Annotated in this window: 236 protein-coding genes, 2 tRNA genes and 11 pseudogenes (2 of these 249 only partly in view); 152 read left to right on the top strand and 97 right to left on the bottom strand. The window is 62.9% G+C overall.

Features of this window, described 5'->3' with window-relative positions; translation table 11 throughout:
• A protein-coding gene (locus AB7G19_RS39795) for an excinuclease ABC subunit A (protein ID WP_441268796.1) crosses the window boundary here: on the top strand, positions 1-368 show its 3' end. The gene continues 2161 nt to the left of window position 1, outside the view; only the last 368 of its 2529 coding nucleotides appear in the window; the start codon falls outside the window, past its left edge; its stop codon occupies positions 366-368.
• On the opposite strand, the gene AB7G19_RS39790 is transcribed toward AB7G19_RS39795, so the two are convergent.
• The 3 genes from AB7G19_RS39790 to AB7G19_RS39780 all read right to left on the bottom strand — a co-directional run bounded on the left by AB7G19_RS39790 (position 365) and on the right by AB7G19_RS39780 (position 2802).
• Positions 365-508 (bottom strand): hypothetical protein, encoded by a 144-nt coding sequence (locus tag AB7G19_RS39790; RefSeq protein WP_441268795.1) that lies wholly within the window; start codon positions 506-508, stop codon positions 365-367. The genes AB7G19_RS39795 and AB7G19_RS39790 overlap by 4 nt on opposite strands.
• Before the next feature lie 770 nt (positions 509-1278).
• Complete coding sequence (locus AB7G19_RS39785; RefSeq protein ID WP_439034339.1) at positions 1279-1518, bottom strand: hypothetical protein; 240 nt, start codon at positions 1516-1518, stop codon at positions 1279-1281.
• An 87-nt stretch (positions 1519-1605) separates the two neighbouring features.
• The gene (locus tag AB7G19_RS39780; protein ID WP_354134910.1) at positions 1606-2802 is read right to left on the bottom strand and encodes an MFS transporter; all 1197 of its coding nucleotides are present in this window, start codon (positions 2800-2802) and stop codon (positions 1606-1608) included.
• 197 nt (positions 2803-2999) lie between these two features.
• On the opposite strand from AB7G19_RS39780, the pseudogene AB7G19_RS39775 reads away from it, so the two are divergent.
• From AB7G19_RS39775 to AB7G19_RS39755, 5 genes and pseudogenes are all read left to right on the top strand, one after another.
• Positions 3000-3115, top strand: a pseudogene (locus tag AB7G19_RS39775) (MBL fold metallo-hydrolase); the annotation flags it as partial.
• A gap of 517 nt (positions 3116-3632) precedes the next feature.
• Complete coding sequence (locus AB7G19_RS39770; protein ID WP_439037695.1) at positions 3633-3914, top strand: hypothetical protein; 282 nt, start codon at positions 3633-3635, stop codon at positions 3912-3914.
• 37 nt (positions 3915-3951) lie between these two features.
• Positions 3952-4185, top strand: a complete 234-nt coding sequence (locus AB7G19_RS39765; protein WP_354134911.1) for a hypothetical protein — start codon at positions 3952-3954, stop codon at positions 4183-4185.
• Between the two features lie 91 nt (positions 4186-4276).
• Positions 4277-5202: pseudogene (gene ku / locus AB7G19_RS39760) on the top strand (non-homologous end joining protein Ku).
• A gap of 75 nt (positions 5203-5277) precedes the next feature.
• A complete protein-coding gene (locus AB7G19_RS39755; protein ID WP_439035728.1) occupies positions 5278-5496 on the top strand; it encodes a hypothetical protein in 219 nt (72 codons plus the stop codon).
• 920 nt (positions 5497-6416) lie between these two features.
• Here AB7G19_RS39755 and AB7G19_RS39750 read toward each other — a convergent pair.
• From AB7G19_RS39750 to AB7G19_RS39715, 8 genes and pseudogenes are all read right to left on the bottom strand, one after another.
• Entirely contained in the window at positions 6417-6794 is a 378-nt protein-coding gene (locus AB7G19_RS39750) for an ester cyclase (protein WP_439037696.1), read from the bottom strand.
• A gap of 613 nt (positions 6795-7407) precedes the next feature.
• A complete protein-coding gene (locus AB7G19_RS39745) occupies positions 7408-8841 on the bottom strand; it encodes an HWE histidine kinase domain-containing protein (RefSeq protein WP_439037697.1) in 1434 nt (477 codons plus the stop codon).
• Positions 8842-9291: 450 nt separating this feature from the next.
• Complete coding sequence (locus tag AB7G19_RS39740) at positions 9292-12405, bottom strand: GAF domain-containing protein (protein WP_439037698.1); 3114 nt, start codon at positions 12403-12405, stop codon at positions 9292-9294.
• Positions 12406-13172: 767 nt separating this feature from the next.
• The gene (locus tag AB7G19_RS39735; RefSeq protein ID WP_354134887.1) at positions 13173-13394 is read right to left on the bottom strand and encodes a hypothetical protein; all 222 of its coding nucleotides are present in this window, start codon (positions 13392-13394) and stop codon (positions 13173-13175) included.
• 15 nt (positions 13395-13409) lie between these two features.
• Complete coding sequence (locus AB7G19_RS39730; RefSeq protein ID WP_439037699.1) at positions 13410-13727, bottom strand: hypothetical protein; 318 nt, start codon at positions 13725-13727, stop codon at positions 13410-13412.
• A 70-nt stretch (positions 13728-13797) separates the two neighbouring features.
• Positions 13798-14256 (bottom strand): small heat shock protein HspD, encoded by a 459-nt coding sequence (hspD, locus tag AB7G19_RS39725; RefSeq protein ID WP_166096484.1) that lies wholly within the window; start codon positions 14254-14256, stop codon positions 13798-13800.
• Positions 14257-14433: 177 nt separating this feature from the next.
• Positions 14434-14544 (bottom strand): annotated as a pseudogene (locus AB7G19_RS39720) (DNA ligase); the annotation flags it as partial.
• Positions 14545-14855: 311 nt separating this feature from the next.
• Positions 14856-15125, bottom strand: a complete 270-nt coding sequence (locus AB7G19_RS39715) for a hypothetical protein (RefSeq protein WP_354134885.1) — start codon at positions 15123-15125, stop codon at positions 14856-14858.
• A 26-nt stretch (positions 15126-15151) separates the two neighbouring features.
• On the opposite strand from AB7G19_RS39715, the gene AB7G19_RS39710 reads away from it, so the two are divergent.
• Both AB7G19_RS39710 and AB7G19_RS39705 read left to right on the top strand, forming a co-directional pair.
• Positions 15152-15277, top strand: coding sequence for a hypothetical protein (locus AB7G19_RS39710; protein ID WP_439037700.1), 126 nt, complete (start codon positions 15152-15154; stop codon positions 15275-15277).
• Between the two features lie 511 nt (positions 15278-15788).
• Positions 15789-16049 carry a hypothetical protein gene (locus AB7G19_RS39705; protein WP_354134883.1) on the top strand — a complete coding sequence of 87 codons (261 nt, stop codon included), beginning with the start codon at positions 15789-15791 and terminating at the stop codon, positions 16047-16049.
• A gap of 192 nt (positions 16050-16241) precedes the next feature.
• On the opposite strand, the gene AB7G19_RS39700 is transcribed toward AB7G19_RS39705, so the two are convergent.
• Positions 16242-16631 carry a hypothetical protein gene (locus tag AB7G19_RS39700; protein ID WP_354134882.1) on the bottom strand — a complete coding sequence of 130 codons (390 nt, stop codon included), beginning with the start codon at positions 16629-16631 and terminating at the stop codon, positions 16242-16244.
• 322 nt (positions 16632-16953) lie between these two features.
• Positions 16954-17188: pseudogene (locus tag AB7G19_RS39695) on the bottom strand (IS5/IS1182 family transposase); the annotation flags it as partial.
• Between the two features lie 354 nt (positions 17189-17542).
• Between AB7G19_RS39695 and AB7G19_RS39690 the strand changes: the two are divergent.
• The 5 genes and pseudogenes from AB7G19_RS39690 (at position 17543) to AB7G19_RS39670 (ending at position 19685) form a co-directional block, all read left to right on the top strand.
• The gene (locus AB7G19_RS39690; protein ID WP_439037702.1) at positions 17543-17839 is read left to right on the top strand and encodes a hypothetical protein; all 297 of its coding nucleotides are present in this window, start codon (positions 17543-17545) and stop codon (positions 17837-17839) included.
• Positions 17840-17880: 41 nt separating this feature from the next.
• Complete coding sequence (locus AB7G19_RS39685; protein ID WP_354134880.1) at positions 17881-18501, top strand: hypothetical protein; 621 nt, start codon at positions 17881-17883, stop codon at positions 18499-18501.
• 67 nt (positions 18502-18568) lie between these two features.
• A pseudogene (locus AB7G19_RS39680) lies at positions 18569-19017 on the top strand (YidB family protein).
• Positions 19018-19043: 26 nt separating this feature from the next.
• Positions 19044-19307, top strand: coding sequence for a GlsB/YeaQ/YmgE family stress response membrane protein (locus AB7G19_RS39675; protein ID WP_354134879.1), 264 nt, complete (start codon positions 19044-19046; stop codon positions 19305-19307).
• Between the two features lie 186 nt (positions 19308-19493).
• Complete coding sequence (locus AB7G19_RS39670; protein WP_354134878.1) at positions 19494-19685, top strand: CsbD family protein; 192 nt, start codon at positions 19494-19496, stop codon at positions 19683-19685.
• A 202-nt stretch (positions 19686-19887) separates the two neighbouring features.
• Here AB7G19_RS39670 and AB7G19_RS39665 read toward each other — a convergent pair whose 3' ends face one another.
• The 3 genes from AB7G19_RS39665 to AB7G19_RS39655 all read right to left on the bottom strand — a co-directional run bounded on the left by AB7G19_RS39665 (position 19888) and on the right by AB7G19_RS39655 (position 21840).
• The gene (locus AB7G19_RS39665) at positions 19888-20307 is read right to left on the bottom strand and encodes a hypothetical protein (RefSeq protein ID WP_354134877.1); all 420 of its coding nucleotides are present in this window, start codon (positions 20305-20307) and stop codon (positions 19888-19890) included.
• Positions 20304-20453 carry a hypothetical protein gene (locus AB7G19_RS39660; protein WP_439037703.1) on the bottom strand — a complete coding sequence of 50 codons (150 nt, stop codon included), beginning with the start codon at positions 20451-20453 and terminating at the stop codon, positions 20304-20306. The genes AB7G19_RS39665 and AB7G19_RS39660 overlap by 4 nt, the downstream gene beginning before the upstream one ends.
• Positions 20454-20616: 163 nt before the next feature.
• Positions 20617-21840, bottom strand: a complete 1224-nt coding sequence (locus AB7G19_RS39655; protein ID WP_439037756.1) for an OpgC family protein — start codon at positions 21838-21840, stop codon at positions 20617-20619.
• Between the two features lie 848 nt (positions 21841-22688).
• On the opposite strand from AB7G19_RS39655, the gene AB7G19_RS39650 reads away from it, so the two are divergent.
• Positions 22689-23666 (top strand): AraC family transcriptional regulator, encoded by a 978-nt coding sequence (locus tag AB7G19_RS39650; protein WP_439037704.1) that lies wholly within the window; start codon positions 22689-22691, stop codon positions 23664-23666.
• 208 nt (positions 23667-23874) lie between these two features.
• The gene (locus AB7G19_RS39645; protein ID WP_441254543.1) at positions 23875-24228 is read left to right on the top strand and encodes a methyltransferase domain-containing protein; all 354 of its coding nucleotides are present in this window, start codon (positions 23875-23877) and stop codon (positions 24226-24228) included.
• 519 nt (positions 24229-24747) lie between these two features.
• Here the strand turns inward: AB7G19_RS39645 and AB7G19_RS39640 are convergent.
• Both AB7G19_RS39640 and AB7G19_RS39635 read right to left on the bottom strand, forming a co-directional pair.
• On the bottom strand, positions 24748-24975 hold the full coding sequence (locus AB7G19_RS39640; protein ID WP_354134873.1) for a hypothetical protein: 228 nt from the start codon (positions 24973-24975) through the stop codon (positions 24748-24750).
• A gap of 152 nt (positions 24976-25127) precedes the next feature.
• Positions 25128-25412 (bottom strand): hypothetical protein, encoded by a 285-nt coding sequence (locus AB7G19_RS39635; protein ID WP_441253860.1) that lies wholly within the window; start codon positions 25410-25412, stop codon positions 25128-25130.
• Positions 25413-26446: 1034 nt separating this feature from the next.
• Here AB7G19_RS39635 and AB7G19_RS39630 point away from each other — a divergent pair.
• The 3 genes from AB7G19_RS39630 to AB7G19_RS39620 all read left to right on the top strand — a co-directional run bounded on the left by AB7G19_RS39630 (position 26447) and on the right by AB7G19_RS39620 (position 27458).
• On the top strand, positions 26447-26623 hold the full coding sequence (locus AB7G19_RS39630) for a hypothetical protein (RefSeq protein ID WP_354134872.1): 177 nt from the start codon (positions 26447-26449) through the stop codon (positions 26621-26623).
• Positions 26624-26976: 353 nt separating this feature from the next.
• Positions 26977-27177 carry a hypothetical protein gene (locus tag AB7G19_RS39625; protein WP_439037705.1) on the top strand — a complete coding sequence of 67 codons (201 nt, stop codon included), beginning with the start codon at positions 26977-26979 and terminating at the stop codon, positions 27175-27177.
• A gap of 50 nt (positions 27178-27227) precedes the next feature.
• Entirely contained in the window at positions 27228-27458 is a 231-nt protein-coding gene (locus tag AB7G19_RS39620) for a DUF6894 family protein (protein ID WP_014494432.1), read from the top strand.
• Between the two features lie 9 nt (positions 27459-27467).
• Here AB7G19_RS39620 and AB7G19_RS39615 read toward each other — a convergent pair whose 3' ends face one another.
• Both AB7G19_RS39615 and AB7G19_RS39610 read right to left on the bottom strand, forming a co-directional pair.
• Positions 27468-27737 (bottom strand): hypothetical protein, encoded by a 270-nt coding sequence (locus AB7G19_RS39615; RefSeq protein ID WP_085398671.1) that lies wholly within the window; start codon positions 27735-27737, stop codon positions 27468-27470.
• A gap of 760 nt (positions 27738-28497) precedes the next feature.
• A pseudogene (locus tag AB7G19_RS39610) lies at positions 28498-28847 on the bottom strand (PRC-barrel domain-containing protein).
• A 324-nt stretch (positions 28848-29171) separates the two neighbouring features.
• Between AB7G19_RS39610 and AB7G19_RS39605 the strand changes: the two are divergent.
• Entirely contained in the window at positions 29172-29606 is a 435-nt protein-coding gene (locus AB7G19_RS39605; protein WP_439037706.1) for a hypothetical protein, read from the top strand.
• A 154-nt stretch (positions 29607-29760) separates the two neighbouring features.
• Here AB7G19_RS39605 and AB7G19_RS39600 read toward each other — a convergent pair whose 3' ends face one another.
• The 4 genes and pseudogenes from AB7G19_RS39600 to AB7G19_RS39585 all read right to left on the bottom strand — a co-directional run bounded on the left by AB7G19_RS39600 (position 29761) and on the right by AB7G19_RS39585 (position 33362).
• Positions 29761-29904 carry a hypothetical protein gene (locus tag AB7G19_RS39600; protein ID WP_439037707.1) on the bottom strand — a complete coding sequence of 48 codons (144 nt, stop codon included), beginning with the start codon at positions 29902-29904 and terminating at the stop codon, positions 29761-29763.
• Between the two features lie 620 nt (positions 29905-30524).
• Positions 30525-31388, bottom strand: coding sequence for an IS21-like element helper ATPase IstB (istB, locus tag AB7G19_RS39595; protein ID WP_039183785.1), 864 nt, complete (start codon positions 31386-31388; stop codon positions 30525-30527).
• A gap of 8 nt (positions 31389-31396) precedes the next feature.
• Positions 31397-32887 (bottom strand): annotated as a pseudogene (gene istA / locus AB7G19_RS39590) (IS21 family transposase); the annotation flags it as partial.
• A gap of 253 nt (positions 32888-33140) precedes the next feature.
• A complete protein-coding gene (locus AB7G19_RS39585) occupies positions 33141-33362 on the bottom strand; it encodes a hypothetical protein (protein ID WP_439037708.1) in 222 nt (73 codons plus the stop codon).
• A 188-nt stretch (positions 33363-33550) separates the two neighbouring features.
• Between AB7G19_RS39585 and AB7G19_RS39580 the strand changes: the two genes are divergently transcribed.
• Positions 33551-33994 (top strand): hypothetical protein, encoded by a 444-nt coding sequence (locus AB7G19_RS39580; RefSeq protein ID WP_439037709.1) that lies wholly within the window; start codon positions 33551-33553, stop codon positions 33992-33994.
• Positions 33987-34397: a hypothetical protein gene (locus AB7G19_RS39575; protein ID WP_439037710.1), complete on the top strand. Its 411-nt coding sequence runs from the start codon at positions 33987-33989 to the stop codon at positions 34395-34397. Before AB7G19_RS39580 ends, AB7G19_RS39575 begins: the two co-directional genes overlap by 8 nt.
• 954 nt (positions 34398-35351) lie before the next feature.
• Here AB7G19_RS39575 and AB7G19_RS39570 read toward each other — a convergent pair.
• Entirely contained in the window at positions 35352-35543 is a 192-nt protein-coding gene (locus AB7G19_RS39570; RefSeq protein WP_038960001.1) for a hypothetical protein, read from the bottom strand.
• A 1300-nt stretch (positions 35544-36843) separates the two neighbouring features.
• Positions 36844-37551, bottom strand: coding sequence for a Crp/Fnr family transcriptional regulator (locus AB7G19_RS39565; RefSeq protein WP_439037711.1), 708 nt, complete (start codon positions 37549-37551; stop codon positions 36844-36846).
• 326 nt (positions 37552-37877) lie between these two features.
• Here AB7G19_RS39565 and AB7G19_RS39560 point away from each other — a divergent pair, with 326 nt between their 5' ends.
• The 3 genes from AB7G19_RS39560 to AB7G19_RS39550 all read left to right on the top strand — a co-directional run bounded on the left by AB7G19_RS39560 (position 37878) and on the right by AB7G19_RS39550 (position 40332).
• Positions 37878-38261 carry a response regulator gene (locus AB7G19_RS39560; protein ID WP_354113589.1) on the top strand — a complete coding sequence of 128 codons (384 nt, stop codon included), beginning with the start codon at positions 37878-37880 and terminating at the stop codon, positions 38259-38261.
• A gap of 382 nt (positions 38262-38643) precedes the next feature.
• Positions 38644-39306 (top strand): response regulator transcription factor, encoded by a 663-nt coding sequence (locus AB7G19_RS39555; RefSeq protein WP_439037712.1) that lies wholly within the window; start codon positions 38644-38646, stop codon positions 39304-39306.
• A 363-nt stretch (positions 39307-39669) separates the two neighbouring features.
• Positions 39670-40332 carry a helix-turn-helix domain-containing protein gene (locus tag AB7G19_RS39550; RefSeq protein ID WP_439037713.1) on the top strand — a complete coding sequence of 221 codons (663 nt, stop codon included), beginning with the start codon at positions 39670-39672 and terminating at the stop codon, positions 40330-40332.
• 1592 nt (positions 40333-41924) lie between these two features.
• On the opposite strand, the gene AB7G19_RS39545 is transcribed toward AB7G19_RS39550, so the two are convergent.
• Both AB7G19_RS39545 and AB7G19_RS39540 read right to left on the bottom strand, forming a co-directional pair.
• Positions 41925-42263 carry a hypothetical protein gene (locus tag AB7G19_RS39545; RefSeq protein WP_354113594.1) on the bottom strand — a complete coding sequence of 113 codons (339 nt, stop codon included), beginning with the start codon at positions 42261-42263 and terminating at the stop codon, positions 41925-41927.
• 259 nt (positions 42264-42522) lie between these two features.
• Positions 42523-42692, bottom strand: a pseudogene (locus AB7G19_RS39540) (SOS response-associated peptidase); the annotation flags it as partial.
• A gap of 77 nt (positions 42693-42769) precedes the next feature.
• Between AB7G19_RS39540 and AB7G19_RS39535 the strand changes: the two are divergent.
• On the top strand, positions 42770-43804 hold the full coding sequence (locus tag AB7G19_RS39535) for an IS110 family transposase (RefSeq protein ID WP_439037714.1): 1035 nt from the start codon (positions 42770-42772) through the stop codon (positions 43802-43804).
• A 260-nt stretch (positions 43805-44064) separates the two neighbouring features.
• Here the strand turns inward: AB7G19_RS39535 and AB7G19_RS39530 are convergent, their stop codons facing one another.
• The gene (locus tag AB7G19_RS39530; protein ID WP_354113596.1) at positions 44065-44256 is read right to left on the bottom strand and encodes a hypothetical protein; all 192 of its coding nucleotides are present in this window, start codon (positions 44254-44256) and stop codon (positions 44065-44067) included.
• A 295-nt stretch (positions 44257-44551) separates the two neighbouring features.
• Between AB7G19_RS39530 and AB7G19_RS39525 the strand changes: the two genes are divergently transcribed.
• Complete coding sequence (locus AB7G19_RS39525; protein WP_354113597.1) at positions 44552-44710, top strand: hypothetical protein; 159 nt, start codon at positions 44552-44554, stop codon at positions 44708-44710.
• A 602-nt stretch (positions 44711-45312) separates the two neighbouring features.
• Here AB7G19_RS39525 and AB7G19_RS39520 read toward each other — a convergent pair.
• Positions 45313-45507, bottom strand: coding sequence for a hypothetical protein (locus tag AB7G19_RS39520; protein ID WP_354113598.1), 195 nt, complete (start codon positions 45505-45507; stop codon positions 45313-45315).
• A 478-nt stretch (positions 45508-45985) separates the two neighbouring features.
• Here AB7G19_RS39520 and AB7G19_RS39515 point away from each other — a divergent pair, with 478 nt between their 5' ends.
• The 6 genes from AB7G19_RS39515 to AB7G19_RS39490 all read left to right on the top strand — a co-directional run bounded on the left by AB7G19_RS39515 (position 45986) and on the right by AB7G19_RS39490 (position 47876).
• Positions 45986-46141: a hypothetical protein gene (locus AB7G19_RS39515; protein WP_167768323.1), complete on the top strand. Its 156-nt coding sequence runs from the start codon at positions 45986-45988 to the stop codon at positions 46139-46141.
• Between the two features lie 191 nt (positions 46142-46332).
• A complete protein-coding gene (locus AB7G19_RS39510) occupies positions 46333-46596 on the top strand; it encodes a hypothetical protein (RefSeq protein WP_354113599.1) in 264 nt (87 codons plus the stop codon).
• A 48-nt stretch (positions 46597-46644) separates the two neighbouring features.
• A complete protein-coding gene (locus tag AB7G19_RS39505; protein WP_354113600.1) occupies positions 46645-46947 on the top strand; it encodes a hypothetical protein in 303 nt (100 codons plus the stop codon).
• 135 nt (positions 46948-47082) lie between these two features.
• Positions 47083-47442 (top strand): hypothetical protein, encoded by a 360-nt coding sequence (locus tag AB7G19_RS39500; protein ID WP_439037715.1) that lies wholly within the window; start codon positions 47083-47085, stop codon positions 47440-47442.
• A 96-nt stretch (positions 47443-47538) separates the two neighbouring features.
• Entirely contained in the window at positions 47539-47679 is a 141-nt protein-coding gene (locus AB7G19_RS39495; protein WP_354113602.1) for a hypothetical protein, read from the top strand.
• Positions 47679-47876, top strand: a complete 198-nt coding sequence (locus AB7G19_RS39490; protein ID WP_441268794.1) for a hypothetical protein — start codon at positions 47679-47681, stop codon at positions 47874-47876. The genes AB7G19_RS39495 and AB7G19_RS39490 overlap by 1 nt, the downstream gene beginning before the upstream one ends.
• 247 nt (positions 47877-48123) lie before the next feature.
• Here the strand turns inward: AB7G19_RS39490 and AB7G19_RS39485 are convergent, their stop codons facing one another.
• Together AB7G19_RS39485 and AB7G19_RS39480 are read right to left on the bottom strand one after the other, a co-directional pair.
• A complete protein-coding gene (locus AB7G19_RS39485; RefSeq protein ID WP_439037716.1) occupies positions 48124-48627 on the bottom strand; it encodes a cupin domain-containing protein in 504 nt (167 codons plus the stop codon).
• A 224-nt stretch (positions 48628-48851) separates the two neighbouring features.
• On the bottom strand, positions 48852-49037 hold the full coding sequence (locus AB7G19_RS39480; protein WP_354113605.1) for an ATP-dependent DNA ligase: 186 nt from the start codon (positions 49035-49037) through the stop codon (positions 48852-48854).
• Positions 49038-49379: 342 nt separating this feature from the next.
• Between AB7G19_RS39480 and AB7G19_RS39475 the strand changes: the two genes are divergently transcribed.
• The 4 genes from AB7G19_RS39475 to AB7G19_RS39460 all read left to right on the top strand — a co-directional run bounded on the left by AB7G19_RS39475 (position 49380) and on the right by AB7G19_RS39460 (position 51850).
• Complete coding sequence (locus AB7G19_RS39475) at positions 49380-49601, top strand: hypothetical protein (RefSeq protein WP_439037717.1); 222 nt, start codon at positions 49380-49382, stop codon at positions 49599-49601.
• 397 nt (positions 49602-49998) lie between these two features.
• Positions 49999-50148, top strand: a complete 150-nt coding sequence (locus AB7G19_RS39470) for a hypothetical protein (RefSeq protein ID WP_439037718.1) — start codon at positions 49999-50001, stop codon at positions 50146-50148.
• A 558-nt stretch (positions 50149-50706) separates the two neighbouring features.
• Positions 50707-51705 (top strand): ABC transporter substrate-binding protein, encoded by a 999-nt coding sequence (locus AB7G19_RS39465; RefSeq protein ID WP_441268793.1) that lies wholly within the window; start codon positions 50707-50709, stop codon positions 51703-51705.
• 10 nt (positions 51706-51715) lie between these two features.
• Positions 51716-51850: a hypothetical protein gene (locus AB7G19_RS39460; protein WP_439037719.1), complete on the top strand. Its 135-nt coding sequence runs from the start codon at positions 51716-51718 to the stop codon at positions 51848-51850.
• Between the two features lie 1904 nt (positions 51851-53754).
• Here AB7G19_RS39460 and AB7G19_RS39455 read toward each other — a convergent pair.
• Positions 53755-54249 (bottom strand): hypothetical protein, encoded by a 495-nt coding sequence (locus AB7G19_RS39455; RefSeq protein WP_439037720.1) that lies wholly within the window; start codon positions 54247-54249, stop codon positions 53755-53757.
• Between the two features lie 492 nt (positions 54250-54741).
• Between AB7G19_RS39455 and AB7G19_RS39450 the strand changes: the two genes are divergently transcribed.
• The 3 genes from AB7G19_RS39450 to AB7G19_RS39440 all read left to right on the top strand — a co-directional run bounded on the left by AB7G19_RS39450 (position 54742) and on the right by AB7G19_RS39440 (position 58099).
• Positions 54742-56307 (top strand): winged helix-turn-helix domain-containing protein, encoded by a 1566-nt coding sequence (locus tag AB7G19_RS39450; RefSeq protein ID WP_439037721.1) that lies wholly within the window; start codon positions 54742-54744, stop codon positions 56305-56307.
• Positions 56308-57709: 1402 nt separating this feature from the next.
• A complete protein-coding gene (locus AB7G19_RS39445; protein WP_354134743.1) occupies positions 57710-57922 on the top strand; it encodes a hypothetical protein in 213 nt (70 codons plus the stop codon).
• A gap of 39 nt (positions 57923-57961) precedes the next feature.
• Entirely contained in the window at positions 57962-58099 is a 138-nt protein-coding gene (locus AB7G19_RS39440; protein ID WP_354134742.1) for a hypothetical protein, read from the top strand.
• Between the two features lie 542 nt (positions 58100-58641).
• Here the strand turns inward: AB7G19_RS39440 and AB7G19_RS39435 are convergent.
• Together AB7G19_RS39435 and AB7G19_RS39430 are read right to left on the bottom strand one after the other, a co-directional pair.
• Entirely contained in the window at positions 58642-59019 is a 378-nt protein-coding gene (locus tag AB7G19_RS39435; protein ID WP_439037722.1) for an ester cyclase, read from the bottom strand.
• Positions 59020-59113: 94 nt separating this feature from the next.
• Positions 59114-59386: a hypothetical protein gene (locus AB7G19_RS39430; protein ID WP_354134740.1), complete on the bottom strand. Its 273-nt coding sequence runs from the start codon at positions 59384-59386 to the stop codon at positions 59114-59116.
• 98 nt (positions 59387-59484) lie between these two features.
• Here AB7G19_RS39430 and AB7G19_RS39425 point away from each other — a divergent pair, with 98 nt between their 5' ends.
• From AB7G19_RS39425 to ligD, 3 genes are all read left to right on the top strand, one after another.
• Entirely contained in the window at positions 59485-59718 is a 234-nt protein-coding gene (locus AB7G19_RS39425) for a hypothetical protein (RefSeq protein ID WP_439037723.1), read from the top strand.
• A 26-nt stretch (positions 59719-59744) separates the two neighbouring features.
• A complete protein-coding gene (locus tag AB7G19_RS39420; RefSeq protein ID WP_049831966.1) occupies positions 59745-59945 on the top strand; it encodes a hypothetical protein in 201 nt (66 codons plus the stop codon).
• A 239-nt stretch (positions 59946-60184) separates the two neighbouring features.
• A complete protein-coding gene (gene ligD / locus AB7G19_RS39415; RefSeq protein ID WP_354134738.1) occupies positions 60185-61063 on the top strand; it encodes a non-homologous end-joining DNA ligase in 879 nt (292 codons plus the stop codon).
• A gap of 1117 nt (positions 61064-62180) precedes the next feature.
• Here ligD and AB7G19_RS39410 read toward each other — a convergent pair.
• Both AB7G19_RS39410 and AB7G19_RS39405 read right to left on the bottom strand, forming a co-directional pair.
• On the bottom strand, positions 62181-62654 hold the full coding sequence (locus AB7G19_RS39410; RefSeq protein ID WP_439037724.1) for an ATP-dependent DNA ligase: 474 nt from the start codon (positions 62652-62654) through the stop codon (positions 62181-62183).
• A 71-nt stretch (positions 62655-62725) separates the two neighbouring features.
• Positions 62726-63103, bottom strand: coding sequence for a hypothetical protein (locus tag AB7G19_RS39405; protein ID WP_354134736.1), 378 nt, complete (start codon positions 63101-63103; stop codon positions 62726-62728).
• 426 nt (positions 63104-63529) lie between these two features.
• Here AB7G19_RS39405 and AB7G19_RS39400 point away from each other — a divergent pair.
• Positions 63530-63577: pseudogene (locus tag AB7G19_RS39400) on the top strand (hypothetical protein); the annotation flags it as partial.
• Positions 63578-63622: 45 nt separating this feature from the next.
• On the opposite strand, the gene AB7G19_RS39395 reads toward AB7G19_RS39400, so the two are convergent.
• The 4 genes from AB7G19_RS39395 to AB7G19_RS39380 form a co-directional block, all read right to left on the bottom strand.
• Positions 63623-63772 carry a hypothetical protein gene (locus AB7G19_RS39395; RefSeq protein WP_354134735.1) on the bottom strand — a complete coding sequence of 50 codons (150 nt, stop codon included), beginning with the start codon at positions 63770-63772 and terminating at the stop codon, positions 63623-63625.
• 1544 nt (positions 63773-65316) lie between these two features.
• Entirely contained in the window at positions 65317-67566 is a 2250-nt protein-coding gene (locus AB7G19_RS39390) for a LuxR C-terminal-related transcriptional regulator (protein ID WP_439037725.1), read from the bottom strand.
• A 273-nt stretch (positions 67567-67839) separates the two neighbouring features.
• Positions 67840-68463, bottom strand: a complete 624-nt coding sequence (locus tag AB7G19_RS39385) for a response regulator transcription factor (RefSeq protein ID WP_028153973.1) — start codon at positions 68461-68463, stop codon at positions 67840-67842.
• A gap of 101 nt (positions 68464-68564) precedes the next feature.
• Positions 68565-68993: a hypothetical protein gene (locus AB7G19_RS39380; protein ID WP_354134733.1), complete on the bottom strand. Its 429-nt coding sequence runs from the start codon at positions 68991-68993 to the stop codon at positions 68565-68567.
• Positions 68994-69494: 501 nt separating this feature from the next.
• Between AB7G19_RS39380 and AB7G19_RS39375 the strand changes: the two genes are divergently transcribed.
• Together AB7G19_RS39375 and AB7G19_RS39370 are read left to right on the top strand one after the other, a co-directional pair.
• Positions 69495-69842, top strand: a complete 348-nt coding sequence (locus AB7G19_RS39375) for a DUF1236 domain-containing protein (protein WP_028153974.1) — start codon at positions 69495-69497, stop codon at positions 69840-69842.
• Positions 69843-69933: 91 nt separating this feature from the next.
• Positions 69934-70353: a hypothetical protein gene (locus tag AB7G19_RS39370; protein WP_354134732.1), complete on the top strand. Its 420-nt coding sequence runs from the start codon at positions 69934-69936 to the stop codon at positions 70351-70353.
• Positions 70354-70412: 59 nt separating this feature from the next.
• On the opposite strand, the gene AB7G19_RS39365 is transcribed toward AB7G19_RS39370, so the two are convergent.
• Positions 70413-70694 carry a hypothetical protein gene (locus AB7G19_RS39365; RefSeq protein ID WP_439037726.1) on the bottom strand — a complete coding sequence of 94 codons (282 nt, stop codon included), beginning with the start codon at positions 70692-70694 and terminating at the stop codon, positions 70413-70415.
• A gap of 386 nt (positions 70695-71080) precedes the next feature.
• Here AB7G19_RS39365 and AB7G19_RS39360 point away from each other — a divergent pair, with 386 nt between their 5' ends.
• From AB7G19_RS39360 to AB7G19_RS39335, 6 genes are all read left to right on the top strand, one after another.
• Positions 71081-71296, top strand: coding sequence for a hypothetical protein (locus AB7G19_RS39360; protein ID WP_354134731.1), 216 nt, complete (start codon positions 71081-71083; stop codon positions 71294-71296).
• Positions 71293-71700 (top strand): hypothetical protein, encoded by a 408-nt coding sequence (locus AB7G19_RS39355; RefSeq protein ID WP_354134730.1) that lies wholly within the window; start codon positions 71293-71295, stop codon positions 71698-71700. The genes AB7G19_RS39360 and AB7G19_RS39355 overlap by 4 nt, the downstream gene beginning before the upstream one ends.
• Positions 71701-71789: 89 nt before the next feature.
• On the top strand, positions 71790-71999 hold the full coding sequence (locus AB7G19_RS39350; protein ID WP_038944827.1) for a hypothetical protein: 210 nt from the start codon (positions 71790-71792) through the stop codon (positions 71997-71999).
• A gap of 5 nt (positions 72000-72004) precedes the next feature.
• Complete coding sequence (locus AB7G19_RS39345) at positions 72005-72127, top strand: hypothetical protein (protein ID WP_272481429.1); 123 nt, start codon at positions 72005-72007, stop codon at positions 72125-72127.
• A gap of 3 nt (positions 72128-72130) precedes the next feature.
• Positions 72131-73174 carry a glycosyltransferase family 4 protein gene (locus tag AB7G19_RS39340; RefSeq protein ID WP_354114599.1) on the top strand — a complete coding sequence of 348 codons (1044 nt, stop codon included), beginning with the start codon at positions 72131-72133 and terminating at the stop codon, positions 73172-73174.
• Between the two features lie 179 nt (positions 73175-73353).
• The gene (locus tag AB7G19_RS39335) at positions 73354-73863 is read left to right on the top strand and encodes a PRC-barrel domain-containing protein (protein ID WP_439037727.1); all 510 of its coding nucleotides are present in this window, start codon (positions 73354-73356) and stop codon (positions 73861-73863) included.
• A gap of 225 nt (positions 73864-74088) precedes the next feature.
• Here AB7G19_RS39335 and AB7G19_RS39330 read toward each other — a convergent pair whose 3' ends face one another.
• Together AB7G19_RS39330 and AB7G19_RS39325 are read right to left on the bottom strand one after the other, a co-directional pair.
• Positions 74089-74316, bottom strand: coding sequence for a hypothetical protein (locus AB7G19_RS39330; protein WP_038383553.1), 228 nt, complete (start codon positions 74314-74316; stop codon positions 74089-74091).
• A gap of 224 nt (positions 74317-74540) precedes the next feature.
• Complete coding sequence (locus AB7G19_RS39325; RefSeq protein ID WP_439034355.1) at positions 74541-75014, bottom strand: hypothetical protein; 474 nt, start codon at positions 75012-75014, stop codon at positions 74541-74543.
• On the opposite strand from AB7G19_RS39325, the gene AB7G19_RS39320 reads away from it, so the two are divergent.
• Positions 75004-75570, top strand: a complete 567-nt coding sequence (locus AB7G19_RS39320) for a DUF1236 domain-containing protein (RefSeq protein ID WP_354134728.1) — start codon at positions 75004-75006, stop codon at positions 75568-75570. The genes AB7G19_RS39325 and AB7G19_RS39320 overlap by 11 nt on opposite strands.
• A gap of 25 nt (positions 75571-75595) precedes the next feature.
• Positions 75596-75916: a hypothetical protein gene (locus AB7G19_RS39315; RefSeq protein WP_439037728.1), complete on the top strand. Its 321-nt coding sequence runs from the start codon at positions 75596-75598 to the stop codon at positions 75914-75916.
• Between the two features lie 565 nt (positions 75917-76481).
• Here AB7G19_RS39315 and AB7G19_RS39310 read toward each other — a convergent pair.
• From AB7G19_RS39310 to AB7G19_RS39300, 3 genes and pseudogenes are all read right to left on the bottom strand, one after another.
• Positions 76482-77897 (bottom strand): TAXI family TRAP transporter solute-binding subunit, encoded by a 1416-nt coding sequence (locus AB7G19_RS39310; RefSeq protein WP_441268792.1) that lies wholly within the window; start codon positions 77895-77897, stop codon positions 76482-76484.
• Positions 77898-78019: 122 nt separating this feature from the next.
• Positions 78020-78574: an MOSC domain-containing protein gene (locus tag AB7G19_RS39305; RefSeq protein ID WP_354134726.1), complete on the bottom strand. Its 555-nt coding sequence runs from the start codon at positions 78572-78574 to the stop codon at positions 78020-78022.
• A 15-nt stretch (positions 78575-78589) separates the two neighbouring features.
• A pseudogene (locus AB7G19_RS39300) lies at positions 78590-78889 on the bottom strand (DNA polymerase/3'-5' exonuclease PolX); the annotation flags it as partial.
• Positions 78890-79227: 338 nt separating this feature from the next.
• On the opposite strand from AB7G19_RS39300, the gene AB7G19_RS39295 reads away from it, so the two are divergent.
• From AB7G19_RS39295 to AB7G19_RS39275, 5 genes are all read left to right on the top strand, one after another.
• Positions 79228-79683 carry an Hsp20 family protein gene (locus tag AB7G19_RS39295; protein WP_354134748.1) on the top strand — a complete coding sequence of 152 codons (456 nt, stop codon included), beginning with the start codon at positions 79228-79230 and terminating at the stop codon, positions 79681-79683.
• Positions 79684-79766: 83 nt separating this feature from the next.
• Complete coding sequence (locus AB7G19_RS39290) at positions 79767-80087, top strand: hypothetical protein (RefSeq protein ID WP_354134725.1); 321 nt, start codon at positions 79767-79769, stop codon at positions 80085-80087.
• Between the two features lie 12 nt (positions 80088-80099).
• Positions 80100-80285 carry a hypothetical protein gene (locus tag AB7G19_RS39285; RefSeq protein WP_167768326.1) on the top strand — a complete coding sequence of 62 codons (186 nt, stop codon included), beginning with the start codon at positions 80100-80102 and terminating at the stop codon, positions 80283-80285.
• 397 nt (positions 80286-80682) lie between these two features.
• On the top strand, positions 80683-82173 hold the full coding sequence (locus tag AB7G19_RS39280) for a PAS domain-containing protein (RefSeq protein WP_439037729.1): 1491 nt from the start codon (positions 80683-80685) through the stop codon (positions 82171-82173).
• A gap of 236 nt (positions 82174-82409) precedes the next feature.
• Positions 82410-82877: a metallophosphoesterase family protein gene (locus AB7G19_RS39275; RefSeq protein ID WP_439037730.1), complete on the top strand. Its 468-nt coding sequence runs from the start codon at positions 82410-82412 to the stop codon at positions 82875-82877.
• Between the two features lie 41 nt (positions 82878-82918).
• Here AB7G19_RS39275 and AB7G19_RS39270 read toward each other — a convergent pair.
• A pseudogene (locus AB7G19_RS39270) lies at positions 82919-83014 on the bottom strand (VapC toxin family PIN domain ribonuclease); the annotation flags it as partial.
• 264 nt (positions 83015-83278) lie between these two features.
• A complete protein-coding gene (locus tag AB7G19_RS39265; protein ID WP_441268791.1) occupies positions 83279-84730 on the bottom strand; it encodes a carbohydrate porin in 1452 nt (483 codons plus the stop codon).
• A 139-nt stretch (positions 84731-84869) separates the two neighbouring features.
• On the opposite strand from AB7G19_RS39265, the gene AB7G19_RS39260 reads away from it, so the two are divergent.
• Together AB7G19_RS39260 and AB7G19_RS39255 are read left to right on the top strand one after the other, a co-directional pair.
• Positions 84870-85352 carry a low affinity iron permease family protein gene (locus AB7G19_RS39260; RefSeq protein WP_085971541.1) on the top strand — a complete coding sequence of 161 codons (483 nt, stop codon included), beginning with the start codon at positions 84870-84872 and terminating at the stop codon, positions 85350-85352.
• On the top strand, positions 85349-85879 hold the full coding sequence (locus AB7G19_RS39255; RefSeq protein WP_439037733.1) for a DUF1003 domain-containing protein: 531 nt from the start codon (positions 85349-85351) through the stop codon (positions 85877-85879). The genes AB7G19_RS39260 and AB7G19_RS39255 overlap by 4 nt, the downstream gene beginning before the upstream one ends.
• A gap of 910 nt (positions 85880-86789) precedes the next feature.
• Here the strand turns inward: AB7G19_RS39255 and AB7G19_RS39250 are convergent.
• A complete protein-coding gene (locus AB7G19_RS39250; protein WP_259258560.1) occupies positions 86790-87014 on the bottom strand; it encodes a hypothetical protein in 225 nt (74 codons plus the stop codon).
• Positions 87015-87129: 115 nt separating this feature from the next.
• Positions 87130-87384 carry a DUF2934 domain-containing protein gene (locus AB7G19_RS39245; RefSeq protein ID WP_439037734.1) on the bottom strand — a complete coding sequence of 85 codons (255 nt, stop codon included), beginning with the start codon at positions 87382-87384 and terminating at the stop codon, positions 87130-87132.
• 578 nt (positions 87385-87962) lie between these two features.
• Here AB7G19_RS39245 and AB7G19_RS39240 point away from each other — a divergent pair.
• Complete coding sequence (locus AB7G19_RS39240; protein WP_085399985.1) at positions 87963-88745, top strand: alpha/beta fold hydrolase; 783 nt, start codon at positions 87963-87965, stop codon at positions 88743-88745.
• A gap of 167 nt (positions 88746-88912) precedes the next feature.
• Positions 88913-89311, top strand: a complete 399-nt coding sequence (locus AB7G19_RS39235) for a hypothetical protein (RefSeq protein WP_085399987.1) — start codon at positions 88913-88915, stop codon at positions 89309-89311.
• Between the two features lie 137 nt (positions 89312-89448).
• Here AB7G19_RS39235 and AB7G19_RS39230 read toward each other — a convergent pair whose 3' ends face one another.
• The 5 genes from AB7G19_RS39230 to AB7G19_RS39210 form a co-directional block, all read right to left on the bottom strand.
• Positions 89449-89868 (bottom strand): CBS domain-containing protein, encoded by a 420-nt coding sequence (locus AB7G19_RS39230; RefSeq protein WP_085399989.1) that lies wholly within the window; start codon positions 89866-89868, stop codon positions 89449-89451.
• Between the two features lie 115 nt (positions 89869-89983).
• Positions 89984-90454: an aminoacyl-tRNA deacylase gene (locus tag AB7G19_RS39225; protein WP_085400052.1), complete on the bottom strand. Its 471-nt coding sequence runs from the start codon at positions 90452-90454 to the stop codon at positions 89984-89986.
• Between the two features lie 203 nt (positions 90455-90657).
• On the bottom strand, positions 90658-90978 hold the full coding sequence (locus AB7G19_RS39220) for a hypothetical protein (protein WP_063979802.1): 321 nt from the start codon (positions 90976-90978) through the stop codon (positions 90658-90660).
• A gap of 50 nt (positions 90979-91028) precedes the next feature.
• Positions 91029-95855, bottom strand: coding sequence for an NAD-glutamate dehydrogenase (locus AB7G19_RS39215; RefSeq protein WP_441268790.1), 4827 nt, complete (start codon positions 95853-95855; stop codon positions 91029-91031).
• A 307-nt stretch (positions 95856-96162) separates the two neighbouring features.
• The gene (locus AB7G19_RS39210; RefSeq protein WP_193560915.1) at positions 96163-96402 is read right to left on the bottom strand and encodes a hypothetical protein; all 240 of its coding nucleotides are present in this window, start codon (positions 96400-96402) and stop codon (positions 96163-96165) included.
• A 100-nt stretch (positions 96403-96502) separates the two neighbouring features.
• Between AB7G19_RS39210 and AB7G19_RS39205 the strand changes: the two genes are divergently transcribed.
• The 5 genes from AB7G19_RS39205 to AB7G19_RS39185 all read left to right on the top strand — a co-directional run bounded on the left by AB7G19_RS39205 (position 96503) and on the right by AB7G19_RS39185 (position 101505).
• The gene (locus tag AB7G19_RS39205; RefSeq protein WP_135215951.1) at positions 96503-98659 is read left to right on the top strand and encodes a GumC family protein; all 2157 of its coding nucleotides are present in this window, start codon (positions 96503-96505) and stop codon (positions 98657-98659) included.
• 143 nt (positions 98660-98802) lie between these two features.
• Positions 98803-98961, top strand: coding sequence for a hypothetical protein (locus AB7G19_RS39200; RefSeq protein ID WP_166104648.1), 159 nt, complete (start codon positions 98803-98805; stop codon positions 98959-98961).
• 176 nt (positions 98962-99137) lie between these two features.
• Complete coding sequence (locus tag AB7G19_RS39195) at positions 99138-99461, top strand: hypothetical protein (protein ID WP_085399994.1); 324 nt, start codon at positions 99138-99140, stop codon at positions 99459-99461.
• Positions 99462-99597: 136 nt separating this feature from the next.
• Positions 99598-100899 carry an aminotransferase class V-fold PLP-dependent enzyme gene (locus AB7G19_RS39190; RefSeq protein ID WP_244623305.1) on the top strand — a complete coding sequence of 434 codons (1302 nt, stop codon included), beginning with the start codon at positions 99598-99600 and terminating at the stop codon, positions 100897-100899.
• 165 nt (positions 100900-101064) lie between these two features.
• Positions 101065-101505: a hypothetical protein gene (locus AB7G19_RS39185; RefSeq protein ID WP_085399998.1), complete on the top strand. Its 441-nt coding sequence runs from the start codon at positions 101065-101067 to the stop codon at positions 101503-101505.
• 26 nt (positions 101506-101531) lie between these two features.
• Here the strand turns inward: AB7G19_RS39185 and AB7G19_RS39180 are convergent, their stop codons facing one another.
• Both AB7G19_RS39180 and AB7G19_RS39175 read right to left on the bottom strand, forming a co-directional pair.
• On the bottom strand, positions 101532-102554 hold the full coding sequence (locus AB7G19_RS39180; RefSeq protein ID WP_085400054.1) for an LLM class flavin-dependent oxidoreductase: 1023 nt from the start codon (positions 102552-102554) through the stop codon (positions 101532-101534).
• A 30-nt stretch (positions 102555-102584) separates the two neighbouring features.
• Entirely contained in the window at positions 102585-103514 is a 930-nt protein-coding gene (locus AB7G19_RS39175; protein WP_085400000.1) for a LysR family transcriptional regulator, read from the bottom strand.
• Positions 103515-103621: 107 nt separating this feature from the next.
• On the opposite strand from AB7G19_RS39175, the gene styA reads away from it, so the two are divergent.
• Positions 103622-104872 carry a styrene monooxygenase subunit StyA gene (gene styA, locus AB7G19_RS39170; protein ID WP_354080290.1) on the top strand — a complete coding sequence of 417 codons (1251 nt, stop codon included), beginning with the start codon at positions 103622-103624 and terminating at the stop codon, positions 104870-104872.
• A gap of 6 nt (positions 104873-104878) precedes the next feature.
• Positions 104879-105382 (top strand): styrene monooxygenase NADH-dependent flavin reductase subunit StyB, encoded by a 504-nt coding sequence (gene styB / locus AB7G19_RS39165; protein WP_085400003.1) that lies wholly within the window; start codon positions 104879-104881, stop codon positions 105380-105382.
• A gap of 78 nt (positions 105383-105460) precedes the next feature.
• On the opposite strand, the gene AB7G19_RS39160 is transcribed toward styB, so the two are convergent.
• Complete coding sequence (locus AB7G19_RS39160) at positions 105461-106552, bottom strand: AraC family transcriptional regulator (RefSeq protein WP_224580953.1); 1092 nt, start codon at positions 106550-106552, stop codon at positions 105461-105463.
• Between the two features lie 196 nt (positions 106553-106748).
• Here AB7G19_RS39160 and AB7G19_RS39155 point away from each other — a divergent pair, with 196 nt between their 5' ends.
• The 3 genes from AB7G19_RS39155 (at position 106749) to AB7G19_RS39145 (ending at position 108791) form a co-directional block, all read left to right on the top strand.
• A complete protein-coding gene (locus tag AB7G19_RS39155) occupies positions 106749-107084 on the top strand; it encodes a hypothetical protein (protein WP_354080293.1) in 336 nt (111 codons plus the stop codon).
• 3 nt (positions 107085-107087) lie between these two features.
• Positions 107088-107405, top strand: coding sequence for a DUF1488 family protein (locus AB7G19_RS39150; protein WP_205124614.1), 318 nt, complete (start codon positions 107088-107090; stop codon positions 107403-107405).
• 300 nt (positions 107406-107705) lie between these two features.
• The gene (locus AB7G19_RS39145) at positions 107706-108791 is read left to right on the top strand and encodes an alpha/beta hydrolase (RefSeq protein ID WP_441268789.1); all 1086 of its coding nucleotides are present in this window, start codon (positions 107706-107708) and stop codon (positions 108789-108791) included.
• Positions 108792-108851: 60 nt separating this feature from the next.
• On the opposite strand, the gene AB7G19_RS39140 is transcribed toward AB7G19_RS39145, so the two are convergent.
• From AB7G19_RS39140 to AB7G19_RS39125, 4 genes are all read right to left on the bottom strand, one after another.
• Positions 108852-109565 (bottom strand): class I SAM-dependent methyltransferase, encoded by a 714-nt coding sequence (locus AB7G19_RS39140; protein WP_135215953.1) that lies wholly within the window; start codon positions 109563-109565, stop codon positions 108852-108854.
• Positions 109562-110020, bottom strand: coding sequence for an Rrf2 family transcriptional regulator (locus tag AB7G19_RS39135; RefSeq protein ID WP_085400006.1), 459 nt, complete (start codon positions 110018-110020; stop codon positions 109562-109564). Before AB7G19_RS39135 ends, AB7G19_RS39140 begins: the two co-directional genes overlap by 4 nt.
• A gap of 228 nt (positions 110021-110248) precedes the next feature.
• Complete coding sequence (locus tag AB7G19_RS39130) at positions 110249-112270, bottom strand: YgiQ family radical SAM protein (protein WP_085400008.1); 2022 nt, start codon at positions 112268-112270, stop codon at positions 110249-110251.
• 96 nt (positions 112271-112366) lie between these two features.
• A complete protein-coding gene (locus AB7G19_RS39125) occupies positions 112367-112522 on the bottom strand; it encodes a 3-keto-5-aminohexanoate cleavage protein (RefSeq protein WP_161495788.1) in 156 nt (51 codons plus the stop codon).
• Positions 112523-112620: 98 nt separating this feature from the next.
• Between AB7G19_RS39125 and AB7G19_RS39120 the strand changes: the two genes are divergently transcribed.
• On the top strand, positions 112621-113559 hold the full coding sequence (locus tag AB7G19_RS39120) for a DMT family transporter (RefSeq protein ID WP_441268788.1): 939 nt from the start codon (positions 112621-112623) through the stop codon (positions 113557-113559).
• Between the two features lie 190 nt (positions 113560-113749).
• Positions 113750-113890 carry a hypothetical protein gene (locus tag AB7G19_RS39115; RefSeq protein ID WP_162131457.1) on the top strand — a complete coding sequence of 47 codons (141 nt, stop codon included), beginning with the start codon at positions 113750-113752 and terminating at the stop codon, positions 113888-113890.
• A 6-nt stretch (positions 113891-113896) separates the two neighbouring features.
• Here AB7G19_RS39115 and AB7G19_RS39110 read toward each other — a convergent pair whose 3' ends face one another.
• Positions 113897-114592 (bottom strand): GntR family transcriptional regulator, encoded by a 696-nt coding sequence (locus AB7G19_RS39110; RefSeq protein ID WP_085400014.1) that lies wholly within the window; start codon positions 114590-114592, stop codon positions 113897-113899.
• Positions 114593-114600: 8 nt separating this feature from the next.
• Complete coding sequence (locus AB7G19_RS39105) at positions 114601-116013, bottom strand: FAD-binding oxidoreductase (RefSeq protein WP_085400016.1); 1413 nt, start codon at positions 116011-116013, stop codon at positions 114601-114603.
• A 179-nt stretch (positions 116014-116192) separates the two neighbouring features.
• Here AB7G19_RS39105 and AB7G19_RS39100 point away from each other — a divergent pair, with 179 nt between their 5' ends.
• The 9 genes from AB7G19_RS39100 to AB7G19_RS39060 all read left to right on the top strand — a co-directional run bounded on the left by AB7G19_RS39100 (position 116193) and on the right by AB7G19_RS39060 (position 128836).
• Positions 116193-117077: a dihydrodipicolinate synthase family protein gene (locus AB7G19_RS39100; RefSeq protein WP_085400057.1), complete on the top strand. Its 885-nt coding sequence runs from the start codon at positions 116193-116195 to the stop codon at positions 117075-117077.
• A gap of 202 nt (positions 117078-117279) precedes the next feature.
• On the top strand, positions 117280-119616 hold the full coding sequence (locus tag AB7G19_RS39095) for a TonB-dependent siderophore receptor (protein ID WP_085400018.1): 2337 nt from the start codon (positions 117280-117282) through the stop codon (positions 119614-119616).
• Between the two features lie 2 nt (positions 119617-119618).
• A complete protein-coding gene (locus AB7G19_RS39090) occupies positions 119619-120644 on the top strand; it encodes an extracellular solute-binding protein (RefSeq protein ID WP_085400019.1) in 1026 nt (341 codons plus the stop codon).
• Positions 120637-121818, top strand: coding sequence for a PepSY-associated TM helix domain-containing protein (locus AB7G19_RS39085; RefSeq protein WP_085400021.1), 1182 nt, complete (start codon positions 120637-120639; stop codon positions 121816-121818). Before AB7G19_RS39090 ends, AB7G19_RS39085 begins: the two co-directional genes overlap by 8 nt.
• A 73-nt stretch (positions 121819-121891) precedes the next feature.
• Entirely contained in the window at positions 121892-123124 is a 1233-nt protein-coding gene (locus AB7G19_RS39080) for a rhodanese-like domain-containing protein (protein WP_441268787.1), read from the top strand.
• Positions 123125-123244: 120 nt separating this feature from the next.
• The gene (serA, locus tag AB7G19_RS39075) at positions 123245-124489 is read left to right on the top strand and encodes a phosphoglycerate dehydrogenase (RefSeq protein WP_085400059.1); all 1245 of its coding nucleotides are present in this window, start codon (positions 123245-123247) and stop codon (positions 124487-124489) included.
• 111 nt (positions 124490-124600) lie between these two features.
• Positions 124601-125620: a patatin-like phospholipase family protein gene (locus AB7G19_RS39070; RefSeq protein WP_085400024.1), complete on the top strand. Its 1020-nt coding sequence runs from the start codon at positions 124601-124603 to the stop codon at positions 125618-125620.
• A 3-nt stretch (positions 125621-125623) separates the two neighbouring features.
• Positions 125624-127078 (top strand): GntP family permease, encoded by a 1455-nt coding sequence (locus AB7G19_RS39065; protein WP_085400026.1) that lies wholly within the window; start codon positions 125624-125626, stop codon positions 127076-127078.
• Positions 127079-127174: 96 nt separating this feature from the next.
• On the top strand, positions 127175-128836 hold the full coding sequence (locus AB7G19_RS39060; protein ID WP_085400028.1) for a tannase/feruloyl esterase family alpha/beta hydrolase: 1662 nt from the start codon (positions 127175-127177) through the stop codon (positions 128834-128836).
• A 154-nt stretch (positions 128837-128990) separates the two neighbouring features.
• Here AB7G19_RS39060 and AB7G19_RS39055 read toward each other — a convergent pair whose 3' ends face one another.
• The gene (locus AB7G19_RS39055; protein WP_085400030.1) at positions 128991-130604 is read right to left on the bottom strand and encodes an MDR family MFS transporter; all 1614 of its coding nucleotides are present in this window, start codon (positions 130602-130604) and stop codon (positions 128991-128993) included.
• On the bottom strand, positions 130552-131811 hold the full coding sequence (locus tag AB7G19_RS39050) for an HlyD family secretion protein (RefSeq protein ID WP_085400031.1): 1260 nt from the start codon (positions 131809-131811) through the stop codon (positions 130552-130554). The genes AB7G19_RS39055 and AB7G19_RS39050 overlap by 53 nt, the downstream gene beginning before the upstream one ends.
• 91 nt (positions 131812-131902) lie before the next feature.
• Here AB7G19_RS39050 and AB7G19_RS39045 point away from each other — a divergent pair, with 91 nt between their 5' ends.
• The 7 genes from AB7G19_RS39045 (at position 131903) to AB7G19_RS39015 (ending at position 139478) form a co-directional block, all read left to right on the top strand.
• Entirely contained in the window at positions 131903-132571 is a 669-nt protein-coding gene (locus AB7G19_RS39045) for a TetR/AcrR family transcriptional regulator (protein ID WP_085400033.1), read from the top strand.
• Positions 132572-132602: 31 nt separating this feature from the next.
• The gene (locus AB7G19_RS39040) at positions 132603-133052 is read left to right on the top strand and encodes a MarR family winged helix-turn-helix transcriptional regulator (RefSeq protein ID WP_085400034.1); all 450 of its coding nucleotides are present in this window, start codon (positions 132603-132605) and stop codon (positions 133050-133052) included.
• Positions 133053-133063: 11 nt separating this feature from the next.
• Positions 133064-133834: an enoyl-CoA hydratase gene (locus tag AB7G19_RS39035; RefSeq protein WP_085400036.1), complete on the top strand. Its 771-nt coding sequence runs from the start codon at positions 133064-133066 to the stop codon at positions 133832-133834.
• 121 nt (positions 133835-133955) lie between these two features.
• On the top strand, positions 133956-136037 hold the full coding sequence (locus tag AB7G19_RS39030; protein WP_085400038.1) for a methyl-accepting chemotaxis protein: 2082 nt from the start codon (positions 133956-133958) through the stop codon (positions 136035-136037).
• A gap of 117 nt (positions 136038-136154) precedes the next feature.
• The gene (locus AB7G19_RS39025) at positions 136155-137093 is read left to right on the top strand and encodes a dihydrodipicolinate synthase family protein (RefSeq protein WP_085400060.1); all 939 of its coding nucleotides are present in this window, start codon (positions 136155-136157) and stop codon (positions 137091-137093) included.
• 292 nt (positions 137094-137385) lie between these two features.
• Complete coding sequence (locus tag AB7G19_RS39020; protein ID WP_071909224.1) at positions 137386-138786, top strand: selenium-binding protein SBP56-related protein; 1401 nt, start codon at positions 137386-137388, stop codon at positions 138784-138786.
• A gap of 83 nt (positions 138787-138869) precedes the next feature.
• A complete protein-coding gene (locus tag AB7G19_RS39015) occupies positions 138870-139478 on the top strand; it encodes a hypothetical protein (RefSeq protein WP_085965313.1) in 609 nt (202 codons plus the stop codon).
• Between the two features lie 3 nt (positions 139479-139481).
• Here AB7G19_RS39015 and AB7G19_RS39010 read toward each other — a convergent pair whose 3' ends face one another.
• From AB7G19_RS39010 to AB7G19_RS39000, 3 genes are read right to left on the bottom strand one after another with little or no spacing between them, the layout of a single operon-like run.
• Complete coding sequence (locus tag AB7G19_RS39010; protein WP_085400041.1) at positions 139482-140180, bottom strand: DUF1045 domain-containing protein; 699 nt, start codon at positions 140178-140180, stop codon at positions 139482-139484.
• 18 nt (positions 140181-140198) lie between these two features.
• Positions 140199-141392: an alpha-D-ribose 1-methylphosphonate 5-triphosphate diphosphatase gene (locus AB7G19_RS39005; RefSeq protein ID WP_085400043.1), complete on the bottom strand. Its 1194-nt coding sequence runs from the start codon at positions 141390-141392 to the stop codon at positions 140199-140201.
• Positions 141389-142060, bottom strand: a complete 672-nt coding sequence (locus AB7G19_RS39000; RefSeq protein WP_085400045.1) for a chloramphenicol acetyltransferase — start codon at positions 142058-142060, stop codon at positions 141389-141391. The genes AB7G19_RS39005 and AB7G19_RS39000 overlap by 4 nt, the downstream gene beginning before the upstream one ends.
• Positions 142061-142234: 174 nt before the next feature.
• On the opposite strand from AB7G19_RS39000, the gene phnC reads away from it, so the two are divergent.
• The 5 genes from phnC to AB7G19_RS38975 all read left to right on the top strand — a co-directional run bounded on the left by phnC (position 142235) and on the right by AB7G19_RS38975 (position 147006).
• Positions 142235-143044, top strand: a complete 810-nt coding sequence (gene phnC / locus AB7G19_RS38995) for a phosphonate ABC transporter ATP-binding protein (RefSeq protein WP_085400046.1) — start codon at positions 142235-142237, stop codon at positions 143042-143044.
• Between the two features lie 59 nt (positions 143045-143103).
• On the top strand, positions 143104-144039 hold the full coding sequence (gene phnD / locus AB7G19_RS38990; RefSeq protein ID WP_063979768.1) for a phosphonate ABC transporter substrate-binding protein: 936 nt from the start codon (positions 143104-143106) through the stop codon (positions 144037-144039).
• Between the two features lie 76 nt (positions 144040-144115).
• A complete protein-coding gene (phnE, locus tag AB7G19_RS38985) occupies positions 144116-145000 on the top strand; it encodes a phosphonate ABC transporter, permease protein PhnE (RefSeq protein ID WP_085400048.1) in 885 nt (294 codons plus the stop codon).
• Positions 144997-145845 carry a phosphonate ABC transporter, permease protein PhnE gene (phnE, locus tag AB7G19_RS38980; protein ID WP_085400050.1) on the top strand — a complete coding sequence of 283 codons (849 nt, stop codon included), beginning with the start codon at positions 144997-144999 and terminating at the stop codon, positions 145843-145845. Before phnE (AB7G19_RS38985) ends, phnE (AB7G19_RS38980) begins: the two co-directional genes overlap by 4 nt.
• 201 nt (positions 145846-146046) lie before the next feature.
• On the top strand, positions 146047-147006 hold the full coding sequence (locus AB7G19_RS38975) for an IS5 family transposase (protein ID WP_085398127.1): 960 nt from the start codon (positions 146047-146049) through the stop codon (positions 147004-147006).
• Between the two features lie 134 nt (positions 147007-147140).
• On the opposite strand, the gene phnF is transcribed toward AB7G19_RS38975, so the two are convergent.
• On the bottom strand, positions 147141-147872 hold the full coding sequence (gene phnF / locus AB7G19_RS38970) for a phosphonate metabolism transcriptional regulator PhnF (RefSeq protein ID WP_071909231.1): 732 nt from the start codon (positions 147870-147872) through the stop codon (positions 147141-147143).
• A gap of 120 nt (positions 147873-147992) precedes the next feature.
• Between phnF and phnG the strand changes: the two genes are divergently transcribed.
• From phnG to AB7G19_RS38925, 9 genes are read left to right on the top strand one after another with little or no spacing between them, the layout of a single operon-like run.
• Entirely contained in the window at positions 147993-148457 is a 465-nt protein-coding gene (gene phnG, locus AB7G19_RS38965) for a phosphonate C-P lyase system protein PhnG (protein ID WP_085400868.1), read from the top strand.
• Positions 148458-148461: 4 nt separating this feature from the next.
• Positions 148462-149070: a phosphonate C-P lyase system protein PhnH gene (gene phnH / locus AB7G19_RS38960; RefSeq protein WP_085400870.1), complete on the top strand. Its 609-nt coding sequence runs from the start codon at positions 148462-148464 to the stop codon at positions 149068-149070.
• A 4-nt stretch (positions 149071-149074) separates the two neighbouring features.
• Positions 149075-150178 carry a carbon-phosphorus lyase complex subunit PhnI gene (locus AB7G19_RS38955; protein ID WP_085400872.1) on the top strand — a complete coding sequence of 368 codons (1104 nt, stop codon included), beginning with the start codon at positions 149075-149077 and terminating at the stop codon, positions 150176-150178.
• On the top strand, positions 150175-151065 hold the full coding sequence (locus AB7G19_RS38950) for an alpha-D-ribose 1-methylphosphonate 5-phosphate C-P-lyase PhnJ (protein ID WP_085400873.1): 891 nt from the start codon (positions 150175-150177) through the stop codon (positions 151063-151065). The genes AB7G19_RS38955 and AB7G19_RS38950 overlap by 4 nt, the downstream gene beginning before the upstream one ends.
• A 7-nt stretch (positions 151066-151072) precedes the next feature.
• Complete coding sequence (phnK, locus tag AB7G19_RS38945; RefSeq protein ID WP_085400875.1) at positions 151073-151870, top strand: phosphonate C-P lyase system protein PhnK; 798 nt, start codon at positions 151073-151075, stop codon at positions 151868-151870.
• Positions 151871-151892: 22 nt separating this feature from the next.
• Positions 151893-152591: a phosphonate C-P lyase system protein PhnL gene (gene phnL / locus AB7G19_RS38940; protein ID WP_085400877.1), complete on the top strand. Its 699-nt coding sequence runs from the start codon at positions 151893-151895 to the stop codon at positions 152589-152591.
• 11 nt (positions 152592-152602) lie between these two features.
• The gene (locus AB7G19_RS38935) at positions 152603-153760 is read left to right on the top strand and encodes an alpha-D-ribose 1-methylphosphonate 5-triphosphate diphosphatase (protein WP_085400972.1); all 1158 of its coding nucleotides are present in this window, start codon (positions 152603-152605) and stop codon (positions 153758-153760) included.
• Positions 153757-154353: a phosphonate metabolism protein/1,5-bisphosphokinase (PRPP-forming) PhnN gene (gene phnN, locus AB7G19_RS38930; RefSeq protein WP_135216932.1), complete on the top strand. Its 597-nt coding sequence runs from the start codon at positions 153757-153759 to the stop codon at positions 154351-154353. Before AB7G19_RS38935 ends, phnN begins: the two co-directional genes overlap by 4 nt.
• Before the next feature lie 22 nt (positions 154354-154375).
• The gene (locus tag AB7G19_RS38925) at positions 154376-154987 is read left to right on the top strand and encodes a pyridoxamine 5'-phosphate oxidase family protein (RefSeq protein ID WP_071909237.1); all 612 of its coding nucleotides are present in this window, start codon (positions 154376-154378) and stop codon (positions 154985-154987) included.
• Positions 154988-155272: 285 nt separating this feature from the next.
• Here the strand turns inward: AB7G19_RS38925 and AB7G19_RS38920 are convergent, their stop codons facing one another.
• Positions 155273-156004 (bottom strand): SDR family NAD(P)-dependent oxidoreductase, encoded by a 732-nt coding sequence (locus AB7G19_RS38920; RefSeq protein WP_135216931.1) that lies wholly within the window; start codon positions 156002-156004, stop codon positions 155273-155275.
• 392 nt (positions 156005-156396) lie between these two features.
• Between AB7G19_RS38920 and AB7G19_RS38915 the strand changes: the two genes are divergently transcribed.
• A complete protein-coding gene (locus tag AB7G19_RS38915; RefSeq protein WP_085400880.1) occupies positions 156397-156618 on the top strand; it encodes a hypothetical protein in 222 nt (73 codons plus the stop codon).
• A gap of 22 nt (positions 156619-156640) precedes the next feature.
• Complete coding sequence (locus AB7G19_RS38910; protein ID WP_085400882.1) at positions 156641-157594, top strand: aliphatic sulfonate ABC transporter substrate-binding protein; 954 nt, start codon at positions 156641-156643, stop codon at positions 157592-157594.
• Positions 157595-157728: 134 nt separating this feature from the next.
• Here the strand turns inward: AB7G19_RS38910 and AB7G19_RS38905 are convergent, their stop codons facing one another.
• The 3 genes from AB7G19_RS38905 to AB7G19_RS38895 all read right to left on the bottom strand — a co-directional run bounded on the left by AB7G19_RS38905 (position 157729) and on the right by AB7G19_RS38895 (position 160693).
• Positions 157729-158511 carry an alpha/beta fold hydrolase gene (locus AB7G19_RS38905; protein ID WP_085400883.1) on the bottom strand — a complete coding sequence of 261 codons (783 nt, stop codon included), beginning with the start codon at positions 158509-158511 and terminating at the stop codon, positions 157729-157731.
• Between the two features lie 4 nt (positions 158512-158515).
• Positions 158516-159811, bottom strand: coding sequence for an O-acetylhomoserine aminocarboxypropyltransferase (locus tag AB7G19_RS38900; RefSeq protein ID WP_085400885.1), 1296 nt, complete (start codon positions 159809-159811; stop codon positions 158516-158518).
• 81 nt (positions 159812-159892) lie between these two features.
• On the bottom strand, positions 159893-160693 hold the full coding sequence (locus AB7G19_RS38895; protein ID WP_085400886.1) for an IclR family transcriptional regulator: 801 nt from the start codon (positions 160691-160693) through the stop codon (positions 159893-159895).
• Between the two features lie 129 nt (positions 160694-160822).
• Here AB7G19_RS38895 and AB7G19_RS38890 point away from each other — a divergent pair, with 129 nt between their 5' ends.
• Genes AB7G19_RS38890 through AB7G19_RS38865 form a run of 6 tightly spaced genes read left to right on the top strand, consistent with a single transcriptional unit; the run spans position 160823 to position 165438 of the window.
• Entirely contained in the window at positions 160823-161788 is a 966-nt protein-coding gene (locus tag AB7G19_RS38890) for a Bug family tripartite tricarboxylate transporter substrate binding protein (protein ID WP_085400888.1), read from the top strand.
• A gap of 3 nt (positions 161789-161791) precedes the next feature.
• Positions 161792-162409 (top strand): flavin reductase family protein, encoded by a 618-nt coding sequence (locus tag AB7G19_RS38885; protein ID WP_135216929.1) that lies wholly within the window; start codon positions 161792-161794, stop codon positions 162407-162409.
• A 55-nt stretch (positions 162410-162464) separates the two neighbouring features.
• Positions 162465-163325, top strand: a complete 861-nt coding sequence (locus AB7G19_RS38880) for a fumarylacetoacetate hydrolase family protein (RefSeq protein ID WP_354079055.1) — start codon at positions 162465-162467, stop codon at positions 163323-163325.
• A gap of 3 nt (positions 163326-163328) precedes the next feature.
• Positions 163329-164132, top strand: a complete 804-nt coding sequence (gene hpaH, locus AB7G19_RS38875) for a 2-oxo-hept-4-ene-1,7-dioate hydratase (RefSeq protein WP_085400894.1) — start codon at positions 163329-163331, stop codon at positions 164130-164132.
• A gap of 25 nt (positions 164133-164157) precedes the next feature.
• On the top strand, positions 164158-164550 hold the full coding sequence (locus AB7G19_RS38870) for a RidA family protein (protein WP_028159133.1): 393 nt from the start codon (positions 164158-164160) through the stop codon (positions 164548-164550).
• A gap of 12 nt (positions 164551-164562) precedes the next feature.
• Complete coding sequence (locus tag AB7G19_RS38865) at positions 164563-165438, top strand: amidohydrolase family protein (RefSeq protein ID WP_085400896.1); 876 nt, start codon at positions 164563-164565, stop codon at positions 165436-165438.
• Between the two features lie 12 nt (positions 165439-165450).
• Here AB7G19_RS38865 and AB7G19_RS38860 read toward each other — a convergent pair whose 3' ends face one another.
• The 3 genes from AB7G19_RS38860 to AB7G19_RS38850 all read right to left on the bottom strand — a co-directional run bounded on the left by AB7G19_RS38860 (position 165451) and on the right by AB7G19_RS38850 (position 167211).
• Positions 165451-166458 carry an LLM class flavin-dependent oxidoreductase gene (locus tag AB7G19_RS38860; RefSeq protein WP_085400898.1) on the bottom strand — a complete coding sequence of 336 codons (1008 nt, stop codon included), beginning with the start codon at positions 166456-166458 and terminating at the stop codon, positions 165451-165453.
• 308 nt (positions 166459-166766) lie between these two features.
• Entirely contained in the window at positions 166767-166985 is a 219-nt protein-coding gene (locus tag AB7G19_RS38855) for a hypothetical protein (RefSeq protein WP_028151408.1), read from the bottom strand.
• A gap of 58 nt (positions 166986-167043) precedes the next feature.
• Positions 167044-167211 carry a hypothetical protein gene (locus AB7G19_RS38850; RefSeq protein ID WP_161495807.1) on the bottom strand — a complete coding sequence of 56 codons (168 nt, stop codon included), beginning with the start codon at positions 167209-167211 and terminating at the stop codon, positions 167044-167046.
• 170 nt (positions 167212-167381) lie between these two features.
• On the opposite strand from AB7G19_RS38850, the gene AB7G19_RS38845 reads away from it, so the two are divergent.
• Both AB7G19_RS38845 and AB7G19_RS38840 read left to right on the top strand, forming a co-directional pair.
• Positions 167382-167621: a hypothetical protein gene (locus AB7G19_RS38845; RefSeq protein ID WP_085400900.1), complete on the top strand. Its 240-nt coding sequence runs from the start codon at positions 167382-167384 to the stop codon at positions 167619-167621.
• Positions 167618-168067 (top strand): DUF3085 domain-containing protein, encoded by a 450-nt coding sequence (locus AB7G19_RS38840; RefSeq protein ID WP_071909249.1) that lies wholly within the window; start codon positions 167618-167620, stop codon positions 168065-168067. Before AB7G19_RS38845 ends, AB7G19_RS38840 begins: the two co-directional genes overlap by 4 nt.
• Positions 168068-168080: 13 nt before the next feature.
• Here AB7G19_RS38840 and AB7G19_RS38835 read toward each other — a convergent pair whose 3' ends face one another.
• Positions 168081-169835 (bottom strand): SulP family inorganic anion transporter, encoded by a 1755-nt coding sequence (locus AB7G19_RS38835; protein WP_085400902.1) that lies wholly within the window; start codon positions 169833-169835, stop codon positions 168081-168083.
• 371 nt (positions 169836-170206) lie between these two features.
• On the opposite strand from AB7G19_RS38835, the gene AB7G19_RS38830 reads away from it, so the two are divergent.
• The 3 genes from AB7G19_RS38830 (at position 170207) to AB7G19_RS38820 (ending at position 172030) form a co-directional block, all read left to right on the top strand.
• A complete protein-coding gene (locus AB7G19_RS38830) occupies positions 170207-170695 on the top strand; it encodes a Twin-arginine translocation pathway signal (protein ID WP_085400903.1) in 489 nt (162 codons plus the stop codon).
• Positions 170696-170706: 11 nt separating this feature from the next.
• Positions 170707-171345, top strand: a complete 639-nt coding sequence (locus tag AB7G19_RS38825; protein WP_085400905.1) for a ferric reductase-like transmembrane domain-containing protein — start codon at positions 170707-170709, stop codon at positions 171343-171345.
• 196 nt (positions 171346-171541) lie between these two features.
• Positions 171542-172030 carry a cyclic nucleotide-binding domain-containing protein gene (locus AB7G19_RS38820; RefSeq protein ID WP_071909253.1) on the top strand — a complete coding sequence of 163 codons (489 nt, stop codon included), beginning with the start codon at positions 171542-171544 and terminating at the stop codon, positions 172028-172030.
• A gap of 96 nt (positions 172031-172126) precedes the next feature.
• Here the strand turns inward: AB7G19_RS38820 and AB7G19_RS38815 are convergent, their stop codons facing one another.
• Positions 172127-172618 (bottom strand): septal ring lytic transglycosylase RlpA family protein, encoded by a 492-nt coding sequence (locus AB7G19_RS38815; RefSeq protein WP_094184040.1) that lies wholly within the window; start codon positions 172616-172618, stop codon positions 172127-172129.
• A gap of 1102 nt (positions 172619-173720) precedes the next feature.
• Between AB7G19_RS38815 and AB7G19_RS38810 the strand changes: the two genes are divergently transcribed.
• Positions 173721-174740 carry an outer membrane protein gene (locus tag AB7G19_RS38810; protein WP_245344060.1) on the top strand — a complete coding sequence of 340 codons (1020 nt, stop codon included), beginning with the start codon at positions 173721-173723 and terminating at the stop codon, positions 174738-174740.
• 100 nt (positions 174741-174840) lie between these two features.
• On the opposite strand, the gene AB7G19_RS38805 is transcribed toward AB7G19_RS38810, so the two are convergent.
• Positions 174841-174915, bottom strand: a tRNA-Thr gene (locus tag AB7G19_RS38805).
• A 317-nt stretch (positions 174916-175232) separates the two neighbouring features.
• On the opposite strand from AB7G19_RS38805, the gene AB7G19_RS38800 reads away from it, so the two are divergent.
• The 5 genes from AB7G19_RS38800 (at position 175233) to AB7G19_RS38780 (ending at position 179303) form a co-directional block, all read left to right on the top strand.
• A complete protein-coding gene (locus AB7G19_RS38800; RefSeq protein WP_028159142.1) occupies positions 175233-175421 on the top strand; it encodes a hypothetical protein in 189 nt (62 codons plus the stop codon).
• Positions 175422-175461: 40 nt separating this feature from the next.
• The gene (locus AB7G19_RS38795) at positions 175462-177168 is read left to right on the top strand and encodes an FAD-dependent oxidoreductase (RefSeq protein WP_085400907.1); all 1707 of its coding nucleotides are present in this window, start codon (positions 175462-175464) and stop codon (positions 177166-177168) included.
• A gap of 126 nt (positions 177169-177294) precedes the next feature.
• Positions 177295-177603 carry an EthD family reductase gene (locus AB7G19_RS38790; protein ID WP_063985878.1) on the top strand — a complete coding sequence of 103 codons (309 nt, stop codon included), beginning with the start codon at positions 177295-177297 and terminating at the stop codon, positions 177601-177603.
• Between the two features lie 251 nt (positions 177604-177854).
• Complete coding sequence (locus AB7G19_RS38785; protein WP_085400910.1) at positions 177855-178364, top strand: hypothetical protein; 510 nt, start codon at positions 177855-177857, stop codon at positions 178362-178364.
• A 114-nt stretch (positions 178365-178478) separates the two neighbouring features.
• Positions 178479-179303 carry an alpha/beta fold hydrolase gene (locus tag AB7G19_RS38780; protein ID WP_085400911.1) on the top strand — a complete coding sequence of 275 codons (825 nt, stop codon included), beginning with the start codon at positions 178479-178481 and terminating at the stop codon, positions 179301-179303.
• A gap of 222 nt (positions 179304-179525) precedes the next feature.
• Here AB7G19_RS38780 and AB7G19_RS38775 read toward each other — a convergent pair whose 3' ends face one another.
• A complete protein-coding gene (locus AB7G19_RS38775; RefSeq protein WP_085400912.1) occupies positions 179526-180179 on the bottom strand; it encodes a TetR/AcrR family transcriptional regulator in 654 nt (217 codons plus the stop codon).
• Positions 180180-180263: 84 nt separating this feature from the next.
• Between AB7G19_RS38775 and AB7G19_RS38770 the strand changes: the two genes are divergently transcribed.
• The 11 genes from AB7G19_RS38770 to AB7G19_RS38720 all read left to right on the top strand — a co-directional run bounded on the left by AB7G19_RS38770 (position 180264) and on the right by AB7G19_RS38720 (position 187185).
• Positions 180264-181202 (top strand): SDR family oxidoreductase, encoded by a 939-nt coding sequence (locus AB7G19_RS38770; RefSeq protein ID WP_085400913.1) that lies wholly within the window; start codon positions 180264-180266, stop codon positions 181200-181202.
• 26 nt (positions 181203-181228) lie between these two features.
• A complete protein-coding gene (locus AB7G19_RS38765; protein WP_085400977.1) occupies positions 181229-181888 on the top strand; it encodes an NAD(P)H-binding protein in 660 nt (219 codons plus the stop codon).
• A gap of 81 nt (positions 181889-181969) precedes the next feature.
• Entirely contained in the window at positions 181970-182419 is a 450-nt protein-coding gene (locus AB7G19_RS38760; RefSeq protein ID WP_063986739.1) for a DUF2948 family protein, read from the top strand.
• 145 nt (positions 182420-182564) lie between these two features.
• The gene (gene hisD / locus AB7G19_RS38755; RefSeq protein ID WP_085400914.1) at positions 182565-183860 is read left to right on the top strand and encodes a histidinol dehydrogenase; all 1296 of its coding nucleotides are present in this window, start codon (positions 182565-182567) and stop codon (positions 183858-183860) included.
• Entirely contained in the window at positions 183857-184354 is a 498-nt protein-coding gene (locus AB7G19_RS38750; RefSeq protein ID WP_071909262.1) for a UPF0262 family protein, read from the top strand. The genes hisD and AB7G19_RS38750 overlap by 4 nt, the downstream gene beginning before the upstream one ends.
• Before the next feature lie 132 nt (positions 184355-184486).
• Complete coding sequence (locus tag AB7G19_RS38745) at positions 184487-184954, top strand: arsenate-mycothiol transferase ArsC (protein ID WP_085400915.1); 468 nt, start codon at positions 184487-184489, stop codon at positions 184952-184954.
• A gap of 146 nt (positions 184955-185100) precedes the next feature.
• The gene (locus AB7G19_RS38740; RefSeq protein ID WP_085400916.1) at positions 185101-185730 is read left to right on the top strand and encodes a Maf-like protein; all 630 of its coding nucleotides are present in this window, start codon (positions 185101-185103) and stop codon (positions 185728-185730) included.
• A 145-nt stretch (positions 185731-185875) separates the two neighbouring features.
• The gene (gene yacG / locus AB7G19_RS38735) at positions 185876-186058 is read left to right on the top strand and encodes a DNA gyrase inhibitor YacG (protein ID WP_028151429.1); all 183 of its coding nucleotides are present in this window, start codon (positions 185876-185878) and stop codon (positions 186056-186058) included.
• Between the two features lie 184 nt (positions 186059-186242).
• Positions 186243-186318, top strand: a tRNA-Phe gene (locus tag AB7G19_RS38730).
• 105 nt (positions 186319-186423) lie between these two features.
• Positions 186424-186579: a hypothetical protein gene (locus tag AB7G19_RS38725; RefSeq protein WP_155794856.1), complete on the top strand. Its 156-nt coding sequence runs from the start codon at positions 186424-186426 to the stop codon at positions 186577-186579.
• A 108-nt stretch (positions 186580-186687) separates the two neighbouring features.
• On the top strand, positions 186688-187185 hold the full coding sequence (locus tag AB7G19_RS38720; protein ID WP_244623282.1) for a hypothetical protein: 498 nt from the start codon (positions 186688-186690) through the stop codon (positions 187183-187185).
• A 561-nt stretch (positions 187186-187746) separates the two neighbouring features.
• On the opposite strand, the gene AB7G19_RS38715 is transcribed toward AB7G19_RS38720, so the two are convergent.
• From AB7G19_RS38715 to AB7G19_RS38705, 3 genes are all read right to left on the bottom strand, one after another.
• Complete coding sequence (locus tag AB7G19_RS38715) at positions 187747-188130, bottom strand: PLDc N-terminal domain-containing protein (protein ID WP_028147401.1); 384 nt, start codon at positions 188128-188130, stop codon at positions 187747-187749.
• 409 nt (positions 188131-188539) lie between these two features.
• A complete protein-coding gene (locus AB7G19_RS38710; protein ID WP_084795314.1) occupies positions 188540-188767 on the bottom strand; it encodes a DUF3551 domain-containing protein in 228 nt (75 codons plus the stop codon).
• 900 nt (positions 188768-189667) lie between these two features.
• Positions 189668-191788 carry an ATP-binding protein gene (locus AB7G19_RS38705; RefSeq protein ID WP_441268786.1) on the bottom strand — a complete coding sequence of 707 codons (2121 nt, stop codon included), beginning with the start codon at positions 191786-191788 and terminating at the stop codon, positions 189668-189670.
• Positions 191789-191931: 143 nt separating this feature from the next.
• On the opposite strand from AB7G19_RS38705, the gene AB7G19_RS38700 reads away from it, so the two are divergent.
• Genes AB7G19_RS38700 through AB7G19_RS38690 form a run of 3 tightly spaced genes read left to right on the top strand, consistent with a single transcriptional unit; the run spans position 191932 to position 194602 of the window.
• Positions 191932-192594, top strand: coding sequence for an FABP family protein (locus AB7G19_RS38700; protein WP_063985871.1), 663 nt, complete (start codon positions 191932-191934; stop codon positions 192592-192594).
• Between the two features lie 19 nt (positions 192595-192613).
• Complete coding sequence (locus AB7G19_RS38695) at positions 192614-193324, top strand: RibD family protein (RefSeq protein ID WP_085400920.1); 711 nt, start codon at positions 192614-192616, stop codon at positions 193322-193324.
• Between the two features lie 9 nt (positions 193325-193333).
• Positions 193334-194602: a flavin monoamine oxidase family protein gene (locus tag AB7G19_RS38690; protein WP_135215754.1), complete on the top strand. Its 1269-nt coding sequence runs from the start codon at positions 193334-193336 to the stop codon at positions 194600-194602.
• 31 nt (positions 194603-194633) lie between these two features.
• Here the strand turns inward: AB7G19_RS38690 and AB7G19_RS38685 are convergent, their stop codons facing one another.
• The 7 genes from AB7G19_RS38685 to AB7G19_RS38655 form a co-directional block, all read right to left on the bottom strand.
• Entirely contained in the window at positions 194634-194954 is a 321-nt protein-coding gene (locus AB7G19_RS38685; RefSeq protein WP_085400922.1) for a hypothetical protein, read from the bottom strand.
• A gap of 121 nt (positions 194955-195075) precedes the next feature.
• Positions 195076-195651 carry a cysteine hydrolase family protein gene (locus AB7G19_RS38680; protein WP_085400923.1) on the bottom strand — a complete coding sequence of 192 codons (576 nt, stop codon included), beginning with the start codon at positions 195649-195651 and terminating at the stop codon, positions 195076-195078.
• A gap of 171 nt (positions 195652-195822) precedes the next feature.
• Entirely contained in the window at positions 195823-196170 is a 348-nt protein-coding gene (locus tag AB7G19_RS38675) for a DUF3088 domain-containing protein (protein ID WP_085400925.1), read from the bottom strand.
• 55 nt (positions 196171-196225) lie between these two features.
• A complete protein-coding gene (locus AB7G19_RS38670; RefSeq protein ID WP_071917092.1) occupies positions 196226-196801 on the bottom strand; it encodes a hypothetical protein in 576 nt (191 codons plus the stop codon).
• Between the two features lie 202 nt (positions 196802-197003).
• The gene (locus tag AB7G19_RS38665) at positions 197004-198320 is read right to left on the bottom strand and encodes a tetratricopeptide repeat protein (protein WP_085400926.1); all 1317 of its coding nucleotides are present in this window, start codon (positions 198318-198320) and stop codon (positions 197004-197006) included.
• 12 nt (positions 198321-198332) lie between these two features.
• A complete protein-coding gene (locus AB7G19_RS38660; RefSeq protein ID WP_085400928.1) occupies positions 198333-199343 on the bottom strand; it encodes an aldo/keto reductase in 1011 nt (336 codons plus the stop codon).
• A 305-nt stretch (positions 199344-199648) separates the two neighbouring features.
• Entirely contained in the window at positions 199649-200074 is a 426-nt protein-coding gene (locus AB7G19_RS38655) for a PaaI family thioesterase (RefSeq protein WP_063986737.1), read from the bottom strand.
• 71 nt (positions 200075-200145) lie between these two features.
• Here AB7G19_RS38655 and AB7G19_RS38650 point away from each other — a divergent pair, with 71 nt between their 5' ends.
• On the top strand, positions 200146-200772 hold the full coding sequence (locus tag AB7G19_RS38650; protein WP_085400930.1) for an NUDIX hydrolase: 627 nt from the start codon (positions 200146-200148) through the stop codon (positions 200770-200772).
• Positions 200773-200828: 56 nt separating this feature from the next.
• Positions 200829-202043, top strand: a complete 1215-nt coding sequence (locus tag AB7G19_RS38645; protein ID WP_085400931.1) for a hypothetical protein — start codon at positions 200829-200831, stop codon at positions 202041-202043.
• Between the two features lie 172 nt (positions 202044-202215).
• On the opposite strand, the gene AB7G19_RS38640 is transcribed toward AB7G19_RS38645, so the two are convergent.
• On the bottom strand, positions 202216-202524 hold the full coding sequence (locus AB7G19_RS38640) for a hypothetical protein (protein WP_085400981.1): 309 nt from the start codon (positions 202522-202524) through the stop codon (positions 202216-202218).
• 197 nt (positions 202525-202721) lie between these two features.
• Here AB7G19_RS38640 and AB7G19_RS38635 point away from each other — a divergent pair, with 197 nt between their 5' ends.
• From AB7G19_RS38635 to AB7G19_RS38615, 5 genes are all read left to right on the top strand, one after another.
• Entirely contained in the window at positions 202722-203201 is a 480-nt protein-coding gene (locus AB7G19_RS38635) for a hypothetical protein (RefSeq protein WP_085400933.1), read from the top strand.
• A 210-nt stretch (positions 203202-203411) separates the two neighbouring features.
• Positions 203412-204359 (top strand): TAXI family TRAP transporter solute-binding subunit, encoded by a 948-nt coding sequence (locus tag AB7G19_RS38630; protein WP_441268785.1) that lies wholly within the window; start codon positions 203412-203414, stop codon positions 204357-204359.
• 187 nt (positions 204360-204546) lie between these two features.
• Positions 204547-206655: a TRAP transporter permease gene (locus AB7G19_RS38625; protein WP_085400935.1), complete on the top strand. Its 2109-nt coding sequence runs from the start codon at positions 204547-204549 to the stop codon at positions 206653-206655.
• On the top strand, positions 206652-207029 hold the full coding sequence (locus tag AB7G19_RS38620) for a DUF1850 domain-containing protein (protein ID WP_167768178.1): 378 nt from the start codon (positions 206652-206654) through the stop codon (positions 207027-207029). Before AB7G19_RS38625 ends, AB7G19_RS38620 begins: the two co-directional genes overlap by 4 nt.
• A gap of 46 nt (positions 207030-207075) precedes the next feature.
• Complete coding sequence (locus tag AB7G19_RS38615) at positions 207076-207882, top strand: SDR family NAD(P)-dependent oxidoreductase (RefSeq protein WP_085400938.1); 807 nt, start codon at positions 207076-207078, stop codon at positions 207880-207882.
• Between the two features lie 166 nt (positions 207883-208048).
• On the opposite strand, the gene AB7G19_RS38610 is transcribed toward AB7G19_RS38615, so the two are convergent.
• Both AB7G19_RS38610 and AB7G19_RS38605 read right to left on the bottom strand, forming a co-directional pair.
• Positions 208049-208819, bottom strand: coding sequence for a hypothetical protein (locus tag AB7G19_RS38610; RefSeq protein WP_085400939.1), 771 nt, complete (start codon positions 208817-208819; stop codon positions 208049-208051).
• 86 nt (positions 208820-208905) lie between these two features.
• Positions 208906-210483, bottom strand: coding sequence for a cation:proton antiporter (locus AB7G19_RS38605; RefSeq protein ID WP_085400941.1), 1578 nt, complete (start codon positions 210481-210483; stop codon positions 208906-208908).
• 118 nt (positions 210484-210601) lie between these two features.
• Between AB7G19_RS38605 and AB7G19_RS38600 the strand changes: the two genes are divergently transcribed.
• The 5 genes from AB7G19_RS38600 to AB7G19_RS38580 all read left to right on the top strand — a co-directional run bounded on the left by AB7G19_RS38600 (position 210602) and on the right by AB7G19_RS38580 (position 216583).
• Positions 210602-211366: a tetratricopeptide repeat protein gene (locus tag AB7G19_RS38600; protein ID WP_085400943.1), complete on the top strand. Its 765-nt coding sequence runs from the start codon at positions 210602-210604 to the stop codon at positions 211364-211366.
• A gap of 133 nt (positions 211367-211499) precedes the next feature.
• Positions 211500-212885, top strand: coding sequence for a tetratricopeptide repeat protein (locus tag AB7G19_RS38595; RefSeq protein WP_441268784.1), 1386 nt, complete (start codon positions 211500-211502; stop codon positions 212883-212885).
• Between the two features lie 329 nt (positions 212886-213214).
• Positions 213215-215125, top strand: coding sequence for a propionyl-CoA synthetase (locus AB7G19_RS38590; protein ID WP_085400945.1), 1911 nt, complete (start codon positions 213215-213217; stop codon positions 215123-215125).
• Positions 215126-215385: 260 nt separating this feature from the next.
• The gene (locus tag AB7G19_RS38585; RefSeq protein WP_441268783.1) at positions 215386-215655 is read left to right on the top strand and encodes a hypothetical protein; all 270 of its coding nucleotides are present in this window, start codon (positions 215386-215388) and stop codon (positions 215653-215655) included.
• A 181-nt stretch (positions 215656-215836) separates the two neighbouring features.
• A complete protein-coding gene (locus AB7G19_RS38580) occupies positions 215837-216583 on the top strand; it encodes an OmpW/AlkL family protein (protein WP_135215751.1) in 747 nt (248 codons plus the stop codon).
• Positions 216584-216888: 305 nt separating this feature from the next.
• Here the strand turns inward: AB7G19_RS38580 and AB7G19_RS38575 are convergent, their stop codons facing one another.
• Positions 216889-217584 carry a DUF1013 domain-containing protein gene (locus AB7G19_RS38575; RefSeq protein WP_085400950.1) on the bottom strand — a complete coding sequence of 232 codons (696 nt, stop codon included), beginning with the start codon at positions 217582-217584 and terminating at the stop codon, positions 216889-216891.
• A gap of 265 nt (positions 217585-217849) precedes the next feature.
• Between AB7G19_RS38575 and ispH the strand changes: the two genes are divergently transcribed.
• The 3 genes from ispH to rnhA are packed head-to-tail and all read left to right on the top strand — an operon-like array spanning position 217850 to position 220269.
• Positions 217850-218818, top strand: coding sequence for a 4-hydroxy-3-methylbut-2-enyl diphosphate reductase (gene ispH, locus AB7G19_RS38570; protein ID WP_063985850.1), 969 nt, complete (start codon positions 217850-217852; stop codon positions 218816-218818).
• A 6-nt stretch (positions 218819-218824) separates the two neighbouring features.
• Positions 218825-219808 carry a homoserine kinase gene (locus AB7G19_RS38565; protein ID WP_085400952.1) on the top strand — a complete coding sequence of 328 codons (984 nt, stop codon included), beginning with the start codon at positions 218825-218827 and terminating at the stop codon, positions 219806-219808.
• Positions 219805-220269 (top strand): ribonuclease HI, encoded by a 465-nt coding sequence (gene rnhA, locus AB7G19_RS38560; RefSeq protein WP_135215750.1) that lies wholly within the window; start codon positions 219805-219807, stop codon positions 220267-220269. Before AB7G19_RS38565 ends, rnhA begins: the two co-directional genes overlap by 4 nt.
• Positions 220270-220428: 159 nt before the next feature.
• Here the strand turns inward: rnhA and AB7G19_RS38555 are convergent, their stop codons facing one another.
• Positions 220429-220703: the 3' portion of a peroxiredoxin gene (locus AB7G19_RS38555; protein WP_007597501.1), read on the bottom strand. The gene runs 211 nt beyond the window's last position; only the last 275 of its 486 coding nucleotides appear in the window; its start codon lies off the right edge, out of view — the gene reads right to left on this strand; its stop codon occupies positions 220429-220431.

Below are 220703 nucleotides of genomic sequence, written 5' to 3'. Positions count from 1 at the left end.
GGTATGTCCGGCTCGGCCAGTCGGCGACCGAACTGTCAGGAGGTGAGGCGCAGCGGGTCAAGCTCGCCACCGAGCTGCAACGGGCGCAACGTGGTCAGACACTCTACGTTTTGGATGAACCGACGACTGGACTTCATCCGTCGGACGTCACCAAATTGATGAGGCAACTGCACGGCCTCGTTGAGGCCGGCAATACGGTCATCGTGGTCGAGCACGACATGACGGTGGCTGCCGCCAGCGACTGGATCATCGATATCGGGCCCGGTGCCGGCGACGAAGGGGGTCGGATAGTAGCCTCAGGCACGCCGTCGCAGGTCGCGAAGAAATCGCGGAGCCGGACAGCGAATTATCTCGCAGCCGTCCTCTAAGATTCTGAATCTGCCGCCTTCAACGCCGCCAGGCGCATGTGTAGAAAGGCCAGAACCATGATGGGCGTCAGTTGCGCGTACTGCTTCTTGAATTTTTGAGCTATTTTCGCTTCGATCATATCGACGAATTCGCCGGACATGTAGGCAGTCAAGACCTCTGTGTACGTAGCTCCTGCGGCAGATGGCAGGCGTGTTGCCGAGTTGCTTCGCCACTGTCTCGATCGCGGCGACAACATTGCGCTTCGGCTCTGGCTAGCTAGCGATCATGGCCCGCCGGTTCACGCTGGCGGGCCCACACCTGGTGAGCCCATCGGGGCGATGCTTCGGAGTCAAATCGTGAGCGGGGTTGGCCGATCGACTCTTACCAAATCACAGCGCAACGCATTGGAGGCGGCGGCACGTGGGGAGGTTGTGCACGACGCCGCTAGTTCACTTTCGTATCGAACGGGCGCAGCTCTAGGTCTCTGTGGTTCTTATGGCGCACGAGATTGATTGCACCCGGCCGCAAGATTGACGGCACAAGCGTCCTGATGGAGCCAACGGAATTGGGAAGAATCGAGCTTTCGCCAATGTGTGCACCGCCGAAAACCGCCTCCGGGCGGGATAACCCAATCCGGCGCGCGCCCGGTACATGAGTCGTACGTTGAACGCGGTTATTCGATCTGATCGGTGAAACGGCGCCAAAATAAAGAAGCCCTCAATTGGCAGCCTCTTCGTATGCGCCGGTTCAGCGGGCGGGCTTCTCATTGGCCTTAAAATTGAACGCCGCCAGGCTCAAAATACATTGTCCTGGCGGCGCTTATTTCGATGGTCTCAAATCCCAGTCCGCCAGTTTAGCGGGCCGAATATGAAGGGCGCCTGAACCAACTCACGTATCGCTGGGGAACAGTGGCATTTCGCGCCCTCGCGCTCATTGGCGATCCTGGAGAGCCGTCAGGATGAGATATCGCCACGAATGCGCGGCCTGATTGCTGGCTTGTACGAAGACTGGATATCTCTCGATGAACGGGTCGAGAGCCTTTCCGGCGAGATTGACCAGATCGGTGAGAAGGAAACTGACTGCCGTCGCCTCAAGAGCATTCCGGGCGTCGGCCCTCTGATCTCGACCGCCGTGGTCGCCGCCATTGGTACCGGCGAGACTTCGGCGCATGGCTGGTCTTCTGCCAAAGGTGCCGCAGCTTGGTGTGCCGGGATCGCAAAAGCAATTCGCGCCGTAATCTTCGGCCGGCCGCGTGCCTCAATACTTCTTCACTGCGGCACCGAACGCCAGCCACAGCCCGATCGATGCGAGCCCGAAGCCGCCCAGCAGCAAGAAGGTCGGGCCGTAGCCGATCCACTGCGCGATCCAGCCGCCAAGCGCGGGGCTCAGGCTTGCGCCGACGCCCTGCACGGTGATGACGGCGCCCTGGCCGAGATTGATGCGGCCGGTGCCGTCAAGCGAGCGCGCCACCATGCCAGGCACGGCGACGGTCTGCAGCCCGGTGCCGATGCCGTCCAGCACCTGCGTCGGAATCACCCCCCACCATCCCGTTACGAAGAAGGCGAGCACGCCGCGGATCGGCAGAAACATGAAGGAGATGAGGATCACCGGCCAGTAGTTGCGCTTTCCCGCGACCTGCATGGCGATCAGCGAGGTCACCACCATAACCCCCTGGGCGATCACCACGGTGGTCGCAACAAAGCTCGGTCCGTTGGCCTGGCCTTCGGCGACCGCTGCAAGTCCATAGAGCGGCACGATCGCTGCATTGCCGAGATGGAAGATGGCAAGCGCAAACGCCAGCACCAGTAGCGGCGTGTGCTTGAGGAGGACGGACATGCCATCCGGCGGGTTCTTGCTCTCGTCTTCCTTGCTGCCGCGGGCCTGGCGATCGTCGATGGAGTTGTCCGGGATCATCAGCACGCAGGCTATCGCGATGGCGCCGAATACCGCCGCAAGCACGAACACGGCGACGTAGCCGAACTTGTAGCCGAGATAGCCCGACAGCGCCGCGCCCACCATGTTGCCGGCGTGGTTGAAGGCCTGGTTGCGGCCGTTCAACGCATTGAAGCCCTTTTGCCTGGCGATGCCGAGCGTGATGCCTGTGACCGCCGGCACGATCGCAGCGCTCGCGAGCGATTGCGCTACTTGCGACAACGTGACCGCCCAGAAATGTTGCGAGATCAGGATGATCGCGGACGCAAGCACCACGCAGATGCCGGGAATGACGACCCACAGGCGCTTGTTGCGGCTCGAATCGATGAAGCCGCCGATCGGCGTTGTGACCAGCATGCCGGCGACATTGCCGATCGTCAGCGCGGTGCCGATCAGTCCGGTCGCCCAGCCGCGCTCCTGGAGGAACACGCCGACGAACGGTCCGATGCCCGACTGCATGTCGGCCATGAAGAAGTTGACTGCGTAGAGGGGCCAGAGGCGGGGAGGGGAGCGCGATGCCATCGAGACGCTGAACGACTTCCGACAGAATGTGGTCCCGTACACGCAGGGCTGACAAGACGCGATGACATGGCCAGCCAATTGGCGCGGGGGCGGACCAGAGGATAATAAGGGCCAATCGCGGTGGTTCCTCCGCCCCTGCGATGGGATGGTTACGGCGTCATCTCGTGGGTGCCCCTTGCTTCTCCTGGATCATGGCCATGCCTCTCTGGACCCGCGAAACCTGCGGCGCCCGATTTCAGACAGCGGAAATCCACCTGCCTCGTGCCTGAACTGCGAGGACGAGCGGCAATATGTGAATTGGAAGGGGCAGAGCCGGAGATCGGCCGCTGGGGTAAACGCCAGCGACGTACGCGTCAGAGCGTCGATACCGACCCGCGTCCGCAGCTCAGTTGGTAGCAGCGCCGCTGTGACATGGCGGAGGTCGGCCGTTCAAAACCCGTCGGGACGCACCACCCAATTCGCACTTTTAGCTCAGGGGTAAGCTTTGGGCTACGACGCGTTTCATTGGGGCGGAAGCTTGTCGCGCGCAAAGCGGACATTGGTGCCGATGCCGAGGTCGGTTAAGGGCCCCCATGAGCAAAGGTGGCATGTTCCCAAATCTTCTTTTCTAGGGAACATATGCAGGCTCATTCGGGCAAAGCAGCTACTTGCAAGGCGGCCAGCCCAGCTCGACGCTTTTTCGAACAGCCAATCGCATTGACCGTTCTGTGCAACGATCGACATTGCCCCGTGGAATCCATCTTGCGGCGCAACTACGGAACAACGTTACATCTGTGAGATTCGCGGAACGAAAGGCATCGTCAGTGTTTCTCTGACTTTGGGAGACGCCCATGACATCTCAGGCCGTAGATGGTGCGTGCGCGTTCGCGTGGCGGAACTACTTGCTGCTCCACAGTGGCATCAGCGAGAACGACGACAGGTGTTCCGCCCTCTATCGCTACGTCGCTCATCTTCGTAATACCGGCGAAGATGATTTCGATCGCTTGCAAATAGCGGCAGTCGCCTATTTGAGAAAACTCGACGAATTGCATGACGACCGATGTGCGAGACTCGCGGCAGATCAAGTTTTGGCCGAGTTTTCAGCATCACGCAATGCACAATCTGACACGTAGCTTTAGGCCATAACACTAGAGCTAAGGAGCGAACAGCATGGCAGACAAGACAGCTAACGCAAACCGCTTCGCGCGCGACTCACAACGGAGCATCACCGCAGTGACAACAACCGGCATGAATGCCTTGAAGCCGTTTATGCACTTTCAGGTCTCAATGCTGAGGATGTGGGCCAACAGCATCGAGAGGTTCGCGGGCAACTACGAAAAGGGGTTGGAAGAAACCACGACCACTGTCGAGGGGCAGTCAGACAAGGAGGAACGCGCCGCGTAAATGCGAATTATGGGCGGAGTTCGAGTAGGGTCAAATGTGAAGAACTCAACCTAAGCAAGTCTAGCCGTCCCGAACTGGAGTTCTGCGTACCATGGCCCCGAGAGCCAACTGGAAAGGCTTCTTGCGTCTGTCGCTCGTCACCTGTCCGGTGGCTCTCTACCCGGCGACATCGGAATCCGAAAAGATCTCGTTCAATCAACTCAATCGAGCGACCGGTCACCGGATCAAGTACGTGAAGGTCGACGCCGATACCGGTGACGAGGTCGCGAACGAGCACATCGTCAAGGGCTACGAACTCGACAAAGGACAGTACATCGAGGTCACCAAGGAGGAGCTCGAGTAGCTGGCGCTGGAGTCGACGCGGACCATCGAGATCGACGAGTTCGTCGACACGGCCGACATCGACCCGCGCTATCTGATCCGTCCGTACTACCTGCGTCCCGACGGCAAGGTCGGTCACGACGCCTTCGCGGTGATCAGGGAGACCATCAGGGAGATGGACAAGGTCGCGAGGCCGCGTGGTTCTCACCAACCGCGAGCACATTATCGCGCTCGAGCCGTTGGAGAAGGGTCTCGTCGGTACGCTGCTGCGCTACCCGTACGAAGTGCGATCGGAGCAGGAGTATTTTGACGAGATCCAAGACGTCAAAGTCACCAAGGATATGCTCGATCTCGCAAAGCACATTGTCAACCAGAAGTCCGGCACGTTCGATCCCGAGAAATTCGAGGACCACTACGAAACGGCTCTGATCAAGCTCATCAATCAGAAGCACGCCGGCAAGCCGATCACTCCGAAGGAGCGTCCGCGCGGCGAAAACGTCGTCGATCTGATGGACGCGGCGGAAAAGCGTCGGGGGCGCCGCAGCCGTAGCCAAGGTTCCAAAAAAGTCGGCCAAGAAGGCCAAAGAGACCTCGGCAGTTCAGAAGGAGATGTTGATGCCGATCGCCGGCAAGAAGTCGGCGAAGGAGGCGGCCGCCAAGAAGCCGGGGGCCGGGACGCGGCGGAAGTCCGCGTAGGAACGAGCCGTCGGGAGATCGGTTGCTCCGACGCTATCGTAGGAGGACCGCATGGATATGAAAGAAACCTCGGCAATGACGGAAGCCTCCGGGCTGACGAATGATGACGGCGGCATGGAGCAGGCTTCCTTAGCGAGGTCGAGCCGCCAGGCGGATGCGAGCCGTCGCCCGTCGCATTCGCATGATGCCGCGATGCGCTGGGCCGAACAGTTGCGCGAGATGACTTTGAAGGCGCCGCTGCAATCCCTGTTTGTGGCGTTCCTGCTTGGGATCTGGGTGGCGAGTCGGCGCTAGGCACCCGTGGGACCGGAAACCTTGCGCACCGGACTGTAAATAAGCGCCGAACTTTGACCCCCATCGGCTTGTGATGGTTCAAGGGTTTCGATGGTGTTGGGCGGGGTCAGCCTTGGGCGCCGATCGGGGGGCAAACCATGCGCCGAATAACAGGTCGTTCGCCACTTCAAGGGCGATCTCGCCGGCGGAGGCTTGATCAAGCGGTTTAAGTTGCTTCTCGAGCAGCTTCCTTCGAACAACCAGAACGCGGACGAGATCATGCACATGGCTCGGTTCGATCCGAACGTGGCAGCTCCTGCTGGAGCGGGCTGTAAAGAACCCGAACGTGCCGCAGTACAACATTGACTAGTGTCGTCTTATCGCGGCCGCCAACGCATCCCGTGAAAACTAAGGGGCTTAGGATGCCGTGGATTGAAGCTTACGACCTCAGCGAACAGCAGCGGACGCTGGTGCGCCTAATCGTCAACGACGGGAAGAAGCTTGAAGAAGCGGCCGACCTCGCCGGATATCACCCCAAGTATCGGTTTATAAGACAATGCGACTGCCAGCGGTCGCGGCTGCGATCTCGGAATCGATACAGCTTGACCTTGCAGTCGTAGGTGCCCCGCTTGCTTATCGAGTTGCGAAGTCGCTCCTCCAAGACACAAGCATTAGCGCCCGTGTCCGAGCCGATCTGTCGATCAAAGTTCTAGATCGGGCAGGGCACATTGCTCCTACTCGCAAGGACCCGTCGTCCCAGCAGAAAGCCCTCTCTGAGATGTCGCGGATGAGCTCGCGGCTTTCATCGAGCGCAATCAACCGAATTCGACAAAGTGGAGGGTGAGCTCGCGTCGCGAGCGAAGGACATTTCGTATTTAGGGTGATTGCGCGGCGTGCTCGAGACTCGGCGGTGTGAGCGCTAGCCGCTTGACGCCAACTGTCTACAGTTGCGCCTCCAAGGCCGCCTTATCGATAACCGATCGAACGCGCATTATCTTGTTGTTATCGAATTCATAGAAAACGTTCTCGTGAAAGGAAACTCGCCTGCCGTTTACCGGCAAGCCGAGAAAGACGCCTGCTGGAGAGCAATCGAACCGTAGCCGGCTTCCTAGGTGGGGATACTCACTAATCATCATTTCCACGTTGAAGCGAAGGTCGGGAATTGCCGCGTAATCCTGTTCGAGCATTTTTCGATAACCCGCCAGGCCGAGGGGATTGCTATTGTGGGCGATGTCGCCGGCGACGAACGTGCCCAAGCGCGACCAAGCTTGCTCATTCAGGCAGTCGATATAGTCGCGATAAATCTGCTTTAGGTCCATCACTGAATAACCTTTGGCATCACCACAACGATGTCGCCAGTCATCCTAAGAGGTAGACTCGCCTAACTACCCTTTGGAAGCGGCAATTTGGGTCGCTTGCGGAGCCGCCTGGCCTGACATCTCTGCCTGTTCGAGCTCGTCGGCCTGCGCAGGTATTGCTCGGCAAGGGACCGTAAGGTACGGGATGCCGACATGTCGCTGACGGTGTTGGAGAGCCGCTCCGCCCGAAAAGCTTGCTCCCTCAATCTGTCTGATTGTTTGCTCAAGAATGAGTTCCTACCCAATGAACGCAGAACGCTTCGTGAGCGATTTTCGTTCCTGTCCATAGGCTAACTTTCTGGGCACTTCTCATCCAGCGCACAAATGTTAAGGATCGGGCTCCGTCGTTCTGGGCAGAACAGCGCTTCAGCGAGGACGCAGGGAGAAAGGGAGGCATGCCAAGCTATCAGGTTTATGAGGTCGATGCGGAGGGGCACAAGTGTTGGATGGCGCAGAAGCCCGCGACCGTTGACATCGAGCTCGACGAGTTTTGTGATGGTGCCACATTATAGGTGTTTTACCGACGCGTCTGTCGGCAGAGCCAAGCTTCGCCGTGTAAGTCAGACCAGCAACATCAAACGGCCGTCTGCGGTCGTGTCTCGATCGCCTCAAGCGCGGCGGTGATCGAGCAGACAAGCCCCTCCGGCGCGAAGTCGAGCCGGATTTTCCCGTTCACGTCGCGGCTTGCATGTTCGATCAGGCGGCTGCCGAACCCGCGGCGAGTCGGCGGAGAAACCTGCGGGCCGCCGCTTTCGCGCCAGCTCAGATTGAGCATCTCCTCCTGCACACGCCAGCGAAGCTCGACCCGGCCCGAGGGCCGTGAGAGCGCTCCGTATTTTACGGCGTTGGTGGCAAGCTCGTGCAGCGCCAGCGAGAGTGCCAGAGCCTGGCCGGGGGAAACATCCAGGGAAGGCCCCTCGGTAAGGATCTGATCCGTGGCGAAGGGCGCGACCGCCCCCGCAGCGAGATCGGCGATATCGGCGCCCTTCCAACTGCGGGCAGTGAGCAGATCGTGTGCTCCGGCGAGGACAACGATGCGTGCGTCGATCGTCCTGCGGGCCGCCTGCACATTCGTCGCGTCCCGAAGCGTCTGATTGACGATCGATTGCACGGTGGCAAGGCTGTTTTTGACGCGGTGATTCAGCTCGTTGGTGAGCAGGCGCTGCAACTCCTCGGACTTCTTCAATTCAGTCAGATCGCGGCTCGCGCCGGCGATGGCGACGGGTTGGCGCTCGGCGCCGCGCCCTTCGAACTCCACGAGGCCCCAGGCACTCAGCCAGCGCCAGCTCCCGTCAGTCTGCTTCACCCGGTACTCAACCTCATAGCGTCCGTCGCTTTCGGGATCGATCGCTCTGGCGACGCGGGCCCACATCAGATCCATGTCGTCCGGATGGAACTTGGCTTCAACGCCGGCCGTGTCGTGGAGGAAGCGCGCCTCAGTCAGACCATAGAGCCGCTGGGCGTTCTCATCGTAGACACAGACGTTGTCTGCCATGCTGTAGCGCCACGTGCCCATCTTCGAAGCGACCATCGCGAGATCGAAGGTACGCTGCTGACGCTCTAGTGCCAGCCGCATGTCGTGCTCATGCGTGACGTCCAGGAAGCAATTGATCCCTCCGACGACCTGGCCGCCAGCGTCGCGCATGGGCGCAACATTGACGCGCGCCACCCATCGCCGTCCGTCGGGATTTCGCACCACGGCCTCGGCGCCTTCGAAGCTCTCCCCCGCCAGTACGGCCCGCGCCATCGGCGTTTCGTGGGGCGAAATGAAATCGCCTTGCAGGGTCTCGAGCCAGAACGAGCCACAGAACTTCTGCTCGGGATCGAGCAGCTTCGGAGCGCGTCCCCAAAGCTGGATCGCCCGCTCATTGACCCTCACGATCCTTCCCTCAATATCGCAGGCATATACGCCGATCGGCAGCGCGTCGAGGACGGTCTGGTCGAGTGATAGGAAAGACGCAAAGAGAGCGGGTGTCCGGGCAGGCAGGCTGAAGTTCAGAAGCGACATCGCTCTAGGCTATCAGAAAGTGTAGCGGCAACCAATGCAGCCGCCTGAAGCTTATTTCCGGAGCGATAGGAACCTGTCTGAGCCGGCCGCGTTTCTTCCGGTTTAATCGGACGAGTTCGAGGCGAGGTCCGTCAGTTTCGCAAAGCTTCCAGAGGCGTTGTTCAGCGAACGTCAGGCTTGCCCTCCGAGCGGCATGGAGGAGGCGGGGGCCCCGAAAGGGCTTGGAGTCTGCTCAATCACAGCTGGTCCCGGTAGTGAGCTTTACCGTGCTGCAAGAAGTCGGGTCAAAGGCAGGGGGCGGTCTCTGAGTCGGACCACTTCTGCACGAGCTCTTGCTCCAGACATGTCTCTGGAGTGTGCTATCAAGCCGATGCACCAGAGAGCTTACGCCGAACTGAACAAACAAACGTAGCAGCGCGATTCGCGAAGTCGGACAGACCAGCATTGGACCTAGATCTCATCGAGCAGTCCGCGGACCTTCGCCGCTAGGTCTTCGATATTGAATGGCTTGGAAATCAAGTGTCTGCCGGCATCGAGCATGCCATTGTGGACGATGGCGTTGCGCGTATAGCCGGTCGTGAACAGCACCTTCAACCCGGGCAATCGCTCTAAGACCCGGCTCGCCAATTCGGCGCCTGTCGTGTCGGGCATGACCACGTCCGTAAAGAGCAGATCCGGGACGAGTCCGTCGTCGATCTTTCTGATCGCCTCTTTAGCACCTGCCGCCTCGACGACCGTATAGCCCAGGTCACGCAGGCTTTCCGACGAGATATTGCGAACCCGGTCATCATCTTCCACGACGAGGATGGTCTCTTTGTGCAGGCTCGCGCCGATGTTCGCCTTCGGCTCGGGCGCACCCGATGTCTCCTCGACGCCGAAAAAGCGCGGAAGATAGACTTTGACCGTCGTTCCTACTCCCACTTCGGAATATAACTTTACGTGACCGCCCGACTGCCGCACGAAGCCGTAGACTTGGCTGAGACCTAGGCCGGTGCCCTTGCCCACCGCCTTCGTCGTGAAGAATGGGTCAAATGCTTTACCAAGCACGTTTTCAGGCATTCCAACGCCATTGTCAGTGACGGCAAGCAGGACATATTGACCGGGCGTCAGCGCGTATTCACGCGCATACTTCTGGTCTATAGACGAATTGCTTGTTTCGATCGTCAGCTTGCCGCCCCTCGGCATGGCGTCACGCGCATTCACTGCGAGATTTAGCACGACACTTTCCAGCTGAGCGGGGTCAGCTTTGACTCGCCAAACTCCGGCCGCCAGAACCATCTCGAGACGGACGAGTTCTCCCAGCGATCGGTCGAGCAGCTCGCTCATCCCGCCGACCATCTTGTTGAGGTCCATGACCTCGGGCGCAAGCGGCTGTTGGCGTGAAAACGCCAGTAGGCGCTGAGTCAGTGTGGCTGCCCGATTTGCACCATCTATGGCTCCCTCGATGAAGCGGTCCACGTCGATTTCTCCCTTGCCCAGTCGTCGTTTGGCAAGATTCAGACTGCCGATGATCACGGCCAGCATGTTGTTGAAGTCGTGAGCAATCCCGCCCGTCAATTGACCGACAGCTTCCATCTTCTGAGACTGCCGGAGCTGCTCCTCGGCCTTCATACGTTCCGATATCTCCTCGGCTACGCGTCGCTCCAAATCGGCATTGAGGGACTCCAGTCGCATCAGAAGACGCGCGTTGTCGATCGCAGTGGCGGCGTGGCCGGCGATGCCCAGAAGTGTGGTTTCGTGCTCGATTTGAAACTTCCTTGGCTCAGCGTGACCGAAGAAAAGTCCGCCAAGTACTTCGCCCGAACGTGAAATTACGGGTACCGCCAGATATGACCTGACGGGAAGGTGACCTTCCGGCATTCCTTTTCGCGGAGCATTTTTGCCATAGCGCGGATCTTTCAGGATGTCGTCTGATCGCACCACGCCCGTACCCAAGAACGTCGGCTCGAAGACCGCCGTATTGCGTGGCATAGGGAAGTTTTCGAATGCCGATCGTGGTACGCCAGACAACGAATAAAGCATATAGCTTCCACCGTCCGGTGTAAGGACGTTGTAGAAGAAGGCGCCGAATTGAGCCCCCGAGAGCTCGACGCCGGCATCGGTTACGGTCTGAACTATCTTCTCGAGATCTCGTTCGCGGGCCACGGAAGCCCCGGTGTCGTTCAGTATGCGCAGATGGCGCTCGGATTTCTTCTGCGCACTGATGTCCAGAACGGTGCCGATGAAGCGGACGGCCTTTCCTCCCGAAAAGATCGCCTCGCCGGTCGCCGCGATCCAGCGCTCGGTTCCATCCTCGACACCTATGGTTCGGTATTCGATGTTATAAGGCTTGGGAGACGTCGGCTCGAGTGCTTCAGAGACCGCTTCGTGCGCACGTTGCCTGTCGTCCGGATGCAAGCCCTTCAGGAACGCGCCTTCGTAACTTATTTCCGCCTGAGGCGACAAGCCGAACAATTCTTTGCAACGATCGTCCCATCGCAGAACGTCATTGACCGGATCATAGTCCCAAGTGCCTATGCCGGCAGCCTTGTTGGCGAGGCCGAGTCGCTCTGCCGCTTCCCGGGCTGCCTGCTCCGACCGTACACGTTCGATGTGCGCCCACGAGCGTTCGGTCACCTCTGTAAGCAATGCGAGTTCCCGCTTGCTCCACCGGTGCGCTTGCCGATGATGGATCGCCATCAAAGCTGTTAGCCGTCCTTCCTTCACGAAGGGCATGCAAATGGTAGCGCCGATTCCAATGTTCTGGAACGTAGCCGCTTCTTCGGGCGCAATCTCTTTCAAATTGTCATTGATGACCAGGGGGCGGCCCGCTCCGAGCTCGGTTACGGCCTTTTGACCGAAATCGGCCAGGCTATAGTGCCCAAGAATGTGCATTGCCCCTGGTGCCGCCCAATCTCCCCGAATGGTAAAGCCGTCCTCGTCCGGATCCATATCGGCGTAGGCACAGCTCGATACCATCAGATGTTCGCCAAGCATCCTAGTCGTCACAGCTAAAACGCCGTCTGCGTCTCTGGTTTTGGCGGTTTCCCTGTTGAGGGCATCTAGAAACGTCAGGCGAGCCTCGTTTCCCCTGACAGCGACCTCGGCCCGACGACGTTCCACAGCTGTGCGGGTTCGCTCGGCAACTTCGCGCACCAGTTCGAGTTCTTCTGCGGTCCACTCCCGTGGCTCCGCGTTGTTCAAGTACAGGAGTGCCACAACACCGTCGGACTCGGAGATTGGCATGTTGACCAGGGCGCGAGCCGATATTGCTTCAAGAGCATCGGCACGCTCGCCGATACGAGGGTCCTTCTCCGCATCCGCACAGATGACCGTCTCACCGCGCTTCAGATCCACGATGTAGCTACCGTAGTCGCGGAAGCGAAGAACGCCCGCCAGGCTCGATATGCCCGGCGCATTCCAGTCACGGCTTATGGTGATCGTTTCGGCCGATGTATCGACCGTACCGTAGCCGGCCCTGCTGACCCCCAGGCTGCTTCCGAGAAGTTCAGCCGCGGCATACGCAAGAGCATCGGGATCGTCGATCCGACGGATGAAATCGCTCAGGGTGTCAAGGACGGACATGCGGTCGACCGATGGCGTAGCCCGTAACGTCATCGATCCCCCTTTGTCTCTTTGAGCATATTGATTTCTTAATATTTCAGGGGCGTGCCCTGAGCCAGGCGATCCGCAGACGAATTGCATAACGGCGGGCAGCAAGCCCAGGTTCCCCTTCCGGATATGCCTACAAAAAGCAGCTGCTAACCGTGGTTCGGACGGCCGAGGGCGTGAGGCCGAGGGGTTTCCCGAAATCCTGCCAAAGGACCAATTCGCACTGAGCTGGATCATCCGCGGAATGCGCCCTGAGGACTCAGAACAAAGTACCGATGAGGAGTGCCGCGCGACATGAAGCCCATTGCGGCAATCGCGATAACGGAGGGATATCCCTGGATGCTGGGCCGGACTTGCCGACCACGTCTGATGCCCCGTGAATTCAACACGTCGTCATCGTTGCCGTGACGACGCTAAGGGGCCAATTACGGAAACGGAGTCCGTCAGGGAGTGGCGCCTACCCGGCCGCCCCGGGCCGGCCAGAGGATATTGTTGCAGGCCCGCCGCTTTCGGCCATTGCCGGGGAGGAGCCGTAAGCTCATCTTATGGCGCCCACGGCCCCGGATCGATTAATCGGGCTCCGCTTGCGAGCAATAGAAACATCGCCTGATAGCCGCGATATCTCGCGGCCATTCGCGTTCTTTCACGGCCCTTATCCAGGACAGTGCCAGAGTGGTCGCAAACTCGCCATTCCCAACCACGACGATTGCGATCGATCAACATAATCTCCAGCATTGAAGCTAAGCCACCCTGGATGCTGCACCGGGGGTTGGACCGTCGAGATCCAAGGAAAATGGGAAAGTCGTCGTCGATAGCGCATCAATAGCGATTTGCTCCTCCGAGAGTCGCTTCATCAAGAACTCGCGCTCAAGATCTGAGAGCCGAGTGCTCAGCAGGCGGCGGTAGCGGTGGACATTGTTGCGATGGACGCGAAGCCGCGCCAGTTTTTCGTCCGTTGTCATCTGAGGCTCCGAACTTCACGCGGCCGCACGTTCGGTCGAACGGAGACGGGAAGGTTTTCCACCGGGTGGCGTTCGGGGACCTCCGTCCAGGGCGCGCAACGCGTCCAAGATCTCGTCGATCGATACCGGCTTCTTGAGGCCGGCAGGTGCGCGCATCGACGGGCAAGAGGCGATCGCGGACGCGTCGGACGCCCATGATGCCAAGATTGCGCGCTTCTCGGCCAGCGTCAGGGCAGGGTGATCCAGAACGTCTTTGGGTGTCTCAAAGACCGTGCCGGGATGAAGCAGCGCGTCGAAGTCGAAAACGTTGTCGTCAGCGGTCGTCGGCCGCATGGTCCTCTCCTTTTCATTGACGAATGGATGGGAGCCGCACGACTTGCAGCGCGGCTCCATGGCGCCTCTACTAGGCGGCGGCTTTGGCTTCCAGCTTCCGCACGCTGCCGGTCGAGGCATCGCCGATCGCAATCCGGCGCGGCTTCATGGCTTCCGGAATCTCGCGGACGAGTTCGATGGTCAGCAAGCCGTTGTCGAATGCGGCGCTTTTCACCTGGACATATTCGGCGAGGCTGAATTGGCGCTTGAAGGCGCGGTGCGAGATACCGCGATAGAGGAAATCACGTTCGGTCTTGTCGGATTTGCTGCCTTCAACCGTCACCACGTTCTGCTCGGCGGTGATGACGATATCGTCGGGCGAGAAACCCGCCACCGCCAGCGAGATCTGATAGCGATCCTCCGCCAGCCGTTCGATGTTGTAGGGCGGGTAATTGTCCTCGCTGGCCCGCTGAGCGGTTTCTGCGAGGTCGAAGAGGCGGTCGAAACCAATGGTCGAGCGCCAGAGGGGGGCAAAATCGTAGGTGCGCATAGCCAAATCCTCCTAAGAGCAAGATGTCTACGAGCGGCACCGGACACGGTGCCCGTCTCTTGGCCCGGGCCCATGAGGCGCCCGGACACCATCGTCAGATGGCGACAAAAAAATTAGCAAAGCCGGTTTTGGTTTCAAGAGGGGGCTGAAAAAATTTTGCCCCCGATCGCCGCGCCGTTACAGGTCCTCGCGCAACCCCTTGAAGAACGGGTGCCGCACCTTCCCCTCGGCCGACTTCGCTCGGTATTCGATCTCAGCAAGTAGCTTCGGTTCACCGACATACACGCCGGGGATGGACGGTTACGAACTCGCCGAGCGAGCGACGCGTCTTCGCTCGGGGCTAAAGGTATTGCAGCTGTCGGGCTGAGAGCGACGCCGGGAGGGCTTTCCGTTGATCCGAAAACAGTTCTCTGAAGATGAACTGGCGCGCGTCATGCAGCAGACCACGGGCGTCTGCTAGAAGCTTTCGGTCGTCGAACTTACCCCGCCCGCCAGGTCCTCGCGCCGGGCACTGGGCAGCGGCGTCGGCAAGCTCGCATGAGCAAAGCGGGTTGGCCGAAAACCCGCTTCCCAGCACGACCAACGCAACCGGCAGGTGCCTATGTGTCCTTCTCGGTATTCGTGACATAATTGCAGACCGCGTCGGATTCGAGCAGGGTCATCAGCGCGCGACGTGTCAAGGAGTGCGAGGGGTCTTTTGGGATATTTCGCGTGCTCCACTTTTGAAATGCGATCAATACACCGGTATCGGGATTTACAATCTCCCTCCCGGGGCTGGAAGCCGCCGCCTGCGCTTCGTTTAAGCGGGCGGCGTTTTTCTTTTGTAAAGCCGCGCCAACTGGCGGCCCATCTTGGCCGGGTACGAGCATAGTATCCCCCACTGCAAGGGGCTCGCATGTTCGACTTCGATCTATTTTCGAAACGCGAATGGGCGACGATGGTTATCGCTTTCGTGGCTGTAACCGCTCTCGCCCTCTACGGGTTTTTCAAGGTTCTCGACTATCTGGCGCCGCACCTGTAAGGACCGCCTCAGTTGGTGGCCCGCTTATTGATCATTCTTCAGCTTGCGCCGGCCCCATGCGGCTCTTTGCCCTTGAGGTTCAACCTTGAAATCAAAATCAATCATCGTGACAGACAAACCGCCTTCCAACCTTGCTCGGCAGCGTTAACTACCCAGTGATAGGCCGCGAGGCTTATCTCAACGTACGTAAGGAAAAACGAAAGCTGAAGGTCTATCAAGCTCGAAGATGGCGTAGGACGCGTCCTGCGGTCGGATAACTTGATGATCTGGGCTGACATGTGAATTCCTACTACTGGTCTCGGTGATCCCGGCGAATTGCAACATAGCAATAATAGCTTGGTTCCCGGTACCTACGGCCTCGTCAACGATGCGACGCGTCAGTTTGCCGAGAGTATCGGCCTAATCGCGCGCGCCGGACAGTAGGCGACGTAGGAGCCGGTGTGCGAGCTATTCCCTTTGAAGTGGAAAACCGCTAAGAATAACGCTGCAGTTGACGACATCTGGAGGGCCTATGACCGTGGCGACATCAGCATCGACCGAGCCCGAACAGCAGTCTTCGACCTTGCTGGCGGAATTGGAACGCCTGAGTGGGCAAGACGTGGCATTGGCGCGACTGCTCCATCACAGGGATCGACATATCGGTAAGCTGGCCGAAGGCTTCATTGCCATCAACTGGCGGGGGCAGGTGCCTGAAGTGATCGAGCCTGAGGAGCAGCACATCATCGATCTGCTGTGCGAGTACGACGCGGCACTCGCGCATGAGGCGCAATAACTGCGAGGGTGCAATCTGCGCCGACGGCGCGTGTTGCTTGTACGACCTTGGCCGTCCGGTCCATATAGCGTCGTGGTCCCTTGGGTGTCGGTGATCGCGCGGCCAGCGTTGCGCCCCGCGGTATCGTAGAACTGGCGCTGCTGAGCCATCGCATCACCGGAGGCGATCAGAACCAGCAGCGCGATCAGCGCCTCATTTGGACCTCCCGAACGTCTTGTCGGACTTCAGCAGGAACAGACCCTCGTTGCGGTCATCATCGTAGAACCCGATCCAGTAGTATTCCCGGTGGTTAGGCGGTCTCTCGCCGCGGCAGACGAACATCGCGCGATACTCGACATCGGCCCGCGTCGTCGGCCATTGCGGCCTCAGCCCGACAAGTCTGCACCCAGCGTCGTTTCCAGCCTCGTAATGAAACCCGCGCGGGGTGATCTGGATGCCTTCCTCATCCTTCCCGCAGTGCTTCATCATGTGCCGCTCGCCGCACCATCGGCCGTGGAACATCGAAGGCATCTCGGCGGCGTCGGCGGCGTTAGCGGCGAGCAGCAGCAGGCTGCCCAACAGGATGGTCCTCGTCAGTTCCATCACCAATCCTGTTGTTGTTGAAGCAGCCATAGACCCACTTGCTATGATCTCTCGGGAAATAGGTCCATGAGCCGTCTGGATTTTCGGCGACGACACGCACGCGACCATTGAAGTCGGTGAACTGGATTGTCGCGATGTGATCGCGGTCGACCATTTCATAGGCCACGACCGGAAAATTGAAGCTGTCCTTTCGGCTACCTCCTTCTGGCCCAAGGCCAGCAAGGCCCGGCCGGTCCCCAGGGCGTCCCCGGCATTCCGGGCCCGGCGTTCAATTTGGACAAGGTGCTGGCGCTATCGGAAAGCTACAGCGCGTCGTCACTCTCGACTGCACCCGGTTCAAATAGCCGTAGATGTAAAGCTTCAGGAGAACCGAGGGATGGTATGACGGCCGCCCGGTCGCCGCCGGTTCCCCCCTCGAAGCTTAACTCGGCCAAATCGAGTGCATCGACAAACACGTCGATCACCCGAACAGGGTTGCTCTCATCAATGAAATCGTCGAGGCATTCGGGCAACAACGTCGACTGCCCACGATCCGCCTCCGCAACGAAGCGCTTCATCCCAGCCCCCCGCAAATCGTGCGGGAATCATATCGCGCGAATCACATCAAGCGCAGCGTTTTCACACAGCCAGGGTCAAAAGCTGGCGACCGAGGCAAGTACGGTTCCGCGTCCGGTCCACTGCCGATATGCGACTCCCCTCTGATTCAATCGGGGAAGCTCGGCCAAGGGGCGCGCCCGATTTGTAACCTGTCGGGCGGGCGGTACGCCGAGGTCTCGCCGTCAGTCAGCTGGCGCTACGCGATTGCGGATTTGCAGATGCGATCTGTCCCTCATGGCGTGCTTCGTTTACCCGAAACGGGAGAAATAGGAACATCGTACGGGCGTGTTGTGACCGGCCACAAGGAGGACGACATGAATAAGAAATTTCTTCTGTTTCTAACGGCGGTTTCGCTTCTGACCGGTCCGTCGTTTGCCCAGAATCCGCCGGCGACGGATCGGCCGAACAATAACGCGGTTAACTGCTCGGGCCAGAACAATTCCGAGAAGCCGGTTTCGGGCGCCAACAGTTTTACCGAGGGTCAGGCCAAATCGAAGATCGAAGAAGCTGGCTACACCAACGTGACTTCCTTGAAGAAGGACGACAATGGCGTGTGGCGCGGAAAGGCGAGCAAGGGCGGTGCGTCGGCCGATGTCAGCGCAGCGAAGTGACCCCTCGCTCAACCGCCGCGATAACCGAGAAGGATTCGATTATGACCGTTACGATTTCACGTCTCTACGACAACTATTCCGACGCGCAGCGCGCGGTGACGAGCCTGGAGGCGGCGGGCGTGCCGCATTCGGATTTGAGCATCCTCGCCAACAACTCCGACAACTGGTACAGCACCGACAAGAAGGTCGATCGCGATCGCGATGGGGTCGACGATCGTGCCGAGGGTGCTGCGACGGGAGCTGGCGTCGGCGCGGGTCTCGGCGGCGCCGCGGGCTTGCTCGCAGGCCTCGGGCTGTTGGCGATCCCGGGCTTGGGTCCGGTCGTCGCGGCCGGGTGGCTCGCGTCGACCGCGCTGGGTGCCGCTGCCGGCGGTGCCACGGGTGGCGTGGTTGGGGCTTTGACGCAGGCTGGTGTATCCGATGAGGAAGCTCCGCTCTACGCCGAAGGCGTGAGAAGGGGCGGCACGCTTGTTTCGGCACGCGTCCCCGATGCCGATCGCGCGCGATACGAAGCGATCTTGAACCAATCCGCCGTCAATCTGCGCGACCGGAGCGTGGCTTGGCAGAAAGCTGGATGGAAGAATTACGACCCGTCGGCTCAGCCTTATGGCGCGGACGAGGTGCGCAGGGAGCGCCAACTCTACGGCACCGGCGTGCGGTAGATCAATCCGCGGCCCGCCTTGGCGGTCCGCCTTTTTCTTCCCACAAACTTAAATCGATGAGCCGAACATGAACCGCGGAATGCCATCGATGACTGCCCTTTTTAGTATGCTCGCGATCGCCGGTTACCAAAATCGGGACAAGCTGGCGGACATGTTCCGCGACGCTACTTCCGGTCAGCCGGCGGGCGCCAAGAATTCGCTGAGTAGTATGCTCGGCAAATCTTGGCGGTCTCGTGGGCGGCGGTGGAGTAGGTTCGCTCCTGAACGGCGGCCTCGGCGAGTTGCTCGAGCACTTCAGGCAGAATGGGCAAGGGGGCCCAATCCTGGATCAATCAGGGGCCGAACCGGGAAGTCACCCCGCCCGAACTCCGGCAGGCTATCGGTCCCGACGTCCTTCAAAACTGGAGCAGGACAGGCCTGTCGCAGCAGGAGATACTCGACCGCTTATCGCGCGAGCTTCCTACAGCCGTGGACCAATACACGCCCGACGGACGTCTGCCGGCTCCATCGGCGTGATACCATCGTAAGGCTCGAGGAAAGTCATGAGCATTATTTGGACGATCATCATCGGCTTCGTCGCGGGCGTCATCGCGAAGTTCATCATGCCCGGCGACAACGAGCCGTCCGGTTTCATCCTGACCACGATTCTGGGAATCGTGGGAGCGTTCGTAGCGACTTACCTCGGCCAGGCGCTGGGTTGGTACCGGCCTGGAGAAGGCGCAGGACTGATCGGTGCCATCGTCGGCGCGATCGTCGTGCTGTTTGTTTACGGTATGGTATCTGGTCGAAGCCGTCGGGCCGTTTAGACGGGTTTGGCGGCGAACCTCATGAAGGGAGCGACGGTACCGGCTCAAGGCCCAGCTCTCGGCAATTTCGGCGACGTCGTCGGCATAGCCAGTCACCTTTACCTTTGTGGAAGCGTCAGCGCCGCTTGAGGAACCACTGCGCAACGCTTTTGTTGGTTTATCTTCCAACAGCAAAAGGACACGATTATGGACCGCGAACATGTGAAGGGCGCTGCCGACAAGGCAAAAGGCGCCATCAAAGAAGGTGCTGGCAAGCTCACTGGCGACAAGGACTTGGAAGCCGAAGGCAAGATTGATAAGGCCAAGGGATCCGCCCACAACGCAGTGGGAGACGTGAAAGACGCAGCGCGGGACGCCGCTGACGCCCTAAAGAAATAAGTAGAAGAAAGAAGACCAAAAACTAGCCGCCTCCGGGCGGCTTTTCTTTTTAGACTAGCCGGTCTAGCACAGTGTAGTCGGCGCCATTCACGGGCCTCTAAATTATGAACAGAAGAAGAGCCCAGTCCTGGTGGCGAGGCTCTCCTTCAGCTTTCCATGGTTGCCTCAACAGCCGCCTTTACGGCGACATCGAGTTCAGGGATCATTTGATTTCCCAGGACGTGTTGTGCGGGATGTCCATCGCAAAATAATCGCCAGAGCCAGCCAGCGCAGGCATCGCTATACACGAAAATGGTTCGCTTCCGGTGATGCCCTTATACTTACCGGTACCGCCGGTGATGATATGCGTTCCACAATCCATCTTCGGCTGGGCCTTGTCGAGGTCTCGAGTATCGAAGGTCGAGAAAATCTTGTCGCCGTCGCTGTCGGCAAGCACGCAAGCTCCGTCAATGTATTTCTTGTCTCCGGACGCGACGTTCAGCGCCACGCAGCGTGCTGACATCTTGTCCAGCATCTTCTCTCCCTTCATGTTTTGAGTCGTCCCGACCGCCTCCAGCGTAGTGGCTTTGCCGAGTTCGGCAGTGTCAATGCTCATCAAGGGCCGAAAAATAAAGTGCGTCACATAAGGAGTAGTCCCTTCTTTTCAATCGAATCTCCCGCGACAGCCGCGGGGGCAAAGGACATGAGCGCCGCAGCAAATGCTGTTGCTTTGGTGAGTCTGATCGCTGCGGTGAATGTGGGGGCCATGCGCATGTTGATGACGTTCATGAGTGCCTCCTTAGATCAGGCGGCGGTTCAGGTCTCCGCCGTGAACTGCCGCGAGTTGAAATCGACCTGCGTCTGACGCCGGCGCCGAGCGCCAGCGTGCCCGAGCACCGCGGTTAGGGTGGCGACAGCTCGCCGACCTGGAGCAAGGCGGGCGCGATACCAATTATGGGTCAAGAGCTTCCTTCCGCGTTCCATCCGCAACCTGCCAGCTAGAGAATGCCGGTGCGACCTTCTCGGTCGACTGCCTCCACCCGGGATAATGACCGTGCTTGACGCTGATCCGGTTCAGCAGCATCGCGACGATGATCATCGCCAGGATTCCAGCAAGACTAAGCACGAACTGCATCGCAAGGCGATCCGAGATGTCGAGCAGCGTCAGGTGGCTGGCCAGGGCCAGGGGGACGCCGAGACAATAGATTGGCAGCGAATTCTCGCCACAGCACCTCGCGCAGCGCATGACTGGCGTCGACAGCCCGCGCCAATCCTGAGGAACGGACCGTAGCACCACAATTGCAAGAGCCAGGAAATGCAGCAGCCGGAACGGACTGAGATTCGATTTATCTAGCGGGAAGAGCAGGTTCGTCAAATTTTGCGGGACCAGCGGTTTGCCGCTGCAACTCAGCGTCAGGACCAGGCCAAAAACCAGATAGACAACAGCAAGAGTAAGCGTCGTGCGCGACGTCACCCAGGGCCAGACCCTCTCCCCTCCGATGACGCACCAGGCGCCCAGCACGATCAAAAGCTGCCAAGCCAACGGGTTGAAGAACCAGGCGCCGCTGGGCCAGGCTGGAACGCTCCAGCCGAAGATGTGCACGAGCGCATAAAGCAACAGCGAAACACCAAGCGTAACGTTTGGTGCACGCAGCAGCAGCCACAGCAGCGGCGCGAACAACACGTGAAAGATGACGAAAGTCGGCAAGACGTCGGTGTTGACAGGGCGATATTGCAGGATTGCGGCATGCGCAAGCGTCGCGCCCGGATGATCGAGCAGAATCCGCGTATTGCTCTCGTCGGCAAGCCGATCGTTGCCCGCGAGGTAGACGAGGACGGTGCAAGCGAGCGTGAGCAGCAGAAACGCGGCATAGATGTCCCATCCCCGCCGCAGCGAACGACCAATCATGCCGCTCCAGCCCTCGCGCTGACGTGCCCTGCCGTAGGCCAGCGCGCAGGTCACGCCCGAAATGAACATGAATATTTCGGCGGCATCGCAGAAGCCGTAGTTGCGCGGTGTCAGCCAGCTTCCGATGTTGTTGGGAACATGATCAAGAAAGATCCACCATAGCGCGATCCCTCGACAGACATCGATGCGCAGGTCGCGGCCAGCCCCCCGGAACTCCGGCGGAGTTTCGCCGATCAATCGCTTCGAGGTGTGAGTTCGATCGTGCATCTGTTTGACCTGCCGGCGTGCTCGCACATCGGTCGATGAGAGGCTCCGCTGCTCCGGGCTGGGGGTGTTGCCGAGCGGGGTATCCGACCAAACGATGCGGTTACGAGCCTGAGCTACCTGATGGTTGGAGGCTCTTTCGTTCGCCAACCGGCGCTTTGATTGCCTGGGCCGGAAGCTTCGCCGTCCTCCCAAAACGTTTGCAATATGTCGTCGCTGGCAACCGGTATCAGAAGCTGCTTCCGCATTTCGGCGAGGCGGGCACGGCAATACTCACGGTAAAACATCTCGACTAGGGTGGACATGATCGAACCCTCGCTTGATCATCACCATTGACGATAGATTTCGACCATTTCAACCGGCGGTAAATATCAACGGCGCCGGAGTAGTTTGTGTCCGACGAACTCGGATGACGACGATGTGGCCGACGAGGCGCGACACAAAATCGGTATCAGAGAACGTCTAGTGCTGCAGGACAGTCTGTCCGCGGATCGTTGAGTTCGATCAATCGCGAGAATCATAGAAGCGGAGCTTACGGGTTCACCCCGCCAAGGATATCTAAACTAGATCCGATAACGGCAATCAGAAATAGAGCCATCACGACCGCCTCCTCTTAAAGGAGATTTTTTGACGCCACGGCCTTCGCAATCACTGTAAACCTAATTTCTGGCCGCTAAGTGAACGAGTTCACATCAGCATTGAACTTAGCTGAGCGAGACTAGCAGGCCAATGGCGTAGCTTCTTGGACTCTTGCGCACAGATCAAACAAGTTCGGTGCGCGAACTGCAAAATGCAGATACCGGTGAGTTTGTCGCATTTGATCCCGATGTCCAACAAGGCTGGAGGTCCCCATGTCTATGGACGCAGCCGAATTCGTATCACATCGATTCTCGACGCGGGAGTTTCCGGAGCGGATGCGAATCCCGCTATGGCGCGAGGACTTTGGGCGAGGCATAGTCCACGCTGATATTGAGCCTCTATCGAACGCACCGTTTCAGGCCTACGCAACGCTGCAAGCGATCCGAGGTTTGCGCAGGCTCGCGCTGAAAGGGTCCCCTATGCGTTTCAAGCGTTTGCAAGCAAGCATCGCTGATGGTGATGACTCGATCGGAGTCATCCTCAGTTCTCCCGGCAGAAGTCAACTATCGCAGCGTTGTCAGGAAATCGAGCTTCACGCCGGCGACGCCATCGCAATTCTGCATTCCGAGCCGGCCACCGTCACCTATGTCGACGGATTGCTATTTGGTCTTGCCGTACCGCGCGACGCCCTCGCACAGCGCGTGACGAACGTCGAAAGCCGCGCCATGCGGCCGATTTCTCACCGAAGTGAAGCGCTCCGACTTCTCATGGCTTATCTCAAGTCGGCATTTAATGAGAGTGTTCTGGCCACCCCGAAGCTGCGAGATGCGGTCGTGGCTCACATCCACGATCTCCTGGCGCTCGCAATCGGCGAGTGCGCTCCCTTGGGCGAGAGCAATGCGAGCGCTGTCGTGACTGCGCGCCACGGCGCCGCCCTCGATTACATCGAGACACACTTTCAAGAACCAGGACTCAGCGTCGAGATGGTAGCTCGTTGCCAAGGCATCTCACCTCGCTATCTGCAGCGCCTGATGGCATCATCAGGATCGTCGTTCACCGGGCACGTCAATGAGTTACGCCTCCAACGAGCGCTCAAACTGCTGACCGAGTCCAGCGCCAGCGCGCGGCTAATTTCCGATATCGCTCTAGAGGTCGGCTTCTCGGATGTTTCGCATTTCAATCGCTTGTTCCGAGCTCGCTTCGGCGATTCGCCGCGCGGCGTTCGTTACGCACGAAGGGATCCCAGCTGAGCCACGTACTCCAGATCGGCGCGGGAGCGAGATGCAGTCAGCTAATGACCGCTTTGGGGCATGAGCGTCGTTCGGATGGGCGGCCGGTTGCTTCCGGTCCACCTCGATGAGCGGACCACCGGCAATTCGGCATCGACTTCCGCTTTGGGGCGCCCTTTTGCTACTATCGCACGGACACTATTGGGGGAGTCATGACAGCTCATGAACACTGGCAAATGGATGCGAGCGCGCCGAGCTTTACGAGCGCTACCTCGTTCCAGCTATCACTTCGATATGGGCCAATGATCTGCTCGACCGTGTCGGGCCAAGGAGTGGAGAAAGCATACTCGACATCGCCTGCGGGACAGGCGTCGTCGCGCGGCTCGCTGAGCAGCGAGGGCACGTCGGCCGGTTAGTCGGCATAGATCCCAACACGGCAATGCTCGCGGTGGCGAGGGTAAAGTCTGCGACTGTTGATTGGGCCGAGGGTAGCGCGCTCGACCTGCCGTTCCATGCAAACACCTTTAACGTTGTGCTCGCCAGCTCGGCCTACAATTCTTCACTGATCGGCCGGGGGCGCTGAAGGAGATGGTGCGAGTACTCAAGCCAGGAGGCCGCGCTGGGTTGAGCTTCTACAGCGCTATCGAGAACGCCAAGGAGCCCATGCTTTTGTGCAGGCGCTCGACAAGTATGTTGGAGCAGAGTCATCGCGAACCAAGCGCTCGGAACACCTCTCTTGCGATGCGTAGGAGGTCGAGGTTTGGGCGAAGCATGCTGGCTTCGATGTCGTTGAGCTTCTCGTGCAGGACCCACCACATCGGAGCGTCCTCTGTTACGAAAATGGCGGCTTGCCGTTGTCGGCTTTTACGGCTCTTTGCTTGCACTCATCCTGGTGTTTGCGGTTGCAACCACCAGCTCATGTGCAGTTCGCACGAACGGTCCCGCTGATCGCTTCTCAAAAGTGAGTTGACCGGTACGTCGATCTTGCGCCGACGTAAGCTTGCTAACGGCTCTATTTCGGAGCTCCGGTCTGGCTACTTGAACCCGTGGTCTGCTCACCTACCGGCCGGCCCGGAGGATGCGCAGAAGCGCCCGGCTTGTCTTAATCTGCCACATATCCGGAATCTCCAGAGTTGCGTGTCTTTACTCCTCTGTCTGCATCACGCTGCATCTGCTCATTCGGCTCGCTAGTCTTGAGCCCTTTGTCTACATCTCGGTGAATCTCCTCGTTGGTTTGCTCGCTAGGTGCGGCCTTTTGCTGTTGCGCCGTTGCTTGGAAGGCAATCGCGCTTCCGGCAACTACAATCATCACGAGAGTTGCAGTTCGCATGCTTCTGCTCCAGTGCGTCGCCCCAATCCTCTTTAACGCACGAGCTGTCCAACGTTTTCCTGGCTCCGCGATGCCGTTCTCGGAAGGTACCTTAGTGGTTCTGCGCTTTGCGAATTGGTGCGCGGACAAATTATCCGCTAGTCAGCAAAGCCTTAGGCCGGCGCGCCGCCGCGCTTCGGGGATTTCTCGGGGGGGGCGCGCGCCAGCTTCGCTTCCTCGCGTTGGGCCATTTTGAGTAATCGCTTTGCCTCCACGCGGAGCGCCTCCGCACGGCGAATAAGCCGATCAGCGGCCGCGCGCAGCTCCTTGATGCGAAACTTGCGGATCTCGCTAGACGTCGCTGCGAGCTTGCCCGACAGATCGCCAGAAACCGGCCGCCGACGCCTTATTTCGCCAGGGAGGTCGTCTGACCGCGGGGTGGGGGTGTTTGAACGCATGGGCAAGGCTCCCAGCGGGTTTCGGTCGCGGTGCTGATCGCAGTTGGCGTGCTCGGGTGTTGGCTGTCGTCATGGAGGCCCAACAGCACGAGCCGGGAGTCGAATAGGGGCGGCCAGGTTAGACCGGACTTCAGCTGGCGCGGGCCTGACCCGGCCGCCCCACTAGCCTGCTCAGAGCGCCCTCAAAGCGCCAATAGGTCACCGAGTTGGAAGCCCCACATTCGTTACAATGAAGGCTCTGCTCGCCTCGCATGTATCGTCCCCGGCGCGAGTTGGGTAAAGGCTCCCCTTAGGACAATAAGCATTCTGAAGCTGCGTACTTATGACCACAGCTTAGAGCGTAAGGATCAGCCAGACCATTAGACCGGCGTTGAGGGCGCCTACCGTGACAATGCCCGTCTGGATTAGCCGCTCGATCATGGCGCGCTCACCCGCTTCGGCGGGGCCTTGTCGTAGAGATCAAGTATTTCGAGCTGGCTCGCGAGCGCGCTCAGGCTTCGGGCGATGTTCCTCAGTGCAGTGGCCTTATTCGGGGCAAGGCCAGGGGCGCCGGCTTTCGCGCGGTACGCTTCCGCTAGCTCTCGATACTCGCCAGCACTGAGCACGAAGGCCCCCAACCATTGCCTGGTCAGGATGCTATGGCTCGAAGTAAGGGTCTATGCACCTTGTGCCAAGTCTGTATTGATTGGGATTTCTAGGGGTACTCCTTCGGTGGGCCAGGCGATCGCAGCGCTCATTCTGCTCGCCGCCTGGGCGGTCGAGGCCTGAAATTAAGCTCAGTATGTGCCTCGACATCGCCGGGCAGGGGTCTCCGGCATCTGACAGTAAAAGGCCCGCCGGTTCACGTTGGCGGGCCTAGCACTCCCGGCGCTCTAATCCGCAATTGGATCGGCAGCCGCGAGCATTGGGGGCTGGAAAGCGAGCCGTGCCATGTACTCCCATGGATGACATGATCTATTAGCGGACGGCGGGCCTTCATGGAAAGGCGCGAGGACTACCTGCTTCGCCTAGCGAGTGGTTTGGAAGGTCTCGCGATGGACGAGCGGCTGATAGTTCGCGACCCATACATTGAGCGCGCGTTCGGCGGCACGCGTGCCATCGCGATTGCAGAGGCGGAGGTCTTTGCCCGGGCGCACGGCTGCACTTTTCGCTACCGCATCAAGCGCCAAGGAGAGTTCACCCGTGCTTATCCGGCAGGCGGCAGGGCGTGAGGTGGCTCGTCGAGAGCGCGGGCTACTGCTGGTCGTTGGGTGCGGAAAAGCAAGTCCGGCGGCCGGTTCACGCTGGCGGGCCAGAACTTCAAGTAAGCATCCAGACGGAGAAAACGACACAGAGGCAGCTTGCACCTATGAATGCGAGACCCAAAAAGAAGCGCTCGGCAAGGTCCATTTCCATGGCGTTCCCCTCCGGCTGCCCGCGATAAGTAACATTCAATTCTGCTCCGAGGTTCCCGCGTTATCGCGTGGAACTTGTGTTCACTAGGGCACAGACCACGGAACTGCCCGCGCGTTAGGCTGCAACAACTCAAACCCAACGGTTAGGACCCGTAAGATCGAGGTGTGTCATGCAGCGACGCCGTCGTTTTAAACAAGCTGTGTCCCTCGAAGAACGTCTTGCCCAAGAAGCCGCACGCTTAAGAGAGCAAGCCAAGAAGCTCCCCGCCGGCTTCGAGCGAGAAGCTCTCCTCCGCAAGGCCAGACAGGCCGAGACCGGCTCGCACTTGAGCGAGTGGTTGAGATCGCCCGGGTTGCAGCCGCCGGAATAGGAACAGGTGGATATTTAATTCCATTGCTCTCCCTCGAATGAGGGCGGCGCATGACCCGGTACTACTTCGACATCCGGGACGACACCGGTTTGTACCCGGACGAGGAAGGTCTGGAATTCGACACTCAGCAAGAGGCCGAGGTCGAAGCCGCCAGGTCGCTTGCGAACTTGGCGAAGGACTTTGCCACCATACGGCAGGACGTTTCCGTTGAAGTGAGGACAGAAGTTGAGCGGGTGTTTCAAGCCGCATTCATTTTCGACAGAAGTAGGACGAAGCAGTAAGGACGGTTCCTATTTGCGAGTCAGCAGATCTTCCCCGGGCGGCATCAGCTTCACGTAGGTGCCGCTTTCATGCTTCGATAACCAGCCGCGCTCGATGGCGTATCTGAGCCCGGCGCCGAACTCGCTCCCGCTGCCCTTCAGCTCGATCATGAACTGCCCGTTGATCCGCTCGATGTAGATGCGGCCGTCCTGCACGGCCGCGACGCTGGCCGCGAGCTCGACGAGCTTGCGCGCGGCCGCATCCGGGTCTGCATAGGGTCGTTCTGCGGTGTGCTTCATCGGCGTGTCCCATTGGCCGCTCGCGCGGCGATGTGTGTTCGGTGCGGGTAGCTCTCAGCCGGTTTCCAGCTGCGAATGTGGTGCCGCAGACACAGCGCATAAGCGCCTCGCGCGCAGCTTCGAAGGTGGCGGCTATGCCACTCCGCCATGTGCCTGGCTCCATGCCACGATAGAAGCCGATGGACCAACCCCATTGATCGGCGTGGATCGGTACGCCGGCGCGCGCGCCGATGGTCCCGGTGCGGACGTCGGTGAAGTAGATCTGCCAAGATTCCTCGTGCGGATTGTTACCGCGGCGACGGGTGAGGGCGGTCATTCCACAAGAATAGGGGCAAGTCACGCGCGGGACCAGTCGCTGGATTTTGAGGCCTGCTCTGGTCTCAGGGCTCTATCTGTTGGTCAACGCTTAAGCGCTTCGTGCGGCCAGAGCTGCACCTTGTTATCGTGCGCCGCGTAGCGCTCCGGTGATCACGCCAGTGCGCGCCGCTCGCGCTCCTCAGCCCAAGCAGTAAACGTCGCATGCGCCCAGGCCGGCGAGGACGGCGGGATCGCACCTCGGGTCTGCACCCCTCCAGCCGATCGGAGAGCAACAGCACGTCAACATAGGCGACGCCATGTTCGCGCGCGATAGGGAGATGCGGGAATGTCGTCCGCCCAACAACGTGCTTTTCTATTTCCCATAAACGCGCCGCTGACAGCCGTGCCGACCCAAGGGCTGGTCGTTCAGTTCTTCAGTCTGGCAACACACGACTGGGAAGTTTCAGATGCACTGCCGGGCGTCATAAAAGCCACCCCGACCCTCCCAGTACGTCGGCGTCCCATAGTACCGGTGGGTGCGCGCTTCCCAGTCTCGATCCTGCCATGAGTCATCACTGAACTCAGGCGCGTCCCTCAGCTGTTGCTCGGTGATGTTGGTTCGAAAACCACCAAGCGCGACGTATCGCATTTTAGAGCGCCCCACGGAATGGGGTAATGGCTATGGCCCAATCCAACAAATCCACCCAAGCTCAAGACGGCATAAGCCACGCGACCTGTGACCTTGTCGATGATGAGGTGATCAATCTCACCGATGTTCTTTCGATCTGCTCCATAAACCTCGGTCCCTTGAATGTAGGTTTTGTCGGTCTAACTCGGCCACTCCAGGGGGTGTTCCTAGCTTCGGAGAATAGTGTCGCACGCCAATCATCAATCTATCGTCGTCGACATCGATTCAAACAACCTCCAGCTCCGATCCCATGGCGAAAACCTGTATCGGAAGGCGAAGTGGGCAAAGACGAGGATAATGAGGCCGCCAACTGAGCGGCCCTATTTTAGGTGGCGATTTTGGCCCCGGTGAACTCAGCCACTCGTCAATGTTGGCGCTGCTCTTGCGCGTCCGGAACGGAAGGCGCCATCCTTTGTTCAATCGTCCAGAGAGTTCAAAGGAGAAGGGCTATGATCGCTAACAGATTTATGATCTTGGGTGGGTTGCTCGCCTTCAGCGCCAACTCCGTTTATGCCGGTCCTTGCACCACGGTGAGCCGCGATGCAGGATCAGGAAATGTCCCGGGCTATACGGGACAAACCACTGGTTCCACAGCAACTGATTCTAAGCAGCAACCGCCGACATCTTCGATGAGCAAAGCCTCGGAGAATACCGCAACGTCGTCGGAAGATGCTCAGCGCCAGATGCAGAGCCAGCCGACCGCTGCCGAACAATCAAAGGCGACCCGCCCCGCACCCTCTGCCCAGTCACCGGATCGAACGGCAGGCACCGTCGAGCAGACCCGCCCCGCGCCCACGGAACAATCAAAGAAGGCGACGGCCGGTGCGGCCGAGCCCGCGCCGTCCCAGAAAAAGGTAACGGCGGCCGACCAGGACTGCGAGTAAGCGCGGGGGTCAATGGCTTCAAGAGGGAACACTGGCTAAACGCCTGATATGAAGTGGTCCTCTGCACCACTGGACCGGGCCGGTGCCGATTGCTTCCGCTTCCGGTCCGAGGTTGAAGTCAATCGGCGCACGTTGGCTGCAACCCATGACAGCCTTATGCGGTCACCGACCGCACAAGGGCGTGCCGACTGGTCGACGCTCGCGCGATCTTGCCGTCCGTGCCAAAGCCGACGACGTGGAAGACTTCCTTCCCGATGTCGATGCCGATCGAGGCCAGCGGCTGTGTGGTGGTGTCCATGGGATGTTTCTCCGGATGCTGCGGGGTAGTCTTTCCAGACTATCCCGCGGAGGAAGCAGCCGGTCCATCCCATTAGCGGACCTTGCGACGCGCTGGTTGATCGTCTCAGGAGTCGCGATACCCGGTCAGTTGTGCTGACTTTCGGATGAGCCGGAGATCATATAGTTTCTTTAATGCTGCTCATTGAGACGGGACATGCCGGCATCTCCGTTTTAGCGAATGGCAGCGCGATTGCCGTCCGCACGCATCGCCCTCTCAACGAAACCGACAGTCTCTTTGTGCGGTCACGAGGACTAACCGCGCGCACGGCACGCGAAGAGGGAAGGCCGCCGGGGCTGGCTGAGTTGGCGGGCCCTACTTTCAGCTAAGCAGCCACAGAGCGAAAGAAGCGCTCCCGTCCAATGTCGTGATCGAGCTTTAGGCACGGCTGAGACTGCCGTCGGGAAAGCCGGCGGCCGATTTAAGTTGTCTCGGATTGATCTGTGGCAAATGCTGACACCGGACCAAAGACTATACTGGAGACTGGTTTATGGAGCTCTGCCATGATCATAGAGCGCTTATCCCAAGAGCATCTCAACATTGAGAAGCTGCTGGCCATCCTCGAGCGGGAACTCGAGGTGTCAATCGGCCTGTAAATTTGACCCCTCATCGGCGTCCAATTTTGACCCCTTCGTGCGCCGCGGTTTGACGGTAGCGCTCGGCTCGTTGGAGCTGGCCGGGATAGCGGAGACGAGACGAGCGCGGGTGGCGTGATCGTCGTCGCGGCTTTTGAAGCGCCAGCTGTCATTGCCGGTCTCGACGATGTCACAGTGATGGGTCAACCGATCGAGCAGCGCGGTGGTCATTTTGGCGTCGCCGAACACGCTCGGCCATTCGCCGAAGGCGAGATTGGTGGTCACGATGACGGAGGCGCGCTCATAGAGCCGGCTGACGAGGTGGAAGAGAAGCTGGCCACCGGACTGGGCGAAGGGCAAATAGCCGAGTTCATCCAGCACAATGAAGTCCATCCGGGTCAGATGCTCGGCGAGCCGTCCTTGCCGTCCGTTGCGGGTCTCGGTCTCGAGGCGATTGACGAGGTCGACTACGTTGAAGAAGCGGCCGCGGGCACCGGATCGGATGCAGCTTCTGGCGATGGCAATGGCCAGGTGGGTTTTGCCTGTGCCGGTGCCGCCAACCAGCACGACGTTGCGTTGTTGGGCGATGAAGCCGCCGCCAGCAAGATCATTGACGAGAGTCTGATTGATCGGCGTGCCGTCGAACTGGAAGTCGGCGATGTCCTTGGCAAGCGGAAGCTTGGCAATGGTGAGCTGGTATTTGATCGACCTGGCTTGCTTCTCGTTGATCTCGGCGTTGAGCAGGTCGCCGACAATGCGCTGAGGTTCGTGCTGGCGCTTGACGGCAGTTGCCATGATCTCGTCGAAGGCAGCCTTCATGCCGTAGAGCTTGAGTTCGCCCATGAGGTCGAAGATTTGGGTTCGTTCCATCAGATGGTCCTCCGGAGGTTGTCGTAGCGGGCACAATCGGCGATCGGTGCATGACGGAGCGTCAGTGCGGCCGGCGTCATGATGTTGGCCGGTGGGGCGGGTTCACGTTGACGGGCCAGGATATTGAGAACGACATCGGCCGAATGGACGCTGTGACTGAGCGCTTCGGCACAGGCCGCTTCCACCGCGGGCAGACCGTCAGTCAGCACCGCGTTGAGGATGTCGACCATCTGCCGATTGCCGTCGTCGGTGCTGGCAAGCTTGCGCCGGATCCGCTCGATCGCGGCTGGCAGCACCCAGTCTTTGAAGGGAGCACCGTTGCGCAAGGCGCCGGGTTTGCGGGCGAGCACCGGCACATAATGCCAGGGGTCGTAGACGGTATCGCCGCGGCCAAAGGATCGCGGGTGCTCGGCAACGATGCGTCCATCCTGACGGATCACGATGCGATCGGCATAGGCTTGAACCTCGACCGGTCGTCCGACTGCGCTGGCTGCGACCGAGTACTTGTTGTTGTCGAAGCGCACCAGGCAGGTCTTCGAGACCGATGCCGTCACCGCATGGAAGCCGTCGAAGCGGCCGGCATAGGGAACGAGTTTGGGGCGTTCGGCTTCGAACACTTCCCAGATCGTCTGATCGACCAGCTCCGGATGGCGATGAACCTTGGCGTAGGCGATGCATTTGTCGAGCAGCCAGGCGTTTAACTCGTCGAGGTTTTTGAACCGCAGCCGCGGCGTGAAGAAGCGTTCCCTGACCAGCCCGACCTGGTTCTCGACCTGCCCCTTCTCCCAGCCCGACGCTGGCGTGCAGGCGACCGGATCGACCAGATAGTGGCTGCACATCTGCAGGAAGCGGCGATTGTAGAGACGCCCTTTACCGACGAAGATCGTCTCTACGGCGGTCTTCATGTTGTCGTAGATGCCGCGGGTGCAGGTGCCTTTGAACAGGGCGAACGCCCGGTCGTGGGCGTCGAACACCATCTCCTGCGTCTCCCGCGGATAGGCCCGCACGAACAGCATGCGGCTGTGACAGAGCCGGACATGGGCGGCCTTCACCATCACCGTGGTGCCGCTCAGCAAGACCACCTCGTGGCTCCAGTCGAACTGGTAGGCTTCGCCTGGGGCAAAGCTTAGCGGGACATAAGCAGCCGCGGTCGATTGCCCGCGTTCCTTGCTCCACCGCCTGGCGTAACGCCGCACCGCATCGTAGCCGCCGTCATAGCCACGGCTGCGCAGCTCTTCGAAGATCCGGATTAACGTCAGCTGTTCACGAGCCGGTTTGGCCGCGTTCGCCGCCAGCAGTCCGTCGAGCTCTACTGCCCATCGTCCCAGCTTTGGCCGCGGCTGCACTTGCCGCTCGTACTCGAAGGAGGTCTCTCCTGACCTCAGCACCTTCCGGACCGTGTTCCGCGACACCTTCAGGTCACGGGCAATCTCCTTGATCGTCTTGCCCTTGATGAAGTGCTCGCGCCGAATCCGCGCAATCGTCTCCACGATCAGCATCCTCGACCACCTGCTTCATTCCAAAGCAGGCAGCGCAACAGACCAACCTATAGGGGGTCAATTTTGGACGCCGATCCCCCGGCTTAGGGGGTCAATATTGCAGGCCGAATGACAAAGGAAAGCAAGGCAGGCTGAAACCGGCTCGCACATCAGCGAGTGGCTGCGGACCCCCAGTCTAAGAGCCCCCACCTGAAAGTAAGGCCGCCTCAGTTGGCGTTGCGAGTTAGCAGATATTCACCCTACGACGTCAGCTTCACGTGCTCTCGTGCAGCTGGAGCCAGCCGCGCTCGATCGCGTGTTTGAGCCCGGCGCCGAACTCGCTGCCGCTTCCCTTCAGATCGAACATGAACGGCGCGTTGATCCGCTCGATATAAATGCGGCCATCCTGGACGGCCTCGACGCTGGCCGCTAGCTCGACGAGCTTGCGCGCGGCCGCCTCCGGGTCAGCATAGGGTCGTTCTTCGGCGTGCTTCATCGGCGTGTCCCATTGGCCGCCTGCGCCGCTGCTTGTGCGCGAGCGCCCTGTGACTCCGTCGCGCGAGAGCTTAGGACGTTCTCACTTGCGGGTCATCGAACCGCGCATCAAGGGTGGGGCCCGATGGGGAACAGTTTGACTGCTGATGCTCCGCCGGCCTTCGCGACCTGGATCAAAGGAGATCAATAATGACGCGCACCGCTCCCGCGACTGTGCGCCCGGAAGACAAGCCCGCCCGTCCCAAACCGATTTCGGCCAAAGTGCGCGAAGCGACCGCCAGCATGGTCGCTGGTGACTGCAAGACCGTAACGGCTGCTGCTGAGAAGGTCGGGATTACACGGGAGCATCTCAGCCGTGAGCTTAGCAAGCCACACGTGGCCGCATTCATGCACCAGAAGGTGCAGCGCAATCTCGCCATTGCGGCTACGCGAGCGGGTGCGGTCAAGGTCGACTTACTGGACTGCGACCACGCTCTTGTCCGTGATCGGGCAAGTTCGTTCGTTTTGGGGCCTGCAGGCATCCAGCCGAGCAGCCAGCCGAGCGTCAACGTCAACATCGAGGTCCGGGCCGGCTATGTCATCGACTTGTCGGACGATCCAGCGCCGGCGCCCAAGGTGATCAACCATGTCTGAAAAGGCCAAGCCGATTTCCAAGAAGATCCGGGCGGCTATCGACGCTCTTGTCGACGGTGAGAACATCACCGCAGCGGCGCGTATCGCGGGCCTCACTCGCGAGCACCTGTCCAGAGAATTAGGACGCCAACATATAGCGGCGCTGCTCCGTCAGAAGATCGAGCGGAACCTCGCCATCAATGCCGCCAAGGCTGGCGTCACCAAGGTCAGGTTGCTCTCCAGTGAAAACGGCATGGTTGCCGACCGCGCTAGTTCTTACATTCTCTCGCTGGCCGGCATCTCGCCGCAGACGGTGCCGCCGGCTCCATCCGGCCCCACGTCGCCAGGCGTGGTCATCCAGATCATTACTCACGATCCCAGGCCGCCCATGATCGACGTCACGCCGCAGGTCATCACGCCGTAACCATTCCGCTATCTCCGAGAAGTAGAACGCCGAATCGTATGGGCATGGGCTGGGGGTGTGTCATGGGGTCTGCGCCGATGGTGGGGGCAGCTCTATGGCGGAGTCAACGGCGCAGAGTAGGCTAGTCCCGCTCGGCTCTGGCAGCGCGTTTTGCTTGCGACGCGCCGAGGCGCCCAGAAGGGATGCATATTGGCACTCAGCGGGATTCGAGTTGCCGCGCGCTGAAGCCGCGCGCGACCCACAACCCCATCCAACCAAGGATGAACAAGAGCATTGGCGGAGCTAATACCAAGCCTGGATAAAATGCAGTCGGCATGGGGTGTTCTCGTGATCTTGCTGGCGCAAAGTCACACCACGGCCCCCGTTTCGAGCCATCGCTGCACTGAGCGTCATGCTCGCTCCAGATGCGGGCTGATTCCCGAGCGGAAGTGTCCGCGTTCCAGATCGCAAAAGCCACGCCGCCTCCGACGATCAGCCAGGTGATCGTGAGCACGAGCCAGAGTCGGAAGAGTCCCCGCCGCCAATTCATGTTGCCAGCGTCGCCCAACCGTAAGACGAGCGCAAGCGCCCCGAAAGGGAGATTTTTAACCAAATCAGTGATGGGATGTCCGTGGGCGTGAGAATCCGGACCAGAGCTATAGCCGCATCATGCCTGGTCCGCATACCGTCCCGATGGCGTTGGGAGGATCGCGGCTGAATGCAAGCGCGTTAGGACCCGCCCCGACTCAGGCCGCGCTGGTTCGCGGCAGGCTTTTCGCTATTGTGGCTCGCTCGGCTTATCTCGTTCATGGCTTTCGGCTTCGGCGGCCGCGCACGCGTCCATGCCATGGCACTTGCTTAGATAATACCGGGCACTCGCGGCGATCGAGCAAACAATCATCACGGAAACCAGCAGGAAGATCACCCACCGTCGGTTCGACATGATTAGCCTTCTGGCGAAAGAGGTGGGTTAACTCAATCCTTCGGCTTCGCCTTCAGTCGAGCCTCGCGCTCGAGCCGTTCGGCTTTTAGGCGCTTGAGATTTTCCTGAAACTCTGGAGCGGCCTGACTGTCCGCTATGGTCTGTCTCGACCCCACCGGGTTGAGGGCCCTTCGATCGGCATCGTCCGCAACCTGTTGCTTGGCGGACCGCGTGGGCTTGATCATTTGCTTTTTGCCTTCTGGCCGATATCCACCAACAATCGTAGCCTCCATTAGTTCATTTTCGATTTGGCCGGTCGCGTCGGATGTTTTGGAATTCCTCGGGCCCTTTGACGAGCCGTCGCTTGCGGCTCACCTGGTCATCCGGACTGGCCTAGGCGTCTTTGAGCTTGTCGATCGTGTTACCTGCCATCTCCCGAGCTCTGTCTGATGAGGCTTTGGCCGTGGGTGTAACCGCGCTAGCGCGAGCGGATTTGCCCAAGCCAAGCTCGACGAGGCGGCGGATTGCTTCGGAGCGAGGAGGTTCGTCCCCCTGTTCCTTCGCCCAGGCGTCGATGGCTGCAACCGTACCCTCAGGCCAACGCGTGCCAATTCCGCCTCGACCCTAACCTCGATCACAGAAGGGTATTCAAGATGACCGAAGCTGACAGCGTGCATAGCACGCCACCCTTAAACTCGTCCTCAATTCCGGACGGCAGTCCCACGCGGGAGCCGCGAGCGGAGTCCGTGGATTCGTTTTCGCCCGTCGCCGCTGTAGGGACAGCCTGAAATCGGCAAACGCACCAGCGACTCCCGCAAGCTCGCTGAAGACCTCTCCTGTGAGGAGGTGCGGCAATGAGCAACATCATCGATCTGTGTGCCGCGCGGGCGTTGGCCCACTGACGACGGCGTGTTCAGACACGGCCGGCGCTTATCCGTAGTTGCCCAAGGGTTCTAATTTGGAGGTGTCTTGTTGATTTGTGTCCGGTCCCGGACAGACAGGGAACGAGGACAAGAGTTTAATTTTTCCGGGGCAGTAGCGGTAAGAGTGGAGTGCCGTGCGATGGCACAGCTCAAGCACAATGCCACTTTTGAGGAGCTGCTAGCGGATGAGGCCCGGCGATTTAAGCAAGCGGCCGAAGAGCAACCTCCTGGTAGCACCGCTCGCGAGTTGCTTTTGCGCCGCGCGCGACAAGCCGAAACAGGCTCGCACTTGAAAGAGTGGCTACGGTCCCCGGGATTGCAGCCGCCGAAATGATTAGTTTATATAATCGTAGTCTGTTTGTTTTTCGCCGAGGGGGGCGATGCGAGACTACCGCGCATATGTCATGGGACCGGATGGTCACATAGAGGACCGCATCGAGTTTTGGTCCAAAGACGATGAAACAGCCAAAAAGCACGCCGAGCAGTACGCAGACGGCCACGACATAGAGTTATGGCACCAAGATAGAAAGATCGCAGAAATTAAAATCAGGCAGTAAATCCGCCGCCGATGAGGCGGGCAAGTTTGCCGTCGAGCAGAGATCAAAGTCGCAGCAAGGCTGGCCTAGATTAGAATAGCCGACTGGTCCACCAGTGTTTGATAGCACTCGCACGACATTCTCTCCAAAGTGGATCGATCCAGAATCGTAATTTGCCCGCGCGAGTAGGTAATGGCCCCCGCAGCCTGTATCTTGCTCGCAACTTCCGTGACCGAGGTACGGCGAACTCCAAGCATCTCGGCAAGAAATTCGTGGGTCAGCATCACGGTATCGCTTTCGGCGCGATCTGCGGATTGCAATAACCAGCGGCAGAACCTCGCCTCGACGGCATGCAACGCATTGCAGGCCGCGGTGATCCTGGCCTGAGAGAGAAGCACTTCATTATATTGGATACACATGTTTCGGGCTGCTTCGCTTTGAGCCACGGCTTTTCTGAATTGTGAAGCAGGAATTTTGCTCACCATCATCGGGAGCTGAACCACAACTCGAACGAGGGACTTGTAGAGCCCCAATCCTGCCATCGCGCCGACCACCCCCTCGCGCCCGACCGTCGCCGTCTCGATCGCTTTGCCGTCTCGCAGCACGGCAAGTAGCGAGAGCATTCCATTTTGGGGAAAGTAGACCTGATCGAATTCATCACCCGGCTCCGCCAAAACTTCGGCTTGCTGCAATGAAACGGTGGTCAGATGGTGCGCCAGCAAATCGAAGTGGTGGCGCGGCAGAGCCGCAAGCAGCTTGTTGTCCAACGGACGGCCTAAATTTTTGAGGTGCACTGCGATATTCCTGCCCGGTCGGTCGGGCCGATTCTCGCAGGGGGAAGGTGGAAGCCGCTCCGAAGGCGGTCCTCGCGGGAAGAACTTAATATAGTGACGAACGAAACGGATTGTCCGTCCGGTACCGTGCTTTGCGCCAACTCGTACGTTTGCAGTCGATCTGCGACGATCTGATTGTCTTGCAATACCTATCGCTTAGGTGGGGGCAAAGGGGCCGGATCTTAGGTCGAAAAATAATCGTCCGGTCCCGGACATATATTTCGATCAGCCAGGAACGTTGGCTGCTGGGACCCTTTGTCTAGATAGACCTTAAAAGGACGGGCGCCATGAGTTCTGCAAACGCAGCGAGGCGGCCCGTTGTCCTAATCGTCGAGGACGAGTTTCTGATCCGGTCCCACGCGGCTCAAATCATTGAAGATGCCGAGTTCGATGTGCTTGAGGCATCGAATGCAGATGAAGCCATTTCAATTCTTGAAGCCAGATCGGATATCGCCGTTCTATTTACGGACATTCAGATGCCGGGCAGCATGGATGGCCTAAAACTGGCCGCTGCGGTCAAAGGACGCTGGCCCCCGATTAAGATCGTTGCGACTTCCGGGTTCGTTAATGTGCGGCCAAACGACCTGCCTGAAGGCGGGCGGTTTCTTGCTAAGCCCTATCATCCGGCTCAACTGATGGCGACACTTCGGGAGTTGACGGTCGGTCCGTAGGTTTCGTGGAGTGTTCCTGCTACGCAGCTCCGGCGATGAGAGAAAGCAGGCCGAATCCGGTATGGTCTGGAGTTGGCCCTAAGCCGAAGGTCGCTTGAACCCGCGTCATGACGGCTTTCCGAGGCAAAGCCGACGGCACATCACCTCGCCATCGCGGGACATCAATCGCGCTAGGCTCCACAAGAGCTTGATCGAACCACAGTAAAGGGGCAGCTTGGCTGACCTCAGCAGCGAGACTGTCCCTCCGGCTACCTGTTCGCCACTCGGACGCCATTGTGTCGGGCACCGGACAGAGCTAGTTTAATCTCATCATCGGCCCGCCATAGGCATCCATCGGTGACTGAGAGTGCTTCATGCTCCCGCCTGAACTATTCGGCGCGACATGAACCAACACGATCCTCATTCTGATCCAGAGTTTCGGTTCACTCAGCGACTGCACTGGGGGACTGTGCATGTCGTTGACGACGATGCGACTTTCCTGAAAGCGACAGAGCGCTGTTTAAGGCACGCCGGTTATGCGATTGCGACTTACAATTCCTCTCAGCACCTGCTGGATTACCTGCCGCGCGAAAGTGCCCCAGGTTGTCTTCTCCTCAACGTGCAAATGCCCGGATTGGATGGCCTGGTACTTCAGTCTCGATTGAGCGAACTCGGCGCGACCCTGCCAATCGTCTTCGTTGCTGATTATCCCGACATCCCGACAACGGTGGCGGCGATAAAGGCGGGTGCGGTTGACTTTTTGATCAAGCCTATAACATCGAAGCAACTTCTTGAGGTCATTGAGCGGGCGATTGTGCAGCACGCCGCGGCGCGCGGCTTAAAGATCAAGTCGGATGTAGCTCATGCCCGTCTTGCGGCATTGACGCCGCGCGAACGACAGGTCTTCGACCTTATCGTTATCGGCAACACGAACAAGCATGCCTCCCGTGCGCTTGGCTGCACCGAACGTACAATCAAGGCCCATCGCCACATGGTCATGAAGAAAATGCAGGTCCAATCCGTTGCGCACCTCGTATCTTTTGCCGAGCGATCATCGAGCCGCTGAGGAAATCAGCGGAGGGAGATTTATAGCGTCGCTTACTGGTTGCGTTGGCCAAGGTCCGCATGTCCGCCTCTGGCCCTCTTGCGAAGTGGCTGCCGACACCGAGTATGTCCGATTAGCGGTGCAGACCCGAAGTGCGCAGGCCGTAGCCAAACCGGCGCTTTTGACCCGTCGCAGACACTTTCTGATGCGATCCAAGTCCCTTGTGGTTCCGCAGACTTAGCCCTTGACACCAGTCAGAATGCGGCGCGCAGTTGAGGGACGACCGAGAGGGCGGAGGGTCGATCTGCGCGGGTACGGTGAAGTTTGCGCTGGCCAAATTTCTTCTGTTGATCGCACAGCATTCGTTAACTCACGGGCGCAGCGATGCTTGTTAAGGTGAACGCAGCTAACCGTAATTCTGACGATCACTCACTTACCCTTGCGGGCGAGTGCGCGTTCTGTAGCGAGTTTAAGCATCGCAAAGGAACGGAAATCTTCGGCGAGGGAGGTGAGACTGAGTACGTCTATCAAATCATCTCTGGTGCGGTTCGGACCCACAGGCGGCTCGCAGATGGACGCCGTCAGATCAACTCGTTTCACCTTCCAGGTGATATGTTTGGGTTAGAAAATGGCGCAAAATATCGCTTTTCTGCCGAAGCTCTTGTCGAGACCAAAGTTCGTATCGTGAACCAGCGTAACCTTCTTGCTGCGTTCGAAAGTCGAGCAAACGGCAGAACCCAACTGCTCCGCCTCGTTACTCAAAGCCTTCGGCACGCTGAGAACCATATGCTTCTCTTGGGCCGAAAGACGGCGCTTGAGAAAGTGGCGGCGTTCATCCTTGAAATGGACGAACGGCAGGCGCATCCGGACGCAATGGTCTTGCCGATGGGCCGTCGCGATATCGCCGATTATCTCGGACTGTCGCTGGAAACAGTATCACGCGCTCTTTCGACCCTACAAGAAGAGGGGCTGTTGTGGTGCGACGGGGCGACCCGAAAACGGTTCATAATCCTAAGCCGGGCCGGACTTGCGAAATATGATGCGTAAAGCGACCCGCCAGCCGCGCTGACGATGTCGGCTTGTACATCGGACATCGCAACCGCGGTCGAGACCGGTGCGGTTCTGTAGTACGGTTGGTATTCTACGCAGGAAGGCGTTCTCGACGGACGCGACGTTTTGAACGCCCGCTCGGTTCGGGCCTGCTGGGGGATCTCCGAAGGCTCGGACATAGGCCGCATCAGTTGGAAATCGTGTCCCAGAATACACTTTTACGTCGGCTCCCCGCCATCTTTGGCGGTGTAGGATACCTGATCACCGCCCGCCCTCGGCTGTTATCGGTGACTGAGAGTGTTGCGCTCCCGCCGGATCGTAGGGGAGTGCATCGCATGCCGGAATCTCATTCCGCTCGCATGATCGAGCGGTCTCGCTGCCCCAAGTGCGAGATTTGCATGATGCTGGTCGGTGTCGAGCCCAGCTTTGCTGGTCCCGATTTGCGCACGCTTGAATGTCCTAAGTGCAAACTGGCCTACAAGGCGCTGGGAGGACCTATGAAACCGAGAACAAAGCGGGTTGGCTCAAAGGCGAACTAGGCCGGGGCGAGCAAGGCCGCCTGTTGGCTCCTCTTTCATATCGGGCTAAGCCTGCGATGTCGCCTTTTGGCCCCTTCAGAGACTTGCCGACCTCCACGGTGAACGTCCGCGTTCGAGGGCAAAGCGGAAAAAAATATCTCGCCCTGAATTCTTCTCAGTTTGACCCTGAGCGCGCGCTCGGCGATGTTTCACTTCCCTTTGCCCCGGGGCGGGGGCAGCTTGTCTCCCCCTAGAATTCCCAGTGGTCCGTTTTGGCGCGAACTGCGCAGGCTTTCGGCCTTAACCCGAGTTAGTTTAGGTCATGGGCAGTGAGCTAATGGTGCGTGTGGTCGGCGTTGTGGCGGGTGTCTTCGCCGAGGCCTCCGTCTCGGCGTTGATCCTCCACCATTGATCTATCTCAATTCACTTCCCACTCTCAGGTGCTGCTTGGTATGGGCGACCAAACCCGTATCGCGCATGCGACCATGACTCAATCGATGGTCTGGGCTCGCCAGTATCAGCATGCTCACTATGCTTTCTTTGATGCCTGAGGCGGCCTCCAGCTGAGAGGGGAACGGCAGATGAAAGTTCGTGAACTTGTGCAGGCGCTTCAAGCGCTGCCCGATCAGGATGCTACGGGGTTATTGGCGAGGGGAATAAGCCTGACGAGTGGCTTGTCGTATCGGGTTTAGCGCCGCGCAGGATCTTTCGATTGGACGATGACCACGCAAAACGCGGAAGCGATATGGCGGTTGAGATAGTTTAGATCGCCAACTGCCGCCACCTGCGGCGGCCTTACTTCTGTTCGTCTTTGACTACCATGTCAGGCTTTCAAGTTGGTGCGCCAGCGCTGTCCAACTACGTGAGATGCCAAGTAGCACAGTGGATCGGCGAGCAGAAATATGCGGTTCGCGCCCCAGAATTTTGTACTCGGCTGCATATGTTTTGCACTCATTGACGGAAATCATCGAAGGCCTCCCGATTGGTCCGGGAGCGACCGCGCCCTCAGTAATCGTAGGTTATTCGGTCGCGAGCGAACGACCTAACGATATCAGCTATGTCCGGACATAGCTAATTAGGGCTGTCTTGGTTCTGCGAGCGCGGGAGCATCTTGCGCAGCTTCCTGATGATCCGGCGCAGATCATCGGCATATTCCTCAGCGACTTCCCGGGCCTGATCGGCACGGGACAGTTTGGACCCTTTGCCGGTCGGTTTCTCGTCTAACGGATTTTTCATATCGGCGCATTCAACGAATGTTCCGCTCGGCAGTATAAAACTCTTCCCGGGTTTTGTCCGTCCGATAGCGGACAAATCAAGGAAACTGGCACGGTTGCGACGCGGCGTTGGCGATGAGGTCCATTTCGGGTCGACAGGCAAAATGCCGGACTTAGTTGCGTAGGTCTGCTTCACCCGGGCTTTTAGTGCTTGTGACGCGATTGCGTTCCTCCGAATCAAACGCAGCCAGAGTGCAATCTGGCGTTTCCATCGCCGATAAGATGCCAAAGGCCGGGCGGCGACGGTGACAACTTACCAGGCGCGGACCTTGAGTTCTTTAACCCATGTTATTGGGGCGCAGCGTGACGGATAGGTGCCCTAGTGGCAGCAGCTGCGTGGCAACTTGCTCTATCTCAGTATCTCAGATCCCCAGCTGCGCGTGCACAGCTATCAACGGCATCCACCACGGCATCGTACTCACCTCGGGTCCGGTCTCGGCGTTGGCACCACCGGAACTGAATAATCCGGAAACACGGCCGGCATCGGCGGTAGGTTGCCGACGTAGCGATTAACCACGCGGAACGGCGCGATGATCGCAGCTTTGTTCGTGGTGATGCTGTAGATGGGGTGATTGCGGTTGCTGCTCGAAAGGCTCAGCCTGGAAGGGAAGCCGGCGAGCCGGTGGCAGCAGGAGCGGGAACATGAAGCACTATGTCGGTCTGGATGTTTCGCTAAAGGAGACGGCTATCTGTGTTGTGGACGAGAATGGCGTCGTCATTCGCGAGGGCAAGGCACTTTCGGAACCGGAGGCTATTGTTGCCGGGCTCAACGAACGCGGATTGCCCATTGTCAAGATCGGGATTGAGATTGGTGGTCTCGCTCGTTGGCTGTACAGCGAACTGCGTGCTGCCGGCTTACACGCAGTCTGCATCGATCCCCGAAGACTGCGTGGCGTGACTAAGACGATGCCTATTAAGACCGATCGAAACGACGCTCGCGCCATTGCACAGGTAATGCGGGTCGGCTGGTACACCGTTGTTCATATCAAGGGTGACGTGAGCCAGGAGCTACGAATGCTTCTCAACAATCGCAAGACGCTTTTGATCAAGCAGATCGATATTGAGAACGAAATTCGCGGCGTCTTACGCGTCTTCGGCTTAAAGCTGTCTGGTCGTATATCTCAAGCGACGTTTGAGCAGCAGACCAATGAACTCACAGATGGCCATCCACGACTCGCGGCGATGCTGCGCCCAACGCTTCTGGCTCGAGCCGCGCTGCGTGAACAGTATGGCGTCCTGCACAAGATGGTACTTGAAATAGTACGCCGCGAATCGACATGTCAGCGGCTCATGACGATACCGGGCGTAGGTGCACTGACGGCAATCACGTTTCTAACAACCATTGATGACCCGGATCGCTTTCAACGATCCCGCGATGTTGGCGCGCATCTTGGCCTTACGCCACGCAAATACGCATCTGGGGAAACCGATCGGAATGGCGCTATTTCGAGGTGTGGCGATGTGATGCTCAGGACCATACTTTATCAGGCCGCGCTTGCACTTCTAACCCGCACCAAGCGTTGGTCCGCATTGAAAGCTTGGGGTGTAAGGGTGGCCAAGCGACGCGGTCTTCGCCGAGCGGTCGTAGCAGTCGCACGAAAATTAGCGATCGTGATGCATCGGATCTGGGGAGATGGAAGCGAGTTCCGATGGACCCGTGAGGAGGCGACCGCATGATCAATTAGCAATTCAGCGGATCCGCCGAAAAGGCGGGACGACGTCCTGCGAGGACGAGGTCGGGGTGACTGCACTGCAACCTCTGTGCCTGCAGCACGCGCCTAATAGATAGCAGCTCCCGATCTTCGGACTACCATCGTGAGGCGGCTATGAACGTCGACCTCGTAGACAAGAGCGAGCCTCGCAGGCTGTCGGTAACGAGCTGAACCCTTGTGCCAGCAACCGCAATCAGACAAGAGGTTGCACATGCGCTTTGCGGACTACCGCTTCTTAAAGTCCGTTAGCTTGCGCATGTAGTAACCCTGTCTCTGAATGGCGAGCTTAATGTCCTCGCTGACGCTCGCCGCTTTTTTCTTCTTACGCCACCCGCCTGGCGCGTCAGAAAGAGGAATTGGCAAACCACTACGCACAACCAACAGATCACGCTTAGTGTTCAGATACACATCGAACATCCTAAGGCCCCCCAGCCAATTGTCAGAATATCGCGGGGAGCAGAAATAGCAAACAACTCCGTCCGGCCACAATGGACAGGCAAGCCGCTACAGATTGCGGTGGCGTGCCGGGCACAACGGACGCGGCGCGGCACCCCGGCATCGGCATCAGCCTGCGCCATCGGCGGCGACGATCAGGCCCGCAACAGTGGCGGGGATAATGATTCTCGAGCCGAAAACATGATTTTACTGCAACGGCCACTGGTGGCTGAACCGGGACGGGACGGCACCGCCGCCCACAACCCGGAGCAAGCCAATGCGCGACCCGCGCCCCTTCGTCGTCATCCAGAGCGGCACGTTCTTATTCGTAATTCACGCCTACAGCGCGCGGCAGGCCCGCACGCTGGTCGCGGCCCGCCTCGCGAACACGACCGGCGTTCTCATCGTCGCGTCGCGCAAGGGTTCGCCGCGATGATCCCCGACAGCAAGAACGGCCTTCCCGCGATGGCCTGTGTCTCAGCGATGCAGAAGGCGATCAGGCGCGGCATGGAGCCGAAACGATGGAGTTCGCCGTCGAATTGATCCACACACGCGAAGGCGTTTCACTCGATGGTCCGCAATCGCCTCGAAGTCATTTGCCATGAAGACCTCGACACGTTGGCCGCGCCGCACTGTTTCCGTTCGTCGCCGCATCGCTCGCGGCATCGCGGGAGCGCTACAGTGAGAGTATCGGCGAAGCCCGCCTGATGGTGGGGCATCGCGATCCGCATGATGGCGTGCGCGCCGAAGTCCCGCGCGGGCTACCACTTCGCTGCCGCCATCGGCTTCGATCCTTGCTTGAGGACTACGCGCCGACGATCCCGACCGGGCCAACGATCAACACACACACGCCGGGAGAAGCTGGGCCGCGGTCTCGAACACTTCCGCAAGGAAGGCGCGAGGTTGATCCCGCCACCGACCGCCGACGATCCTTACGAGGACGAAGCCTACCGGCTGTGGGGTCGCGGACGGCAATATCGCGCGACTTATTCCAAGACGGTGCGATGCACCCGAACAACGATACGCTTGGCGAGCGCCTTAGGCTGTATGTCGAAAAGAACTTCCATAATGCTTGAAGAAGTTATCAAGCTTCACTGGTTTGCCGGTATCTCGCCAGAACAGTCTTTTACCGAGGCTGGCCGCCACTGCGAGGCGGTGGTGGCCGCCGATTAGAGTATGGTCATCGGATGCTTGGGCGATGATCTCGCCGTCTTCGTCCACAATGATTTTCATGGGCCGCCTCCAGTCCAACGCGCCGGTCAGCGCCGCCGCGATGGTGCGTAATCCATCTAACCTCGTGCCGGTCCCGACGTTCCTACCCATGAAGAGCACCGTTTCCGTATTCGACATGCCACATGGCGCACCGCCTTTGTGTGCCGACTGGCATAAAATTAAGCCTGGAATTCGCAACTGCAAATATCCTCAGAGGTCGCGGTCGCGCGGTCCCCGCAGTTTGGGGCGCTCTCCACAGTACCTGCGGCCCGATTGCGGAGGGCCGCCATCGTCGGAGGGCGGCCTTCTCGCGACCGTCCCCGCCAACATCATCTCGACGCGGCGGCGCATGGGTGGCGAGAACACGGCGTTGGCCCGCGCGTGACGTCGCGTAGGCCACGCCACAGCATCCCAAGGGTTGATCTAACGCAAGCACCTCCAAACTGGGTTCCGATACCCATGGACGCTATTGCTCGCCTACATCGAGAGGAGAACACAGATGAAGTGGATCATCCTGTTGTGGACGTCCTTCGTATCTGTCTTGATCGCGATTTATGCCTATGCGTGGCGCGATATGCTCAAGACCAAGCGGGTTGTGCGACCGTACATCGACGACATTCCGTTTCGGCCTAATCGCTATCGTCAGAGCGACTGACTTAAAGCGAACCAACCGGGTGCGGCCGGCGGACGGCACCACGTCATCGCGTCATCAGCACGCCGACGGCACAGGCCCTCCATCGATCTAGGTCAACGTCAGCGATCCTCTGGGGCCCACGCTAGGTTCAGCCGCACCGAGGCGGCTCCCGTCACCTTTCAGTGACGCAAGCGCGACGAGGGAGGTCCGCCATGCATCCGAGGAAGCGTCTTTCGATCAAGTCAGCGACTGTTGCCGGGATTGCTGTTAGCGCCTTGTTGGGGCTTGCAGGTCTCACTCTCGATCCAGCCCCAGCCAAGGCGGTCGTGTACTGCCAGTACGTTGAATATCCGACCGGCTGCGTTGGCGGGGCAGGGGTCGTGCTCAGGCCTCGTCCGGTGGCGCGCGCTGCGGTCCGTCATAACGCCGGTGGCAATGCAAATGGCGGCATCGATCGCGTTGGGGCGGGGCGGTAAGCCGCGCTGACCGGCGATGACGCCGAGCTTGATCGCGCGGAAGCGGCGTTGCGCGCGGCACAGGACCGCAGCACCACCTTGAAAGCGGCACTCACGGAAGTCGAACAGCAGTTGGAGGCCCTTGAGCGCACCAAGGCCGAGATGGCGGATCGCAAGGTGCGCGCTGAGACCGCCGCCGAGATTGGGTTGCTGGTTCGCGAGCTGACCCAGGTCGGCGCGGAATTCAACAGCACCGCGGCGCGCCTGTCCGAACATACGGCTCGCGCGGTGCCGGTGGTGTTCGACGCGCTCGGGCTCGGCAAGTTCTTGGCGATCTCGCGCGGAGGTGCCTGCGGCGTTGGAACTGGTTAGCGATCCGAAAAACGAGAACCACATCCCGGCCGCCGTGGCCGACATGATCGCTCGCGCGATGCCGCGACCGGGCGACAGCGTTTGTCGCGGCTACCCGCGCCCGCATGCTGGCGCGGCACAAGAAGGTGTTGGGCGATGTTTGAAGAGAACCCGGCCGAGGATGGCAAGGAGCAGCCCGCGACCTCTGTCGGCGGTCCGGGGGCCGCTGCCCAGGTCGAGGTTGGCGACGATGGCAGCGGCCCCGATGCGGAGGTTGACGAGTACGACGGCCTCCTCACCTCGCTCGGCCGCACTTACGACAAGGACTGCCGGATCGCCATTCACGAGGCGGGCGCCACATTGTCGCTGCGCGCCTGCGCGGCCATGCGTTGGGCGGTGCCACCGTCCATCCGGGTTCCGGCTACGAAGGCCGCTTATGGGGCGAGCGCCACGTGGAGGCGTTTGCGGAAGGCCGCGGCGACGCCTCCGATGTTCGCGAGGTTCTTTCTCCGCTGATGCCCAGCGCTGGCGAAGATCACAGCTCGGTCTCTGACGTCTTCGGCAATACCTATACGCAAGTGATCGAATTGATGGCGCCGAGCCGCTGAGCGCATGCTGCTGGATGGCGAGCCTGTGTCACCGGCAGATGATCTCCGGCAGGCGCGTGAACTGGCGCTGCTGTTCTGTAAGAGCGAGCAGGCGATTGAGACCTTCATCGAGCACACTGCGATGTTGCCGCCCGTGATCTGCTGATGCCGTATGGCGATGTCGTGATGGTGCTGTCCATCGTGTTGCGGATCAAACGCACGCTGGACGGTGCCGAGATCGACAAGGTCATTTGGGACGTGGAGACGCGCAAGGCGTTGGCGATAGAGCAGCGGCGTCGCGCTGAGTGGCGCAAGAGCGAGCTGGTCGCGAGCCGCTTTCGCGCGGAATGTGATTACCCTTGAAGCCGCGCGGTTGCCACATCTTGCCCCAAAGAAGGTGCCGTAATCAGTGACACGTTGATCGGAAGGCGCGGCGGAGGTACCCGTGCCTGACGATCTTGAAGGGCCCCGACGTGCAACATCGTCGGGGCCTTTTACTTGGCGCGTACTCGTTGACTGTCGGATATCGCCTCTTGGACGCGAAGCTGAGATAGAATTTGGCGACCCCGGCCGCATCCGAGTTTCATATTGTTTGCTTCTCACTCACCCACTATTTCGTGGCCTGTTTGCTCGGGTCATCGGCCGGGCTGACGTAGTTGATAGCGAACGGCCCGGATCCGGCGATCTGTACCACGGTCTCTTCCGTGGTCCAGGCATAGTGATTCATGCCTGCTGGCATTTCGCCAAAACCTCCGGCCTTGAGGGACTGCCCCTTGTCCATATCGAGCTTGTCGCCGAGACCGACACGGAAGTCACCGGAGATCACCGTCACGAACTCGTCGGTGGGATGGTTGTGGGCGGGGACTTTGTAGTTCGCAGGCATTTTTAACCGCATCGTGAACAGCCCCTCCTTGCTGGGGTCACCAGCTACGACGGCGAGCTGCGCGCCGGGCGGGATGGTCGGTGGAGCGGGACCCCACCTAATGTCTTCAACATTGACCGGAGGCTTCATTTGCATCTCGGCAGCCTGCGATGCCTCCTTCGGCAGGATTTGTGCTGCTGCTAGGACAGCAAGGCTAGAAGCAACAGCAAATGGTACGATTAGTCGCTTCATTTCCTTTCCCTCCTTGGTCTACTTCTCTTCACTCGTCACAAGCTAGGGGGGCGAGCATACCGCATACCCCTCGCAAGCCCTCAGATACGGTGGCTTATTTCTGTTCGACGGTGTCGTGATGATGCGGAGACCGGCATTACTTTGCCTTTCGGTCTTGCACCCATCTTAGCATGCCCGTCCTTCACGCCAAGCACGACCGCTTCGCCATCGAGCACAAACTGCTTCTACCTAATCTTGCTCGCGGCCTCGACGATCCAGGGATAGCGACTGGCCCAGTTGTAGCCGCCGCGCGTGATCAGGCGCACCCGGTCGCCATCGCGCTCCAAGCGGAGGCGATAGCCGTCGTACTTCACTTCATGGAGCCAATCGGAGCCGTCGGGGACCGCAATGCCCTTGGTCGGCAGGCACAAACGAACGCATGCGGGAAAATAGGCATGCTCGACCTTTTTGCGAGGTGGAGCCTCACCGGCTCGGCAGACCCTGGGTGGCGTCTCTGTTATCCGGAGTGCACTCGGCATAAACATACCTTTAAGTAGAGCGCCGGGGCTGGCATTTTCATTCCGAACAAAATTGTAACCGGCAAGGGGTCGCTGTGAGGCGGCCCCTTTCGATTTCCGGTATCCTCGCGCAGATTTAGGTCCATGCCGCAATTTCATTGAGCTTCAGCAAGCCGTACCGCTCGAATTGTTGCAGTGCGCACTGGGTTCCGATGGTAATGTTTTTGCAATTGAGGCACGGGTTCCGAGCGCGAGATGGCGATCTACTTGCATTTGCAAATCCACGGCATGGCGCCGGAAGAGGTTGCCTTCATTATTAAAGCATACGAACAAACGTTGCCTGCGCTCTGTGTCAAGGACCGCGACGACCCCCTCACGGAAATGATTGCGAAAACAATCATCAAGATCGCGCAGGCCGGCATCAAAGACGCTTCCCAGATTTCGGCTCTGGCGATCAAGGAACTCGAAATGCGCTAAGGCGCCTCGGGTCCAAGTTTGGAACTGAAACATTCTCCCACCTCTGGGAGTTTGGCTCTTGGCTTCGGGGCTTCGCAATTGCACGAGGCGCTATGACCCCTTTACCGGCGGGCGACGCAGTTCTCACTGTCGCTATCATGGGCATCACCTTCCTACTCGAGGTTGCTTTTTTCGCCTGGATCGGAGTGTTCTGAACGGGCCCCGCATGATCGAGCAACGGGAGCATGGGATCGAAACGGCGCTTCGGATGGCATTGCGGGTGGCAAGGCTGAACTCAGCCGCTCCGTTAAGTACTCCGATTAAATTGGAGGAAACGCCTTAGTTCTGGCCAAGATTTTTCAAAGTTCCCGGCAACCATTGCCTCGTTCGGCGTCATTGCTCAGTTGGGGAGCGCGTGATGGACGACGATGAGGAACAGCAAGACCTTCAAGATCAGATCATGGGCTACCGCATGATGGAGCGCGATGCCACCGATCCTCTCGCACGCGGCCTCATACAAGACATCGTTGCAGAATTGGAAGCGGCGCTGCAAGCACCCAACGAGTAGTCCGATGCAGGGCTTGCCTGAGCTTCCGTCAGCTCGCCAGCCATGAACGACCTTCTATTTCCCTTGAGCCACATTAAAGCGGCCTGATCGCAGGTTCGTGCTTGATGGGCCCGGGCCCTAGGCACCGCCCCGTTCGGACCGAAACCTTCAAGCCGAGACCGGCTCGCATATGAGCGAGTGGCTGAGATCGCCCGGATTGCAACCGCCAGAGTAAGGGAGCCTTGACTTAGCTCAAAAGTTTCCTTTGGCGCTATGCCGTCATCGCAGCATGAAATCACCGGAACCGCCACCGGCCAAAGATCAACCGTCGTCTCAATCGGCGCGGGTCGAAGAAGCGCGCCGGATCATCGATGAGTATTCAGCTTGGTGGCGTTGTGCCGTGAAGTAAGGCCACCTCAGTTGTCCTAGTTCGTGAATTTTTAGCGAATGAGCAAAACGATACTGCGGTTGAACTGCTAACTGTCCGGTTGAACGTGCGGAGGCGACACCAATGATGCCGGATCAACTAGCACGCCAAGAGCAAATAGGTTGTCTCTAGGCTTTGCAGAGGCATCAGACATGAAGCGGCGCGAGTTCATAACGGCACTCGGCGGCGCTGCGGTGTGGCCGCTGGCGGCTCAGGCGCAGCAATCTAAAAAGATTTACCGAATTGGATATCTGACGGCTAATTTGAGCAGCTATCCTTGGGTAAACGGCTTCGTTCGCGAATTAGGTGATCGCGGCTATTCGGAGGGCAAAAATCTCACCATCGAATGGCGGGAGGCAAAAGGACATTCGGAACTTCTGCCCGAGATGGCTGCCGATCTCGTCCGGCAGAATGTGGACGTGATCGTGGCTGTGGGAAATTACCCCGGACTTTTGGTGAAGAAGATTACTGCGACAATTCCCATTGTCGTGCTCTCGAGCCGCGGCGGCGTTGAAACCAAATTATACCCGTCTCTTTCACGTCCTGGCGGGAACCTTACGGGTATCGACAATCTCTCGCCTGATCGCGATGTCAAACGTGTCGAGTTCTTGAAAGAAATTGTTCCACAACTCTCGCGGTTGGCAGTTCTTTACAATCCGCTTCCCTCTTACGCCAGCAATCATCTCAACAGTATTTCTTCGGCATTTGAAAAATTGGGAATTGAAGCGCAGCCGTTTGAAGTTCGTTCACCGCCGGAATTTGAGGTCGCGTTTGCTTCAATCCTGCGCAAAAGGCAGGATACGATGATTGATGCGATGACTACTGTCACCGATCCGATGTTCGTCTTTGATCGCAAGAGGATTGTCGACTTCGGAATAGAAAACAAAATTCCGAACGCGCATGAATATCGAGAATGGGTGCAGATCGGCGGCCTGCTTGCCTATGGTCCGACAATTGATGGAATATGGCGCCGAGGCGCATATTTCGTCGAGAAGATCCTCAACGGGGCAAAGCCAAGTGATTTGCCCGTCGAAGGGCCGAGCGAATTCCATCTTGCCATCAACCTCAAAGCTGCCAAAGATATGGGCCTATCTGTTCCTCAGCATTTGACCGCGAGGGCTGACGAGTTGATTAAAGCGGACGTACGCTAAGCGCTCAGCGATGTCCGTTAATGACCACCCATTGCAGACCTCCCGGTTGAAGACCGGTAGCATTCCGATGTTCTCGAAGGTGAAGGCGCTCGGCATCGATATCCCTGCGACGCTGCGCGGCCGCGCCAACGAGGTGATTGAATAACGATCCTTCTGCGCTGCACGAGTCCGTTGTTGGGCCCTTTTCGGACCTGACAGACTTGGCTGATAATCCGGCTGAAGCGGGCATCAGGCGTGCAGTTTGAGGTCTGCTTCTGGCCGGTCGGCGCACACGGAATTTGTGTACCAATTCACATAAAATAAAGCCGGAATTGCGCGATTGCAAATACGCTTGCGCGGGGTCCGTCGCACGGTCCCCGCGCTTTTGGGCGCTCTCCAAAGGAGCCTGCCGACCGATTGCGGAGGGACCGCTCACAACTTCACGCGCCCGGACAGCGTCACGCGCCGCACGTCATTACTATCACGACAACTGCCAAGTTTACCTGTTCCGTTAACTTTTCATTAACTGGGTCCGCGCACCATCGATCCCGTTCTGAGGGGACACTGCGTCGCTTCTTGTCTTGTCGCCACGCAACGTCACCACGACGCGACCGTGCGTCAGCATCAAGCGCACGACCCTCACCAATCCCTCCCGCTGGTTTCCGGCGGCACGGCATCACGGCATGGTCAGCGTCACGGTTTTAGCAAGGTTTTACGGTTCAGACGCTATCGTTTCAGGAGCTTGCGCGTTTTCGGTCGCAATCGGTGTCTCGCAAGCGCACTGGGCATGTCTCGTCCAACATGCATCGCAACAAATCATCATTGATGAAGGGGGAACGCGATGTCCGCGCTCGATCCCGCCGCGATGCATGCTCTATCCGAGTTGTTCATCGCCTTAGCCGTGCTCGTTGGCTCCATTTGGCCAAACGGCGTTTTCGAGTAAGCGATTGGGGCGGGCAACAACGAGCGTTGCCCGCTTCAAACTAACCGGGCCGAAGCCGCCGCGCTTAACGGCCCGAAGGCGGGGGATAACCGCATCCGTCTATTGCTGATCGCTGCAAAGCTCTGCTCGATGCTCTCGCCGCCTAGACGGGCAGGCAAAGTGAGGAAGTCCCATGTTCACGCTGATCGGCATTGGCATGATAGTCGTAGTGGCCTTCCTCGCGAACAGAGAGCAGCACAAGGACACTAGCAGCACCGACGACTACATCCGACATACGCGGCAGGATATCACAGGCCTAAGATCAATCGCCCTAGATGTTCTACTTCCGGTTGTGGCCCCAAGCGGTCGACCCAGCATGTCCGCTAGACGTCTGTTCTCTGGGGTGAAGCGGACTCGACATACTCAACCTGAGTTCTTCCGCGTGTGACCCGAAGGCGACCTTAAACTCGTAACCAGCGAGAGGCTGATCGCAGCTTAGCAGAGTCCTTGGTGGGACTTAGCACAAGCGGCACGCTCCCCAGGATCCGCAGCAACCCGCGCAACCACCGAACCCCCAGCCACCATACCCCCAGTCATCGAACCCGATGTCGTCATAGAACCCGATGCTGAACCCGTAGCCGCCGCAACCGCAACCACGGAAGCCGCGGCAACCACGGAAGCCACCGCAACCACGAACGCCAACAAACCCACCACCACCGCAACCACGGACGCCAACAAACCCGCCACCACCGCAACCTCGGCCTCCAACAAACCCGCCGCCACCGCAACCTCGGCCGCCAACAAACCCACCACCACCGCAACCTCGGCCGCCGCCGCACCCGCCGCCACCATGGCCGCACCCGCAACCACCGCACCCGCGCGCTAGCTGCACGCCGCTGCCAAAGTTTTCTCTATCGAAAAGATGGAACGTGGCCAGACTGACGTCGGCCATTTCCTCTTCGCCAAGAAAGAAGCGCTGATTTGGCGAGGTATTGGATTGCGGGATATCGGCAGCGGGCATCGTGGATGCGGATGCACTACCCGCCAGCGAAAGACCCAGTAGACCATGCTACAAGTCGGCTCGGTCTTGGCGTTGGCGCCAAGGCTATGCAGGCGGCAGGTGATAGCATTGAGCACAGGATAGTCTGTCAGCCGAGCTTTCGGATGAACTCACCAAGCGCACCGAATGCGAAGCAAAAAGCCGAACATGACAAGATGTCAAAATGTTCGCGACACACATGATCGCAGACCACCAAAAGGATATCGCCGAATACAAGAAGGCATCCAAAAGTAAGGATGCTGCCGGAGAATATGCTTCCGGCCAGATAGATACGTTGCAAAAGCATTTGGAGACCGCAAAATCGTTGAAAGCCGGGAATACGCCGGGATTGCGTCGGCGGGACCGCGGCAACAAATGTTTGCCAGAACGCCGGGCGGAAGATCCCGGCGGACCATGTACGCAAAAATAAGAGACACGCGGCTGCCGGCGCTTGGGCGAGTTCGACTTCTTCGGCGAAGTGGTTGACGCGGGCGTTGAGACCGACGCGTACGGTCGCCGAGGCAGAGAGGAGGCGCGTAAGGCGTGCCAGCGGCTTCGGCGCCGGGTTCATGTGGACGTTCAAAATCGCATCAGCCTCGGGCACTCGAACAGTTCGGCCAGCCTTGATGCCCGCGCGCCTAAGACGAGACAAGCGGCGCTACACAACGAACATAACCGCAGAGGCCGTCGCGCGATTTCGGCGGGGCCTTGCCACCAGCGATCCTTACCAATTTCGCGAACTGAAGATCGCATTAGCCGCGGCGCTCGGGCGCTGCAACTTCCGCGCAAGCCCGCTGGATCGTGAGCCGCGGTCATTGCTCGGTTGCGACCGCGAGCCGGTCGAGGTGGTGATCGATCTTCGGTCGCAGCTGCTGAAGGGGATCGGGGGGAGCGCTTGTAGGCACCCATGGGCAGCGATTTAGGAGTCCGCTTCGACATGCTAAGTCCGCTGTTGCCAGATAGCCGACATGTTGTTGCAGAGCGGCGAAGCGACGCAAAGAAGCCAATTACGGACTTCCCTCGGAACCACCGGCGTCTTATTCTTACGCTGCAACCGCCATTAGTAACATCGGCGCGTAGGCAAGGAAACGATAGTTTGCGCTATTTGTTTGAGGATTTCGCTCTCGACACCGACCGACGTGAGTTGCGTCGGGCGGCTAACGTCGTCCAGACAGCGCCGCAGGTGTTTGATCTACTCGACTATTTGATCAGGCACAGAGACCGCGTCGTGAGCAAAGACGATCTCATCAACGCGGTTTGGAATGGACGCATTGTATCAGATGCTGCGCTGACGACCCGCCTGAATGCCGCTCGGACCGCAATCGGTGACGGCGGCGACAGGCAGCGCCTAATCAAGACATTTCCGCGTAAGGGCTTCCGCTTTGTTGGCACAGTGCACGAACTCGAAGGACGCACAATTGCGACGCATAGCGGCGCCGTGACGCCGACCCACGCTTCAGCCCCGCGTCTGTCCATGGTGGTGCTGCCGTTTGCGAATATTGGTGGCGATCCCGAGCAAGACTATTTCGTTGACGGCGTGACCGAGAGCCTGACCACAGACTTGTCGCGCATCAATGGCGCATTCGTGATTGGCCGACACACCGCATTTACGTTCAAAGGCAAAGCGGTTGATCTCAAGCAGATCGGACGCGAGTTAAACGTCCGCTACGTGCTGGAGGGCTCGGTGCAGCGTGGTGGCAACCGGCTTCGCGTGAATGTTCAGCTGATCGACGCCGAGACTGGCAAACACCTGTGGGCCGAACGGTTCGACAAGCCAGTCGCTGATCTATTCGATATGCAGGACGAAATCGTATCGAGGCTCGCTAACACGCTAAATACTCAACTTGTTGAAGCTGAGGCGCGGCGGGCGGAGCGTTCGCTGCATCCCGATGCGATGGATTTGATTTTCCAGGGCATGGCTTGCTTAAACAAGGGAAGGACTTCCGAGTATCTTGCGCAATCGCGCAGCTTTTTTGAACCAGCCTTGGCGCTCGATCCCAAAAATGTCGAAGCGCTGGTCGGATTGGCAGTTGTTGATGCGGCAGCTGTTGGCATGGCTTTGACCGTTGAGCGGGCCGCGCGTCTCGCAGCGGCTGAGACGGCCTTGATCATGGCTCTGTCCTTGGCCCCCCAGCACGCACGCGCCCACTGGCTTCTAGGAAACATCAAAATGTTCACAAACCGCGCGGCCCAAGGCATAGCTGAATGCGAGCAGGCATTGGCGCTGGATCGAAACCTAGCTAATGCGCACGCCTACATCGGTCGCGCCAAGTATCTTCTCGGTCGCGGCGAGGAGACTGAGGCCCATGTCCAAGAGGCACTCCGCCTCAGTCCTCGTGATACGGAGGCTTTTGTTTGGATGATCTTCGCGGGCTTCGCCAAGCTGCAGCTCGGCGCCGAACAGGAGGCGGTCGCACGGTTCCGTCGCTCGGTCGAGATCAACCAAAATCATCCACGCGCGCATATCTATCTTGCCACCGCGCTAGCGCGCCTCGGTCAGCTTGATGAGGCGCGATCCGCGGCCCAAGCAGGGCTTGCGCTCGACCCGACTTTCACCATCTCCCGCTTCCGCGCCAACGTGCCGAGCGACAATCCGACTTACCTCGCTGGACGCGAGCGCTTCTATGAGGGCATGCGCGTGGCCGGGGTGCCAGAGGGGTGATGTCGGATATGGGTCATTCGCGTCGATTTTGGCATGTCCGCAGCAGGTCCGGTTAGAGGGTAATCTCGGAAATTCCGATCGTCCGGTCTGAGAGCTCTTCTCCAACCGGCTGGGCTGTCTCGGTTCGCTCGTGGTTTCAGCCATCGTCACCGTCGCGCTACTTTTCCTGTTCGGAGCGCTAAGATTTTAAGGCCAGGCCGCTAAACCAAATGGGCGAGGGCGTGCTGTTGAAGAGAAGCCGCGTTGGCGCGCTCGGTTAGGCTTCTCCCGGCCCGGTGAAGATCGAGGTCGGTGGGATGCGCGGCACCGGCAGGGGGCGCTCGGCGCGCTGCGAGGCCTGGCCCGCGCGGCCCCCTTTCGCATCGTAACTCTCGGCGAGCTTCAGCAGGCGTCGCCTGGTAAAGGGGTCCGCTCTGTCTGCGAGGTCGCGCACGCGCTGTGCAAACCTTTAAAGAATTCCTGCTCCATATCACGCGCTTGGCGCTGCCGCTTTTCGGGCAATTCGGCACCGGCGCGAGGCCGCCGTCAAGGCTCGATTATAGTTTCGCATCTTATGCTGATTCTCCTTGAGACAGGCAGCCCCGCGGGCCTAACCTTTGATCGAGCGACCGTGCCGCCGAGCCGGACAAAAGCGTCAGAAAGGGCACGGTCCAGGCCGCCGAGACATGGCCGAGCAACACCATTCCAAGAACGGCCTGCGTGAACATCACGTAGACCTCCACCATGCGCCGGCCGAAGGCCGCCGCCGCATGGTGGCGCCGCCCGGGCGGAGCGGATCGTCGTTCTCGCCGTCGAGGCGCCGCAGCGCCGAGAGGATGTCGGCGAGCCTGATGGCGTGTCCCCTGTCGGGGATCTCGCGCAGCGCGGGACGGATTCGACGGCGTACATGTCGGACGCCCAGGACGACAGGATGACGCGTTTTTCCGAAGCCGAGAGGGTCTCGTTGTTCAGCACGTCGTCCGGAGACGCATAGTGCGCGGCGGGATGGAAGAGGGGATTGAGATCGCCGGAATTCGTTCTGACATTGGTCATCGTCGGCCTCCCTTCACTCCTTTCAATGGGCAGGTGTGATGGACGGCGGGCGCGAACCCTCCGTCGCCCTACAAGAAGCGCAGGACGGCTGTCCGAACCCGCCGGCCGGCGCACGAGCCGGACCCTTGAAGGCGTCTTGCACCGCTCTCGCGGCGAAAAATGAATTAGAAAAACGACAAGAGGTTTCAAGAGGACCGTCGGAAATTTTTTCGGGCCAACGTGATTTGGTCAACCCGGTGGCACAAGAATTCGCACGCTGCACCACTGCCATCTTGACAGCGGTTTCGCGCCGAATATTTTTGCGACGGGGAATTCGTTTTCCCGTTTCTCGCAGCTGAAAAGGACAAGAAGACCGTCAGGAGTGGCGACGATGCTCGATGAAGATTTTGCCCGTAGCCGTGCGCACCGCAACAACATCCACCGCTATCGCAGCCTGCTGAAGACCCGTCTCTCGGACCTCGAACGCCAGTTCATCGAACGGCGCCTCTCCGAGGAGACCGCATCGCTCGAGGCGCTGACTTCCGAAACCTTCCCCATCGCATTTGTCCTGCCTGAAAGGCCGAGCGCGGGGGTGGCGTCATGACCGATGTCAGGGACCTGCTGATCCGCGGCAGCGAGGAAGGTGATCGACCACTATCGACTGCTGCTGGCGAGCGCGAAGACAGAGCGGGAGCGCCAGCTCTACCTGAGCCGGATCGAGCGCGAGGAACGGCTTCTCGACCAGCTCCAGGGTGGGTTGCCGAACAGGGTGGCGGCGTGACTTCTCCGGACGGCGAGGATGGATTTGCGGGGTTCGACGTCGTGCTGAAGCGTCGCGGGCGGAGCCGATGGAAGTGGGCCGTCTGCACCGCCGCGGGCGAAGTCGTCATGTCCGGCTCGGAGTCCAGTCGCGCGGGCGCTAGGTACAAGGCCGAGCGCGCTCTCTTTCTCCTACTTTGCGCAAGCGCGTTCGTCAACGACGGGAAGAAGCCTGAAGAAGCGGCCGAGCTCGCCGGATATCACCCAAGTCGGTTTATAAGACAATGCGACTGCCAGCGGTCGCGGCTGCGATCTCGGAATCGATACAGCTTGACCTTGCGGTCGTAGGTGCCCCGCTTGCTTATCGAGTTGCGAAGTCGCTCCTCCAAGACACAAGCATTCGCGCCCGCGTCCGAGCCGATCTGTCGATCAAAGTTCTAGATCGGGCAGGGCACATCGCTCCAACTCGCAAGGATACGTCGTCACAACAGAAGGCGCTTTCTGAGATGTCGCGGGATGAGCTCGCCGCCTTCATTTGAGCTCCAACCATTTGACCCCAACCGTCTATAGTTGCGCCTCCAAGGCTGCCTTATCGATGACCGATCGAACGCGTATTATCTTGCAGCTATCGAATTCGTAGAAAACGTTCTCGTGAAAGGAAACTCGCCTGCTGTTTACTGGCAAGCCGAGAAAGACGCCTGTTGGAGAGCAATCGAACCGTAGCCGGCTTCCCAGGTGGGGATACTCACTAATCATTATTTCCACGTTGAAGCGAAGGTCGGGAATTGCCGCGTAATCCTGCTCCAGCATTTCTCGATACCCGGACAGGCCAAGGGGATTGTTGTTATGGACGACCTCGTCGGCGACGAACTTGCCCAAGCGTGACCAAGCTTGCTCATTCAGGCAGTCGATATAGTCGCGATAAATCTGCTTTAGATCCATTACTGAATAACCTTGGCGACCAGACCGTAGACGACGGCCGCGCCGTCTTGTAGGGAGCGACGCGGCCGAGAAGTAAACCTTACGAGAACCGAGCTTACTTCATGCTGCCTGGCGCCACCTTCGTGCCGCCCTGGTCGCTACCGGGGCCGGAGCCGCCTTGGCCGGACGCGTCGGGTTTCACCATTCTGCCTTTGGCCATGCCGTCCTTGCTCATGCCGGTGGTGCCCTTGGTCATCGAACCCTTCTCCGTGTTGTGCATGCCAGGCTTCTGCATGTTGCCGGACTGCGGAGCGGGGCCGGAAGTCTGAGCGAAGGCGGAGCCGCAGATGAGACCGAGGACGGCGGCAGCGATAATGATCTTCTCCATCGAATGCTCCTGTGTACGGGCCAACGAGAGCGCTGAAATCATGTTCCTATTGACTCGATGTTCCCGCTCTATTCTTGTGGACATTTCACAGGATGCCCATGCCTGACCTCAACTACATCCGCTTTGAGATCGAGCGCATGCGCGTGCAAGTAGGTCGCCAGCGCAAAGAGATCCTCCAGTTACGGCGTGCCGGGGTAGGGACCACCTCGGCGGAAGCTCTGCTAAGCCGAATGCAGGCCAAGGTCGATGGCCTTTGTTTGCAGCGGGATGAGATGAAGAAAACGCAGCCGCAGGAAACCCGTACGCGCGTTCTAGGAGGGCGGAAGTGGTAGTTGAACGACCGAAGTATTTCTCCGACATGCAGGATGTTCCGGAATTCCTGAAGTCACTCGACCAGACGCGGAGGCTGTCGACCCGTGAAGGTTGGTGTAGGGCGCACATCGAGGCCATCCAGGTTGCGATTGACCAGTATGCGGAAGCCGCTTTCGGCAACCGGGAGTTCTTCCTCAACAAGCCGCACAGCATCGGCCCGAGCCGAAGCAGGAGCGACATTCCTTAGCGCCGTTCTCTTTTATCACATCCCGTTCGCGCGCTGTTCGAGAACCGTTCTCAAAAATACAACCTGCAAAGGCGCTCGCGGTTGTGGGGGGCGTTGGGCTGTATTCACGGATGGAACCCATCTCCGGCCTCGAAGTTGGAGACTCGTTGAGTAAGGTAGGTAGACTGCCCGCCGCCGGCCCCAATACCGGCGGCGGTTTTTTGTGAGTAGCGTGAGTGACAAGGCGTACGAGACGCGCGATGCCGGGCTTCATCAAGCCCCAGCTTGCCACCCTCAAGATGAAAGCCCCTGCGGGCGAGGACTGGATTCACGAGATCAAGTACGACGGCTACCGCATCCAGCTTCACCTCGACGGTGACACCCACAAGGCCTTCACCCGCAACGGCCACGATTGGATTAAGCGCTTCTCCGTCATTGTCGGTGCCTTCGACCTTCCATACCAGGCCATCATCGACGGAGAGGTTGTGGTCATCCATGAAGGCCGTACCAACTTCTCCGAGCTACAGGCTGAACTCGCAGGCGGGCGGCAGGATCGTTTGCTGTACTACGCCTTCGACTTGCTATGGCTCGACGGCAAAGATTTAAGGAAAACGTCTCAGCTTGCCCGCAAGGAGTTGTTGAAGGAGCTGTTTGATACCCACGGCGTCGAAGCGCCCGCGCACTACAGCGACCACCTGATTGGCGACGGCCAAGAGATGTTCGAGCACGCGGCTCTGCTCAAATACGAGGGCATCATCTCGAAGCGCGTCGAAGCGCCGTACCGCTCCGACCGCAACGAAGGCTGGCTGAAAGTCAAAGCCGTCCAGCACGGCAAATTTCCTGTCGTCGGCTTCGTCAAAGACCCCTCAGGTGTCGCTGCCTTGTACCTCGGAAAGAAGGAGGGCAAAGAGCTGGTCTACATGGGCAAGGTCGGGACGGGGTGGTCTCGTACCGTCTCCAGCGAGATCCGCAAGAAGCTCGACACCGTCGTGAGCCCCAAGGCTAAGCTGACCAAACCGATCAGGAAGCCCAAGGCTACATGGGTCGAGCCGACGTTTTACGCCGATATCGAATTTCGAGACATCACCTCAGAAGGTCTATTGAGGGCGAGCTCGTTTAAGGGGTTGTCTCGGAAATAGGAGTGGCGAAAGCGCTACCCGCCAATTTGTTCGGTTGCTCGATCTTCAGCGGGTCACCGATCGGACGTGGGGCGGTCAATGGTGATCCCCCAGTCAGCTCGACGTCGCCAAGCAGACCGCGCGGCACTGTCGGCATGGTTCGAGCAGCGGAAGCGGTACCTCCGTTTCTGGGGGAAGACGAGATGGGGATCAGGGCCAGGACATCTGTTGGGATGCCAACTCAAAGGCCCGCTGGTTCACTGGCGGGCCTACCACCAATAAGCAACCCCTGCCGGTTTACGACAGGGGCTGCCGCGGATGGATGGCCTGAGGCTAGCGCCGGGGCGTCTAGGTGTCACGCCAAGGACCCGCTGAAAGTCAACGCCGCTCGGCGCCGCGCACAAATAAGCGACTTCTTAGGTCGCGTCGGGTTCGATCACGTGTACCAGGGCGGAATACACGTTTTGGTTTTAACAATTGTTCTGCAGTACGCATTGCGACCACCAGTCACGCTAGCGGTTCGCCAGCTTGACCGATCGAAAAGCGATCGCGCAAGCCGTGGTCCCCCGACACACGGGCTTTCTAACTCAACGATGCTGCGATATTTTAAAAGCCACGCCTCGGAGCGCAAACCGTAACCTGCCGAAATCTGCAGACCTATTGGCCGCCAAGGACGAGCTTCTTGCTGGTCGACGGATTGTCATTGGTGCTTCGGCTGGACCGCGCCTTAGCGGTAAGAAAGGCATCGTTCTTGGTCAGGGAGCGACGGCTACTCAGGTCAAGGTGCTCTTAGACGGTGCCAAGGGCTACGTGATTCTCCATGCGCGATACGTTGATCTATTCGAGGATCGATCCGCTACCGAGGGGGTCTAGAATGACCGAAATGAAGGCGCGGTACGTTGTTTGGTATGAGCGACCGGTAACCGGCCGGTTCACCGTACTGGATCTTTCACTAGATGTGCCTGCGATCGGAAAAGGCGGGAAGCCTCTGTCTGGCTTGTCGCACTCCACTGCTGAAGCAGAGTCCGATAGACTGAACGCTGCCCGCAGCCGACCGAGGGGCCCAGAAAGGGGATGGACGGAAAGGGGCAATTGAACCGCCGGGCCCCGATTGGGCAGGAGGCGCGCGACCGAACGCTCAGAATTCTCGCGTCATTGCCGGATGGGTCCGGTTCTTCACCTTGATCCAGTCTTTCGAGCGGCCGGCGCCATAACGCCGGTCGCGGCGTTTCGAGACCAGGCCCTCGAGGCCCATGCGGTAGGCGGCGGCGAATAGATCCGGACCGATCTCGGCAGCCTCGAACGGCGCGACGAATATGCCATCAGGCCGGCCGCGCAGCAGCCGCGCCAAATTGGTCTTGCGCATCGTCAATGGCAGCTGGCGCAGGTCCTCGCCGCCAAGCGCGAGGATGTCGAACGCATAGAGCTGAACCTCGTGATCATGCTTGCGCAAGTGCAGGGCATTGAAGTCCGAGGCGCCATCGACGCCGAGCACCACAGCCTCGCCGTCGATGGCGAACTGCTGCTCGCGGTTCTTCAGCGCGGCCTCGACGATCCAGGGGTATCGCTTGGTCCACGTGCGACCCGCCGTCTCGTCAGACTCACATTGCACCTCTAGTACAATGACCCAGGGGCACCCCTTATTATCGGCGCGAGGTGCGGTCCTTGCGGCAGTTGTTTGAGTCAATGCTGCCGGAAATGTATTCGACGTTGCTGGAGCAATGCCGCAAACGATCCGGGGCGCGGGGTGGCTGTGAGGTCAGTCGAAACCGATCGACACAGCCTGTGAGCCCGACTGCGCCAAGCGTCCCGTTCCTTCCTCACGTCTGACAATTCGTTGCGGAGCAGCTTGATAATTTGGCGCCGGGTGTCGATCTGCGCCTGTAGCAGAGCCATTTCTGCCCGTTCCCAGCCCGCAGCGTCTTGCCCCACTGACTCGCCGGAGGCATGTCCCTCGGCCGCTCCAAAGGCGTACACGCGGTGCAGCAGCAACTCGGCGGTGTCGATCTGGCCGATGTTCAAATTGCGGGATACCGGGGCAGCTTTCTTCAGCCTCAACATGGTGGACCTCGTTTTAGGTCACCCCCTTTGCAACCTCCCAGATCCGGCTTAACCATTCGTTAACCCTGGACCAGTGGCAGCGGCGCATCTTTGATCCTTAGGTCAATGTATCGTCTGGTGTGCGCCGACCGTTCCGACAAGAGACGTGCGCGTGGTTTCGCCGGCGAGATTTCTACGTGATGCCTCGATAGCGCGGCCAGGCCGCCCATCGCTCATGCATCGGCGATCTCGTCGGGCGAATTGATCTGCAATCGCGCGAGCAGCCTGGGCTTCCTGCTGTGAGACTTGCTTGGCGGTGCCGCCGAGCCTCCTCGCAATCTCCTTGTCACCAGATGTCAGCCTGAAGTCTCGCACGTTCGGTAGCCGCGCGACGGCCCCAATCCTCAGTCTCCCTTCCTCGTCGGCTATTTTGCGACCGCGCTTGTCATCGGCGCCTACGTCCCTCAGATCTGGCGCCTCTTGAGTGAGCAATGCTCCGCCGGAATCAGTGTGCGCGCGTACGCTCTATGGAAGTTGTCGTCAGCGCTCTTTCTCGGTCATTCGATCACCATAGGCGATGTGGTGCTCATGATGACACAGCTCGTGAACATAGTCGCGCTCGGGGTTATCCTGGTGCTTGCGCGGGGTTTCCGCAACCACATCTGCGCCGCACATGCGCGCCAGCTTCACGTCATACGAGAGTAGTTCTGGGCAACGCACAACGTCGCGACACTGGCTTCCAGCGCACCAAGCGGCCGAGCCGCAAGCTGGATAGGGTGACTAGCGCTTAGTCGAGAAAATCACCGATTGGTCATCGAATTCACTAGTCGGGAGCTGGCCTGCAGCCGCTGTTAGCTCTCCGATCAACATCGAGTTCGTCGCCACTACAGCTCGGTGGGAAGAGGGCCTGACTATCGCTGCGGTCGTGGCGGCAGCAAGGAGAACAACAGCTACCAATCCAGTGATCGTACGATGCTCGGTCATAGGAAATCTCCGTTCCCCACCCGACGGACGTAGGTCACGAGAGTCCTGCAAAGGTTCAACAACGCCGGACGGATCACGAGTTTTATAAGCGTCAGCGTGTTTGACTAGGGCAAGGCGCGGTACATGAATGGTGATCGAGCGGTTCGCACGACGGCGCGTTTGCCATTACCGGCCGACCGCGAACGGCTCGTCGAGGAGTGTTGGGCTTATTGCCCCATTGATCAGCGAAAGGGAGGATACCATGGTCCGTGACCTTTTGCTCCTCGTCGCCGTTTCGATTGTTATCTGGAGCGTCTTTGGAAATTCGCCACAGGACCCCGGCACCCGCGAGGTGAAACATCACTCTCCTTGAATGCCGCTCCGGATTTGCAGCGGACGTCTGAGTTCAGTCCGTATGTGAGGACAGAGCGCTGATAGTTCTGTCGCCCTGTGCCCAAGTCAGCACTCGCAGGCCAGTCTTGTATCTCCTACGCGCACTCTCGTGAGCCCGGCACGTTCTGCACAGGGTCAGCGGAGGATGGCTGTTGGGGTAGCTCCGGACCTCTCCCGCGGAGTAGCGGCACTTGTCGCTGTCGCAATTGGGGTTGTTGTTTGGATTATTCACATGGGCCCCGGTCAGGTCGCGATCTGCCTAAAGTGAACGAAGATTGTGACGAGTGCATGCATGGGAAAGACCTCACCGCGCCGAAAAGGCGGCTCCAGCGGTAGGGTCGCGAGCATGCTGGAGCCGCGCAGTTCACGATGTGCAAAGCGCTCCGGGACGAATTGGATCGGCGCGAAGCGTGATTCAAATGCTGTCGAGCGCCAGCGTTCCTATTGAAGACGTGTTGGGCGGGCTACCCCAAAATTTAATGTGGCAAGGTATCATTTGAGAGCGCGCGGACGCACCGAAAGCAGAGGGTGGTGCCAGTGCGCGTGACAAGCCGCGCGCTCGCGGCCCCGGCGTCCCGGCTCCTGTCCCAGGCCTCCCGGACGATTGGGGCCGTCGCGGCCGCGTCAGCGATCGAGCAGTGCGAGGACCATCAATGCCGGTGCAATCATCCCCAGCAGGATAATTAGCACGATGAACATTCGCTCGTTCACGGCGGCCTCCACCGGGCTAGAGACCTGAGGCGGGACGTCTAGGGTACTCCGACACAACACACAGGCGAAGAAAACGGCCCCGGCTGCAGGGGTTCAAGGGGGTAGACCAGGGCAGCCGGTTACGCAATACACAAAAAGCGCGGCCCGGCCATTCGATCAGTAAATTGCTACACAATCAAATCGTGAGTCGCATGGAGATCGGCGTGCCATGAGTGATCGTGGTGCGCATCTGAAATATCAATCCCGTCAGCATCCTGGACTGGCTCCGGCCCCTCGTGCGCAACAGCATGCTGACCATCTCCATAGGCTTTTCCATTTCCGTGGCTCAGCTGCTGAAGGTCATACATGCCTGAAGACGTATTGTCGGCGCCACTCTTAAAATGAAAGGAATCGCCAAGGTCGGTGCCAACCGCTGATTTGGCCTGATCTGCGTTGTCGGAAGAAGGCCCGCCCTTTCCTTCAGTCTTAATCTTCAATGCCGAATGTGCGTCGTTGGCAGAATTTACGGACGCCATTGGTATATCCTGCTCCGGTTTGCCAGTATCTAGATCAGCTGCCTGTGGATGCTGCGCGTGTTGCTTGCCGGCCGCGGAACCGTCTCCAAAAGTCTGCAAATCGCCGTGCGCTTGTCCGCGATTCGAATCTTCTCCCAGGGTCTCATGCTTGGCATGCCCCTTGGCGGCCATGGAGCCGTTGTCGGACTCATGCAGTGCCTTCTGCGATTGACCGTGATTTGAACTGTCTCCCGGGGCCTCATGCTTGGCATGCCCCTTGGCGGCCACGGAGCCGTTGTCGGACTCTTGGGGTGACTTCTCAGATTGACCATGATTTGAACCGTGTTCCGAGGCCTCATGCTTGGCGTGCCCCTTGGCAACTCCGGAGCCGTTGTCGGACTCATGCAAGGCTTTCTGCGATTGACCGTGATTTAAACCGTCTCCCGCGGCCTCATCCTTGGCGTGCCCCTTGGCAGCGCCGGAGCTGTGGTCGAACTTATGTAGCGTCTTCTGCGATTGACCGTGATTTAAATCGTCTCCCGGGGCCTCCCGCTTAGCGGCTTCGGAGCTGTTGTCGGAAGCGCGCAAATCGGATTGCGATCGACCCTGATTTGACCCGTTATCCCGGCCTGTCTGCGTTGGGTCACGCTGCGCGGCTTCGTTCGCGGCCGCCGCAACAACATCAACGGTCCCGGAGCCTGGGGGAATAAGAGTTTCTCGGTCACTGCCGCCATCCTCCGCATGGGCATTGCCGACATAAAGCTCGCTACCGTCTGTGGCGATTGTATCGCCTTGGGCGAACTTGAATGCGAACGCCCCATCGTACACGGCTGTGCCGCCGAAATTCGCGAAGCCGGGAAGTACGGATGCCGGTCCGTTGGCGTCGCTTGCGGTAGATGAAGTGACGATGTCATCGCTGAAATCGAACGCTTGCACGGCGTGGTTGGCACCATCGAGCTCGTAGATCAAGGCGGCGAAAGCTGCAACCATGAAGATGCTGTAGCTGCTCGAACCCGGCCTCGGCGCGTTCAGTGCTGCCTGCACAAATTGGCTCGCGGCAATCTCGGCCACAGGGTCGACGAGTTTGCCGGTCGGCGATGACGTCCCGGTTGCGGCGCCGGCGCGGTCCTTACTCGCGCCTCTGGCCGGGGTGCCACCTGATACTGCTTCCTTGCGGCTGATTTTAATGGTGACGACTTCCGCGCAGCCGTTCGCGGCCATGACCGTGAAACTTTCGGTTGCGGCGTGACCGGGCGAATCGTCCAACGCTGCCAGGATCGCAGCTGCCAGGATACTCATCGCGCCATAACGGCGCGACAGTGCCAGCGCGGCGAGCTCCGTCCGGCTGTGGATTCCGAGCTTCTGTCGCGCGTGGTCGATGTGAATCCTGACGATCTCCAGAGAGACACCGAGGACCCGAGCAATTTCACTGTCCGACAAACCTTCGGCGACGAGATCCATGATCGTCCGCTCGTTGACGGTCAAAACCGCCAGAACGTTATTGCCGAACGATGCGATTCCATTAGCTTCGTGACCGACCCTCGCCAGGTCTGACCCTGGTTTTTCCAGCCTCAGGGACTGGACCAGCGCTTCTGGTTGGGCGTTCATCGAAATCGCGCCGCAAGCACCGGTCGCCAGTGCCCTGGCAAGATCGCCGCAGGCGACAGTAGCAGTGAAGAACACCAGCCGGGAGGAAAGGGCTTCGTCATCCACGACGGCGAGAATGTCGGAGGCGGTTACATCGGTGAATCCGTCCTCCAGTAACACCACATCGGGCGTCAAACGGCGAATGGCCGCAAGGCAACTAGCTCCATCAAGACAGCACGCAACCACTTCGAAATCGGGCTGCGCTCCGAGCAGCGATGCAAAACCCTGCAGAACAATGGGACGTCGATCTGCTATCACAAGTCGAACGCGACGCATGGGCTTCCTTCGCTCGGCCTCGCAACACAACATGAGAAGCGGCGGTGTAACTCCGCTCGGTCGATTGCGTTCCAAATTGTCATAATGAATTCGTGCGGATGCTTCTGACGATGAGTCAATTAGTTCGTCGGGATAGCTCCATATGGCTCGCCCCCTTACGTCGCGCGCACGTCAGAGGTCGTGCCGCTCCAAGTGCGCACGGTGAGCAGGACTCTCTCCGATGTCGCTATTGCGCGAAAATTGCAGAAAAACAGGATCCCAGTCGACGACCCTTCACCGGCGCAAATCGATCTCGACTGCAATCCGGACGAGGTCGGAGTGATTTTTAGCGCCGAGCTTGGACTTCAGCATGGAGGTCGTGTTGGCAACGGTTTTATAGGAGATGCCGAGTTCGGACGCGACTTCTGAGATGCGGTCGCCACGACCCAAAAGCCTCAGGATCTCTAGTTCGCGTGGGCTCATCTGCGTCAAAGGGCTGGCCTTGATCGCCGCGCCCGCGAAGGTTGTCGCTTCCGTCAGACGCGGTGAGACGAAGCGCTCCCCGGCTGCAACCTTCCGGATGGCCTTGGCCAGGAGCCGAGGATCATCGCTCTTCGAGACATATCCCTGAATGCCCATCTCCACAGCGCGCACCACGAACGCCGGATCCTCACTCACGCTGAGCATGACTATTTTGGCGGCCGGATCATCCCTGCGGATTCGCCGGGTCAATTCGAAGCCGGTAAGATCGGGGAGGCTCACGTCAACCACGGTGACGTCGGGATGCTTCTGCAAGTACGCACGGTGGCCGTCCTTTGCATCGGAAGCCTCCAGGATCTCGACGGAAGGGTCCGACGTGAACAAAGCCCGGCAGCCGGTCACGACAACGGGATGGTCGTCGACGATCAATACCCTCATGTTGATCTGGTCCTCATTAGCACGCTGTCGCTTCCTCCAGTTGTGAAGAACGTCGCGAGCACTGTAATGGTTCAAATATCTGAGCGGGACGTCGGGCGAACCTACCGAAGGAGCACGAATTGCAGAAGATCTGGAATGTTCTTCTTTCGGCAGAGCCTGCTGTTTCCGATCACTTTGATGATCCTGAGCGCCCAGGAATCGGGGCACGCACGCGCCGTCGCGAGAGCCGTAAATGGAGCCCTTGAAGCTTCGCGCAATCCGGAGCAGACGCTGGACGCCTTTGGCAACCGGCTCGGGAAGCGAAACTCGAGGGCGACAATCTGCTGATCGAGATCGCGGATGATGTGCGCAAGACCCCCGGTATGAAATTCTGCCGCGGGTTGACCGGCATGTCCGAGCCTGTTCGGGCGCTCGACGGCAAGCTCCAATTTGCACGCGAAGACGAGCGCACCATCGTGCGCTGCACTCTGCCGATCGGTCACAAAGCAGACGTTCGCGGGACCTAAACGGGAGCAGAACCGGCGGTTCATACACCATTCAAGTCTCGGGGCCTAACGAGACCTGCCACCGGGGACAACTGTGAGGTGGACCATGTCGGGCTGGACTGCCGCGAGCGCCGCTTGGAGGACTTGCTGTCGCTCTATGCAGATCAGGCTACGCTTGATTGCTGCAGCGGAGAACGGTTCGTCGGCAGGCCGGCCTGCTTTGCTATTGGCCGGCCAAGCTACGTGGCGCAATTGAGGCCGCATTCGAACTGGACGAAGTCCATCGGGAGCCGGAATGCGTTCGGCTCGACTACCGAGATTATAACGGCAGCGCTGTGAGTACGAAATTCTGGTTCGACGCCGAAGGCAGTATCACCAGAACGCTTTGCGTACCTCTCCCCGGTGCGAGATCGAGGGCGGCCTAGCGATAGGGGACGAAGACAAGCGCACGATCGGGAAAAAGCGGCAATATTCTATCCTTGCTCAGGAACTTCAGCGCCGTGGTGAGGTTTTCGCTGCGTCGCATCTAGCGGCAAGGAGAACATGATGAAAAAATTGTTGCTGATGTCTGCGGCTGCCGCGCTGATCTCGACGGGCGCGATGGCACAGTCCACGGTCGTCACCACCACCACCGGCGCCGGCCACGCCGCCGCGGTGCAGATCGAGCCGGAATACCGCACTAAGATCCGGACCTACGTGACCGAACACAAGGTCCGTCCGGTGGAGACCCGCGAGAAGATCGTGATCGGCCAGCCGGTGCCGCGCGAGGTCGAGCTCGAGGCCGTCCCCGCCGACTGGGGTCCCTCGCTCACCAAGTATCGTTACGTCTACTCGGGCGAACGCGTGATGCTAGTCGATCCATCGACGCGCACGGTCGTCCAGGAGATCGACTGAGTCCTTCGAGGCGGGTCGCCCAAAAGGCGGCCCGCCTCGACGTCAATCCGGCCCCGCCGATACCCCATTCCTTCCTTGCGAGCGGCCGTCCATGCCCATCGGTCGATACTTCGTCTTTGTCGGCGCGCTGCTGCTGGCGCTGCTCTTCGCCGCCGACCGCTATCTGCCGGCTCCCGTCGAGCACGCGGCGGCGGCCGATCCTGACAGGACCATCATCCGGATAGCCTCGGCAAGAAGCCTTCCGGAGAAGATCATCTTTGACACGCGTCCGCGCACGGATGTTCCGATGATCGCGCAGGTCCATCCGGCCCGTGAAGAACCGTATCCGGTGCGCGAAGCCATGGCCTCCATGCCTGCAGCACCTACCGTCGAGATCAAGAAAGACCCGCCAACACGCCTCTCCGCAGCGTCCCGCCCGCATCCGAAGCGCTCGGCAAAGCCGTCGAAGAGAGCGGCCGAGCGGCAGCTTGCCTTCGATCGACACGACTCATTCACCGGTGGATGGTGGTGAGCCGGAAGGAAAAGGCCGCGCCTTGCAGAGCGCGGCCTCCATCGCGTCCGATCGACCGGTCACCAGTGGTGGTGGCGATGCCAGCGATGACGTACGACCGGATAGGAGCCGCGATAATAGGCGTAGGCGGGACGAACGACCCGGCGATAGCGATAGCCGTAGGAGACGGGCGCCGTGTAGTAGGTGGTGGTGTAGCCGCCGCCCCAGCGATAAGGCTCGCCATAGCCATAGTCGTAGGTGTGTGGGCCGCCGTAATAGCCCGCGCCGTAGTAGCCGGGGCTGCCGTAATAGTCGTAGCCGGGTCCCCGGCCGTACGCCGAGGACGCAATCCCGCCGATCACGGCACCCGCAACCAGGCCGCCGGCGATACCCGGCCCCCAGCCGCCCCAACTGTCGTGGCCACCGACGCCAGACCGAGGGCGCCGACCGTCAGCGCCGACATTGCAATATTCTTCATCGGAACTCCTTTTAGATTGCGGATGCCCCGCCGATAACGGGAAAAATAGGCAATGGTTGCTGACCCGGCGACGAGGGCAATCGGAGCACCGCGCCGGGACAGCGTCGCTCGAAGCACCAAGCCTGGAGCAGCAACGGTCATTGCAGCCGAGTCAGGACCGGAATGCTGCGGCGCGAGAGAGGGACTACCGACGTGGCGAGGTTAACAATGTTGAATTCGCCGACGGACTTTTCTGCGCTAGGCTTCGCTCTCGCCTTTCTCGGGGGTCCGATGTTCGATCCGGCCACGACCGCGCTTCTGCGCGCCGTCCTCGACGATGTCTGCGCAGACATCTCGCGCTTCGAAACCGGCGCTCGCGCGCACGTCGCTTCCAGGATTCTGCAAGCCGTCGCCGAGGGCAACGTCGCGCTGGAAAACCTGAAGAAGGTCGGTCGCGAGACTTCGCGACGCGCCGACGATGTGGCGCTGATCAGGGGCGGGGCGTGAACTTCCAGGTCACGGTTCTCAAGATCCTGGTGAGCTATCCCGACGGCTTCGCCGTCATGGCGGACCTCAAGCGCGACATGGCCATCCTGGCCACCAGCGGGCGCGACTGGACCGAACGGACCAAGCGCCTCGCCGCACGCGTCCCCGATCTCGACATTTTCTCGCAGGCGCTGGTCGAGCGCCTGAACGGCGGATGGCGGATCACCGAGAACGGCCGGACGGTCCTCGACTTCATGGAAGCCAGGTCTTCCGAGCCGCAAGTGGAACGGGCCGACGCTCCCGTCGAGCGCCTCGCGGCCGTAGAGCCCGCGCCGCGACTTCTCGCCTCCATAAGGGCTGCCCGAAGCCGGCGCCTGCAGCGCCGCCGGGCGGCGCGCGAACGAGCACGGGCGAAGGCGTCCTGATACGTCCTTCGCCCACGATCGGGAAAAACCGGAAACTTTCGCAAGCGCGCCGAGTTGGCACCGACTGGTTGCGGCCCCGGAGCGCGTAGATGGTCGACGATGTCGTGTTGAAGATGGCCGCGGAGACCGCATGGACGGTGTACCGATTGAGGCGCCCCGATATCAATTCGCGAGATGACCGACGCTGTCTGCTGCAGCGTCACCTGCAGAGGAGATGGGAAGAGCGGCGGAGCGATTCCGAAGAGCTCGCAAGCTTGGGGATAGCCTATCTCGACCGGCTTCCCGACGAAGAATGCTGAGGGACATGAAGATGTTCGTCGCGCGGGTGGCCTGCGGAAGCACACAGCCCGGTTGGACGCTGCTCGCGATTTCCTTCCTGCTTTCGGCCGTTGTGGTGGTGATCATGCGCTTCGTTCTGGGAGCCTAGCCGATGCGGATCGCACAGCTTGCCCCCTTGGCCGAGAGCGTCCCACCGAGACTTTACGGTGGGACGGAGCGCGTGATTGCTTGGCTGGTGGATGAGCTCGTCGAGCTCGGACACGACGTCACCTTGTTCGCAAGCGGCGATTCGAGGACGAAGGCAAAGCTCTACCCAGTGTGGCCACGTGCTCTGCGATTGGGACGGATGGGCGTGGATCCCAACGCCGCCTGTGCGATGCTGGTCGAAGCTATCGCTGAACACGCTGCCGGCTTCGACCTGATCCACTCTCACGTCGACTGGCTGCCCCTTCCCGTGCTGAGCCGGACGGATGTCCCGTATCTCACGACGATGCATGGCCGCCTCGACCTTCCCGGGCTCCCCGACGTCATCGGAGCCTTTCCGAAAGCGCCTTTCGTCTCGATCTCCGACAACCAGCGCCGGCCGCTTCTGGAGGCGAACTGGATCGCTACGATCCAGCACGGTCTGCCGAAGGATCTCTTTCGGCCGTCCTATGAGCCTGGTTCGTACCTGGCCTTTCTTGGGCGGCTGACGGTCGACAAGGGCCCCGAAGACGCGATGCGCATCGCACGTGCTGCCGGGATGCCGCTGCGGATCGCCGCCAAGATACCGCGCGCGGAGACGGCTTACTTCAAGAAGAAGCTCGAACCGAACATCGACGGCGAGAAAATCGAGCTCGTCGGCGAAGTCGACGAGGCGCGGAAGCAACCGTTTCTCGCCGGCGCCGCGGCCCTGCTGTTTCCGATCGACTGGCCCGAGCCGTTCGGCCTAGTCATGATCGAGGCGATGGCCTGCGGGACGCCCGTCATCGCTTACCGCTCCGGCTCGGTGCCGGAAGTGGTGGAGGACGGCGTCACCGGCTTCGTCGTCGAGAACGCCGCGAAGGCGATCGAGGCTGTGAACGATCTCGGCCGTCTCGACAGAAGAGCCGTCCGCGCCCGGTTCGAGGAGCGCTTCGTCGCGAGCCGGATGGCGCGGGAGTACGAAAGCCGGTATCGCGAGTTGATCGCGCGCGTGACGCCGTCTCGAAGGTAGGCGCCCTCCGATGAGGAGGGCGGGCTCCGCAGGCTCCAAAGACGTCTTCTGAATTCGCTCGTCGCGAATCCTTCACTGAACTCCCAGAGTCGAGCGCTGCATCGGGAACAAGCGGAACCTCCTCGCGTTGTGGAGCGCGGCATCCGACCGGACGCCGACGTCGCTGGAGGAGATAGAAGATGAAAAGCGTTCTTGCCGTCGCCCTGCTTGGCGATGCCGTGATCGGCGGCGCTGCGTTCGCGCAATCCACGCAGCCGGCCGATCGCGCCGCTACCGCGACCACGGGCCAGCCGGCTCATGCGCAGATGGCTCTCAAGGGAAGCTGGCGCGCCTCGAAGCTGATGGGTCTGAACGTCTACAACGAGGCCAACGAGAAGCTAGGCGACATCAACGAACTGCTGGTCGACAAGAGCGGCAAGATCGAAGCCGTGGTGATCGGCGTCGGCGGCTTCCTGGGAATGGGCGAGCACGATATTGCGGTCTCCATGGACAAGTTGAAGTTCGTCGAGGAGCCGGTCCGGACCACCTCCAGCGGCAACTCGACTGCGCGTGACACGACCACCGGCGCCGCTTCCACGAACACCACCCATCGCAACACGAACGATTGGGTGCCTGACCACGCTGTCATGAATGGCAACAAGGAGCAGTTGAAGGCGCTGCCGCAGTTCAAATACTCAGACTACAATTAGGCAAGCAAACGCTCGCGGAACAGGGGCCCCACGGGCCCCTTTTTTGCGCATCCGCAACCACGGAAATCCAAAGAAAACGGCCCGCCCGGGTTCGCCGGACGGGCCGCTTTAGCGTCAATTCGCTCAGTGCATGTCAACCAGGAAACGCCACACGATCAATACGGGCGTGCGCTCCTCCAAACCTGTTCCGAACGATTACATCGGGGCAACGACGCCTGGTGTTTATTACTGTTCAGTGCAGACCTTCGTGGTCTTCACGGCGGACTCGGCTTCGGTCTTGGTCTTGTACACACCGTCTCCCACGACGGTGGTGGTCGTGGTCGTCGGCTTGGTGTCGACGACGGTGCACTTCTTGGTGGTCGCGTCGCGGACGATGTAGAACTCTGCGGCGCTGGCTGCCTGTGTGCCGAGGGCGAAAGCGGCAAGAGCGCCGCATACGATCAGCTTCTTCATGATGTCCTCCTCCAATGGCGTTAAGTAGTCACTGCCAACAACACGCCCAGTTAGAAGTTCCACTTATTCCCGAAAGATGATGGACGGCGTGCTATCGGCGCGGTCGCAGCGTGGCCATATTCGCAGTGAAACTCGAGATGGGAGCAGAGACCAATTACCGAATTATCCCGATTTGGAACTCGCCATGCCACCGCGTGTTATCGGGCGACCAAATTGGGAGGTTTTCAGATGAACAAACGTTTATTCTTAGCCACGACCGCCGCAGTCGCGATCGCAACGTCGGCTTTCGCGCAGTCGTCGCCCAGCACTTCGAGCTCGAATCCGCCAACGACGCAGCGGCAGGACTCCACATCCACGACGACGCCGTCATCATCGTCCACGACCCCGTCGTCCAGCTCGTCCGGGCAGACCACGAATCCTTCGACGAATTCCAGCACCGGCACCAACGCCACGGAGGCGCCGACCTCGCGCCAGGCCCAGACCAACCAGCCCGCGACGCCTTCGAACCAGGCGCAGACCAACCCTCCGTCGAACACGAACACCCAGTCGCAGAGCACCAATCCGCCCGCCTCGGGCACCAACCAGGCGCAGTCGCCGACGGGCAGCGGTTCAACCAACACGGCGCAGCAGCCAAACGACCGGCAGAACACGGCGGATCGCTCTTCGAACACCAACGTGAACGCGTCGGTGAACGTCAACGATCAACAGCGGACCCGCATCAGCGCGTCGATCTCGCGCCTGAACGTGCAGCCCCTCGCCAACGTGAACTTCTCGCTCTCGGTCGGCACCGTCGTGCCGCGCGACGTCCGTCTGCAGTCGCTGCCGACGGAGGTGGTCGAGATTGTGCCGCAGTATCGGGGCTACGACTTCGTCCTGGTGAAGGACGAGATCGTCATCGTAGAACCGTCCAGCTCCAAGATCGTGGCGGTCATGCCGTATTCGGGTCGCTCCACGGCTGCCGCCCCGGCACGCACCGAGCAGCGCAAGGTCACCTTCAGCGATCGCGACCGTGAGGTGATCCGCAAGCAGGCCAAGGCGCGCCAAGTCGAGCGCGAGCGCCGCACGACCGGCAGCACCGTCCGCACCGAGATCCGGACCGGCGAGCGTGTGCCCGAAGGCGTGGAGATCGAAGCGTTTTCGGAAGAAGTCTATCGGGATGCTCCGACCTTGCGCGAGTACCGATACATCAACCGGGACAGCCGCACCTATATCGTCGAACCTCATGAGCGTCGCATCATCGAAGAGATCGACTGATCTCGCCACGGAAAGGAGAACATCCATGAAGACTATCGTACTGGGACTGTTCGCCGCCTCCCTTCTGGGATCGGCTGCGATCGCCGCTCCGCTCAATCCGACCGCCCCAGGCCCGACCGGGCTTTCCTCTGGAACGAAGCAGGTCCGGCTCGTCTGCAACGAGTACGGGCGTTGTTTCCGGACCCGCGGTCCGCGCTACGTTCAGCGCTACTACGGCGACGACGACGCCTACGTCGCGCGCCGCAGCTACGGCTACTACGGCGGACCTGGTTACTACGACCGCGGCTACGGCTACTACGGCGGCGGGCCGAGCATCGGGTTCAGCTTCGGTACCCGGAGCTGGTGAGTAAGACAAGGGCCGCTCTCCGAGCGGCCCTTTCGCTGGTAATCTACGGTGAAAAGATGTCCGCTCTTGCGAAGCTGATAGTACAAAAAGAGCAATTGCTGGCGCGGCTCGAAGCCGATCCCCCCCGAACGAGCGCGCCGAAATCCAGGCACTGCTCACCGCTTTCAAGCTGCTGGAGCCACAGGGCGCTCCTCTGACGAGCGGCGAATAGCGAGACTCACTCAGCATTTGAGGCGATGACGATGATGCGATTAGTTGCCAACTTGACGGCGGGCTGTCTAGCCGTCGCCTATATCAATGGCGCCGAGGCCCGCTCCTCGTTCGGCAGAGGCCGCCGAGATTCAGCGCATTTCGGGCGGAGAAATGCTGGAAGTTGCGAAGACACTCGACCGGCTGTGGGAGGGCGGGCTCATCGAGCGGGAAACGCTGGACATAGGCATCGGCGCGCGGCGCAAAGATGGAGGAGCACAATTGCGACGCATCAGGTATAGGCGCAAAATGTCGAAGCCATAACGATTTCGTTTCAGCACCGGGATCTGTCGCGCGACGTGCCGTCGGCGGCCTGTCATCGGCGAGAGCCCAGGGTGGGTGCACCGGTAGGCGCCCGCGCCGGGTCCATCAGGCCAGCCTGCAATTCCGCGCGCCTCTCCGCCACAGCATGATCGAAAAGTTCGAGGGCCAGGGCAAAGGCAGCCAGGTCCTCTTGTTCGATGGCCCCCTCGTCGAAACAAGTGAGGGCTTCCTTGATGATGGCATCGACCTCGCGTTGAGTCGCCGCGAACTCGCTATCGGATTGGACGGCGCGAATCTCGGAAGCCGCGGCAAGGATCCGGTTGCGATGGACGGTGTTTTCGTCCCGTTCGTCCCGGTTGAGATAACGACGCAGCCATGCAGCGGCCGAACCAATGCCGGACAGCAGCAACAAGGCGAACCAAATGTAGTCGCTGTACTTGTCCAGGAATGTCCGTTCCGTGCCGTTGATGACGGCGGCGGCGCCGCGGTGCACGGACGGCTCGGCCTCCTTCTCGGTCTCCGGCTTGGTGATATGGGCGGCGCCGGCGGCATGCTGGGTGATGGTATCCCGGACCGCGAAAAGCTGCCGATAGAAGGCCGCCGCCTTGGCTTCGGAAAGCCCTTTTCTGGCCAGAATCAAGTGGCTGACAGCGATCGTATCGACCTTTTCCTCGGGCCATGCCGGTTTCGCGTTGAAGACGCTGGGCGGAATCTCCTCGGCCTCATAGCGCGAGTGCTTCAACGCGATGGCCTCAGATGCGTCGATCGGGAGGAACTTCGGCGTGCCGCGCGTGCGGGCTGTCGCCGCGATCGCGTCGGCTGTGATCTTGCTGTCGAGCGGCCCCACGGCCAGGTACGCTTCGATCGTGCGATCTTGCGCGAGTTTTTCGATCTCGTCCGTGCTGAACTGCGCCACGCCGACCTTGTCCGGCTCCACGCCGGACCCATCGAGGATAACCCGCAGGACCGACGCGTTTGCTGCGGTCCTGCCTATGACGCCGACCTTGCGTCCGGCGAGGTCAGCTATTTCAGCGATCTTTGTAGCGTTCTTCTTTTTCGCGACCTTGCCGCCTGGTCCGGAAAATGACCACAGGACGACGTAGTTCTTGCGCAGCACGGCGAGCGTCTGTGCGTCCGAAGGCATGCTCAGATCAGCGCGGCCGACCGCGAGCTCGGCCTTGCCATTGCCGAGCAGGGCGAGCGATTCGGCCGCGCCAGCGGTCGTTACCGGGGACAGCATCACGGTACGGCTTTCGTCGGCGAACGCCTCGGCCATGGCCTCTACCACCGCGTGGTCTTCGCTGCCGGTCGGTCCCACGGCGACCCGAAGCGTCGTGGGCTGCAGGACGTAATAGAGAGCTCCGCCAGCGGCCAGAAAGACCGCGAATCCAACGGCCAGGACCAGCAACAACGAGCGGGCCTTTCGCCGCTGAATATCTTGCCTGTTGCTGCCACTGGAGGAGGACATTTGCTCTCCGATGGTCCGCTTTCTGCACGTCCCGCGTCCCAGCTCTCTATCGGGAACTTGCGGATCTCCGAGCCGTTCCCGAACCGGCGCACTTCTTGGATGTATGGACAAGGGCGTCCACCCTAGAGGGCCGGTAGATCACGAAAGACAGAAGGAAGCCGAATTCGCGCGCTATCGCCAGCCGCGACCCTTCCCCCGACCCTTACCACGCCCAGCACCCCGCATTTGAACCGAGGGCCCGGTTTTGCCGACGAGAGCACATGCCGCCTCAGACCGGTCCGGAAGCGGTCGATGAGGACACACGGCGTCCGGAGGCCGGTCAGCTCCACGATCGCAGCGGGTCCAAGCTCGATGAGCGTCCCGAGCGGCATCCGCTCGAGGTCCAGGCCGGCAGTGGTGATGTTCTCGTCCAGGTCTCCCGCTCCGACCTTGAAGCCCGCATCCGAGAGGGAGGCGAAGAGTTCGGACGGGATCAGGTGAACCTGCCGGAGATTGGCTAGGCGGGGCTGGCGGCGGGCGAGATAGCGGTGCCGGACAAACGGGCCGGCGTGGGCGTCGCCTTCGACACCATGGCCTTCCACCAGCACGATCCGGTCCTGCGGCGGTTTGCTGAAGTGGTGACCGCGATCGGCGGCGACCGCGACCACGGTGCCCTCCAGGGAGAGCGCCTGCGGCATCAGGCCGCCCGGGCGCGAGCGCCGCTTCTGACGCAGGTAGCGCGTGATCTGCGGAAGGGCCATCGCGTTCAGGACCCGGTCGGCAGGGACACCGCCCTTCCGGGCCATCTCGACGCCCCAGTGCATGTGGTCGAGCTCGGGGATCGAGTGCGCGTCCGGATTGATGCTCAGCATGCAGCCGAAGTCGAGGGCGGCCTGGTGCCAGCGCCAATCCAAGTCGAGGCGCCACGGGTGGGCATCGATCTCGACCACGACGTCGTGCTTGGCGCAGGCGTGCAGCACCTTCTCGACATCGATTTCGTAGCCTGGACGCCGCGCAGCGGGAGCACGACGGGCCGTCGGAAAGCCTGGAAGCGGAGCGGCGCGACATCGACAAGCGGATCGAGGCCGAGGATCGGCGATGGGAAAGCGAGAGGGAGAAGCTGAAGGACGCCTTGCGCCGCGCGCGGGAATAGGCGGCAAGACCGGATTAACCGTCCCGAGTCCTTGGGCAACAAAATTTGCGTGACACCCTTGAAACTTTTTTCGGCCTTCCAAATTTCTTCGGCGTCGCCACTCCGGCGATCGGGACGCCGTCAGGGTCCCGCCACTCGAGACGGGCACCGGTCGTGTCCGGTGCCGCTCAACCATTTTGCTCCTTGGAGGATCTGGCTATGCGCACTGCAGATTTTTCGCCCCTGTTCCGGTCGGCCATCGGCTTCGACCGTCTTTTCGACCTGGCCGAAGCCGCCCAGCGCGCAGGCGAGGAAAGCTATCCCCCCTACAACATCGAACGCCTCGACGAGAACCGCTTCCAGATTTCCGTCGCGCTCGCCGGTTTCAAGCCGGACGAGGTCGATCTGACGGTCGAGCAGAACGTATTGACGCTCGAGAGCCGCAAGAGCGACAAGGAAGAGCGGACTTTCCTGCATCGCGGCATCTCGGCCCGCAACTTCAAGCGCCAGTTCACCCTCGCCGATCACGTAGAGGTCAAGGGCGCCAGCTTCGAGAACGGCCTGCTCGTCATTGACCTGCAGCGCGAAATCCCCGAGGCGAAAAAGCCGCGCCGCATCGCTATCAATGGCGTTGGACCCAATAACGTCGATCAGATCGAAGCCAAGGCGGCCTGACAACAACGGACATAGGCATGATCATAGCCGCGCGGGCGCGCCCCGCGCGGATCCCCCATAACGCGTCTCGGTTGGAGGTAGCCATGCGGCCGACGACTGCACTCGACGACAAGGTCATCGATCTCAACGCCGTCCTGCATCCCGGTACGGTATTCGAACATCCGCGGGACGTTGTCTCGCATCCCGCCCTCAGTCTCTCGGAGAAGCGCGCTATCCTGGCGTCATGGGCCTCGGACGCCTCCGCCATCGCGTCTTGCCCCTCGCTGCGGGCTCCCCAAGGTTTGAAGGCTCCCGTGACGATCGACGAGATCCTGGAGGCGCTTCGTGCGTTGGACGGTGGTCCTCGCAATCCGCCCGGCGGGAAGCCGATGCGTCTGCGGCCGGCCGATCGGGCTGCCGCCTAAACAGGGAAGACGATGCAGATCCCCGAAATGTCGCAAGACAAACCTGAAGCCATCGAACCGGATCTCGCGCGCGAACTGCAGCGGCAGGTCGCCGAGTGGAAGGCGATGCGGGCTCCGCTGCGGTCTCGCACCGCCTCTGGTGTGCAGGTCGAACGTCGGTTCAAACGCCGGCCTGTCATCTCCTCGCTTCAGGTCTGACGAACCGATGGCCACCGCCTTCGCTCGATCGGGCGGTCCCGAGGTGGCCGAAGGCAACGCTGCCTAGAAGGGGAAAGCGGCGCAATACGGCTATCGGACAGAAGGAGATGCTGATGCCGATCGCCGGCAAGAAGCCGGCGAAAACCCGCGCCCAAGTGGGATCGAGCGCCACGGAACGGCGCCACTCGCGAAACGGTCGCGACAGCGCAGGCGCCGCCGGCAAAGCGCAGCTGGCGCGATGCCCAACGGACCGCCGGAGAGCGCGAATTTATAGCGGAGATGGGGAAAAATGATGTCGCCGGCGAAACACGCTGCACCAAAGTTAGGGCTGGCTATGTGTCAGTAATTGAAAGAAGGTCCAATCATCTAAGGAACGGCCTTAAAGGGATTTCGCCACGTGAGCGCCTCGGAACCCGACGAACATTTCCCGTTCGGTGGCGGTGAAAATGGCGCCCTTATTCGTTCCCTCGATTGGTCGAACACCAGCTTGGGGCCGATCTTTGAGTGGCCAGAAAACCTGAAGACCACGGTCGGAATACTGCTGCGCTCACCCGTCCCCATCGTGCTCCTATGGGGACCGGACGGCATCATGATCTACAATGACGCCTACTCGATTTTTGCTGGAGGTCGCCATCCCTTCCTGTTTGGATCCAAGGTGCGGGAAGGTTGGCCTGAGGTGGCCGACTTCAACGACAACGTGATGAAGGTGGGCTTGGGGGGGGGCACGCTGTCTTACCGAAATCAAGAGCTGACGCTTCACCGCTCAGGCGTTCCTGAGCAGGTCTGGATGAACCTGGATTACAGCCCGGTGCTGGGGGAGAATGGCCGTCCGGAAGGCGTTCTCGCCGTGGTCGTGGAAACGACGCAACAGGTTTTAGCGGAGCGAGCGTTAGCGAAAGCCGAGGAGCGACTACGCCAGGCGCTGAACGCCTCCGGTATGGTGGGTACGTTCGCCTGGCATGTGCGGTCCGACACCTTCTATTCCGATGCTCGATTTGCGGGAATGTTCTCGGTCGATCCTGCCAAGGGAGACGAAGGCGCTCCGTTGTCGGACTACCTTGCGGGCATTCATCCAGAGGACGTTCGGCGGATCGCCGACGCTGTCAACCGCACCATCGTCACCGGAGAAAAGTATGTGCAGGAGTACCGGCTTTTGCGGAAGGACGGAAATATCCGCTGGGTCGAGGCTCGCGGCGAGTGCTTGTATGGTGAGGACGGCAAACCCGATCGCTTCGTCGGCGTCGTGGTGGACGTGACCAATCAGAAGAATGCACAAGAGCGTCAACGGTTGCTTGCTCGGGAAGCCGATCACCGAGTGAAGAACATCTTCGCCAATTTCCACTCGATGATTACGCTCAGTGTTCGGTCTGCCGGAAGCCCGAAGGAGATGGCTCACGCTCTTCGTGGTCGATTGGATGCGCTGTTGCGAGCTAAGGATCTCGTCCGTCCTGGCATCATGGGCACGGAGCACGAAAGCGAGCAGACGACGATGGACACGCTGGTGCGCACTGTGTTGCAGCCCTATGAAGATGGCTCGCCCGACCGCATCGTCCTGAGCGGACCTGATGTGCCTGTCGGAGCGAAGGCCGTGACAGGGCTCGCATTGGTGTTGCATGAGACTGCGACGAATGCGGTTAAGTACGGGGCTCTCTCTCGACCGGATGGTTCGATCCACGTCACATGGGCTGCGAGCGGTGATGACTTCCGCCTTGACTGGGACGAGAGCGGCGGTCCGGAGATCAATGTAAAACCGCATGCTCGCGGTTTTGGCAGTATTCTGACCGAGCGCAGCGTGACTGGCGAGCTTGGGGGCCGGATCGAGCACGACTGGCGGCGAAATGGCCTTAGGCTGAAGTTGAGCATACCATTGAAGCGCCTCGCGGCTTGAAGATGTTTACTCGCATCTCTATTCGGTCCGTCAGCGGTCTTCGCTCGGACACTCCGGGCAGGTCTCACCGTTTGAGTCGGATCCGCCCCCAACGGTCTGCATCTGATCCAGGATCGCGATCAGCTTGGTGATCGAGCATCGAGCGCACTCCGGTCATGCGTCGGTTCGATGGTGACGCCGGTGCATCAGGAAGACGCGGCGCAATACGCGACAGCGTGCTTCGACCGGAGGCTTGGATGACCTTTACCGTCGGCATCATCTCGGATACGCACGGCCTGCTTAGGCCAGAGGCTCTTCGTTTTCCGGCCCATGTCGACCACATCATTCACGGCGGTGACATCGGCGACCCCGGAATCATCCCCACGCTGCGGAGAATTGCTCCTGTCACGGCAATCAGAGGGAACGTGGATACGGGCGAGTGGGCCACTGAATTTGCCGAAAACGAGTCGGTGCGGCTCGCCGGACGGCTGTTCTACGTTCTGCACGACCTCAATACCCTGCAGGTCAATCCTGCAGCTGAGGGCATCGATGTAATTGTTTCCGGCCACTCCCACGTGCCGAAGATCGCTACCGTCGAGGGCGCGCTTTATCTGAATCCTGGCAGTGCCGGACGCCGGCGCTTCAAGCTACCGATCACGCTTGCGAGCCTCGAAGTCACGCCCGACGGACTGAAACCGATCATCCACGATCTTGAGGTTGGATAGACCGCGGCGCCGCACGTCCAGTCAGGCGAGACTTTCGGTGCCGTTTCGGCCGCCTGGGCGTCGAGCCAGTCGCGGACCGATGGATGCGGTTCGGGCTTCATCGCCTCGGAGACCACATTGGTATTGAGCAAGATAATGGCACCTCATTGGACAATGGCGTTAAAAAGCTAGCAGAAATCTGACGTCCAAGAAGGCTGCTCGCGCCCGCCAAAAACTTGTCATAGGAGGGGCGTCTATTCGCCCATCCCGGTGACACAGTGCGGTTGTAGATCGGTTGATAGGGATAGACCGGAAATTTGCGGTTGAGAGCCAAACCGACGCGATTGACCTTAGCTAACCTTGCCGCACTGCCTGCCGACCTCAGCTGGTGGACTCTTAGCTGGCCCCAACCTCTAGCCGCTTTAAAACTTCGCAACCGTTCGCATCCCAAGGACGATGGCGTCCTTCAACGACACGCCCGGCATGGTCCCGGTCGGGTTGGTTGCACCACCACCGGGGCGGCGAATGTACTGGAAGTTAGGTTGCAATGTGAGGCCGGCGCGCACCTCATACTGATAGACGGCGGTCAACAGGCCTTCAGACGTCCGCACCGGCCAATTGGGTCCGTACCGAGACTGGAAGTCGTGGTCCAACGCCGTTGCCCATTGCGATACATGGGCGTAGGCGACGGCGACGCCGAACTTATCGTGCGGCCGCGTATCCGCGAGACCGACGAATTCAAATCCCCCGTCGGCGTAGACATCGATCAGGTTGCGGTCCGGTGGCGAGTACGACGCACGTGCGAACACGCCGATGCCGCGGTCGTCGTCGCCACGAACGCGGAAAATCTTCTGTTCGAAGACACCGTAGATCCCGTAGTCACCCCCGAACCTGGCCGGCGTTTCCGACGTCGCGGGGTCTGCGAGCGAAAGCCCACTTGTATCGAAGCGCTCGCTGTCAAAACTGCCAAGATGACGCCAGCCGCCTAGCTTGAGCTTGCCGTCGAGACCGGGATCGCCCTTCGTCGCATTCCACAGAAACTGAGCCTCAGTGAGCAGCAGCGGAGGATCGTTGACGCGAAAATTCAGCCCGTACCGGTCGCGAAGCTGCGGATCGTCGGAACCCGGGCCGGCGGGATTGCCGACGAAGACCGCTCCGATAAGGGTCAAATTGTCAGTCACATCAGCACGGAGCCGCGCGCCGACGGCTGCCAGTGGAGGTGAGGGGCCGCCGCTCGGCATATTCAAGGCGAAGATGCCGGGCCAACCGAGTGAGGCATTCGTGAACACGTCAGTGTATTTCGCGGTCGCAAACTCGGAATCGGCAGCAAGCTGCCCGGCGCGCAATGCGAGCTTGTCGTCGTTCCACTTCTTCTCGAACCACATTTCGTAGAGACGCGTGGTCGGAAGTGCCTCTATGCCGCTCACATCGAGGAAATTCAGCAACGACCCGCGCGAGAGGCCGCCCCCGTCGATCCGGAAGACGTTGGCATGAAACGTAAATCCGTTCAGCCCGACCATCTTCTGGAGATCGACGTCCATGGCAAAATTGATGCGATCTTCGTAGATCGCACTCTGCTTCGCGCCGCCCGAGGGATTGCCGAGTACCTCGCCGATATATGTCACGGCGAACTTGATGCCGTTTTTCTCGAAAGGATTTGGCAGAAGGCCGAGGGTCGATTCCTGCACCGTGCTCTCGCCGGTATCGGGATCGGATGGCTTCAGATCGTCGGTCTTCTTGTCTTCCTGCGCGAAGGCGCTCCCTGCAAGGCGCGCAACGAGCGTCAGTGCCAGCAGCCAAGCGCGCATCGTTTGACCTACCCCTCGGCCCGCATGTTGCAGTGTTCGGCGGGCCGCCACAAATCCTTTCGGCACCGCCGACCATCCTCGTGAGTTACAAAGTGTACACAGCCCGCAACCACCACCTTCTCGGATAGTCGTTTCGCAAGTGGAACCTTCGAGTTCCGCTACCGTTATCTCGCGCAGGTTTTCGGAAGATCAGATGGGATTGATGATGTCGGCGGCGACCGAAAAACGCAGTGACAAAGGCTCCAGCGGTTCGGCGCGCGAGCGCGCCGGAAAGCTCTTTGGCGACATCGCCAACCGCACATCCCAGGCCGCCGGCCGCGCACTGACCTTCATGATTGCCGCCGCCGTTGTGATCATTTGGGCGATCACTGGCCCGATCTTCCATTACTCCGACACGTGGCAATTGGTGATCAATACCGGCACTACGATCGTGACGTTCCTGATGGTCTTCCTGATCCAGAATTCCCAGAATCGCGATAGCGCGGCGATCCAGGTGAAGCTGGACGAGCTCGTCAGGGTGAGTGCCGTGCACAACTCGTTCGTCGGGATCGAGCACCTGACCGACGATGAGCTCGACGAAATACGCTCGAAATGCGAGGTCCGGGCCAAGGCCGAAAAAGCCGGAGAGCAGACCGTAGAGAGTGCCAGGAAGAAAGCGCGTCGCGCCGCGGACCTCGTCACCGAATGAACGGTGAAGCCGATCATGACCGCGGTATCCGACACAGCGCGGTTTCGAGGAATATTGACTGCGTTGTCGAGCTGGAAAAGGAAGAGGAACGAAAACTATCGAGGTTTCATAGGGCTTCTCACATGGTCGGATGGTTCGTCGGGACCATTGATTTCGTGATCCTTCAGCTCCTTCTCGTCGTCGGATGGGTCGTTTGGAATACCTACGGGTCCGCTCGCTTCGATGCTTACCCGTTCAATTTCCTGTCGGCGGTCCTCGCGCTCGAAGCCGTGCTTTTGACGTCCTTCGTTCTGATCCGCCAGAACGCCATGGATCAACGCTCCGAGCAGCGTAATCACCTCGATCTTCAGATCAACCTCCTGGCGGAGAAAGAGGCGACCAGCATTCTCCATAAGTTGGATGCCATCGCTGCGAAGTTCGGCGTGGAATTACCACAGGATCTCGAGGCCACAGAGCTTGCGAAGGATACCCAGGTGGAAAGCATTGCGCGCGATATACGCTCAAAGAACGACAAGACGTCCTTCTAACCTTTGGGTGAGGTGAAAGTCAGCTCTCTGGAGCTAGAAAGCTGAACGTGATGCCACCTCCGCGCAGCCAAAAAAGCAGCAAGGAAATCTAGGCACTGGGGGATCTGCCAATCAGGGGCACTCCAGGCGCTCTAATCCGCAATTGGATCGGCAGCCGGGAGCATTGGGGGCTGGAAAGCGAGCCGTGCCACGTTCGCCCTCTAACTGCAATCTCGAGCTTTGCTGAGCCGGCATTTTACGGAATTCCATTTCGGTACGGGATGTTTTATTGAAACAATCGGGGCGCGGACAAATTATCCGCTAGTCAGCAAAGCCTTAGGCCGGCGCGCCGCCGCGCTTCGGGGATTTCTCCGGGGGGGGGCGCGCGCCAGCTTCGCTTCCTCGCGCCGGGCTATTTTGAGTAATCGCTTTGCCTCCACCCGGAGCGCCTCCGCACGGCGAACAAGCCGATCAGCGGCCGCGCGCAGCTCCTTGATGCGAAACTTGCGGATCTCGCTAGACGTCTCTGTGAGCTTGCCCGACAGATCGCCAGAAACCGGCCGCCGACGCCTTATTTCGCCAGGGAGGTCGTCTGACCGCGGGGTGGGGGTGTTTGAACGCATGGGCAAAGCTCCCAGCGGGTTTCTGTCGCGGTGCTGATCGCAGTTGGCGTGCTCGGGCTGTTGGCTGTCGTCATCGAGGCCCAACAGCACGAGCCGGGAGTCGAATAGGGGCGCCCAGGTTAGACCGGACTTCAGCTGGCGCGGGCCTGACCCGGCCGCCCCACTAGCCTGCTCAGAGCGCCCTCCTCTGCTCGCCTCGCATGTATCGTCCTCGGCGCGAGTTGGGTAAAGGCTCCTTTTAGGACAATAAGCATTCTGAAACTGCGTACTTATGACCACAGCTTAGAGCGTAAGGATCAGCCAGACCATTAGACCTGCCGTAGCGGCTTGAGCATGCTGGGAATGAGAATGATGGACCTGGTCATGGCTTCCCAATCACCGGCACCGTTGAACGTTCCGGAATGGGTTGTGGGTGACTGCTTGCGTTCACCTGGATTAATGCGGGTGCTCTCGATTTCCTTCATCATGCCGGTGCCTAGTCGGTTTCCACCGCGCGCCTGCAACAGGGCGAGTGTTTTTGAGAACCTGAGCATGTTCCTCCAAGAGGATGCGAAGACCGCGGTCATTGATGGCGAAAGCGCAGCGCCCAGAATGGACGCCAGTGCAACTCAGATCGATCGTCGCCTGTCACACCACTCAACGCTCGGTCTACTCGCCCCGCGCGCTGATTTCCCTTTCCGCCTCAAGCCAAAAATCCAAGTCCTTCCCAGCGGGGCGCCCAGCCTGCTCCCACAGCTCATAGGCGCGCGCCGTGATCTGGCGCCGCTGGGAAGATGGGAATAGCTTCTGCCTCAGTTGATCTGCGAAACGTCTAAGCCTGCTCGCGGTGCTCTCATCAGCGGTGCAGGCCGCTACGCGGGTAGCCAGTGCGATCTGGTGCTTCAGTTTTTTCCGGTCGTCCATGGTCGCCGCCTCCTTCCTCCTCTCGAGGGAGACGACTCCGGGGCCGCGCAATGGTTTCGAACGCAATCGCCCCGGGCCCAAATTGCGAGGGCTCCCTCTCCGCCACCTAACAATCAGCGCCGATTGATGCCCGGTAACATCGCCCAAGCGACAAGGCTGAAATTGCGCGGTTTTGAGGGATTGAGCTTCGCGTTACGGTAACAAACCCTAGCAATTTCAACGGTTCTGACCAGACTACGAATCTGAGGGTCGGACGTTCGAATCGTTCCGGGCGCGCCATTCCGCTACAAAACTGGGCACTCCAAAACCTCCCATTTCTGCGCCGGGCGAGATCATCGCGCCGCTGCTCATGTTCGTCACCGCGTAAGCCTGGAGCTGGTGACGGCCTTTCCGGCCGGCCTCGGCGGAGCGAAAAATCGCGTGGCATCGCCGAATGTGCGGCCGGTGCGCTTGGTCGGCCGCAGCGTCATGGCACCACGGCGAAGCAGTGGTTCCCGTCTTTATCGGCCGTGTGGCGCCGGTTAGATTGAGGACTCGCCAGAGACGCCTGGACATGTCGGTGAATATGGAGATGACCCATGAAGCTCGCGCATGACGGAATCCAGCTGTCCTTCGACATTGCCGGCGCGGGACCGCTTCAATTCCTGTTCGTCCATGGCCTCGGCGGGGATCGCACGCATTTTGCGCCGCAGATGGAGTATTTCGCCAGTCAAGGTCGGGCATTGAATGCCGAGCTGCGCGGGCATGGTGAGAGCGACAAGCCGCAACAGGCGTATTCGATCGAAAGCTTCGCCGATGATCTCGTCTTTCTGTGCAACCGACAGCAGATCACAAAGCCGATCATCGTGGGTCAAAGCATGGGTGGCAACATGGCGCTCGAAATCGCCGCCCGCTATCCGGACTTTCCTGCAGGCCTGGTGCTGCTCGACTCAGGGGTGCTCTTCCCTGCCTCGGCAGGGACGGTGTTCGCCGGGTATCTGGAGGGCTTAAGGGGCGCGAATTTTGCGGACGAGGTACGGAAAATCGTAGCGGACTCCTGTCTGCCGACCGACAGATGCCGCGCCCATGTTGAACAGACCTTTCTGGCGACGCCACAGCACGTGCTGGTGTCCACGTTTACAAGTCTGTTTCCCTGGGATGTGCATCGGGCGCGTGAATGCGCCCAGGCGTGCCGGGTCCCGGTGCTCTACATCGAAGCGGCCCATCGGCTCGCGGATCTGGATCGTTTTGCGGAGCTGTGCCCGCAGCTGGTCACGGCCAAGGCCGTCGGCTCCGGACATTTCCTGTCGCTGGAGGTGCCGGAGCAGATCAACCCGATGATCGACCGGTTTATCTCGCTCTACGTGCGAAGACCCGGGTAAGCTTCGCCTTCGGCCGTGACGCGCCGCGACCGGCGTCCGTCGGGAAGCCACAATGCGCTGCCGGGCAAGGACGAAACCCTTTGCCGGCCGGGCGAAGCCGGCCGGAAACAAACCGGGCCTAACCTCCCCGGAGCTTTCCCGTCCAACCCGATTCAAGGGAGGATTTTATGAAAGCAGCGCTCTTGGTCCTGTCGCTTCTTGGCCAGCCCACGATTCCGATTTCAGACCGTGTGCCCATCTTCAATGTGGAAGCCCTTTGCCGGGACGTTTCCGCCGACGACAAGGCCTCAGGGCTCACCCTGGCGCAGGACGCCGGCGAGTGCGTGCGTGACGAGACAATTGCGCAGCAACAGCTGAGCTCGACCTGGCTGACTGTTCCGGGCCCCGCGCGCGATAGTTGCGAAGGCGAGGCTGCTGCAGAGGGAATAGAAAGCTATGTCGATCTGCTCACCTGCCTGCAGATGGCAGGCTGGGCGAATCCGACTCCGCCGCCGAAGCCCCCGCTCAGGGGAGCGAGCAAGATGCGGAACGCCAAGAATGAGCTGCGGAACGAATTGAAGAATTAGCTGCGCAGGTGACAATGGGGACGAGAAGACGGCGGAGCAGCTTCTTGGCAGGTCGCGTATCATAGCGTGCGCGTTCGCCGGCAGCGGGGTCCTGCGAGCGATGCGACGAAGTTCCGGGCGCCGGGTGGCGGTCGCCATCAATGATGGGCCGACACGCCCTTGATGCATTGGGTCAACAGATCAACGCTGGCGAATTGGCTGACATCGCCCAGGCTGATCATGCCGACCATCCGCCTGCTCTTGTTGATCACGGGCAGCCTGCGGATTTTCAGCGTCTCCATGTGATGCACGGCTTTCGCCAGATCGTCGTCTTCCCGGCAGCAATGGATGCCTTCGGTCATCACGTCCCGCGCCGTCATGCGCGCGGCGTTGAAGTTCTTGCTCGCGAGGCCTTTGCAGACGATGTCGCGATCGGTCACCATCCCGATCAGATGGTCGTCATCGCCGATCGGAATGCAGCCGATGTCGTGCCCTTGCATCAACTTCGCGATCTCGGTGATCGGGGTGTCCGGGCTGACCCAATCGACACCCTTGTGCATCACGTCCTTGACCTTCATGGAGGACCTCCGTTGCGAACGCAGCCCCCGTGACGCGATTATACTACGAACCGGGCGCGACCGCACGCGCGCCGCGACGAAGGCGCAGGAAAAATCATCCCGCTGCCATGCTGCGTCAACCGTGCGTGCTGAAGCGTCCATGCGGCGCACTGGCCGTCAGCCGTTCGAACTGTGCATGCGTCAGGTGAAGCAGCGTCTCATGGTCGCCGGCTTCGATATAGATCTCGGGCTGCGCCCGGATGCTGTCATCGACGATGAGATCGAGCCCGTAGCATCGGCCTACCGCCGGAACGGCTCCATGCGCGCAGTCCGCGAACAGCCTGTTGATCTCGGTTTCGTTCGCCATCACGAGATCCGCGCCGAGCTTCTCCTTCAAGTCCGGCAAGTTGAGACGGTGCGATGCCGGAACGATCGCGAGCATATAGCCGCCGTCATGGCGCAGCACGACGGCCTTGGCGAAACGATCGCCCGAGACGTGGCAGGCCTGCGCCGTGCGCGCGGATGACATGGTGAAAACGTGCGGGATCTCGACATACTGGATGTTCTCGGCAGCCAGGTATCGGTGGAGCGTGGGGGCAATGGTCATAGCGTAGCCTTTCGGATGGATATGCGAGCCATCCATCGTGAGGCTGCCCCGCCGCACGATGGGCGGCCGCGTGATTGCCGGATGCCAGCATAGGCCTCGCGCTCGAATGCGGCAATCGAGTCGGGGGTTCAGATCGTTCCGGGCGCGCCTTTCCGCTTCGTTTGCCGCCGATCGATTGTGGCTTTTGCTGCGCTTCTCGTGTCTTACGGGATCCTTGCCACAACGTTGGGCCGGTTCTCCCTGAGCCACGCGACGGCCTCGGGTCCATCGACGACGCACGCGAAGGTTTCCCAGGTCGGGTCCTCCAGGGACTCCGATTGCAGTCGCTTCGCCGCATACTCGACGAGATCGTGCAAGCCCTCGTATCCTCGTCGGTGCTCGAGGGACTCTGCAATCGCCGTGCTGGTCCAGCCTCGTCGGGCCAGATCGACAATGCTCGGAGCGTCAGCCTCGCTGAACCAAGGTGTGGCATCGAACTCGATGCAGCGGACATTATCGGCGGTGTGGCAAGTGGCGTGGATCATGGGATTCCTCCGTTCGCCGGCTAGGTTTCACATCGCTGCCTCGCACGCGCTCAGACTTTGACCAGGTCCCCCAGCAGGTTCGCCGCCACCGTCAGCTTGGCAAGCGTCAGGCCGCTGGCCGCAATCTCCTCGACCGAGCGGCGGATGCGCGCCGCTTCGGGGTGAGCCGCGAGCCAGGTCTCGACGGCCTGCTGGCCGGACTGGCCGGTTGCCAGCATATCCGCGGCCAGTCTTCGTTCGGCGCCGGCGATCTGCTCGACGGCGCGATCGACCGCCATGCGTTCGAAATAATCATTTGCCGGCACGCTGCGCGCGGCGGCGATGATGCGGTCGAGACGGAAATTGGCTTCCGCAGCGAAGAAGGTTGCGGCAGCATCGCCGATGGCGCGGGAGGTGCGCTCGGCGACCGTCACGATATCGGGTGCCGCGATCAGAGGGTCGAGATCGGCGAGCTCACCGGCGAGGCCGGCCGGGACGCCGGCATCGGTGAGCTCCTGGCGCCGCTTGCCGCGCGCGGCCTGCAGGTCCGGCGGCAGGGTGGTGTCGAGGGAGGCCGCGATCTCGCGGATACCCGGGCCAAAACGTCCGATCACCGCCTCGAGGCCGTCCTTGAAATCGACATTGCGCACGTACCAGACCATGCGGGAAATCAGGAGGTCCTGGACCGTCGCGTAGAGGCCGAGCTGCACCTGCCCGTCGATGCGGGTGTCGAGCGCGTCGATCGCGTCATTGAGCCGCCTGAGCTCGTAGATCGCGTCCACCGCCACCTGCGCCATGACGATGGTGGAGATATCGGCGTCGGTCTCGTCGGTCAGGCGCACGATACACGCCGGGCCGCCGCGGTTGATCACGGCATTGACGAGACTGGTCGCGATGATCTCGCGTCGCAGGCGATGGAGCTCGACCGCGGCCGGGAATCTATCGGGAACCTCGCGCGGAAAATACAGGGACAGTCTGCGGGCGAGATAAGGATCATCAGGCACGCTGGTGAGGAGCAGGTCCTCGTAGAGCGTCAGCTTGGCGTAGGCGAGCAGCACGGCAAGCTCGGGCCGTGTCAGGGCCTGGCCGCGCCGTGTACGCTCGGTGAGCGCTGCGTCGTCGGGCAGGAACTCCACGGCGCGGCTGAGCAGGCCGCGCTGCTCGAGCGACTGCATCAGGCGGGTGAGGAAGCCGGTCTCGGCCACGCCCTTGCGCTCGGCGAGCGAGAGCGCCAGCGTCTGCAGATAGTTGTTGCGCAGCACCAGCGTGCCGACCTCGTCGGTCATCGCGGCCAGCAGGCTGTTGCGATCGGCGAAGCTGAGGCGGCCCTCGCGCTCGGGGCGCGCCAGCGCGACCTTGATATTGACCTCGACGTCGGAGGTGTTGACGCCGGCCGAATTGTCGATGGCGTCGGTGTTGAGCTTGACGCCCTTCTGCGCCGCTTCGATGCGGCCGCGCTGGGTGACGCCGAGATTGGCGCCCTCGCCGATCACCCGGGCGCGAACGTCAGTGCCTGCGATGCGGATCGGATCGTTGGCACGGTCGCCGGCCTGATCGTCGCTCTCTGCAGATGCGCGGATATAGGTGCCGATGCCGCCAAACCACAGCAGGTCCGTGCGCGCTTTCAGGATCGCCGTCATCACCTCGAACGGCGTGGCCTGCTCCTTGTCGAGATCGAGCAGGCTGCGGACTTCCGGTGCGAGCGGGATCGCCTTGAGCGTGCGCGAGAACACGCCGCCGCCCTGCGAGATCAGCGACTTGTTGTAGTCCTGCCAGCTCGATCGCGGCAGGTCGAACAGACGCTTGCGCTCGGCGAAGCTGGTCGAAGGGTCGGGGGAGGGATCGATGAAGATGTCGCGGTGATCGAACGCCGCCACGAGCCTTGTCGCCGGCGAGAGCAGCATGCCATTGCCGAAGACGTCGCCGGACATGTCGCCGACGCCGGCAGCCGTGAACGGCATGGTCTGAATGTCGGTGCCGAGCTCGCGGAAGTGGCGCTTGACCGCCTCCCAGGCGCCGCGCGCCGTGATCCCCATCTTCTTGTGGTCGTAGCCCTGGCTGCCGCCGGAGGCGAAGGCGTCGCCGAGCCAATGGTTCTTCTCGGCCGAGATCGCGTTGGCGACATCGGAGAAGGTGGCGGTGCCCTTGTCGGCGGCGACCACGAGGTAGGGGTCGTCGCCGTCATTGCGCACAGTGGAATCGGGCGGCACGACGGCGTCGCCGTCGAGATTGTCGGTGAGCTCGAGCAGCGAGCGCACGAAGATGCGATAGGCCTCGGTGCCTTCCGCGAGCCAGGCGTCGCGATTGGACGGCGGCGGCAGCCGCTTGGGCACGAAACCGCCCTTGGCGCCGACCGGCACGATCACGGCGTTCTTGACCTGCTGCGCCTTCACGAGACCCAGGATCTCGGTGCGGAAATCCTGCGGCCGGTCGGACCAGCGCAAGCCGCCGCGCGCGACCTTGCCGAAGCGCAGGTGAATGCCTTCGACCCGCGGCGAGGAGACGAAGATCTCGTAGAGAGGCCGCGGCGCCGGCAAATCGTCGATCCGCCGCGCGTCGAACTTGAAGGAGATGACCGGACGCGGATGTCCATCGTCGCCGATCTGCCACAGATTGGTGCGGATGGTTGACTGCACCAGATTGGTGAAGCGGCGCAGGATGCGGTCTTCATCGAGCGAGGCGACGGATTTGAGCTGCTCCTCGATCTCGGCAAGGAGTGCCGTCTCGCGCGCCGAACGCTCGCGATCGGTAAGCACGAGGCGTGGATCGAGGCGGGTCTGGAACAGTGCGACGAGGGTGGCCGTGATCGCGGCGTTCTTGCGCAAGGTCTCCCACATGTAATCCTGGGTGAACGGAGCGCGGATCTGGTGCAGATAGCGCGACAGCGCCCGGATCGTCGAGACCTCGCGCCAGCCCAGCGCGGTGCGCAGGATCAGGGCGTTGTATCCGTCGGATTCGGCGCGATCTGTGACCACCGCCATGATCGAGGCTTCCAGGCGATGGCTGAATTCCGGATTGATCTCGATCGGCTGGCCGTCGCTGGTCTCGATCGTCATCTCATGCAGCCAGACCGGCTCCGGCCTGTTGCCGGGCACGATCTGATAGGTGCGTTCGTCGACCACGCGCAGGCCGTGATTTTCGATCACCGGCACGCGATAGGACAGCGATAGCGGTGCGGCGTCGGAGAACACCTTCAGGCCGAAGCGCCTGGGATCGTCCTCGCCCTTGTCGCGGTGCACCGAAATCGTCACCGGGCGGGCCGGCGTCAGCCTTTCGATGGTGGCGATGTCGGCGATGGCCTGCTCCGCCGTGAAAACCTCGGTATAGCCGCCGCTAAAGGCCTGGGCATAACGATTGGCGATCATGCGCGCCCGCATGCCGTCGGTCGACGCGGTGAGCGCGGCCTTCAGCTTGTCGGTCCAGGTCGCGGCAATGGCGCTGATGCCGGCTTCGAGCGCGGCGCGCTCGACGACGGGCGTTTTGCCTTCATAGCGCCCGATGATGAAGTGGACGCGCGCAAGTGCGCCCTCAGGGAACGATACGTAGGACGCCGACAGGGTCCCCTTGTAGACCTGCGACAGGAAGGCTCCGACCCGCGTGCGGACGTCGGTGTCGTATTTGTCGCGCGGAATGAAGGTGAGAATGGAGACGAAGCGATCGAACTTGTCGACCCGCGCCAGCGCCCGGACGCGCGGGCGCTCGTAGAGGATCAGGACCTCGATGACGAAATTGTAGAGCGTGTCGACGTCGATCTGGAACAGCTCGTCACGCGGATAATCTTCCAGGATATGCATGAGCGCCTTGCCCGAATGGCCGTTCGGGTCGAAGCCGGCGCGCTGCAGCACCCGCGAAACCTTGTGGCGCACATAAGGGATCTGCCGCACCGAGCGGGTATAGGCGCCGGAGGTAAACAGGCCGACGACGCGCAATTCGCCCTCGAGCCGGCCGTCGGGTGCATAGAGCTTGATCCCCACATAATCCATCCGGATGCGCCGATGGACGAGGCTTGAGACATTGGCCTTGATGACGATCAGCAGGGTCGGCTCGTGCATGAACTCGCGGATTTCCGACGTCATCACCACCATTTCGTTGCCGCGTCGCAGGACCTTCACGTCGGGATCGCGCAGGATGCCGAGGCCTTCGCCGCTGGTGATGTCGTCGGACGCATCGCTGTCGGGCGAGAAGCGATATTCGCGCACGCCGAGGAAAGTGAAATTGTCCGCGCAGAGCCATTGCAGGAACTGACTGGCCTCGGCGACCTCGTCGATCGGCAGCGGCGGCGGATTGGAAGCGAACGTCTTGATTGCTTCCTCGACGCGGTCACGCATGGCGCGCCAGTCGGTGACGCAGGCGCGGACGTTGTTCAACGCCCTGGTCAGTCCGTCGATCAGCTTCTGGCGATCGGCGTCGGCGTCCAGGCGGGTGATGTGGAGGTGGATCAGGCTTTCGCGCGCGCCTCTTGCGCCCTCCGGCAGTGCCTCGCCGTAGAACCGCAGCAGCTTGCCCTCGGCATCGCGCTCCACGGCGATGATCGGGTGGGCGACGAGGGTGACTTCGATGCCCTGCTCGGCGAGCTCCGCCATCGTGGAGTCGTACAGGAAAGGCATGTTGTCGTTGAGAATCTCGAGCACGGAAATCTCGCGCCCGTTCGGCAACGTCGGATTGACCACGCGGATATCGGCGCTGCCCGACGTGCGCCGCTGCACATGCTCCCAGGCTTGCTCCGCCAGGACGGCGAGCGAGGCGGCGTCGTAATTGTCGAGATCCTCGATATTGCTGTAGCCGAACAAGGGCTCGGCAAAGGCCCGCGGGCTCTTGCCCGGCGGCACGCTGCCTGCTGCATCGCGGATCAGGGTTGCCCGGGCCTTGTCGTCACGCCACGCCATCATGTCCTCCATTTGCCGCGCCGTCCGACCGCAGTCGCGATCCTCAGCCTAATTCTGGAGTGCATCTCGTCGAGCGCCGCGATCGCGTGGATAGGCAAGATCCCCGGTCTCGTGCGTCGGCAGCTTCCGACGACAATACTACGATCCCGGAGCGAAAGGCGCACGCTGTTGTGAGGCGTGCCGGAATTTCCGACAGTGGCTGGCGAGGCCGCCGAATCATCGAGGTGAGAAAATTACGAGCAATTTCAATTGTGTATGAGCTCGTGTTTTTATTCTCAATGGCGCGCTGGAGCACCGTTCCGATTGCGCTGCAGCGGCTCTAGTGATTGCGGGTCAGCTCCACGCCATCGACCACCATTTTCCATGTTCCCGCCTCCTGGTGAGGCGGCGTCGACACCTCGAATGTCGTCGGGAGGAATGCAATGCCGACGACGAAATGATCGCCTCGAACCGCCGCAGCGGGGCGTTGATCGACGTCGTGGTGGTCGCGCCAGCCCGGATCAACCGCACGCGCCGATGCCGCGCGGCGCATCGGCGCGCGCGTTAACAGATTGTTCATCGACCACGGCGCGGCAGCCGTAACCGCCGGTTAACCATGGATATTTACGGTGTAGCAAGCCTCTGAACCGGGGCTGTCAGTTGATTTCGAGTCCAATCCTATGGCGTTCGGTCGAAGCGCATCTCCGCGAAGCATCGCCCCGACGGAGCCTGCGGCTTCGTGGGAAGCGCCGCGGGCTGCGACGGCGAAGCCTGACAGCGCTGCTCCTGCGCTGATCAAGGGATCGCTGACCGTCACCGGTGCGCTCTCTTTCCTGCGCGAGAATGGCCGGCGCATCCTGACGCTGGCGCTGGCGCTGTTCGCCCTGGGCGTCATTGTCCTGATGGTCTTGCCGGTTCGATATGCCGCGACAGCCCTGGTCGTCGTCGATCCCCGCGAGCTGCGCGTCACCTCGGAGCAGGACGTGCTGCCGGGCATCGGCCAGGATGCCGCGGCACTCCAAAGCCAGATCGAGATCGCCAAATCGGACGGCTTTCTCCGCCCCCTGATCGAGCAGCTCAAGATCGCCGACGACGCGGACATCGCGGGCGGTTACACCGACATGACGCGCCTGCTCGAAAAATTTCGCAACCGTCTCGATATCTCGCGCCGCGGACTGACCTACGTCATTGCGATTTCATTCACCTCGAACAATGCGGAACGGGCCGCGCATTACGCCAATGCCATCGCCGAGGCGTTCGTCGCGAGCCAAGGCCGTGTCCGCACCGAGGCGACGGACGAGGCGGCCGACTGGCTCAAGGACCGGCTGAAGGCATTGAACGAGCGCCTGCGCGTATCAGAAGATGCCGTTGCCGCCTTCAGGTTCGAGCACAAGATCCTCAATGCCGGCAAGGATTCCACGACCCAGCAATTGCGGGTGACCGATCTCAATCAGCAGGTCTCCGCCGCTCGCGCGCGTACCGAGGAAGCCAAGGCGCGTTACGAGCAGGTGCAACGCGATCTCAAGGCCAATGTCGAAGGTCCGGTGAAGCAGGACCTTCTGAGCATGCTGCGCGCGCAGCGCTCGACCCTGAACGATCAGATCGCGCAGAAGAAAGCGGTGTACGGCGACCGCCATCCCGACCTCGCGATCTCCTACAGCCAGCTGGCTGACATCAACAGGCAGATCGAGGTCGAGCGGAAGAAGAACATCGACACGGTGAAGTCCGAATACGAGGCCCAGCTGGAGCAGCAGAACGCGCTGGAAAAGCAGCTCAGGGCGGTCGAGACGCAGATGCTGGTCGACGGCCAGGCGCTCGTGAAGCTGCAGGAGCTGCAGCGTGACGCCGATGCCAACAAGAACATCTACGAGCAGTTCCTGTCGCGGTTCAAGACGACCAACGAGCAGCGCCAGCTGCAGAGCTCCCAGACCAAGATCGCCTCGCTCGCCATTCCGCCGATGCGCTCGACGCGTCCGCCCCTCGCCTTGCTGCTCGCGGCGCTCGCGATCGGCTCGATCCTGACCTCGACGGCGGCCGTTGCGGCGATGGGAAGCATGTCCGACGGGCCTGCGCCTGCCGAGGCTCCTGCTCAAACTCCTGCTCAGACTCTTGCGCGTGCTGAAGCGGCGGAGACGCAAGTCCAGCGACCGGGCCCGGCCGCGCGCCAGCCCGAGGCGATGCCGAACCTGCCTGTCTGGGCCCGCATTCCCGATCTGGCGCCTGGCGCCGTGGCCAACACCGTGTGGCAAAGGCCGATCACTGCCTCGGCCGAGCTCGACCTCGGCGCGTATCTGCGTCCGCTTCTCGAGCGGATCGATCGCGCGCCGGTGCGCGGCTGCAAGGTCGCCCTCGTGTTGTCGGTCGGCAAAGGCGCCGGCGGTAACACCGTTGCGCGCTCGCTCAATCGCGCGGCGGTGAATCGGGGCATGATGAGCGTGCTGATCCGGCTCCAGCCGGAATTCGCAGGTCACCAGCCTCCGGTAACCGAATGGCAGGACGGCTCCACCACGGCGGGGCTGCAGTCGATCGACGAGCTGTTGAGCGCCGGCAGAAAAGCCGATGCGCGGCCCGAGGACGATATTCGCTCGGAGTTCGATCTGATCGTCGTCCATGCGAGCAATCTCGCACTTCAGCCCGACGCCATCGCGCTGGCCGCGCACGCGGATCTGATCATCCCGGTGGTGCGCGCCGGCGAGCTCGGTTCGGCGGCGATGCGGCGGGTGACCGCTGCGCTGTCGAGATATGGCACCGTGCCGACCGGTCTCGTCGTCAATCACGCGCCGGCGGGTTCAGTGGCGCCTCACCCTGAGGGCAGCGCGTTGAGCCGGGCGGTTTGACGATGCCGACCGCTGGCAAGGCTGCGGCTCATGCCTGAGGCGCAGCGCGCAAGCGCACCTGTAATCTGCTTCACACGCAAACGCGCCCAATGACGCTAGATGAACTAGGGCCCGCCTCCGCGCGGCCCGGTTCGGAGCTGGCGATGATGGCTGCACTGGCAAAGGCGATATCCCGCGCGACGAGAACCAACGTTGATGTCGAAACCGTAAAGGTGCTCGTGATCTTCTCGGGCGCGGGCTTGCTGCTCTCTCTCGTGGCCGCGATGATCTACGGACAGGCCCTCAACGCCGCCTTGTTCTGAGATCGCGCGAGGCGACCGCGCTTCGACCCGAAGCAGGTCCTCATCCCCAGGAGCCCGCCCGAAGCGGGCATCTCGAAGGTATCCGCCTGCATTCGAGCCGTCATTGACGCCGCGAGGCGGCGCCCGCAGGATGCAGCGTCTCCAATGCACGACTATCTCGGCTCGGGATTGCGGCGATGACCTGTCAAGCTCACTCCGTAACGCTGGTGCTCATTGCCCGCATACCGCCCGAGGGTATCGAGGCCTTCCGCGCCTACGAGGATGCCGTCCTGCCGCTACTCCCTTCGTTCAACGGGCGTGTGGAGCGTCGTCTTCGAAATCCGGATGGCACGATCGAGGTGCACATCGTCAGCTTCGCATCCGATGCGGACTTTCAAGACTATCGCAATGATCCCCGGCGCCTTGCGCAAGCCGGGTTGCTGGAAAAATCATCCGCGAAGCTGGAATTGCTTGCGATGGCGGACGTCTCGCAATGGCCGGTGACATCGGCGCAGGGATGATCGGCGGCGCAATGACCGGGATGTAACCGGGCGCGCCGGGCATCATCGAACTGTCATCGCTTCGTCATGCGCGCTCTATGGATCGCTGCTCCCTTGGCCGCGCATCGTGGGGGCTGATATGCATCTGAATGAGACAATGTCGTCCGACCGCCGGTCGATCCTGAAGGGCCTCGCGGCCGCAGCCGTCACGTCCCTGGCGGCACCGGCCATGGCAGCCGATGGTCTGCCGGCGCAGCCGAGCGGCGCGGCGGCCGCCATCGCGACCGACAATGCCTATTGGACGGCGGTGAAGGCGCTCTATTCAGTGACGCCGGATGTCGTCAATCTGGAGAACGGCTTTTGGGGCATCATGGCCGAGCCGGTGAGGCGCGAGTTCATTCGCCAGACCGACATGGTCAACTATCAGAACACCTACTACGCGCGGCAGCGCGCGGGTGCGGATTTCGAGGCCGTGCGCATCAAGGTGGCCCAGGCGGTCGGCGCGGCGCCCGAGGAGATCGCGCTCACTCGCGGCGCGACCGAAGCGCTGCAGCTCCTGATCGGCGGCTACAACAAGCTGAAGCCGGGCGACAGCGTGCTCTACGCCGACCTCGACTACGATTCGATGCAGTACGCGATGAACGCGCTTAAGGCGCGTCGCGGTGTCGACGTGGTCAGGTTCGATGTGCCGGAGCCGGCCACCCGCCAGGCCGTGCTCGACGCCTATGCCCGTGCCCTCGAGGCGAATCCCAGGACCAGGCTCCTCCTCCTCACCCATGTCAGCCATCGCACCGGCCTCGTCATGCCGGTCGCCGAGATCGCCCGCATGGCCAGGGCCAAGGGCATCGACACAATCGTCGACGCCGCCCATTCCTGGGGGCAGATCGACTTCAGGGTGGGCGAGCTCGAGGTCGATTTCGTCGGCTTCAACCTGCACAAATGGATCGGCGCGCCGCTCGGCGTGGGCTTCCTCTACATCAGGAAGGACCGTCTCGCCGACATCGACCGCGACATGGGCGACGAGGACTTTGCGGAGACCGATATCCGCTCGCGGGTTCATACCGGCACGGTCAATTTCGCGACGGTCCTGACGGTGCCCGCGGCCGTGGCGCTCCATCAGCAGATCGGCGCGGCGGCAAAGCAAGCCCGCCTCCGCTATTTGCGTGATTACTGGGTGAGCCGCGCCCGCGGATTCAAGGACATCGAGATCCTGACGCCGGATGAGGTCGGCTCATATGGCGCGATCACGTCCTTCCGTCTCGCCGGAAAGACCAGCAAGGCGGACAACGACGCTATCGTCGTGAAGCTGAGGGACAGCCACAAGGTCATGACGGTGCGCCGGGCCGGCGTTGCCAAGGGCCAATGCATCCGTGTGACGCCGGCGCTCTTTACCGAGGAGGCCGATCTCGACCGCCTCGTCGAGGCGCTCGCCGTGGTCACGGGGACGAAGACGGGGTAGGCCCGGGCGCGGGACTGACATCACCACGAATTCACGGGACTTCATCCTCCGCGCATCTGACAAATGTCAGATGTGGGGCGTCCGTCAGTCTCCGCCGCCCCATTTTATCGGCCCACGGTCTGGTTTATCTCTGTCACTCCGGTGCCCTGCGCAAGGAGGAGACGCGTGCTCGACCATATTCTCAGATTCGTGACGCTCGGATCGATCATCGTTGGCATGGCTGCGATCTATGCGGCGCTACACACCAACAATCGGCGTCTGGGCGCGGACATCTTCCTTCGATATTCCGACCGGGTCTCCGACCTGCGACGCCGCCTTCCGGTCGCGGCATTCCTCGAGCGAGGGGCTGCCGGCGACATTGAGATCACACCGGAAGAGCGCCGGGCGGTACACGAGATCATTCATTCGATCTTCGAGCTCTACGAACTCAAGGTGCATGGCTTCTTTCCGCCGGCGATCTGGAAGATCAGGGAGCCCGATATCGAACGGCTGCTCTCGCTGCCGGTCTTTCAGCAGGAACTGGCGGGCCTGGAGGGCCGATATACGAGACATCCGCGTTTGACAGCTTGGCTTGAGAAGATCAGGGGTCAGCAAGAGACGGCCTGACTTTCTCAGTGAACCGGTCGACGGTCTCACCGCCAGCCAAGCGCCGGCGCGACGTGCTTCAAGATCGCCTCGATCGCATGGGCGCAATAGTCGACACCGAGCTGGTTCGGGATCGTCAGCAGCAGCGTATCGGCTTCGGCAACCGCCTCGTCCTGCTTGAGCTGCTCGATCAGTGCGTCCGGCTCGGCCGCATAACTCCGGCCGAAGATCGCGCGCGTTTGCGGGTCGATGAAGCCGATCTGGTCTTCGCCTCCGCGCTCCCCGCCGAAATAGGCGCGGTCGCGATCGTTCATCAGCGCGAAGATGCTGCGGCTGACGGACACGCGGGGCTCACGGGTGTGGCCTGCCTCCGTCCACGCGGCGCGATAGCTACGGATTTGCGCCGCCTGCTGCACATGAAAAGCTTCGCCGGTCTCGTCGTTCTTCAGCGTCGAGCTCTGCAGATTCATGCCGAGCTTCGCCGCCCACACCGCGGTCGCGTTCGAGCCGGCGCCCCACCAGATGCGTTCGCGCAGGCCTGCCGCATGTGGTTCGAGGCGCAGCAGTCCCGGCGGATTGGGAAACATCGGCTGCGGATTGGGCTCGGCAAAACCTTCGCCGCGCAACAGGTCCAGAAAGACCTCCGCGTGGCGCCGGCCCATGTCGGCATCGCTCTGGCCGTCAGCCGGGCGATAACCAAAGTAGCGCCAGCCGTCGATCACCTGCTCCGGCGAGCCGCGGCTGATGCCGAGCTGGAGCCTCCCGCCGGCGATGAGATCGGCGCTACCCGCATCCTCGATCATGTAAAGCGGGTTTTCGTAGCGCATGTCGATCACGGCCGTGCCGATCTCGATTGTGCTGGTTCTCGCGCCGACGGCGGCGAGTAGCGGGAAGGGCGAGGCCAGCTGGCGCGCGAAGTGATGCACGCGGAAATAGGCGCCATCCGCGCCGAGCTGTTCCGCCGCGACGGCCAGCTCGATGGATTGCAGCAGCGTGTCCGCCGCCGAGCGGGTCTGCGATTGCGGCGAGGGCGTCCAGTGTCCGAAGGACAGAAATCCGATCTTTTTCATGGGCGTCATTTAATGATGGCAGGGGCGGCGTCAACCGCCTGCTCTGGCGACGGGGGTATGCGACGGGGCTGGCGCGAAATGCTCGGCCCGTTCGACCAGGAGATCCAGGAAGGTTCGCGCGCGCAGCGACATCCACTGCGTCTCCGGATAGACCGCATGCAGGGGCAGCGCGGCGATGGTGTAGTCCGGAAGCACATGTTCGAGCTCGCCGCTGCGAAGGCCCTCCGCGGCATTCCACTCGGGCAGGATCGCGATGCCGAGATGCTGCATCGTCGCCTCCTGCATCGCATCGGCATCGTCGACGTGAATGGGTCCGTTGATCGATGCGACATGACGGCCGTGCTCGGATTCGAAGGCCCATTGGTGCGCCGGCGACATCCGTGAATAGACGATGCACTGGTGCGAGCTGAGATCGTCAGGTGTCCTCGGCAGCGGGCGGCCGTGCAGATAGGTGGGGGTCGCGACCAGATGGCGCTGCACGGTCCCGAGCCGGCGGGCGACCAGCGTGCTCGCCTCCAGGTTTCCAATGCGCAGCGCCAGCTCGATGCCTTCTTCCACCAGATTGACGAACCGCTCGCTGAAGCGGATGTCGACCCGCACTTCCGGATAATTCCGAACGTACTCGGCGATGACGGGCATCACGTAGCGCCGTCCGAACGACGACGGCACGCCGATCCGGAGCGTGCCGGTGGGGCGGGGTGCGGCCTGTTCGACACTCGACCGCGCCATGTCGAAGCTGTCGAGGATCTGCCGCGCGAGATCGTAGATCCGGTGCGCTTCGGCCGTCGGCTTCAGCGTGCGCGTCGTGCGCGAAAACAGCTGCGTGCCGAATTCGCTTTCAAGCATCGCAATGCGCTTGCTGATCGCGGGCTGGCCGATCCCGAGCTCCTTGGCCGCAGCCGAGAAGCTGCCGCCCTCCAGGGCGCGAACGAAAGCGCGCAGGCAATCGATCCGGTCCATAATTCATTCCGATCTGGAATAAATTATATCCCATTTATTCCGTGGTGCGCAACTCGGCGGGTCGCTAGGCTCCCTCAAAACAAGCATTCACAGGGGAGGAGACGAAATTGGCACGCCATATCGGAATTGTCGGCGCCGGCATCGCCGGCCTGCATCTCGCGCTTTACCTGCAGAAGCACGGCGTGGACGCGACAATCATCACGGATCGACCGCCCGAGGAATACAAGAACATCCGCCTGCTCAACACCGTCGCGCATCACCACGTGACGATCGCGCGCGAGGACTATCTCGGCGTCAATCATTGGAGCGATCCGAAGGACCATTATTACTACCACGACCACGTCTTCAATTTTCCGCAGCCGCTGAGTTTTCGCGGTGATTTCTCGAAGCCGAGCCGCGCCGTCGACTATCGGATCTATCTTCCTGCCCTGATGCAGGATTTTGTCAGCCGCGGCGGCAAGATCGAATACCGCCGCATCGAAGAGCGCGACATTCGTCCGCTGGTCGCCCGCTTCGATCTCCTGGTCGTCTCGACCGGGAAGGGCCCGCTGGGCCAGCTCTTCACTTACCGGCCGGAGCACACGCCCTATTCGCAGCCGCAACGGCGGCTGTGCGTCGGGCTTTACACCGGCGTGCGGCAGCCCGATCCCATGAACGTCACGCTCTCGGTGTCTCCAAGCCATGGCGAGATGATCGTGATCCCGACCATTACGTTCGGCGGTGTCGCCAACGCGCTGTTGATGGAGAATGTGCCGGGCGGCGACATGGAGGAACTGGCCACGCTCAGCTACGACGACAACCCGAAGCACTTCTTGAAGGTGCTGCTGGGCAAGCTCGAGAAGCACCACCCGACGACCTACGACCGCATCGACACCGCGCGGTTCGATCTCGCGCAGCCGCAGGACCTGCTGCAAGGCGGCGTGGTCCCGACGGTGCGCAACACTGTGGTCGAGTTCGACGACGGCAAATGCGCGATCGCGCTCGGCGACGTCCATGCGATCGTCGATCCCATGATGGGCCAGGGCGCCAATATCGCGTCCTATGCGGCCTTCGTGCTCGGCGAGGAGATCGTCAACGCCGACGCGCTCGACGTGCGCCTGTGCGAGAAGATCGAGCTGAAGCGACAGGATCGCGTGCTGGCGGCATCGCGCTGGACCAATGTGATGCTGCAGCCGCCGACGGAAGCGCTGGGCATGCTGATCGGCGCGATGAGCCAGAACCCGGCGCTGGCCAACGAGTTCACCGAGAATTTCAACTACCCGGACCGGCAGTGGGATCGCATCTGCACGCCGCAGCGCATCCAGGCCTGGATCGAGCGCATGTCGGCGCCGCCTGAGCCGGTCAGGGCGATTGCGTGAGGCCCGATGCGAGCGGAGGCTGAGGTGCAGCGCGCCAATCCGGCGTCATTCCGCGAAGCCGCGTCGCGCTTTGCGACCGGCGTCGCGGTGCTGACCGCGCTGGACGAGCACGGCCGCGTCTGCGGCATGACCGCGAACAGCTTTGTCACCGTCAGCTTGTCCCCGCCGACCGTGCTGGTGTCGGTCATGCCGGGACGCATGCACCGGGCGATCTCGGCGACTGGACGCTACTGCGTCAACGTCCTGCCCGAGCATGGCCGGGACCTGTCGCGGCACTTCGCGAGCCAGCCGAACACCGGCGCTGCTCCTGATTACGACATCGTCGACGGCCTGCCGCGTCTCTCCGGCTGCATGGCCTGGTTCGCCTGCGAGGTCACACGCCACGTCGATGTCAGAGACCACACGCTGATCATCGCCGAAGTTTCGAGCTGCGACTATCGCGACACCACGCCGCTGGTGTTCTTTTCCAGCCGGTATCATCTCGGGCCGGGCGTGCCGGTGGATCGGTGAGGGTTGCAGCGGTCCGCGGCTTGAGCGGATCTGGTGTTTTCCTGGCTGCATCGGGGCGCTTTGGCGTTACCGCCGGGACTAGCTTGCCCTGGCGTTCTTTGCGCGAGGGGGCGTATCGTTGACGTTGTCGGCGCGCTTGGGATCGTCCGCGGCACGCCATTGTCGTGGCGTCATTCCGGTCCAGCGCCTGAAGGCGTGGGTGAATGCGCTGACTTCGCCATAGCCGAGCAGCCAGGCGGTTTGCGAAATCGGCAACTCGTCCTTTTTCAAATAGCTTTTGGCGAGGTCGATTTTCAGCTCGTCCATAATGCCGGTGAAGGTCAGTCCTTCCGACGCGAGGCGCCGCGCCAACGTGCGGTGGCTCATGCCGAGCCGGCGCGCGATCTCCTCAGCCCGTGCCTCGCGATGGGGAAGCAGTGGCGCGATGGCATTCTCGACGCTCGATCTGAGCGAAACTCCCCCAGGCTTCCGATGTGCAAGCGCCTCCTCGCAGAAGGTCACCAGCAGATCGTTCAAGTGGTGATCGGCACTTTCGATGGGCATCTGTCCCACGGACTGAGGGAAGGCGATCTCATCGACGTCTGATCCGAACTCGATCTCGCAACCAAGGAACGACCTGACCTCCGCGGGCATCGCTCGACGGCGATGGGCGACTTTGACACGGCTTGGCACCACGCGGCGGTTGGTCAGTGCGCGGTTGATTCGAATGATAGAGGTCACCCAGAATTCGATCTGGTGCCGATCTGACCGCCGTTCCACGCCGACATAGCTCAACGCAATCGCCATGTCCTTCGCGGCAAATCGCAGTGAAATTCCCTCGTTCGCGAGGCGGCAATAGCGCTCCGTCTTTGACAAGGCTTCAGCGACTGTCCCGGATGAGGCCGCGACATAGTAGAGCAGGCCGATCTCACGAAGGTCGAAGTCCCGTGCCAGGTGAAATCCCAGGGCGTCGTCGTGCAGCGCCTCGGCACCAAGCTCCAGAAACTTGATCTGGCTTTCAACGCTCAGCCGCGCCTTGCGGTCTTGGATCTGCTCGAGGGTCAATCTGGCCTTGGACAGCAAGCCGTCCGCCTGAATGCCGGCTTCGCGCAGGCGGGCCCACACCAGGCGGGCGATGCCGCCGGTCGCACTGGGCATGGCTTGCAATTGGGGCGAACGGGCAGCAGCCACATCGAACCCTTTCGTCGTTGCCGCTGCGGCCTTGAGTTCTCGGCTCGCGCATCGGGATCGCGGCATAGAAAATCAAGTTATTGGCTCACGATAACAAGAAACCGGGTGTCATGTGACTTAAATCGGCGATCTGTCCCCCTAGGTGCGTCGTCTGTACTCGGGGGCGAACCCACCCCGAAAAAGCCCGAAGGCCTTGATGTCCAGCTGCGATGGCGCGCCGCCTATAAACGTGAAGATATTGCGAAGTTACGGAAAATTGCTCGGAATTCCTCATATCGCTCATGGCCCACGGACGGTTGCGCTTGAGCGCGTTGGCGATTGCGAGATCAACATGTTCGAAACGCTTGAAACCGGTTCAGCTGCGGCGCCCCTGTTCTGGATGGAGCTGTTCGATCTTCGCGTTCACGCCTCGCGCGACAGCCGCGGATGCCACAACATGAGCGACGCAGTCGCAGCGTTCAACGATTTTGCTTCGCAGGCGAGCCGCCTGGCGGAGGTGCCGCCGTGCGACACCGGCGAAGCCGTAGGCTGACAATTGCCGCGTCCACCGAGAGTATTCCCAGCGGAAAACGCAGCGCTTCTGACGCGCGGCCAGATTCTTGGCTACGACACGGAGCGGATGGCGTTTCTGTTTACGATGACGTATGGCGCCAGCATCGTCGACTGCGAGATAAGCAGCGTCGCGCTGGACGACCTTCACGGCTCGAAGGGCACGCGTCCCGACGAAAGGGAGACCCAATTCAGGTGTCTCCGCGACGCGGTCGAGCGCCTTGCATCATACGCTTTCGAACAGCAGGGCAGGCGGCAGCGCGAGCGGCTCCGCATCTTCTCCAAGCACGTCAAGGCGCTCTGACGACCGCCAAAGCAAGGCCGCCGCCAACAACGGCAACGCATATGCAATTTGTGCCACGTGAGATGCTCGACATCTCCCTCTTAAACATTTCACTCGACCATGGTCTGCAAGACCGGGTTCCGCAGTTGTCGCCGGCTGGGTGTTGCCGCGCCGTGACATCCAGGCACGCTCAGCCGGCATAGACTGGTCGATATCCGGTGCCCCTTCCGTTGCCCGGATGGTGAGTTATCGCGCTCTTGCGTCCAGTTGTGAGTGTTGCCGGTGGTCCGGACGAGTCGCATCAGTGCTCCAGCAGTTTTGTTGGCTTTGTCGATCGCAGCAGTCCTGGGCGGCTGTGCAGGACGTCCGTCGCAGGGCGTGCTTGTTCCGACAGCGCAGGTCGCCCCCGGAAACACAAATGTCCCGATCTACGTCGTCACCAATCGCAAGCGATCCGACGTCGATCCCGGTGAGATGTTCAGCGGGGACCGTTCGGACGAGTTGTCCTTTGCCGAGGTGACTGTCTCGATCCCGCCAGATGCCGCGCGGAAGATCGGCGAAGTGCAGTGGCCCGCGAGCCTGCCCGGCGACCCCCAACGGGATTTCACGACTGTGTCGGCCGACTATCTCGACAAGACGCATTTCGCTGCGTCTGTCGCCGCGGCGATGAAGCAGTCCGGTCGCAACAAGGTGCTTGTCTTCGTCCACGGCTTCAACAACCGCTTCGATGATGCGGTCTATCGCTTCGCGCAGATCGTGCACGACTCCAAAGTGCCGGTCGTTCCCGTGCTTTTCACCTGGCCATCGCGCGGCGAGCTGAGGCTGCGCGCGTATACCTATGACCGGGAAAGTGCCAATTTTTCGCGTGACGCGCTCGACAATCTGTTGAGCACGCTCGACGCCTCGCCTGCCGTCGGCGAAGTTTATCTTCTGGCTCATTCGATGGGCAATTGGATCGCACTGGAAGCACTGCGAACGCGGGCGATCCGCGCCCCGGCTGTCGCGTCGAAGCGCAGCAAGCTGAAGAATGTGATGCTGGTGGCACCCGACGTGGATGTCGATGTCTTCCGCTCGCAACTGAACCGGATGAGCGGCGCGCGGCCCCCCATCTCGTTGTTCGTCTCGCGTGACGACGGCGCGCTCTCGCTGTCGAAGACGATCTGGGGAGACGTCGCCCGCCTGGGCGATATCGACCCGACCCAGGAGCCTTATCGAACTGAGCTCGCGCGCGACCGGATCGACGTCTACGACCTGACGAAACTGGCGGTCGCCGGCGACGACGCCCACGACCGGGCTTTCGAGCAGGTAGGCCCGGTTGTCGCAATGATCCGCCAACGCATGGCCCAGGGCCAAGCGCTGGGTGAACAGAAGGCGGCCGCGGGCCCGCTCGCGCGGCTTGCGGAGTAGCGCGAGAGGCAGGCCCTGCCTGGCTTTTTCATGGCGACGTGTCGACGAGGCCGTGACGTCTCAGGCGTAGGCCACCCAGCCGCGGAACGTGAAGCCGGTATAGAACAGGGTCGGGTCGGAGAAGCCTGCGTCGCGCAAGATCACGACGTCCTGCTCTGGTGCCAGAATGCTCAACTGGCCGTCGACCGCCTTTCGCGCGGCGGCCGCCTTGTCGGGCTCGACTCCGGCTGCGGCGAGAAAGGCCGAATAGCGCGAGAGCCAAAGCGGCCGTTCATCGTCGTTGCCGGGGATGCTGAAATGGGCCGCGACGAACGGCGCGCCGGGCTTGAGGCGGCGGCGGATTTCGGACGCTATTCGCAGCCGTTCCTCGACATCGACGAAATGCAGGGTCAACAGGCACGTCGCGCCGTCGAACGGCCCCTCCGGCGCATCGTCGATATAGCCTTGATGCAGATGCGCGCGCGACACGAGCGGGCCCAGCGTCTGCTTCGCGAGATTCAGCATCGCCGCGGACGGGTCCACGCCATCAAAGGTCCAGCGCGGCTGCGCTTGCGCAAAGGCATTCAGCTCCAGGCCGCCGCCGGCGCCAAGAACAAGTATTCGCGCATCTTCACGCGCACGCTCGCCCAAAAGGATCGCCGCCATGGACAGCATCGAATTGTAGCCGGGAACAAACCGTGGCGGCCCTTCGGTGTACTTCGCCACCATCTGCGGATCGGAGAACGCGTTTTGAATGTCGGTCACGATGTTGTCCTGCTGAGGGGAGTCGGTCACGCGTGATGCGCGCTCATGCTGTGAAGCTTTCGCGCACCCAGGCGCTTGCGCAGATCGTCGCTCAGCATCGCCAGCGACACTTCGGCAAAGCGCGACAGCAACAACGCCTCTGCATCGTCAAAGGCCTGATCGAGCGCGGCATTGACGGCCTGCTCGACCAGGCAGCCAGGCGCCTCGGTCCGGTTGCCCATGGCCAGAATCGAGGGGCTGCCGAGCGCGGTGTAGACATCGCGCAGCGTCACCTTCGACAGATCGCAAGCCAGCGTCCAGCCGCCGCCGTGCCCCTTCTCGGAGCGGACGTAACCGAGGTCGCGCAGGCCCGCCATGATGCGGCGGATCACCACCGGGTTGGTGTCCATGGCCTTCGCCAGGGTCTCGGACGTGAACGGGCCAGGCTGCTGCGCCATGTGCAGCAGGACGTGGAGCACGCCTGATAATCGGCTGTCTCGCTTCATGTAACTTCATATGTTACATGATGGCGCCGAGGTCAACCCGTTTCGGTGCGAGCGTAAGGGGCGCGTTGCCATCCCGCGCCCGTTTTGCCCGACGGGTCAACGTCGCCGCAGACCGCCTAAGCCATTGATCCCGCTCATGCCGTCTACTGTGCATGGGGTTGTTTTCGACATTTTTGCTTTGGGGACACAACAGCCGCGGGCTGAACCGGATCTCATCCGGCTCTGCCGCTACTTCATCACCCGCAGGCCCTTGGTCGTAAACCGCTGCGTCTTGCCGCCGGGGCGCACCGGTCGCCGTGTGCCGGCGGCCTTGCCGGTGCCGGGCGGCTGATGCGCGGGCACGAGCTGGTCGGGACGCGAGCCGATCAGGTCGCGGCGGCCCATCTCGATCAAGGCCTCGCGGAGCACCGGCCAATTGTCGGGGTCGTGATAGCGCAGGAAGGCCTTGTGCAGCCTTCGCTGGCGCAGGCCCTTGATCGCCTCGACCTTGTCGCTGCCGCCGCGGCGTACGCCGCGCAGCGGGTTGACGCCGGTGTGGTACATCGCGGTTGCGGTCGCCATCGGCGAGGGCAGGAAGGTCTGCACCTGATCGGCGCGATAGCGGTTCTTCTTGAGCCAGAGCGCGAGGTTCATCATGTCCTCGTCGGTCGTGCCCGGATGCGCCGCGATGAAATAGGGGATCAGGTAATATTTCTTGCCGGCCTGCTCGGCCGCGGCATCGAACATCCGCTTGAACTGGTTGTAGGCGCCGATGCCCGGCTTCATCATCTTGTCGAGCGGGCCGCGCTCGGTATGTTCAGGGGCGATCTTCAGATAGCCGCCGACGTGATGGGTGACGAGCTCCTTGATGTATTCGGGGCTCTCGACCGCGAGGTCGTAGCGCACGCCCGAAGCGACCATCACCTTCTTGATGCCCTTGGTCTCGCGCACCTTGCGATAGAGCCGGATCAGATCGTCATGCGAGGTGTTGAGGTTCGGGCAGATCTCCGGGAAGACGCAGGACGGCCGCCGGCACGCCGCCTCGACCTTCGGATCCTTGCACGCCATCCGGTACATGTTGGCCGTGGGGCCGCCGATGTCGGAGATCACGCCGGTGAAGCCCGGCGTCTTGTCGCGGATCTTCTCGATCTCACGCAGGATCGAGCCTTCCGAGCGGTTCTGGATGATGCGGCCCTCGTGCTCGGTGATCGAGCAGAAGGTGCAGCCGCCGAAGCAGCCGCGCATGATCGTGACCGAGAACTTGATCATGTCCCAGGCGGGGATTTTTGCTTCGCCATAGGACGGATGCGGCGCGCGCGCATAGGGCAGGTCGTAGACCGCGTCCATCTCGTCGCTGGTCAGCGGGATCGGCGGCGGGTTGAGCCAGAGATCGCGATCGCCGTGACGCTGCACCAGCGGGCGGGCATTGCCGGGATTGCTTTCACGATGCAGCACGCGCGAGGCGCGCGCATAGGCTTCCTTGTCCTGCTCGACTTGCTCCAGCGCCGGCAGCCGGATGACGGTCGCACCCTTCTGGCGCGTTGCGCCCTCGTCGGCGGAATCGAGATCGTCGGCGTGCAGTTCGCTGTAGTCCTCCGGGACGCGGCGGAACAGCGCGACGCCCCTGATGTCGCTGAGCTCGCGCGGTGCTTCGCCGGCGGCAAGACGGTTGGCCACCTCGACGACGGCACGCTCGGCATTGCCATAGAGCAGCAGGTCCGCCTTGGCGTCGGCCAGCACCGAGCGGCGCACCTTGTCGGACCAGTAATCGTAATGTGCGATCCGGCGCAGCGAGGCCTCGATGCCGCCGAGCACGATCGGGACATCCTTGAACGCCTCGCGGCAGCGCTGCGCGTAGACGACGGTGCAGCGGTCCGGCCGCTTGCCGCCTTCGCCGCCGGCCGTATAGGCGTCGTCGCTGCGGATGCGCCGGTCCGCGGTGTAGCGGTTCACCATGGAGTCCATGTTGCCGCCGGTGACGCCGAAAAACACTTTTGGCTTGCCGAGCGCCTTGAACGGATCGGCCGAATGCCAGTCGGGCTGGGAGATGATGCCGACCCGAAAGCCCTGCGCCTCCAGCAGCCGGCCGATGATGGCCATGCCAAAACTCGGATGGTCGACATAGGCATCGCCTGTCACCAGCACGATGTCGCAGGCATCCCAGCCGAGCGCGTCCATCTCGGCGCGGCTCATGGGAAGGAACGGCGCCGGCTTGCGCGGGCGCGCCTGCGCCATCAGGGGCTTTTCGGCGGTGATGATCTGGATGTCCATGGCGCCTACGCATAGGACTCCGGGCGTACGAATACAACCGACGGACGCGTGAAGATTTGCGGTTCCGCCAGGGGCTATCCGGCTTGCGGGAGTGCGTTAACCGTTCGCGAACCCTTGCCGGACCTCGGCAGTCGTGGCCGGCTCGCCGCCATGCTGGCGGACCATCCGCACGGCATTCCCGACGAGGCGGAGATTGGTCACCGTCGAGCCCGGCAGCGCCGCCTCGATCCAGACCTTGCGCAAGGCGAGCATCGCCTCGCCGCCCGGAACAGTGCGCGTGCCGCATATGCATATGAGCGATCCGTCTTCCGGGTTCTCACCGCGGCCGACATCGGATATCCGATTGCTCCATGGGCAAGGAAATTTCCGACGGCGGTGACGACGCCGGTGCGGCGCCGTCCACCGAGGCCTGGCTCGGTGCGGTTGCGCTGATCGGCTTCATCCTGGTGGCGACCGCGCAGGCCTCAAATCAGATTCTGGCGCGGGGCCTCGCGGGCTCCGTCCCGCCCTTCGCGCTCGCCTTCTTCCGCTGGAGCATCGTTGCCATCGGGCTCGCGCCGATCGCGTTCGCCGAAATCCGCGCCGGCCGCGTGCCACTTGGCAAGAACATCTGGCCGATCCTCGCCGCCGGCTTCGTGGGCATGTTCCTCTGCGGCGGCCCGGTCTATGCCGCGGGCATCTCGACGACGGCGATCCACATCGCGTTGATCATGGCGCTGTCGCCGGTCACGGTGCTGATGATCTCTGCGGTGCTCGGCATCGAGCAGGTCGGCCCGCTGCAATGGCTCGGCACGGCGCTTGCGCTCGCCGGCGCCTTGCTCATCATCTCCGGCGGTCATCCGGAGACCTTGTTCGCACTGGAGACCGCAGCGGGCGACGGCCTGGTCGTGATCGCGATGCTCGGCTGGTCCGGCTACACGCTGCTGCAATCGCGCGCGGCGCCCAAGGCGTCGCTGCTGGCGCGCATGAGCCTGTTCGCAGGCGCCGGCGCGCTGTTCTCGCTGCCGCAGGCGCTGATCGAGATGTGGACCACGCCGGCGCAGGTCTTCAGCACGAAAGCGGTGTCGGCTTACGTCTTCGCCGGGATCGTTCCCGGGCTGCTCGCCTATGCCGGCTTTGCCTGGCTCGGCGGCAAATTCGGTTCGGTCCGAACCTCGCTTGTGCTTTATCTCGGACCGATCGCGAGCGCCCTTCTGTCGTTCGCAATTCTCGGTGAACCGCCAAAACTGATCCATCTGTTCGGCGGTGTGCTGATCCTCGGCGGGGTCTGGGCGAGCCTGCGCAAATAGTTCCATTGATCGGAGTTGTGGTTCATCCGCAGGAACCAACCGCCTCCGCGAACATTCTGATCAAGGGACCGGTGCGAGCCATGCTCGCGCGCGCCCCGACCATCCCGGCGCCAGTGCCGTAACCGGATTTTGCCTCGACGCTTCGTTTCGGGGCGATGGGGGACTTGTGAGTACGGTCATAGAGAACTTGTTGTCACGGAAGCAGAAGCTTGTGGAACAGCTCGAGAAGGCGCAGTCGGTCGACGATCGCGACAAGATCGAGCACCAGCTCGAACAGATCAACACCGCGCTGGATTTTCTGGACAGGCCGGGATCGAAGGACGCGGGGTAGTAGCGCTCAGTCCACCTTCAGCGCCTCCACTATCAAGGCCTCCACTTTCAAGGCCTTGGCATAGGCCAGGCCGGAATTGGTGATGTGCGTCGTCATCAGCGCTTCGAACGCCGCGAACTCGCCGCGCGCGAACAGATCGAGCAGCTTGCGATGCTCGTCGAAGGACGAGCGGGTGCGCACGTCGATCGGCGACGTCAGGTTGGTGCGCAGCGCGGCGACGCGGCCCGAGACGAGCTGGTAGGATTCGATGAGATAGCGGTTGCCGCAATGCGCGAACAACCCTTCGTGAAAGCTCGCATCGGCGCGGCCATAGGCGATGTTGTCCTTCGCCGCGATCGCCGGCTCCATCGCCGCGATTGCCTCGCTCATCGTCGCAATTGCGCCGTCGCGATCGTGACGAAACGCGAGCTCGGCGGCCTTGGGCTCGAGCGCGATCCGGAAGGTGCAGAGCGCAGTGATGTCCTCCGCGCTCGGCGTGAACACGAAGCTGCCGACCTGCGGCCGGATCACGACCAGCCCCTGCGCCTGCAACTGGCCCATCGCCTCGCGCACCGGCGTGCGGCTGACGCCGAAGGAATTCGCCACCATCTCCTCGGAGATGGCGGCGCCGAGCGCGAACTCGCCGTCGATGATGGCCTGGCGCAGCCGCAGCACCACCCGCTGCGACAGCGATTTCGGCGTATCGAGCTTGAGCGATCGCATCTGCTGTCTCAGATCACCTTGCCGGGATTGAGCAGGTGATCGGGGTCGAGCGCGGCCTTCAGCGTCCGCATCAACGCGATCTCGGCTTCGCTCCTGGCATGGCCCAGCCACTTCTTCTTCAGCGTGCCGATGCCGTGCTCGGCGGAGACGCTGCCGCCCAGCTCGCGCACCAGACCGTAGATGATCGCGTCCATCTCTTCCTTCGGCTGCTGCTCGACGGAAAGACCGGTGACCCAGGACACGAGATGCAGATTGCCGTCGCCGATATGGCCGTAATAGACGCTCTCGCACCCCTTGATGCCGGAGGCCAACGCGGCCTTGCAGCGCGTGACGAATTCGTCCATGCGCGCCACCGCAAGCCCGATGTCGTAGGAGATGTGCGGGCCCAGCACCTGGCCGAACTCGGCGCAGATGTCGCGCACGCGCCAGAACGCCTGCGTCTGCGCCAGCGATTGCGCCACGGCGGCATCTGCGAGCAGCCCGCGCTCCATCAGCTCTTCGAGCCAGGCCTGGAAACGCGGTGCATCCAGGCTCTCGTCGGTGCCTTGGGCCTCGACGAGCACGTAGAGACCGTGGCCTGCGGCGACCGGCGGCTTCACGCCGGCGCGATTCGTGATCACGTCCCAGTAATCCGGCCACATCACCTCGAAGGCCGACAGCAGCGGGCCGAGCCCGCTGCGCGCGGCACCGAGCAAGTCGATCACCGCGGCATAGTCCTTCAGCGCGCACAGCGCCGCCATGGTCGAGCGCGGTTTCGGGAACAGCCGCAACACCACGCGGGTGATGATGCCGAGCGTGCCTTCGGAGCCGATGAAGAGATGCTTGAGGTCATAGCCCGCGTTGTTCTTCATCAGCTTGTTGAGGCTGGTGATGATGGTGCCGTCGGGCAGCACCACCTCCAGGCCGAGCACCAGTTCGCGCGTCATGCCGTAGCGGATCACGCGGTTGCCGCCGGCATTGGTGGAGAGATTGCCGCCGATCGCGCAGGAGCCGCGCGAGCCGAGGTCGAGCGGAAAGAAGAAACCGGCTTCGTCCGCGGCCTTCTGGATCGTCTCCAGCGGCGTGCCCGATTTCACCGTCATCGTCATTGACGCCCGATCGATCTCCTCGATGCCGGTCATGCGCTCGAGCGAGATCGCGACCCAGCCTGCTTCGGGCGATGCGCCGCGGCACAGCCCGGTCAATCCACCCTGCGGCACGAAGGGCAGTCGCGCCTGCCGGCAGGTCCCAATCGCATCGGCAACGCCTTGCGCATCGACCGGTCGGATCACCGCAAGCGGCGCTTGTGGCAGGCTCGCGCTCCAGTCGTTGCAATTGCGCGCCGGCACGTCGGTGCCAACAAGCACGGCGGCCGCGCCGAGCTTGTCGCGCAAGGCGCCGAGCAACTGATCGGGACGCTCAATGGGGCTCACCATGTTCATGCGAGACCTCCTCGGAATCTGGCTGCGTCTCATGCGCGCCGTGATGGTGGAAAGGATTTGCGTCCGCCTTGTATGTAAGGTACAACATAAAAAGTAAAGCAAAAACAAGGCTCGGAAGGCTTCCTAAGATCGTTCGAGATCAGGGGTTTAGTCCGGGACCGCAGCTAATGGGTGGTGAGATGACGGAGGCAATTCGCGGGTTCTGGGTGGCGTCGGCGACGCCGCTGGCGACGGATGGCAGCGTGGACTCCGCCAAGCTCGCCGCCCACGCTAGGCAGCTCTTCAGTAAGGGCGTCGATGGCGTCGTGCTGTTCGGCACCACCGGCGAGGGCACCTCCTTCAATGTCACCGAGCGTGTCGCGACCATCGAGGCCGTGCTCAAGGCCGGCGTCGCGCCTGAGCGGATCGGCATCGGCGGCGGCTTTCCCGCCATCACCGACAGCATCGCGCTGACGCGCACCGTGCTCGGCCTCGGCCTGCGCCACGTGCTGTATCTGCCGCCCTATTTCGACCGTGGTGTCACGCCCGAAGGCATCGAGGATGCTTTTGCTGCGATCATCGACGGCGTCGCCGACGATCGCCTGCGCGCCTCGCTCTATCACATCCCGCAGGTCTCCGGCGTTGCGATCCCGACCGGTGTCGCGGCAAACTTGCGCAAGCGTTACGGCGAGGTGGTTGCGGGCCTGAAGGACTCCAGCGGCGACTTCAAGCAGTTCCAGGCGTTCCGTAGTGCTGCTCCCGATCTCGCCATCACCGTCGGCAACGAAGCCGACATCACCCGCGCGATCGCCGCCGGCGGCGCCGGCACCATCTGCGGCATGGCCAACGTCGTGCCCGAGCTGGTCAAGGGCATGGTTGATGGCAAGGACGTCGAGGCGCGCATGCAAGCCGCGACCGATGTCGTGCTGAACACGCCGTCGTTCCTTGCGACGCTGAAGGCAATCCTCGCCGCACAGACGGGCGACGCGGGCTGGCTGCGCGTGCGCCCGCCATTCCGTGCCTCGTCCGATGGCGCAGCGCTCAAGCGAAAGATTGACGAGCTGATTGCTCCTGCCATCGCGTGAGATGCGAAACTTTCGTGACACGTTGTCGCGAATTCGCGTGCAGCGTGTTGCGATCCCTGCGACGTCAATCGGTAATTGCCGCTTAGTGCGCTGATGCGCTTAGAACGATTCAACACTAGAGCGATTCAAGCTCGCCTACGGTTCTCTTCGATCCCGCCGACTGTTACAGGCGCACACTTCAATGTTCTTGACTTGAAGTGGAATGAAAGTGCGTGCCCCCGTGGATGGCCAACGCGTCAGCGGCCATCGTCATCATGCCGGCAAGAGCCGTGCAGGTCTTCTCCTCGGCGCAGCGGTGCTGCTCGTCGAATCCCCCTCGAACACGACGACCGCGCAGGCGCAGTCAGCGCTGCCGCCGGTGACAGTGGAAGCGCCGGTGCAGCGGCCGAAACCGGCCCGCGCATCCGAATCGCCCCAGCGCCGGACGCAAGCCGCCGCGCGCCAGCGCAGCCGGAATGCCGCCACACCAGCAGCACCGACAATATCGGAACGTGCAGCAGCGGCGGCCGCCGCGCAGCAGGCTGCCAAGCTCGGTTACCGCGCGATGCCGAGTTCGACCACGCTGCGCAGCGGCGCATCGCCCCTCGATACCTCGCAGGCGGTCAACGTCGTGCCTGAGCAGGTGTTGAAGGACCAGCTCCCGCGGAACATCGACGATGCGCTCATCAATGTCTCCGGCATCACCCAGACCAACACGCTCGCCGGCAGCCAGGACGCGGTGATCCGCCGCGGCTTCGGCGATAATCGTGATGGTTCGATCATGCGCAACGGCATGCCGCTGGTGCAGGGCCGCAGCTTCAATCCCGCGGTCGAAAGCGTCGAGGTGCTGAAGGGGCCGGCCTCGCTGCTCTACGGCATCATGGATCCCGGCGGCATCGTCAACACCATCAGCAAGCGGCCGGAGCTCTATCAGCACGGCTCGGTCACGCTGCTCGGCTCGACATTCAGTGCCTCGAAAACCGGCGCCGACGGCCTGCTCGATGTTACCGGTCCGATCGGCGATCAGGGCCTTGCCTATCGCTTCATCGGCTACGGCGTCAGCGAGGATTACTGGCGCAATTTCGGCCGTCACCGCGAGATGCTGGTCGCACCGTCGCTGGCCTGGTACGGCCAGGACACCACGGTCCAGCTCAACTACGAGCATCGCGAGTTCATCTATCCGTTCGATCGCGGCACGGCGTTCAATCCGGTGACGAAAGCGCCGCTGGCGGTTCCCGCCGACCGCCGGCTCGACGAACCTTTCAACAACACATGGGGCACGTCGGACCTGTTGCAGGCCTCGGTCGAGCACCGCTTCAACCAGGACTGGAAGCTCTACGCTGGCTACAGCTACAACACCGAGACCTTCAGCGCCAACCAGCTCCGCATCACCGGCATCAACTTCACGACCGGTGCGGAGACGCGCAGCAATGACGGCACGCGCGGCTCGCTCAGCAATGTCAGCTACGGAACATCCTACGTCTCGGGCAGCTTCTGGCTCGGCAACATGCGCAACGAGGTGGTGTTCGGCGGCGACGGCCAGTATCGCACCATCTACCGCGATAGCCTGATCCGGCAAGCAACGCCCGCCATCAACATCTACAATCCGGTCTATGGGTTGGTCGGGCCGGGCACGACCGTGGTGCCCGGTGACAGCGCCCAGACCGACAAGCTCGGACAGTGGTCGCTGTTCGTCCAGGATACGCTGCATTTGACCGAGCGGTTCGCGCTGGTCGGCGGCGCGCGCTACATGGACTACGATCAGATCGCCGGGCGCGGGAAGGCACTGTTCTACACCAATACCAACGTGTCCCAGGACAAGGTGCTTCCCCTCGGCGGCGCCATCTTCAAGCTGACCGACGAGATCTCGCTGTATGTGAGCTACACCGAATCGCTGAAGCCCAACTCGACCATCGCGCCGATCGGCATCGTGATCGATTCCAATGTCGCGCCCGAAGAAGGCGTGTCATACGAGACCGGCGTGAAGTTCGATCTGAACAAGCGCATCTCCGGTACGCTGGCGCTCTACGATCTCGACAAGAAGAACGTGCAGACGACGAAGACGAACAGCGCTGGCGTGGTGGAACTCCATACCGTCGGCCGCGCCCGCTCGCGCGGCGTCGAGCTGGACGTGACCGGCAGGCTCACCGACAGTTGGGCCCTGATCGGCAGCTATGGCTATACCGACGCGCGGGTGACGGCATCCGAAGATCGGTCGCTCTACGGCATGAAGCTGCAGAACGTCGCGCTGAACACGGCCTCGCTCTATCTGGTCTACGACTTCGGCACGGCTCTGCCGGGACAGCTCCGCCTCGGCGGCGGCGCGCGCTATGTCGGCGATCGTCCCGGTGATGCGATCAACAGCTTCTTCTTGCCGTCCTATGTGGTCGCCGATATTTTCGCGACCTATGAGACGAAATACCAGAACACGCCGGTGATCTATCAGCTCAACGTCAAAAACCTGTTCGACACCGTCTATTATCCCTCCGCCGTCAACAATCTGAACGTCGCGATCGGCGATGCGCGCCGCGTGTCGCTGTCGGCAACGGTGAAGTTCTAGCGATGGCGGTGCGGCACAAAGCCATCGCGGTCCTGATCGCGGCGGCGTCTGCCTGCCTCGCTGCCACAGGTGCGAGCCGCGCCGAGGAAATCACGCTCTATTCGACCAGGGAGGCTGCCCTGGTCGAGCCTGTCGTTGCGGCCTTCACGGAAGCCAGCGGCGTCAAGGTGAAAATCGTCTTCGTCGAGGACGGCCTCGTCAAGCGACTTACGTCGGAAGGCGCCGCATCGCCCGCCGATGTCCTGTTGACGATCGGGCTGGACAAGACCACGCAGCCTGCCGTCAGCGGCCTGACGCAGGCGATGTCGTCGACGCGGATCGAGCAAGCTGTGCCGGCAAATCTGCGAGGCGGCGGACAGTGGATTGCGCTCGCCATACGCCCCCGCGTCGTGATGGCGCGCAGGGACGATGCCCTTGCGGCTGTCGACTACGAAGACCTCGCGAGTCCGCAATGGCGCGGCAAGCTCTGCATACGCTCGCCGCTGCATCAGAACAATGTCGCGCTGGTTGCGGCCTATCTCGTCCATCACGGCGAGGCCGCGACGGAGGCCTGGCTCGCCGGCCTGAAGGCCAATCTCGCCCACAAGCCTGATCGCAAGGACAACGACGTGATCCGCGAGATCGCACAAGGCGCGTGCAAGATCGGCATCGGCAACACCGTGGCATTGGCGCAATTGCGCGACGGACGCGAAGGGGCCGACTGGCGTGCCTGGGCGATGGAGGTCAAGGCGGTGCCATCGACATTCAAGGGCGGCGGCACGCATGTGAACCTCACCGGCGCGGCCATCGCGAAACAGGCGCCGCATCCGGCGTTGGCGCGACAATTCCTCGAATTCCTTGTCACGCCGGCAGCGCAGCGGATCTTTGCCGCTGCCGAGTTGGAATACCCCGTGCTTGCAGCAGCGGAGCGTGCACCGATCGTTGCCGAAATGGGCACGTTCATCGCCGATGCAATTTCGATCGACCAGATCGCCGCACGTCAGCAGGCCGCGATCTCGCTTATCAAGAAGGTTGGCTTCGATGAGTAGGGTGGGGCATTACATCAAGGCCGCTCTGCACCAGATTCACTCGATCGCGGGCCTCGTGCTTGCGCTGCTGCTGGCCTTGATCGCGCTGACCGGCGCGATCATGAGCTTCGAGGACGAGATCGGCGACTATCTGAATAGCGGTATCATGCAGGTCGCGCCGCGCCAGGTGCCGGCGTTGATGCCGGACGAACTGGTGGCCCGGCTCAAGGCGGGGCAGGACCTCGGCAAGGTCTCGGCCGTCACGCTGTCGAGCGATCCGGCCGCGGCGGTGCGTGTCCGCTTCGCGCGCGACGAGCAGGGCGCGCGGCCGACATCGCTCTATGTCGATCCCTACGACGCGCACGTGCTGGGTGCGCCGCGTGGCGAGGAGTTCTTCGCGACCGTCCGCAGGCTGCATCGCTGGCTGCTGATCCCCGGCGATGCCAAGGGCTGGGGACGCCAGATCACCGGCATTGCCGCGCTCGGTCTGATCGTCATGCTCATCTCGGGCCTCGTGCTGCGCTGGCCGCGCCGCGCCGGCAGCGTGAAGATGTGGCTGAAACCCAATCTCGGACTCAGCGGCCGCGGACTGCACCGTTCGCTGCACGCCGTCATCGGCACCTGGGTGCTGCCGGTCTATCTGGTGATGACGCTGACTGGGCTGTGGTACTCGTTCGACTGGTACAAGGACGGCGTCGTCTGGCTGTTGTCGCGCCCGCACGTTGCCGCCGCGAAGATGCAGCCGAAGCAGCCGCGTGCGGCAGGGCGTCCTGAGCCGGTTCAGGCGGTGGGATTTGATCGTGCCTGGTCGACGCTCCAGCACGAGGAGGGCGATCGTTTCTCCAAAGCGCTGCTGACGCTGCCCGCCGGACCCGGCACGGTCATCCGGATCCGGTCGTGGCCGAAGGATTCGACGCTCGATACCACGCGTGACGAATTCCGCGTGGATGCGGTCACGGGGCAGGTGATCTCGGCGGAGCGCTATGCCGACAAGACGTTTGGCGAGAAGATCATCGCGAGCGTGCTCGACATCCATCGCGGCGCGTTCCTGGGCTGGCCCGGCAAGCTCGCCTTCATGATTGCAGCAGCATTGATGCCGCTGTTCTCGGTCACCGGCATTTTGCTTTATCTGTCGCGCCGCAGGCTGCGGCGTCCCGCGCCGCCGCCGCTCGGGCGGCTGGTTCCGGGCGAGTGAACGGTCGCGAAGGCTAGCCAAGCGCGCGGCAATCGTTCAAAAGCCCTTGGCCGTACTTGCCAGGGTTCACGCCATGAAACTCCCCACCGTCACCCCCGCCGATATCCGCCGCGCGCTGCTGCTCCGCGAGGAGATCGCGCTGCTTGATCTCAGGTACGAGGCCGGCTTCGCCACCGGCCATCCGCTGTTTGCCGCCAACATGGCCGCGGACCGGATCGCGATCGAGGCCGAGCTGCGGTTGCCGCGCAAGGACGTCGCGATCGTGCTCTATGATGATGCCGAGGGACTTGTTGCAACCGGCGCCGAGCGGCTTGCCGCGCTCGGCTACAGCAATGTCCGTGCGCTTGACGGCGGGCTGAAGGGCTGGCGCGCGGCGGGCTATCAGGTGTTCGAGGACGTCAATTCCTATTCCAAGGCATTCGGCGAGCTGGTCGAGGCGCGGCGGCACACGCCGTCGTTCAGCGCCGACGAAGTGGCAAAGCTGATCGCGGACAGGGCCAACATCGCCATCCTCGACGTCCGCCGCTTCGACGAATATGCGACCATGAACATTCCGGGCTCGGTCAGCGTGCCCGGTGCTGAGCTGGTACTGCGGGCAGGGCAGGCCGCGCCCGACCCTGAGACCACCATCATCGTCAATTGCGCCGGGCGCACGCGCTCGATCATCGGCACGCAGTCGCTGATCAATGCCGGCGTGCCCAACAAAGTGCGGGCGCTGCGCAACGGTACCATCGGCTGGACGCTGGCGCGGCACACGCTCGATCACGGTGCCGACAGGCGTGGCGCGATCGGGCCGTTCGAGGGCGGCCCGGCCAATACCCGCGACGTCGCCTATCGCGCCGGTGTTCGCCACATCGGCGCGAACGAGGCGAAGGCACTCGCAGCGCAGACCGATCGCACGCTCTATCGTTTCGACGTGCGCGACTCAGAGGAATTTGCGGCCGGCCATTTCCCCGGCTTCCGTCATTACCCCGGCGGCCAGCTCGTCCAGGAAACCGACATGGCCGCGCCCGTGCGCGGCGCGCGCATCCTCTTGACCGACGACCAGGGCGTGCGTGCCGACATGACGGCGTCATGGCTCGCGCAGATGGGCTGGGAGGTCTATGTGCTCGAAGGCGGTTACGGGGGTGAGCTCGAGGTCGGCCCGCCGCGCGTGCTGCCCAAGCCCGACCCGGCGCATCGCTACCGCCGGCCCTATGAGGGCACTGACGTCGCCGAGCGCGCGATGCAGGCCTATCTCGACTGGGAATACGGTCTCGTCGAGCAACTCCGGCTCGACGGTACGCACGGGTTTTACGTCATTTGACTGGGCGGCCACCGTAAACACTTACCGCCCCGCCATCTTCTCCCCATATCCAAACCCTATTGTGCTGCATCTCCCCCGCGGTCTATGAGCTGCGGCAAAGCTGTGACCTACGGAGATTCCATGCCAGCCCCAGGCCAAAGCCCCGAGCGGAACGCGAAGGCGCTGTTGCTCGAAGGCGTCAATGACAGCGCTGTCGACCTGTTCCGGAGCGCGGGCTTCACCAATGTCGAGCGGTTGACCAAGGCGCTGGACGGCGAAGACCTGCGGCGCGCGCTGAAGGGCGTGTCGCTGCTCGGCATCCGCTCGCGCACCCAGATAACCGATGAGGTGCTCGCGGCCGCGGACGGGCTTCTCGCGGTCGGCTGCTTCAGCGTCGGCACCAACCAGGTCGATCTCCTGGCGGCCCGCAAGCGCGGCATTCCCGTGTTCAACGCGCCGTTCTCCAACACGCGCAGCGTCGCCGAGCTCGTGATCGGCGAGATCGTGATGCTGCTGCGGCGCATCTTCCCGCGTTCGGTGTCGGCGCATGAGGGCGGCTGGGACAAGTCGGCGACCGGCAGCCGCGAGGTGCGCGGCCGCACGCTCGGCATCATCGGCTACGGCAATATCGGCTCGCAGCTGTCGACGCTGGCCGAAGCGATCGGCATGCGCGTGATCTATTTCGACCGCACCGACAAGCTGCGCCACGGCAACACCGAGCCGGTCGAGAAGCTGGAAGAGCTGCTGGCGCAGAGCGATGTCGTCAGCCTTCACGTGCCCGAGACGCCGGAGACCGCAGGCATGATCGGCGAGACGGAGCTGCGGGCGATGAAATCAGGCTCGTTCCTGATCAACAATAGCCGCGGCACCGTGGTCGATCTCGATGCGCTCGCCGGCGCCTTGCGCGACGGCCATCTCGCCGGCGCAGCCATTGACGTGTTTCCGGTCGAGCCGTCCTCGAACTCGGATCGCTTCACGAGCCCGGTGCAGGGCCTCGAGAACGTCATCCTCACCCCGCATATCGGCGGCTCGACCGAGGAAGCACAAGAGCGCATCGGCGGGGAAGTCGCGCGAAAACTGGTCGACTATTTCATCACGGGATCGACCATGGGCGCGGTGAACTTCCCGGAGGTGCAACTGCACTTACGTCCCGCCGGTGCGCGCTTCAGCCATGTCCATCGCAACGTGCCGGGCATGCTGAGGCGGCTGAACGAGGTCTTTCTCCAGCGCGACATCAACATTGTCGCGCAATACCTGGAGACTGCCGGCGACCTCGGCTACGTCGTGCTCGACGCCGACCTGGCAGGCCAGGATTCAGATGCATTGCTTCAGCAGATCCGCGCGCTCGACGGAACGGTCGGCGCGCGGCTGGTGTTCGAGCACTAGGCCGGCGTCACGTTCCAGTTGCATTACGCTGCCAAGGTTCTCTAAACTGTCGTTATTCTCGGCGTGTGACAAATCGCGTCGAATTTGAGCTTCAGTTGCGTGGGTGCCGCCATGGAACGGGACGCCGTACTGATCGATCTCGCGCTTCAAGGAGGCGGCTCGCACGGCGCCTTCACCTGGGGCGTGCTCGACCGTCTTCTGGAAGAGAAGTGGCTCACCATCGCCGCGATCTCCGGCACCTCCGCGGGCGCGATGAATGCGGCCGTGCTCGCAGACGGGTGGATCGCGGGTGGCGCCGAGGGCGCGCGCGACGCGCTCGAAAAATACTGGCGCCGCGTTTCGAAGGCTGCCGCCTTTAGTCCGCTCCAGCGCTCGCCGCTCGATCGACTGATGGGGCGCTGGACGCTCGATACGTCGCCCTTCTACATCCTCACCGATTTGATGTCGCGCGTGCTGTCGCCCTACGATCTCAATCCGACAGGCTACAATCCGCTGCGCGCGGTGCTGGCCGAGAGCATCGATTTCGAGCGGCTCGCGAGCTCGCCAATAAAGCTGTTCGTCACCGCGACGCGGGTGCGCACCGGCCGTGGCCGCATCTTCCGCAATGCCGAGATCACGGCGGACGTGCTGTTGGCATCGGCCTGCCTGCCGACCATGTTCCGCGCGATCGACATCGACGGCGAGCCCTATTGGGACGGCGGCTTCGCCGGCAACCCCACGATCACGCCGCTCATTCGCGAAAGCGATGCGCACGACACGATCCTGGTGCAGATCAATCCGACCGAAACGCTCGAAGAGCCGCGGACGGCTGCGGAGATTCTCAATCGATTGAACGAGATTTCGTTCAATTCACCCCTGATGAAGGAATTGCGCATGATCGCGCTGCTGCGCCAGGCGGCCGACCCCGGCAGCGGCGAGGGCGCGCGCTGGGCAAAGATGCGGACCCACCGCGTCAAGAGCGACATGCTGGCGAAGTTCGGCGCGTCATCCAAGCTCAACGCCGAATGGGAGTTCGTCTCGATGCTGCGCGCCGAGGGGCGCCTGGCCGCGGACGCGTTTCTCGCCGCGCACGGTGCCGACATCGGCCGGCAATCGACCGCCGATCTCGACGTCCTGCTGTCGGAGTGCTGAGACATGGGTCTTCTCGGCCTCCTCGTCGGGCTCGCCCTGCTCGTCCTGTTCGCTTTTCGCGGCTGGAGCGTGCTTCTGCTGGCGCCGTTTGCAGCGCTCGTTGCCGCGTTGTTCGGCGGCGAGCCGCTGCTTGCGAACCTGACCCAGGTGTTCATGGTGCATGCGGCGGGATTTCTGGCCCAGTTCTTCCCGATCTTCCTGCTTGGCGCGGTCTTCGGCAAGCTGATGGACGATAGCGGCGCGGTCACGTCGGTCGCCGCCTTCATGGCGGAGCGCCTCGGCGAGCGTCGCGTGATCCTGGCGGTGGTGCTCGCCGGTGCCGCGGTGACCTATGGCGGCGTCAGCCTGTTCGTTGCATTTTTCGTCATCGTCCCCATGGCCCGCTCGCTGTTTCACGCGGCTTCGATCCCGCGTCGCCTGATCCCGGCTGCGATTGTGCTGGGGACGTCGACCTTCACCATGTCGGCCTTGCCGGGCACGCCGTCGATCCAGAATGCGATCCCGATGCCGTTCTTCGGCACGACGCCGTTCGCAGCGCCAGGTCTCGGCATCATCGCCTCGCTCATCATGCTCGTGACAGGGTTGTGGTGGCTGCACCGCGCTGAAGCCGCAGCGCGCCGCGCCGGAGAAGGCTATGGCGACGACATCGAGGGCGCGACCGAGCGCGCCGCCGCCGACGAGCTCGTGCGCGAGCGCGCCACGACCGCGCGCGAGTTCGATCCGGCGGAACTCCAGCACGGTCAGCGCAGCGAGCGGCCGTCGCCCGTGTGGAGTGCGATCGCGCCGCTGATCGTGGTCGTCATCGTGAATTTGGTGATGTCGCTCGTGGTGCTGCCGCGGCTCGATGTCAGCTATCTCGCCGAGCAGCGTTTTGGTGAAACGACGCTCGCGGCCGTCGCAGGCGTGTGGTCGGTCGCGGTCGCGCTGACTGCGGCCATCGTCACGACCATCGTGCTGAACCGGGCCCGCCTGCCGGCGCTTCGCCGCACCATGGACGCCGGGGCCAATGCATCCGTCCTGCCCGCGTTCAGCGTCGCCAGCCTCGTCGGGTTCGGCGCGGTCGTCGCCTCGCTGCCGGCGTTCACGATCGTGCGCGACTGGGTGCTTGCGATCGAAGGCGGACCCCTGGTCTCGCTAGCGGTTGCGACCAACATCCTGGCCGCGCTGACCGGGTCGGCGTCAGGCGGCCTGACCATTGCGCTGGACGCGCTCGGCCAGACCTATGTCGAGCTCGCCGCGCGCACCGGCATCGCCCCTGCGTTGATGCACCGCGTCGCGGTGATCGGCTCGGGGACGCTCGACATCCTGCCGCACAATGGCGCAGTGGTCAGCCTGCTCGCGATCTGCGGCCTGACGCACCGCGACAGCTATTTCGACATCGTGATGGTCGGCATCGCGACGTCGCTGCTGGCGCTGGTGGCTGTGATCGCCCTGGGCAGCGCGCTGGGATCGTTCTGAAGGAAGGCCAGCGCAAGCGATTGACGGAAGGGCGAAGGTTGCATTGAATGCGGCCAACCGTCGGATACAAAAATAGGGAAAGCCAGGGTGGAAACGATGACGCGAAAGAACGCGAAGCGGTGTGCATTGCTCGTGGGTGCGGCGGTCGCGCTGAGTGCGAATGCCGTGTCGGCGGCGACGCTGGCGGAGGATGCGGAGATGGTCTGCAAAAGCCTCGCTGGCGGCGCCGATGCCGTGAAGATCGTTTCCGCGACATTGCTGGCGCCGTCGCAACTGGCTGTCGCCGAGCGCGGGCCGACGCCGTCTGGGCGCATCACGCCGGCCAATCCCGGTTTCTGCAAGGTGCTGGGTCACATCGACCCAACCGATCCCAAGGCGCCGCCGATTAAATTCCAGGTCAACCTTCCCGTCGAATGGAACGGGCGCTCCGTTCAGTATGGCGGTGGGGGCTTTAACGGCGTGCTGATCACCGGCCTTGGGCTGCCGCCGGCCTATCCGTTCGACAAGCCGTCGCCGCTGGCGCGCGGCTTCGTCACCTACGGCACCGATTCCGGCCATGAGTCCAAGCCAGGCGAGCCGCCGCAACTGTTCGCGCTGAATGACGAAGCCTTCGAGAATTTCGCCCACCGTGCCTACAAGAAGGTGCGCGACGCCGCGGTTGGGCTGATGGAGCGCACATACGGCAAGAAGCCGGAAAAAATGTACTTCATGGGCTCGTCCGAGGGCGGCCGCGAAGGCCTCACCATGGCGCAGCGTTACCCTGATGATTTCGATGGCATCTTCGCCCGCGTGCCCGTGATCAACTGGGTCGGCCTGCAGCATGCCGGCACGCGCTCGGGGCTCGCGACCATGGGGGAGGGCTGGATCAATCCGGCGCAGGTCAAGCTCGTGGCCGATTCCGTGCGGCAGGCTTGCGACAAGGCCGACGGCTCCGATAATGCGCTGGTGCAGGACCCCGTAGCCTGCAAGGCAGCGTTCAAGGTCGAGACGCTGCGTTGTGCGGCGGGCCAGAGCGGCGATCAGTGCCTCACCGATGCACAGATCAAGGCCGTGAACACGCTGCACGGGACCTACAAATTCCCGTTCGCGCTCGCCAACGGGCTCGACGATTATCCGGGCTGGGGCGTGTCGGGCGAGGATGCGGCGGCGATCGGACCGACCGGTGGCTGGGTGGCGTGGTGGCTTGGCACAGCGCCACCCGCGCAGCCGCCTGCCCCCAACAACGGCATCGCCTGGATTTACGGCGCCGGCGGCATTCAACATGTGTTCGCACGCGATCCCAAGCTCGACGTCACCACCTACAAGGTCGAGGAGCACAAGGCGCGGCTGCTAGAGGTCTCGAGCCTGATGGATTCGACCGATCCGGATCTCAGCCGTTTTCGCGGACGCGGCGGCCGGCTGATCATGCTCGAGCACATGGCCGACTATGCGCAGAGCCCCTATGCCGGCATCCGCTATTTCGAAAGCGTCGAGCGCAAGCTCGGCAAGGCCGAGACGGCGGAATTCGCGCGGCTCTACACCGCCCCCGGCGTCGACCATGTCGGCTCCGGCGCGCCGGCCAATGTCGACATGCTGAGCGCATTGGTCGACTGGGTCGAGAAGGGCAAGGCGCCCGGCGATCTCGAAGTTAGCGAGCAGAAGGTCGAGGCGCCGTCGTTTGCCGTGTTGCGCGCGATGCCGCTGTGCCGCTGGCCGTCCTGGCCGCGTTACAAGAGCGGCCCGGTCACGGAGGCGTCCAGCTTCACCTGCGCGCCGTGAGGCGGCTCTTCACCTCTCCCGCTTGCGGGGAGAGGTCGGATCGCTCTTGCGATCCGGGTGAGGGGGTACAGGTCCCTCGACGATCTCACGTGTGGAGAGAGGCCCCTCACCCCGACCTTCTCCCCGTAAGAACGGGGAGAGGGGGAAGAAGAGCCTAATGCACCGGCCCACCGGCCGCCTTCACGCGCCGCGTCAGCAGCACCGCGATCGCGGCGATCACCAGCACGATGCCGATCACGGCAAAGGCGTCGGAATAGCCCATCACCAGCGCCTGGCGCTTGACCGTCTTGCCGAGCGCGATGATGGCCTGCTCGCGCGCGGCGTGGGGGTCGGGCACGCCGTGGGCCATGAAGTAATCCGTCATCTGCGCGATGCGGGTGCGGACTTCCTCGCGGCCGAGCGTGACCGACTGGCCGATGATGTTGGAGTGGAACTGCTCGCGCTTGGTGATGATGGTCGCGAGCGTCGCCGTGCCGATCGCGCCGCCGAGATTGCGGAACATGTTGCTGATGCCGGAGGCCGCGGCCGCGTCCTGCGGCGCGATGCCGCCTGTCAGCACCGAGGTCAGCGGCGTCAGCACCATGGCCTGTCCCACGGCACGCACGATGTTCGGAATCCAGAGCTGGTCGCCGGCATAGTCCGGCGACATCGCCGTGTTCATGAAGCAGCTATAGGCGAAGATCAGAAGGCCGGTGATCGCGATATAGCGCGTGTCGAAGCGTTGCATCAGCTTCGGGATCAGCGGGATCAGCACGAGCTGCGGCAGGCCGGTCCAGGCCAGCACGTTGCCGATCTGCTCGGCGTTGTAGCCCTGCGCCTGGCCGAGATAGGCGGGCAGGATATAGACCGAGCCGAACAGCGCGAAGCCGACCATCGTCATCGCAATGGTGCCGAAGCCGAAATTACGCTGCGTCAGGAGACGCAGCCGGATCAGTGGCTTCTCGATCGTGAGCTCGATCGTGACGAACAGCGTGAGGCTGACGGCCGCGATGATCGCCAGCTTGACGATGAAGGGCGAGGAAAACCAGTCATCCTTGTTGCCCTCCTCCAGCACGGCCTGCAGTGCCGACAGCCCGATCGCCATGGTGAAGATGCCGGCCCAGTCGCCTTCCTTCAACAGACTGAGCTGCATCTTCTGCTTCTCCAGCGTCAGATAGAGCGCGGCCACCATCACCGCGGTCGGAATCACGTTGACGAAGAAGATGGTACGCCAGCCGTAGTTCTCGGTGAGATAGCCGCCGATGGTCGGGCCGATCGCGGGGGCGAAGGTGACGGACAGTGCGAAGATCGCAAGACCGACGGGCTGCTGCGGCTTCGGCAGCTTGGTCAATACGAGCGTGAACGCCATCGGGATCAGCACGCCGCCGGCAAAGCCCTGCAGGCCGCGCATCGCGATCATCGACGGCAAATCATGGGTGAAGGCGCAGGCGACCGAGAACGCCGCGAACAGCGTCGCGCTCGCCAGCATGTAGCGGCGGAACGAGAACACGCGGCTCAAATAGTCGGTCAGGGGGATCACGATGATCTCGCCGATCAGATACGACGTCGAGATCCAGGAGCCGTTGTCGGCGCCGGTTCCGATGCCGCCCTCGATGTTGGCCAGCGAGGCGTTGGTGATCTGGATGTTCAGGATCGCCATGAACGAGCCGATCATGGCGGCGAGCACGGCGATCCAGATCGCGGCACTCGCGCGGTTCGGGTCGGCTATTGCCGGATCAGGCGTCGCGGCCGGTGTTGCTGGCGTCGAAAGTGAGAGGCTGTTTGACATGGCACGACCCTCCGGAAACGAGCTTCGCCTTTACGTTTGCCTTGGGCGCCGCGGCCGCATTGGCGGTCGGCGCGGTCGAACGTGTTGCAATGGTTGGGATCACGGACATGCCGGGGCGCAGCGCGATCGCGGGACCGTGCGCGGCATCGAGCGCGATCTTGACGGGGATGCGTTGCACCACCTTGGTGAAATTGCCGGTGGCGTTGTCGGGCGGCAGCAGCGCGAATTCCTGGCCGCTCGCCGGCGCGATGGAATCGACGTGGCCGTGCACGACCTGACCCGGGAAGGTGTCGACCTCGATATCGACGGCCTGGCCGGCCTGCACGTGGGTCAGCTGCGTCTCCTTGAAATTGGCGACGACATAGGCGCCCTCGGCCGGCACGATCGCCATCAGCTGGGTGCCCGCCTGCACGAACTGGCCGACGCGCAAGGAGCGGTTGCCGACCACGCCGTCGATCGGGGAGACGATCGTGGTGTAGCCCAGATTGAGCTCGGCCTGACGCTGGAGTGCGGCCGCGCGTGCGGCGGCGGCCCTGGCTTGCAATATCTCGGCGTTGAGGAGATCGACCTGCTTCAAGGCGGAGGTGAGATTGGCGATATCGCGCTGGATCGCCGCGTCTGCGCCGGCGTCGCGCGCTTGCGCCTGCTGCGCGTTCTGCACGCTGCCGAAACCCGTTGCCGCGAGATCGGTGTAGCGCTTGTTCTCCTGCTTCGCGAAAACCTTCGCGGCATTGTCGACATCGATGGTCGCTCTTGCCGCCGCGATCACGGCTTGCTGGACCTCGAGCTGCGCTTGCTTGCTCGTCACCGTCGCATTCGCGGCGGCGACATCGGCCTTGGCCTGGTCGAGCGCGACCCGGAAGTCGCGATCGTCGATCCTGGCGAGTACCTGGCCGGCCTTCACATGCTCGTTATCGCCGACCAGGACGCGGTCGAGGTAGCCGCTGACCTTTGGCGCGATGGTGGTGTTGTCGGCCTTCACATAGGCGTCATCGGTGGAGACGAGGTACTGCCCAACGGTCCAGTAGTCGTAGCCGTACCAGCTCGCGCCGGCCAGCGCGACGATCGTCGCACCCATCAGCAACAGCTTGCGGAGATTGAGTTTTTGCCGGCGGATGCCGGTCGGGGCGGTGGGCAGCACGCCCTCCGGCACGGTTGCTGGAATAGCGGTTTGGGTCGCAGCGGATGGGGTGGTGTGGACGGACATGGCCGGCTCCCCTGAATTAGGAAACTTGACGATTTCCAAAATGAGACTAGCTTTGGAATTGTCAATGGAATGACAGGCGTCATCTAAAAGCATGGCTCAGGCAAAACCTTCAGGTGAATGCCGCCCCCGCGGGCGGCCGCAACTGCGCAGCGACGAGGAGACGAGGCGGATCGTCTTCGATGCAGCGCGCAACGCCTTCGCCGTCGACGGCTATGCCGCGACCAGCACCGAAGAGCTGGCACGTCGCGCCGGCGTCTCGACCAAGACGCTCTATCGCCTGTTTCCGGGCAAGGCCGCACTGTTCGAGGCGATGTGCGCGGACAGGCTCGAGCGGCTGCTCTCCGCCGTGGATCTGCAAGGAAGCGACGAGGTCGATATCGCGACGGGCCTGCGTGCCGCGCTGCTGGCCTGCGCCGATCTCGCACTCGATCCGGAGGTCGTGGCGCTGCAGCGCATGGTGCTGCAGGAATCCGCCGCGTTCCCCGAGCTCGCCGCCAACTTCTACAACAACGGCATTTCCCGCACCGTCAGGACGCTCGCGGGCTGGCTGCGCGTCCAGGTCAAGCGCAAGCGCATCGCCATCGATGATGCGGAGGAAGTTGCCGGCATGCTGATCGGCATGGTCGCATCGGCGCCGCAGCGCGCGGCGATCTATGGCGACATGCCGCTGCCGTCACGCAAGCAGATCGAGCGCCGCGTGCAGACCTGCGCGGCCCTGTTCCTCGATGGCTGCCGCGCCCCCGTAGCCGTCTCCCTTTGACAATCCGGTTCGGCTCGGCTATCTATTTCGCATGCGAAATAAAGAAGCCGCAGCGAGGCATCATCGGCTTATTTACCTCCTGAACGTCGCGCAACGCCGTTTGCAGCGCTGGATGGCGGCGCAGCCGCAGAACGAGGTCACGCCGGCGCAGGCGGGGCTGTTGTTCATCCTCGGCAAGCAGGACGGCGTGCTGATGGGCGAGGCAGGCGCGGCGCTCGACATGGGGCCGGCCGGAATTTCAGGGCTCGTCGATCGCAGTGCTGCGGCGAGGCTGGTCGAGCGGCGGGCCGATCGCGAGGACGGCCGGGCCTGGCGCGTATGGCTGACGCCGAAGGGGCGCACCGTGCTGGCGCAGGCGAAGACTGACGCGGCGCAGATCAACGCCGCGTTGACGGACGGATTTACCAGCGCGGAGATCGACATCGTCGCGCGCTGGCTGACCAGCATTCAGGACAAGTTTCCAAGACCTTCAGACGACTAAAGGAGAGACCCATGACCGAGCACGTCCGGATCGAGAACAACAATGGAATTCTCACCATCACGCTGGCGCGCCCCGACAAGAAGAACGCGCTGACGGATGCGATGTACGGCAAGCTCGCCGACACCATCGAATCCGCCGAGTTCGATCCGTCCACCCGCGTGGTCCTGATCCGCGGCGAGGGTGACATGTTCACCGCCGGCAACGATGTCGGCGAATTCGCCGCCGTCGCAGCCGGCAAGTCCGAAGGCAGCCGCAACGTCGTGCGCTTCATCCAGTCGCTGGCGCGCTGCACCCGGCCGCTGGTCGCGGCCGTGCAGGGCCGCGCCGTCGGCGTCGGCACCACGATGCTGCTGCATTGCGACCTCGTCGTGCTCGCCGACAATGCGCAATTGTCGACGCCCTTCGTCAGCCTCGCGCTGGTGCCGGAGGCCGCCTCGAGCCTGCTGATGCCGGCACGCATCGGCTACGCCCGCGCCTACGAGATGTTCGCGCTGGGCGAGACCGTACCGGCCCGGTCGGCGCTGGAATGGGGCCTTGCCAATCGCGTGGTGCCGCTCGACAAGCTCGATGCCGAGGCGCTTGCGCTCGCGCAGCGGCTCGCTCGCCAGCCGGCCGGCGCGCTTACTGCGACCAAGAAGTTGATGCGCAACGGCGAGGCGCTGGTCGCACAGATGCAGGCCGAAGGCGAGCAATTCGCGCAGCGTTTGCGCACGGCGGAAGCACGCGAGGCCTTCACCGCCTTCGCCGAGCGCCGGCCGCCGGATTTCACCAAGGTTGCCTGATTTCGCTAGTCTTAAACCGCTTACAGACCGGGCACTTCCGGCAATTTGACTAAAACCTTAACCGATCCTTGGCATGTCGCGATGCAGGGTGGCCGGCAGTACAATGCAGGCCCCCTGACTCATGGCAATGTTTAAGAAATCGGTAAGCTCGCTTCTCCTGACCTTGATGGCCCTGCTGGCCGCCGGTGCGCTGGCCTCTACGGCGATCCAGATGTTCGGAGCGTTCGGTCGCTACAGCGACAGTCTCGAGACGGCGCGGCTCGCCGCTGCCGACAAGGCGATCTTCCATGGCGTGCTCGCGTTGCGCAACAATCGTGGCGATGCCCAGAGCGCCATCCTTGGCGAGGACGATCCCAAGGCAAAACTCGCTGAAGCCGAGAAGGCCGAGCAGGGCGGCTATGAAGGGATCAGCGCCGCGCTCTCGACCGTCGATTTCGCACGCCGCGACGAGCTCGCCAGCACGCTGAAGCAGCGCTGGAACGAAGCCGCGCCGCAATTCCAGCTGTTCTACGACGAGGCCAAGCTTCCGCGCGCCGAGCGCAAGATGGAGCGGACCAATTCCTGGTACGACGCCGTCACCAAGGTCATCGACACAGCGAACCTCGCCTCCACCGCGGTGTCGAACCGCGCCTGGATGAACGATCCCTACATCGCCCGCATGATCCAGGTCCGCCGCTTCGCCTGGCAGGTGCGCGACCGTTATGGGGTCCATTGTTCGTCGCTTCGCTCGAACATCAACAGCAGCAAGCCGCTCGACGACGTTCAGAAGCGGTCGGTGGCGCAATGGGATGGCACGATCACCTCCGGCTGGGCGGGCATGGCCGAGTTGCTGGCTGCGCCCGACGTGACGGCGGAGCTGGTGACGGCAGCGTCGGACGCGAAGACCAAGACCGATGGCGTCCTGAAGCAGATCGGCGATCTCACCAAGAATCTCGACGGCAGCGGCAAGCCCGCGATGCCTGCCTCGGAGTGGAATACGCTCTGCCAGTCGCCGTTCCCGCTCATTGTCGGGGTCGCGACCAAAGCGCTGGATCAGTCGATCGCGCGTGCCGAGGCCGTGCAGACCAAGGCGCTCACCAACCTCATCGTGCAGTCGCTCGCGTTTCTGCTCGCGCTCGCCGTGACCCTCGCCGGCGTCTACGTGGTGCGCAATCGCCTGATGCGCCCGGTCCGCGCCATCCTCGACGCCATCGCGCGAATCGGCGCCCGTGATTATGCGACGCCCGTGCCGCGATCCCGATATCCCGACGAGTTCGGCACCATGGCTGCCGCGCTCGAGAGCCTGCGCGAGAGCGCGGCGACCGCCGAGCGGCTGGGCCAGGAACGCGAATCGCAGCAGGCGTTGCAACTCGCCCGCTCCGGCACCGTGGACGACGCATGCCGCAGCTTCGACGACACCGTGCAGGCGGTGATCCACAGTGTCGCGGCGTCGGCGAGGGAGCTCGATGCCACCGCGACCGATGTGCGCACGCTGGTATCAGAGTCGACCAGCCAGACCGCGGCAGTCTCTTCCGCAGCCGAGCAGGCCACCAACAATCTCGAGACCATCGCGGCCGCGACCGAGGAACTCTCCGCATCCGTCGGCGAGATCTCCGCACAGGTGCAGTTGAGCGCCCGCGAGGCGCGCGAGGCGGTGTCGCAGGCCGAGCGGACCAACGCGACGGTCGAGATCCTCGATCAGACCGCGAGCCGGATCGGCGAGGTCGTGAAGATGATCAACGCCATCGCCGGCCAGACCAATCTCCTGGCGCTGAACGCGACCATCGAGGCGGCGCGTGCGGGCGAGGCCGGCCGCGGCTTTGCCGTGGTCGCCGGCGAGGTCAAGAGCCTCGCCGCGCAGACCGCAACCGCAACCGAAGAAATCTCGCGCCAGGTCGAGGAGATCCAGAGCGCGACGGGCCAGGCCGTGACCGCCATCCGCTCGATCGGGGGCGCCATCAGCGGCATCGACGAGAAGATGACGGCGATCGCAGCCGCCGTCGAGGAGCAGCGCGCGGCCACCACCGAGATCTCGCGCAACTTCCAGCAGGCCGCTCAGGGCACCCGCGAGGTCACCGACACCATCGGCAGCGTCGCGAGACTCAACCAGGAAACCGGCAACGCCGGCACGGTGCTGTCCGAATCCGTGAAGAAGATGTCGGGCGATGCCGATCGTCTTCGCGTCGCGGTCGAAGGCTTTTTGGGGGCCGTGAAGACCGCATAACTTCGATCGTCATCCGTCTGGGCGTCGCGCGAACGGCATTGCCGCCGCTTCACGCGGCGGGTACATCTGTGCCGCTGCGGGAGTGCAGCAACAGACGTATCAAGGATGGAGAGTTCGATGCCGGTCACCCCACACAAGGCCCAGCGCCCCTATCGCGGCGTGTTCCCGGTTGCGCCCACCATCTTCGACGAGCGCGGCGAGCTCGACCTCGAGGGCCAGCGCCGCTGCATCGATTTCATGATCGATGCGGGCTCGAACGGTCTCTGTATCCTCGCCAATTTCTCCGAGCAGTTCGTGCTCACCGATGCCGAGCGCGAAACCGTGATGCATGCGGTGCTGGAGCATGTCGCGGGCCGGGTTCCCGTGATCGTCACCACCACGCATTTCAGCTCGGCCGTCTGCGCCGCACGCAGCCAGCAGGCGGAGGCGGCGGGGGCCGCCATGGTGATGGTGATGCCGCCCTATCACGGCGCGACCTTCCGCGTGCCCGAGAAGGGCATCGTCGAATTCTTCAAGGTGCTCTCGGGCGCGATCAACATTCCCGTCATGATCCAGGACGCGCCTGTCGCCGGAACGCCGCTGTCGGTCGAGCTGCTCGCGCGGCTGGCGCGCGACTTCGCCAACATCCGCTATTTCAAGATCGAGGTGCCGGGCGCGGCGGCAAAGCTGCGCAGCCTGATCGAGGCGGGCGGCAAGGATATCGAAGGCCCGTGGGATGGCGAGGAAGCCATCACGCTGCTCGCCGATCTCGACGCCGGCGCCACCGGCGCGATGACGGGCGGCGGCTATCCCGACGGCATCCGCCAGATCATCGATCCCTATTTCGCCGGCAAGCGCGAGGAGGCAAAGGCCGCCTATGAGCGCTGGCTGCCGCTGATCAACTACGAAAACCGCCAATGCGGCCTGATCGCCTGCAAGGCCATGATGCAGGCCGGCGGCGTGATCAAATCGGACACCGTGCGGCATCCGCTCCAGCCGCTGCACCCGGCGACGCGGGCAGGGCTGCTGGAGCTCGCCAAGGAGCGGGATGCGCTGGCGTTGCGGTGGGGGAAGTAGCGCCGTACCCACTCGGTAGTCGCCAGGTCTCTCGGCAGTCCCCGCCTACGCGGGGACGATGCCGAGTGTGAGGTGCGCGCTGGCCTGATCCCGCCGGTTTCCGTCTGGCTGAGGGCGTCGAATTAGCGCGGTTCGGGCGGTTTTCCGCACGCCGGCGATGACATATTGTACGCTCCTTGCACGCTCGCCAACCAGGTCCGCGGAGCTTCTCAAGACGTCGCTGAGCAGCTCTTCATTATGCCGCTATTCCGAGCCAGGTTGGAGCGAGCCGACGAAACAGGGAGGCAGTGCCATGACGATGAGGCCGGATCCCACCTTTCACGCATCGCCCAAGCTGGCGATGGAAGCACCAGCGGAGAACTTTGCATACACGTTGCTGCTCAGTCCGGATTTCTCAAAGCCGGATGCTCTCGCGGTCATCGACGTCAAGCCGGGATCGCCGACCTACAGCCAAATCGTCCACACGGTGACGATGCCCAACAAGGGCGATGAGTTTCATCACTTCGGCTGGAACGCCTGCTCCTCCGCCTTGTCGCCGCTCGCGGGACATGCCTTCATCGAGCGGCGCTATCTCATCATCCCCGGGATACGCTCGTCGCGGATCTACATCATCGATACCAAGCCCGATCCGACCAAAGCCAAAATCCACAAGATCATCGAGCCCGAGGAAATCTTCAAGAAGACCGGCTACTCGCGGCCGCATACCATCCATTGCGGGCCGGACGGCGTCTATGTGAGCACGCTGGGCGGCGGCGGCAAGGACGGCACCAACGGGCCTCCAGGCGTCTTCATCATGGATTGCGAGACGTTCGAGGTCCTTGGGCGGTGGGAGATCGACCGCGGTCCGCAGACGCTGCACTATGATTTCTGGTGGAACCTGCCGCGCGACTACATGGTGACGAGCGAATGGGCGTTGCCGCCGCAGTTCGAGAACGGGATCGTCGCGGAAGATCTGCTGGCGAACAAATATGGCCATCGTCTCCACTTCTGGGATCTCCGCGCCCGTCGCAACGTGCAGACCATCGACCTCGGCGCCAATCATCAGATGGCGTTGGAGGTGCGGCCCGCGCACGATCCGGTTCGCGAATACGGCTTCGTTGGCGTTGTGGTCGACACCACCAACCTCGAAGCATCGATCTGGACCTGGTGGCGCGAAGGCGGAAAATTCCACGCGGAGAAGACGGCGACGATTCCGCCCGAACCCGCGCCAAAGGAGCAGCTCCCGCCGCTGCTGCAGGGATTTGGCGCCGTGCCGCCGCTGGTGACCGACATCGACCTGTCGATGGATGACCGGTTTCTCTATGTCTCGTGCTGGGGCACGGGTGAAATGCGCCAGTACGATGTGAGTGATCCGCGAAAGCCGAAGCTTGCGGGCTCGGTTCACATCGGCGGCATCGCGCGCCGCACGCCCCATCCGAACGGCAAGGCATTTGCGGCCGGTCCGCAGATGGTCGAGATCAGCCGCGACGGCAAGCGCGTGTACTGGACCAATTCGCTGTATTCCACCTGGGATGACCAATTCTATCCCGATGGGGTTCCGGGCGTGGAAGTCATGGCCAATGTCGGTCGCGACGGCGGCCTCGAGCTCGCCAAGGACTATTTCGTGAGCTTCCCCGACGGATATCGCGCGCACCAGATCAGGCTGGAGGGCGGCGATTGTTCGACGGACTCCTTTTGCTACCCGTCGGCCTAGGCTGGCAGCACGGGAGTTGGCCGCTCGGCTGGCTGTGGCTCGCTCTTGTTGCGAGCGGTCTTTATCACGGGGTCAATCCGGGAATGGGATGGCCGCTCGCCGTGTCGGCCGGGCTCATGGACAAGAGCCCGCGCGCGCTGTTCCGCGCGTTGTGGGCTCTGGCGGCCGGACATCTCCTGGCAACACTTCTCGTGCTGCTGCCATTTGCGTTCCTGCTCGTGCTGGCCGAGTGGCAGCGTTCGATCCAGCTCGGCGCGAGCCTTCTCGTCATCGGCTTCGGCGTCTATCGGCTGATCGAGCGACGCCATCCGCGCACGCTGGCACGAATTCCGCCGACGCAATTGGCGCTCTGGTCATTCGCCGTTGCCATTGCTCACGGCGCGGCCTTGATGCTCGTGCCGATCTATCTCGGGCTCTGCCAGGCCTTCGAGCTCGATGCCGGCCATGAGGCGGCGGGCGCGCTGATGAAGGCAAGTCTTCTGAAGACAAGTCTCGGGATGGCGGTGCTGGTGTCCCTGGTGCACGTTGTCGCCATGGTCAGTGCCGGCGGGTGTCTGGCGTGGCTGGTCTACCGCTATCTGGGATTGAGGTTCGTCGCGCGAAGTTGGTTCAATCTGGATGCAATCTGGGCAACCAGCCTCATTCTGGTTGGCGCCGTGGCGCTCGCCTTCAATCTCGCGAGCTGGCGCTGAGGCCTACTTCGCCAACGCCCACTCGCCGACAAAGCGGAAGCGCGCCCTGGCATCATCCTGCTTGAACAGCGCGATCCGGTCGATCGCCAGCGTCTCGAGACCGAGCGCCGAAAACCTCGCGCGCAACATCTCCAGGATCGGCCCGCGCCGCTCCGCATCCAGCCGTCCCGTCAGCGTCATGTGGAAGCGGAATTCTTCCATCACGTACGGGTAACCCCAGCGGTCGAGATAGTCGCGTTGCCGCTCGGTGAGTTTGTCGGGCTTGCGCCGCGCGCGGTCTTCCGCCGTCATGGGCGCGCGGAAGTCGTCGAATTCGCGGACGCAATCGGCGGCAAGCTGCTGGAGCGTACCCACGGGCTCGGTCGGAATCACCGCAATGAAGCCGCTGATGGAGTCGACGACCGGACGGATTGACGGCATCGGCCGCGCCTTGCCGGCAAAGGCGGCGCAGACTGCGATGAGCTCGGCTTCAGTCCTGCCGGGCGCCAGCGCCATCGGCGCCTTCAGCGTGCCGTGGAAGCCGTATTTGCGGGGATCGGCCGTGACGTCGCGCCAGTCCGGCGCAACACGCGATGCGTCGGCTGGGAACGGCATCTCGTCGCCGGTGTAGACATCGTAGCCGAGCAACTCGGCGCCGAAGCGGGAGAGGGCGCTGTCGGCGCCGGCGGCAAAATAGATCGCGTAGCGGGGAAAATCTGTCATCGTCCGAGCATAACCGGTTCAGGCCGCAACGACAGCCTCGCGCGGCGTCGCCGCCGCAGCGAGCAGTCGCGTCGCATCGGTGAGATGCACGAGCTTTCCGCCTGATACCACCGCGATCAGCCGCGGCCGCAGCGGCACGCTGTCGTCGACCAGCAGCATGTCGGCGCGGCGTCCTTCCGCGAGCACGCCGCGATCGGCAAGGCCGGTCGCGCGCGCTGGTCCCGCAGAGACCAGATCCCAGGCCTTCGGCAGCGGCAGCACGCCGTCGGCGACAAGGCGGAACGCGGCGAGCAGCTGCGCGGGATAGTAATAGTCCGACGCCAGCACCGAGCAGAGCCCCTTCGCGATCATGTCGGATGCCCGGGTCCAGCCGGTATGGCTGCCGCCGCGCACGACGTTCGGCGCACCGTAGACGATGGCATCGCCCGCGGACGCGGCCGCCCGCGCGGTCTCCTCGTTGATCGGAAACTCCGCGATGTCAGCGCCCAACTCGCGAAACTCCTGCCGCATCGCCGGCGTCGCATCGTCATGCGAGAGCATCCGCACCTCGGCTGCGCGAGCAGTTGCGGCAAGCCGCGACACGGAAGCCGGCACTTCACTGGCCCGCGAAAGCACACGCTCGACCAGCCGGTCGAATTCCTCGCCCGAGAGGCCGGTGCGCTCGACCATGCGGTTGCGCTTGCGCGGCTTGGCCATGTCGGCAACGGTGCCGTCCATGTGGTCGTTGAAGGCGAACAGGTCGACGCGGCCCTCGGCGAGCCACTGGCCGATCTCGGCCTCTGCATCGAGATTGTAGGTCTCGTGCCGCAGGTGGAAACGGGTATCGGCGGCGAATTGCGGGCGCTGCCGCTCGATCGCCTCCATCAGGGTGCGCGCATTGCCGGCGCTGCGCAGGCCCGGCTCCCACGAACAGGTCGTGGCGTGAAACACCGTGGTGATGCCGTTGCTGATCGCCTGGCGGTCACTGTCGGCGAGCGCGACGTCGATCGGGAAGTCGACGCCGGCGCGCGGCATCATCTGCCGCTCGAAGGCATCGCCATGCAGATCGACGATGCCGGGCAGCACCAGCAGGTTGCGCGCATCGATCGCCAGCCGCGCACGGCCGCGAGAGGCATCGACCTGCGCAATGTCCGCGCCGGACACCAGAATGGAAGTTTCGACGAGCTCGGAGCCGATCAGGGCCCGGCCGCCCTCAAGGAAGATGTCTGTCAAGCGACCGCGCTTCGTTTGCTGGCAGGGGAACGGGTGAGGGAGCTTGCCCGTGCTTCATATGCCGAGAGGAAATCTTCAATCCCGAGCTTGCGGAAATCGGGCAGTGCTTCACGCAATTTGTCGTGATCCCAGTCCCACCAGGCGAGTCGGGCCAGCCGTCCGGCGACGTCTTCCGAGAACCGCCGCCGCACGATGCGCGCCGGATTGCCGGCGACGATGGTGTAGGCCGGCACGTCCTTGGTGACGATGGCGCCCGCCGCGATCACCGCGCCGGTGCCGATGTTGCGGCCGGGCAGCACGATCGCGCCATGGCCGATCCAGACGTCGTGGCCAATATGGACGTGATGCTGGCGCCGCCAGTCGAAGAACTCGGTGTCGTCGCTCTCGCCTTCGAAGTAGGCGCTGGAACGATAGGTGAAATGCGCCTGCGTCGCGCGATGCATCGGATGATTGCCGGGATTGATGCGGGTCATCGCCGCGATCGAGCAGAATTTTCCGATCGTGGTGTAGGTGATCTGGGCGTCGTTCACGACATAGGAGTAATCGCCCATCGCGACTTCAGTGAGGATCGTGCGCGCACCGACTTCGGTATAGGTGCCGAGCCTGGTCTCATGCAGCTTCGCCGAAGGGTCGATGGTCGGTTGAACCGAGAGCGTTTTGCCGGCCATGCTGCATCCGATAGGTCGAGGGCGGGCGTACCTCTTCGAGCGGCCTGATGACAATGTCATGACGATGCGATGACAGGGGAAGAGGTGTGTAGGATCGCCGCACCGCAACGCCGGTGTCACACAAGTGTCAAGTGCCAGCGCTAGCGGTGGCAGCCAGCTACTCTGGAGCCCTCTATGCTGGTGGTTGAAGGTCTGACGTGCCGCTTCGGCGCAAAAGCCGCGGTGGACGACGCTTCGTTTCAAATCTCCCCCGGCGGCTTCGTCGGTGTGATCGGGCGCTCCGGCGCCGGCAAGTCGACCATGCTGCGCATGATCAATCGCCTGGCGACGCCGACGCAGGGCCGCATCCTGTTCGACGGCCTCGACGTCACCGCGCTGCGCGGCAAGGAGCTGCGGCAGTGGCGGGCGCGCTCGGCGATGATTTTCCAGCAGTTCAACCTGGTCGGCCGGCTCGATGTGCTCACCAACGTGCTGATGGGGCGTCTTGCCACGATGCCGGCCTGGCGCTCGCTGACGCAGACCTGGCCCGAGCACGACAAGGCGCTGGCGATGTCGGCGCTCGAACAGTTCGATATCGCCTCACTCGCCGCCCAGCGCGCCGACCAGCTCTCCGGCGGCCAGCAGCAGCGTGTTGCGATCGCCCGCGCGCTGGTGCAGCAGCCCGACATCATCCTCGCCGACGAGCCGATCGCCTCGCTCGACCCGCGCAACACCAAGATCGTGATGGATGCGCTGCTGCGCATCAACAAGCATTTCGGCATCACCGTGCTCTGCAACCTGCATTCGCTCGATCTGGCGCGCAGCTATTGCGATCGCCTGATCGGCATGGCGCAGGGGCGCGTGGTGTTCGACGGCGCGCCGGCCGAATTGACCGACCACGTCGCGCGCGAGCTCTACGATCTCGAAGCCTCCGACGTCATGGGCGGAATGCCTGTGCCGGCGCCTGAAGGCGTGCCGGCGCTCGGAACGGCCGCGGCCGCCTGAGCTGCGCCTGTAACTGCCAATTTTTGCGTCAACCGACCCCAACCGATGAAGAGGGTATCATGATCACTCGCAGACTGGTTCTTGCCGGCGCCGCCGCGCTCGCGTTCACGACTTCGGCCTCCGCCGACGACTGGAAAGCCAAATATCCCGAACTGACCTTCGCGGTCATTCCGGCGGAAAACGCCTCGGGCGTGACCGAGCGCTGGGCGCCGTTCATGAACTATCTCTCCAAGGAATTGGGCGTGAAGGTCACGCTGCGCATCGCCAACGACTACGCCGCCGTCATCGAGGGCCAGCGCGCCGGCAACATCCATATCGCCAGCTACGGCTCGGCGTCGTTCGCCCGCGCCCGTCTGACCGGCGTCAAGACCGATGCCTTCGCCAACGACATCAACGCCGACGGTTCGACCGGCTACTACTCGGTGTTCTTCGTCAAGGCGAGCAGCCCCTACAAGAGCGTCGACCAGCTCAAGGGCAAGAACCTCGGCCTCGTCGACCCGAACTCGACCTCCGGCAACAATGTGCCGCGCTTCGAGCTCGACAAGATGGGCATCACGGATGCCGACACCTATTTCAGCAAGGTCGTCTTCACCGGTAGCCACGAGAACGCGATCCTGGCGCTGGCGCAGGGCACGGTCGACGTTGCGGCCAACCAGTGGACCAGCGATGACGATTCCACGCTGGCGCAGATGCTGACCAAGGGCATGCTGAAGAATGCCGACGGCTCGCCGATGAAGAAGGACGATTTCCGCATCATCCACAAGTCGGCGCCGATCATCAACGGCCCCTACGCCTACAATTCCGACCTGCCGGAAGATGCCAAGGCGGCGATCGCCAAGGCGTTCTTCGACGCGCCGGCCAAGGACAAGGCGGCCTTCGATCGCCTCCAGGACGGCCAGAAGAAGGGTTTCCATCCCGCCACCACCAAGGACTGGGATGGCACGATCGAGCTGATCAAGTTCGTCGATGCACTGCGTAAGAAGAAGGCGTCCTGAGTTTCGGGACGATCGCACTGGAGCCGGGTCGATGGACCCGGCTCTTTCTCTTTGATCGACCACCTTCCCTGGCCAGATGACCGTCGCGGTTTCGATCCTCCCCGAGCAGCAGCTCGCCGTGCTGAACGCGGCCTATCGCCAGGCGGTCGCGCGCAAGCGGCTCCGACTCCTGTTGGGGCTGGTGATCTTTGCCGCAGCGCTATTTCTTGCCGCGATCGGCGCGGAAGTGAACCTGCGCACCTTCTTCGCCCATTTCGGCAATTTCATCAGCTATTTCGACCGCATTCTCACGCTCGAGAGCGGCCAGCGGGTCTGGACCGATGCCGGCGAATGGCTGTGGGGCTGGCGCAAATGGCTGAAGATGCTGGGCGAGACGTTGCTGATCTCCTATGTCGGCACGCTGATCGGCGCGACCTTGGCCTTCGCCTTGAATTTCTTCGCGGCTGAGAACACCTCACCGTTGCCCTGGCTGCGCTTCGTGGTGCGCCGCCTGCTCGAATTCGCCCGCACCGTGCCGGGCATCGTCTTCGCGCTGATCTTCGTGATCGCCTTCGGCCTCGGGCCGATGGCCGGCGTGCTCGCGATCGCGATCCACTCCACCGGCGCGCTCGGCAAGTTGTTCTCCGAGATCGTTGAGAATGCCGACATGAAGCCGGTTGAAGGCATCCGCTCGACCGGCGCGAGCTGGCTCTCCTGCATGCGCTTCGCCGTGGTGCCGCAGGTGACCGCGGGCTATGCCAGCTATGCGCTGCTGCGCTTCGAGATCAACGTCCGCGAGGCCTCGGTCATGGGCTTCGTCGGTGCCGGCGGGATCGGCCAGGAGCTCGTCGTCGCCATCCGCAAGTTCTATTACTCCGACGTCAGTGCCATCCTGCTCACCATCATCATCACGGTCTTCATCATCGACATCAGCACGGGCTGGCTGCGCGGCCGTCTGTTCGGCAAGGAGGCGCGGACGTGACGAGACCGCAGGAGGTCGACACGCGAGAGCTTCGCGCACGCTACCCCGATGTGTTCGACCGCCCCGCCTCGGCGCGGCTCGCGATGCCGGCGATGATCGTCGCGGCGTTTGCGATTCTGGTCTACGGCCTCGTCGATCTCGACTTCTCGCCGTCGCGATTCTTTGCAGGGCTGAGCCAGCTCGGCTGGATCAGCCTGATGATGATCCCGCCCGATCCTGGTTCCTCGCTGCCGGTCTATCTGAAGGCGCTGGGCGAGACGCTGTCGATCGCGCTGCTCGGCACGACGCTGGCGGCGGTGTTCGCGCTTCCGGTCAGCCTGCTGGCCGCGCGCAACGTCATACCCTCGCAGATCCTGCGTTTTCCGGTTCGCCGCTTCCTGGATTCGATCCGCGGCGTGGACACCCTGATCTGGGCGCTGGTCTGGATCAATGTCGTCGGCCTCGGCCCGTTCGCCGGTGTGCTGGCGATTGCCGTGTCGGATTTCGGTGCGTTCGGAAAACTGTTCTCGGAGGCGATCGAAGGCGCCGACCAGAAGCAGGTCGAAGGCGTCCGCGCCTCCGGCGGCAGTGCTTTGCACGAAATCCGCTTCGGCCTGCTGCCGCAGGTGCTGCCCGTGATCGCCGGCCAGGTGCTCTATTTCATCGAATCCAACACGCGCTCGGCAACGATCATCGGCATCGTCGGCGCCGGCGGCATCGGCCTCCAGCTCGCCGAGCAGATCCGCGTGCTGGAATGGCAGCGGGTGTCGTTCCTGATCCTGATGATTCTGGTCGCCGTCGCCGCGATCGATTTCATCTCGAGCAAGTTGCGGTTTGCGATCATTGGGCGCAGGGCGGTGGCGTAGCTTTCTTCCTTCTCCCCTTGTGGGAGAAGGTGGCGCGAAGCGCCGGATGAGGGGTCTGCCTCCTCAAACTCAGATCGGTGTTTGCAGAGACATACCCCTCACCCGTCTCGTCGCTTCGCGACGAGCCACCCTCTCCCACAAGGGGCCTGTTGCGTAATTCGTCAATTGTGATTCCCTAGGGCAAAGCCTTGGAGGGTAGCGATGGCGGTCAAGCGGACGGGACAGCCGAGCTTTGTGGAAGCGCTGATGCCGAAGGGAGCCGGCGCCAATGCGGCGCTGGATCGGCTGGCTGGCCTGGTCAAGTGGTACCGGTTCGAGAAGCTGATCGGCCATTTGCGGGATGAAGGGGGGCCCGGTCGACCAGGCTATCCGGTGCTGGTGCTGTTTCGTGCTGTGCTGTTGCAGTCGCTGTATGGTCTTTCGGAGCGCGAACTCGAGGAAGCGCTGGGCGACCGGTTGTCGTTCAAGCGCTTCGTCGGTTTGAGCCTTGAGGATGCGACGCCCGACCACACGGTCCTGAACCGCTTCCGGAACCAGCTCGTTGAACAAGGCCTGCTGGAGAAGCTGTTTGGCGAACTGGATCGTCAGCTTGAGAATGCCGGCGTGATCCTCAAGCGCGGCACGATGCTGGATGCGACCTTGATCCAGGCAGTCTCGGCTCCGCCCAAGGAGGATCGCCCCTCAAACGATCCTGATGCCCGGTTTGCCAAACGGCAGGGCAAAAGCGGCTCGACCTTCGGCTACAAGGCCCATGTCGGTGTCGACGAAGGATCCGGCTTGATCCGCGCGGTGTTGACCACACCCGCTAACGTCAACGATACGACACCGGCGGACGCTTTGATCCGCGGCGATGAAGCCGTGGTCTGGGCCGATGCGGCTTACGACACCCATGCCCGACGGGCCCGGCTGAAGGCGGAAGGCAAGAAGCCCCGCATCGCTCGTCGGCCCAACAGACATCACCCGGAACTGCCGCCCAGGCTCAAACGCTACAACCTCCTCATCGCGCGTCGACGAGCCCAGGTCGAGACCACCTTCGCTACTCTCAAACGCCGCATGCGGCTGACCTGCATCCGCTACGTCGGTCTGATCAAGGCGACCGGGCAAGTCCTGCTCGCCTCGATCGCCTTCAACATGAGGCGGTGGGCCACGATCGCCGCGTGAGCTGCCCGCTCAGGGCGACAACTACAGATCTTGCCAGGCAATTGCCGGGACCAGGGCACTCGCTCCTGACGTCTTCAGCCTCAAGAGCCGATAACGCAACAGGCCCACAAGGGGAGAGGGGAAGAGAGCGCCGCTCACCCGTTCTCCACCAGAAACTCCACCCGCTCCGCCGCGAACCGCGAATGCTTCGTCACCAGCGGCTTGCCGGCGAGATCGTGGTCGGTCGCGTCGACCACCAGGATCGGCCGTCCCAGCGGCAGATCGAGCCGCGCGGCATCGGTTGCGTCCACGATGCCGGCGGTGATCCGGGTCGCGCCGCGACTGTAGTCGCGGACGCCGTAGTGCTCGAGCAGTTTCGTCATCGAGCGCGTCGCGGCGAATACCTCACCCGCGCCCGGGAACAATTCCGCTGACAGCCAGGTGGTGGAGACGCAGATCGGCGTGCGGTCGGCGAGGCGGATCGCCTCGATTCGCACCAGCGGTGCGCCGGCCTTCAATCCCAGTTCGCGCGCGAGTTCGCGGGTTGCGACGTCGCCGGACGCTTCGATCAGCCGGCCATGCGGTTCGCGGCCATCGGCGCCGACGATCTCGGAGAAGCGGGTGCGCGAGCGCAAGGGATAAGCGAGGCGCTGCGCCTCGACATAGGTTCCGCTGCCGCGTTCGGCGCGCACGATGCCGCGCTCGGCAAGCGCGGCCAGCGCGCGCCGCACGGTGTGGCGGTTCACCCGATAGGTTTCGGCGATCTCCATCTCGCCCGGCAGCTTGTCGCCGGCGGCAAAGCGGCCGTCGGCGATGCCGCGCTCGATGCCGTCGGCAACGAGGCGCCACAGCGCGACGCCCGAAGAGGCTGTGTCCTGCATGCTCATGTCGCCGAGAAGCCTACTTCAGAAATCACACGTTTGTCACGAAACAGTCATGGCGCTTCCGTATCAAGTTGTCTATTATCATAGACAACTTGGATTCGGCAAGTTCTGCAGAAAAGTTCGGTGGATTTGGTGACCCAGCACAACAACCAGCAAGTCCAGCGCAAGGCCGCGATGGCCGTGCTGGCGCACGCGGAGGCGGGCGAGATCGCCGCTCGCCTCCGCGCTCTCGCCCTGCCGGCGCATCAGGAGCTACGCGCGCCGGAAAACGGTCTCGTCATGCTGCGCGGCCGGGTCGGCGGCGACGGCGCGCCGTTCAATGTCGGTGAAGCCACGGTGTCTCGCGCAGCGGTCCGGCTCGCGAGCGGCGAGGTCGGCTTCGGCTACACGCTGGGGCGCGATGGCGAAAAGGCGCGGCTGATCGCGCTGTGCGACGCACTGGCGCAGTCCAGTGATTTCGGCGAGGCGGTGGAGCGTGACGTTATCGCGCCGTTGCGCGAGCAGCTTATGATCCAGCGCAAGCAGGCGGCCGCCGAGACCGCTGCGACGAAGGTTGATTTCTACACCATGGTGCGCGGTGAGGGGTGAGGCCATGACCACGATTGCGGAACTACCGCCGGGTTTCGTCGACAAGGTTCTGTCGGCCCAATCGACCTTTCGTTCGGTGATGGACGCGATGGCGCGGCCGGGCACGGTCCAGCGCATTGTGCCGATGGCGGGATCGCCCGGCCCGATGATGCGCGGCACCGCCGCGATCGCGCTGACGCTGTTCGATCACGACACGCCGCTCTGGCTCGATGCAAGGATGGCGGAGAGATCGGACGTGGTGAAATGGCTCAAGTTCCACACCGGCGCGCCGGTGGTGCAGGACTCTTCGATTGCGAGTTTCGCGCTGATCAGCGACGGCGCCTTGCTTCCGGCGCTCGAACGCTTCGCGCTCGGCACCAACGAATATCCGGATCGCTCGACCACAGTGATCCTTCAGGTCGAGAGCCTGGATTCGGGGCGCAGCTTCGAATTGCGTGGCCCCGGCATCGACGGTGTCGCGACGCTTCAGGCCTCGATCAGGCCTTTCGACCTGTTCGAACGGCTGCAGTTCAACGAGGCGCTGTTTCCGCGCGGCATCGATTTGGTGCTGGTCGCCGATGATGCCGTGGTTGCGATCCCGCGCACCACGCGTGTCGTGAACAAGGGAAGCTAGTCGCATGTATGTCGCAGTCAAAGGCGGCGAGCGCGCCATCGAGAACGCCCATCGCCTGCTCGCCAATGCGCGGCGTGGCGACCAGAGCGTTTCCGAGGTCACGCTGGATCAGATCTCGGAGCAGCTTGGCCTCGCCGTGGACCGCGTCATGAGCGAAGGGTCGCTCTATGACCGCGAGCTCGCGGCGCTCGCGATCAAGCAGGCGCGCGGGGACCTGATCGAGGCGATCTTCCTGGTCCGCGCCTTCCGCGCCACCCTGCCGCGCTTCGGCGCCAGCGAGCCGGTCGAGACCGGCGCGATGCGGGTGCAGCGGCGGGTGTCGGCGACCTTCAAGGACATTCCCGGCGGCCAGATCCTCGGGCCGACCTTCGACTACACGCATCGTCTGCTCGATCCCTCGCTTGGCCAGGGCTTTGTGCCTGAAGTGCCGGCGACGGCCGAAGCTTCGACGGCGCCCACGCCGCGTGTGACCGACATTCTGGGCCGCGACGGGCTGATCGAGTCCTCTCCGCGGGCCGAAGACGGCGCCAGCGTCGGCGATCTCACGCGCGAACCGCTGAACTTCCCGGCCGATCGCGACCTGCGCCTGCAAAACCTCGCGCGCGGTGACGAAGGCTTTCTGCTGGCGATGGGTTATTCCACCCAGCGTGGTTACGGCCGTAACCATCCCTTCGTCGGCGAGATCCGCTTCGGCGAGGTCGAGGTCGAATTTTTCGCGGAAGACGTCGGCTTCGCGGTGCCGCTCGGCTCCATCGAGCTCACCGAGTGCCAGATGGTCAACCAGTTCAAGGGTTCGGCGACGGAAGCGCCGTGCTTCACCCGCGGCTATGGTCTTGCCTTCGGCCAGAGCGAGCGCAAGACCATGTCGATGGCGCTGGTCGACCGGGCGCTGCGTGCCCGCGAGCTCGGCGAAGAGGCCGTAGCCCCGGCGCAAGATGAAGAATTCGTGATGTCGCATTCGGACAACGTCCAGGCGACCGGCTTCGTCGAGCATCTGAAGCTGCCGCATTATGTCGACTTCCAGTCCGAGCTCGGCCTCCTTCGCAAGCTGCGCAAGGAATTTGCCGAGGCCAATGCGCCCGACGCCATGAAGGAGGCCGCGGAATGAACGCGCCCGCCTACAATTTCGCCTATCTCGACGAGCAGACCAAGCGGATGATCCGCCGCGCGATCCTCAAGGCGATTGCTATTCCGGGTTATCAGGTGCCGTTCGCCAGCCGTGAAATGCCGATGCCCTATGGCTGGGGCACCGGCGGCGTGCAGGTGACCGCGGCGATCCTGGGGCCGCAGGATGTGCTGAAGGTGATCGACCAGGGTTCCGACGACACGACGAATGCGATCTCGATCCGCAAATTCTTCGCCAAGACCGCCGGCGTCGCCACGACCACGGCAACAGAAGATGCGACCGTGATCCAGACCCGTCACCGCATCCCGGAGACCGCGCTGCACGCGAACCAGGTGCTGGTCTATCAGGTGCCGATCCCGGAGCCGTTGCGTTTCCTCGAACCGCGCGAGACCGAGACGCGGCGCATGCATGCGCTGGCCGAATACGGCCTGATGCATGTGAAGCTCTACGAGGACATCGCCCGCTTCGGCCACATCGCCACCGCCTACGCCTATCCGGTGAAGGTGAACGCGCGCTACGTGATGGACCCGTCGCCGACGCCGAAATTCGACAATCCCAAGATGGACAATTGCCCGGCGCTGCAATTGTTCGGCGCCGGTCGCGAGAAGCGCATCTATGCGATCCCGCCCTATACGCAGGTGGTGTCGCTCGATTTCGAGGATCACCCGTTCGAGCCGTACCGCTTCAACGCGCCCTGCGCGCTGTGCGCGGCCGAGAATTCCTATCTCGACGAGATCGTCACCGACGACAAGGGCGGGCGCATGTTCGTGTGCTCGGACACCGACTATTGCGAGGGCCGCCAGGCCGCCGGCCATCACGGCAGCCTCAGCGCCGCGCCGTACAAGGACAAGGCGGGCTCACATGGCTGATCAAGACATGGCTGATCTCGATAAGCTCGAAAACGACCAGCCGCTGCTGGTCGCAGAATCCCTCAGCAAATCCTATGGCCGCATCGCCGCGTGCCGCGACGTGTCGTTCTCGCTCTACCCCGGCGAGGTGCTGGCGATCGTCGGCGAGTCCGGCTCGGGCAAGTCGACGCTGCTGCAAATGCTGTCGGGCCAGCTCGCGCCGAGCGCCGGCCAGGTGTCGTACCGGATGCGTGACGGCGTCACCCGCGATCTCACGAGCCTTGGCGAAGCCGAGCGACGCTTCCTGTTCCGCACCGACTGGGGCTATGTCCACCAGGATCCCGCGCAGGGCCTGCGCATGGCGGTCTCGGCCGGCGCCAATGTCGGCGAGCGGCTGATGGCGGTGGGCTGGAATCACTACGGCCGCATTCGCGATACCGCGTCGGACTGGCTCACCCGCGTCGAGATCGACATCGCGCGCATCGACGATGCACCGCGCACCTATTCCGGCGGCATGCGCCAGCGTCTCCAGATCGCGCGCAACCTCGTCACCGAGCCGCGGCTGGTGTTCATGGACGAGCCGACCGGCGGTCTGGACGTGTCTGTCCAGGCGCGCCTGCTCGACCTCGTGCGCAGCCTCGTCGCGGAGCTGCACCTCGCCGTCATCATCGTCACCCACGATCTCGCGGTCGCGCGACTGCTGTCGCATCGCGTGATGGTGATGAAGGGCGGCCGTGTCATCGAGACCGGTCTCACCGACCAGGTGCTCGATGACCCCCGCGAGCCCTATACCCAGCTCCTCGTCTCCTCGATTTTGCCGCCATAAGCCTTCCAAGATGAGTTTTCCGATGACCGCCATGATCGACATCGCCGCCGCGAAAAAGACCTTTACGATGCACCTGCAGGGCGGCATCGAATTGCCTGTCGTCAGCGGCGTGACCTTCCACGTCAACCCGGGCGAATGCGTCGTGCTCTCAGGCCCGTCCGGGGCCGGCAAGTCGTCGATCCTGAAGATGATCTTTGGCAACTACCGCTGCGACTCCGGCCGCATCGGCATCCGCCACCGCGGCGCGGTGGTCGATCTCGCCACCGCCGAGCCGCGGCAGGTCCTCAACATCCGCCGCTCCACCATCGGCTACGTCAGCCAGTTTTTGCGGGCGGTGCCGCGTGTTGCGACCATCGACGTCGTCGCGGAGCCACTGATCGTGAACGGCACGGCCCGCGCCGACGCACAGGCCCGCGCCGGCGAGTTGCTGCACCGCCTCAACATTCCTGAAAGACTCTGGCAGTTGCCGCCCGCGACTTTCTCCGGCGGCGAGCAGCAGCGCGTCAACATCGCGCGCGGCTTCATCTCGGAGCTGCCGATCCTGCTGCTGGACGAGCCGACCGCCTCGCTCGATGCCGCCAACCGCGCCGTCGTGGTCGATCTGGTCGCGGAGAAGAAGTGCCAGGGCGTCGCCATGGTCGCCATTGTCCACGACGACGAAATCCGCCATTTGATTGCCGACCGTATTGTTGACGTCACCAGCTTTGCCGCCGCCGCCTGAAGGAAATGGAAATGAACGCCAAGCCGAAGGACACAGTGATCGCCAACGCCAGGATCGTGCTGGCTGACCGGGTGATCGAGCAGGGCTGGCTCGCTCTCGCGGATGGACGCATCGCCGAGATCGGCGAGGGCAGGGCGCCTGCGGGCGCCGAGGATGCCGGCGGCGACCTCATCATGCCCGGCCTGATCGAGCTCCACACCGACCACCTCGAAGCGCATTACGTGCCGCGCCCAAAGGTGTTCTGGAACCCGGTCGCTGCCGTCATCTCCTATGACGGCCAGCTCGCGACGTCAGGCATCACCACCGTGTTCGACTCGCTCCGGGTCTGGCGCGAGGACGGCGCCGAGGAAGTCGATGGCCGCGCCGGCGTGCTCGCCGCCGCCATCACGACCGCCCGCGATGCCGACCTGCTGCGCGCCGACCACTTCCTGCATCTGCGCTGCGAAATCCCGATGCCGAGCGTGGTGGAGGAGGCCAAGGAGCTGATCGATCGTCCCGACGTCAAGCTGATGTCGCTGATGGACCACACGCCCGGCCAGCGCCAGTTCCGCGACGAGGTCAAGCTGCGCGACTATTATCGCGGCAAGGGCGGCGGCAAGACCGATGCCGAGCTCGACGAGCTGTTCGCGAAGCGCTTCGAGTATCAGAAGCTCTATGCCGCGACCAACATGCGCGAGATCGTGTCGCTGGCGCACAAATACAACATTCCGCTGGCGAGCCACGACGACACCACCGAGGAGAACGTCGTGGACGCCGTGCGCGATCGCGTCTCGGTGGCGGAGTTCCCGACGACGCTGGAGGCCGCGCGCGGCCTGCATCAGGCCGGCATCGACATCCTGATGGGTGCGCCGAACGTCGTGCGCGGCGGCTCGCACTCCGGCAACATCGCCGCGGTCGATCTCGCCCGCGAGGGCCTGCTCGACATCCTGTCGTCGGACTACATCCCGTCCAGCCTCCTGATGGCCGCGCTGCAATTGCCGGAGCATGTGCCCGCGATCAGCCTGCCGGCGGCGGTTCGTACCGTGACGAAGGCGCCGGCCGAGGCGGTTGGCCTTTTGGATCGTGGCGAGGTCGCGATCGGCAAGCGCGCCGACCTGATCCGCGTGCATGTCGCAGGCGACGTTCCCGTGGTCCGCAGCGTCTGGCGCGAAGGAAACCGCGTCGCATGAGCGAGACCGCGACCATGGCACACGATGAGGCCAGCGGGATCGGACCCGGGCGGCTCGTGCTCGTGGTCGGTCCCAGCGGTGCCGGCAAGGACACGCTGTTGCGGCTCGCACAGGCGGCCTGCGTCGACGATCGCGACATCGTCTTTCCGCGCCGTGTCGTGACGCGCGAATCTTCCGAAACCGAAGACAACATGGCGATGAGCCAGGACGAATTCCGCCGCGCGCGCGAGCACGGCGATTTCGCCGTGCACTGGGAAGCACACGGTCATTCCTACGCTCTTCCGCTCGAAATCAATGATGACATCCTCGCCGGCCGGGCCGTCGTCGCCAATGTCTCGCGCACGGTGATCGGCGCGCTCCGCCAGGCCTATACCAACGTCGTCGTGGTCGCGATCACGGCGCCGCCTGACGTGCTGGCGCAGCGGCTTGCTGCCCGGGCCCGGCACAGCGACGGCAATATCGCGGATCGCCTCGCGCGCAGCGTCGACGACGCATCGGCCAATGCCGATGTCACCATCCTCAACGCGGGCAGCGCGGACTATCACAGCCGCCAGCTCGTGCGTGTGATCAGGAACGAAGGCTGGCACGAATAGCCGGCGCAACAAGGAGAACGGAATGTCGGTGATTGAAACGGTCGAACAGCTGGAGGCCATCTACGGTGCCGTTGGTGATGCCTCGACCGTGAAAGTCGCCGACCACGTTACCCCGCTCTACCGCATCTTCATCGAGAAGGCGCCGTTTGCCGCGCTCGCCACCATCGGGCCGGAAGGGATCGACTGCTCGCCGCGGGGCGATCTCCCCGGCTTCGTTCGCATCCATGATCCGAAGACGCTGATGCTGCCGGATCGCCGCGGCAACAACCGGGTCGACTCCTTGCGCAACATCGTGCGCGATCCCAGGGTGTCGCTGATGTTCCTGATCCCCGGTTCCGGCAATGCGGTGCGGGCCAACGGCCGCGCTTGTCTCTCCGTCGATCCCGAGCTGCTCGCCTCGTTCAAGGTCGAGGGCAAGGCGCCGCGCAGCGTCATGGTGATGAATGTGGACGAAATCTATTTCCAGTGCGCCCGCGCCATCGTCCGCTCCGACCTCTGGAATCCCGACAAGCGGATCGATCCGAAGACGCTGCCGACGCCCGGCCAGATTCTCGCCGAGATGAGCGAGAACAAGGTCGGCGGCGCGGAGTACGACCGCATCTGGCCGGAGCGCGCTGCGGCGACGATGTGGTAGCTCTCTCTTACCCTCTCCCCCTTGTGGGAGAGGGTGGATCGCCGCGAAGCGGCGAGACGGGTGAGGGGTATCTCTCCTCACGAAAAGGAGCCGTAGGGTGGGCAAAGGCGCACTTGCGCCGTGCCCACCACCCATCCAACACCGCGATAGAAATGGTGGGCACGCTCCGCTTTGCCCACCCTACGGCTCACGAAGAGCGGTGCGCGCCGAGAGATACCCCTCATCCGGCGCTTCGCGCCACCTTCTCCCGCAAGGGGAGAAGGAAAGGCGGCACCATCTTCGCTCCTAGTTAAACGCCATCCCGCCACTCAGCGCGATGGTCTGCCCGGTCATGTAGGCATTGTCGACCAGCAGCATCACGGTTTTCGCCACCTCATCGGCCGTGCCGAAGCGGCCGAGCGGGATGCGGCTGACGAGCTGGGGCTGGCCGCTCATCATGTCGGTCTCGATCAGTGACGGAGCTACCGCGTTGACGGTGATGCCTTCCTTCACCAACCGCGCCGCATAACCGCGCGTAAGGCCCTCCATGCCGGCCTTGGATGCATTGTAGTGCGGGCCGATCGAGCCGGCACCGCGCGCCGCGCCCGAGGAGATGTTGACGATGCGGCCCCATTTCCGTGCGCGCATCGACGGCAGCACCGCCTGCGTGCACAGGAAGACTGATTTCAGGTTGACCAGGATGGTACGGTCGAAATCGTCCTCGGTGAGATCGTCAACGCCGCGCGTGATGGCGATGCCGGCATTGTTGACGAGGATGTCGATCGGTCCGAGCCCGGCCGTGACGCGCTCGACCATTGTAGCCACGGCGTCGCGCTGCGAGACGTCGGCGGCAGCGACAATGGCGCGTCCGCCTTGCTTGCCGATTTCGCCTGCCAGCTTTTCGGCTTGCCCGATCTGCTCCCGGCAGTTGATCGCCACCGCCGCGCCTGATGCGGCCAGGGCGCGACAGACGGCTGCGCCAATCCCGCGCGAGCCACCGGTGACGAGCGCGGTGCGCCCCTTCAGATCATCCGCCATGTCCGGATCTCCCAAATTGTCTGTTTTGACGTCGCGCGAGCGTACCATGCCCGCCGCCCGCGCCTGTTGAACTCATTGCGAGATGAATCCGTCTGTCGGTGCTTGCACCGGGAGAAGCGCGCCAGCGCGCTCGTGCCAAATATGGATAGCCATTTCATTGACCGAACGCGCCAATCGCTCAATATTCGCAGCATCGAAACTGCTCCTCGGGCTTGATGTCGCGATATGAGAACCGATCACCAGCGTAATCCCAGCGACATGCACGCGTGCATGACGCGGCGCTGTTTCTCGGCGGCAACCGGCGCCTGTTGTTGTTGCTGATCGCCTCCTAGCAACCTCCCACAGCACAAATCCCACGACAGGAACGCCGAGATTCCGGCGAACGAGCAGTCATGTCCCAAATCCAGTCCAACGCCTACATCATTGAAATCCAAGACCGCGCCGCCGGCATCATCACAAGAGATGAGCGCGGCTTCCGCTTTTTCTCCTCCGAGCGCCTGTTCGACAGCCTCGAAGGCCGCCAGTTCCGCTCGGCGCGCGAGGCCGAACGAGCCGCGCGTGCGGTGTTTTCGGAGCGGAGCCGCCGTGCCAATTCCCCACTCTTCGCCAACTGAACCTGACGCAAAGGACCGCAACATGATTGCACGACGACATATCCTGACCGCAGCGCTTCTCCTCGCAACCGCCCTGGCCGCACCCGCACGCGCCGAGGAAAAGCCGGCGGAAATCCGCATCGGCACCCAGAAGGGCGGCTTCTTCCCGGCGGTGCGCCAGCGTCAAACGCTCGAAAACGCCTTCAGGCCGCTCGGCATCGAAGTCAGATGGATCGACTTCCAGTTCGGTCCGCCGCTGCTGGAGGCCATCAACGTCGGCAGCGTCGATTTCGGCTTCGTCGGCGACACGCCGCCGATCTTCGCGCAAGCCGGCGGCGCAAAAATAAAATATGTCGCGGCCGTGAAGTCCGAGGGCGACAACCAGGCGATCATCGTGCCGAAGGATTCAGCCATCAAGACGCTCGCCGATCTCAAAGGCAAGCGCGTCGCCTTCGGCAAGGGATCGAGCGCGCACAATCTCCTGGTCGCCTCGCTCGAAAAGGCCGGCCTGTCCTGGTCCGACATCACGCCCGCGCCGCTCGCGCCGGCCGATGCGACGGCGGCCTTCGTGAAAGGCTCGGTCGACGCCTGGTCGATCTGGGATCCCTATCTCGCGCTCGCTGAATTGAAGGAGAACGCCCGCGTTCTCGTCTTCGACAAGGACGTGCACAAGCCGAACGCCTACTACATCGCCAACACCGACTTCGTCGAGAAATATCCGTCGCTGGTCGCGAAGCTCAACACGACCTTCGCCTCCGAAGGCAAGTGGGCGGAGCAGCATCACGAGGAGGTCGCAAAGGCGCAGGCCGAGGCGACCGGCGTCGACATCGAAGCTGTCAGGCGCTTCGTCAACCGCTCCGTCTACAGCGTGGTGCCGCTCGACGCGGAGGTGATCAGGACGCAGCAGGCCGTCGCCGACCGTTTTGCAAAGCTCGGCCTGATCCCGAAGCCGGTCAACGTCTCCGACATCGTCTGGAAGTGGACGCCGGGTTCGTAAGATGAGGCTAGGAAGACGTCGTCATGCCCGGGCTTGTCCCGGGCATCCACGTTCTTCGTCCCGAATAGCTAGACGTGGATGGCCGGGACAAGCCCGGCCATGACGCCCGTGGAGGCTGTCTTCTATCTAAACCCTCAGCCCCTCAACGCCGTCAGCAATTCATCCGGGCGCTCTGCCATGATCATGTGGCCCGCGCCCGGCACCACGACGGTCTTCGCATGCGGGATCGCCGCGGCGAGCGCCTTGCCCGCCTTCGCCGGTGTCATCATGTCGCGTTCGCCGAGGATGAGCGTCGTCGCCACCTTGACGCTCGCGGCAGCAGTCAGCGCATTCGCGTAAGCATTGCAGGCCGACAAATCCCTGAACAGCACGCCCGGCTCGCAAGACTTCAGCACCGCCTGTGCGCCGCCATGCATCCACAGGCCCGGCGCGAGGCTGCCGCCGAGCTCGGCGTTGAAGCCGAGGCCCCAGATCGACACCATGTCGTTGGCATCCTGCGAGTTGGCCTCGGCCGCTTTCAGCAGATCCGGGCCGACTGACATGGTCGCGGCGGTGCCGATCAGGCTCAGCGCGGACACCTTGTCGGGGTGACGCGCCGCCGTCTCCAGCGAGATCAGCGATCCCATGGAATGGCCGATCAGGTGCGCCTTAGCCACGCCGGCCGCGGCGAGCAATGCCGCCGTCCAGTCCGCCATCTCGGCGATCGTTGACAGCGAAGGTCCGGCCGAGCGGCCGTGGCCGGGCAGGTCGGGCGCCAGCACGGAAAATCCGTGATGGGCGAACCAGCGCGTATGCAGCGCCCAGGTCGAGTGATCGAAGCCGGCGCCGTGGATGAACGCGACCGCGGGCAGGGACTTGTCGAACTCGCGGCCGCCGTTTGCGACAAACACCTCGGCGCCGTTGACAGTGAGCTTCATGGTGTCAGACCTTTTGCGAGATGCGCAGCGCCTGCGCAAGATCGTCGATGATGTCGCTTGCCGTCTCGATGCCGACCGACAGCCGCACCAGCTCTTCGCCGATGCCGGCGGCCTTGAGCTGTTCGGCATCCATCTGCTGATGCGTGGTCGAGGCCGGGTGGATCACCAGTGTCTTGGCGTCGCCGACATTGGCGAGGTGGCTGATCATGCGCAGCGACTCGATGAATTTTCGGCCGGCGGGTCGCCCGCCCTTGATGCCGAAGGAGACGATCGAGCCTGCGCCGCGCGGCAGCAATTGCTTTGCAAGCTGGTAGTCCGTGTGATCCTCCAGCGAAGGATGTAGCACCCAATCGACGGCCTTGTTCGACTTCAGCGCCTCCAGCACCAGATGTGTGTTCTGGATATGCCGGTCCATGCGCACGCCGAGCGTCTCCACGCCCTGCAAGAGCTGGAAGGCGTTGGTCGGGGACAAGCAGGCGCCGAAATCGCGCAGGCCCTCGGTGCGCGCGCGCATGATGAAGGCGCTCGTGCCGAACTGTTCGTCGAAAACGATGCCGTGATAACCGCCATAGGGCTCGGTCAGCACGCCGAACTTTCCGGAGCTACGCCAGTCGAACCGGCCGCCGTCGACGATGGCGCCGCCGATCGCGATGCCGTGGCCGCCGATCCATTTGGTTGCCGAATGCATTACGATGTCGGCGCCTAACTCGATGGGACGGCTGAGATAGGGCGTGGCAAACGTATTGTCGATCAGCAGCGGAATCTTTGCCTCATGCGCGATCGCCGCGACCTTCGGAATGTCCAGCACCTCGAGCCCGGGATTGCCGATGGTCTCGCCGATCACGAGCCGGGTGTTCGGCCTGATCGCCGCACGGAACGCGTCGAGATCGCGCGGCTTGACGAAGGTCGTGGTGATGCCGAAACGCGGCAGCGTGTGCGCCAGCAAATTGATGGTGCCGCCATAGAGCGAGCTCGACGCCACGATATGGTCGCCGGCATTCAAAAGCGTCGCGATGGCCAGATGCAGCGCGGCCATGCCGCTTGCGGTGCAGATCGCGCCGACGCCGCCTTCGAGCGCCGCGAGCCGCTCTTCCAGCACACCGGTGGTCGGATTGGAGATGCGCGTATAGATGTGGCCGGCGCGCTCCAGATTGAACAGCGCGGCGGCGTGGTCGGAATCCTGGAACACATAGGACGTGGTCTGGTAGATCGGCACCGCGCGGGCGCCGGTCGCGGGATCCGGATGCTGTCCCGCGTGCAGGCTCAGGGTCTCGAAGGCTGGCGGTTTCGGCGCGGGCATGCGTGGCCTCGTTGGTCGGTCGGCGGAGGCGGCCGTTGTGCCACAAAATGGTGCGCGAAGTCAGCCCATTGACAGCGCCGCCTAACCCCGGATCGCCTGCTCGATCGTGCGCGCCTCCCGCAGCAGGATCTCCACGACTTCCTGCTCGCGGCGGGGGCCGAGCCTCGTCCGAACGGCGGAGACCGTCATCGCTGCGGCCGGCTGTCCGTCCGGGGTCTTGATCCAGGTGGAGATCGATTTCGTGCCCTGCACGAGGCCGATCTCCCGCATGCCATACCCCAGCCGTCTCGCGGCGGTGACCTGGCCGAGCACCGTCGCGACGTCGGTCCGGTAGGCCCCGAATCGCTTCTCGTTGGCCGCGACGATTTTTCGCGCGTCCTGCGCCGGCATCGCGGCGAGGATGGCGACGCCTGCGCTAGAGACGCCGAGCGGCCGGCGCGCGCCGACCTCGATCGACAGCACCTGGATCGGATAGATGCCGATCCTGCGATCGACGCACAGCGTGTCGTTGCCGGTCCGCACCGTCAGGAACAGCGTGTCGCCGATCTCGGTGGAGGCACGCCGCAGCGACGGATTTGCCGCGACCAGCAGCCGCGACGGCCGCGGGCGCGCAAGTGCGAGCTCCGGCACCTGGTTGCCGATCGCGTAGCGGCCGGTTCGCTCGTAACGTTCGACGATGCCTTCCTCGATCAGCACGTGGACGATGCGATGCACCGTCGGGCGGGTGAGGCCGGTCGCGCGCACGACCTCGGCCAGTGGCACGCCGTCTTCGCGGCCTGCGGCAAGAATACGCAGCACCGCGAGGGCGCGCCGGATCGCCTGCGCGCCCTGTCGCGGCTCTGCCGTTCCGCGGGCGGATGTTGCGGAGTTTGTCTTGTCCATATTATGGACAAGAACGCCACAATTCACTCGACAGGTAAAGCGCTCATCTGGAGATTGCGCCGCGATCGAGCGCCATGCGCGACGTCACGGCATTCGATATGGAATTGGAAGCGCCGCCGGGAGGTTAACATGAGATTAATCTGGATTGCCATAGCTGCCGCAGCCGCGATGCTGGCGGGACCCGCATCGGGCCAGCAATGGCCGGCGCGCAGCGTCAAGCTGATCGTGCCCTATCCGGCCGGCGGTAATGTCGACAGCGCCGCGCGCATCGTCGCCGACAAGCTCCAGGAAAAGCTCGGCCAGCCCTTCATCATCGAGAACAAGGCCGGCGCCGGCGGCATGATCGCGGGCGAAGCCTTCGCGAAATCGGCGCCCGACGGTTACACGCTGTTCGTCGGTGCCAACGGTCCGGTGCTGTTCGCGACTGAGATCAACAAGCGCGAGGCCTATAACTGGAAGAAGGATTTTCTTCCGATCTCGACGATCTCGATGACGCCGCTGGTGCTCGAAGTGCACCCGTCCGTGCAGGCCACGACGTTCAAGGAATTCATCGAGCTCGCCAAGCGCGAGCCCGGCAAGCTGACCATGGCCTCGCCCGGCCCCGGCACCACCAACCATCTGCTCAGCGAGCTGATGCAGTCGAGCCTCGATCTGCAATGGGTCACCGCGCATTACCGCGGCAACGCGCCGGCGATCAACGATCTCCTGGGCGGACAGGTGCAGTTCGCATTCGACCAGCTCACGGTCAGCCTCCAGCACATCAAGGCCGGCCTGTTCCGCGCGCTCGCCGTCACCAGCCCGCATCGCCTGAAGTCGCTGCCTGACGTGCCGACCTTCGCCGAGCTCGGCTACAAGGATTTCGACGGCCAGACCTTTACGGGCCTGTTCGCGCCTGCCGGCACGCCGGCGCCGATCGTCGACAAACTTCACGAGACGCTGGTTGCGATCCTGAAAGATCCCGGTGTGATCGACAAGTTCGAGAAGCTTGGCGGCGAATCCACCCCGATGACGCCGGACGAGTTCAAGGCCTATCTCGCGCGCGAGGACGCCAAGTGGATTCCGGTCGTGCGCAAGGCCAACATCAAGGCTGACTGATCGATGCGGATCGACCCCACCGAGCTCGGCGCGGAGCGCATCTACCGGCTGATGACCGGCATCGTGGTGCCGCGCCCGATCGCGTGGGTCACGAGCCTGTCGCGCTCCGGCGTGCTCAACCTCGCCCCCTTCAGCGCCTTCACCTTCGTCTCGCAGAAGCCGCCGATGCTGGCCATCAGCGTCGGCCGCAAGGGCGCTGACTACAAGGACACCGCGCACAACATCCTCGACACCGAGGAATACGTGATCCACATAGCCGATACCCCGCTGATGTCTGCGGTGCACGACAGCTCCGTCGAGCATCCGCCTGAAATCAGCGAGGTCGAGCATCTCGGGCTGGAGACGCTGCCGTGCGAGCGGATCAAGGTGTCGCGGCTTGCGGCAGCACCGGTGGCGATGGAATGTCGCTTCCGGCAGTGCCTCGAATTCGGCGATGCCCGCAGCCGGCTGATCGTCGGCGAGGTCGTGATGTTCCACATCCGCGACGGCCTCGTGAACGACGGCAAGGTCGAGACCGCGGCGCTCGACCCGATCGCGCGCATCGGCGGCCCGCGCTACGCCCGCCTCGGCGAGATCGTGACGCTGAACACTGTCTTCCAGACGCCCAAATCCAAAGACTGAGCGCGCGGCCCATCGCGCGGGCCCTCGTGCCTGAAGACCATTGGAGAACACGACAATGCGACTCGTAAGCTATCTCTTGGACGGAGAGCCGCGCTATGGCGCGGCGGTGGATGGCGGCGTCGTCGATCTGACCAGGCGGATCGGCCGCGACTTCTCCGACGTGAAAGCGCTGATCGCGGCCAACGCGCTCGCGGACGCGAAGGAAGCGGTGGCCGGACAAAAACCCGACCACGCGCTGGAAAGCCTCGTCCTGCTTCCGCCGGTGCTGGCGCCGGAAAAGCTCTGGTGCATCGGCGTCAACTACGCCGAGCGCAATGCCGAGTATAAAGACAGTTCGGACCTGCCTAAATATCCCAGCCTGTTCGTGCGCAGCATGTCGTCGATGACGGGCTCCGGCCAGCCGATCGAGAAGCCGCATGTGTCCGACCAGCTCGACTATGAAGGCGAGCTCGTCATCGTGATCGGCCGGGGCGGCCGTCACATCCCGCGCGAACAGGCCTTCGCCCACATCTTCGGCATGACCCTGTGCAATGAGGGCACGATCCGCGACTGGCTGCGCCACGGCAAGTTCAACGTCACCCAGGGCAAGAATTTCGATCGCTCCGGCAGCATCGGGCCGTGGATCGTCACGTCTGACGAGCTCGATCCGCGCGGGCCTCATGACATCATCACGCGCGTCAACGGCGAGGTGCGGCAGCAGGACACGACCGAGCGGCTGATGTTCCCGTTCGATTTCCTAATCTCCTATCTCTCCACCTTTGCCACCCTGAAGCCCGGCGACATGATCGTAACAGGCACGCCGACGGGCGCGGGCGCGCGTTTCGATCCGCCGCGCTGGCTGAGGGTGGGCGACGTCGTCGAGGTCGAGTCTACTGGCATCGGCGTGCTGCGCAACACCGTCGCCGCGGAGCAGTAAGCCATGCTTGATACCGCCACGATCGAACGCCTGGCCGCGCGCCTGGATGAGGCCGAGCGCAGCAAGACGCTGATCCCGATGTTCTCGAAGGAATATCCCGACTTCGCCATCGAGGATGCCTACGCCATCCAGCGCGCCTGGACGAAACTTCAGCTCGGCCGCGGCCGCGTCATCAAGGGACACAAGATCGGCCTGACCTCGAAGGCGATGCAGAACGCGGTCGGCATCTCCGAGCCCGATTACGGCGTGCTGTTCGCCGACATGTTCTATGCCGACGCCACGCCCATTCCGTTCGACCGCTTTCACGCGCCGCGCATCGAGGTCGAGCTCGCCTTCGTGCTGAAGGCGCCGCTGCGCGGACCTGACTGCACCATCTTCGACGTGCTCAACGCCACCGACTACGTCACGCCTGCGCTCGAAATCCTGGAGACGCGCATGCATCGCGTCGATCCCGAGACCGGCAAAACGCGGAAGGTCATGGACACGATCTCGGACAACGCGGCCAATGCCGCGCTGGTGCTTGGCGGCCGCCCGTTCCGTCCCATGGACGCGGACCTGCGCTGGATCGGCGCGCTGCTGTTCCGCAATGGTGAGGTCGAGGAGACCGGGCTTGCCGCCGGCGTGCTCAATCATCCCGCCAATGGCATCGCCTGGCTCGCCAACCGCCTTGCGCCGCATGACGAATATCTTGCGGCCGGCGAGGTGGTGCTGGCGGGATCGTTCACCCGTCCCGTCGACATCCGCCGCGGCGACACGTTCCATGCCGACTATGGCGCGTTCGGCTCGGTGTCGTGCCAGTTCGTCTAAACCAATAAGAGAGAGGGAGCGCACCATGACGGGTCAAACGCGGCGCAAGAGCATCCACATCGGCGGCTTCAAGCACGCCAACCCGATTCCCAACGCCTGCCGCATCGGCAATCTCGTGATGTCCGGTGTCATCCTCGGCCGTGATGCGGCCGGCGTGATGCCTGCGAGCCTGGACGCGCAATGCGCCAACATGTTCGCGCATATGAAGGCGACGGTGGAAGCCGCCGGCGGCACCACGGACGACATCATCAAGATGACGGTGTGGCTGAAGGACCGTACGCAGCGCGGCCCGGTCAATGTCGAGTGGCTGAAAATGTTTCCGGACGAGCATTCGCGCCCGGCGCGCCACGCGCTGCCGATGGACAATATGGACGGCGGCGCACTGGTACAGTGCGACTTCACCGCCGTGATCGACTGAAGGAGCATTTGCATGCCGACCTATCTGCCGTTCGATCCGAACCCCCGCCGCCCGGTCAAGGCGCCGCCGCCGAAGACTGTCGACAGCCAGTTTCACGTGCTCGGACCCATCGACAAATATCCGGAGCGCCCCGGCGCGGCCTATCGGATGCCGAGCGCGACCTGGGAAGCAGCGCTGCGCGTGCACAAGACGCTCGGCATCGAGCGCGGCATCATCGTGCAGACCACGACCTATGGTGCGGATCATTCCGTCGTGCTCGACGGCCTCGCCGCGATGGGCCCGAATTATCGCGGCTGCGCCAACGCACTGGTGTTCGCGGAGGCGAACGACGCTTATCTCGCCAAGCTGCATGACGCGGGCGTGCGCGGCGCGCGCTTCAGTTTCCGCCAGGAGCTCGGCGCCGTGCTGTCGGACGCCGATTTCGCCCGCGCCATCGCGCGCATCCGCGAGCTCGGCTGGTACGTGAAGATCCAGCCCGAGAAGGACGGCATCGTCTCCAGCGTCGCCAAGTACGAGAATCTCGACGTTCCGGTGCTGATCGACCACATGGCGCGGCCCGATCCGGAAGCCGGCAAGGCCGACCCGAACCTGCGCAAGATGCTCGAGCTGCTCGCCAAGGGCAATTTCTGGGTGATGCTGTCGCTCGGCGAGAAGACCTCGAAGGCCGGCCCGCCTTACGACGACGTCATCCCGATCGCGCACGCCTATATCGAGGCCGCAATCGACCGCTGCGTCTGGGCCAGCGACTGGCCGCATCCCGTCTCCGTCAAGCAGCCGCCCAACGACGCCGACCTGCTCGAGCTGATGTATCGCTACGTGCCCGACCAGGCCGAGCTGGAGAAGATCCTGGTGCACAATCCGGCAAAGCTGTTCGGCTTTCCGGACTAGGGCGGACTTGATTCACACCGCCGGCTGCTTCGCCAACCTATCCCGCACCTCGGCTGCGATCTCGAACGAGCGCAGCCGCGCGGCGTGATCGTAGATCTGGCCTGTTGTCATCAGCTCGTCCGCGCCGGTCTCGGCGATTAGCGCCTTCAGCCTGTCCTCGACCACGGCAGGCGAGCCGACGGCGGAGCAGGACAGCGACTGGCCGACCATGGCCTTCTCGGCCGGCGACCACAGCGCATCCATGTCGTCGACCGGCGGCGGCAGCGGGCCGGGCGTGCCGCGGCGCAGATTGATGAACTGCTGCTGAAGCGAGGAGAACATCCGCTGCGCCTCCGCGTCGCTCTCGGCGGCGAACACGTTGACGCCGACCATCGCATAGGGTTTGTCGAGCTGCGCCGACGGCTCGAAGCGCGCCCGATATTCGCGCAGCGCCGGCATCATCATTTGAGGCGCGAAATGCGAGGCGAACGCGAAGGGCAGCCCGAGCATCGCGGCAAGCTGCGCGCCGAAGGTGCTCGATCCCAGGATCCAGAGCGGCACCTTCGTCCCAAAGCCGGGCACGGCGCGGATCGCCTGGTTCGGCTGGACATCACCGAGCAGCGCCTGCAACTCCAGCACGTCGTGTGGAAAGTTTTCGGAACTCGTCGCGAGGTCGCGCCGCAATGCCCGCGCCGTGAACTGATCGGTGCCCGGCGCGCGGCCGAGCCCGAGATCGATCCGCCCGGGATAGAGCGACTCCAGCGTGCCAAACTGCTCGGCGATGACCAGCGGCGAATGGTTCGGCAGCATGATCCCGCCGGACCCGACCCGGATCGTCCTGGTCCCGCCCGCGACATGTCCGATCACCACCGACGTTGCCGCGCTGGCGATGCCCGTCATGTTGTGATGCTCGGCCAGCCAGAACCGCTTAAAACCCCAGCGCTCGGCATGCTGGGCGAGATCGAGCGAATTGCGAAATGCCTGCGCCGCATCGCCACCTCTTCGGATGGGAGCGAGGTCGAGCACGGAGAAGGGGATCATGGTGGGTACCGGGTGGGTGTGCGATGTGCGCTGCGGCCTCACATGTAGTGGCTTAATATGGAAATGTTAGCGCGGCCGTAGCGCGCAAATGCAATCCAAACCTGCTGTGCTAACGTCAGAAACGACGTAGCGGGCCAGGATTTACCTTTTTGCTTCTCAAGAGCGAAATCGTCCTCCGTTTACTAGTTTTGGCTCCATCTCGTGAATTGTTCTGCCGTTCCTATTCCACGTCTCTGGGGTCGAGGGACGAACCTCCATGATTGTCGGTTCGGTCGAGATGTGGCCGGCACCTTTCCCGTTGGCAGCAGCTACAGCAAGCCGCGCTTGTGCTGGATGATGATGATAACGCGAATGATGCAGTCCGATACTGACTCGCCGGGCCGGCGTGCCTTGTGCAGCATTTGCCACGTCACCTCATCGATCTGTATCTGCCATTTGCCGCTTGCCAGGCGTTGTCCAGTATCGTCGGACGGGAACTCGGCCGCAATCAGAGCGCGGCACTCGTCGGTGATTTCAATTTCCGGCATAGTTGGTCGTTCTCGCGGACGGTGTGCTCGCGTGCAGCCCTCGCCCGATCCGGAGAGATCAGCCAGTTAAATCGCGGTAACAACCGATCCAGCCGAAGCCGATGCCGATCGTCCTGACCATGGACGATGAGCGCGACATCTGGACGCAGTCGCGGTAGGGCGCTGCGGCGCCACCAGTGGATGCTTGCTGAATATTGAGGGACGCGGCGCTGACAAGAAGGATCATTCAATGGCTTGGGTCTCGTTCGCGCAGCCGTGACGCTTGAGTCGTCGGGCTCCCGTCGTCGCCGGACATTGCCGATCCTTCACAACCTTAATGCGATTTAACGAGGTTTCCGTAAGCGGTGTGGGTAAACCGCGAGTTGCGGGGGCGTCCTCCAGACACGAGATGACGCCGTGAAGTTTGACGAACAGGAACGCACCGCGCTGACGGACGCTGGGTTTTCCGTCGCCGACAACAGCAAGGCTGCCTACGTCGAAGCCGTCGTGGTGATCGCCGCGTACGACGCCGAAACCTATTGGCTGACGTTCGCCCTGCCGAATGATGCCCAGATCGTGTGCGTTGTGCCACGCGACCAGATTGCCGACGCGATCGCAACTCGTAACTACGCAGCTCGGCGGAACCAACTTCAGTGAAGCTGACCTTCCCTCATGCGAGGCTGAAGGCGCTCTGGAACGAGGCCGTCCGGCAATGGCCGGTTTCGGTGCGAGCCATGAACGGTCGAGATTCGCCCGGTTTCTGGCTTGTCGGTGGCCAAGGCATCTATCTCGTGCATAACGGCGCCAGGCCTCGGGGCAGCGTGACTCTGGCCTACGCAAACGAATGCGACCCGGTCAGGGTGCCGGTCCAAAGTTGGTTGGGTATCAAGCGCGCCATCTTCGGCGATAACGATGGGAGGGAATTCGTCGATCTGGTGATGATCGGCACTGCCGTCGATGCCGGCGCCGACCTCGAGGTGACCTTCGAGCCCGACACGATGACGGTGGCTGTCGTCGAAAAAGGGACGGCGAGCATACGACTGCAATCGCTGCGCATCCGGGACAAAAATGATACCACGTCAGGACGCAGTTGTCGGGTTTGAGTCTGAATCTCGGCTAAGGACCAGACGCGGTATCTTGGCCCGCTACTCTCTCCAAGCCCTGCACATCGTCGTCCTCCCAGTCCTCCCATTCCACGTTGTTGGTTTCGAGATAGCGGGCGACGGCTACGCCGATTGTCGGGAAGAAGTAATTCTCTCCAAGCTGCGCGAAGAGGCCAAATCTTTTCAGCTTGTCCTTCACGGGATCTTTGAGTTCGGCAAAACAAAACTCTATGCCTTGCGCGTGCAACGATCGGTCCAGTTCGGCAACCACGTCGCAGGCGGTGACGTCTACGCTCGTGACCGGCTCCGCGGCAACAACTAGCCAACGCACGGGTGTTGGCGATGTCGCTACGGCATCCAGGACGCGTTCCCTGAAGAATTCGGCGTTGGCAAAAAACAGAGGTGCATCCCAGCGAAACAGGACCAGCCCGGGGACCCGGCGCGCATCCGGATATCGTGTGATGTCGTGATAGCCTTTGACGCCGTGGGCGCGCCCCAATACGGCGGAGTGTGGGCGCCAACCGTCCCACAGGAACTCGATGATAGCGATTGCGATCGCAAGACCAATTCCTGGAATGACTCCGAGCACTGCTACGCCGACAAAGCAGACGATCGCCAGCCAGAATTCCCACCGCTGAATGCGATAGATTCGTTTGAGGTCGGCAACTTCAATCAAGCCAATCGCCGATGCGATGACGACGGCGGCCAATGCGGCGGTGGGTAAATGTTGGAGCAGGCTCGGCGCGACCAGGAGGAGCAACGCGATGGCAAGCGCGCCTACGACGCTGGTGAGTTGAGTGCGGGCACCGGCGGCTTCCGCAACGGGTGTCCGTGAACTACTGCTGCTGATCGGGAAGCCCTGGAAAAATCCCGTCGCCAGATTGGCGGCACCGAGCCCGACCATCTCTTGGTTGGGATCGACCCGAGACCCCAATCGCGCAGCATAGGCACGTGAAAGTACGCTCGTATCGGCAAACGAAACCATCGCTACTGCACAACCGCCGATCAGCACCGGCACGAGGTCGCTGGAGGTGATCCATGGGACAACGAAACCCGGCAGGCCCTGGGGAAGGGGGCCCAGCACCTTGACGCCGTATTGCGTCCCGAGATCAAGCACCCCGACGACGAGCGTAGCCCCAACGACCGCAATCAGAAGGCCCGGTACCCGCTTGTTGTTCCTGAGAAGCAGGATCACGATCAACGTGGCGAGGCCAATCGCGAACGCGACCCAGTTTATCTGCCCCCCAAGGATCGCGCTGACAATCGCCCACAGGCTTCGCAGTGGCCCCTCGCTCTCGATGGAAAAGCCGAAGAGCTTGGGCAGCTGGCTGATCAATACGGTCAGGGCAATTCCGTTCATATACCCGTAGCGTATCGGCTTCGAGAGAAGCTCGGTGATAAAGCCAAGGCGCGCGACACCTGCCAGGATACAGACCGTCCCTGAGACAATCGCCATCATGCCCGCGAGTGTCACGGCCCGCAGGGGATCGCCCTGAGCCAAGGGAGCGATGACTCCAAGGAGTATTGCCGCCAGCGCCGAGTCCGGGCCAAGGACGAGAATGCGGCTTGGGCCGAACAGCGCGTAGGCCAGCAGCGGCACGATCGTTGCGTACAAACCGTAGATGCCCGGCAGGCCCGATGCAGCTGCATAGGCAATGCCGACCGGGACCAGCATTGTCGCCAGGACGATGCCGGCGAAGATATCGTGCGGAAGCCATGCTGCTTCATATTGACGGAGAGTGTCGAGTCCGGGCAACCAGCGCTTCATTGATGGTCTCTCCCAGCCCGCATTGAGCAAGTTTGCCCCGCATGATGTGTTGGACCGATCAGGCTATTACGCCCGCAGCAGGCTGAACAGTGGCCCGGCGCTATGGCCGAAGCAGCACAGCGGGCCATGGGTGCCAGCCGGCACCAAGTCTTCCCTGCACCCTCTTCACGGACGAGCGGGAAGGACCAAAACCGAACTCGGGCGTTTCATGCCGCGAGAATGGCGTTCGTTCGCGGCTGTTTGAGTGGCCGGCACCTCCGTTCACAACCCTGTTATTGCGACCCATGGCGCCCTTTGTCTCAACTGGGCGTTTTGCGCCTGTTGTTGTACCCTTGGTGAAACAACTGCTGGGGTCGCGAGGAGGAACTGACATGACCATGGTCGTACTCAACCGACGCTATCTCCTCGCCGCCGGCGGCTCGGTCCTGGCGGCCGGGGTGTCCGGGCTCCTGTTGCCGGCCCGTGCCGAAGGCCTCGCACCGACCGAGTCGATGTCGGGTGGCGCGAACAATTACCGGAAGGGCGCGGCGATCGTGGACCGGATCGGCAAGGGCGGCTTCTGGATGAGCGGCACCGTACGCCGCGCAGGCGACGGGGCGCCGCTCGCCGGGCAGCGCATCCAGATCTGGGCGCACACGACCGAAGGGCAGGAGCAGGAGCCGCAGAGTCATGGCGCCACGCTCACCGACAAGGACGGCAAGTTCCGGCTCGAGATGCCGCAGATCATTCCGATCTTCGGCCAGCCGCACGGTCACCTCGCCTATGACAGCGGCGAGTTCAAGACCGTCTTTCTGCGGCCGGTGATGCGGAGCGCGAAGGAGACGAGCCTGGAAGCGCACTTCGTCCTGCAGCCGGGCTGACCGGGTTGCGAATGAAGGGGTGGAGACTGGCCCGGGTGATCCTGATCTGGGTCGCCCTTGCTTTGGCAATTGGCGTGCCGATCGCCGCGGCAGCGGGAAGCGAGCAGCTCGCATGGCGCGGTTCGCTTTACATCCTGGCCGGGTTTGCGGGGATTGTTGCCCTCGGCCTCGTGCTCGTTCAGCCCCTGCTGATCGGCGGATATCTGCCGGGATTTCCGGCCTATCGCGGACGGCGCGCACATCACTGGATTGGCGGCGCGCTGGTCGCAGCGATCGTGATCCATGTCGTTGGCCTCTGGATCACCAGCCCGCCCGACATGATCGACGCGCTGACTTTCTCATCGCCGACGCCGTTCTCTCCCTTTGGCGTGACCGCGATGTGGGCCATCTTCGCGGTCGCGCTTTTGGCCGCCCTGCGCCGGCGATTGGGACTGCGACCACGAACCTGGCGCTTCATTCACATGCCGCTGGCGATCGTCATCGTCGCAGGCAGCGTGGTCCATTGCCTGCTAATCGAGGGGACGATGGAGACGATCTCTAAGGCGGCACTCTGCGCGCTCGTCCTCGCGGCAACCGTAAAAGTCATGATCGACCTGCAGGTGTGGCGAAAGCGAAGGACCTTGCGCGGCGAGAGCACTGCGCCGCGGTGACATGGCCGCGCGTAGCGCGTAGTAGAGCGAAGCGAAACCCATCGCACTTTGTCCGCGCGGAAGCATGATGGGTTTCGCAAGCGCTCTACCATCCTACGAAACTTTTGCTGACCGCCTTGTTCAAACACGTTCGGCGTCGTCAGCGCCGATCTCCGCTCCGCTTGTCGCAGATAGCGACGGGGCGTATCCTAGCGCGATGGTTGTCAGTGCCCCCGAGCTGAAAACGTTCCTGCTCGCGACGCCGTTCTTCGGCGGTCTTCCGGACCCGAGCCTCGACCTGCTGATTTCGATGCTGGTCGAGTGCCGCTTTGATGCCGGCGCGACCGTCGTGGCGGAAAGCGAGCCGGGACGCTCGCTGTTCATCGTCAAGTCCGGCCGGCTGGCGGTGAGCAAGCGGGCGAACTCGGGGAACGTCATCCCGATTTCCGTTCTGGAGGCTGGCGATTTCTTCGGTGAAATGACGCTGATTGAAATGCAGAATCGCTCCGCCACGGTGGTCGCGGAGAGTCCGACGGTGCTGTACGAGCTGACGGCGCAAAAGCTCTACGCTTGCTACAAGGCCGATATCCACGCCTATGTGATCGTCCTGCAGAACGTCAATCGAGAGCTATGCCGGCGGCTGCGCCGTGCCGACGATCGCCTCACCGGACACCAGGCGGACGAAGACGAAACCCCCGCGAGATGACTGTGCTTCTCTGCGCCGCCGCAAGTTCGCTCCGCGGCTGACGGTCCCGGATTACGCTCGCGCTCCATCCGGGCCACGCCACTTCGCGTGGGACGTTCAGCCCACCGGTCCCGGGATCCAATCGTCCCCTGAAAGTGGGATCACCCTTACGCCAACAATGACTCCGAGTTCCAGGCTTGGATCGAAATGGCGCATCGTCCGCTCGTTGAGGTCGATGATGCGGCCAGGCCTTAATGGCCCCACGTCATTTATCTTGACGATGACCTTCTTGCCGACGGCCTCGACGAGCGCATATTTCGGCCTCGCGCCAAATTGGACCCCACCAAATTTCCCGCGCAAATTCGTCTTGATGGCAGCCGCCCAGACAGAGGGATCATAGCGCTCGCCGGAGGCTGTGTTCGGACCGCCCTCTTCCTTGCCGGGCTTGAATGGATTGTACATGGATGCGGCGCCAACGATCGCCTCCCCGGAGGCGGCATCGACGACGGCGCTTGAGTGAACTTCACACGCTTCACTTCGATCAACGGGAACAGAAACGGCAAGCGCAACCAGGGCGCCGCAAATTGCGGCGCTCGAGCGGAACAGCATTATAACTCCTGTGATTTTTTCGATCGTCCGGTTCCGACACCGCAAACATGGTCAAGCGAACGCGGAAGCGTTCACGAACTTGCACCAGTGCTTTGCGGATTCGAGCCAACCCCTGGCTACGGAACCGATGTGCGAACCAGAGCGGTCCGCACGCAGTGTTTTAGGTTGTCCCCGACTAAGACAGAGAATGCGTCAGCAGCATGACCTGATGGAACCTGCGGCGAGTGACAAATGCGATGTCGCCAAAAGCCGACACGCTCGCGCTAATTGATGCGTCGGGCAAAACACCCGCCGCTCGCACAAACCCGTCAATCCTCTTCAGTAAAAATATTCCACTTTACCGAAATTCGGAATTGCGGCATTCTCTCCGCCATCCCGGCCCGAGAAGAGGGGCGATCGTACGTCGTCACGAACGTGGGCCGGGGTGCGGTGGACGCGGCAGTGCCGGGCACGCGAATGCGGGACCAGGGCGAGATGAACCTCGTGAGGGCCTTGACTGCGTGCGGGACGGACGGCGCCTGTGTCCGGCGAAGCCCTTGGGCGGAGCTGGATCGCTGCGTACGGCGAAAACGCGTGGTCCTGACCGTCGTTGCTACGGTCAAGCCTTGCGGAGATGGATCGGGGCTCTACCGGGTTTCGAGGCATCGCCAATTCGCGAGGTGACGGAGGCCAGAAGGAACTCGGCTCCGGGGAGAGCGCGCATAAGCCGTCAGACCATCGCGCAGGGAAGGCCGGGTGTTTTTCCGGCCCACCTGTTTCCCGCCTGCGCATTTGCGTGTGCAAATTCCTGGCGCAGCGGATCATGGGTGCCAGCCGGCACCCGGCCTTCCCTGCGCCCTCTTCACGGAAGAGAGCGAAAGAGGAGAGCAAAACTCGGGCGTTTCATGCCGCGAGAATGCCGCTTCATGCGTGAATTGAGAATCGTTTTGCCCGATGGGATTGATCGAGACGCGGGGTGCGTGTCGCTCAAAATCCACATGCGTTCGTAATCGCCAGCTTAGGTGCCTCAAACGGTCGCATCCGCGGACGCGATATCTTTGCGATGGCCTGACCAGGTTCCATAGTGTCAGCGATGATTTGCAACCGAGGGGCGGGGTATCAAATGACAGCGCGTAAATGTTTCATCGTGGCCGCGGGATTGATGACGGCGAGCGCCGCCCATGCCGAGGACGTTCCCTCCAACGCCGAACTGTTTCGCATGCTGAAAGCGCAGCAGCAGACCATCTCCGAGCTGCGCGCCGAATTGAAGGAGGCCAAACAGGAGCGGCGCACGGTCACTCCGCGAGAGGCGACTGCACCGGCAGCCAAGCCAGCCGGACGCGACGCCGCGAGGGAGACGGTTGCGGTAGCACCGCCCGCGCAGGCTTATGCGATGTACAACAAGGGACCCGCAGTCGTGCCGGCGCGCACCGGCGGTGCCTATGTCGGTGTGTTCGGTGGCGGCGGCAGTCGCGGCGGCACTGACGTCAGCCAGCTCGGCACCGTCTTTTTCGTTGAGGCCGTCGGGGGCCCCTTGGCTGTCGACGCCACAGGGCGGACCAGCAGCGGCGGCGTCGGGTTCGGTGGCGCGCATCTCGGTTATGAATGGTCGTATGGTACGTATCTGCGGCCCGCTTTGGAGATCGAAGGTTTCTATCTGGCAGGTAACCAGCCGCGTGCGACGTTGGTGACCCCCACAGACCGATTTGCAGAGCACTCCTTCGACACGACTTTCCCGACGCGCACCACGGTGCTGCTGGCGAACATGGTTGTCGGTTTCAACACGCCCTATCAAGGCATCACGCCCTATATCGGTGGCGGGATCGGGGCCGCGAACGTCTCCATCAACGGCGCCACGTCCACACAGACCGACCCGGCCGAGCCTGGCATCAACCACTTCAACGCGCGTCCGGACTCCTCAGCCTGGACCTTTGCGGCACAGGCCAAGGCCGGTGCGCGCTTCGCCCTCGGCAACAGCGGCGCTTACCTGTTCGGCGAGTACCGCTATCTGTACGTCGGCGATGTGAATCAGGTTTTCGGCTCCACCGTGAATCCCGCTCATGCTGCGACCAGCCCGTGGACGGCCAGCTTCGGCGGCACATCGCACCATCTCGCAGCCGGCGGCATCGGCTTCGGCTTCTAGCTGAGCTCGATCACTGCGAGAATCGGAGGGGGCGGACGACACGTCCGGCCCCTCCCAGGAGGCAACCGGGCAACGGAAGAAGGCGATTTTCTGAGGAAACTGGTGCTGCCAGACAGGATTGAACTGTCGACCTCTCCATTACCAATGGAGTGCTCTACCACTGAGCTACGGCAGCATGTGCTGGGATGAGAATCGGCCGCCAAGGGGGCCTACCAAGCGGGCCGATATCTGCCACAAGCCCCCCTCCTGTGCAAGCTTGCTAGCTCCGCCAAAACGAGAAAATCGGGTCGATATCGGGGCCAAAATGCCCGTTTTCAGGTGAAAGTACCGACTTTCCGCCGATTTCGGTTCCGATATCCCCGGCCAACTGGCCAGTTGGCCGCGGCATGGCATTCGGCCCATTTTGGATTTCGCACGAACAGTTCGTGAGGGGCCTCTTGAGCTGCCGCATTCTCCGGGCATGTTATCGCGGATCGCTGGTATGGACCGCTAATGGCTGACGAGAACGACAAGAGCACGAGACAGGCGAGGGGGGCGCGGGACGACCGGCTGAAATCGGCGCTGCGCGAAAACCTGAAGCGACGGAAAGTGCAGGCGCGCGAACGCGCCGCAATCACCGACCCCTCGCAGAACGACGATGCTTCCCTAGATGAGGGGACCGCCGGCAAGACCGGCGATTGAAGTCTGGCGATTAGATTTTTTGGAGTGCATGGACGTGGCAATGGGGCAGGACGAGCAGCAACGAGACGATGGTGACGCGCAGATGTCGCGGTTCACGCGCCCTGAGCAGACCTTTCCGGCGCTGACATCGGCCGAGATCGAGCGCATGCGGAATTTCGGCGAGGTCCGCACCTACGCTGACGGCGAATTCCTATTCGAGACCGGCAAGCCCGGACCGGGCATGTTCGTCGTGCTGAAGGGCCACGTCGCCATCACCCAGCGCGACGGGCTCGGCAATGTCACGCCGCTGATCGACCAGGGGCCGGGGCAATTTCTGGCCGAGCTCAGCCAGCTCTCGGGCCGGCCGGCGCTGGTCGACGGCCGCGCCGAAGGCGAGGTCGAGACGCTGCTGCTGCCGCCGCCCCGCCTGCGCGCGCTGCTGGTCGCCGAGGCCGAGCTCGGCGAGCGCATCATGCGCGCGCTGATCCTGCGCCGGGTCAATCTGCTTCAGGCCGGCGTCGGCGGTGTGGTGCTGATCGGTCCCTCGTATTCGGCCGGCGTGGTGCGCTTGCAGGGCTTCCTCACCCGCAACGGCCAGCCGCATCATCTGCTCGATCCCGAGCGTGACCGCGACGCCGCCGAGGTGATCGCGCGCTATTCGCCGAAGCCGGAAGACTGGCCGCTGGTCGTCGCGGCGAGCGGCGAGGTGCTGCGCAACCCCAGCGAAACCGAGGTTGCGCGCGCGATCGGCATGATCGGCGGCCCCCGCAACGACCGCATCTACGATGTCGCGATCGTCGGCTGCGGACCCGCGGGGCTGGCGACCGCGGTGTATGCCGCCTCCGAAGGGCTTTCGGTCGCCGTGCTCGACACCCGCGCCTTCGGCGGCCAGGCCGGCGCCAGCGCGCGCATCGAAAACTATCTGGGCTTTCCGACCGGCATTTCCGGCCAGGCCCTGACCGCGCGCGCGTTCAACCAGGCGCAGAAGTTCGGCGCCGACATCATGATCCCCGTCACGGTGAAGTCGCTCGACTGCACGCGCCGGGACGGCGCCTTTGCGGTGACGCTCGACGGCAGCGATCCCTTGCGTTCGCGCGCAGTCGTGGTTGCGAGCGGCGCGCGTTATCGCCGCCCCGAGATCGAGAACCTCGACAAGTTCGAGGGCCGCGGCGTCTGGTATTGGGCCTCTCCGGTCGAGGCGCGGCTCTGCGCCGGCGAGGAGGTGGCCCTGGTCGGCGCCGGCAATTCGGCGGGCCAGGCGGCCGTGTTCCTGTCGGGACACGCCAAGAAGGTGCTGATGATCATCCGCGGCGGCGGGCTTGGGGCCAGCATGTCGCGCTATCTCATCGAGCGCATCGAAGCGACACCCAACATCGAATTGATGTTCAACACCGAGATCACCGCGCTCGAGGGCGACGAGGCTTCGCTGCTGCGGCGCATCCGCTGGAAGAGCCGGCTGTCGAGCGATGAAGACTCCGCCGACATCAAGAATCTCTTTTTGTTCGTCGGTGCCGATCCCGCCACCAGCTGGCTCGACGGCTGCGGCGTCACGCTCGATCGCGGCGGCTTCGTCGTGACGGGCGCGCAGTCCGAGCTGAACCAGGGCAAGCTGGTGGCCCCACTGGAGACCTCGGTGCCCGGCGTCTACGCGGTCGGCGACGTCCGCTCCGGCTCGGTCAAGCGCGTCGGCGGCGCCATTGGCGAAGGCGCGCAGGTCGTGGCCTCCCTGCACGGCTATCTCGGCGACGCCGCAAAACCGGCGCTTTAGTCAAGGACAAGACAAGCAGACGGCAAGCGGAATCTCACTTGCCATCTTGCCGTGTCCCACGGACTATCGCCCCGTCGCGAGGCCAATCGCGCGTGGAAGAACAAAAGATTCACAAGGGAGGACTAAATGGCCGAACTCGTCGTGCTCTACAAGACGCCCAAGGACGCCGCCGCCTTCGACAAGCATTATGCCGAGACCCACATTCCGCTCGCGAAGAAACTTCCCGGCCTGAAGAAATACGCCGTCAGTACGGGCGCAGTCGGCTCGCCCGCCGGACCATCGGGCGTCCACCTCGTCGCCATTCTCAGCTTCGACAGCGTGGGCGACATCCAGAAGGCCTTCGGCAGCGAAGCTGGCAAGGCGGCCGCGGGCGACGTGCCGAAATTCGCCAGCGGCGGCGCCGATCTGCTGATCTTCGACACCAAGGAAGTCTGAGCGCGCGCGAAGCGTCTCGCCAAATTCGATTCAACTTTCGTCGAAGACCTGCAAGCTCGTAGCCCGGATTTAGCTTCGCCCCATCCGGGCTACAAACTGCTCTCGTTTGTGACAGCGGTGCAAAAAATTCAGTCATGCGTTTGTCGATTCGCACGACGGCGCATGGCTCCGCACGAGCCTGTGACATCGCGCATGTAGCCATTCAATGAGGGCCGTAATACCATCCAAAGCTTCCAAACGGAGAGAGTGAGATGATGCTTGGATTGAGCCTGCCCGCCTTCACGTTGGTCCATGTCATCATCAGCCTGATCGGCATCGTCGCCGGCCTGGTCGTGATGTTCGGCCTGCTCGGGTCGAAGCCGATGCCGGGCCTCACCGCGATCTTCCTGCTGTTCACGATCCTCACCAGCGTCACCGGCTTCCTGTTTCCGTTCAAGGAGCTGCTGCCCTCGTACATCATCGCCGGCATCTCGCTGGTGCTGCTCGCGATCGCCTGCCTCGCGCTCTACGGAATGAAGCTCAAAGGGGTCTGGCGTCCCGTCTACATCGTGACCGCGATGATCTCGCTCTATTTCAACGTCTTCGTGCTGGTGATCCAGTCGTTCCTGAAGGTGCCGGCGCTCGCCGCGCTCGCGCCTGCCGTGCCGCCGAATCCGCCGGGAGGCCCCGTGTTCGCCGTGGTGCAGGGCATCGTGCTGGTGTTCTTCGTGGTGCTGACCATCGGCGCCTGGCGCCGCTACAAGCCGATGACGTTTGCCTGATCGCACGTTCACGGTCGGTGCGCGGCATCGACCTCGTGACATCGCCCGACCATCTCCGGATCGCCGGCTCGCGTTTTGCGAGCCCCGGATTGATTTTCACTGAAGGAGCCATTCATGCCCACCATCACCACCAAGGACGGCGTCGAGATCTTTTTCAAGGATTGGGGCTCGGGCCAGCCGATCGTGTTCAGCCATGGCTGGCCGCTGTCGGCCGACGACTGGGACACGCAGATGATATTCTTCGCCAATCACGGCTACCGCGTCATCGCCCATGACCGCCGCGGCCACGGCCGCTCCTCGCAGGTCGCCGACGGCCACGACATGGATCACTATGCCGACGATCTCGCGGCGGTGACCGCGCATCTCGACCTCAAGAACGCCATCCATGTCGGCCACTCCACCGGCGGCGGCGAGGTCGTGCACTACATCGCGCGTCACGGCGAGAGCCGGGTGGCGAAGGCTGCGATCCTCTCCGCGGTGCCGCCGCTGATGGTGCAGACGGCGGCCAATCCCGGCGGCCTGCCGAAGAGCGTGTTCGACGATCTCCAGAAGCAGCTCGCCGCCAGCCGCACCGGCTTCTACCGCGACGTCGCTTCCGGTCCTTTCTACGGCTACAACCGTCCCGGCGCAAAGCCGTCGGAAGCGGTGATCCAGAACTGGTGGCGCCAGGGCATGATGGGCGGCGCGAAGGCGCATTACGATGGCATCGTCGCGTTCTCGCAGACCGATTTCACCGAGGACCTGAAGAAGATCAGCGTGCCCGTGCTGGTGATGCACGGCGACGACGACCAGATCGTTCCCTACGCCGATTCCGGCCCGCTGTCGGCCAAGCTGCTGAAGAACGGCACGCTCAAGACCTACAAGGGCTTCCCGCACGGCATGCCGACCACGCACGCCGAAACCATCAACGCGGACCTGCTCGCGTTCTTCAAGGGGTGAGGGAGTCTTCCTTCTCCCCTTGTGGGAGAAGGTGGCATAGGCGGCCTTCGGCCGCCGTTCTTAAGAACGCCGATGCTCTGCATCGGCTATGACGCCGGATAAGGGGTCTGCTTCAACGAGTCGAACTGCAAGAGTTCACGCGCGGAGACAACCCCTCACCCGTCTCAATCGCGCGAAGCGCGATTGATCCACCCTCTCCCACAAGGGGAGAGGGGAAGAGCGTCACTTCAAGATCGCCCTGATCGCATCGAACGTGCGCTTCACGAAAACCTCCGGCTTCTCGCGCACACCTTCGCCGATCCAGCTTTCGCCGCCGACGCGCATCGCGCCGGTGGCGATCATGGCGACGAGCCGTGCCTTGAGCCTGTCCGATTTGGTTTTGGCACGCTGCGAAAGCCCTTCGGCCAGTGCGCGCTCGAGCTTCTCGTATTTGAGCTGGTCGCGCGCCTGCAGCGCGGGATTGTCGCGCTTGAGCCGCGACATCGCCGCCGCTTCCGCCGGGTCGATCCGCCTGACCGCCGCCGCGATCGCATTCTCCGCCGCCGTCAGCATGGTTTCGCCCGCTGGCCGCGCCACGACCTCTGCGACCAGCGCGCTTGCTGCGCCCTCCTGCCAGGCGGCGACCACGTCCTCCTTCGACGCGAAGTAGTGGAAGAAGCTGCGGCGTGACACGTCGGCCGCGGTCGCGATGTCGTCGATGGTCGTGGCCTCGAAGCCGCGCTCCAGGAACAGCGCCATCGCCGCACGGGTCAGCCGCTCGCGGGTCTCTTGCAATTTACGCTGGCGCAGGCCGGGGCCGTCAGGGGATTTTGCTCCTGCCGGCAATGGCTTGGCGCCTGTCCTGACCGATTTCCCGCCGGGCTTTGAAGCCTTCAAATTATTTCACCTCTTGCAAACTTGCACTCAGTGCACATTTAGACCGGTCGCGGGCCTCATTCCAGCCCCGAACGGAGATACGGCATGACCGACTGGAGCACGGCAGACATCCCCTCCCTCAGCGGCAAGACCGCCGTCGTGACCGGGGCGACGGGCGGCCTCGGCTACGAGACGGCGATGGCGCTGGCGGGCGCCGGTGCCATTGTCATACTCACCGGACGCAACGACGCAAAGGGCCTGCGGGCGATCGAGGGCATTTGCGAGCGGTTTCCCAACGCATTGATCGCCTACGAGCATCTCGATCTCGCCAGTCTCGCCTCCGTCGCCGATTTTACCAGGCGCTTTGCCGCCAGCAATGAGCAGCTCGATCTCCTCATCAACAATGCCGGCGTGATGGCGCTGCCGAAGCGGCAGCAGACAGAGGATGGTTTCGAGATGCAGCTCGGCACCAACTATCTCGGCCATTACGCGCTGACAGCACAGCTGTTGCCGCAGCTTCGCCGCGCGAAAGCGCCTCGCATCGTCAATCTGTCGAGCCTCGCGCACCGCTCCGGCGCGATCAATTTCGACGATCTGCAAGGCAAGCGTTCCTATCGTCCCTGGCGTGCCTATTGCCAGTCCAAGCTGGCGATGCTGATGTTTTCGCTGGAGCTGCAGCGCCGCAGCCTCGCCGCCGGCTGGGGCCTGACGAGCCTTGCTGCCCATCCCGGCTACGCGCGGACCGATCTCATTCCGAACGGGCCGGGCGCCAACAGCTTCCAGTGGCGTGTGAGCCGTTGGCTCCAGCCTTTCATAAGCCACTCCGCAGCCGAAGGCGCGCTGCCCACGCTGTTCGCGGCAACCTCTCCGGCTGCAGAGCCCGGTGGCTATTACGGTCCGAACTGGTTCTACGAATTGAAGGGGCCGCCCGCGCCGGCGAAGATCATGCCGCAGGCGAAGGATTTCGCCGCGGCCGCCATGCTGTGGGATGTCTCGGCGACGTTGACCGGTGTATCCTTCGACGAGATCGCGGTCGCCGCATGAGCCACGGGCCGGTTGGGGACGTCACGATGCAAGTCATCATCTTCGGCGCGACCGGCATGGTCGGGCAGGGCGTATTGCGCGAATGCCTGATCGACACCGGCATCGACCGCGTGCTCGTGGTCGGCCGCAGCCCGACCGGCGTCCGCAATGCCAAGCTCACCGAAATCACGCACGGCGATTTCACCGACTACTCGGCGATCGAAGCGCAGCTCACGGGCTTCGATGCCTGCTTCTTCTGCCTCGGCGTCTCCTCGATCGGCATGAGCGAGGATCGCTATCGCCATCTCACCTACGATCTCACGCTCGCGGCGGCGACGACGCTCGCGAAGCTCAATCCGCAGATGACGTTCGTCTACGTCACCGGCGCCGGCACCGATTCCACCGAGCAGGGATCGCGGATGTGGGCGCGGATCAAGGGCAAGACCGAAAACGATCTGCTCAAGCTGCCGTTCCGGGGCGCCTACATGTTCCGTCCAGGCGCGATCCAGCCCCTGCACGGCGCCCGCTCGAAGACCGCCTGGGTGCAGGCCGTGTATGCCACAACCGGGCCGCTCTGGTCGGCGCTGCGCCGGATCTCGCCGCGGCTCGTCACCTCGACCGAGCAGATGGGCCGCGCCATGATTCGTGTCGCCCGGGAGGGGTATCCGCGGAAGGTGCTGGAGATGGAGGATATCAATAGCCTCTAGCCGGCTGGCCCGTTAGTTTCACGGAAATTTCCGCGTCCGCGCGCGTTGAGCCTTATCGGCCCCCGAGGAGAAATGCCGGCGATGTCGCCCCAGCTCAAACTGATCGCGCTCGACGCCGACGATCTCGCCGTGATCTCGACCCATGTGCAGGACGCCCGCGTCCAGGCCGCCGACATCATCTGGCGGCAAAGCGAGAAGCGGCTGGTGGTCGGGATGAGCCGGCTGGACTGGGAGCAGTCACTGGACGGCGAGGCCGAACCCCGCCGGCTGGTCGCCGCGCTCCGCTTCGACCGCGTGCTCGCCTGCAAGTCGCGCAACATCGACCTCGGCGCGCCGGACGAGGTTCTGGACCTCGTCGGCATCGAGTTTCACTCCCAGGACGGCCGCGACGAGGAGCCCGGCGGCAGCGCCCTGCTGCTGTTCGCCCATGGCGGCGCCATCCGCCTCGACGTCGAATGTCTGGAATGCGAGTTGACCGATCTGGGGGCGGACGCGCTCGGGGCCGGACTGGGCCTCGAGGAGGAGGGGTGAGCTGGCCGGTATACCAGTCAAGCCAGGTCGGGCCGCTGCCGGAACGGCATCTCCCGAGGGTTGACGCAGCTTCCCCGCCGCGCCATTGAGCAGGGGGTCGGGTGAGCCAATCCGCCCCAAAGACCAGCCGGAAGCCAAGCCAAAAATGCCCGTTCGTCTCGACCGCAGCAGCGCCGATTTTGACCAGCGATTCGCGGCCTTCCTCGCCGCCAAGCGCGAGGTCTCGGCCGACGTCGAGGCCGTCGTGCGCACCATCGTCGACGACGTCGCCCGGCGGGGCGATGCGGCCCTGCTCGAGGCCACGGCAAAGTTCGACCGGCTGAAGCTGGATGCATCCGGCCTGCGCGTCACCGCCGCCGAAATCGAGACGGCCGTCAAGGCCTGCGATGCCGCGACACTGGATGCGCTCAAGCTCGCGCGCGACCGCATCGAGACCTATCACCGCCGCCAGCTTCCGAAGGACGAGCGCTTCACCGATCCGCTCGGTGTCGAGCTCGGCTGGCGCTATACCGCGATCGAATCCGCGGGCCTCTATGTGCCCGGCGGCACCGCGGCCTATCCGTCCTCGGTGCTAATGAACGCGGTCCCCGCGAAGGTCGCCGGCGTCGCGCGCCTCGTCATGGTGGTGCCGTCACCGGACGGCAAGCTCAACCCGCTGGTGCTGGCGGCCGCTTCGCTTGGCGGCGTCAGCGAGATCTACCGGGTCGGCGGCGCGCAGGCCGTGGCGGCGCTCGCGCACGGTACCGCCACGATCGCGCCGGTGGCCAAGATCGTCGGCCCCGGCAACGCCTATGTCGCCGCCGCAAAGCGCCTGGTGTTCGGCAAGGTCGGTATCGATATGATCGCGGGACCCTCCGAGGTGCTGGTGATTGCCGACGACACCGGCAATGCCGACTGGATCGCCGCTGATCTGCTGGCGCAGGCCGAGCATGATGCCAGCGCGCAATCGATCCTGATCACGGATTCCGCGCGTCTCGCCGCGGATGTCGAAAAGGCCGTCGAAGCGCAACTGAAGACATTGCCGCGCGCCGCGATCGCCGGCACGTCGTGGGCCGATTTCGGCGCCATCATCATGGTCAAGAATCTTGCCGACGCCATTCCGCTCGCGGATGCGATCGCGGCCGAGCATCTCGAGATCATGACTGATGATCCCGACGCGCTTGCCGGAAAGATCCGCAACGCCGGCGCGGTGTTCCTCGGGGCGCATACGCCGGAGGCGATCGGCGACTATGTCGGCGGCTCCAACCACGTGCTGCCGACGGCGCGCTCGGCGCGGTTCTCCTCAGGCCTCGGAGTTGCCGACTTCATGAAGCGCACCTCAATCCTGAAATGCGGTCCGGACCAGCTGCGTGCGCTCGGACCTGCCGCGATGACGCTCGGACAAGCGGAGGGGCTGGACGCTCATTCGCGCTCGATTGGATTGCGCCTCAATCTGTCATGACCCAGCCGCCCGAACAGGACGACTCGACCAATCGCATCGTCGCGGTCACCCTCGACGAGGACTCGATCGGCCGTTCCGGGCCGGACATCGAGCACGAGCGCGCGATCGCGATCTACGATCTGATCGAGCAGAATTTGTTCGCGCCCGATGGCGCCGACGGGAAGGGGCCGTTCACGCTGCATATCGGCATCACCGGCAGCCGGCTGATGTTCGACATTCGCCGCGAGGAAGGCACGCCCGTGGTCGCGCATCTGTTGTCGCTGACGCCGTTCCGGCGGATCGTGAAGGACTATTTCATGATCTGCGACAGCTACTATCAGGCGATCCGGACAGCTACGCCGGACAAGATCGAGGCCATCGACATGGGCCGCCGCGGCATCCATGACGAGGGATCGCGCACGCTCCAGGAGCGGCTGAAGGGCAAGGTGCGGGTCGACTTCGAGACCTCGCGCCGGCTGTTCACGCTCATCACCGTCCTGCACTGGAAGGGTTAGGCGCATGATCCCGAAAAGTGGGCACCGGTTTTCGGACCAGATCATGCGCGAGACAAACGGCTTAATGGCCCGGAAAAATGTGCAGCGGTTTTCCGACAAGGCCATGCCCTCTTTCAAAAGAGGCTAGGCGCGATGGCGGGTCCGCCACGCGCACGCGATCCGCAATCGGTGCTGTTCGCCTGCGCGATGAACAGCGTGCGCTCGCCGATGGCCGAGAGCCTGCTCCGGCACATGTTTCCGCAGGGCCTCTACGTGAAGTCGGCCGGCGCCAGGAAAGGCGAGCTCGATCCCTTCGTGGTCGCCGTGATGGACGAGCTGGGGCAGGACATCTCCACCCACAAGCCGCAGACCTTCGAGGAGCTGGAGGATTGGGAGGGGCTGAATTTCGACCTCATCATCACGCTCTCGCCCGAAGCGCACCACAAGGCGCTGGAGCTGACCCGCACGCTCGCCGCCGACGTCGAATACTGGCCGACGCAGGATCCCACCACCATCGAAGGCACCCGCGACCAGAAGCTCGCCGCCTACCGCGAGGTCTGCGACCAGCTCCTGATGCGCATCCGCAGGCGTTTTGCGAAGGTCGGCGCGGCGAGCGGTTAGCCGTAACACCCGCGTCACAGACCGAGGGCACACGCATGTTGGACGCCTCGAATCAGTAAAGTCCGGGTTCCCGGGTTGTGAAATCAGCCCCCTTCCGATAGGTTCCGCGCGCAATTCATCCCCTGCTTCATCCCCCAAATCACCTGATGCTCGGCCGCCCCAAATTCGTACTTGCCTCCGGTTCGCCGCGGCGCCTGTCGCTGCTCAACCAGGCCGGCATCGAGCCGGACGCGCTCCGGCCGGCCGACGTCGACGAGACGCCGAAGCGGGGCGAGCTGCCGCGCGCCTGCGCCAACCGTCTCGCAAGGGCCAAGGCCGATGCGGCGCTGAAATCGGTGCAGCTCGACGACGAGCTGCGCGGCGCCTTCATCCTCGCCGCCGACACGGTTGTGGCGGTCGGCCGCCGCATCCTGCCCAAGGCCAATCTGGTGGACGAGGCGGCGCAGTGCCTGCGGCTGCTGTCGGGCCGCAACCACCGCGTCTACACCGCGATCTGCCTGGTGACGCCGCGCGAGGCCTTCCGCCAGCGCCTGGTCGAGACCCGCGTCCGCTTCAAGCGCCTCTCCGAGGACGACATCCAAGCCTATATCGGCTCCGGCGAATGGCGCGGCAAAGCCGGCGGTTACGCCGTGCAGGGCATCGCCGGCTCCTTCGTGGTCAAGATGGTCGGGTCCTACAGCAACGTCGTCGGCCTGCCGCTCTACGAGACCACGACGCTGCTCGGCGGCGAAGGTTTTCCGATCCGCTTCGGCTGGCTCAACGCCACGGCCATCTAGCGCGCCGACAAAAATCTCGAAAACAACCCCATGCACAGTAGAATGGGCCCGCTTGACCCGGCCCGCGACGCCTGCGCGACCGCCCGAGGAACCGCTTTACCGACAGGCTCTTGAACGCCTTCACCCCGAGTAAGCTGCCGACATCATGGACGACCACGTCAAAAAGCCCGCCGGCCCGCTCAAAACCTGCCCGATCTGCGGCAAGCCGCAGTCGGAAGCCACCCGCCCGTTCTGCTCCTCGCGCTGCCGCGACGTCGACCTGAACCGCTGGCTGAAAGGCTCCTACGTCATCCCCGGCCGCGATGACGAGGCGGATGGCGAAGAATAGCCAATAATATCAGATGTTTATTTCGACTTCCGATTCGCCGCGCACCAGCCGCAGCAAGCCCGCCCCACCTTGTGCACAGCCGGGCCGCGCCCGGCGAAGCCACTTGGCGAAGCCGGGTGGACATGCCGCTCCGAGCCCACTATAAACCGCCCGCTCGATGGGCCTTGGCCCCTCTTTGGAGCACGCCCAGGTAGCTCAGTTGGTAGAGCATGCGACTGAAAATCGCAGTGTCGGTGGTTCGATTCCGCCCCTGGGCACCATCCTGGTGTTTGCCCTCGTTCTCCGGCATCCGCTGACGCCAATTTCTCCGGCCTATTCCAGGAACGCCACCGTGGCTGAGCGCGAACTTTGGTTTAGCGGGCGCGGTGCTGCTGACGATGCTCATTCATGGCTGCGCCCGCTTCAAGGCGGAATGCAACGATGATTTCCGCCCGCTCCAGGAGCCAAACCTCATCGTCGTCGCCATCGCGGTCGCCGTTCTGATGACGTTCTTCCAGTGGTTGATCACCACGGGCGGATGACGAGAGCGGCCGAATCAAGTTGCAGGGTTCGGCGATGCAACTTCAATCGGCGCGTGATATCCTCGTCTCGGGGGATGGAATGGACTGTCCCTCCGCATCTGGAAGGACATGGCCATGACGTTGTCGTCACGCTTCGTTGCGCGTCCCGCTGTCACATTCCCATCGATTGCACTGTTGCTGTGCGGCCTGAGCGGCACGGCAATGTCTCAACCGACGCCCACCGAGACTCAGCTTCCCAGCATCACGGTCGACGCGCCGAGACAGGTGGCGAGGCCGCACAAGCCAACGCATCACGTGGCCATCCGCAGCACCGGGTATCGGACATCGCCAGCCACATCGACGGCCGTGGCGGCGCCGATGTCGGATGCCGCGAGGCTCGCCAAGCTCGAACGCGAAACGAGCAGCTGTGCCGGCGGTTGCCAATCGAGCTTCAAGACGGGAAATCAGCCCTGGGTCGGCTGCAACGCTTCGGGCGGCGTGTACTCCTTCACGTGCCGGAACGTCGGCAACTTCAAGACTTACGACGAGTGCAAGGAAGCCGGACGGGTCACCGGCTGGCGATCGGGCGAGACCTCGGCGTATTGCAGCAGCCTGGCGTTGAAGTAGGGGCGGCTGGGGGTTGAGGAGGCTCGTCGGCTAGGCCAGCCTCCTCCGATCGGACTGGGCACAGTCGCCCGCGCACCTCGATGGTTGATGCGAGAGCGATCCGGTGGGCAACCTGCAAACCCGCAAGACGAAGTCTGCCTTCTAATTCCCTTTGGGCCCGGGCGGTCCGATCGGGCCCGCAGGTCCGGCCGGCCCTGGAGGACCCGCTGGCCCGGGGAGGCCGCAATTCTGTATCACCACGTCTCTCGTATCCGGTCCGGACGTGATCTTTACGATACAAGTCGATGGAAACTCCGGTCCAATCCACCGAAATCCTCCGGTCGAAGTGCTCTCGACTTTCACGGTTTTGCTCGGACTGATCTTGATTTCCACGCTGGACTCGCGGGGCCGTCTTACTCTTCCGACGATGACCAACTCGCCCTGCGATATGGTGGCGGTTGTTATGAATATTTCCGCATGCGCGCTTTCAGTCCACGCAATTGCAAAGCCAGCAATAAGAGCTCCAACGGTGCCAAAAGGCTTTGCGAACATCATGGGCCTCCCCGCTTCCCTCACCGATGGTTAGGAGACCAGCTTGGTGCGAAGGCGCCCGTACTCGGTATCGGTTATAGATCCCGATTTTTTGAGCTGATCGAGCTTGGAAAGCTCGTCGGCGACACTAAAGCCGACGATGTGCCGTAATTCCTCGCGCGCCCGCTGAGCCTGCTCAGCGCTGCGTTCCGCCATCCCCCTGCCTTGGGTGATGAGGTAAGCAAAGATGCCGAGGTAGGAGGTCAGAACAAGTGCAAGCACCCACAGTGCCTTACCCCATCCGGAAATGTCGTGGCGCCTGAACAGGTCGCCATAGATGACAATGAGCAGCCAGAACCAAACGACAAATGCGAATACAGCAATTATATCCATCAGAAAATTTCGATATGTGAATCCTTCCTGAGCGAAGAACATTGCGATCCCCTTATTGAGTTGCCGTTCTCGATCTTTCCTGTAGGCCAGTCGCACGGCCCGCTACGCGAAGGCTCAACGGCAGTACCGATGCGACACGCGGTGCGACCTTCCGCTGGTCGAGCGGTACCAGCAGTTGCCGTTCCTCCAATAATATCGATGCCAATGTTGATGTCGCCGGTGGGCGCCCGCGATGGCTCCGGCCGTCGCCCCTATGGCAGCGCCGCGGCGACCACCAACAGCACCACCGATGACGGCACCTCGAAGCGCACTCTGAGCAAATGATTCGCTGGAAGGGACCATTCCTGCGAACGAGAGCAGGATGACGAACAGTGCAAGCTTTCGCATCGGGGGCCTTCCCTTGATTGACTGCTTCTGCCATGCCGTGCCGCCGAATAGCTCCGAGCGGTGATTAGCGCCGCCGCGGAGCGGCATAGCGCGGGTTGATGCCGCAATATGCGTTCGTGCCAGAAGCAGCAGCCAGGCATTGCGAGCGGGTGGCGAACTGACAATTGCCCGGAAAGCCCCAATTGCGACCTCGCAGGCAGTATCGATCCGCCTCGGCAGCTCGGACTGGCTCCAAAAAAGCAAGGAATACAGCGGCAGTGAGTAACGTCAGCATCGGAGCGACACGATGCATATCGATCTCCGTGGATGGATGGAGGTGAATATACTGGCGGCGCGAGGGGAATACCGCCAGTAAAAGCCCTTGCCAGACGCTGGGGCGTTTATTGATGCTACCTGGCGCGAAAAGCGCTCATGCTATTCAGGCTCGGAACCGCTTGTAGGTAAACGTAACAATTGCCATTGCGTGTCCTTGAATGCGGACCGCTGGCCGGATGACGTACGGCTTTCGGATATCGAGCCCCGTTTCATCTGCGCCGCCTGCGGCAGGCGGGCGCCGATGTCGCGCCAGATGGAGCCGCAGAGACATGGTTCGGGGAGAACGATCCCGAGGGCGTGGCGTTTGAATATGAGGTTCTTGAATGAACCGGATCGGCCGCAGGACTATCTACGCCATGTCAGTAATCGTTGTGCTGCTGATCGTCTGGTAGATTCTCGCACCGCTTTGAAGGAGTGAGACGTCGTCGCGCAAGGCCAATGAACCTTGCATACTTGTAACGAGGCGGACACCGAAGCGCCTTCTGGGTGGCCAAATGCTGGCGGAATGTGAGGGCTTATAAAAGCCGACCCTGGCCCACGGGATTTACTCCGATGTTATTTCAAGCGGCGATTATTTGCCTGATCGTACTCAGCATCGGCGTTCTCGTCGCCCACGCGGTTGACGCTCTCAGAACGTAGCGAGCCCGCCAGCGTGAACCGGCGGGCCTCCACCTCGGTCTTCTCAGTTCACGCCCAGAGTCTGGCGTTGAAGTAGATGCGGCTGGGGTTGAGGAGGTTCGTCGGCTAGGCCAGGCTCCTCCGATCGGACTGGGGTACAGTCGCCCGCGCATCGATAATCACGGCGTGATCGCGGATACACATCATCGCACCGGCATGTCGCTTTCGCTCATGCGAGCTGCTCGCCCGCTTGCGTCGCCTACCGCCCCGCCTTCGCCAAGCCCGCCCGGCTCGCCGCCAGCTCATCGCTTCGGAACGGCTTCGTCAGCAGCGACAGGTCCGGCGTGATGCCCTCGTTGTTGGCGTAGCCTGACACGACGAGGATCTGGAGCTCGGGATATTGATTGCGCAGCGCGAGGCCGAGGTCTGTTCCGCTCATGCCGGGCATCAAATGGTCGGTGACGAGCAGGTTCGGCCGCAGGCCTTCCCTGACGCGCTGAAGCGCGTCCTCCGCCGAGGCGGCTTCGACGACGTTGTAGCCGAGCTCGCCCAGCATCTCGGCGGTGCTCATGCGCACCAGCGGTTCGTCATCCACCAGCAGAGCCGTGCCGACGGGCTGTGGCCGCAGTTTTGATTGCGGGACGGCATCAATGGCGCTCGCGACGGCGTGGCTGACCGGCAGCCACAGCTCGACCGTCGTCCCAGCCCCCATGGCGCTCCTGATCGTCAGCGCGCCGCCGAGCTGTGACGCAAGGCCGTGGACCATCGAGAGGCCAAGACCGGTGCCTCGCCCGACGCCCTTGGTCGAGAAGAACGGTTCGACGGCGTGGGCCAGTGTGAACTCGTCCATGCCGATGCCGGTATCGGCGACGGAGATGCAGACATAGGCGCCCGGTGCCAATTCCGAATTGTGAGAGTCTCCAATCGTCCGGGCCTTCGCCGAGATGCGCAGCTTGCCGCCGCCGGGCATGGCATCCCTGGCGTTCACGCTGAGGTTCAGGATCGCCATCTCGATCTGGTTGGGATCGGCCATGGCCGCGGGAAGGTCTTCCGGCGTGTCCACCGTCACCTGGATCTGCGGCCCGGTCGTGCTCGAGATCAGGTCGCCCATCTCGGCAACGAGGAGACCAATGTTGACGGGAATGGCCTGAAGCGGTTGCCGGCGCGCGAAAGCGAGCAGGCGCTGAACCAGCGTCTTGGCGCGCTCGGCCGCCTGTGCTGCGCCGGCGATGAGGCGATGCTCGCGCTCGCCGCCGATGCCCTTGCGCTGAAACAGGTCGAGCAGGCCGACGATCGGCGTGAGCAGATTGTTGAAGTCGTGCGCGACGCCGCCCGTGAGCTGGCCCATGGCCTCCATCTTCTGGGCCTGGCGGAGCGCTTCCTCGGCCTGCGCGAGCCGCGCCTGCTCCTCCAGGCGATCCGTCACGTCGACCCCGGTCAGGAACGCGCCGATCCGCGTGCCGTCCGGAGCGCGGAGCGCCTCGAACTTCATCTCGTAGACGCGGCGGTCGAACCGGGGATCGCCGAACTCATCGATGTTGGTGAAGGCTTCGCCGGCCAGCGCCCGGCTCCAGATCGCGGTTGCCGCCGCGAGATGCTCGGGCCGGTCGGCCAGGAACTGCTGCAGGGAATCGCCGATCTGCGGCCGCTTGCCGTAGATGCGCTGATAGGCATCGGCGCAGGACGTGTTGATCGCCAGCCAGCGATAATCGAGATCGAGCGCCTGGATCTGTCCGTCGGTGGTTTCCACGATCGTCGCCAGCAAATGACGCTCGGCGGTGCGTTCGGCGACGCGCTGCTCGAGGGTCGTGGTCAGCTCCCTGTATCGCGCTTCGCTCGCCCGCAGCCGCGTCTCGCCCAGCACGCGCTCCGTCGTCTCGGACACGATGCAAAGCACTCCGCCGACCGAGCCGTCATCGTCCCGCACGGCCGAGTAGGAGACGTCCCAGTAGCTGGTTTCGCCGTAGCCGTGGCGCTCGACGTAGAACGGTCGATCCTTGGCGGCGAATGTCTTTCTGGTTCGGCGCACGCCTGATAGCAGCGGTTCGAGATCGTCCCACAGCTCGCCCCAGTTTTCGATCGCGGGGCGACCGAGGGCGCGGGGATGATTGGCGCCGATGCCCGGGGCGTAGGCGTCATTGTAGAGCGCGACGAAGTCGGGCCCCCAGAACAGGACGATCTGGGCTTGCGCGGCCAGCAGCATGCTGACCGTCGTTTTCAGCGCCTGAGACCAATCGCGGGGATGACCGAGCGGTGAATCCGACCAGTCGCGGGCGCTCATCATCGCGCCCAGCTTGCCTCCGTCAGCGAGGAAGCCCAATTCAATCGACCGCCGAGCAGCCTTCTCAGACAGCACCGGATCCCCCGCTACGCGTGACACGGGCGTCCTTGCCCATTCGAGCCGGCTTTCGAGGGCTCGTGCTCAAGCGCAGATAACACCCGGCGCGCGCTCTGGTTCCATTCCAGTCGATTCCCGCCGTCCTTGTGCTATTGCTGCTCCCCGCAACTTGACGCGAGGTTCCCATGCTCCCCATTCCCGCCGACATCTTCACCGAGCCCGAGGACGTTTCGCCCGACGGCCTTGCCAATCTCGGCCCGCTCCGCCGTCTCGCAGGGAGCTGGCAGGCGGACAAGGGCATCGACATCAATCCGAAGGCGGAGGGGCCGGAGCGGCGGACCTTCATCGAGCGCATCCGCATGGACCCGATCGACCCGCAGGCCAACGGGCCGCAGCTGTTTTACGGGCTGCGCTATCACATCCACATCAACACGCCCGAGGAAGACATCACCTTCCACGACCAGGTCGGCTATTGGCTGTGGGAGCCCGCGACCGGGCTGATCATGCAGACGCTCGCGATTCCGCGCGGACAGGTCTTGCTCGCCTCGGGCAAGGCCGGGCCGGATGACAGGAAGATATCGGTCACGGCGAAGCGCGGCGACACGGCTTACGGAATCTGCTCGACCGATTTCCTGGAACAGGCCTTCCGCACCGATTCCTATCGCTGCGACATCACCTTCAACGATGACGGAAGCTGGAGCTATCTGATCCAGACCGAGTTGTTCGTGCGCGGCGCGCCGTTCAATCATCACGACAGCAACACGCTGAAGCTCGTCGCGCCGCCCAAGCTCAATCCGCTGGCGGTGATCGTGAAGGATCGCGCCGGGCGCGATGGATCAGCGGCCTGAAGCGTACCCGGAGAATTGCATGAAGCCCTACGTCATTTGCCTGATGCATTCCAGCCTGGACGGCCGCACGCATCCCAGCCGCTGGCGGCCGAAGGGGGCGGGCACAGACTGGTTCGAGAAGATCCATGACGAACTCGGCGGCGACGCCTGGGTGATCGGCCGCGTCACCGGCTCCGAGTTCGCCAAGGGCAAGCCCTATCCCGCAACGGCGGGCGAGACATTTCCCCGCCAAAGCTGGTTCGCGCGGCGCGATGCGAAAACCTATGGCGTCGTGCTCGACGCGCAGGGCAAGATCGGCTGGGGCCGGTCAGACATTGGCGGTGACCCGATCGTCGTGGTGCTGACCGAGGGCGTGCCGGATTCGCATCTGGCCGGGCTGCGCGGCGAGGGTGTGTCCTACATCTTCGCCGGCAAGTCCGAGATCGACCTGGCGCTGACGCTGGACATCCTCAATCGCGAGCTCGGCGTGAAGCGCTTGCTGGTCGAGGGCGGCGGCGTCGCCAATGGGGCCTTCCTGCGCGCCGGTCTCATCGACGAATTCAACCTGATCCTCAGCCCCGCGATCGATGGCGCCAGGGGCGCACCCTTCGTGTTCGATTCGACGGACGCGGACAGCGACAAGCGCGCGCCGCTCGCCGCGATGACGCTGGAGAGCACGCGCGACCTCGGCAGTGGCGTTCTGCTGCTGCGGTATCTGATCAAGAACGACCCGCAAGCGATGCCCAAGTAAGGCATCGGCATGGGACAATTGGAGCACATCGTCATCGTCGGTGCCGGCGCGGCCGGGCTGATGGCGGCGCGCGAGCTGGCACGCGTGGGCAGGACGGTCACGATCCTGGAGGCGCGCGAGCGCTGCGGCGGGCGCATCGATCCGCTGCCGGCGTCGGAGTTCGGCTACCCCGCCGATGGCGGCGCGGAATTCGTCCATGGCGAGGCGCCGGTCACGCGCAAGCTTGTGCGCGAGGCGGGGCTGTCGCTGCAGGAGATCGAAGGCACCCAGTGGAGCTTTGACGGCACGAGGCTCTCCCACGAAGACCGTCACGATCCGCACGAGGCAGAGCTGTACGCCGCGCTAGGGGCGTTGAAGGATGATCTCACGGTTGCCGATTTCCTCCGCGGCCACTTCGCCGGGCCTAGGTATGACCGGCTGCGCCATTCGATCGAGCGCATGGTCGAGGGCTACGACGCCGCCGACCCCGAGCGCGCCTCGACGCTGGCGCTGCGCGAGGAATGGATGGACGGCGGGCATCACACCCAAGCGCGCATCGTCGGCGGCTACGGCGCGCTGATCGATTTTCTGGCGAGCGAGTGCCGCGGGCTTGGCGTGACGTTTCGCTTCGGCCGCGCGGTGTCGGCGATCGAGGAGACGGGCGGCGCGCTGGCCGTCCGCTGTGCCGGCGGCGACGTGCATGGCTGTGATCGCGCGATCCTCACCGTCCCGCTGCCGTTGTTGCGCGAGATCGCGCTTCCGGAGCCCGCACGCGCGAAGGCTGCGGCAGCTGACGATATCGGCTTCGGCAGCGTGATAAAAATCCTGCTGCGGTTCGCGCGGCCGTGGTGGCGCGAGCGAAACGAAGACCTCGCGGACATGACCTTCCTGCTCTCGGACCAGTCGATTCCGGTGTGGTGGACGCGGCATCCGGACCAGCATCCCGTGCTCACCGGCTGGTTCGGCGGGCCGCGCACGGCCGAGCTTGCGAAGCTCGATCGGCAAGGGCTGATCGATGCCGGGGTCGATTCGCTTGCGGTCATCTTCGGCGTGTCGCGCGACGACATCGCGCGCGATCTCGTGGCGGCTGCGGCGACCAACTGGCTGCACGATCCCTTCGCCCGCGGCGCCTATTCCTGGGCGACGCCGCGGACGCGCGAGGCCCAGGCGATCCTTGCGCGCGCCGACGGTCCGGTACTGTTCTCCGGCGAAGCGCTCTATCGCGGCCGCGACATGGGGACAGTCGAGGCGGCGCTGGCGAGCGGGCTGGAGACCGCAGAGATGATTTTGCGGGGATGAAAAAAGGCCCGCACAAGGCGGGCCTTAACTCTCACCAGCGGCCGCCGCCGAAGCTGAACGTCACGCCGGGACCTCCGCCACCATAATAGCCGTACGGTCCGCCGCCGTAATAGCCGTGGTGCCGCGGGTAATAGCCATAGTTCCGGTAGTGCGGACGATAATAGCCGTGGTGGTGATGGCGCCATTGGTGATGGCGATGGCCGTGGTGGTGGTGCCTGTGCTGCGCGCTGATGTCGGTGGACTGGCCGGCTGGCGCGTTCTGCTTCGCGCTGGCCTTGCCCGCCGCGTTGGCCGTGGATCCGCCGGCGAGCGCCGCAGCACCTACAGCCATCGCGACAAAGAGATACTTCATGTCATCACTCCAGTTGAGAAGTCGCGTGATAACAGATGGCTGTCCGCTGCGTTCCGGCCAGTGCGGGCGTCGAAACGACGCAGACGTAGTTCCGATCGACGTGTGAATGATGTGGCGCGATCTATTGTCGCATCGCTTCGAGCGAAGCGATCACGTCGGCGGCGGCGACGATGCGCGCAAATTCGTCGTTGAGATTCGACAGCGTCATCGCATGAATTTCTTCAGCCGAATGCTTGTCGCCATCTGGTCCGATCCGGTCGAAGGTCCAGGTCGCATCGCGCACGAGGCTCGCGTCGAAGCCGAGATTGCCGGCCATCCGCGTCGTCGTCTCGACGCAATGATTGGTGGTGGCGCCGCAGATTACCAGCGTCGTGATGTTGCCTGCGCGCAGGCGTGTCTCGAGATCGGTGCCGATGAAGGCGCTGTTGACGCGCTTGACGACCACCGCCTCGCCCGGCGCTTCGCGCGCCTCGTCCTTGACCGCGTAGCCGGAGCTTTGCGGCAGGAACGACGAATTCGGCTTCGTGCCCTCGTGGCGGATGTGGAAGATCGGCGCGCCGCGCTTCCTGAATGCCTTCAGCAGATCGGCGATGCGCGCCACCGCGTCCGGATTGTTGCGCCGCTTGCCGGCCGCCTCCCATTCGTCGAATGCGCGCTGGACGTCGACGACGACGAGGGCGGGGAGGGAGTGGGACATAAGGAGCGGCTTCCAGACTTGCTTGCTGCGCGAAGTATGCGGGGCGACCGACGTGGCAGGCAATGTCGATTTTCCCTCGTTTCGCGACAGCTCTCGTGCCCCGGCTCTGCGGAGCGGCGCTACGCGCCGCACTGCGTCCGGGACACGGAGAGCTGCGCGCGTGCTCGGCCCTCACGGATGCGGATCGGGAAACCCGTGGCGTTCAGTGAGCGCGGCGAGGATCGCGTCCTTGTCGGCAATGAAGGTGCGGCCGTGGTGACTGCCGGTCTGATGCGGCGACGTCGTCCCGTCGGCCAGCACGAGCAGCGGCAGCGACTGGTTCTCCTCGCCGACCAGCGCGATCACCGGCAGCCTTGGCCGCGGCCATGCGATGCGCTCAACGTCGAGCTGTTCGGCGAGCTGCGGAAACGAGGCGAGCACGCCCTCGATCAGCGCGCAATGCCAGCAATAGAAGCGCTGACCCGGAAAGGCGGGGTCCTCGAAGCCAGGGCGCAGCAGAAACAGGCGGTCGCGCGTCATGAATCGCTCCAAAGCATGGCGCGATCATACATGCCGGCAGCAGCGGATGATGCCGTTACTTGAACGGATCCTGGATCGATGGCGACGATTGCCGGATGCGACGTACGCTCACCGGCTTGCCGTCGGAGACGAACAGCAGCTCGTATCGGCGGCCCTCGCTGTCGGTCGCCGTGCAGGTGACGTCCGTCACCTTCCTTGCGGCGAAATTGCCGGTCTGGCGGCAGACGCCGGTCGAGGTCTGCTCGGCCGGCACCGGCAGGCCGTCGACCTTGGGCCGGTCCTTGGAATTGAGCAGCATGCGGTCGATTCGCAGCTCGTAGGAATTGTCGTCCGCGCGCTGGCCGTTCTCGCCGGAGAACGACACGACATGGTTGGCGTCGGAGGGATCGTCGACGGCGACCGCGAAATTGACCCGGCCCTTGTCACCATGGGCGTAAGCCACCGTCTTGCACGCGAAGGTGCGCCCCGCGACCTTCAGCGTCTTGCAGTGGCCCGACATCAGCGCCAGCAGGTCGATGAAGGCGTTCTGCGCCGGCGGGTTGTTGACGGGGATGGGCGCGGAAGACTCGGCAAAACAAGGGCTTGCGAGAGTCGCGAGGGCCGCGGCGAGGACCGGTCGGCGGAGGCGCATCATCAGGCTCGTATGCCAGGGGGCCACGGCGGCGGAAAAGTTCCGCTCAACAACGAGCGAACCACAAATTGGTTGCGATCCCGTTTGTTCAGCTAAACCCGACTGGAATACCACCGCACCACCCATCGGCGATTCATCCGATCGCCCCATCCCGTCCTAGCAGGCCACTTGCTGCCAGACCGATGTTTTTTTCGTGGCAGAGCTAAACGGTCGCCGCCTGCCAGCGCGTATCGCGAAGCGAGGGCCGGCGGTGCAGGCGGGCGTCGAGCAGCGCGCGGGCGCGGGGCAGCTCGCCGCTGCGCATGAGCGCGACGATGTAGGTATCCTCGATCAGTTCGCGCTGGGCATGGCTGCCGCCGATGCGCACGACCTCGCCGAGGACGGGCCCGAGCGTTCGCACGCATGAGGTGTAATCCTCGCGGGCAAAGGCCACGAGCGCACGGCAGATTGCCGGCACCACGGGACCGGCCGGCAGCCTGCCGTCGCCGAGCCGCTGCTCGATCGCCGCGAGGCGCGCGGCGAGCGCCTCCTGGTTCTGCGTCGCCGCAGCGAACAGTGCCATGTGGACGTCGGCAAAGGGCAGGCTCGATTTTGGAAACAGTTTTTGCGCGGTGGCATCGGCCTCGAGCCAGAGCGCTTCCGGCACGGTGTGGCCGTAAGCCGACAGGCGCCAGAGCAGCGAGGCGCCGTCGGTGACGACGTTGAGCGGCGGCGCCTTCGTGGCGGAGGGCCGAAGTACGTCGGCATAGATCGCAAGCGCGCGCGCCGCATCGCCATGCTCGAGCGCGCCGAGCGCCTGGTGCCAGCGAATATGGCCGTGCAGGATGCCGGTACGGTCGTAAGAGGGGATCCATGCGTCGACGAGACGGTCAGCCGCGTCGATCGAGCCGTCCTCGAACATCGCATGCAGCACGGCGTGCGCGGCGTGGGCATTCTGGCGGCGCAGGTCAAAACCGCGCTCGGTGACGCCGCGGCCGCGCGCGACGTCGCCATTCTCCGTCATCGCCCAGCCGGACATGGTGAGAAACCACCAGTCCTCGCCATAATGCTGCGCGACGCGCTCGCACAGCTCGTGCCGGGCGCGGTCGTGATCGGGCATGCCGGAAAACGCGAACAGGCCGAACGCGCCGAGCGGCAGCGACAGCACCACAGCGTCGCGCGGCCAGCTCTCGACATGCTTCAGCGTCGATGCGATGGCCTCGGGCAGCCGGCCCTCGATCGCAAGCGCCAGCGTCTCGACATGCGAGCGCTCGCGCTCCGTGCCGCGTTTCGCTGTGAGCTCGCGCGCGCGTGCCGCCTTCTGCCGCGCGAGGTCGCCCTGCTGATAGAAGGCATGCACGCGGGCGCGGGCGATATGGGGAAGCGCGAAATCCGGATCGGCCGCAATCGCGCGTTCCAGCGCCTCCGCCGTACCGGTCCAACCGGCCAGCATGAGATCGACGCCTTCGCGATAGGCGCTTGCCGCCTCGTGCGAAGACGTCGAGAGTGAAAGGCCGTAGCGGTCTTCGTGCGCCGTCATCGTCTTCAGCTCTCAAGCCGTCCGCGCGCGGCGTCCCTCGATCGGATAGGCGGGGTCGTTGTAGCCCGGCGTCGAGGGATGGCCCGGCACGACCAGCCGGTCGATCAGCGCCTCGTCATTCGCCGTGAAGCGGTAGTCGAGCGCGCGGATGTAGCCGTCCCACTGCTCCTCGGTGCGTGGGCCGGCGACGATCGAGCTGACAAAGGCGGAGTTCAGCACCCAGGCGACCGCGAACTGGCCGGCGGTGATGCCTTTCTTCTCGGCGTGGGTCTTGATCTCCTGCGCGAGCTGGAGCGATTCCGGTCGCCATTCCGTCTGCATCATGCGGGTGTCGTTGCGGCCGGCGCGTGTCTCCTTGTCCGGCGCGGCGTCGGGCTTGTACTTGCCGGTGAGCACGCCGCGCGCCAGCGGGCTGTAGGGCACGATGCCGAGGCCGTAGTAGGAACAGGCCGGGAAGTGCTCGACCTCCGGCATGCGATTCATCGCGTTGTAATAGGGCTGGCTCACCGCGGGCCGGTCGATGCCGAGCCGGTCGCAGATGTTGCAGATCTCGGCGACGCGCCAGGCGCGGTAGTTCGAGACGCCGAAATAGCGCACCTTGCCGGCGCGGATCAGATCGCCCATCGCGCGCACCGTCTCCTCCAGCGGTGTCGCATGGTCTTCCTTGTGCAGATAGTAGATGTCGATGTGGTCGGTGCCGAGCCGCTTCAGGCTCTCATCGGCGGCCTGCAACACCCAGCGCCGCGACAGGCCGACACGGTTGGGATCGTCACCCATGGGGTTGGCGAGTTTTGTGGCGAGCACCCAGGCGTGCCGGTTGTTGCCGATGGCGCGGCCGACGACCTCCTCGGATGCGCCCTTCGAATAGGCATCCGCCGTGTCGATGAAATTGATCCCGGCCTCATGCGCTTTCGCGATGATCCGGTTTGATGCGGCTTCATCGGTCGGCCCGCCGAACATCATGGTGCCCAGACAGATCGGCGAGACTTTCAGGCCGGTGCGGCCGAGCTGGCGGTATTGCATGGGCTGTTTCCTCAACGCTATCGAAGCTGGCAGCATAGCCAGCTAATTCCGTCATTGCGAGCGCAGCGAAGCAATCCAGAGATGCATCCGCGGAGAGATACTGGATTGCTTCGCTGCGCTCGCAATGACGAGATTGGGGAGGCCGCTTGCCAAACTCTCAGCTGTCATCGCCCGACTTGATCGGGCGATCCAGTATTCCGAGGAGGCAAAGATTGAACCGATAGGCCGCGGCGTACTGGATTCCCCGCTTTCGCCGGGAATGACGGCGGTGGGTGTGGTTGGAGCGGCAGCCCGACCGCGCGCCGCTACCCCGGCCCCTTCAAGATCTTGAACACGCCATTCGCCATCACGATGCAGCGGCCGTCGACGGTGACTTCGGTGCTCATGAAGATGAGGCTGCGCGTCGAGCGCACCACGCGGGGGCGGGAGATCAGGATGTCGCCGATCTGCCCGGCCTCGACGAAATGGGTGTCGAGCTGCACCGTCGCCATGAATTCCTTGCCGGAAACGTAGCGGGCGGTCATGCCGCAGGTGCGGTCCGCGAACGTCATCATCACGCCGCCCTGGACCATGCCGCGGCGATTGTGGTGCTTGTCCTCGGTGGCGAGCGCGAATTCGTAATGGCCGTCGACCTTGCGCTCCCACAAGGGGCCGATCAGGTGCAGGAAGCCCGTGGTCTCCAGGATGCTCCAGCCGTCCGATTTGAGCCTTGCGGCGGCCTTGTTGGTCATGTCGTCGTCCATTGCTGCGCGGGCCTTGCGAGCTCATTTCATCGGGGCCTGACGTGGTGTAGTCAAGCATCATGAGACCGTTCGACGATGCCACACGGCGGAATATCGCGGCTGCCTGCGCGGCCTTCACGCGCCTGCCGGAGGATGATGCGCCCGCCGCATTGAAGCACGCCGCGGTGGCGGTCGCGCTGACCGCGGCGAGTGACGGCGATGACACCGCATTCCTGCTCACGCTGCGCGCGTCACACCTGCGCGCCCATCGCGGCCAATGGGCCTTGCCGGGCGGCCGCTGCGATGCCGGCGAGACGCCGGTCGAAGCGGCGCTGCGCGAGCTTGATGAGGAGCTTGGCCTCCGCCTTTCGCATGCGGAGGTGCTCGGCACGCTCGACGATTATCCGACTCGCTCCGGCTATCTGATCACGCCGGTGGTGGTCTGGACGGCCGACAGTGCCGCGATCCGGCCGAACCCGGATGAGGTCGCCTCGGTCCACCGCATCGCGCTCGCGACGATCGAGCGCGAAGACGCGTTCGACTTCATCGCGATTCCCGAAAGCTCCCGCCGCGTGATCCGCTTCCATCACGAGAAGAGCCTGATCCACGCGCCGACCGCGGCGCTGATCTACCAGTTCCGTGAGGTGCTGGCGGGACGTCACACCCGCGTCACCGAGCTGGAACAGCCGGTGTTCGCCTGGAAGTGACGATGGTAAACGGCGCGTTAACGTGACGGTTACCGGATGCCTGCTAAGAGGGCAGCATGCATCATTCGATTCGAAAACATCTCGCGCTAGTTCCATTCGCGCTCGTCCTGCTCGCGCCCACTGCGCGAGGCGGCGAGGCCGACGCGCTGCCGCCGGCCGTCCGCGATGCCAAGGCCCAGTTGCTGTCGCAGTTCTTTGCGCAGGGTGGCGCGTCGCCGGCCGTGCTCGAATATCGCCGCAAGCTGCAGGAATATCAGGCGGCGCGCGGGGCCTTCGACGAAGAGGCGGGTGCCTATTGGAGCCAGATCTCCGAGAAGCGGAAAGGCCGCAACGCCAAGCGGCGCAGCGGACAGCAGGTGACGCTTGACGATTATGTGCTGCAGCATCCGCCGCTCTATAACGGGCCGAAGCGGCCGGTGAATCCGGAGCCGGAAGAAACGCCGGATCGTCCGACCAGAAAGCCGATACCGGTGGTCGCCGATCTCCTGCAGGCGGCACGCGAGCTCTATCAGTTCACGCCGCAGCGGCCGTCCAGCGAGGTCGAGTTCAAGCGCGCCTATGCGCGCTACGCGCTCGCCTCGGGGCTGACGCGCGAGCAGGCGGTGCGGGTCTATTCGTTCGAGACCGGCGGCACCGGCAATTACGACGTGCAGGCGGGTATTGAGCATGGCGGCAAGCGCGCGATCTCGACCGCGATGGGCTACAACCAGCTCCTGACCACCAACAGCGTCGAGCTGCTGGCCGAGCAGGGCCATGAACTCATCCGCGCGCTTTCCGACAAGGTGGCGCGGACGTCCGGGCCGGCGCGCCAGCCGCTCGAGCACAAGCTTGCCGTGCTGAAGAAGATGGTGGCGCAGGCGAAATCGGTGCCGGACACCTGGTCGGAGCACGAGAAGATCGGCAACACCGCGCAGGGCTGGGCCATGCATGCCATGGTGCTGGACATCGATATCGGCCCGATGCTGCAAACCCATAAGCTTTTGACTTCGGTGCTGTTCGCGCGCACCAAGGGCTACACCCGGCCGCTCACCGCCGCCGAGCTCGAGATGATGAACCTCACCGGCGACGGCACCGGCCTCGACATGGTGACGATGCCGCAGGCGATGCGCGAGCAGGTGCCGACCTCGAACTTCTTCCAGCGCGGCGGCTACGAGCGCAACCCGGTCGCGATCCGCCACAACACGGTGGCCAAGCTGCTGGCGGTGACGGATACGCGGATGGACTCGAACAGCAACAATGCCGGCGCACGGGAGCTGGCGGGGGCGTTCTAGTCCTCGCTGCCACATCCTCCGCTGTCATGCCCCGGCTTGACCGGGGCATCCAGTACGCCGCAGCCTCTCGATTGAAGCACAACGGCCTCTGGAATACTGGATCACCCGCCCCAGTGCGCAAGCGCGCACAAGGCGGGTGATGACACCGAGTGCTTGGGTTGGCCGTCGCCCCTTACTGATCCGACCCGAACTTGAACTTGCCGTCGCCTTCGAGATACGGGCCGCTGCGCATGTAGAGCTGGCCGTTGTGGCCGATGAAGAACAGCGTGCCTTTCGGCACCTTCTTGGCGCCCTTCAGGAGTTCACCGGCATTGTTGGTGCCCATCTTGTAGGAGAAGGTCTTGCCGTCCTTGTCATAGGCATAGCCGGTGTCGGGCTTGAGCTCCCAGGGCGTTGCCGCGGTCTGCGCCAATGCGGGTGCGCTGAATGCGCCGAGCGTTGCTGTGAGTGCAAGTGCAAATGTCTTCGTTGAAAATGCCATCATCCCATCCTCCCCATCGTTGGGGTTGCCATCTTGAACAAATCACGAACGGCGTTTACAGGTCAATTTGCGAAAGCGCCGCAGCGCATCACGTCCTGCCCAGCAGTTTGTGATTTTCCCTTCGTCCCCGCGCGACTATGTTCCGCTTTCAGTCTAGAACGCAATTCGACAAAAATATTGGTAGGGGGATGATTCGGATGAACCAAGTCGTGAAAGCCTGCTCAGCCGCCGCGCTGTTGGTGACGGCGCTGGCGCCCGTCGCCCGGGCGGATGACTACCAACTCAGCCACAACCAGCGGATTTCGTGCAGCCGTGGCCTCGCCCCGGGCAAGCTGAACACCGCGACCTGCAAGTCTTACACCTACCTGTTCAACACCAAGACCTCGGAATATTTCCGCTGCCAGGTCTCGCTGGCGCTGACCCGCGACAACAAGGAAGTCATCAACGTCCAGACCGACGGCGGCTGCACCAAGAAGCCGCGCATCTTCGAGACCGACGGCAAATACGATTTCGACGCGACCGAGACCGAACCGCCGAACACCAACTCGTTCTTCGGCCCCGGCGGCTATTCGGTCTGGGCCGCCGACGTCACCGCGCAGAAGGTGCGCGGCTGCATCATCATCTCCTCCGGCCTCGGCTCCGACATCTCCAAGTGCCTGGACATGACCTTCCAATAAGGGCTTGCCAGCAAGAGCTTGCCAGTAAGGCTTGCCGGCGAGGGCGAGACACGCGCCAGACCCTGATTGCGCCACCTCGCCGCACCCGCGGGTTCCCCAAAAATCGAGCCGGGTCAGCCGTTTACCGCAGTCCTGTTGTGACTTTTGGATGGGTTGACCCGCTTCCCCCATCCGGCCAATTTCCCGGCCGGTTTGGGGAGTACAACAACCATGAAACGGACGATTTTCGGCGCGGCCGCGGCTCTTGCCCTGGCGGCGTCGGCACCTTGCGCGCATGCGCAATCCTTCATCAACGTGCTGACCGGCGGCACCTCCGGCGTCTACTATCCGCTCGGGGTCGCGATCGGAAAGATCTACGGCGACAAGATTCCGAATGTGAAGACGCAGGTGCAGGCCACCAAGGCGTCGGTCGAGAACCTGATCCTGCTCCAGCAGGGCCGCGGTGAAATTGCGTTCACGCTGGGTGACTCGCTCAAAGCCGCCTGGGAGGGCGACGAGGAAGCCGGCTTCAAGTCCAAGCTGGACAAGCTGCGCACCATCGGCGCGATCTATCCGAACTACATCCAGATTGTCGCGACCGCCGAATCGGGCATCAAGACGCTCGCAGACCTCAAGGGCAAGAGCCTCTCGGTCGGCGCGCCGAAGTCGGGCACCGAGCTCAATTCCCGTGCGATCCTCGCGGCCGCAGGTATGACCTATAAGGACCTCGGCAAGGTCGAATATCTGCCGTTCGCCGAATCCGTCGACCTCATGAAGAACCGCCAGTTGGGCGCGACGCTTCAATCGGCCGGCCTTGGCGTCGCCTCGCTGAAGGATCTCTCGAGTTCGGCCTCGATCACCGTGGTGTCGGTGCCGAAGGAGACCATCGACAAGATCGGCCCGCCCTTCATCTCGGCAATCATTCCGGCCAATACCTATACCGGCCAGGAGAAGGACGTGCCGACCGCGGCCGTGGTCAACTATCTCGTGACGAGCTCCGCGGTGTCGGACGACCTCGCCTACCAGATGACCAAGCTGATCTTCGAGTCGCTGCCCGAATTGCAGAACGCCCATGCCGCGGGCAAGGAGATCAAGCTCGAGGCGGCCGCCACCGGCAGCCCGGTTCCGCTGCATCCCGGCGCGATCCGCTATTACAAGGAAAAAGGGCTGATCAAGTAAGATCAGCTCCATTCGTGTCGTCATGCCCGGGCAAAAGCGCGAAGCGCGTCTTCGCGCAGATGTCCCGGGCATCCACGTTCTTGGCGACACCGTAGGCCGTGGATGGCCGGGACAAGCCCGGCCATGACGCGTGCGGTGGCACTGCCAATGTTATAATGACGCACCATAAGGGCTCGGGGACATATCGATGTTGCAGGCAGAGGGCTCCGCAGGGCCTATCAAGGTTGAATTCGACAATTTCGAGCACGGTTTTCCGGAAGGTTTTGGTCCGGGCTGGTGGGGCACTCTCGCCTACTGGATCGGCATTGCCTTCGCCACCTTCCAGCTCTATGTCGCCGCCTTCAACTATCTGCCGAGCCAGGTGGTGCGCGGGGTACATGTCGGTTTCCTCGTTCTCCTCACTTTCGGCCTGATCGCCAACTTCACCGCGAAGAGCGATGTCGGTCGCGCGCTTGGCTGGGTGATCGGCGGCGCCGGCTTCTTCTGCGGCCTCTATCAATGGATCTTCTATGCCGACCTGATTGCGCGCGACGGCGATCCGACGCGGCTCGATCTCGCGGTCGGCACGCTGCTCGCGGTGCTGATCTTCGAGGGCACGCGGCGCCTGATGGGCGCGGCGCTACCGCTGATGTGCGGCGCGTGTCTCGTCTACTGGTTCTTCGGGCAATATCTGCCGTCGCCGCTCAACCATCGCGGCTACGACTTCGACCAGATCGTCACGCATCTGTCGTTCGGCACCGAAGGTTTTTACGGCGTGCCGATCTACGTCTCGGCGACCTACATCTTCCTGTTCATCCTGTTCGGCTCGTTCCTGGAACGCGCCGGCATGATCCAGCTCTTCACCGATGTCTCGCTCGGCCTGTTCGGCAGGACGCGCGGCGGACCTGCGAAGGTTGCGGTGTTCGCCTCGGGCATGATGGGCACCATCTCCGGCTCCGGCGTCGCCAACGTCGTCACCGTCGGCCAGTTCACGATTCCGCTGATGATCAGGTTCGGCTATCGCCGCGCCTTTGCCGCCGGTGTCGAGGCGACGGCCTCGATGGGCGGGCAGATCATGCCGCCGGTGATGGGCGCGGTCGCCTTCATCATGGCGGAGACGCTCGGCGTCCAGTACTCGGAAATCGTCAAGGCGGCGGCGATCCCCGCCATCCTCTATTTCGCGTCCGCCTTCTGGATGGTGCATCTGGAAGCCGGCAAGCACGGCCTCGTCGGCATGAAGCGCTCGGAGATTCCGAGCGCCTGGAAGGCGCTGGTGACGCGTTGGTATCTCGTGCTGCCGCTCGCGGCGCTCGTCTACATGCTGTTCGAGGGCTTTACGCCGCTCTATGCTGGCAGCATGGGCCTTGCGCTCACGGTGACACTGATCCTCGGCGCCAGCATCACGGCCGGCGCCTCCTCGATGGTCGTCCGCTCCATCTTCTGGATCGGACTTGCGCTCGTCGTCGGCGCGCTGTCGCGCGACGGTCTCCAGATCGTGCCGGTCGCGAGCGTCGTCGTCGGGCTGATCGTGATCACGGCGTTCGTGCGCGGCGGGTTCGCGGCCTTGCGCGAATGCCGCAATGCGCTGGCCGAGAGTGCGAAGTCGGCGATTACGGTGGGTATGGCCTGCGCCATCGTCGGCGTCATCATCGGCATGATGTCGCAGACCGGCGTCGGCACCATTTTTGGCAGCTGGGTGATCGGTCTCGGCGAGAAGAGCCTGTTCCTGGCGTTGATCATGACCATGCTGCTGTCGATCCTGCTCGGCACCGGCATTCCGACCATCCCGACCTACATCATCACCGCCGCGCTCGCCGCGCCGGCGCTGGCGAAGCTCGGCGTGCCCCTGATCGCGAGCCACATGTTCGCGTTCTATTACGGCATCATGGCCGACCTCTCGCCGCCGGTGGCACTCGCCGCATTGGCGGCGGCGCCGATCGCGAAGGAGAATCCGGACAAGATCGGCTGGGAGGCGATGCGTATCGCGCTAGCCGGCTACGTCATTCCGTTCATCTTCGTCTATTCGCCGGCGCTGATGCTGCAGGCCGGCGATCCCATGGCGGCCAAGCTCGGCTTCTATGGTGCGGTGGCGCTCGCGACCTTCAAGGCGCTGGTGGCGATCGGCCTGTTCGGCATGGTCGCGATCGGTTTTCTGTTCACGCGCATGACGCTGCTCGAACGCGTGCTCGCGCTCGGAGCCGCGCTCTGCCTGCTCGGTGACTTCGCCTTCAGCGACACCGCCGGCTTCGTGCTCTCCGCCGCGCTCTTGCTGTGGCAGTGGCGGCAGCGTCCGCCCGCCGTCGTCGAAGCCGCGTGAGCCTCTGCTTCGCAACAGCGGGTGGCGTGAAAGCGCTGGCGCTTTCCGCCTTCACGCTGGTGTGGACGCATTCGATCGCGAAGGTCGACTGGCAGGAGGACTGGCGCGTCACGCCTGCCGGCCTCGACCTGGTGCAGGCGCGGGTCAAAGGCACCGGGCCCGGCATGGAGCCGCCGCCCGAGGCGCGCCTCGTCGACGGCTGGTTTCAATGGCAGCCGCAGCGTGCACCGATGCAGGAGGTCGTGCTTGGCAATTCCGGCGCGGCCGGGGAATGGCGGTTATGCCATGATGGAAGCTGCCGGACTCTTTCGGAGATTGTCGGGCATCCCATCGGTGCTAACGTCACCACGATGAAGGTCTGTAACGATCCGTAGCTCGCCACGCCCGGGCTACAATTAACAACAACACGGGAGACACGCGATGGATCGGCTCAAGGGCAAGGTTGCGATGGTGGTGGGCGCCGGCTCGATCGGGCCCGGCTGGGGCAACGGCAAGGCGACCGCGGTGACCTTTGCGCGCGAGGGCGCGCAGGTGTTTTGCGTCGATCGCAACGGTGCCGCAGCCGAGGAGACCGCGAAGATCATCACGGGTGAGGGCGGCAATGCGACTGCCTTCACCGCGGACGTCTCGCGCGCGAGCGAGATCGAGGCGATGGTGGCGGCGTGCCTGAAAGCCTATGGCCGCATCGATGTGCTCGACAACAATGTCGGCATCGCCGAGATGGGCAGCGTGGTCGAGGTCGCCGAGGAGAGCTGGGACCGCGTCTTCACTGTCAACCTCAAGAGCGCCTATCTCGCCATGAAGCACATCGTCCCCGTGATGGTGAAGCAGGGCGGCGGCTCGATCATCAACATCTCCTCGATCGCCTCGATCCGGCATGTCGGGATTTCCTATGTCAGCTACAACGCCAGCAAGGCGGCAATGAACCAGCTGACGCGCTCCACCGCGATCGAGTTCGCGAAGAACCATGTGCGGGTGAATGCAATCCTGCCCGGCCTGATGAAGACGCCGATGGTGGAGCATTCCGCGGGTCTCGCGAACAGCTACGCCAAGGGCGACGTCGAAGCGATGTGGCGCGCGCGCGATGCGCAGGTGCCGATGGGGCACATGGGCGAGGCCTGGGACGTCGCCAATGCCGCGCTGTTCCTGGCGTCGGACGAGTCGAAATATGTGACGGGGATCGAGCTGGTGGTCGACGGCGGGATCACGTGCAAGGCGGGGGCGTAGCTCCAATTTCCTTCGTCGTCCCGGGACGCGCAAAGCGCGAACCCGGGACCCATAGCCACAGGACGAAGTTGCCGCGCGAGCTAGCAACTCCGAGTCTTCGCCAAACCACGTCCTGTGGCTATGGATCCCGGATCTGCGCTGCGCTTGTCCGGGACGACAGCGGTGACTACTGCGCCAGCGCCAGGATGCCTCCGGCAAACGAATGCCACGCCGCACTCTCGCTGATCGGCCAGTTCAGCACCTTCACCGCCAGCAGCGCGAGCGTACCGTAGATGTAGACCGGGTGCACGCGGCCATCGGTGCGCCAGTCGCGCACCATAGCGACGACGAGCAGGAGCGAAGCGACCACGGCCGGGGCGATCGTGACGGGCACCGGCGGCGGGCCGGGCGGTCCGGGAGGCGCGAGGAAGGTAATGAACCAGCGCGCGATCGCGGCGTCGAGGATCGAGACCGCGGCAAGCAGCATAAGGCGCTTGTGAATCTCGGGCTTTCGCGTGTTGATGATCGCGAGCACGAACACCACCGCGAAGAACGCGATGCCGCTCATCGGCACGATCGAGAAGCCGATGCCGGCATCCTTCTGCCCAAGTGCGGCGGCGTGCTGCATCACGTGCACCGAGGCGAGGAAGCCGAAGATCGTCATCGCGGTCGCAAGCGACACGCCGGCAATCCCGAGCGCGCGGTGATTGACCACGCGGCCCGACGCCGCGAGCCAGGTCTGGATCACGAAATAGAGAGACCAGGTGAAGAACAGGAGTCCGTGAAAATGAATCACCGGGCTCGCGGAAAACGTCCGCTGCGCGAGCGGTACGAAATAGGTCGGCGCGAAGCCGAGAAACGCGGTGGCCGCGCAGGCCAGTGCCATATTGAGATAAAAATATCGTGCAGGCGACGCATCACGCGCGCGTACACGACGGTCGTCGATCAAGGTCGTCATCTGGAATGAGTCTGGAGAGGCGGTGTTTGGTTCAAGCTCCTGACCACCTGGATAGGCCGGGACGCCGCTCAACGCTCGAGCGGAGTTTAACCGCCCGCGCTCAACTCTGCGCGATCGAGCTCTTCCTCGATCCGGTGAAACGCGTCGTCGCCGATCACTTCGGTATCGCGAAGGCCGAGGATCGATTTGCGCGCGGCCTCGATGGCGCGGCGGCGCAGCGGATCGGCGGGCAATTCGCCGCTGGCGATGCCGCCGTGCGGATCGTCGTCGGCCTGCATCAGGATGGCGCGGTATTCGAGCCGCAGGATTTCCGCCTCCTCCGACGGATCGTCCTCGATCGCATCGAGCGCGGCGCGATAGGCGACTGCGCGGGCGCGCGCGACCTCGATACCGACGGGATCGTCGTCCTTGAGGCCGAAGGCGAGAATCAGCGGCCGCAGCGTCAGGCCCTGGATGACCAGCGAGCCCAGCACCACCGCAAAGGCGATGAAGACGATGAAGTCGCGATAGGGGAAGCTTTCCGGCAGGGCGAAGGCGGTGGCGAGCGTGACGAGACCGCGCATGCCGCACCAGGAGATGATGAGGCCACCCTTCGGCGAGGCAACCTGCTTGGGATCCTTCGGATGATAGAGCCCGTGCGCGATCAGGACGCGCAGCGTCGCGCGGTAGAACGTGATCCAGGCAAGCCGCACCAGGACCACTGTGAGCAGGATCCAGGCGGCCGCCACGCAATATTCCCAGCGGACCTCCGCGTCGAGCCGCGTCCAGATCGGCCGCATCTGCATGCCGATCAGCATGAAGGCGAGCACGTTGAGCACGAACACCATCGTCTCCCAGACCGCATAGGACGGCACCCGCAACCGCGCCGGCATGCGCGCCCCCGCGGTGCGCGCGACGGTGATGGCGTAGACGACGATGGTGAGGATGCCGGAGAGGCCGAGATGCTCGGCTGCGATCCAGACCATGAAGGTGGTGGCGAACTGCACGATGATCGCGCTCGGCGCTTCCTTCACGCGTTCCAGGAACAGCGGGATGATGCGCCCGGCCAAAAGACCGGCGAGGACGCTGCCGACCAGCCCGAGTGCAATCGTCGGCGCGACCTCGCTCCATTTCAGATGCTCCATGACGACAGCGCCGACCGCGATGCGATAGATCAGAAGCGCGCTGGCGTCGTTGAGCAGGCTCTCGCCTTCCAGCACCTTCACCATGCGATAGGGCAGCTTGACCTGGCTCAGGATCGCGACCGCGGCCGCCGCATCCGGCGGGGCCACGATGGCGCCGAGCGCAATGGCGGCGGCCCAGGGCATGTCAGGCATCAGCCGGTGCGCGACGAAGGCCACGCCGACCGTGGTCAGGCCGACCGCGGCGACCACCAGGGTCGAGACCGGAACCCAGTTGTTGCGGAGATCGCGCAGCGAGGTGTCGAAGGCGGCATCCATCAGCACCGGTGCGACAAAAAGCGCCAATGCCAGGTCGGGTTCGAGCGTCCAGGACGGGCTGTTCGGCACGAACGCGATCAGCGCGCCGCCGATGGCGAGAAAGGTCGGGTAGGGGACCTTGATCCGCCGCGCCAGCGCCGATAATGCAACGGCGCCGAGCAGAAGCACGATGATCCATTCGAATGTCGACACGTTGATCCCCGAAACCGATTTTGGCTGTGCCACAAGCTAGCACCAATCCGGCCGTATGATGGATAGTGCACCCTCAAGGCAAGGCTCAAGCCAAGACCCAAGCCAAGACCCAGGCCAAGATTCAAGCCAAGACTTTCCGACTGCAGCTAGCATGCGTTCTCAAAATCTCATTCGATTGTCCGGTGCGGTGGCGCTCTTTGCGCTTTCGCTCGGGGCGGCCCGTGCCGCGACCGGCGGCGAGCCCGCCGCCGTCGTGCAGGTCGATGTCGCGCCGTGCCTCGCTGCTGCTGCCGCCGACGACATGGACAAGGCCGGCTCCGCCTGCGCCTCCGTCATCGACAACGAGAAGACGGCCAAGGCGGACCTGGTCAAGGCGCTGGTCGCGCGCGGCGCGCTTTATGCGCGGCATGACCAGGTCGACCGTGCGATCGCCGACGACAGCCGCGCTCTTCAACTCGATCCGACCCTGGCCGACCTCTTCAACGCCCGCGGCGAGCTCTGGCTGAAGAAGGGCGACAAGCCGAAGGCGGTGCAGGATTTCGGCGCCGCACTGAAGATTGATCCGAACCACGAGAAGGCCAAGGCCAATCACAAGGCGATGGCGCGCGAGCTCGAGCGGATCGGCGCGCAGATGGCTGTGGCCGGCAAGCCAAGCTTCAATTGCAAGAGTGCGGCCCGGGCGGTCGAGAAGGCGATCTGCGCCAACCGCGAGCTCGCCGATCTCGATCGGGAGATTTTTGCATCGAATGCCCGCGTGGTCCGGGAGGCGCGCAATCCTGCGGAAGCCAAGGCACTTCAGCGCGAGCAGGACGAATTCATTGCCCGCCGCAATGCTGGTTATGGGCGGGCCGGGTACGATCTGAAGAAGGCGATGCAGGAGCGGCTGCAGCGGATCAACGGGGTGGACGGGTATTGAGGGCTTCCTTCGCCTCTCCCCGCAAACCGGGCGAGGGAGTGCAGGCGCCCGTGCGTCCCTAACAGGCCCGAATTGAACCCATTCCTCGCCCGCCGCGACAATGGTGAACACCTGATGTCACGGAGTCTTCCCGATGTGCGGCACGCGTTCTTCCGCGCAAATGTTCCCGTTTGCCAAAATCCCGCTTCGCGCCTTCCTGCTCAGCGCCGCGATGAGCCTTATCCTCGCCGCCCCGGCCTCTGCTACCGTCGATTGCGTGATGGGCAGCAAGACTGCGCCCGCCGAACTGATCACGGCGTGCGGCGCCATCATCGACCAAACCACCAATTCGAGCTCCGACCGCGCCGCCGCGCTGCTGGTGCGCGCCGCCGCCAATGCGCGAACCTCAGGCGGCCTCACGCAGGCGCTGCGGGATATCGACCGCGCCATCGCGTTGGACGGCAAGAACGCAAAGGCCTGGCGCCTGCGCGGCGACCTGCTGCGCGAGGCCGGCGGCGATCTCAACCGTGCCGCGGCTGATCTCAGCAAGGCCATCGAACTCGATCCGCAGGACGCGGAAGCCTACGAGCTGCGCGGCGTCGTCTACACCAATCAGCGCCGGCTCGACCGCGCGCTCGCCGATTACGATCAGGCGATCAAGCTGAAGCCGGATGATGCGCAGGCCTGGTCCGACCGCGGCGTGAACTATTATCTCGGTGGCGACAACGAGAAGGCGATCCGCGATCTCAGCGAGGCGCTGCGGCTCGATCCGAACCGGCCGCGCGCCTACACCAATCGCGGCGCGGCCTACAAGAAGCTCGGTCAGCTCGACAAGGCGGTCGCCGACGACGGCGAGGCGATCAAGCTCGATCCGAAGGTCCCCGAATATTACGACAATCGTGGCCTGGTGCTGGCCGCGATGGGTGAGTACGACAAGGCGATCGCCGACTACGACCAGGCGCTGCGGCTGGCGCCGCGGCCGAACTTCTTCACCAACCGCGGCGACTCTTACCAGCTCAAGGGCGAGCTTGGCGCGGCGCTCAGCGACTACGAGGCTGCGCTCAAGATCGATCCGAATTTCGCGCAGACCTTCAACAACCGCGCGGTGCTTTACAAGAAGATGGGCGAGCGCAAGAAGGCGCTGGCCGATTACGAGACGGCGCTGAAGCTCGATCCCGGCAACGAGAACGCGGCCAACGGCCGCCGCACCATGATGGCGGAGATCGCGAAGTTCGGCGCCGAGCCGCTGCGTCCGCTCGCGGCGAATTCCGGCAACGGCCCGTCGTTCGATTGCGCCACGGCGAAGCGCGAGGTCGAGAAGGTGATCTGCGCCGATCCGCAACTCGGCGTGCTCGATCGCCAGATCGCCGAGACCTATGAGCGCGTGCTGAAGGCCACGAAAGGCCGTTCGGCCGGCGACCTGCGCAAGACCCAGCGCGATTTCCTCGCCACGCGGAATACGAGCTTCGGCCGGCCCGGCTATGATCTGAGGAAGGTCATGCAGGAACGGTTGCAGCGGCTGAATGCGATGGAGAGTTGAGGCGCCTCTACGCGCACACTGCGTTCCCTCCCCCCTTGCGGGGGAGGGTTAGGGAGAGGGGTGGCCACAAACTCCAGACAGAGTTCGTGGCCACCCCTCTCTCCCGCTCTCCCCCGCAAGGGGGGAGAGGGCTCACCTTTGTCGTGGCTCCAGCTTGCTGCGATGGCCTTTCTTCCCTCCCTCCCAAAGACCCATCCTTTTCAGCTTGAACCGCGGCCCGTTCCCGGGAAAATACCTCTCAAACAACGCCGGCACTTGATCCCTGTCATGGCGGGACGCTCGTCCTGTCGGTCAAGTCAAGGCTAGGCGAAAGGGATGGGAGCGCGGGAATGAACGTCAAGGGAACGAGCCTCTATCACGAGGTCCATGCGCGCTCGCTGGCTGATCCCCAGGGCTTCTGGGCCGAGGCGGCCACGGAGATCGACTGGATCGAGCCGCCGAAGACGATCTTCGATGCCTCGCAGGGCGTCTACGGCCGCTGGTTCATGGGAGGCGTCGTCAACACCTGCTACAACGCGCTCGACCGCCATGTCGAACGCGGCCGCGCCGACCAGGTCGCGCTGATCCATGATTCGCCGCTGACGGGCTCGGTCACCAGGTTCACCTATGCCGAGCTATTGGGGGAGGTGCAGGCGCTCGCCGCCATCATGCAGGATTTTGGCGTCGCCAAGGGCGATCGCGTCATCCTCTATATGCCGATGGTGCCGGAGGCCGTCGTCGCGATGCTCGCCTGCGCGCGCATCGGCGCGGTGCACTCGGTGGTGTTCGGCGGCTTTGCCGCCAAGGAACTCGCCACCCGCATCGACGACGCTCAGCCGAAGCTCATTCTCTCCGCAAGCTGCGGCATCGAGCCCGGCCGGATCGTGCAGTACAAGCCGCTGCTCGACGAGGCGATCAAGCTTGCGAGCACGAAGCCGAAGGCCTGCATCGTACTGCAACGTTCCCAGCATATCTGCGACCTCACACCGGGCCGCGACTACGATTGGGAGAGCCTTCGCCGCAAGGCGATGAACGACGGCAAGAAGGCCCCTTGCGTGCCTGTCGCCGCCACCGATCCGCTCTACATCCTCTACACCTCAGGCACGACCGGCATCCCCAAGGGCGTGGTGCGCGACAATGGCGGCCATCTCGTCGCGGTCAAATGGTCGATGTTCAATCTCTATGGCGTCAAGCCGGGCGAGGTCTGGTGGTGTGGCTCCGACATCGGCTGGGTGGTCGGCCACAGCTACATCATCTATGGCCCGCTGCTGCATGGTGCGACGTCGATCATGTACGAGGGCAAGCCAATCGGCACGCCCGATGCCGGCGCGTTCTGGCGCGTCATCAGCGAGCACAAGGCGGTCGCCTTCTTCACCGCACCGACGGCGTTCCGCGCGATCCGCAAGGAGGATCCGGAAGGCAAGTTCATCCGGCAATACGACCTGTCGCAATTCCGCACGCTGTTCCTCGCCGGCGAGCGCGCCGATCCGCCGACGGTGGAATGGGCGGAGCAGCAGTTGAAGGTGCCGGTGATCGACCATTGGTGGCAGACCGAGACGGGCTGGTGCATCGCCGGCAATCCGGTCGGTCTCGGCATGCTGCCGGTGAAGCATGGCTCGCCGACGGTGCCGATGCCGGGCTACCAGGTCGACGTCGTCGACGAAGCCGCAAAGCCCGTCGGCCCCAACACCATGGGCTCGATCGTCATCAAGCTGCCGATGCCGCCGGGTTGCCTGCCGACGTTGTGGAATCAGGACGCGCGCTTCAAGGACGCCTACCTCACTGAATTCCCCGGCTACTACAAAACCTCGGACGCCGGCTACAAGGATGAGGACGGCTATGTCTTCGTGATGGGCCGCACCGACGACATCATCAACGTCGCCGGCCACAGGCTCTCCACCGGCGGCATGGAGGAGATTTTGGCCTCGCATCCGGACGTCGCCGAATGCGCCGTGCTCGGCGTCAAGGACGCGATCAAGGGCGAGGTGCCCTGCGGCTTCCTGGTGCTCAAGGCCGGCGTGAAGCGCGCGCCTGCGGAGATCGAAAAGGAGATCGTCGCGCTGGTGCGCGACAGGCTCGGCCCCGTCGCCGCCTTCAAGCTCGCCATCACCGTCGGCCGCCTGCCGAAGACGCGCTCGGGGAAGATCCTGCGCGGCACCATCAAGAAGATCGCCGATGGCGAAGCCTGGACCATGCCGGCCACGATCGAGGATCCCAAGGTGCTGGACGAGATCGGCGAGGCGCTGAAGGGCAGGGTGTGAGGCGATCTCCGCTGTCATCACCCGCGAAAGCGGGTGATCCAGTACGCCGCGGCCGGAGTTGTGTGACCCAATGACCGCCGCGGAGTACTGGATTCCCCGCCTGCCGCCTACGCTAAAGCTTCGGCGCCCCTGGACCTCAACCCCGGCGAAGCCTTGGCGTAGCCGGGTCGCGGGGAATGACAGCGCGTGGAGAACGACGCCCAGGGACTTACAATCTCCTCATTCCGGGCTAAACAGGGCCGGCCAACAGGGGACCTCGTATGCCACTCGCCACCGCGCCGCGCCTGCTTGTCGCCGTGCTGCTCGCCATCGCTGTCTCCGCCTGCTCCGCGCGCTACCAGACGCCGGTGGCGGTGGGCGGTGACGATGACGACGCGGTCTGTCAGAGTCGCGGCTATGCGCAGGGCTCGCCCGAATACGTGGCATGCCGCAAGGACCGCGACGTCCAGCGCAACGCTGCCACCGCCCGGTCCGACCGCCGTCAGCGCGATCTCGGCGAGTACATGGTGAACCATCCCGAGCGGCCGTGACATCGGCTACGGAATTATCCTGCGCATTCATTCGCGTTTCTCGTGACACATCGGCAACGCCACAACCAAATCGTGTCGCGTCAGTCCTGATTTGATCGGCGTCAAATCCATCACCATCCCCTTTCTGCTCTGACGCTGATGTCGCGCAACGACGCGCGAGAGATGGCTGAAGGGGAATGCAATGAACGGAACGACAAAAAACCTGGCGCGGCTTGCGACGGTTGGCGCGATGCTCGTGGGGACTTTTGGCTCGGTGCAGGCGGCCGATCTGCCTGTCTATAAGAAGGCACCGCCGCCGGTAGAAGCGTTCAATCCGTGGATGGTGCGTCTGCGCGTGCTCGGCGTGTTGCCGGATGCCGGTGGCTCAACCGTCAATGTCGCAGGCGTGCCGTCGCTGTCGTCGCCGAATTCCGGGCTCTCGATCAGCGACCAGGTCGTGCCCGAGCTCGACATCAGCTATTTCTTCACCAAGAACATCGCGGCCGAGCTGATCCTCGGCGTGACCAGGCACTCGATCAGCGGCAACGGCTCGCTCGCGAACCTGCCGATCGGCAAGACCACGCTGCTGCCGCCGACGCTGACCTTGCAATATCACTTCGACAATTTCGGCGCGTTCAAGCCGTATATCGGCGCCGGCGTGAACTACACCGTGTTCTTCAACAATTCGGCTGCCAATGCGCCAGCCGCCATCGTCGGTCCGCCCGCGATCGTTGCCACCACCACCAGCGTGCACGTCAGCAACGCCTGGGGCGGCGCCGTGCAGTTCGGCTTTGACTACATGCTCGACCGGCACTGGGGTCTCAACGTCGACGTCAAGAAGCTCTGGCTGCGGCCGGATTACTCAGCGACCGTCAGCGGCCTGCCGGTCACAGGCACCGCGCATATCGATCCGTGGCTGGTCGGTGGTGGTGTGACGTACAAGTTTTGACGCGTTGTTTGAAGACGAGCTGTGGCCGCGGTTGACCCTGCGCTCCCTCCCCCCTTGCGGGGGAGGGCGGGGGAGAGGGGCAGCCCAGCAAAAGGCGCGAGAGAGCTTCGCCAGACGCTTTGAATTGATGGAGGAAGTCCCCGTGGGGCAACCCCTCTCCCTAACCCTCCCCCGCAAGGGGGGAGGGGACTGCAGCTTGCGTGTGGCTGCATCTGTGCCGATCGCGAGGGTCTCCGCAAAACAAAAACGCGGCAGGTTTCCCTGCCGCGTTCGAATTGCGTTCGATCGTAACCGGGAGCGGAGCCTTACTCCTCCTCCTCGTCCTGCTTCTTGCCGCCGAGCGTCTTCAGCTTGGCGAACACGGCGTCGACGTTGAGATCGTCGTTCGATCGCTCCGCCGGCTCGAACTCGTCCTTCTTGGTGGTCTCGGAGGCCGGCAGCAGGGTGGCGCCGCCATAGGCTGTGTCGATCGGCTTTTCCTTCGCCGCGCGCGCCACTTCGAAATCGAGCTCGATCTGCGAGCAAAGGCCAAGGGTCACCGGGTCGATCGGGGTCAGCTGGGAGGTGTTCCAGTGGGTGCGGTCGCGAACGCTGGCGATGGTGCTCTTGGTGGTGCCGACCAGGCGCATGATCTGGGCGTCCTTGAGCTCTGGATGGCTGCGCAGCAGCCAGAGGATGGCGCTCGGGCGCTCGTGGCGGCGGGAGACCGGGGTGTAGCGCGGGCCCTTGCGCTTGGGCTGGGGCGGCAGCACGACCTTGCTCTCCTGAAGGCGGAGCCGGTAATCCGGGTTCTTCTCGCCCTTTTCGATCTCCTCGCGGGTCAGCTGGCCGTTGGAGAGGGGGTCCATGCCCTTGATGCCCTGGGCAGCGTCGCCGTCGGCGATCGCGCGCACCTCGAGGGGATGCATCTTGGTGAAATCGGCGACCTGGTCGAAGGTCAGCGCGGTGTTGTCGAGCAGCCAGACGGCGGTCGCCTTGGGCATCAGAGGTGCGTTGCTCATGGCAAATCTCCTTTGTGCTTCGCCCACCCCTCTGGAGGCGAAACCGGTGGTCATCAGCGATGACAGGGAATTCGCGCTATATAAGCCCGGAGGGGCTAGCCACGCAATGGTTCTGCTATAGATAGTGCCTTGACAGAGCCCGAAAGGGGGCCCAATTCCCTTGGAAGCGCCTGTAAAGTCCTAGCAGACCCATTAAAGCCCAATTCCATCCATTGACCGCCCCCGCCAGAAGGCGAAACGGGTGATTCGGTCCCGAGATCGCTCAATGTCAGCCAAACCAGACCTCAAGATCGTGCTTTGTTCTCCCCGCGGCTTCTGCGCCGGGGTGGTCCGGGCGATCGACACCGTGGAACGGGCGCTCGATAAATACGGCGCCCCCGTCTATGTTCGCCATGAGATTGTGCACAACAAATACGTCGTCGACGGGTTGAAGAAGAAGGGCGCGATCTTCGTCGAAGAGCTCGCCGAAATCCCGGAAAACACCACCGCGCCGGTGGTGTTCTCGGCCCATGGCGTGCCGAAATCGGTGCCGGCCGACGCCACCTCCCGCAATTTGTTCTCGCTGGATGCGACCTGCCCGCTGGTGACCAAGGTGCACCGCGAGGCCGCGATCCACTTCAAGCGTGGCCGCGAGATCTTCCTGATCGGCCACTCCCACCACCCCGAAGTGGTCGGCACGCTCGGCCAGCTTCCGGTCGGCGCCGTAACCCTGATCGAGACCGCCGAGGACGCCAAGACCATCGTCCCGAAGAACCCCGACAACATCGCCTTCGTGACGCAGACCACGCTGTCGATCGACGACACCGCGGAGATCGTGGCGCTGCTCAAGGAGCGTTTCCCGAACATCAACGGCCCGCACAAGGAAGACATCTGCTACGCCACCACCAACCGCCAGCTCGCGGTGAAGAAGGTGGCGCCGGTGGTCGACGCCCTGATCGTGGTCGGTGCGCCGAACTCGTCGAATTCGCAGCGCCTGCGTGAGGTCGCTGAGCGCGAAGGCTGCGGGATCGCGGTACTGGCGCAGCGCGCCACCGACATCGACTGGACCAGGTTTGGCAACATCAAGAGCCTCGGCATCACCGCGGGCGCGTCCGCGCCGGAAGTGATCGTCGAGGAGATCATGGATGCGTTCGCCGAGCGCTACACGCTGCATGTGGAGACGGTCTCGGCCGCGGAAGAGAACGAGTTCTTCCCGCTGCCGCGCCAGGTGCGCCCCGAAGCCGCCGCCGAGTAGACTTTTATGGCGGTCTACACCGACGTTGCCGCCGACGAGCTTGCGGATTTCCTGAAGCAATACGATCTCGGCGAATTGCTCTCCTACAAGGGCATCGCCGAGGGCGTCGAAAACACCAACTTCCTGCTGCACACCAGCAAGGGCTCGTTCATCCTCACGCTCTATGAGAAGCGCGTGGCGAAGACCGACCTGCCGTTCTTTCTCGCGCTGATGACGCATCTCGCTGAGCACGGCGTCACCTGCCCGCTGCCGGTGAAGGCCGGGGACGGCGAGGCGTTGCGCGAGCTGTCGGGCCGGCCGGCCGCGATCATCACCTTTCTCGAAGGCGTCTGGCCGCGCAAGCCGAACGTGGCCCATTGCGCCGGCGTCGGCGAGGGGCTGGCCAGGATGCATCTGGCCGGCGCCAATTTTGCGATCAAGCGTGGCAATGCGCTGTCGGTCTCCGGCTGGCGGCCGCTGTTCGACGCGGCGGCAAGCCGCGCCGACGAGGTCCAGCCGGGCCTGCATGCGTTTCTCGCCGCCGAGCTCGACTATCTCTCGAGCGGGGTCTGGCCGAGCAATCTGCCGGAGGGCGTGATCCACGCCGATCTCTTCAACGACAACGTCTTCTTCCTCGGCGACAAGCTCTCCGGCATCATCGACTTCACCTTCGCCTGCAACGACATGCTGGCCTATGACGTCGCGATCTGCCTGAATGCCTGGTGTTTCGAGCCGGACCATTCGTTCAACGTCACCAAGGCGCGCGCCTTCCTCAATGCCTATCGCCGGGTGCGAAAACTCTCCGAGGCGGAAGAAGCCGCGCTGCCGCTGCTCGCGCGCGGCGCCGCGATCCGCTTCCTGCTGACGCGGCTGGTCGACTGGCTCAACGTGCCTCCGGGGGCGCTGGTCAAGCCCAAGGATCCGCTGGAATATTTTCGCAAGCTGCGCTTCCACCAGAGCGTTTCCAGCGTGCGCGACTACGGGCTGATGCCGTCAGGACTGGTCGCGTGAGCGAGCTTCCCCTCGTCACGATCTATACCGACGGCGCCTGCTCGGGAAATCCCGGGCCCGGCGGCTGGGGCGCGATCCTGAAGTTCGGCGACAAGGAAAAAGAGCTGAACGGCGGCGAACGCCACACCACCAACAACCAGATGGAATTGATGGCGGCGATCTCCGCGCTCGAAGCGCTGAAGAAGCCGTGCACCGTCGATCTCTACACCGACAGCCAGTATGTGCGGCAGGGCATCACCGGCTGGATCCACGGCTGGAAGCGCAACGGCTGGCGCACCGCCGACAAGAAGCCGGTGAAGAATGTCGAGCTATGGCAGCGCCTCGATGCGGCGCTGAAGCAGCACGAGGTCCGCTGGCACTGGGTCAAGGGCCACGCCGGGCACCCGGAGAACGAGCGCGCGGATCAACTGGCGCGCGACGGGATCGTGAAGGCGCGGTTGCAGCAGCGGGTGGCGGAGTAGGCGACGCGCTGTCGGCGGCGTCGCCCGGTTTCGTGGGGTGGGCAAAGCGAAGCGTGCCCACGGCTTTTTCTCAATCGAGGAAAGATGGTGGGCACGGCGCTGACGCGCCTTTGCCCACCCTACGGGACTTCCTGCTTGGAAGGAGCCGGGGCCTAAAGCTTACAGCTGCCCCAGCAGCGTATCGCCACCGGAGACCTCGACCTTGCCGGGCATCGCTTCGAGGTTCAGCTTCTTCACCACGCCGTCCTCGACCAGCATCGAATAGCGCTTGGAGCGGATGCCGAGGCCGTTGCCGGAGGCGTCCAGCTCCATGCCGATCGCCTTGGCGAAGTCGGCATTGCCGTCGGCGAGGAAGATGGCCTCGTCGCGCTGGTCAGTATCGCGCTTCCAGGCGTTCATGACGAAAGCGTCGTTGACGGAGACGATGGCGATGG

It is taken from the genome of Bradyrhizobium sp. 215_C5_N1_1, assembly GCF_052075935.1.
GTDB lineage: Bacteria > Pseudomonadota > Alphaproteobacteria > Rhizobiales > Xanthobacteraceae > Bradyrhizobium > Bradyrhizobium barranii.
Note: the sequence above shows the minus strand (reverse complement) of the source record. Positions and strands in the feature narration are given on the sequence as shown.

Coding starts and splice junctions, on each gene's coding strand:
- AB7G19_RS39705 (WP_354134883.1), top strand. CDS start 15,789: ATGACCGTGGCGACATCAGCATCGACCGAGCCCGAACAGCAGTCTTCG.
- AB7G19_RS39475 (WP_439037717.1), top strand. CDS start 49,380: ATGGCGATCTACTTGCATTTGCAAATCCACGGCATGGCGCCGGAAGAG.
- AB7G19_RS38690 (WP_135215754.1), top strand. CDS start 193,334: ATGGGACAATTGGAGCACATCGTCATCGTCGGTGCCGGCGCGGCCGGG.
- AB7G19_RS39650 (WP_439037704.1), top strand. CDS start 22,689: ATGTCTATGGACGCAGCCGAATTCGTATCACATCGATTCTCGACGCGG.
- AB7G19_RS39245 (WP_439037734.1), bottom strand. CDS start 87,384: ATGGACGACCGGAAAAAACTGAAGCACCAGATCGCACTGGCTACCCGC.
- AB7G19_RS39175 (WP_085400000.1), bottom strand. CDS start 103,514: ATGGACCGGATCGATTGCCTGCGCGCTTTCGTTCGCGCCCTGGAGGGC.
- AB7G19_RS38580 (WP_135215751.1), top strand. CDS start 215,837: ATGAACGGAACGACAAAAAACCTGGCGCGGCTTGCGACGGTTGGCGCG.
- AB7G19_RS39090 (WP_085400019.1), top strand. CDS start 119,619: ATGGCGGTGCGGCACAAAGCCATCGCGGTCCTGATCGCGGCGGCGTCT.
- AB7G19_RS38850 (WP_161495807.1), bottom strand. CDS start 167,211: ATGATCCTTCTTGTCAGCGCCGCGTCCCTCAATATTCAGCAAGCATCC.
- AB7G19_RS39530 (WP_354113596.1), bottom strand. CDS start 44,256: ATGTTCGATGTGTATCTGAACACTAAGCGTGATCTGTTGGTTGTGCGT.
- AB7G19_RS39615 (WP_085398671.1), bottom strand. CDS start 27,737: ATGAAGCACACCGCAGAACGACCCTATGCAGACCCGGATGCGGCCGCG.
- AB7G19_RS39195 (WP_085399994.1), top strand. CDS start 99,138: ATGACCTGTCAAGCTCACTCCGTAACGCTGGTGCTCATTGCCCGCATA.
- AB7G19_RS38900 (WP_085400885.1), bottom strand. CDS start 159,811: ATGCCCGCGCCGAAACCGCCAGCCTTCGAGACCCTGAGCCTGCACGCG.
- AB7G19_RS39765 (WP_354134911.1), top strand. CDS start 3,952: ATGGCAGACAAGACAGCTAACGCAAACCGCTTCGCGCGCGACTCACAA.
- AB7G19_RS39315 (WP_439037728.1), top strand. CDS start 75,596: ATGAAGACTATCGTACTGGGACTGTTCGCCGCCTCCCTTCTGGGATCG.
- AB7G19_RS39550 (WP_439037713.1), top strand. CDS start 39,670: ATGCTTGTTAAGGTGAACGCAGCTAACCGTAATTCTGACGATCACTCA.
- AB7G19_RS38920 (WP_135216931.1), bottom strand. CDS start 156,004: ATGGCGGATGATCTGAAGGGGCGCACCGCGCTCGTCACCGGTGGCTCG.
- AB7G19_RS39710 (WP_439037700.1), top strand. CDS start 15,152: ATGTTCGACTTCGATCTATTTTCGAAACGCGAATGGGCGACGATGGTT.
- AB7G19_RS39770 (WP_439037695.1), top strand. CDS start 3,633: ATGACATCTCAGGCCGTAGATGGTGCGTGCGCGTTCGCGTGGCGGAAC.
- AB7G19_RS38640 (WP_085400981.1), bottom strand. CDS start 202,524: ATGGCATTTTCAACGAAGACATTTGCACTTGCACTCACAGCAACGCTC.
- AB7G19_RS39350 (WP_038944827.1), top strand. CDS start 71,790: ATGGTCGACGATGTCGTGTTGAAGATGGCCGCGGAGACCGCATGGACG.
- AB7G19_RS39515 (WP_167768323.1), top strand. CDS start 45,986: ATGAAGTGGATCATCCTGTTGTGGACGTCCTTCGTATCTGTCTTGATC.
- AB7G19_RS39275 (WP_439037730.1), top strand. CDS start 82,410: ATGACCTTTACCGTCGGCATCATCTCGGATACGCACGGCCTGCTTAGG.
- AB7G19_RS39000 (WP_085400045.1), bottom strand. CDS start 142,060: ATGGCCGGCAAAACGCTCTCGGTTCAACCGACCATCGACCCTTCGGCG.
- AB7G19_RS38815 (WP_094184040.1), bottom strand. CDS start 172,618: ATGCTGTTCCGCTCGAGCGCCGCAATTTGCGGCGCCCTGGTTGCGCTT.
- AB7G19_RS39470 (WP_439037718.1), top strand. CDS start 49,999: ATGGACGACGATGAGGAACAGCAAGACCTTCAAGATCAGATCATGGGC.
- AB7G19_RS39080 (WP_441268787.1), top strand. CDS start 121,892: ATGAAACTCCCCACCGTCACCCCCGCCGATATCCGCCGCGCGCTGCTG.
- AB7G19_RS39055 (WP_085400030.1), bottom strand. CDS start 130,604: ATGTCAAACAGCCTCTCACTTTCGACGCCAGCAACACCGGCCGCGACG.
- AB7G19_RS39155 (WP_354080293.1), top strand. CDS start 106,749: ATGTCCAGCTGCGATGGCGCGCCGCCTATAAACGTGAAGATATTGCGA.
- AB7G19_RS38895 (WP_085400886.1), bottom strand. CDS start 160,693: ATGGACAAGACAAACTCCGCAACATCCGCCCGCGGAACGGCAGAGCCG.
- AB7G19_RS39240 (WP_085399985.1), top strand. CDS start 87,963: ATGAAGCTCGCGCATGACGGAATCCAGCTGTCCTTCGACATTGCCGGC.
- AB7G19_RS39210 (WP_193560915.1), bottom strand. CDS start 96,402: ATGAACAATCTGTTAACGCGCGCGCCGATGCGCCGCGCGGCATCGGCG.
- phnC (WP_085400046.1), top strand. CDS start 142,235: ATGCTGGTGGTTGAAGGTCTGACGTGCCGCTTCGGCGCAAAAGCCGCG.
- AB7G19_RS39685 (WP_354134880.1), top strand. CDS start 17,881: ATGACCGTTACGATTTCACGTCTCTACGACAACTATTCCGACGCGCAG.
- hpaH (WP_085400894.1), top strand. CDS start 163,329: ATGCTTGATACCGCCACGATCGAACGCCTGGCCGCGCGCCTGGATGAG.
- AB7G19_RS39205 (WP_135215951.1), top strand. CDS start 96,503: ATGGCGTTCGGTCGAAGCGCATCTCCGCGAAGCATCGCCCCGACGGAG.
- AB7G19_RS39215 (WP_441268790.1), bottom strand. CDS start 95,855: ATGGAGGACATGATGGCGTGGCGTGACGACAAGGCCCGGGCAACCCTG.
- AB7G19_RS39690 (WP_439037702.1), top strand. CDS start 17,543: ATGAATAAGAAATTTCTTCTGTTTCTAACGGCGGTTTCGCTTCTGACC.
- AB7G19_RS39065 (WP_085400026.1), top strand. CDS start 125,624: ATGGGTCTTCTCGGCCTCCTCGTCGGGCTCGCCCTGCTCGTCCTGTTC.
- AB7G19_RS39340 (WP_354114599.1), top strand. CDS start 72,131: ATGCGGATCGCACAGCTTGCCCCCTTGGCCGAGAGCGTCCCACCGAGA.
- AB7G19_RS38590 (WP_085400945.1), top strand. CDS start 213,215: ATGAACGTCAAGGGAACGAGCCTCTATCACGAGGTCCATGCGCGCTCG.
- AB7G19_RS38635 (WP_085400933.1), top strand. CDS start 202,722: ATGAACCAAGTCGTGAAAGCCTGCTCAGCCGCCGCGCTGTTGGTGACG.
- AB7G19_RS38800 (WP_028159142.1), top strand. CDS start 175,233: ATGGCTGACGAGAACGACAAGAGCACGAGACAGGCGAGGGGGGCGCGG.
- AB7G19_RS39520 (WP_354113598.1), bottom strand. CDS start 45,507: ATGAAAATCATTGTGGACGAAGACGGCGAGATCATCGCCCAAGCATCC.
- AB7G19_RS39555 (WP_439037712.1), top strand. CDS start 38,644: ATGAACCAACACGATCCTCATTCTGATCCAGAGTTTCGGTTCACTCAG.
- istB (WP_039183785.1), bottom strand. CDS start 31,388: ATGGAACGAACCCAAATCTTCGACCTCATGGGCGAACTCAAGCTCTAC.
- AB7G19_RS39535 (WP_439037714.1), top strand. CDS start 42,770: ATGAAGCACTATGTCGGTCTGGATGTTTCGCTAAAGGAGACGGCTATC.
- AB7G19_RS38715 (WP_028147401.1), bottom strand. CDS start 188,130: ATGTTCTTCGCTCAGGAAGGATTCACATATCGAAATTTTCTGATGGAT.
- AB7G19_RS39600 (WP_439037707.1), bottom strand. CDS start 29,904: ATGGACACCACCACACAGCCGCTGGCCTCGATCGGCATCGACATCGGG.
- AB7G19_RS38610 (WP_085400939.1), bottom strand. CDS start 208,819: ATGACGACCTTGATCGACGACCGTCGTGTACGCGCGCGTGATGCGTCG.
- AB7G19_RS38975 (WP_085398127.1), top strand. CDS start 146,047: ATGGCGGTCAAGCGGACGGGACAGCCGAGCTTTGTGGAAGCGCTGATG.
- AB7G19_RS39460 (WP_439037719.1), top strand. CDS start 51,716: ATGTCCGTTAATGACCACCCATTGCAGACCTCCCGGTTGAAGACCGGT.
- AB7G19_RS39050 (WP_085400031.1), bottom strand. CDS start 131,811: ATGTCCGTCCACACCACCCCATCCGCTGCGACCCAAACCGCTATTCCA.
- AB7G19_RS39290 (WP_354134725.1), top strand. CDS start 79,767: ATGCGGCCGACGACTGCACTCGACGACAAGGTCATCGATCTCAACGCC.
- AB7G19_RS38935 (WP_085400972.1), top strand. CDS start 152,603: ATGAACGCCAAGCCGAAGGACACAGTGATCGCCAACGCCAGGATCGTG.
- AB7G19_RS39200 (WP_166104648.1), top strand. CDS start 98,803: ATGATGGCTGCACTGGCAAAGGCGATATCCCGCGCGACGAGAACCAAC.
- AB7G19_RS39105 (WP_085400016.1), bottom strand. CDS start 116,013: ATGAACATGGTGAGCCCCATTGAGCGTCCCGATCAGTTGCTCGGCGCC.
- AB7G19_RS39230 (WP_085399989.1), bottom strand. CDS start 89,868: ATGAAGGTCAAGGACGTGATGCACAAGGGTGTCGATTGGGTCAGCCCG.
- AB7G19_RS39580 (WP_439037709.1), top strand. CDS start 33,551: ATGACGCGCACCGCTCCCGCGACTGTGCGCCCGGAAGACAAGCCCGCC.
- AB7G19_RS39790 (WP_441268795.1), bottom strand. CDS start 508: ATGTCCGGCGAATTCGTCGATATGATCGAAGCGAAAATAGCTCAAAAA.
- AB7G19_RS39780 (WP_354134910.1), bottom strand. CDS start 2,802: ATGGCATCGCGCTCCCCTCCCCGCCTCTGGCCCCTCTACGCAGTCAAC.
- AB7G19_RS39465 (WP_441268793.1), top strand. CDS start 50,707: ATGAAGCGGCGCGAGTTCATAACGGCACTCGGCGGCGCTGCGGTGTGG.
- AB7G19_RS39655 (WP_439037756.1), bottom strand. CDS start 21,840: ATGCACGATCGAACTCACACCTCGAAGCGATTGATCGGCGAAACTCCG.
- AB7G19_RS38680 (WP_085400923.1), bottom strand. CDS start 195,651: ATGTCCCACTCCCTCCCCGCCCTCGTCGTCGTCGACGTCCAGCGCGCA.
- AB7G19_RS38685 (WP_085400922.1), bottom strand. CDS start 194,954: ATGAAGTATCTCTTTGTCGCGATGGCTGTAGGTGCTGCGGCGCTCGCC.
- styB (WP_085400003.1), top strand. CDS start 104,879: ATGCGAGCGGAGGCTGAGGTGCAGCGCGCCAATCCGGCGTCATTCCGC.
- AB7G19_RS39750 (WP_439037696.1), bottom strand. CDS start 6,794: ATGGACCTAAAGCAGATTTATCGCGACTATATCGACTGCCTGAATGAG.
- AB7G19_RS39740 (WP_439037698.1), bottom strand. CDS start 12,405: ATGTCCGTCCTTGACACCCTGAGCGATTTCATCCGTCGGATCGACGAT.
- AB7G19_RS39745 (WP_439037697.1), bottom strand. CDS start 8,841: ATGTCGCTTCTGAACTTCAGCCTGCCTGCCCGGACACCCGCTCTCTTT.
- AB7G19_RS39045 (WP_085400033.1), top strand. CDS start 131,903: ATGGCTCAGGCAAAACCTTCAGGTGAATGCCGCCCCCGCGGGCGGCCG.
- AB7G19_RS39360 (WP_354134731.1), top strand. CDS start 71,081: ATGTTCGATCCGGCCACGACCGCGCTTCTGCGCGCCGTCCTCGACGAT.
- AB7G19_RS39660 (WP_439037703.1), bottom strand. CDS start 20,453: ATGAACGTCATCAACATGCGCATGGCCCCCACATTCACCGCAGCGATC.
- AB7G19_RS38880 (WP_354079055.1), top strand. CDS start 162,465: ATGCGACTCGTAAGCTATCTCTTGGACGGAGAGCCGCGCTATGGCGCG.
- AB7G19_RS38770 (WP_085400913.1), top strand. CDS start 180,264: ATGACCGACTGGAGCACGGCAGACATCCCCTCCCTCAGCGGCAAGACC.
- AB7G19_RS38625 (WP_085400935.1), top strand. CDS start 204,547: ATGTTGCAGGCAGAGGGCTCCGCAGGGCCTATCAAGGTTGAATTCGAC.
- AB7G19_RS39135 (WP_085400006.1), bottom strand. CDS start 110,020: ATGAAGCGAGACAGCCGATTATCAGGCGTGCTCCACGTCCTGCTGCAC.
- AB7G19_RS39100 (WP_085400057.1), top strand. CDS start 116,193: ATGACGGAGGCAATTCGCGGGTTCTGGGTGGCGTCGGCGACGCCGCTG.
- AB7G19_RS39070 (WP_085400024.1), top strand. CDS start 124,601: ATGGAACGGGACGCCGTACTGATCGATCTCGCGCTTCAAGGAGGCGGC.
- AB7G19_RS38780 (WP_085400911.1), top strand. CDS start 178,479: ATGCCCACCATCACCACCAAGGACGGCGTCGAGATCTTTTTCAAGGAT.
- AB7G19_RS39445 (WP_354134743.1), top strand. CDS start 57,710: ATGCTCGATGAAGATTTTGCCCGTAGCCGTGCGCACCGCAACAACATC.
- AB7G19_RS38910 (WP_085400882.1), top strand. CDS start 156,641: ATGATTGCACGACGACATATCCTGACCGCAGCGCTTCTCCTCGCAACC.
- AB7G19_RS39225 (WP_085400052.1), bottom strand. CDS start 90,454: ATGACCATTGCCCCCACGCTCCACCGATACCTGGCTGCCGAGAACATC.
- AB7G19_RS38790 (WP_063985878.1), top strand. CDS start 177,295: ATGGCCGAACTCGTCGTGCTCTACAAGACGCCCAAGGACGCCGCCGCC.
- AB7G19_RS38630 (WP_441268785.1), top strand. CDS start 203,412: ATGAAACGGACGATTTTCGGCGCGGCCGCGGCTCTTGCCCTGGCGGCG.
- AB7G19_RS39385 (WP_028153973.1), bottom strand. CDS start 68,463: ATGAGGGTATTGATCGTCGACGACCATCCCGTTGTCGTGACCGGCTGC.
- AB7G19_RS39295 (WP_354134748.1), top strand. CDS start 79,228: ATGCGCACTGCAGATTTTTCGCCCCTGTTCCGGTCGGCCATCGGCTTC.
- AB7G19_RS38810 (WP_245344060.1), top strand. CDS start 173,721: ATGACAGCGCGTAAATGTTTCATCGTGGCCGCGGGATTGATGACGGCG.
- AB7G19_RS38700 (WP_063985871.1), top strand. CDS start 191,932: ATGCTCCCCATTCCCGCCGACATCTTCACCGAGCCCGAGGACGTTTCG.
- AB7G19_RS39390 (WP_439037725.1), bottom strand. CDS start 67,566: ATGCGTCGCGTTCGACTTGTGATAGCAGATCGACGTCCCATTGTTCTG.
- AB7G19_RS38825 (WP_085400905.1), top strand. CDS start 170,707: ATGAAGGGGTGGAGACTGGCCCGGGTGATCCTGATCTGGGTCGCCCTT.
- AB7G19_RS38585 (WP_441268783.1), top strand. CDS start 215,386: ATGCCACTCGCCACCGCGCCGCGCCTGCTTGTCGCCGTGCTGCTCGCC.
- AB7G19_RS39345 (WP_272481429.1), top strand. CDS start 72,005: ATGAAGATGTTCGTCGCGCGGGTGGCCTGCGGAAGCACACAGCCCGGT.
- phnD (WP_063979768.1), top strand. CDS start 143,104: ATGATCACTCGCAGACTGGTTCTTGCCGGCGCCGCCGCGCTCGCGTTC.
- ispH (WP_063985850.1), top strand. CDS start 217,850: ATGTCAGCCAAACCAGACCTCAAGATCGTGCTTTGTTCTCCCCGCGGC.
- AB7G19_RS39525 (WP_354113597.1), top strand. CDS start 44,552: ATGCGCGACCCGCGCCCCTTCGTCGTCATCCAGAGCGGCACGTTCTTA.
- AB7G19_RS39330 (WP_038383553.1), bottom strand. CDS start 74,316: ATGAAGAAGCTGATCGTATGCGGCGCTCTTGCCGCTTTCGCCCTCGGC.
- AB7G19_RS38820 (WP_071909253.1), top strand. CDS start 171,542: ATGGTTGTCAGTGCCCCCGAGCTGAAAACGTTCCTGCTCGCGACGCCG.
- AB7G19_RS38865 (WP_085400896.1), top strand. CDS start 164,563: ATGCCGACCTATCTGCCGTTCGATCCGAACCCCCGCCGCCCGGTCAAG.
- AB7G19_RS39635 (WP_441253860.1), bottom strand. CDS start 25,412: ATGCGTTCAAACACCCCCACCCCGCGGTCAGACGACCTCCCTGGCGAA.
- AB7G19_RS38860 (WP_085400898.1), bottom strand. CDS start 166,458: ATGATCCCCTTCTCCGTGCTCGACCTCGCTCCCATCCGAAGAGGTGGC.
- AB7G19_RS39335 (WP_439037727.1), top strand. CDS start 73,354: ATGAAAAGCGTTCTTGCCGTCGCCCTGCTTGGCGATGCCGTGATCGGC.
- ligD (WP_354134738.1), top strand. CDS start 60,185: ATGCCGGGCTTCATCAAGCCCCAGCTTGCCACCCTCAAGATGAAAGCC.
- AB7G19_RS39420 (WP_049831966.1), top strand. CDS start 59,745: ATGCAGGATGTTCCGGAATTCCTGAAGTCACTCGACCAGACGCGGAGG.
- AB7G19_RS38675 (WP_085400925.1), bottom strand. CDS start 196,170: ATGACGCGCGACCGCCTGTTTCTGCTGCGCCCTGGCTTCGAGGACCCC.
- AB7G19_RS38600 (WP_085400943.1), top strand. CDS start 210,602: ATGCGTTCTCAAAATCTCATTCGATTGTCCGGTGCGGTGGCGCTCTTT.
- hspD (WP_166096484.1), bottom strand. CDS start 14,256: ATGCGCACCTACGATTTTGCCCCCCTCTGGCGCTCGACCATTGGTTTC.
- AB7G19_RS38915 (WP_085400880.1), top strand. CDS start 156,397: ATGTCCCAAATCCAGTCCAACGCCTACATCATTGAAATCCAAGACCGC.
- phnK (WP_085400875.1), top strand. CDS start 151,073: ATGGCTGATCTCGATAAGCTCGAAAACGACCAGCCGCTGCTGGTCGCA.
- AB7G19_RS38950 (WP_085400873.1), top strand. CDS start 150,175: ATGAACGCGCCCGCCTACAATTTCGCCTATCTCGACGAGCAGACCAAG.
- phnE (WP_085400048.1), top strand. CDS start 144,116: ATGACCGTCGCGGTTTCGATCCTCCCCGAGCAGCAGCTCGCCGTGCTG.
- AB7G19_RS38925 (WP_071909237.1), top strand. CDS start 154,376: ATGTCGGTGATTGAAACGGTCGAACAGCTGGAGGCCATCTACGGTGCC.
- AB7G19_RS39730 (WP_439037699.1), bottom strand. CDS start 13,727: ATGCGGCCGACGACCGCTGACGACAACGTTTTCGACTTCGACGCGCTG.
- AB7G19_RS39495 (WP_354113602.1), top strand. CDS start 47,539: ATGCTGCTGGATGGCGAGCCTGTGTCACCGGCAGATGATCTCCGGCAG.
- AB7G19_RS39110 (WP_085400014.1), bottom strand. CDS start 114,592: ATGCGATCGCTCAAGCTCGATACGCCGAAATCGCTGTCGCAGCGGGTG.
- AB7G19_RS38785 (WP_085400910.1), top strand. CDS start 177,855: ATGATGCTTGGATTGAGCCTGCCCGCCTTCACGTTGGTCCATGTCATC.
- AB7G19_RS38660 (WP_085400928.1), bottom strand. CDS start 199,343: ATGCAATACCGCCAGCTCGGCCGCACCGGCCTGAAAGTCTCGCCGATC.
- AB7G19_RS39715 (WP_354134885.1), bottom strand. CDS start 15,125: ATGCTCGTACCCGGCCAAGATGGGCCGCCAGTTGGCGCGGCTTTACAA.
- phnN (WP_135216932.1), top strand. CDS start 153,757: ATGAGCGAGACCGCGACCATGGCACACGATGAGGCCAGCGGGATCGGA.
- AB7G19_RS39620 (WP_014494432.1), top strand. CDS start 27,228: ATGACCCGGTACTACTTCGACATCCGGGACGACACCGGTTTGTACCCG.
- AB7G19_RS39025 (WP_085400060.1), top strand. CDS start 136,155: ATGCCGGTCACCCCACACAAGGCCCAGCGCCCCTATCGCGGCGTGTTC.
- AB7G19_RS38885 (WP_135216929.1), top strand. CDS start 161,792: ATGCGGATCGACCCCACCGAGCTCGGCGCGGAGCGCATCTACCGGCTG.
- AB7G19_RS39020 (WP_071909224.1), top strand. CDS start 137,386: ATGACGATGAGGCCGGATCCCACCTTTCACGCATCGCCCAAGCTGGCG.
- AB7G19_RS39510 (WP_354113599.1), top strand. CDS start 46,333: ATGCATCCGAGGAAGCGTCTTTCGATCAAGTCAGCGACTGTTGCCGGG.
- AB7G19_RS39095 (WP_085400018.1), top strand. CDS start 117,280: ATGAAAGTGCGTGCCCCCGTGGATGGCCAACGCGTCAGCGGCCATCGT.
- phnL (WP_085400877.1), top strand. CDS start 151,893: ATGACCGCCATGATCGACATCGCCGCCGCGAAAAAGACCTTTACGATG.
- AB7G19_RS38855 (WP_028151408.1), bottom strand. CDS start 166,985: ATGCCGGAAATTGAAATCACCGACGAGTGCCGCGCTCTGATTGCGGCC.
- AB7G19_RS38795 (WP_085400907.1), top strand. CDS start 175,462: ATGGGGCAGGACGAGCAGCAACGAGACGATGGTGACGCGCAGATGTCG.
- AB7G19_RS39120 (WP_441268788.1), top strand. CDS start 112,621: ATGGGCAAGGAAATTTCCGACGGCGGTGACGACGCCGGTGCGGCGCCG.
- AB7G19_RS39575 (WP_439037710.1), top strand. CDS start 33,987: ATGTCTGAAAAGGCCAAGCCGATTTCCAAGAAGATCCGGGCGGCTATC.
- AB7G19_RS39430 (WP_354134740.1), bottom strand. CDS start 59,386: ATGGAGAAGATCATTATCGCTGCCGCCGTCCTCGGTCTCATCTGCGGC.
- serA (WP_085400059.1), top strand. CDS start 123,245: ATGCCAGCCCCAGGCCAAAGCCCCGAGCGGAACGCGAAGGCGCTGTTG.
- AB7G19_RS38870 (WP_028159133.1), top strand. CDS start 164,158: ATGACGGGTCAAACGCGGCGCAAGAGCATCCACATCGGCGGCTTCAAG.
- AB7G19_RS38710 (WP_084795314.1), bottom strand. CDS start 188,767: ATGCATCGTGTCGCTCCGATGCTGACGTTACTCACTGCCGCTGTATTC.
- AB7G19_RS39485 (WP_439037716.1), bottom strand. CDS start 48,627: ATGAAGCGACTAATCGTACCATTTGCTGTTGCTTCTAGCCTTGCTGTC.
- AB7G19_RS39675 (WP_354134879.1), top strand. CDS start 19,044: ATGAGCATTATTTGGACGATCATCATCGGCTTCGTCGCGGGCGTCATC.
- AB7G19_RS39370 (WP_354134732.1), top strand. CDS start 69,934: ATGCCCATCGGTCGATACTTCGTCTTTGTCGGCGCGCTGCTGCTGGCG.
- AB7G19_RS39605 (WP_439037706.1), top strand. CDS start 29,172: ATGATCGCTAACAGATTTATGATCTTGGGTGGGTTGCTCGCCTTCAGC.
- AB7G19_RS39310 (WP_441268792.1), bottom strand. CDS start 77,897: ATGTCCTCCTCCAGTGGCAGCAACAGGCAAGATATTCAGCGGCGAAAG.
- AB7G19_RS39040 (WP_085400034.1), top strand. CDS start 132,603: ATGCGAAATAAAGAAGCCGCAGCGAGGCATCATCGGCTTATTTACCTC.
- AB7G19_RS39255 (WP_439037733.1), top strand. CDS start 85,349: ATGAACGGTGAAGCCGATCATGACCGCGGTATCCGACACAGCGCGGTT.
- AB7G19_RS39030 (WP_085400038.1), top strand. CDS start 133,956: ATGGCAATGTTTAAGAAATCGGTAAGCTCGCTTCTCCTGACCTTGATG.
- AB7G19_RS39570 (WP_038960001.1), bottom strand. CDS start 35,543: ATGATCAAGCCCACGCGGTCCGCCAAGCAACAGGTTGCGGACGATGCC.
- AB7G19_RS39305 (WP_354134726.1), bottom strand. CDS start 78,574: ATGCCGCAGGCGCTCTCCCTGGAGGGCACCGTGGTCGCGGTCGCCGCC.
- AB7G19_RS38595 (WP_441268784.1), top strand. CDS start 211,500: ATGTGCGGCACGCGTTCTTCCGCGCAAATGTTCCCGTTTGCCAAAATC.
- AB7G19_RS38695 (WP_085400920.1), top strand. CDS start 192,614: ATGAAGCCCTACGTCATTTGCCTGATGCATTCCAGCCTGGACGGCCGC.
- AB7G19_RS39630 (WP_354134872.1), top strand. CDS start 26,447: ATGGACGAGCGGCTGATAGTTCGCGACCCATACATTGAGCGCGCGTTC.
- AB7G19_RS39085 (WP_085400021.1), top strand. CDS start 120,637: ATGAGTAGGGTGGGGCATTACATCAAGGCCGCTCTGCACCAGATTCAC.
- AB7G19_RS38670 (WP_071917092.1), bottom strand. CDS start 196,801: ATGCGCCTCCGCCGACCGGTCCTCGCCGCGGCCCTCGCGACTCTCGCA.
- AB7G19_RS38565 (WP_085400952.1), top strand. CDS start 218,825: ATGGCGGTCTACACCGACGTTGCCGCCGACGAGCTTGCGGATTTCCTG.
- AB7G19_RS39015 (WP_085965313.1), top strand. CDS start 138,870: ATGGGATGGCCGCTCGCCGTGTCGGCCGGGCTCATGGACAAGAGCCCG.
- AB7G19_RS39035 (WP_085400036.1), top strand. CDS start 133,064: ATGACCGAGCACGTCCGGATCGAGAACAACAATGGAATTCTCACCATC.
- AB7G19_RS39560 (WP_354113589.1), top strand. CDS start 37,878: ATGAGTTCTGCAAACGCAGCGAGGCGGCCCGTTGTCCTAATCGTCGAG.
- phnH (WP_085400870.1), top strand. CDS start 148,462: ATGACCACGATTGCGGAACTACCGCCGGGTTTCGTCGACAAGGTTCTG.
- AB7G19_RS38760 (WP_063986739.1), top strand. CDS start 181,970: ATGTCGCCCCAGCTCAAACTGATCGCGCTCGACGCCGACGATCTCGCC.
- AB7G19_RS38615 (WP_085400938.1), top strand. CDS start 207,076: ATGGATCGGCTCAAGGGCAAGGTTGCGATGGTGGTGGGCGCCGGCTCG.
- AB7G19_RS38835 (WP_085400902.1), bottom strand. CDS start 169,835: ATGAAGCGCTGGTTGCCCGGACTCGACACTCTCCGTCAATATGAAGCA.
- AB7G19_RS38740 (WP_085400916.1), top strand. CDS start 185,101: ATGCTCGGCCGCCCCAAATTCGTACTTGCCTCCGGTTCGCCGCGGCGC.
- yacG (WP_028151429.1), top strand. CDS start 185,876: ATGGACGACCACGTCAAAAAGCCCGCCGGCCCGCTCAAAACCTGCCCG.
- AB7G19_RS38955 (WP_085400872.1), top strand. CDS start 149,075: ATGTATGTCGCAGTCAAAGGCGGCGAGCGCGCCATCGAGAACGCCCAT.
- AB7G19_RS39755 (WP_439035728.1), top strand. CDS start 5,278: ATGACGGAAGCCTCCGGGCTGACGAATGATGACGGCGGCATGGAGCAG.
- AB7G19_RS38890 (WP_085400888.1), top strand. CDS start 160,823: ATGAGATTAATCTGGATTGCCATAGCTGCCGCAGCCGCGATGCTGGCG.
- AB7G19_RS39375 (WP_028153974.1), top strand. CDS start 69,495: ATGAAAAAATTGTTGCTGATGTCTGCGGCTGCCGCGCTGATCTCGACG.
- AB7G19_RS38650 (WP_085400930.1), top strand. CDS start 200,146: ATGAGACCGTTCGACGATGCCACACGGCGGAATATCGCGGCTGCCTGC.
- AB7G19_RS39285 (WP_167768326.1), top strand. CDS start 80,100: ATGCAGATCCCCGAAATGTCGCAAGACAAACCTGAAGCCATCGAACCG.
- AB7G19_RS38655 (WP_063986737.1), bottom strand. CDS start 200,074: ATGACCAACAAGGCCGCCGCAAGGCTCAAATCGGACGGCTGGAGCATC.
- hisD (WP_085400914.1), top strand. CDS start 182,565: ATGCCCGTTCGTCTCGACCGCAGCAGCGCCGATTTTGACCAGCGATTC.
- AB7G19_RS39425 (WP_439037723.1), top strand. CDS start 59,485: ATGCCTGACCTCAACTACATCCGCTTTGAGATCGAGCGCATGCGCGTG.
- AB7G19_RS38575 (WP_085400950.1), bottom strand. CDS start 217,584: ATGAGCAACGCACCTCTGATGCCCAAGGCGACCGCCGTCTGGCTGCTC.
- AB7G19_RS38665 (WP_085400926.1), bottom strand. CDS start 198,320: ATGACGGCGCACGAAGACCGCTACGGCCTTTCACTCTCGACGTCTTCG.
- AB7G19_RS39640 (WP_354134873.1), bottom strand. CDS start 24,975: ATGCGAACTGCAACTCTCGTGATGATTGTAGTTGCCGGAAGCGCGATT.
- AB7G19_RS39180 (WP_085400054.1), bottom strand. CDS start 102,554: ATGAAAAAGATCGGATTTCTGTCCTTCGGACACTGGACGCCCTCGCCG.
- AB7G19_RS39060 (WP_085400028.1), top strand. CDS start 127,175: ATGACGCGAAAGAACGCGAAGCGGTGTGCATTGCTCGTGGGTGCGGCG.
- AB7G19_RS39010 (WP_085400041.1), bottom strand. CDS start 140,180: ATGACAGATTTTCCCCGCTACGCGATCTATTTTGCCGCCGGCGCCGAC.
- AB7G19_RS39700 (WP_354134882.1), bottom strand. CDS start 16,631: ATGGAACTGACGAGGACCATCCTGTTGGGCAGCCTGCTGCTGCTCGCC.
- AB7G19_RS38905 (WP_085400883.1), bottom strand. CDS start 158,511: ATGAAGCTCACTGTCAACGGCGCCGAGGTGTTTGTCGCAAACGGCGGC.
- AB7G19_RS38645 (WP_085400931.1), top strand. CDS start 200,829: ATGCATCATTCGATTCGAAAACATCTCGCGCTAGTTCCATTCGCGCTC.
- AB7G19_RS39625 (WP_439037705.1), top strand. CDS start 26,977: ATGCAGCGACGCCGTCGTTTTAAACAAGCTGTGTCCCTCGAAGAACGT.
- AB7G19_RS39735 (WP_354134887.1), bottom strand. CDS start 13,394: ATGACAACGGACGAAAAACTGGCGCGGCTTCGCGTCCATCGCAACAAT.
- AB7G19_RS39220 (WP_063979802.1), bottom strand. CDS start 90,978: ATGATCCACGCCACTTGCCACACCGCCGATAATGTCCGCTGCATCGAG.
- AB7G19_RS38750 (WP_071909262.1), top strand. CDS start 183,857: ATGACCCAGCCGCCCGAACAGGACGACTCGACCAATCGCATCGTCGCG.
- AB7G19_RS39260 (WP_085971541.1), top strand. CDS start 84,870: ATGTCGGCGGCGACCGAAAAACGCAGTGACAAAGGCTCCAGCGGTTCG.
- AB7G19_RS39190 (WP_244623305.1), top strand. CDS start 99,598: ATGTCGTCCGACCGCCGGTCGATCCTGAAGGGCCTCGCGGCCGCAGCC.
- AB7G19_RS39435 (WP_439037722.1), bottom strand. CDS start 59,019: ATGGATCTAAAGCAGATTTATCGCGACTATATCGACTGCCTGAATGAG.
- AB7G19_RS38830 (WP_085400903.1), top strand. CDS start 170,207: ATGACCATGGTCGTACTCAACCGACGCTATCTCCTCGCCGCCGGCGGC.
- AB7G19_RS39785 (WP_439034339.1), bottom strand. CDS start 1,518: ATGCGCCGAAGTCTCGCCGGTACCAATGGCGGCGACCACGGCGGTCGA.
- AB7G19_RS39125 (WP_161495788.1), bottom strand. CDS start 112,522: ATGCTCGCCTTGCGCAAGGTCTGGATCGAGGCGGCGCTGCCGGGCTCG.
- AB7G19_RS39130 (WP_085400008.1), bottom strand. CDS start 112,270: ATGGACATCCAGATCATCACCGCCGAAAAGCCCCTGATGGCGCAGGCG.
- AB7G19_RS39405 (WP_354134736.1), bottom strand. CDS start 63,103: ATGTTGAGGCTGAAGAAAGCTGCCCCGGTATCCCGCAATTTGAACATC.
- AB7G19_RS39500 (WP_439037715.1), top strand. CDS start 47,083: ATGTTTGAAGAGAACCCGGCCGAGGATGGCAAGGAGCAGCCCGCGACC.
- AB7G19_RS39250 (WP_259258560.1), bottom strand. CDS start 87,014: ATGCTCAGGTTCTCAAAAACACTCGCCCTGTTGCAGGCGCGCGGTGGA.
- AB7G19_RS38745 (WP_085400915.1), top strand. CDS start 184,487: ATGGCGGGTCCGCCACGCGCACGCGATCCGCAATCGGTGCTGTTCGCC.
- phnF (WP_071909231.1), bottom strand. CDS start 147,872: ATGAGCATGCAGGACACAGCCTCTTCGGGCGTCGCGCTGTGGCGCCTC.
- AB7G19_RS39670 (WP_354134878.1), top strand. CDS start 19,494: ATGGACCGCGAACATGTGAAGGGCGCTGCCGACAAGGCAAAAGGCGCC.
- AB7G19_RS39490 (WP_441268794.1), top strand. CDS start 47,679: ATGCCGTATGGCGATGTCGTGATGGTGCTGTCCATCGTGTTGCGGATC.
- AB7G19_RS38765 (WP_085400977.1), top strand. CDS start 181,229: ATGCAAGTCATCATCTTCGGCGCGACCGGCATGGTCGGGCAGGGCGTA.
- AB7G19_RS38720 (WP_244623282.1), top strand. CDS start 186,688: ATGGCCATGACGTTGTCGTCACGCTTCGTTGCGCGTCCCGCTGTCACA.
- AB7G19_RS39235 (WP_085399987.1), top strand. CDS start 88,913: ATGAAAGCAGCGCTCTTGGTCCTGTCGCTTCTTGGCCAGCCCACGATT.
- AB7G19_RS39585 (WP_439037708.1), bottom strand. CDS start 33,362: ATGAAGCACGCCGAAGAACGACCCTATGCTGACCCGGAGGCGGCCGCG.
- AB7G19_RS39380 (WP_354134733.1), bottom strand. CDS start 68,993: ATGAACCGCCGGTTCTGCTCCCGTTTAGGTCCCGCGAACGTCTGCTTT.